Source organism: Pseudomonas tolaasii NCPPB 2192, from assembly GCF_002813445.1.
Classification (GTDB): domain Bacteria; phylum Pseudomonadota; class Gammaproteobacteria; order Pseudomonadales; family Pseudomonadaceae; genus Aquipseudomonas; species Aquipseudomonas tolaasii.
Genome location: NZ_PHHD01000001.1, coordinates 5550006 through 5780691, shown reverse-complemented (window position 1 = coordinate 5780691; position 230686 = coordinate 5550006). Strand labels below are relative to the sequence as shown.

General features: G+C 61.4%; 183 protein-coding genes, 1 tRNA gene and 4 pseudogenes (2 of these 188 only partly in view). 102 read left to right on the top strand and 86 right to left on the bottom strand.

All coding sequences use genetic code 11. From position 1 onward, the window contains the following. The 10 genes from ATI14_RS26270 to ATI14_RS26225 all read left to right on the top strand — a co-directional run. Positions 1-336, top strand: partial view of a TetR family transcriptional regulator C-terminal domain-containing protein gene (locus ATI14_RS26270; RefSeq protein WP_016968777.1) — the 3' portion only. It extends 303 nt beyond the left edge of the window; the window shows 336 of its 639 coding nt (coding positions 304-639); the start codon falls outside the window, past its left edge; its stop codon occupies positions 334-336. A gap of 441 nt (positions 337-777) precedes the next feature. After that, positions 778-1569, top strand: a complete 792-nt coding sequence (locus tag ATI14_RS26265) for an enoyl-CoA hydratase/isomerase family protein (RefSeq protein ID WP_016968853.1) — start codon at positions 778-780, stop codon at positions 1567-1569. Positions 1570-1604: 35 nt separating this feature from the next. Continuing rightward, the gene (locus ATI14_RS26260) at positions 1605-2765 is read left to right on the top strand and encodes an acyl-CoA dehydrogenase family protein (protein ID WP_016968854.1); all 1161 of its coding nucleotides are present in this window, start codon (positions 1605-1607) and stop codon (positions 2763-2765) included. Positions 2766-2782: 17 nt separating this feature from the next. After that, a complete protein-coding gene (locus ATI14_RS26255) occupies positions 2783-4891 on the top strand; it encodes an acetate--CoA ligase family protein (protein ID WP_016968855.1) in 2109 nt (702 codons plus the stop codon). Further along, complete coding sequence (locus ATI14_RS26250) at positions 4881-6488, top strand: 5-guanidino-2-oxopentanoate decarboxylase (protein ID WP_016968856.1); 1608 nt, start codon at positions 4881-4883, stop codon at positions 6486-6488. Before ATI14_RS26255 ends, ATI14_RS26250 begins: the two co-directional genes overlap by 11 nt. 19 nt (positions 6489-6507) lie before the next feature. Continuing rightward, positions 6508-8094, top strand: a complete 1587-nt coding sequence (locus ATI14_RS26245; protein WP_016968857.1) for an ABC transporter substrate-binding protein — start codon at positions 6508-6510, stop codon at positions 8092-8094. 77 nt (positions 8095-8171) lie between these two features. Next, on the top strand, positions 8172-9131 hold the full coding sequence (locus ATI14_RS26240) for an ABC transporter permease (RefSeq protein ID WP_016968858.1): 960 nt from the start codon (positions 8172-8174) through the stop codon (positions 9129-9131). Positions 9132-9134: 3 nt separating this feature from the next. Further along, positions 9135-9962, top strand: a complete 828-nt coding sequence (locus tag ATI14_RS26235; protein WP_016968859.1) for an ABC transporter permease — start codon at positions 9135-9137, stop codon at positions 9960-9962. Positions 9963-9964: 2 nt separating this feature from the next. Then, positions 9965-11584: an ABC transporter ATP-binding protein gene (locus ATI14_RS26230; protein WP_016968860.1), complete on the top strand. Its 1620-nt coding sequence runs from the start codon at positions 9965-9967 to the stop codon at positions 11582-11584. A gap of 9 nt (positions 11585-11593) precedes the next feature. Next, complete coding sequence (locus tag ATI14_RS26225; protein ID WP_016968861.1) at positions 11594-12295, top strand: NAD(P)H-dependent oxidoreductase; 702 nt, start codon at positions 11594-11596, stop codon at positions 12293-12295. A 130-nt stretch (positions 12296-12425) separates the two neighbouring features. On the opposite strand, the gene ATI14_RS26220 is transcribed toward ATI14_RS26225, so the two are convergent. Next, a complete protein-coding gene (locus tag ATI14_RS26220) occupies positions 12426-13496 on the bottom strand; it encodes a 3-deoxy-7-phosphoheptulonate synthase (protein ID WP_016968862.1) in 1071 nt (356 codons plus the stop codon). Between the two features lie 603 nt (positions 13497-14099). On the opposite strand from ATI14_RS26220, the gene ATI14_RS26215 reads away from it, so the two are divergent. The 7 genes and pseudogenes from ATI14_RS26215 to ATI14_RS26185 all read left to right on the top strand — a co-directional run. Next, positions 14100-14849, top strand: coding sequence for a carbon-nitrogen hydrolase family protein (locus ATI14_RS26215; RefSeq protein ID WP_016968863.1), 750 nt, complete (start codon positions 14100-14102; stop codon positions 14847-14849). Between the two features lies 1 nt (position 14850). Then, positions 14851-15291 (top strand): GNAT family N-acetyltransferase, encoded by a 441-nt coding sequence (locus ATI14_RS26210; RefSeq protein WP_016968864.1) that lies wholly within the window; start codon positions 14851-14853, stop codon positions 15289-15291. Between the two features lie 149 nt (positions 15292-15440). Continuing rightward, positions 15441-16082 (top strand): response regulator transcription factor GacA, encoded by a 642-nt coding sequence (gacA, locus tag ATI14_RS26205; protein ID WP_003190387.1) that lies wholly within the window; start codon positions 15441-15443, stop codon positions 16080-16082. Position 16083: 1 nt separating this feature from the next. Then, positions 16084-17907, top strand: coding sequence for an excinuclease ABC subunit UvrC (gene uvrC / locus ATI14_RS26200; protein ID WP_016968865.1), 1824 nt, complete (start codon positions 16084-16086; stop codon positions 17905-17907). A 32-nt stretch (positions 17908-17939) separates the two neighbouring features. Beyond that, positions 17940-18500 (top strand): CDP-diacylglycerol--glycerol-3-phosphate 3-phosphatidyltransferase, encoded by a 561-nt coding sequence (pgsA, locus tag ATI14_RS26195; protein WP_016968866.1) that lies wholly within the window; start codon positions 17940-17942, stop codon positions 18498-18500. 63 nt (positions 18501-18563) lie between these two features. Further along, a tRNA-Gly gene (locus ATI14_RS26190) sits at positions 18564-18639 on the top strand. 223 nt (positions 18640-18862) lie between these two features. Beyond that, positions 18863-20419: pseudogene (locus ATI14_RS26185) on the top strand (tyrosine-type recombinase/integrase); the annotation flags it as partial. An 18-nt stretch (positions 20420-20437) separates the two neighbouring features. Here ATI14_RS26185 and ATI14_RS26180 read toward each other — a convergent pair. Then, positions 20438-21588, bottom strand: a protein-coding gene (locus ATI14_RS26180) for an IS3 family transposase (protein ID WP_086004055.1) whose coding sequence is annotated in 2 segments (ribosomal slippage) — positions 20438-21354 and positions 21354-21588 — 1152 coding nt in all. Because the reading frame shifts where the segments join, the coding sequence is not laid out codon by codon here. Positions 21589-21733: 145 nt separating this feature from the next. Between ATI14_RS26180 and ATI14_RS26175 the strand changes: the two genes are divergently transcribed. Next, positions 21734-22510, top strand: a complete 777-nt coding sequence (locus ATI14_RS26175; protein WP_177008013.1) for a hypothetical protein — start codon at positions 21734-21736, stop codon at positions 22508-22510. Between the two features lie 336 nt (positions 22511-22846). Here ATI14_RS26175 and ATI14_RS26170 read toward each other — a convergent pair whose 3' ends face one another. Further along, the gene (locus tag ATI14_RS26170; protein ID WP_016968871.1) at positions 22847-23884 is read right to left on the bottom strand and encodes an SDR family oxidoreductase; all 1038 of its coding nucleotides are present in this window, start codon (positions 23882-23884) and stop codon (positions 22847-22849) included. 100 nt (positions 23885-23984) lie between these two features. Here ATI14_RS26170 and ATI14_RS26165 point away from each other — a divergent pair, with 100 nt between their 5' ends. After that, a complete protein-coding gene (locus ATI14_RS26165; protein ID WP_016968872.1) occupies positions 23985-24911 on the top strand; it encodes an AraC family transcriptional regulator in 927 nt (308 codons plus the stop codon). Between the two features lie 377 nt (positions 24912-25288). On the opposite strand, the gene ATI14_RS26155 is transcribed toward ATI14_RS26165, so the two are convergent. The 3 genes from ATI14_RS26155 to ATI14_RS26140 all read right to left on the bottom strand — a co-directional run bounded on the left by ATI14_RS26155 (position 25289) and on the right by ATI14_RS26140 (position 27508). Continuing rightward, positions 25289-25474: a hypothetical protein gene (locus ATI14_RS26155; protein ID WP_016968874.1), complete on the bottom strand. Its 186-nt coding sequence runs from the start codon at positions 25472-25474 to the stop codon at positions 25289-25291. Positions 25475-25763: 289 nt separating this feature from the next. Next, positions 25764-26240: an azurin gene (azu, locus tag ATI14_RS26145; RefSeq protein WP_016968876.1), complete on the bottom strand. Its 477-nt coding sequence runs from the start codon at positions 26238-26240 to the stop codon at positions 25764-25766. Between the two features lie 98 nt (positions 26241-26338). Then, positions 26339-27508, bottom strand: coding sequence for an SMP-30/gluconolactonase/LRE family protein (locus ATI14_RS26140; RefSeq protein ID WP_196775077.1), 1170 nt, complete (start codon positions 27506-27508; stop codon positions 26339-26341). 156 nt (positions 27509-27664) lie between these two features. Between ATI14_RS26140 and ATI14_RS26135 the strand changes: the two genes are divergently transcribed. Next, positions 27665-28573 carry a LysR family transcriptional regulator gene (locus ATI14_RS26135; RefSeq protein ID WP_080520754.1) on the top strand — a complete coding sequence of 303 codons (909 nt, stop codon included), beginning with the start codon at positions 27665-27667 and terminating at the stop codon, positions 28571-28573. On the opposite strand, the gene ATI14_RS26130 is transcribed toward ATI14_RS26135, so the two are convergent. The 17 genes from ATI14_RS26130 to tssB form a co-directional block, all read right to left on the bottom strand. Next, entirely contained in the window at positions 28570-29499 is a 930-nt protein-coding gene (locus ATI14_RS26130) for an SMP-30/gluconolactonase/LRE family protein (RefSeq protein WP_016968879.1), read from the bottom strand. The two genes, ATI14_RS26135 and ATI14_RS26130, sit on opposite strands and share 4 nt — an antisense overlap. Positions 29500-29533: 34 nt before the next feature. After that, positions 29534-30382 (bottom strand): SDR family NAD(P)-dependent oxidoreductase, encoded by an 849-nt coding sequence (locus ATI14_RS26125; RefSeq protein ID WP_016968880.1) that lies wholly within the window; start codon positions 30380-30382, stop codon positions 29534-29536. 42 nt (positions 30383-30424) lie between these two features. Further along, positions 30425-31531: an MFS transporter gene (locus ATI14_RS26120; protein WP_016968881.1), complete on the bottom strand. Its 1107-nt coding sequence runs from the start codon at positions 31529-31531 to the stop codon at positions 30425-30427. A 124-nt stretch (positions 31532-31655) separates the two neighbouring features. Beyond that, entirely contained in the window at positions 31656-32726 is a 1071-nt protein-coding gene (locus ATI14_RS26115; RefSeq protein ID WP_016968882.1) for an aldo/keto reductase, read from the bottom strand. Positions 32727-32869: 143 nt separating this feature from the next. Continuing rightward, positions 32870-33466 carry a hypothetical protein gene (locus tag ATI14_RS26110; protein ID WP_016968883.1) on the bottom strand — a complete coding sequence of 199 codons (597 nt, stop codon included), beginning with the start codon at positions 33464-33466 and terminating at the stop codon, positions 32870-32872. Positions 33467-34579: 1113 nt separating this feature from the next. After that, positions 34580-34858, bottom strand: coding sequence for a hypothetical protein (locus ATI14_RS31755; RefSeq protein ID WP_231124384.1), 279 nt, complete (start codon positions 34856-34858; stop codon positions 34580-34582). Further along, entirely contained in the window at positions 34851-36542 is a 1692-nt protein-coding gene (locus ATI14_RS26100) for a type VI secretion system Vgr family protein (RefSeq protein WP_370590146.1), read from the bottom strand. Before ATI14_RS26100 ends, ATI14_RS31755 begins: the two co-directional genes overlap by 8 nt. 25 nt (positions 36543-36567) lie before the next feature. After that, positions 36568-36825: a PAAR domain-containing protein gene (locus tag ATI14_RS26095; protein ID WP_016968949.1), complete on the bottom strand. Its 258-nt coding sequence runs from the start codon at positions 36823-36825 to the stop codon at positions 36568-36570. Positions 36826-36894: 69 nt separating this feature from the next. Then, complete coding sequence (locus ATI14_RS26090) at positions 36895-37407, bottom strand: Hcp family type VI secretion system effector (RefSeq protein ID WP_016968948.1); 513 nt, start codon at positions 37405-37407, stop codon at positions 36895-36897. Between the two features lie 105 nt (positions 37408-37512). Beyond that, a complete protein-coding gene (gene icmH, locus ATI14_RS26085) occupies positions 37513-38361 on the bottom strand; it encodes a type IVB secretion system protein IcmH/DotU (RefSeq protein WP_017256601.1) in 849 nt (282 codons plus the stop codon). Next, positions 38354-39700, bottom strand: a complete 1347-nt coding sequence (tssK, locus tag ATI14_RS26080) for a type VI secretion system baseplate subunit TssK (RefSeq protein ID WP_016973370.1) — start codon at positions 39698-39700, stop codon at positions 38354-38356. The genes icmH and tssK overlap by 8 nt, the downstream gene beginning before the upstream one ends. Positions 39701-39737: 37 nt before the next feature. After that, positions 39738-41087 (bottom strand): type VI secretion system lipoprotein TssJ, encoded by a 1350-nt coding sequence (gene tssJ / locus ATI14_RS26075; RefSeq protein ID WP_016973371.1) that lies wholly within the window; start codon positions 41085-41087, stop codon positions 39738-39740. Next, on the bottom strand, positions 41084-42106 hold the full coding sequence (tssG, locus tag ATI14_RS26070) for a type VI secretion system baseplate subunit TssG (RefSeq protein ID WP_016973372.1): 1023 nt from the start codon (positions 42104-42106) through the stop codon (positions 41084-41086). Before tssG ends, tssJ begins: the two co-directional genes overlap by 4 nt. Further along, a complete protein-coding gene (tssF, locus tag ATI14_RS26065) occupies positions 42070-43836 on the bottom strand; it encodes a type VI secretion system baseplate subunit TssF (RefSeq protein WP_016973373.1) in 1767 nt (588 codons plus the stop codon). Before tssF ends, tssG begins: the two co-directional genes overlap by 37 nt. Positions 43837-43843: 7 nt before the next feature. Then, positions 43844-44257, bottom strand: coding sequence for a type VI secretion system baseplate subunit TssE (gene tssE, locus ATI14_RS26060; protein ID WP_016973374.1), 414 nt, complete (start codon positions 44255-44257; stop codon positions 43844-43846). Continuing rightward, positions 44258-45730: a type VI secretion system contractile sheath large subunit gene (gene tssC / locus ATI14_RS26055; RefSeq protein WP_016973375.1), complete on the bottom strand. Its 1473-nt coding sequence runs from the start codon at positions 45728-45730 to the stop codon at positions 44258-44260. Positions 45731-45767: 37 nt separating this feature from the next. Beyond that, positions 45768-46271: a type VI secretion system contractile sheath small subunit gene (gene tssB / locus ATI14_RS26050; RefSeq protein ID WP_016973376.1), complete on the bottom strand. Its 504-nt coding sequence runs from the start codon at positions 46269-46271 to the stop codon at positions 45768-45770. Between the two features lie 334 nt (positions 46272-46605). Here tssB and vasI point away from each other — a divergent pair, with 334 nt between their 5' ends. The 10 genes from vasI (at position 46606) to ATI14_RS31745 (ending at position 61927) form a co-directional block, all read left to right on the top strand. After that, a complete protein-coding gene (vasI, locus tag ATI14_RS26045; RefSeq protein ID WP_231124396.1) occupies positions 46606-47268 on the top strand; it encodes a type VI secretion system-associated protein VasI in 663 nt (220 codons plus the stop codon). Beyond that, positions 47256-48674: a type VI secretion system protein TssA gene (gene tssA / locus ATI14_RS26040; protein ID WP_016973378.1), complete on the top strand. Its 1419-nt coding sequence runs from the start codon at positions 47256-47258 to the stop codon at positions 48672-48674. The genes vasI and tssA overlap by 13 nt, the downstream gene beginning before the upstream one ends. A gap of 5 nt (positions 48675-48679) precedes the next feature. Beyond that, on the top strand, positions 48680-51202 hold the full coding sequence (locus ATI14_RS26035) for a type VI secretion system Vgr family protein (protein WP_100831521.1): 2523 nt from the start codon (positions 48680-48682) through the stop codon (positions 51200-51202). Then, positions 51199-53004, top strand: a complete 1806-nt coding sequence (locus ATI14_RS26030) for an esterase/lipase family protein (protein WP_080520066.1) — start codon at positions 51199-51201, stop codon at positions 53002-53004. The genes ATI14_RS26035 and ATI14_RS26030 overlap by 4 nt, the downstream gene beginning before the upstream one ends. After that, the gene (locus ATI14_RS26025; protein WP_100831520.1) at positions 52992-54245 is read left to right on the top strand and encodes a T6SS immunity protein Tli4 family protein; all 1254 of its coding nucleotides are present in this window, start codon (positions 52992-52994) and stop codon (positions 54243-54245) included. Before ATI14_RS26030 ends, ATI14_RS26025 begins: the two co-directional genes overlap by 13 nt. Then, a complete protein-coding gene (locus ATI14_RS26020) occupies positions 54245-55504 on the top strand; it encodes a T6SS immunity protein Tli4 family protein (RefSeq protein ID WP_100831519.1) in 1260 nt (419 codons plus the stop codon). The genes ATI14_RS26025 and ATI14_RS26020 overlap by 1 nt, the downstream gene beginning before the upstream one ends. Then, the gene (locus ATI14_RS26015; RefSeq protein ID WP_080520068.1) at positions 55504-56745 is read left to right on the top strand and encodes a T6SS immunity protein Tli4 family protein; all 1242 of its coding nucleotides are present in this window, start codon (positions 55504-55506) and stop codon (positions 56743-56745) included. The genes ATI14_RS26020 and ATI14_RS26015 overlap by 1 nt, the downstream gene beginning before the upstream one ends. Positions 56746-56833: 88 nt before the next feature. Beyond that, positions 56834-60487 (top strand): type VI secretion system membrane subunit TssM, encoded by a 3654-nt coding sequence (gene tssM / locus ATI14_RS26010; protein ID WP_016969395.1) that lies wholly within the window; start codon positions 56834-56836, stop codon positions 60485-60487. A 51-nt stretch (positions 60488-60538) separates the two neighbouring features. Then, entirely contained in the window at positions 60539-60922 is a 384-nt protein-coding gene (locus tag ATI14_RS31750; RefSeq protein WP_016969394.1) for a hypothetical protein, read from the top strand. 33 nt (positions 60923-60955) lie between these two features. Beyond that, on the top strand, positions 60956-61927 hold the full coding sequence (locus tag ATI14_RS31745) for a hypothetical protein (RefSeq protein WP_016969393.1): 972 nt from the start codon (positions 60956-60958) through the stop codon (positions 61925-61927). Between the two features lie 160 nt (positions 61928-62087). On the opposite strand, the gene ATI14_RS26000 is transcribed toward ATI14_RS31745, so the two are convergent. From ATI14_RS26000 to ATI14_RS25990, 3 genes are all read right to left on the bottom strand, one after another. Continuing rightward, positions 62088-62999, bottom strand: coding sequence for a crotonase/enoyl-CoA hydratase family protein (locus ATI14_RS26000; RefSeq protein ID WP_016969392.1), 912 nt, complete (start codon positions 62997-62999; stop codon positions 62088-62090). Between the two features lie 185 nt (positions 63000-63184). Next, complete coding sequence (locus ATI14_RS25995; RefSeq protein ID WP_016969391.1) at positions 63185-64198, bottom strand: alpha/beta fold hydrolase; 1014 nt, start codon at positions 64196-64198, stop codon at positions 63185-63187. Positions 64199-64234: 36 nt separating this feature from the next. Then, the gene (locus ATI14_RS25990) at positions 64235-65185 is read right to left on the bottom strand and encodes a GlxA family transcriptional regulator (protein WP_016969390.1); all 951 of its coding nucleotides are present in this window, start codon (positions 65183-65185) and stop codon (positions 64235-64237) included. Positions 65186-65395: 210 nt separating this feature from the next. On the opposite strand from ATI14_RS25990, the gene ATI14_RS25985 reads away from it, so the two are divergent. Beyond that, the gene (locus tag ATI14_RS25985) at positions 65396-66190 is read left to right on the top strand and encodes an SDR family NAD(P)-dependent oxidoreductase (protein WP_016969389.1); all 795 of its coding nucleotides are present in this window, start codon (positions 65396-65398) and stop codon (positions 66188-66190) included. 35 nt (positions 66191-66225) lie between these two features. On the opposite strand, the gene ATI14_RS25980 is transcribed toward ATI14_RS25985, so the two are convergent. Continuing rightward, the gene (locus ATI14_RS25980; RefSeq protein ID WP_017254187.1) at positions 66226-67170 is read right to left on the bottom strand and encodes an alpha/beta hydrolase; all 945 of its coding nucleotides are present in this window, start codon (positions 67168-67170) and stop codon (positions 66226-66228) included. Positions 67171-67189: 19 nt separating this feature from the next. Further along, entirely contained in the window at positions 67190-68059 is an 870-nt protein-coding gene (locus ATI14_RS25975) for an MBL fold metallo-hydrolase (RefSeq protein ID WP_016969387.1), read from the bottom strand. Between the two features lie 101 nt (positions 68060-68160). Between ATI14_RS25975 and ATI14_RS25970 the strand changes: the two genes are divergently transcribed. After that, entirely contained in the window at positions 68161-69066 is a 906-nt protein-coding gene (locus ATI14_RS25970) for a LysR family transcriptional regulator (RefSeq protein ID WP_080520069.1), read from the top strand. Positions 69067-69080: 14 nt separating this feature from the next. On the opposite strand, the gene ATI14_RS25965 is transcribed toward ATI14_RS25970, so the two are convergent. Both ATI14_RS25965 and ATI14_RS25960 read right to left on the bottom strand, forming a co-directional pair. Then, positions 69081-69959, bottom strand: coding sequence for an MBL fold metallo-hydrolase (locus ATI14_RS25965; RefSeq protein ID WP_016969384.1), 879 nt, complete (start codon positions 69957-69959; stop codon positions 69081-69083). Between the two features lie 115 nt (positions 69960-70074). Next, positions 70075-70890, bottom strand: a complete 816-nt coding sequence (locus ATI14_RS25960; protein ID WP_016969383.1) for an AraC family transcriptional regulator — start codon at positions 70888-70890, stop codon at positions 70075-70077. A gap of 78 nt (positions 70891-70968) precedes the next feature. Here ATI14_RS25960 and ATI14_RS25955 point away from each other — a divergent pair, with 78 nt between their 5' ends. From ATI14_RS25955 to ATI14_RS25895, 13 genes are all read left to right on the top strand, one after another. Next, positions 70969-71205, top strand: coding sequence for a DUF1656 domain-containing protein (locus ATI14_RS25955; RefSeq protein ID WP_016969382.1), 237 nt, complete (start codon positions 70969-70971; stop codon positions 71203-71205). A 10-nt stretch (positions 71206-71215) separates the two neighbouring features. Continuing rightward, positions 71216-72124 (top strand): efflux RND transporter periplasmic adaptor subunit, encoded by a 909-nt coding sequence (locus tag ATI14_RS25950; RefSeq protein ID WP_016969381.1) that lies wholly within the window; start codon positions 71216-71218, stop codon positions 72122-72124. Then, positions 72124-74022 (top strand): FUSC family protein, encoded by a 1899-nt coding sequence (locus ATI14_RS25945; protein WP_016969380.1) that lies wholly within the window; start codon positions 72124-72126, stop codon positions 74020-74022. Before ATI14_RS25950 ends, ATI14_RS25945 begins: the two co-directional genes overlap by 1 nt. A gap of 128 nt (positions 74023-74150) precedes the next feature. Continuing rightward, complete coding sequence (locus tag ATI14_RS25940; protein WP_016969379.1) at positions 74151-74804, top strand: DUF4286 family protein; 654 nt, start codon at positions 74151-74153, stop codon at positions 74802-74804. After that, positions 74804-76135 (top strand): MFS transporter, encoded by a 1332-nt coding sequence (locus tag ATI14_RS25935; protein ID WP_016969378.1) that lies wholly within the window; start codon positions 74804-74806, stop codon positions 76133-76135. The genes ATI14_RS25940 and ATI14_RS25935 overlap by 1 nt, the downstream gene beginning before the upstream one ends. 67 nt (positions 76136-76202) lie before the next feature. Then, positions 76203-76895, top strand: a complete 693-nt coding sequence (gene pxpB, locus ATI14_RS25930) for a 5-oxoprolinase subunit PxpB (protein ID WP_016969377.1) — start codon at positions 76203-76205, stop codon at positions 76893-76895. Then, complete coding sequence (locus tag ATI14_RS25925) at positions 76892-77869, top strand: 5-oxoprolinase subunit C family protein (protein WP_016969376.1); 978 nt, start codon at positions 76892-76894, stop codon at positions 77867-77869. The genes pxpB and ATI14_RS25925 overlap by 4 nt, the downstream gene beginning before the upstream one ends. Positions 77870-77877: 8 nt before the next feature. Further along, complete coding sequence (locus ATI14_RS25920) at positions 77878-78648, top strand: LamB/YcsF family protein (RefSeq protein WP_016969375.1); 771 nt, start codon at positions 77878-77880, stop codon at positions 78646-78648. Positions 78649-78661: 13 nt separating this feature from the next. Continuing rightward, complete coding sequence (locus tag ATI14_RS25915) at positions 78662-79096, top strand: acetyl-CoA carboxylase biotin carboxyl carrier protein (protein WP_016969374.1); 435 nt, start codon at positions 78662-78664, stop codon at positions 79094-79096. Next, positions 79089-80456 (top strand): acetyl-CoA carboxylase biotin carboxylase subunit, encoded by a 1368-nt coding sequence (gene accC / locus ATI14_RS25910; protein ID WP_080520070.1) that lies wholly within the window; start codon positions 79089-79091, stop codon positions 80454-80456. Before ATI14_RS25915 ends, accC begins: the two co-directional genes overlap by 8 nt. Beyond that, a complete protein-coding gene (locus tag ATI14_RS25905; protein WP_016969373.1) occupies positions 80453-80863 on the top strand; it encodes an acetyl-CoA carboxylase biotin carboxyl carrier protein in 411 nt (136 codons plus the stop codon). The genes accC and ATI14_RS25905 overlap by 4 nt, the downstream gene beginning before the upstream one ends. Before the next feature lie 100 nt (positions 80864-80963). Then, positions 80964-82199 carry an OprD family porin gene (locus ATI14_RS25900; protein ID WP_016969372.1) on the top strand — a complete coding sequence of 412 codons (1236 nt, stop codon included), beginning with the start codon at positions 80964-80966 and terminating at the stop codon, positions 82197-82199. Between the two features lie 112 nt (positions 82200-82311). Beyond that, positions 82312-83223: a LysR family transcriptional regulator gene (locus tag ATI14_RS25895; protein WP_016969371.1), complete on the top strand. Its 912-nt coding sequence runs from the start codon at positions 82312-82314 to the stop codon at positions 83221-83223. Here ATI14_RS25895 and ATI14_RS25890 read toward each other — a convergent pair. From ATI14_RS25890 to ATI14_RS25865, 6 genes are all read right to left on the bottom strand, one after another. Continuing rightward, a complete protein-coding gene (locus ATI14_RS25890; RefSeq protein WP_016969370.1) occupies positions 83208-84650 on the bottom strand; it encodes an MATE family efflux transporter in 1443 nt (480 codons plus the stop codon). The genes ATI14_RS25895 and ATI14_RS25890 overlap by 16 nt on opposite strands. Positions 84651-84674: 24 nt before the next feature. Beyond that, positions 84675-86093, bottom strand: a complete 1419-nt coding sequence (locus tag ATI14_RS25885; protein WP_080520071.1) for an amidase family protein — start codon at positions 86091-86093, stop codon at positions 84675-84677. Positions 86094-86176: 83 nt separating this feature from the next. Further along, positions 86177-86884: an SDR family oxidoreductase gene (locus ATI14_RS25880; RefSeq protein ID WP_016969368.1), complete on the bottom strand. Its 708-nt coding sequence runs from the start codon at positions 86882-86884 to the stop codon at positions 86177-86179. 35 nt (positions 86885-86919) lie between these two features. Beyond that, positions 86920-90000, bottom strand: coding sequence for an efflux RND transporter permease subunit (locus ATI14_RS25875; protein ID WP_080520072.1), 3081 nt, complete (start codon positions 89998-90000; stop codon positions 86920-86922). Next, positions 89997-91100: an efflux RND transporter periplasmic adaptor subunit gene (locus ATI14_RS25870; RefSeq protein WP_080520073.1), complete on the bottom strand. Its 1104-nt coding sequence runs from the start codon at positions 91098-91100 to the stop codon at positions 89997-89999. The genes ATI14_RS25875 and ATI14_RS25870 overlap by 4 nt, the downstream gene beginning before the upstream one ends. Before the next feature lie 76 nt (positions 91101-91176). Next, the gene (locus ATI14_RS25865) at positions 91177-91797 is read right to left on the bottom strand and encodes a TetR/AcrR family transcriptional regulator (RefSeq protein ID WP_016969922.1); all 621 of its coding nucleotides are present in this window, start codon (positions 91795-91797) and stop codon (positions 91177-91179) included. Between the two features lie 89 nt (positions 91798-91886). Between ATI14_RS25865 and ATI14_RS25860 the strand changes: the two genes are divergently transcribed. From ATI14_RS25860 to gabP, 3 genes are all read left to right on the top strand, one after another. After that, positions 91887-93341 carry an efflux transporter outer membrane subunit gene (locus ATI14_RS25860; RefSeq protein ID WP_080520074.1) on the top strand — a complete coding sequence of 485 codons (1455 nt, stop codon included), beginning with the start codon at positions 91887-91889 and terminating at the stop codon, positions 93339-93341. Further along, positions 93338-95626: a molybdopterin-dependent oxidoreductase gene (locus ATI14_RS25855; RefSeq protein WP_031319606.1), complete on the top strand. Its 2289-nt coding sequence runs from the start codon at positions 93338-93340 to the stop codon at positions 95624-95626. Before ATI14_RS25860 ends, ATI14_RS25855 begins: the two co-directional genes overlap by 4 nt. Before the next feature lie 127 nt (positions 95627-95753). Continuing rightward, entirely contained in the window at positions 95754-97175 is a 1422-nt protein-coding gene (gene gabP / locus ATI14_RS25850) for a GABA permease (protein ID WP_016969918.1), read from the top strand. A 55-nt stretch (positions 97176-97230) separates the two neighbouring features. On the opposite strand, the gene ATI14_RS25845 is transcribed toward gabP, so the two are convergent. Then, positions 97231-98433 (bottom strand): NAD(P)/FAD-dependent oxidoreductase, encoded by a 1203-nt coding sequence (locus ATI14_RS25845; protein ID WP_016969917.1) that lies wholly within the window; start codon positions 98431-98433, stop codon positions 97231-97233. A gap of 249 nt (positions 98434-98682) precedes the next feature. On the opposite strand from ATI14_RS25845, the gene ATI14_RS25840 reads away from it, so the two are divergent. After that, positions 98683-99246, top strand: coding sequence for an RrF2 family transcriptional regulator (locus ATI14_RS25840; protein WP_016969916.1), 564 nt, complete (start codon positions 98683-98685; stop codon positions 99244-99246). A 388-nt stretch (positions 99247-99634) separates the two neighbouring features. Here ATI14_RS25840 and ATI14_RS25835 read toward each other — a convergent pair whose 3' ends face one another. Further along, positions 99635-99886 (bottom strand): hypothetical protein, encoded by a 252-nt coding sequence (locus ATI14_RS25835; protein ID WP_016969915.1) that lies wholly within the window; start codon positions 99884-99886, stop codon positions 99635-99637. A gap of 98 nt (positions 99887-99984) precedes the next feature. Between ATI14_RS25835 and ATI14_RS25830 the strand changes: the two genes are divergently transcribed. Further along, entirely contained in the window at positions 99985-100770 is a 786-nt protein-coding gene (locus ATI14_RS25830; protein ID WP_231124408.1) for an AraC family transcriptional regulator, read from the top strand. On the opposite strand, the gene ATI14_RS25825 is transcribed toward ATI14_RS25830, so the two are convergent. From ATI14_RS25825 to ATI14_RS25810, 4 genes are all read right to left on the bottom strand, one after another. Continuing rightward, positions 100730-102070: an MFS transporter gene (locus ATI14_RS25825; RefSeq protein ID WP_016969911.1), complete on the bottom strand. Its 1341-nt coding sequence runs from the start codon at positions 102068-102070 to the stop codon at positions 100730-100732. The genes ATI14_RS25830 and ATI14_RS25825 overlap by 41 nt on opposite strands. Positions 102071-102221: 151 nt before the next feature. After that, positions 102222-103562, bottom strand: coding sequence for an amidase (locus ATI14_RS25820; RefSeq protein ID WP_016969909.1), 1341 nt, complete (start codon positions 103560-103562; stop codon positions 102222-102224). Between the two features lie 5 nt (positions 103563-103567). Then, positions 103568-104245 (bottom strand): DUF2848 domain-containing protein, encoded by a 678-nt coding sequence (locus ATI14_RS25815; protein WP_026083235.1) that lies wholly within the window; start codon positions 104243-104245, stop codon positions 103568-103570. A 22-nt stretch (positions 104246-104267) separates the two neighbouring features. Further along, positions 104268-104957, bottom strand: coding sequence for a GntR family transcriptional regulator (locus ATI14_RS25810; protein WP_016969906.1), 690 nt, complete (start codon positions 104955-104957; stop codon positions 104268-104270). A 434-nt stretch (positions 104958-105391) separates the two neighbouring features. Here ATI14_RS25810 and ATI14_RS25805 point away from each other — a divergent pair, with 434 nt between their 5' ends. Continuing rightward, entirely contained in the window at positions 105392-108391 is a 3000-nt protein-coding gene (locus tag ATI14_RS25805) for a type III effector HrpK domain-containing protein (protein ID WP_031319601.1), read from the top strand. Between the two features lie 69 nt (positions 108392-108460). On the opposite strand, the gene ATI14_RS25800 is transcribed toward ATI14_RS25805, so the two are convergent. Further along, on the bottom strand, positions 108461-109201 hold the full coding sequence (locus ATI14_RS25800; RefSeq protein WP_016969904.1) for an SDR family NAD(P)-dependent oxidoreductase: 741 nt from the start codon (positions 109199-109201) through the stop codon (positions 108461-108463). Positions 109202-109303: 102 nt separating this feature from the next. On the opposite strand from ATI14_RS25800, the gene ATI14_RS25795 reads away from it, so the two are divergent. Beyond that, positions 109304-109900, top strand: a complete 597-nt coding sequence (locus tag ATI14_RS25795) for a TetR/AcrR family transcriptional regulator (protein WP_016969903.1) — start codon at positions 109304-109306, stop codon at positions 109898-109900. Between the two features lie 91 nt (positions 109901-109991). On the opposite strand, the gene gstA is transcribed toward ATI14_RS25795, so the two are convergent. The 7 genes and pseudogenes from gstA to ATI14_RS25760 all read right to left on the bottom strand — a co-directional run bounded on the left by gstA (position 109992) and on the right by ATI14_RS25760 (position 115235). After that, positions 109992-110603 carry a glutathione transferase GstA gene (gene gstA, locus ATI14_RS25790; protein ID WP_016969902.1) on the bottom strand — a complete coding sequence of 204 codons (612 nt, stop codon included), beginning with the start codon at positions 110601-110603 and terminating at the stop codon, positions 109992-109994. A gap of 16 nt (positions 110604-110619) precedes the next feature. Then, positions 110620-111486, bottom strand: coding sequence for a glutathione-dependent disulfide-bond oxidoreductase (gene yghU, locus ATI14_RS25785; RefSeq protein ID WP_016969901.1), 867 nt, complete (start codon positions 111484-111486; stop codon positions 110620-110622). Between the two features lie 78 nt (positions 111487-111564). Beyond that, a pseudogene (locus ATI14_RS25780) lies at positions 111565-111813 on the bottom strand (LysR family transcriptional regulator); the annotation flags it as partial. 214 nt (positions 111814-112027) lie between these two features. After that, positions 112028-112651, bottom strand: a complete 624-nt coding sequence (locus ATI14_RS25775) for a DJ-1/PfpI family protein (RefSeq protein WP_016969899.1) — start codon at positions 112649-112651, stop codon at positions 112028-112030. A gap of 110 nt (positions 112652-112761) precedes the next feature. Beyond that, entirely contained in the window at positions 112762-113328 is a 567-nt protein-coding gene (locus ATI14_RS25770) for a TetR/AcrR family transcriptional regulator (protein WP_086004062.1), read from the bottom strand. Positions 113329-113446: 118 nt separating this feature from the next. Then, positions 113447-114034: a carboxymuconolactone decarboxylase family protein gene (locus tag ATI14_RS25765; RefSeq protein WP_016969897.1), complete on the bottom strand. Its 588-nt coding sequence runs from the start codon at positions 114032-114034 to the stop codon at positions 113447-113449. Positions 114035-114320: 286 nt separating this feature from the next. Beyond that, on the bottom strand, positions 114321-115235 hold the full coding sequence (locus ATI14_RS25760) for a LysR family transcriptional regulator (RefSeq protein ID WP_165448270.1): 915 nt from the start codon (positions 115233-115235) through the stop codon (positions 114321-114323). Between the two features lie 234 nt (positions 115236-115469). Between ATI14_RS25760 and ATI14_RS25755 the strand changes: the two genes are divergently transcribed. From ATI14_RS25755 to ATI14_RS25745, 3 genes are all read left to right on the top strand, one after another. Continuing rightward, entirely contained in the window at positions 115470-116462 is a 993-nt protein-coding gene (locus ATI14_RS25755; RefSeq protein ID WP_016969895.1) for an alpha/beta fold hydrolase, read from the top strand. A gap of 285 nt (positions 116463-116747) precedes the next feature. Next, complete coding sequence (locus ATI14_RS25750) at positions 116748-117515, top strand: alpha/beta fold hydrolase (protein WP_016969894.1); 768 nt, start codon at positions 116748-116750, stop codon at positions 117513-117515. Positions 117516-117801: 286 nt separating this feature from the next. After that, positions 117802-118119, top strand: coding sequence for a hypothetical protein (locus ATI14_RS25745; protein ID WP_016969892.1), 318 nt, complete (start codon positions 117802-117804; stop codon positions 118117-118119). A gap of 21 nt (positions 118120-118140) precedes the next feature. On the opposite strand, the gene ATI14_RS25740 is transcribed toward ATI14_RS25745, so the two are convergent. The 7 genes from ATI14_RS25740 to ATI14_RS25705 form a co-directional block, all read right to left on the bottom strand. After that, a complete protein-coding gene (locus ATI14_RS25740; RefSeq protein WP_016969891.1) occupies positions 118141-118470 on the bottom strand; it encodes a hypothetical protein in 330 nt (109 codons plus the stop codon). Between the two features lie 201 nt (positions 118471-118671). Beyond that, positions 118672-119733 (bottom strand): ATP-binding protein, encoded by a 1062-nt coding sequence (locus ATI14_RS25730; RefSeq protein WP_016969890.1) that lies wholly within the window; start codon positions 119731-119733, stop codon positions 118672-118674. Continuing rightward, complete coding sequence (locus ATI14_RS25725) at positions 119730-120479, bottom strand: response regulator (RefSeq protein ID WP_031319596.1); 750 nt, start codon at positions 120477-120479, stop codon at positions 119730-119732. The genes ATI14_RS25730 and ATI14_RS25725 overlap by 4 nt, the downstream gene beginning before the upstream one ends. Positions 120480-120721: 242 nt before the next feature. Then, positions 120722-121018 carry a DUF6124 family protein gene (locus ATI14_RS25720; RefSeq protein ID WP_080520078.1) on the bottom strand — a complete coding sequence of 99 codons (297 nt, stop codon included), beginning with the start codon at positions 121016-121018 and terminating at the stop codon, positions 120722-120724. A gap of 467 nt (positions 121019-121485) precedes the next feature. Continuing rightward, the gene (locus tag ATI14_RS25715) at positions 121486-122826 is read right to left on the bottom strand and encodes a c-type cytochrome (protein ID WP_080520079.1); all 1341 of its coding nucleotides are present in this window, start codon (positions 122824-122826) and stop codon (positions 121486-121488) included. Positions 122827-122842: 16 nt separating this feature from the next. Next, positions 122843-125080: a xanthine dehydrogenase family protein molybdopterin-binding subunit gene (locus ATI14_RS25710; protein ID WP_016969884.1), complete on the bottom strand. Its 2238-nt coding sequence runs from the start codon at positions 125078-125080 to the stop codon at positions 122843-122845. Next, positions 125080-125532 (bottom strand): (2Fe-2S)-binding protein, encoded by a 453-nt coding sequence (locus ATI14_RS25705; RefSeq protein WP_016969882.1) that lies wholly within the window; start codon positions 125530-125532, stop codon positions 125080-125082. The genes ATI14_RS25710 and ATI14_RS25705 overlap by 1 nt, the downstream gene beginning before the upstream one ends. A 320-nt stretch (positions 125533-125852) precedes the next feature. On the opposite strand from ATI14_RS25705, the gene ATI14_RS25700 reads away from it, so the two are divergent. After that, the gene (locus ATI14_RS25700; RefSeq protein ID WP_016969880.1) at positions 125853-126593 is read left to right on the top strand and encodes a hypothetical protein; all 741 of its coding nucleotides are present in this window, start codon (positions 125853-125855) and stop codon (positions 126591-126593) included. Positions 126594-126595: 2 nt separating this feature from the next. Here the strand turns inward: ATI14_RS25700 and ATI14_RS25695 are convergent. Further along, positions 126596-127510, bottom strand: a pseudogene (locus ATI14_RS25695) (LysR family transcriptional regulator). A 92-nt stretch (positions 127511-127602) separates the two neighbouring features. Here ATI14_RS25695 and ATI14_RS25690 point away from each other — a divergent pair. The 6 genes from ATI14_RS25690 (at position 127603) to ATI14_RS25665 (ending at position 133766) form a co-directional block, all read left to right on the top strand. After that, positions 127603-128109, top strand: a complete 507-nt coding sequence (locus ATI14_RS25690) for an OmpA family protein (RefSeq protein WP_016969876.1) — start codon at positions 127603-127605, stop codon at positions 128107-128109. 58 nt (positions 128110-128167) lie between these two features. Further along, positions 128168-129376 carry a serine hydrolase gene (locus ATI14_RS25685; protein WP_051032789.1) on the top strand — a complete coding sequence of 403 codons (1209 nt, stop codon included), beginning with the start codon at positions 128168-128170 and terminating at the stop codon, positions 129374-129376. Positions 129377-129488: 112 nt separating this feature from the next. Continuing rightward, a complete protein-coding gene (locus ATI14_RS25680) occupies positions 129489-129767 on the top strand; it encodes a hypothetical protein (protein ID WP_016969874.1) in 279 nt (92 codons plus the stop codon). A 168-nt stretch (positions 129768-129935) separates the two neighbouring features. Continuing rightward, entirely contained in the window at positions 129936-132047 is a 2112-nt protein-coding gene (locus ATI14_RS25675; RefSeq protein ID WP_016969872.1) for a TonB-dependent receptor family protein, read from the top strand. Between the two features lie 247 nt (positions 132048-132294). After that, positions 132295-132834, top strand: a complete 540-nt coding sequence (locus ATI14_RS25670) for a sigma-70 family RNA polymerase sigma factor (RefSeq protein ID WP_016969871.1) — start codon at positions 132295-132297, stop codon at positions 132832-132834. After that, a complete protein-coding gene (locus ATI14_RS25665) occupies positions 132834-133766 on the top strand; it encodes a FecR family protein (RefSeq protein WP_016969870.1) in 933 nt (310 codons plus the stop codon). Before ATI14_RS25670 ends, ATI14_RS25665 begins: the two co-directional genes overlap by 1 nt. A gap of 1 nt (position 133767) precedes the next feature. On the opposite strand, the gene ATI14_RS25660 is transcribed toward ATI14_RS25665, so the two are convergent. Beyond that, complete coding sequence (locus ATI14_RS25660) at positions 133768-135597, bottom strand: sigma-54-dependent Fis family transcriptional regulator (protein ID WP_016969866.1); 1830 nt, start codon at positions 135595-135597, stop codon at positions 133768-133770. A gap of 337 nt (positions 135598-135934) precedes the next feature. Here ATI14_RS25660 and ATI14_RS25655 point away from each other — a divergent pair, with 337 nt between their 5' ends. The 6 genes from ATI14_RS25655 to ATI14_RS25630 are packed head-to-tail and all read left to right on the top strand — an operon-like array spanning position 135935 to position 141860. After that, positions 135935-137029, top strand: a complete 1095-nt coding sequence (locus ATI14_RS25655) for an ABC transporter ATP-binding protein (protein WP_016969864.1) — start codon at positions 135935-135937, stop codon at positions 137027-137029. Continuing rightward, positions 137029-138126: an ABC transporter ATP-binding protein gene (locus tag ATI14_RS25650; RefSeq protein ID WP_016969863.1), complete on the top strand. Its 1098-nt coding sequence runs from the start codon at positions 137029-137031 to the stop codon at positions 138124-138126. The genes ATI14_RS25655 and ATI14_RS25650 overlap by 1 nt, the downstream gene beginning before the upstream one ends. Next, complete coding sequence (locus tag ATI14_RS25645; RefSeq protein ID WP_016969862.1) at positions 138123-138989, top strand: carbohydrate ABC transporter permease; 867 nt, start codon at positions 138123-138125, stop codon at positions 138987-138989. Before ATI14_RS25650 ends, ATI14_RS25645 begins: the two co-directional genes overlap by 4 nt. 10 nt (positions 138990-138999) lie before the next feature. Then, the gene (locus ATI14_RS25640) at positions 139000-139800 is read left to right on the top strand and encodes a carbohydrate ABC transporter permease (protein WP_016969860.1); all 801 of its coding nucleotides are present in this window, start codon (positions 139000-139002) and stop codon (positions 139798-139800) included. Positions 139801-139811: 11 nt separating this feature from the next. Beyond that, positions 139812-140084 carry a DUF2160 domain-containing protein gene (locus ATI14_RS25635; RefSeq protein ID WP_016969859.1) on the top strand — a complete coding sequence of 91 codons (273 nt, stop codon included), beginning with the start codon at positions 139812-139814 and terminating at the stop codon, positions 140082-140084. 33 nt (positions 140085-140117) lie between these two features. Continuing rightward, positions 140118-141860, top strand: a complete 1743-nt coding sequence (locus ATI14_RS25630) for an ABC transporter substrate-binding protein (protein WP_016969858.1) — start codon at positions 140118-140120, stop codon at positions 141858-141860. 189 nt (positions 141861-142049) lie between these two features. Here the strand turns inward: ATI14_RS25630 and ATI14_RS25625 are convergent, their stop codons facing one another. Further along, on the bottom strand, positions 142050-142940 hold the full coding sequence (locus ATI14_RS25625) for an AraC family transcriptional regulator (RefSeq protein WP_031319595.1): 891 nt from the start codon (positions 142938-142940) through the stop codon (positions 142050-142052). Positions 142941-143078: 138 nt separating this feature from the next. Between ATI14_RS25625 and ATI14_RS25620 the strand changes: the two genes are divergently transcribed. The 4 genes from ATI14_RS25620 to ATI14_RS25605 are packed head-to-tail and all read left to right on the top strand — an operon-like array spanning position 143079 to position 145679. Next, positions 143079-143822, top strand: coding sequence for an SDR family NAD(P)-dependent oxidoreductase (locus ATI14_RS25620; RefSeq protein WP_016969855.1), 744 nt, complete (start codon positions 143079-143081; stop codon positions 143820-143822). A gap of 17 nt (positions 143823-143839) precedes the next feature. Next, on the top strand, positions 143840-144241 hold the full coding sequence (locus ATI14_RS25615) for a VOC family protein (protein ID WP_016969854.1): 402 nt from the start codon (positions 143840-143842) through the stop codon (positions 144239-144241). Further along, positions 144238-145197, top strand: a complete 960-nt coding sequence (locus tag ATI14_RS25610) for a saccharopine dehydrogenase family protein (RefSeq protein ID WP_080520080.1) — start codon at positions 144238-144240, stop codon at positions 145195-145197. Before ATI14_RS25615 ends, ATI14_RS25610 begins: the two co-directional genes overlap by 4 nt. Before the next feature lie 17 nt (positions 145198-145214). Beyond that, positions 145215-145679 (top strand): nuclear transport factor 2 family protein, encoded by a 465-nt coding sequence (locus ATI14_RS25605; protein ID WP_016969852.1) that lies wholly within the window; start codon positions 145215-145217, stop codon positions 145677-145679. A gap of 133 nt (positions 145680-145812) precedes the next feature. Here ATI14_RS25605 and ATI14_RS25600 read toward each other — a convergent pair whose 3' ends face one another. Continuing rightward, the gene (locus ATI14_RS25600) at positions 145813-146241 is read right to left on the bottom strand and encodes a hypothetical protein (RefSeq protein ID WP_016969851.1); all 429 of its coding nucleotides are present in this window, start codon (positions 146239-146241) and stop codon (positions 145813-145815) included. Positions 146242-146405: 164 nt separating this feature from the next. Between ATI14_RS25600 and ATI14_RS25595 the strand changes: the two genes are divergently transcribed. Beyond that, positions 146406-147419, top strand: coding sequence for an ABC transporter substrate-binding protein (locus ATI14_RS25595; protein ID WP_016969850.1), 1014 nt, complete (start codon positions 146406-146408; stop codon positions 147417-147419). A 144-nt stretch (positions 147420-147563) separates the two neighbouring features. Here the strand turns inward: ATI14_RS25595 and ATI14_RS25590 are convergent, their stop codons facing one another. After that, positions 147564-148352 (bottom strand): AraC family transcriptional regulator, encoded by a 789-nt coding sequence (locus tag ATI14_RS25590; protein WP_080520081.1) that lies wholly within the window; start codon positions 148350-148352, stop codon positions 147564-147566. A gap of 85 nt (positions 148353-148437) precedes the next feature. Here ATI14_RS25590 and ATI14_RS25585 point away from each other — a divergent pair, with 85 nt between their 5' ends. The 3 genes from ATI14_RS25585 to ATI14_RS25575 all read left to right on the top strand — a co-directional run bounded on the left by ATI14_RS25585 (position 148438) and on the right by ATI14_RS25575 (position 151077). Next, entirely contained in the window at positions 148438-149436 is a 999-nt protein-coding gene (locus ATI14_RS25585) for a bile acid:sodium symporter family protein (RefSeq protein ID WP_016969848.1), read from the top strand. An 87-nt stretch (positions 149437-149523) separates the two neighbouring features. Next, a complete protein-coding gene (locus ATI14_RS25580; protein WP_016969847.1) occupies positions 149524-150708 on the top strand; it encodes a sugar transporter in 1185 nt (394 codons plus the stop codon). A gap of 12 nt (positions 150709-150720) precedes the next feature. After that, a complete protein-coding gene (locus tag ATI14_RS25575) occupies positions 150721-151077 on the top strand; it encodes a lysozyme inhibitor LprI family protein (RefSeq protein WP_016969846.1) in 357 nt (118 codons plus the stop codon). Positions 151078-151176: 99 nt separating this feature from the next. On the opposite strand, the gene tal is transcribed toward ATI14_RS25575, so the two are convergent. The 8 genes from tal to ATI14_RS31270 all read right to left on the bottom strand — a co-directional run bounded on the left by tal (position 151177) and on the right by ATI14_RS31270 (position 158686). After that, the gene (gene tal, locus ATI14_RS25570) at positions 151177-152100 is read right to left on the bottom strand and encodes a transaldolase (RefSeq protein WP_016969845.1); all 924 of its coding nucleotides are present in this window, start codon (positions 152098-152100) and stop codon (positions 151177-151179) included. A gap of 23 nt (positions 152101-152123) precedes the next feature. After that, a complete protein-coding gene (locus ATI14_RS25565; RefSeq protein ID WP_016969844.1) occupies positions 152124-153077 on the bottom strand; it encodes a sugar-binding transcriptional regulator in 954 nt (317 codons plus the stop codon). Positions 153078-153122: 45 nt separating this feature from the next. Next, entirely contained in the window at positions 153123-153923 is an 801-nt protein-coding gene (locus ATI14_RS25560; protein WP_016969843.1) for an SDR family oxidoreductase, read from the bottom strand. Positions 153924-153944: 21 nt separating this feature from the next. After that, entirely contained in the window at positions 153945-154709 is a 765-nt protein-coding gene (locus tag ATI14_RS25555) for an SDR family oxidoreductase (protein ID WP_016969842.1), read from the bottom strand. A gap of 155 nt (positions 154710-154864) precedes the next feature. Continuing rightward, complete coding sequence (locus ATI14_RS25550) at positions 154865-156373, bottom strand: sugar ABC transporter ATP-binding protein (RefSeq protein WP_016969841.1); 1509 nt, start codon at positions 156371-156373, stop codon at positions 154865-154867. 13 nt (positions 156374-156386) lie between these two features. Beyond that, positions 156387-157319 carry a sugar ABC transporter substrate-binding protein gene (locus ATI14_RS25545; RefSeq protein WP_016969840.1) on the bottom strand — a complete coding sequence of 311 codons (933 nt, stop codon included), beginning with the start codon at positions 157317-157319 and terminating at the stop codon, positions 156387-156389. Positions 157320-157369: 50 nt separating this feature from the next. Further along, the gene (locus ATI14_RS25540) at positions 157370-158377 is read right to left on the bottom strand and encodes an ABC transporter permease (RefSeq protein ID WP_016969839.1); all 1008 of its coding nucleotides are present in this window, start codon (positions 158375-158377) and stop codon (positions 157370-157372) included. Between the two features lie 51 nt (positions 158378-158428). After that, positions 158429-158686, bottom strand: a complete 258-nt coding sequence (locus ATI14_RS31270) for a hypothetical protein (protein ID WP_130886747.1) — start codon at positions 158684-158686, stop codon at positions 158429-158431. A gap of 52 nt (positions 158687-158738) precedes the next feature. Here ATI14_RS31270 and ATI14_RS25535 point away from each other — a divergent pair, with 52 nt between their 5' ends. From ATI14_RS25535 to ATI14_RS25525, 3 genes are read left to right on the top strand one after another with little or no spacing between them, the layout of a single operon-like run. Beyond that, complete coding sequence (locus ATI14_RS25535; RefSeq protein WP_016969838.1) at positions 158739-159575, top strand: transketolase; 837 nt, start codon at positions 158739-158741, stop codon at positions 159573-159575. After that, a complete protein-coding gene (locus ATI14_RS25530) occupies positions 159565-160497 on the top strand; it encodes a transketolase family protein (protein WP_080520083.1) in 933 nt (310 codons plus the stop codon). The genes ATI14_RS25535 and ATI14_RS25530 overlap by 11 nt, the downstream gene beginning before the upstream one ends. Before the next feature lie 5 nt (positions 160498-160502). Beyond that, complete coding sequence (locus ATI14_RS25525; protein ID WP_016969837.1) at positions 160503-161978, top strand: FGGY family carbohydrate kinase; 1476 nt, start codon at positions 160503-160505, stop codon at positions 161976-161978. 127 nt (positions 161979-162105) lie between these two features. On the opposite strand, the gene ATI14_RS25520 is transcribed toward ATI14_RS25525, so the two are convergent. Further along, positions 162106-162405: a YciI family protein gene (locus ATI14_RS25520; protein ID WP_016969836.1), complete on the bottom strand. Its 300-nt coding sequence runs from the start codon at positions 162403-162405 to the stop codon at positions 162106-162108. A gap of 73 nt (positions 162406-162478) precedes the next feature. After that, a complete protein-coding gene (locus tag ATI14_RS25515) occupies positions 162479-163423 on the bottom strand; it encodes an aliphatic sulfonate ABC transporter substrate-binding protein (RefSeq protein WP_031319594.1) in 945 nt (314 codons plus the stop codon). A gap of 204 nt (positions 163424-163627) precedes the next feature. Between ATI14_RS25515 and ATI14_RS25510 the strand changes: the two genes are divergently transcribed. The 5 genes from ATI14_RS25510 (at position 163628) to ATI14_RS25490 (ending at position 193032) form a co-directional block, all read left to right on the top strand. Then, positions 163628-164956, top strand: coding sequence for an LLM class flavin-dependent oxidoreductase (locus tag ATI14_RS25510; protein ID WP_016969834.1), 1329 nt, complete (start codon positions 163628-163630; stop codon positions 164954-164956). A gap of 498 nt (positions 164957-165454) precedes the next feature. Continuing rightward, positions 165455-178360: a non-ribosomal peptide synthetase gene (locus ATI14_RS25505; RefSeq protein ID WP_080520084.1), complete on the top strand. Its 12906-nt coding sequence runs from the start codon at positions 165455-165457 to the stop codon at positions 178358-178360. Then, a complete protein-coding gene (locus ATI14_RS25500; RefSeq protein WP_080520085.1) occupies positions 178357-189681 on the top strand; it encodes a non-ribosomal peptide synthetase in 11325 nt (3774 codons plus the stop codon). Before ATI14_RS25505 ends, ATI14_RS25500 begins: the two co-directional genes overlap by 4 nt. A 237-nt stretch (positions 189682-189918) precedes the next feature. Continuing rightward, positions 189919-191070 (top strand): macrolide transporter subunit MacA, encoded by a 1152-nt coding sequence (macA, locus tag ATI14_RS25495; RefSeq protein WP_031319593.1) that lies wholly within the window; start codon positions 189919-189921, stop codon positions 191068-191070. A gap of 3 nt (positions 191071-191073) precedes the next feature. Next, positions 191074-193032, top strand: coding sequence for a MacB family efflux pump subunit (locus ATI14_RS25490; protein WP_080520086.1), 1959 nt, complete (start codon positions 191074-191076; stop codon positions 193030-193032). 127 nt (positions 193033-193159) lie between these two features. Here ATI14_RS25490 and ATI14_RS25485 read toward each other — a convergent pair whose 3' ends face one another. Further along, entirely contained in the window at positions 193160-193837 is a 678-nt protein-coding gene (locus tag ATI14_RS25485) for a helix-turn-helix transcriptional regulator (protein ID WP_026083187.1), read from the bottom strand. Positions 193838-194069: 232 nt separating this feature from the next. Beyond that, positions 194070-195314, bottom strand: a complete 1245-nt coding sequence (locus tag ATI14_RS25480; protein ID WP_016974053.1) for a methionine gamma-lyase — start codon at positions 195312-195314, stop codon at positions 194070-194072. Positions 195315-195437: 123 nt separating this feature from the next. Here ATI14_RS25480 and ATI14_RS25475 point away from each other — a divergent pair, with 123 nt between their 5' ends. After that, positions 195438-195908 (top strand): Lrp/AsnC family transcriptional regulator, encoded by a 471-nt coding sequence (locus ATI14_RS25475; RefSeq protein ID WP_016974052.1) that lies wholly within the window; start codon positions 195438-195440, stop codon positions 195906-195908. Positions 195909-196446: 538 nt separating this feature from the next. Here the strand turns inward: ATI14_RS25475 and ATI14_RS25465 are convergent. Both ATI14_RS25465 and ATI14_RS25460 read right to left on the bottom strand, forming a co-directional pair. Continuing rightward, on the bottom strand, positions 196447-197751 hold the full coding sequence (locus ATI14_RS25465) for an ATP-binding protein (protein ID WP_016968939.1): 1305 nt from the start codon (positions 197749-197751) through the stop codon (positions 196447-196449). Then, positions 197748-198488, bottom strand: coding sequence for a response regulator (locus ATI14_RS25460; protein ID WP_016968940.1), 741 nt, complete (start codon positions 198486-198488; stop codon positions 197748-197750). The genes ATI14_RS25465 and ATI14_RS25460 overlap by 4 nt, the downstream gene beginning before the upstream one ends. 255 nt (positions 198489-198743) lie before the next feature. Between ATI14_RS25460 and ATI14_RS25455 the strand changes: the two genes are divergently transcribed. Further along, entirely contained in the window at positions 198744-199823 is a 1080-nt protein-coding gene (locus tag ATI14_RS25455; RefSeq protein ID WP_016968941.1) for a sigma-54 interaction domain-containing protein, read from the top strand. Here the strand turns inward: ATI14_RS25455 and ATI14_RS25450 are convergent. Beyond that, positions 199801-201213 carry an aminotransferase-like domain-containing protein gene (locus tag ATI14_RS25450; protein ID WP_016968942.1) on the bottom strand — a complete coding sequence of 471 codons (1413 nt, stop codon included), beginning with the start codon at positions 201211-201213 and terminating at the stop codon, positions 199801-199803. The two genes, ATI14_RS25455 and ATI14_RS25450, sit on opposite strands and share 23 nt — an antisense overlap. 158 nt (positions 201214-201371) lie before the next feature. Here ATI14_RS25450 and ATI14_RS25445 point away from each other — a divergent pair, with 158 nt between their 5' ends. From ATI14_RS25445 to ATI14_RS25425, 5 genes are all read left to right on the top strand, one after another. Then, positions 201372-201536, top strand: coding sequence for a rubredoxin (locus tag ATI14_RS25445; RefSeq protein WP_016968943.1), 165 nt, complete (start codon positions 201372-201374; stop codon positions 201534-201536). Positions 201537-201562: 26 nt separating this feature from the next. Continuing rightward, positions 201563-202432: a sugar phosphate isomerase/epimerase family protein gene (locus ATI14_RS25440; RefSeq protein ID WP_016968944.1), complete on the top strand. Its 870-nt coding sequence runs from the start codon at positions 201563-201565 to the stop codon at positions 202430-202432. Positions 202433-202503: 71 nt separating this feature from the next. After that, positions 202504-203136: a LysE family translocator gene (locus ATI14_RS25435; protein WP_016968945.1), complete on the top strand. Its 633-nt coding sequence runs from the start codon at positions 202504-202506 to the stop codon at positions 203134-203136. 77 nt (positions 203137-203213) lie between these two features. Then, positions 203214-204272 (top strand): diguanylate cyclase, encoded by a 1059-nt coding sequence (locus ATI14_RS25430; protein ID WP_016968946.1) that lies wholly within the window; start codon positions 203214-203216, stop codon positions 204270-204272. Positions 204273-204318: 46 nt separating this feature from the next. Further along, a complete protein-coding gene (locus ATI14_RS25425; protein ID WP_016968947.1) occupies positions 204319-205548 on the top strand; it encodes a M20/M25/M40 family metallo-hydrolase in 1230 nt (409 codons plus the stop codon). Between the two features lie 632 nt (positions 205549-206180). Here the strand turns inward: ATI14_RS25425 and ATI14_RS25410 are convergent. The 4 genes and pseudogenes from ATI14_RS25410 to ATI14_RS31735 all read right to left on the bottom strand — a co-directional run. Then, positions 206181-206564, bottom strand: coding sequence for a hypothetical protein (locus ATI14_RS25410; protein WP_218166674.1), 384 nt, complete (start codon positions 206562-206564; stop codon positions 206181-206183). Positions 206565-206614: 50 nt separating this feature from the next. Further along, on the bottom strand, positions 206615-206980 hold the full coding sequence (locus ATI14_RS25405; RefSeq protein ID WP_016974724.1) for a hypothetical protein: 366 nt from the start codon (positions 206978-206980) through the stop codon (positions 206615-206617). After that, positions 206980-211776 (bottom strand): RHS repeat-associated core domain-containing protein, encoded by a 4797-nt coding sequence (locus tag ATI14_RS25400; protein ID WP_100831552.1) that lies wholly within the window; start codon positions 211774-211776, stop codon positions 206980-206982. Before ATI14_RS25400 ends, ATI14_RS25405 begins: the two co-directional genes overlap by 1 nt. 218 nt (positions 211777-211994) lie before the next feature. Continuing rightward, positions 211995-212237 (bottom strand): annotated as a pseudogene (locus ATI14_RS31735) (hypothetical protein); the annotation flags it as partial. A 246-nt stretch (positions 212238-212483) separates the two neighbouring features. Here ATI14_RS31735 and ATI14_RS25390 point away from each other — a divergent pair. The 4 genes from ATI14_RS25390 (at position 212484) to ATI14_RS25375 (ending at position 216780) form a co-directional block, all read left to right on the top strand. Then, the gene (locus tag ATI14_RS25390) at positions 212484-213689 is read left to right on the top strand and encodes a multidrug effflux MFS transporter (RefSeq protein WP_016973446.1); all 1206 of its coding nucleotides are present in this window, start codon (positions 212484-212486) and stop codon (positions 213687-213689) included. Between the two features lie 76 nt (positions 213690-213765). After that, positions 213766-214632 (top strand): pirin family protein, encoded by an 867-nt coding sequence (locus ATI14_RS25385; RefSeq protein WP_016973447.1) that lies wholly within the window; start codon positions 213766-213768, stop codon positions 214630-214632. A 166-nt stretch (positions 214633-214798) separates the two neighbouring features. After that, positions 214799-216244 (top strand): mechanosensitive ion channel domain-containing protein, encoded by a 1446-nt coding sequence (locus ATI14_RS25380; protein ID WP_016973448.1) that lies wholly within the window; start codon positions 214799-214801, stop codon positions 216242-216244. Between the two features lie 98 nt (positions 216245-216342). After that, on the top strand, positions 216343-216780 hold the full coding sequence (locus ATI14_RS25375) for a carboxymuconolactone decarboxylase family protein (protein WP_016973449.1): 438 nt from the start codon (positions 216343-216345) through the stop codon (positions 216778-216780). Positions 216781-216783: 3 nt separating this feature from the next. On the opposite strand, the gene ATI14_RS25370 is transcribed toward ATI14_RS25375, so the two are convergent. Both ATI14_RS25370 and ATI14_RS25365 read right to left on the bottom strand, forming a co-directional pair. Further along, the gene (locus ATI14_RS25370) at positions 216784-218931 is read right to left on the bottom strand and encodes a TonB-dependent siderophore receptor (protein WP_016973450.1); all 2148 of its coding nucleotides are present in this window, start codon (positions 218929-218931) and stop codon (positions 216784-216786) included. 208 nt (positions 218932-219139) lie between these two features. After that, positions 219140-220027, bottom strand: a complete 888-nt coding sequence (locus tag ATI14_RS25365) for a helix-turn-helix domain-containing protein (RefSeq protein ID WP_031320280.1) — start codon at positions 220025-220027, stop codon at positions 219140-219142. A 139-nt stretch (positions 220028-220166) separates the two neighbouring features. Between ATI14_RS25365 and ATI14_RS25360 the strand changes: the two genes are divergently transcribed. Genes ATI14_RS25360 through ATI14_RS25350 form a run of 3 tightly spaced genes read left to right on the top strand, consistent with a single transcriptional unit; the run spans position 220167 to position 223926 of the window. After that, positions 220167-221525 (top strand): glutamine synthetase family protein, encoded by a 1359-nt coding sequence (locus ATI14_RS25360; protein WP_016973451.1) that lies wholly within the window; start codon positions 220167-220169, stop codon positions 221523-221525. Between the two features lie 23 nt (positions 221526-221548). Beyond that, positions 221549-222637, top strand: a complete 1089-nt coding sequence (locus ATI14_RS25355) for a polyamine ABC transporter substrate-binding protein (RefSeq protein ID WP_016973452.1) — start codon at positions 221549-221551, stop codon at positions 222635-222637. Beyond that, a complete protein-coding gene (locus ATI14_RS25350) occupies positions 222634-223926 on the top strand; it encodes an NAD(P)/FAD-dependent oxidoreductase (protein WP_016973453.1) in 1293 nt (430 codons plus the stop codon). Before ATI14_RS25355 ends, ATI14_RS25350 begins: the two co-directional genes overlap by 4 nt. 134 nt (positions 223927-224060) lie before the next feature. On the opposite strand, the gene ATI14_RS25345 is transcribed toward ATI14_RS25350, so the two are convergent. Beyond that, complete coding sequence (locus ATI14_RS25345; RefSeq protein ID WP_016973454.1) at positions 224061-224954, bottom strand: LysR substrate-binding domain-containing protein; 894 nt, start codon at positions 224952-224954, stop codon at positions 224061-224063. 113 nt (positions 224955-225067) lie between these two features. On the opposite strand from ATI14_RS25345, the gene ATI14_RS25340 reads away from it, so the two are divergent. The 3 genes from ATI14_RS25340 to ATI14_RS25330 are packed head-to-tail and all read left to right on the top strand — an operon-like array spanning position 225068 to position 227327. Continuing rightward, positions 225068-226072 carry an aldo/keto reductase gene (locus ATI14_RS25340; protein ID WP_016973455.1) on the top strand — a complete coding sequence of 335 codons (1005 nt, stop codon included), beginning with the start codon at positions 225068-225070 and terminating at the stop codon, positions 226070-226072. 17 nt (positions 226073-226089) lie between these two features. Further along, positions 226090-226887 carry an SDR family NAD(P)-dependent oxidoreductase gene (locus tag ATI14_RS25335; RefSeq protein WP_016973456.1) on the top strand — a complete coding sequence of 266 codons (798 nt, stop codon included), beginning with the start codon at positions 226090-226092 and terminating at the stop codon, positions 226885-226887. Positions 226888-226916: 29 nt separating this feature from the next. Then, a complete protein-coding gene (locus ATI14_RS25330; RefSeq protein ID WP_026083131.1) occupies positions 226917-227327 on the top strand; it encodes an SRPBCC family protein in 411 nt (136 codons plus the stop codon). A 126-nt stretch (positions 227328-227453) separates the two neighbouring features. Here the strand turns inward: ATI14_RS25330 and ATI14_RS25325 are convergent, their stop codons facing one another. Both ATI14_RS25325 and ATI14_RS25320 read right to left on the bottom strand, forming a co-directional pair. Beyond that, the gene (locus ATI14_RS25325) at positions 227454-228845 is read right to left on the bottom strand and encodes a sensor histidine kinase (protein WP_016973458.1); all 1392 of its coding nucleotides are present in this window, start codon (positions 228843-228845) and stop codon (positions 227454-227456) included. Beyond that, complete coding sequence (locus ATI14_RS25320; RefSeq protein WP_003219726.1) at positions 228823-229506, bottom strand: response regulator transcription factor; 684 nt, start codon at positions 229504-229506, stop codon at positions 228823-228825. Before ATI14_RS25320 ends, ATI14_RS25325 begins: the two co-directional genes overlap by 23 nt. Before the next feature lie 407 nt (positions 229507-229913). On the opposite strand from ATI14_RS25320, the gene ATI14_RS25315 reads away from it, so the two are divergent. Continuing rightward, positions 229914-230686, top strand: the 5' portion of a protein-coding gene (locus ATI14_RS25315) for a hypothetical protein (RefSeq protein ID WP_016973459.1). The gene runs 133 nt beyond the window's last position; only the first 773 of its 906 coding nucleotides appear in the window; the start codon lies at positions 229914-229916; its stop codon lies beyond the right edge, outside the window.

Genomic DNA, 230686 nt, shown 5'->3' with positions numbered 1-230686 from the left:
GCGGAACTGCTCGACCCGCAACTGCTGGATGCCTGGCTGGTGTTCTGGGGCGCGGTCAAGACGGCGCCTGCGATCAACCTGGCCCACGAACACTCCTATGGCGAATACCGCACCATCATGCGTTCGGCCCTGACCGACATGGCAAAGGAGGAAGGCTGGGAGCAATTCGACGCCGACCTCGCCGCCATCGGCCTGAGCGCCTTGCTCGACGGCCTCTGGCTGGAGTCGGGGCTGAACCCCGGCACCTTCACGCCGGAGCAGGGTATCCAGATCTGCGAGGCCTGGGTCGATGGCCTGCAAAGCGGCGGCCGCCAGCGCTATCAGCTCAAACCCTGAGCCTTTGCCCATCGCCCGAACGCGGCAGCAACACAGCTCCAATGTGGGAGCTGGCTTGCCTGCGAAGACGGCGGCACTACCCACACGGATGCCGCCTGACCCACCGCCATCGCAGCCTCGCCAAAGCTCGACAGCTCCCACAGGAGATCTGCGCCAGGCACCTCTCACGGCAGCAACACAGCTCCAATGTGGGAGCTGGCTTGCCTGCGAAGACGGCGGCACTACCCACACAGATGCCGCCTGACCCACCGCCATCGCAGCCTCGCTAAAGCTCGACAGCTCCCACAGGAGATCTGCGCCCAAGCACCTTTCTCGGCGTTCGGGCCGGTATTTCTCCCTCTGAAAATATTTGCAGTTTGCCGATTGCCACCTTACTGAACACTCGTTTAGTATCTCGCCATGTCGCACCCCTCACGCCAAATAAAATAATTCGAGGACGCCATGACCACCGATTCGCCCGTGCTCACTCAAGTGCAAGCAGGCGTTGCCTGGATCACCCTCAACCGTGGCTCGCAACGCAATGCGCTGGACATTCCGACCCTCAAACACCTGCACCGCCTGCTCGACGCGTTCAACGTCGACCCTGCCGTGCGCGCCGTGGTGCTCACCGCCAGCGGGCGCAGTTTCTGCGCCGGTGCGGACCTCGCCGAATGGGCCGATGCCGAAGCCCGTGGCGCCCTGGAAACCTACGGCTGGACCGAAACCGCCCACGCGCTGATGACCCGCCTGCACACCCTCGACAAACCCACCCTTGCCGCCATCAACGGCACCGCCGTCGGCGCCGGCATGGACCTGACCCTGTGCTGCGACCTGCGTATCGCCGCGCAATCAGCCCGGTTCAAAGCCGGTTACACAGGCATGGCTTACTCGCCGGACGCCGGTGCCAGCTGGCATTTGCCGCGGCTGATTGGCATCGAGCAAGCCAAGCGTCTGCTGTTTCTCGATGAGCTATGGAGTGCCGAGCGCGCCCTGGCCGCCGGGCTGGTGGGTGAAGTGGTCGCCGACGACCAACTGCATGCCCATACCGCCGAGTTGGCCGCGCGCCTGGCCAAAGGCCCGACCTTTGCCTTCGCCCAGACCAAAACCCTGATCCGCGAAGGCGCCGCGCGCAATCTGCCCGAACAACTGCTGGCCGAACTGGCTGCGGGCCTGTTGTGTGGCCGCAGCGCCGATGGTGCCGAAGCGTTGCGCGCATCCACGGAAAAACGCCCCCCGATTTTCTCCGGCCAATAAAACTCCTCCCTCTTTGACAGACGACGGGTAGCCCCATGAATTTCCAGCTCAGCCAAGAACAAGACATGTTGGTGGACGCGGTTCGCAGTTTTGTCGCCAAGGAATTGTTGCCCCACGAGGAAACCGTGGACCGCGCCGATGAGGTCTCGCCACAGCTGGCGGCACAGATTCGTGACAAGGCGATCGCTGCCGGTTTCTACGCGTTCAACATGCCGGAGGAAGTCGGCGGAGGCGGCTTGGACTATGTGTCCCAGGCCTTGATCGAACGGGAGTTGTCGAAGGTTTCATGGGCACTGCATGTGTTTGTCGCGCGGCCCTCAAAAATCCTCATGGCCTGTACCGGTGCGCAGATCGGGGACTACCTGTTGCCCTGCGTTCAGGGCCGGAAAATCGACTGTTTCGCCCTGACCGAACCGGGCGCAGGCTCCGACGCCAACGCGATCAAGACCCGCGCCGTGCGCAGCGGCGACGACTTCGTGATCAACGGCAGCAAGCACTTTATCAGTCACGCCGGCCATGCCGACTTCGCCATTGTGTTCGCAGTGACCGACACCTACGAACACAACGGCCGCCAGCGCAATGCGGTGACTTCATTTCTGGTGGATCGCGGCACCCCCGGCATGACCATCCGCCGTGGCCCCAAGTGCGTGAGCAACCGCGGCTATCACACCTATGAAATGTTCTTCGACGATTGCCGCGTTCCGGCGTCCAAAGTCCTTGGCGAAGTCGGCAAAGGCTGGGAGGTGGCCAACGCCTGGCTCACCGCCGGCCGCGTGATGGTCGCCGCCAACTGCGTCGGCCAGGCCCAGCGTGCGCTGGAGGTGTCGCTGCAATGGGCGGCGGACCGCAAACAGTTCGGCCAGCCCATCGGCACCTATCAAGGCGTGAGCTTCAAGCTGGCCGATATGGCCACGCAAATTCGTGCTGCCGAACTGCTGACCCTGCACACCGCCTGGAAAATGGATCAAGGCAGCATGACCGACGGCGAAGCCGGCATGGCCAAGCTGTTCGCCAGTGAAACCCTGGGCAAGGTCGCCGACGAAGCCGTGCAGATTTTCGGCGGCATGGGCTTGATGGATGAGGGCCCTGTGGAACGCATCTGGCGCAACGCGCGGATCGAACGGATCTGGGAAGGCACCTCGGAAATCCAGCGCCATATCATCGCCCGCGAACTGTTGCGGCCACTGTTGCGCTGACCGCGCGAGGAACGCTTATGTCCCAGGCTATTCGCGACAACCTCAAGCGCCTGCTGGCGCCACGGCACCTGGCGTTTGTCGGCGGGCGCAGTATGGCCCGCGCGCTCAAGCGCTGCGCCGACGGCGGTTTTGACGGGCAGATGTGGCTGGTCAACCCGCAGCACGACAGTCTTGATGGCATTCCCTGCGTGCGCCGCATCGCCGACCTGCCGTGCGGTCCGGACGCCGTATTTATCGCCACCAACCGCGAGCTGACCTTGACCTGCGTGGCCGAGCTGGCCGCCATCGACACCGGCGGTGCGATTTGCTACGCCTCGGGGTTTGCCGAGACCGGCGCCGGCGGCGCTGCCTTGCAACAGCAGTTGCTGAGTGCCGCGGGCGAGATGGCGTTGCTCGGCCCCAATTGCTATGGCCTGCTCGACTACTTGCACAGCGCGGCGCTGTGGCCGGTGGCCCATGGCGGCAAGGCAGTGGAGAAGGGCGTGGCCGTGCTGACCCAGAGCGGCAACTTTGCCTACAACCTGTCGATGAGCGACCGCTCGCTGCCGGTGGCTTATATGGCTTCGGTCGGCAACCAGGCGCAATTGGGTGTGGCCGAGTTGATGGACGTGTTGCTCGACGAGCCGCGTGTCACCGCCATCGGCCTGCACCTGGAAGGCTTGAAAAATGTGCCCGGGTTTGCCCGTGCGGCGCACAAGGCGCTGGAAAAGGGCATCCCGGTCATCGCGTTGAAAACCGGGGTGTCACAGATTGGCGCCGAGCTTGCGCTGAGCCATACCAGCTCGCTGTCCGGCTCCGATGCGTTGTATGACAGCCTGTTTGCGCGACTCGGGGTGATCCGCGTCAGCGGCCCGGTGAGTTTTGTCGAAACCCTCAAGGCCGCCGCGTGCGGCAACCTGCCCAAAGGCAACAGCCTGATCGCGCTGGCCTGCTCCGGCGGGGACGCCGGGCTGATCGCCGACTACGCCGAACGCAACCACCTGACCCTGCCCAAGCTCGACGAAGACCAGCGCGGCGAGTTGGCGCACGTGCTGCCGAGCTACGCCAACCTGGTCAACCCGCTGGACTTCACCACCGCCATCTGGGGCGACCGCGAATCGCTGAACGCCATGCTCGACACGGCTCTGCGCACCGACGCCGATGCCGCCATGCTGGTGCTGGATTACCCGGCGCCCTTTACCGGTGAGCGCAAGGAATGCGACCTGCTGCTCGAGCTGTTTTGCACGGCGCTCAGCCGCCATGGCAAAACCGGTTTTGTGACCTCGGCCTTTCCCGAATTGCTGCCGGCGCACGCCCGTGACCGCTTGCATGCCCAGGGCATTGCCGCGTTGCAAGGCGTTGAAGATGCACTCGCCGCCTGGGGCCGGGTTGCTGACTATCAACACAACCGGCGCGTGCTGCTGGCGCGGGGCGAGTCGATGCTCGAACCGCTGTGTCCGAAAAGCCTTGAAGGGCAGGGCCTGGCGCTGGATGAATGGGCGTCCAAACAAGCACTGCGTGCCTTTGGCCTGAACACGCCGGCCGCCGTGCTCAGTACTCCGGGGCGAGCCATCGAGGATGCGCAGCTGTTGGGCTACCCCTTGGTACTCAAGGCCGTCAGTGCCGACCTGCCGCACAAAACCGAAGCCGGTGCCGTGGCGCTCAACCTGCAGGACGGCTTCGCGCTGACCGCTGCGCTCGAGCAGATGCGCGGGCAAATCGCCGCGTATGCGCCGGGCGTCGTGTTTGATCAGTTGTTGCTGGAAGCCATGGCCACGCCACCGCTCGCCGAGTTGATCGTAGGCATCAAGCGCGAAAATGAGTTTGGCCTCGCGCTGGTCATCGGCGCGGGCGGCATCCTGGTGGAGTTGCTCAAGGACAGCCGCAGCCTGCTGTTGCCGACCACCGACGATGCCATCCGCCACGCCGTGCTCAGCTTGCGCAGCGCCGCGCTGCTGCAGGGGTTTCGCGGGCGCGAAATGGCGGACATGGATGCCTTGGTCGCGGCAATCCGCGCAGTGGCCGACTACGCCTGCGCCAACGCCGGGCAGTTGCTGGAGCTGGATGTGAACCCGTTGCTGGTCGGTGCGCAGGGCGCCACGGCGGTCGATGCATTGATTCGTCTAGGAGAACACCATGCACGATAAAACCCTGACCGGCGGCCAGGCGCTGGTGCGTTTGCTGGCCAACTATGGCGTCGATACCGTGTTCGGCATTCCGGGCGTGCATACGCTGGAGCTGTATCGCGGCCTGCCCGGCAGTGGCATCCGCCACGTGCTTACGCGTCATGAACAGGGCGCAGGCTTTATGGCCGACGGTTACGCGCGGGTCAGCGGCAAGCCGGGGGTGTGCTTTGTGATCACCGGCCCCGGTGTGACCAACGCCGCCACGGCGATTGGCCAGGCGTATGCTGACTCGATTCCGATGCTGGTGATTTCCAGCGTCAACAGCACCGCCAGCCTCGGCAAGGGCTGGGGCATTCTGCATGAGACCCAGGACCAGCGCGCGATCACGGCGCCGATCACCGCATTTTCAGCGGTGGCTTCCAGCGCCGAGGATTTGCCCGAACTGGTCGCACGCGCCTATGCGGTGTTCGACAGCGAACGGCCACGGCCCGTGCATGTTTCAGTGCCGCTGGATGTACTGGCCGCGCCGGTAAAAAGAGACTGGAGCCACGAGGTGGTGCGCCGTCCGGGGCGTGGCCTGCCTTCAGCCGAGGCGCTGGAACAGGCCGTTGCCCGACTCTCGGCTGCCAGGCGCCCAATGATCATCGCAGGTGGGGGCGCGCTTGACGCTGGCGAGGCACTGCAGCGTTTGAGTACGCGGTTGGCTGCGCCCTTGTTCACCAGCGTGGCGGGCAAGGGGCTGCTGCCGACCAACGACCCGCTGAATGCCGGCGCCACCTTGTGCACCGAGCCCGGCTGGCAGTTGATCAGCGAGGCGGATGTGGTGCTGGCCGTCGGCACGGAAATGGCCGATACCGATTATTGGCGCGAGCGTTTGCCCATCACCGGCGAGCTGTTGCGGGTTGATATCGACCCGCGCAAGTTCAATGATTTCTACCCCTGCGCGGTGGCGTTGCGCGGCGACGCCCATCAGACGCTGCTGGCTTTGCTGGAGCGCTTGCCCGCCACGCCGCGCAACGCGCAGGCACCCCGTGAAAAAGTCGCGGCATTGCTGCAGGCCGTCGAGCTGGGCCATGGCCCGTTGCAGGCCATCCACCAGGCCATTCTCGACCGCATTGAAGCCGAACTGCCCAGCGACGCCTTCATCAGCAGCGACATGACCCAACTCGCTTACACCGGCAACTACGCCTACCAGAGCCGCGCGCCACGCAGCTGGTTGCACCCCACCGGTTACGGCACGTTGGGTTACGGCCTGCCGGCGGGCATCGGCGCCAAGTTCGGTGCGCCGCAGCGGCCGGGACTGGTACTGGTGGGCGACGGCGGCTTTCTTTACACCGCCCAGGAACTGGCAACCGCCGTGGAAGAACTGCACAGCCCGCTGGTGGTGTTGCTGTGGAACAACGACGCACTCGGCCAGATCCGCGACGACATGCTCAACCTGGATATCGAGCCCATCGGCGTGCTGCCGCGCAACCCGGATTTCGCGCTGTTCGCCCAGGCGTTTGGCTGCACGGTGAACCAGCCGAGGAACCTGGATGAATTGCAGACGGACTTGCGCAACGGCTTCAAACGCAACGGCGTGACCCTGATCGAGTTGAAACATGCCTGTGCCTGTTGACCTTTAGAGGAGCAAGACCATGAGCGAAAACAACAACAAAATGACTCAAGCGATGCACCGACGGGACTTTCTCAAACACAGCGCCGTGGCTGGCGCGGTGGCGGCCGCGTTGTCCATGGGCCTGCCGCTGCACGCTTTTGCCGAAGAGGCGGTGCCAAAATCCGGGGGCGTGCTGCGCCTGGGCCTGGCCGGTGGCAGCACCACCGATTCCCGCGACCCTGGTTCCTGGGTCGATACCTTCACCTTTGTCGGCTTCTCGGCGGTGTACAACACCCTGACTGAAATTGCCGTCGACGGCACCGCCATTCCCGAGCTCGCTGAGCGATTTGAATCCACGCCGGATGCGCGGGTGTGGACCTTCCATTTACGCCCTGGTGTGACCTTCCACAACGGCAAGGGCCTGACGGTTGAAGATGTGGTGGTGTCGATCAACCATCACCTGAGCAAAGACTCCACTTCAGCGGCCAAAACCGTGCTGGGTGATGTCGCCAGCGTCAGCGCCAAGGGCAGTGATGCGGTGGTGTTTGAGCTGCATTCGGGCAATGCCGACTTCGCTTACGTGGTCGCCGACTACCACTTGGTGATCATGCCCGCCAAGGACGGCGCCGCCGACTGGCAGGCCGGCGTGGGCACCAGCGGCTATCGCCTGAAAAGCTTCGAACCCGGCGTGCGCATGGATCTGGAACGCAACCCGGACTACTGGAAGCCGGGCCGGGCGCATTTCGCCAGCGCCGAGTTGTTGGCGATTGCCGACGGCGCCGCCAGGGTCAACGCGCTGGTGACCGGGCAGGTGGACGTGATCAACAAGGTCGACTTGAAAACCGTGGCTTTGCTCAAGCGCAACCCGGGCCTTGTGATCGAGGAAACCAAAGGCGCCCAGCACTACACCTTCCCGATGCTGTGTGACAGCAACGAATTCAAGAACAACGACATCCGCCTGGCGATGAAGCACGCGATCAACCGCGAAACCCTGCTGGCGTCGGTGCTGCATGGCTATGGCCTGGTGGGCAACGACCATCCGATCCAGCCCGGCAGCCGCTTTATTAACGCGGCCCTGGAGCAACGCGCCTACGACCCGGACAAGTCGCGCTTCTACCTGCGCAAGGCTGGCGTGGACACCCTCAAGGTGCGCCTGCAAGCGTCCGATGCCGCCTACACCGGCGCGGTAGATGCATCGGTGTTGTTCAAGGAACAGGCGCGCCAGGCCGGTATCGACATTGACGTGGTGCGCGAGCCGGCTGATGGCTTTTTTTCCAACGTGTGGATGAAGCAGCCGTTCACCACCTCGTTCTGGTACAGCAGCCTGACGGCCGATCGCATGTTCAGCATCGGCTACGCCAAAGGCGCGGCCTGGAACGAAACCCATTGGGACAATGCGCGTTTCAATCAATTGCTGACCGCTGCCCGTGGCGAGATGAACGCGCCCTTGCGCCAGGAGATGTACAACGAAATGCAGGCGCTGTGCCGCGACGACGGCGGCGCGATTGTGCCGTTGTTTGCCAGTTCGGTGGCGGCACGCTCGAACCGCGTCGCCCATGGACCTCTGACCGCGCCCTATGGCGAGCTGGATGGGCTTCGGCTGATCGAAAGGTGGTGGCAAGCATAGAGACCTTGCAGCCAATGAACATCCCACATGGAATAGATGTTGTGTCGACGAGCGGATTCACCTCATGAGAATCGTCCATGAATAGTTTGTTGAAACTGATCCTGCAGCGCCTCGCCCTCGGCCTGCTCTCACTGTTCGCTGTTTCGGTGATCATCTTCCTCGCCGTCGGCATGCTGCCCGGCGACATCGCCCAGGCCATGCTCGGCCAGTCCGCCACGCCGGACACCGTGGCCGCATTTCGCGCGCAACTGGGGCTGGATCTGCCGCCGTTCACGCGCTTTGCACAATGGCTGCTGCGCCTGTTGCACGGGGACTTGGGCGTGTCTCTGGCCAACCAGCGGCCTATCGCCGACCTGATCGGCGCGCGTTTGGGCAACACGTTGCGCCTGGCGGCACTGGCGGCGCTGGTTTCTGTGCCGACCGCGCTGGTGCTGGGCATGCTGGCCGCGCTGTATCGCAACAGCTGGTTCGACCGCCTGCTCAATACCTCGGCGCTGAGCGCGGTGTCGTTCCCGGAGTTCTTTGTTGCCTACCTGCTGATTTTGCTGTTCTCGGTGAAGCTGGCATGGTTTCCCAGCCTGTCCAACCTGGCCCCGGAGGCGTCGTTCGGCACGATCCTGGATCGCTCGGTACTGCCGGTGGCGACCCTGAGTCTGGTGGTGATCGCGCAGATGATGCGCATGACCCGCGCCTCGCTGATCAACCTGCTGGCCAGTCCGTACATCGAAATGGCGCGGCTCAAGGGCATCAGCCAGGCGCGGATTATCTGGAAGCATGCGCTGCCCAATGCACTGGCGCCGATCGTCAATGTGATCGCGCTGAACCTGGCGTACCTGGTGGTCGGCGTGGTGGTGGTCGAAGTGGTCTTCGTCTATCCGGGGCTTGGCCAGTTGCTGGTGGATTCGGTGTCCAAACGCGACATCCCGGTGGTACAGGCGTGCAGCCTGGTGTTTGCCGCCACTTACATCCTGCTCAATACCGGCGCTGACGTGTTGTCCATTGCCAGTAACCCACGCCTGATGCATCCGAAGGGGTAGCCCATGAGCCTGTTGACCCACTTGGCCAAGGCGCCGTTGAGCGCCAGGTTCGGCCTGCTGATCATTCTGTTGTACATCGCCGTAGCGCTGTTTGCACCGCTGCTGGCGCCCTATGGCGAAACCCAGGTGGTGGGCGAGGGCTTTGCGCCGTGGAGCGGCCAGTTCCTGCTGGGCACGGATAATTTGGGCCGCGATATGTTCAGCCGTCTGGTCTACGGCGCGCGCAACACCCTGGGCATTGCGTTCCTGACGACTGCACTGGCGTTTTTGCTGGGCGGCTTGAGTGGCCTGGTGGCGGCGATCAAGGGTGGCTGGATCGACCAGGGGCTGTCGCGGGTGGTGGATGTGCTGATGGCGATCCCGCAACTGATCTTCGCCTTGTTGATTCTCAGCGTGGTAGGCACTAACGCGACGTCGCTGGTGTTGGTGATTGCGCTGCTGGATTCGACACGGGTGTTCCGCCTCTCTCGCGCCGTGGCGATGACCGTGGTGGTGCAGGATTTTGTCGAAGCCGCGCGCCTGCGAGGTGAGGGCCTGTGGTGGCTGGTCACCCGTGAAGTGCTGCCCAATGCTGCCGCGCCGCTGATTGCCGAATTCGGCCTGCGGTTTTGTTTTGTGTTCCTGTTTATCAGCGCGCTGTCGTTCCTCGGCCTGGGCATTCAGCCGCCCACTGCCGACTGGGGCAGCATGGTGCGCGACAACGCAGTGTTGATCACCTTCGGCGATATCAGCCCGTTGCTGCCGGCGCTGGCGGTGGCGTTGATCACCGTCAGCGTGAATTTTGTCGTCGACTGGATGCTGCATAAATCCAGCGGCCTGAAGGAGTGTTGAGGATGGACACGCCATTGCTGGAAATCCGCAACCTGCAGATCGAAGGGCATTACGAGGACGCCTGGCACCCGCTGATCAAGGGCATCGACTTGACCTTGCAGCGCGGCGAAGTGCTGGGGTTGATCGGCGAGTCCGGCGCGGGCAAGTCCACCCTGGGGCTGGCGGCCATGGGCTATGCGCGGGATGGTTGCCGCATCACCGGAGGGTCGGTGTGTTTTGACGGCATTGAATTGCTGCAGGCCAGGCCCGAGACGCTGCGTAAATTGCGCGGCTTGCGCATCGCCTATGTGGCGCAAAGCGCGGCGGCCTCCTTCAACCCGGCGCATCGTTTGATTGACCAGCATGTCGAAACGGCAGTGATCAACGCAGGTATCAGCCGCGCCCAGGCCGAGCGCGAGGCGGTGGCGTTGTACCGCGTGCTGCGTTTGCCGAACCCGGAAACCATCGGCCAGCGTTATCCCCATCAAGTTTCCGGTGGGCAGTTGCAACGGGTGATGACGGCGATGGCGATGGCCTGTCATCCGGACCTGATCATCTTCGACGAACCCACCACGGCCCTCGATGTGACCACCCAGATCGAAGTGCTGGCGGCGATTCGCGATGCGGTGAAAACCTTTGGCAGCGCCGCGCTGTACATCAGCCACGACCTGGCGGTGGTTGCGCAAATGGCCGACCGCATCATGGTGTTGCGCCACGGCAAGCTGGTGGAAGAGGCTGACACTCGCAGCATGCTCAGCCAGCCGCAGCAGGACTACACCAAATCCCTGTGGGCGGTGCGCAGCTTTAGGACCGAGCCCAAGGCTTGCCCGACACAGGACGTACCGTTGCTGGAAGTGCGGCGGGTGAGTGCCAGCTACGGGCACCAGCCGGTGCTGCATGACGTGTCGATGAAGCTGTATCGCGGCCAGACCCTGGCGGTGATCGGCGAATCCGGCAGCGGCAAAAGCTCGACCGCGCGCCTGATCACCGGGCTGCTGCCGGCCACGGCGGGGCAGGTGCTGTATGACGGCGAGGCGTTGCCGGTGGACTTTCGGCGGCGCAGCAAGGAGCAATTGCGGCGCATCCAGATGATCTACCAGATCCCCGACACCGCGCTGAACCCGCGCCAGCGCATCGTCGACATCATCGGCCGCCCGCTGACGTTTTACCTGGGCCTGAAGGGCAAGGCGATGCGCGCGCGGGTGGCCGAGTTGCTGGAAATGATCGAGCTGGACCCGGCGGTGTTCATGGAGCGCCAGCCGCGCGAGCTGTCCGGCGGACAGAAGCAGCGCATCTGTATCGCCCGTGCCCTGGCGGCCGACCCGCAGTTGATCATTTGCGATGAAGTCACTTCGGCCCTCGACCAACTGGTGGCTGAAGGCGTGCTGAAACTGCTCAATCGCATCCAGCAGCAACTGGGCGTGGCCTACCTGTTTATCACCCACGACGTCGCCACCGTGCGCGCCATCGCCGATGAGGTGGTGGTGATGCAGCGGGGCAGGGTGGTGGACCAGGGCAGCCGCAGCGCCATTTTCACCCCGCCGTATCAGGACTACACCGGCCTGCTGTTTTCATCGGAACCGGAAATGGACCCGGACTGGCTCGACCATTTGCTGGCCCAACGGGCCGCGCCCACCGTTTGAGGAGTTCACATGAAGGTTTTGATTGTTCACGCCCATCCTGAACCGCAGTCGTTTACCGCTGCGTTGCGCGACAAGGCGGTTGCCACGCTGGAGGCACAAGGGAATGAGGTGCAGGTGAGTGATTTGTACGCCATGCAGTGGAATCCGGTGGCGTCGGCGGCGGATTTTTCAGTACGGGAAAATCCCGATTACCTGGTGTATGCCCTGGAGCAACGGTTGGGGGTGAAAAAGCAGTCGATTGCGGCGGATATCCAGTCTGAGCTGGACAAGGTGCTGTGGGCCGATCTGCTGATTCTCAACTTCCCGATTTTCTGGTTCTCGGCACCGGCGATGCTCAAGGGCTGGATCGACCGCGTGCTGGTGTCGGGTGTGTGTTATGGCGGCAAGCGCTTTTATGATCAAGGCGGGCTGGCGGGCAAGCGGGCGCTGGTCAGCGTGACCCTGGGCGGGCGCGAGCATATGTTTGGCGAGGGCGCGATTCACGGGCCGCTGGAAGACATGCTGCGACCGATTCTGCGCGGCACGCTGGCGTATGTGGGGTATGAGGTGCTGGCGCCGTTTGTGGCGTGGCATGTGCCGTATATCAGTGCCGAGGCGCGGCAGGATTTTTTGGTGGCGTATGAACAGCGGCTGCAAGGGCTGGCGGATGAGCAGCCCTTGGTGTTTCCGCGGCTTGAGCAGTTTGATGAGGCGCTCTATCCCCTATCCTGAATCCAATGAGACTTAAATGTGGGAGCTGGCTTGCCTGCGATAGCAGTGTGTCAGGCTACAAATCTTTAGCTGATGTACCGCTATCGCAGGCAAGCCAGCTCCCACATTTTGAGCCTCACATGTGTGAAGTTCAGTGCTGTTCGCGCAGCCGCTCCGCCGCACTGCGCAGCAATTGCTCGGTACCGTCCCAGCCCAGGCAACCGTCGGTCACCGACACGCCGTATTTCATCGACGGGCTCAGCGGCTGGCAGCCTTCGAACAAGTGGCTTTCAATCATCATGCCGATCAGCGATGTATCACCCTGCAGTCGCTGTTCCAGCACCTCGTTGAACACCGCCGGTTGACGCAGCGGGTCTTTGCCGCTGTTGGCGTGGCTGCAATCGACCATGATCCGCGCCGCCACTTTGGACTTGGCCAGGTCGTGCTTCACCTGCGCCACGCTGTGCGCATCGTAGTTCGGCCCACGGTGGCCGCCGCGCAGCACCAGGTGAGTGTCGGGGTTGCCCGGGGTCTGGATGATCGCCGGGTGGCCCTGGCTGTCGACGCCGAAGTGACGGTGCGGGTGGGACGCCGAACGCATGGCGTCACAGGCAATCGCCACGCCGCCGTCCGTGCCGTTCTTGAAGCCGACCGGCATGCCCAGGCCGCTGGCCATTTCACGGTGGATCTGTGATTCGGTGGTGCGTGCGCCAATCGCGACCCAGCTGAGCAGGTCATCGAAGTAGCCGGCGGCCATGGGTTGCAGCAGCTCGGTGGCGACCGGCAGGCCCAGACGCAGCATTTCGCGCATCAACTGGCGTGACAGCGTGAGGCCGGCGGCCATGTCATCGCTGCCGTCCAGGTGTGGGTCGTAGGCCAGGCCTTTCCAGCCGATAGTGGTGCGCGGTTTTTCGACGTAGGCACGGATGACCAGCAGCATCTGGTCGCTGACTTCCAGGGCCAGCTTCTTCAGGTTGCGTGCGTATTCCATGGCCGATTCGGGGTCGTGGATCGAGCACGGGCCCACAATCACCAGCAAACGGGAATCTTCACCGTTGAGGATCGCGCGCACGGCTTGGCGGTGGGCGTGGATCTGCTCGTTGAGGAACGGGCTGAGGGGCAGTTGGTGCTTGAGCTCAAGGGAGCTGGGCAGGCGCTGGGTCAGGGCTTCATTGGCGCTGGTCAGTGCGGTGACGGGCAGAGCGGCAGTGGCAGAGTTCATATTCAAGGCTTCCTGGGCAAGCGGCGGGCGTTTCCCGCGCTCGGCCCTACTGGGGTGTTCGACAATTGGCCGTATTGGCTGCGTGTGTTGGCTTGCCACCAATAGGTGACCGGTCGGAGGCGGCAGGCTGTCCCGAACGGAGCTTGCTAAATCGCCATGCAGTGCAAGTGTCGTAACGGTAATAAGTGGCGTAGTTCATGTCGTTATTCCTTAAGTGTTTCGAAAAGTGGTGGGGCCTGAAAAACAAAACCCCCGGTCGGGGAGCCGACCGGGGGTTAGATTTCTCTGGCAGGCGACCCCTTGAGCAGTGGGCGCCGATTTCAGGTATCAGGCGCGCCAGTGGCTAAACCAATACCCAAAATAAAAGCTTACCAGTGCGCTCAAACCGCTCACACGGGCAGCCGATACCGAGCGCTGGGCGCTGGCAGCAGGGCAAACCTGAGTGTGGGTGAGTTGCAACATGGTGTGTCTCCAAATGATGGGGGGAGCTTACTAGAGGCACGCAGCAGGATTCAATCAGTAATTTCTATTGTGTGGGGCTGCCCATGTCTATCGACCGAGATATGCTGAGAGAACACCGATAATGATTGCCTGGACGCGACCATGACTGCCTTGACCCTTGCTGCTGCTCAATCCATTTCCATCGCCGGTGACGTACCGGCCAATATCCAGCGGCACCTGGCTTTCATGCAGGCCGCCGCCGAGCAGGGCGTGCACGTGCTGGTGTTTCCGGAGTTGTCATTGACTGGCTACGAACCCGCGTTGGTGGCCGGGCTGGCCATCGCGCCGGAAGATGCGCTGCTGACGCCGCTGCGTGAGATGGCCCGGGAACTGCGATTGACGGCTGTGGTGGGGATGCCCATTCGGCTGGCGCCCGAGCCGGGTGTCTTGATCGGCGCACTGGTGTTGGGGGCGGATGGCGCGCTGGCGGTTTACACCAAGAAACATCTTCATTCCGGTGAAGAGTCAGCATTTGTAGCGGGGCAGGGCGGTGCGGCACTCGAGTTGGAGGACGACCGCATTGCGCTGGCGGTGTGTGCGGACTTTTCCCACGCCAGCCATCCGCGTCAAGCCGCTGAGGCGGGCGCGAGCGTCTACGCCGCCGGTGTGCTGATCAGCGAAGGTGGTTATGCGGCAGACAGCGCGTTGCTTCAGGGCTACGCTGCCGAGCACGCTTTGCTGGTAGTGATGGCCAACCATGGCGGACCTTCCGGAGGTTGGGCTTGCGCAGGCCGAAGTGCCATTTGGGCGAGCGATGGCAGTTTGCTTGCTGCTGCCCCCGGCGTTGGCGATGAGTTGGTGATTGCACGTCGCGAAGGCGGGCAATGGACTGGCCAAGTGGTAGCCCTCTGATATGGCCTTTCAATTGCGCGCCGCGTTGGAAAAGGATCGATTGTTCGCGCGTGAGCTCACTCACCAGGCGATGAGTCATTACTACCTGCAATATGGTCTGTTGTGGTCCGACAACGGTTTCGACGTGGCCTGGGCTGGGCGCGAAAACTGGTTGATCTGCAACGATGACGCGGTAATGGGCTTTATCAGCCTCAGTTTCGACAGTCGGGCTCTCTATATTCGCGAGCTGCATTTGATCGAATCCTGCCGCAAGCAAGGCGCCGGGAGCTGGGTGTTGCAGCAGATGGCGCTGAAAGCGCAGGCCCAGGGGCTTTTGCGGCTGACGGTGTTCAAGACCAACCCGGCGCGAAGGTTATATCAACGTGCGGGGCTGAGTATTGTCGGGGAAGAAGACTGCTTCTGGCGCATGGAACTCGACTGCCGGGCGGGCCAGGTACGGTAAAACGCCCGGGGTCATTGTGCAGCCTGCCAGCCTGTGCGGGCTGAATGTGTGCGCAAACTCTATATATATGACGCTTGCAGCTAGGTCTGCGCCCCGGTTTTTTGCTAAGGTGTTCAGCAACCTATAAGACCATATCGCGAGGTGTCTGCTTGATTAGGGTGCTAGTAGTCGATGATCACGATCTCGTTCGTACGGGCATTACACGAATGCTGGCTGACATCGATGGCCTGCAAGTAGTCGGCCAGGCCGAATCAGGGGAGGAATCCCTGATCAAGGCGCGGGAGTTGAAACCCGATGTGGTGTTGATGGACGTCAAGATGCCCGGGATCGGCGGTCTTGGTGCCACGACCAAATTGTTGCGCAGCCATCCGGACATCAAAGTCGTGGTGGTCACCGTGTGCGAGGAAGACCCGTTTCCCACGCGCTTGCTGCAAGCCGGCGCCGCGGGTTACCTGACCAAGGGCGCAGGTCTGGCCGAAATGGTACAAGCCATTCGCCTGGTGTTTGCCGGCCAGCGTTACATCAGCCCGCAGATTGCCCAGCAGTTGGCGATCAAATCCTTCCAGCCCACCAGCGATTCGCCGTTTGACGCGCTGTCGGAGCGGGAGATCCAGATCGCCCTGATGATCGTTGGCTGCCAGAAGGTGCAGACGATTTCCGACAAGCTGTGCCTGTCGCCCAAGACGGTGAACACCTACCGCTATCGCATTTTCGAGAAGCTCGCCATCAGCAGTGATGTTGAATTGACCCTGCTCGCGGTGCGCCACGGCATGGTGGACGCCAGCGCCTGACATGACCACACCGTTTGATCCAAGTGCCTTCCTCTCAACCTGCAGTGGCCGCCCCGGCGTGTACCGCATGTTCGACAGCGAGGCACGCCTGCTTTATGTCGGCAAAGCCAAAAACCTGAAAAACCGCCTGGCGAGTTACTTTCGCAAGACCGGTCTGGCGCCGAAAACCGCCGCGTTGGTCGCACGTATCGCCCAGGTGGAAACCACCATCACCGCCAACGAAACCGAGGCGCTGCTGCTTGAGCAGACGCTGATCAAGGAATGGCGGCCGCCCTACAACATTCTGCTGCGTGACGATAAATCCTACCCTTACGTGTATTTGTCCGACGGCAATTTCCCGCGCCTGAGCATTCACCGGGGCGCGAAGAAGGGGAAGGGCAAGTATTTCGGGCCGTACCCCAGCGCCGGTGCGATCCGTGAAAGCCTGAGCCTGCTGCAAAAAACCTTTTTTGTGCGCCAGTGCGAAGACAGCTTCTACAAGAACCGCACGCGCCCCTGCCTGCAATACCAGATCAAGCGCTGCAAGGCGCCTTGCGTAGGGTTGGTTGAGCCGGCGGAGTACGCCGAAGATGTACGCCATTCGGTGATGTTCCTCGAAGGACGCAGCAATGCGCTCACCGATGAACTCTCCGGCGCCATGGAACAGGCCGCCAGCACGCTGGATTTTGAGCGCGCCGCTGAATTGCGTGACCAGATCTCCCTGCTGCGTCGCGTTCAAGACCAGCAGAGCATGGAGGGTGGCAATGGTGACGTTGACGTCATTGCCGCGTTCGTCAATCCGGGCGGCGCCTGCGTGCATTTGATCAGCGTGCGGGCCGGACGCGTGCTGGGCAGCAAGAACTTCTTCCCGCAGACCGGTATCGACGAAGACGTGGCCGAGGTAATGGCGGCTTTCCTGGGTCAGTACTACGTCAGCAGCCCTGAGCGCGATTTGCCGTCCGAGTTGATCGTCAACGTGGTGCACGAAGACTTCCCGACGTTGATCGAAGCCATCCACGAACTGCGTGGCCGCGAGCTGGACATCAGCCATCGCGTACGCGGCACCCGGGCGCGCTGGCAGCAATTGGCGGTGACCAACGCCGAACAGGCCCTGGGCGCGCGTCTGGCCAATCGGCAGCACGTTGCCGCGCGTTTCGACGCACTGGCCGAAGTGCTCAACCTCGATGAGCCGCCGCAACGCCTTGAGTGTTATGACATCAGCCATTCCAGCGGCGAAGCGACGGTGGCGTCCTGCGTGGTGTTCGGGCCGGAAGGGCCGATCAAGTCCGATTACCGGCGCTACAACATTGAAGGCGTCACCGCTGGGGATGACTACGCGGCGATGCACCAGGCGTTGACGCGGCGTTTCAGCAAGTTGAAGGACGGGGAGGGCAAGCTGCCCGATATCCTGTTGGTGGATGGTGGCAAGGGCCAACTGTCCATGGCCCGTGACGTGCTCAATGAGCTGGCGGTGCCGGACCTGATCCTGCTCGGCGTGGCCAAGGGCGCCACGCGCAAGGCCGGTTTCGAAACGTTGTACTTGAATGATGCCGCCCATGAGTTCACCTTGAAGGGTGACTCACCCGCGTTGCACTTGATTCAACAGATCCGCGACGAAGCCCACCGTTTTGCAATTACCGGCCACCGCGCCCGTCGTGGCAAAACCCGGCGAACCTCAACCCTGGAAGGCGTTGCCGGCGTCGGCCCGACCCGCCGTCGCGACCTGCTTAAACATTTTGGTGGCTTGCAGGAGCTTTCCCGTGCCAGCATTGACGAAATAGCCAAAGCACCCGGTATCAGTAAAAAGCTCGCTGAGTTGATTTATGCAAACCTGCACAGCGAATAAAATGCCTTTCCACCTCGTAGCCAGTTGTGCCGATGAATATCCCTAATCTGATCACCGTTCTACGCGTCCTGCTCATCCCGATTTTCATATTGTTGTTCTATTTGCCCTACGAATGGAGCTACGCAGCCTCCAGTTCAGTATTCGCCTTTGCGGCCGCCACCGACTGGCTCGATGGTTACCTGGCGCGCCGTCTGGAACAAAGCACACCGTTTGGTGCGTTCCTTGACCCTGTCGCCGATAAACTCATGGTGGCCGTGGCCCTGGTGCTGCTGGTGCAGGAACATGGCAACCTGTGGCTGACCCTGCCGGCGGCGGTGATCATCGGCCGTGAGATCGTGGTTTCGGCCCTGCGCGAATGGATGGCCGAAATCGGCGCCCGTGCCCACGTCGCCGTGTCCAACATGGGCAAATGGAAAACCGCCGCGCAAATGCTCGCGCTGGTGATTCTGCTGGCCAACCCGTCGGACTTCTCCTTCTGGGTATTGCTGGGCTACGCCTTGCTGCTCATCGCCGCCGGCCTGACCCTGTGGTCCATGCTCCAGTATTTGCGCGCTGCCTGGCCACACCTGCGCACCACCGTTGAAAAGAAATAAAAGTTTTTTGAATCAAGGGGTTGACGGGTTCTGATAATTCTATAGAATGCGCATCACCAAGACGCGGGAATAGCTCAGTTGGTAGAGCACGACCTTGCCAAGGTCGGGGTCGCGAGTTCGAGTCTCGTTTCCCGCTCCAAATATTGATCCACAGAAGTCCACTGGGCACTGGGATCCACGAAATAGACGCCTAGGCGTCTTTTTTCGTTTCTGCGGAAAACCACTGAAACCCAGGGTAATCCGGTACGAACAAGTACAGGATTAAGTACAACATTACGGGCCTGTTCAAGTCCGTATTTTGACTGGCTCCCCTCGGGTCTCCAGACGAGCATCAGGTGCTGACTCTCTCACAGGAGCTCACCATGCCACTCTCGGAATTCACCATTCGGCATGCCCGAATCACCGGTAAAAACTATACCCTCGGCGACTTTGACGGCCTATCCCTTTGGGTCACCAAGGCGGGCAGTAAGCTGTGGCTGTTTCGCTATTACTGGGAGGGGCGTCAGCAGCGCATGTCCCTCGGTGCCTATCCTGAAGTCAGCCTCAAGCAAGCACGCTCTCGGCGCGATGACGCACGGCGGTTACTGGCGGACAACATCAACCCCTGTGAACACCGCAAGCAGCAGCGGCATGCGGCTGAAGTTGCTGAAAAGCAAACCTTTGAAGCGGTGTACAACGAGTGGGTCAGCTTCCGGCGGTTGAGCCTGAAAGAAGGGCGGCAAAGCACACTCTCGCAAATCCTCAGGGTCTTCAAAAAAGACATCCTGCCCACCTTGGGCGAGCGCCCCATCAAGGACATTACTCGTCACGACCTGATGGGCGTCCTCAGTGTCATCGAACAGCGCAACGCGCTCACAATGGCCGAGAAATGTCGCACCTGGTTCAACCAGCTGTTTCGTTATGCTTTGGTGAAAGTTGAAGGGCTCGAAGTGAACCCGGCTTCGGATCTGGATGTGGTGGCGCTACCCAAGCCACCGGTGACGAACAACCCATTTTTGCGAATGGAGCAACTGCCGGAACTGCTGTCGAGGATTCGCAATTACGGTGGCCAACTGCAGACGAAGCTGGGGTTGCGCTTGTTGCTATTGACCGGTGTGAGAACGGGCGAGTTGCGTTATGCCACGCCTGATCAGTTCGACCTGGAAAAGCAGCTGTGGGTGATTCCACCGGAGGTCGTCAAACAGCTCCAGGCGCAGATGCGCAAGCCGGGTAGGGCTGGTGGTCAGGTGCCTCCGTACATCGTCCCGCTTTCGGTGCAGGCACTGGAAATCGTGCGCTATATGCTTGATCAGGTCTTACCTGCACAACGTTTTCTTTTCTCCCATCGCAGCAACCTGCAGCTACGCATCAGCGAAAACACATTGAACAATGCCCTGCATCGAATGGGGTTGGCTGATCAGTTAACAGGTCATGGTATGCGCGCGACAATTTCTACTGCGCTGCACGAGATCGGATATCCCAAGAGTTGGATTGACGCGCAGCTTTCTCATGCTGATCCGGATCAGGTGAGTGCGACCTATAACCATGCCGGATATGTGGAGCAGCGGCGGACCATGATGCAGGACTAGGCCAACCGATTGGACCTTTGGGCTCAGGGGAAGCATGACGCGGCGAGTTCGCCGCTAACGATTCGGTTGGAGGGGGCGGTGTCAGTCGCTGGAGCAGTGGCAGCAGATGCCGCCTCGTTGATATATGAGGTGGAGTCTAAGCCGAAAAGGGCTGCTCACGTGGTTGAAGGTGTCGATGCGGTTGCAGTGATGCCAGAGAGGAATGTGATGGCGGCGCCTGTTTCGGAGATACAACGGCAACGTCTTGCAATGCTGGCAGCATATGAAGCACCTACCAATTTGACAGTGCCAGAGTTTGCGCGATTGGCGGGTAAGTCTCGGGAGCACGTGAGTCGGGACATCAAGGAAGGGTGAATCGCCCCGGGTTCTCTAGACACCTTGCAAGCTCATTGCGTGACGCTTTTCAAACTCTACCGGTGACAGCTGATTGTTGAAACCATGTCGACGTTTTGAGTTGTAGAACATTTCGATGTAATCGAACACATCGCTACGAGCATCTTCCCGTCTGGTGTAAATTTTCCGCTTGATCCGTTCTCGTTTCAGAAGCTGGAAAAAGCTCTCGGCCACGGCGTTGTCATGACAGTTGCCTCGACGACTCATGCTTGCAACCAAATTGTTTGCCTTCAAAAAACTGCGCAAATCGGAGCTGCTGTACTGGCTGCCCTGGTCGGAATGAACCATCACCTCTTGCTTCGGTTTACGCCTCCAAACCGCCATCAACAACGCATCAATAGCCAAATCACTGGTCATCTGCGCCTTCATTGACCAGCCAACGACCTGACGAGAAAACAGATCCAGCACCACCGCCAAATACAACCAGCCTTCATACGTACGAATGTAGGTGATGTCGGTGACCCAAACCTTGTTGGGTTCTACGACATCGAACTGGCGCTTCAGCAAATTGGGTGAGGCGACCGCTGGCTTACCGCCGTACTTTCCAGGGCGGCGTCGATAACCTGTCTGAGAGCGCAGCCCTTCAAGACGCATCAGCCTTGCCACACGATGGCGCCCGCAAACTTCACCGACCTCGCGCAGATCGTCATGGATTTTGCGATAGCCATAAACGCCGCCGCTCTCCAGCCAGGAATGCTTGATCAAACCCAGCAGTCGCTGGTCGTCTTTAGCGCGCGCAGATTGCGGCTCAGACAACCAGGCGTAATAGCCGCTGGGATGGACTTTCAGCGTCAGGCAAAGCCGTCGAATGGAATAGTCGCCGGCTCGCTGCTTGATAAAGGCGTACTTCAACCGCACTCCTTGGCAAAGTACGCGGCGGCCTTTTTTAAGATGTCTCGCTCTTCAGTAACACGCTTTAGTTCGGCTCGCAGACGACGCAATTCAGCGTGCTGATCATCGTCTTGCTGCCGTTCTTCTTGAGGTTTGCTGTAGCGCTTTATCCAGGCATAGAGGCTGTGCGTCGACACGCCGAGACGGGCCGCCACATCAGCGACAGGCAGCTTCTTTTCGGTCACTTGATTGACCGCTTGTATTTTGAATTCTTCGGGGTAACGCGGGTTGCTCATGGCACCTCCTAATTGGCCTCAGTTTAAGGCAAAGAGGTGTCTAGGAAACCCGGGGCGATTCAGCCCATGCTCGTCCATAGTCAGCGGTGCAGGCGCATCGGGGACAAGTTATTGCATCGGTATCACCCCAGAAGCACTGGAGCGCTTGACTAACATCGCTGCAGCGAGCCAGGGCCGAAGGCTCTTTGTTGCAGAGGCTTGGCTTAGTCCAACTCCGATGTTTGGACGACCAAGTGGAGACAAGCAATCTGTTAACGAACAGGTGTTCCTGTCTGTGCGCGCGACAAATATCACGTCGGTGCCCATTGTCTTGACAGCAGCCAAATGGGAGATAGTACAAGCGAGGAATCTGTCCAAGGGAGGCGGCTCATTCGGCTCAACAAACTTGCTGTGGCCTGCGCTTTCCGTGAACAAACCAATCAAGATTGAGGCAGGAGATCAGGTCGATATAAAGTTCGGTGAAGGTTTGGAACTGAATGGTATGGATAGTCGTCTGCGTCGAAATCGTGACCTTGATAGCGCATACACTTTGCCTGAAAAACCGACACGGATTAACGGCGACATATATACAAACTGGTTCGCCGAACAAATGCGGCTGCTGTATGGCGCAAAGGCCAAACTGCGGCTCACCTTATATGAAGGTGACTACAAGCCTATCGCGACACTGACACTGCCACTCGCCCAAAGTGTGGACTTTTTCTATCATGGCGAGGCTGTGGACCGGAAAGGAAATGTACAGTACGCACCACGCCTGGCGTACGACGCCTTCCTCGGCCAGTACCTTGAAATGAGGGCAAAAATGGAGCCTGGGTTTCGAATCAATACTCCACCTACTACTGTGTTTGAGGTTACTCCAGATCCAAGCGTGTGGGGTAAGCAAAGATATCGTAATTTAGGGACTGAAAAGCAGGTGGAGGAGTGATGGCGTAAGCGTCGCCGTATAGCCGGTGGCAAAAGCTGTGCTCTTGGACCATGCAGAAGTTCCAAAGATGTCATCACCTGCAAACGCGGAGCTTTTGGATATTGTAGGTGAGTCGAAATGATTATCCGGTTCCTGCGTTATAGTCATACTGCCGAACAGGGGGCCGCCGACATCGAGGCATTCTGCATTTTGGAGGCTGGCAACCCTGATTGTTTGCTTGTGTCGCTTTTAGCCTTTCGCGACCGGAAGCCATCGGCCAAAAGCTGCACCTCACATCAGCCAGCCTTCGACCCGAAGCGTGCGGTTGCCAGCCATCAAACGCCCACACGCCTCACCTCAGCAATGCTCAATCAAGCCGAGTTCGATAAAACTTCTGGCCGTTGCAATGATGGCGTCTTCCGGGCTGCGAGGTGCCCAGCCTAACAGTGTCATGGCCTTGGCGGCCGTGACGCTCATATCGACGCCCAACAGCTTGACCATGCCCAGCATCATCGGATTCGTTTTGGCAGCGGTACGAATGTTGTCATCGCTCAGTTCCTGAGTGGAAACATTCCTGGCCGCCTCACCCAGATGATCGCGCAGCGTGCGTGCCACCTGCACCATCGGCAAGCTGTCGCCCGAACTGGCCAGGAAACGTTCGCCGTTAGCGGCCGGATGCGTCATGGCTAGCAGGTGCAACTCGGCCACATCCCTGACATCCACGAAACACGAATTGATGTTCGGGCAGCCAGGCTGTCCTTCCAGCATGTCTTTGATGATCCGGGTGGAGTGAGAATAGGTTGCGCCCAATACCGGGCCCAGCACCGCGACCGGGTTGATTGCCGCCAGTTCAAGACCTTGCCCTTGCGCACTCTGGATAAATTCCCAGGCCGCGCGCTCCGCCAGCGTTTTTGATTTCTGATATGCCCAGACATCACCGCTGACATCACTCCAGTCGGTCTCATCAAACGGACGGCGGTAGTCAGCTGAATGGCCGACACCAACCGCACCGAACGCCGAGGTGAGGACAACACGCTTGACTCCCGCCTCGCTCGCGGCGCGCAGTACACGCAAGTTTCCTTCAATGGCTGGATTGACCCAGTCCGCTTCAGTCACCTGGTTGCCTGACGGCGTAGGCGATGCACCGTGAATCACGTAGCGACAACCGGCGACGGCCTCTTTCCAACCGTCATCGGACATCAAGTCGGCGACCACAAACGACAGGTCGCTCCCCGGGTCGACATCATGTTGTTTCAGATGCCTGCGCACTTCAGCCTCGCGCGCCAGCGTGCGCACAGTTGTACGAACCTTAAAGCCATTTTCCAGCAGTGTGATGATGCAGTATTGGGCAATAAAACCTGTGCCCCCGGTTACCAATACAGTTTGCTCATTCATGTCCGCCTTCCTCACCGGATTGATCGTCAGGAAAGGCTACCGGCCTGCTACCGGATTCTGAATATTTGATCGTACGCCAGGCTTGCGCGATAGTACGGAAATGCACAACGATCCTTTTTCCGACATCCTCAAACTCGCCCGCGCCGAATCGCTGGTGACAGGCGGTTTTACCGCAGGCGGGCGCTGGGCGCTGCGTTTTCCCGCTCCGGACAACATCAAATTCTTTGCGGTCATCAAAGGCAGTTGCTGGGTCACGCTCGAAGGCGACGAAAGCCCGATGTTGTTCCGCACGGGGGATGTGGGGCTACTCAGTGCCAAACGCGCGTTCGTACTCGCCAGTGATCCGGGAGTCGAACCCACCGAGGCAATGCGTGTGTTTTCGGGCCCGGGCAAGTCCCACGTGCCCATTGGTGAAGGCGATGATTTCGCACACATTGGGGGTCACGTACTCCTCGACCCTGTCAGTGGGAGGCTGTTGAGACAGGTCCTGCCGCCGTGGATTCACGTGCCGGCTGCGGCGCCTGAAGCCGCTTCTTTTCGCGGGCTGCTTGATCAACTGGTGCAAGAACGGTTAACCCCAAAGCCAGGCGCACAATTGGCATCCGCCCACTTGGCTCAACTGCTGTTCATCCAGATCCTGCGTGCTCACCTGGAAACCAACGGTTCACCGCTGGCGGGATGGCTGGCCGTGCTTGGCAATGCCCGTCTTGCACCAGCCCTGCAATTGATACATGGCGATCCTGCCCGCTCGTGGCACCTGGAAGACCTGGCACGCGCATGCGCCATGTCACGAACGACGTTTGCACACCACTTTCGCACCGTGGCGGGGATGACGCCAATCGCGTATCTCACGCATTGGCGGATGCGGCTGGCTGAGCGCGCGCTACGTGAAGGCAACGAACATATCGGCACGGTTGCGCAGGCGCTGGGGTACACCTCCGAAAGCGCCTTCAGCCATGCTTTCAAGCGGGAGACGGGGCTCGCACCCAAGGCGTGGCGGTTTGCTGCGAAAGGATTGGTCGGTTGAATACCTTGATGGAAAACCTACCCCCCTCACTGAGTTGTGGATTCTAACGGTGATCACGACTGCTCAATCCACTGTCAAAATACTTGCGACACATCGGGCCGCTTTCGGCTAATAGCCAAGCAAGCGCTAGTCACAGTCCCACACTGAATCCGCGCAGGCCCACGACGTCGGCAAAGCACCCAACGGCAGTCAGTCTGGCCCAGGTCGCAGTGTCTCACTTCGCGACCGCGCAGGCACCCAGCGAGCGTCACTGCGGCTCAAGCGAATCGACAAGTCCCAAGCCAGATCACCACCGATCTCGGCCACCAGGCATTCGCGCACCGCATGCTGCTCAATCAGGGCGCGCAACACATGTTCCTGAATGGCTTCGTCGATAACTATGCATCCTCCTGCTGACGCACCGTGGCAGCAGCGTCGAAGATTTCATACAGCGTCTTAATGCTCGCGGCGTCCAGCACTTCAACCGTCTCCACTCCCAGGACAAAACCGGCAGAGCGATCACGGGCGCGCCACAGATCATCAGGATTGGACGCCTGGTGGGGGCGGGACGACAGTTTGAGCATCTGAACTTTGACCGCTGGCGGCAGTCGAGCGCGGACAATGCTTTACTAATGCTCGCTCCCTGGCCCAGCCGTTGAGGCTGGCCGGTGGTTACAGTGGCAAGTCATGCTGTTCGGCGTCGTTCAGCAGCCTGCCGCGTCATTGTTCCTGTCGACGTTAGGGCCCTGCAACAGCTGCCCGGCAGGCAACACCACTTGGACGGCATTGGCTTCTTTGGGGCCTTGAAGCACACGGTCAAATTTCAGGCGAAAACGGTTTGGTACTACCTGGAGGACACGCATTGGCGGGTCATCAATCCGCACGCTTTTCAGTTCGCGCCGGGGTTTGCAGAATCACCTCACCGAACATGGTGCCAACGTGACCCGGCACAGAGCAGAAAAAGGAATAGTGTTCATCGGGTGCAAGTTTGTTCGTATTGATGGTCAATGAAGAGGTCTCTCCAGCACCGACTACGTCGGTATGGGCGATGACGCGGGCGTCGTTATGCTTGAGGTAATTGTCAGAGCGGCCGGTGCCCATTGCATCTTGTGCGATGCCTGCTACGTCTGAAGTTTTGCTGACCACCAGATTGTGGAGATGACCAAACATTCCGTGGGCGTCGGCTGGATGGATCAGGTTGACGGTGAATGTCGGGCAGCGCTGATCCACGATGATGATCTGTTTGCTAAAAGTCAGCTGATCCGAAGTTGTGATGTCTGTCGAGCATTGAGCCGCGACAGCCGGACCTGCCAGCAATGCAAGCAGGGACAGAACGATGAGTTTTTGCATCAGGGCTGATCCAGAATTAGTGCCCGGCACCTTTTGGTGCCGGTCTTTGATGGAGGCATGCGGATGTGACACTAGCGCCGTCTGAGGGGCGAAACTGCTTAGTAAGTCGAAGCAGGTGGCAGATCAATTACCGACAGGTTGTTGAAGGTATCTACCTGGGTATTGACTGACAGTCCTGGGGTTGCCCAGGCCATGTCCATGTTGACGATCACCAGCTCATTGCCGCGCTGGATTACTTCAGCCGGCTGGTCGAGCTCACCGTTGGCGCCCGTGGTGTCGCCGTTTTTTTGCAAGGTTGTGACGTGTCCGGTCCGGTCAATGGCGTGGACCGCGTTGCCGAGGAAATCGGCCACGTAGAACATTTGGCGTACTGGATCGAAGATCATGCCGTCTACCGAGGTCATGCCAGAGTGCTGGGCGAAGACCTTGGTGTCGACCGCCTTGTGTTGCGCATTCAGGGTCAGGTCATAAATGGTTGCATCCTCGATGGTCGACACGAACAGATGTCCCTTGTCGTCGAAGACTATACCGTCAGCGCCGAAGCCCATTTTTCCGCTGGAGGTCAGCGCTTTGACCAGATGGCTGTCTTCCGCAGCTTCGGGTGAGTAAGGCTTCAACTTGATGGGCTGGTCTTTCTGCATTTCATTTAAGGGCAGTGCATACACCCCGCTGACCAGCGGCGCCCCCTTGGCCTGTGTGGCCGGGTCAATCAGCAGAGAGTCGGTGACATACAGCGTGTCGCCTTCCCACACCAGCCCGTTGGCGGCAATCAGGCCTTCGGCGACGACATCGACGCCGGTGGCCTTACCGTCCTTGACGTTGATCCGCAGGATTCTGGATTTGTGGTCTTTGGAAAAAAATACCTGCATGTCTGCAACGTATAGGTTGCCGTCAGGACCGAAGGCGTTATCCATCGGGCCGACATGGCCGGTGTCCGGATGCAGGTCGCTGGCCTTGAAATCGTACCAGTGACTGACTTTGTTCTGATGATCGATGGCGGCCATGAAAGGAGGTGCAGGGCGCGTGATCAGTCCTTGTTTGAGCAGGTGATCGTTGTTGAAGTTGGGTGCTGACAGGATCAATGTTCCGTCTGGTGCGATGCCCAGGCCGTCCGGTGTATTGATCTGTGGGCCGAGATCCACCAGAAGGCGTGAAGCCTGAGGCTGCGTACTGTGGGCAGGGGCATCGGCGGCCAGCGAGACTTCGCTCAGCAATGCGGCTGCAACGGCAAGCACGAGAGCGTAGCCTGGTCGTGTCATTGGTTTCATGTCGTGTTGTCTCCGGTTCGCACTGAATGATCTCCGCCAACAGAAAACGTCTGTTCCGGGGAGAGGAGGCAACTTTGGCATCATGGGATCTATATGTTAAATTCAAATATTATCAGTTATTAATCTTTTGAATCGATAAATGAGATGGGGGCATTCTTGGAAATAAGACAGCTGAGGCAGTTTATCGCCGTTGCCGAAGAGGAGAGTTTCACCCGGGCTGCGCAGCGCTGCCATATCGTCCAGTCAGCGCTCTCGACCTCCGTCCGCCAACTGGAAGATGAACTTGGCGCGCGGTTATTCGTGCGCACCACCCGGCAGGTCAAGCTGACGGCAGTGGGTCATACCTTTCTGGAAACAGCGCGTCAGGCGCTGCAGACCCTCGAGAGTGGCGCTGCACGAGTGGCCGATGTCGCCGCGCTGCGCAAGGGCAGGCTCTCCATTGGCACCGTACAGAGCCTGCCGCCTTTTATTGATCTGCCCGCGCTTTTGGCACGCTTTCATGCCGAATACCCGAACATCGAGGTCAAGCTGGCTCAGGGCGGTGCACAGACACTCATCCAGAAAGTCATTGATCGGCAGCTTGATCTGGCGATCCTGCCGCAGGAAGAGGCCAGTGCCGAGCTGGTTAATCAGATCATTGCCTGCGACGAACTGATGCTGGTTTGTGCGGCGAATCATCCTCTGGCCGCCAAAAAGTCGGTTTCCCTCAAACAACTGGCGAATGAAGCCTTTGTCGATTTTGAACCCGGGCAGGGAACTCGACGCGTGGTGGATCGGGTGTTCGCAACAGCAGCCATCAGTCGTCGCATCAACTTCGAGGTCAGTGATCTGGATACGTTGATGGGGTTGGTCGAGCACGGTCTGGGCGTTGCTCTGGTTCCGCGTGATGTCGTCATGGGGCGTGCGGACGAGCTGTGCTGTATTTCACTCAAGGGTGTCGAAGCCTGCTGGGAACTGGTGGTCACTCACGTCATGGTGCCGGGCACGGATGCGCAACCTGTGGATGCTGCGCCCGCAGCATTCCTGGCGTCCTTGATGGCAGAGGTTGCTTCCGACGAGAGTTAACGGACGGCGGGCTTGGCGTCCACATATAGCGAGTACAGTGATTGCCCTGCCGCCATGAACAGGCGGTTATGGGCCGGGCCTCCAAAGCACAGATTGGCGCAGCGCTCGGGCAGGTGGATATGACCAATGGGTTCGCCGTCTGGCGCGAAAATCCGAACGCCGTTCAGTCCGGGTCCCGTTCCCCAGCCTGCCCAAAGATTGCCATCGACGTCGCAACGAATGCCGTCGGGTGCACCCTGCGGGCCCGCGCTCACAAAGACTCGGCCGTTTTTCAACGCGTTGTCGACGACGTCATAGGCCCTGATGCAGCGAGGGCTGGAACTGGATTCGACGATATACAACAGCATTTCATCCGGCGAGAAACATAGCCCGTTGGGGTTGGCGATGTCTTCGACGAGCACGGCGGTGTTGCCTGTGTGCGGGTCATGCCGATAGACCCGGGTGGGCAGTTCCGAGGGAGCTTTGTGACCTTCGTAGTCCGACTGGATGCCGAAGGTCGGGTCGGAGAACCAGATGCTGTCGTCACTTTTCACCACGACATCGTTCGGTGAGTTGAGCTGCTTGCCCTCGAACCGGTCCACCAGCACTGTGATCCTGCCATCGTATTCGGTACGAACGACACGCCTGCCACCATGCTCGCAGGTAATTAACCGACCTTGCCGATCCCGGGTATTGCCGTTGGCAAATCCCGAAGGTTTGCGAAAGACCGACACGGCACCGGTTTCTTCATCCCAGCGCATCATCCGGTTGTTAGGAATGTCACTCCACAGCAGGTAACGTGCGTCGCCAAACCATACAGGACCTTCGCCGTGGCGCATGCCGGTGGCTAGACGTTCAATGGCGGCATGGCTGATTCGGTAGTGTGCAAAGCGTGGATCGAGGACCTCAACGGCCGGATCCGGATAGGTCTCACTGGGTTGCCACATTACAGTGTCCTCGGTGTCTGGTCCGCTGAATCGACTACTCACCACGTACAAAGGCTTCGAAGGCGCGATCATACCCCCCATGCCAGCGGGAGAGAGGAGGGCGGTTCTCGACGATGTCGCCTGCCGCCCAGAGAATCCTGCGTTCGTCCAGCGAGCGGGGGACGTCGTTGTCGGGGCAGAGAATGTAGAAGTCGCCCGCTTCAAGGCTGCTGAGCATAAAATCCACAGTTTGCTCCGGCGTCCAGGCGCCCGCCGGTTTCTCCGTGCGATCGCGCGCAGTCAGCCCGGTGAAGACGAACCCGGGGATCAGCAAGTGCGCTGTAATCTTGCATTCGTGTGTATTGCGCAGTTCGTGTTCCAGGGATTCGCTAAATACCTTCACGCCTGCCTTGGCGACGTTGTAGGCAGGATCGCCGGGTGGCGCGGTGATGCCCTGCTTGGAGCCCGTGTTGATCACCAGTCCCGGCCGACCCTGTTTGACCATGGCTGGCACGAAGGCTTGGGTACCACGAATCACACCCCAGAGATTGACCTCCATCACTCGCTGCCAGTTGTCGGCATCAAGCAGAGTGCTACCGGGCTGTATTCCGGCGTTGTTCATCAGGACGTCCACACCACCGAAATGCGCGAGCACCTGGTCGCGCAGGCGAGAAATGTCTTCTTCGCGGCTGATATCGGCTTCGATCGCCAGCACGTCTTCAGCACCATAAGCCGCGTGAGGAATGAGTTCTTCGGTAGCTGTTTTCAGCTTTTCGGCACCCAGGTCTGCAATGCAGACGCGCATGCCCAATGCGGCGAAACGTTTGGCTGCCGCCAGACCGATGCCGCCGGCACCGCCCGTGATCACGGCCACGGAACCAGGTTGAAGTACGGGGTGTGACATAGTGATATTCCTGTATCCAATGAATGAAATTAGTCGTTGTACTCAGTCAAGATGGCGTATGCGACGCGCGCCGAACGTAGCGATCCAGCCCATGATCAAAGCGACCAGCACCAGTGCAGCCCGCAGCTCGACATGGTGCGACACCACTCCAATCAGTACTGGCCCAAACAGCATGCCCCCGTAGGCAGAGCGGGCGACAAAAGCCACACCTTGTGCCGGCGGCACACCGGGTTGGCGTGTACCTGCCAGGAAAAACAACGGCATCAGGTTGGCGATGCCCAGCCCCATGACGAAGAAGCCGATCAGCGAGATCCACGGTGAGGGTAGAAGCAATGCCGCAGCGATCCCGCCAAATCCCAACCATGCGCTGACACTCAGCAAGTTGGTCCCGCTAAAACGGCGTCTGAGGAAATCCGCCGAGAAACGTGAAACCGCCATGCCGGTGGAAAATGCAGCATAGCCGTAGCTGATCATTGCAAGTGGAGCATCTGCTACGTCACGCAGATAAATACCCGCCCAGTCATACATCGCACCCTCACAAATCAAACCGAGGAATGCCGCCAGGCCAAGCATGATCGATGGCTTGGCGAGCAGTTGAGCCCCTGCCTGGAGCTGGGGGACATCCGGGTTTTCATCGAGCAGGTACTGTGAAGCGAAAACCGTGGCGGTGAGGGTCAGCCCTGCAATGAACGCCGCGTGCCAGACAGGCGGCAGTTCCAGGCCTGCAATGACCGCGCTGGACAGCGCGCCGAACATGCCGCCCAGGCTGAACATACCGTGCAGGGTCGACATCACCGGCTCATTGCTTCTTGACTCAAGCGTGGCGGCTTGCACGTTCATCGCCACGTCGAAAGCACCCATAGCCATGCCCAGAAGCGTCAGGATCAGCAGCAATGAGATGAATCCCGGCGCCAGTGCGATGCCGAGTGTTGTCATGGCGTAGATCAGACCGCTCTGACGCAGCGCGCGCACGCTGCCGACACGCGTCACCCAGTGACCAACCCTGCCCATGGCGAGAATGGCCCCGCCTGCCAACGCCAGCATGGTCAGTGACATCACGGCGTCGGACAGGCCATAGCGAGTCTTGATCAACGGGATTTGAACGCCCCAGGAAGCGAACGCCGTACCGCAGACGAAGAACTGCGTCATGACTGCACGGCGTGGGCCTCGTAGAGACTGTACGCTTCTCGAAGCCGCCAAGGCGGTAAGGCCCTCCGTTGAAAGGGCGGATGAGCGTGAGGATTCGACCATGGTGGCGCATGCTCTCCAGGTATTACTGCGCCAGCCCCTGAGCAGCACGCCATCCTTTCAGATAGCCTGCTTCAGCGGAGGTTGGTCGGTCCAGGGCCAGTTGCGAACGGTGCCAGAACGGATAGATCGCTGGCGGACGGCCCGCTTCTTCAATCAGGCCCATTTGCGCGTCATCGAGCACCAGATCGATGGATGCAAGGTTTTCCGCCAATTGGGCTTCGGTGCGCGCGCCCAATACCAACGAGTCCACATTCGGACGCTGGCGCACCCAGGCCAATGCGACCTGAGGAACTGTGCGGCCACACTGGTGGGCGACGAGTTTCAAGGCGTCGATGACGCGGTACAGACGTTCACGATCTGCCACGTGAGGCTCGGTCCAGGTCGAGCCTTGCCGCGTACCATCTGCTGGTGGCGTGTGACGGTCAATCATGCCGTTGAGCAGGCCTTGACCCAGAGGGCTCCAGATCATTGACGACAGCCCTAACTCCTGACCGGCTGCAAGCAGCTCATATTCAGCATCTCGTCCCTCTGGGGTGTAATAGATCTGCTGGGTCACCGGGGCGATTCCACCCATTTGAGGCGCGAGCAAGGCGGTTTTTGCCAACTGCCAGCCGCTGTAGTTGGAGACCCCCCAGTAGCGGATTTTCCCCGAACGAATCAACGTACTCATCACCTCGATGGTTTCTTCGACCGGTGTTACGCCGTCCCAGCCATGAATGAAAAATACGTCCAGCCAATCGGTGCCCAGGCGTTTGAGGGAGGCTTCGACCTGAGGGATCAGATGTGCACGGGAGGCGCCTCCTCCGTTCGGTCCAGACCGCAGGCTGAAACGTGCTTTGCTGAACAGCAGCAGGTCAGCGCGCTTGCTGCCAATGGCGCCGCGAAGAATGTCTTCAGCTTGACCAAACGAGTAAAGATTGGCGGTATCGATCGCGTTCACGCCTGAATCCAGCGACATGTCGATCATGCGCTTGGCCAGGGCTCCTCCGACAGAGCCAGCGCGATCAAATCCGTGATCGCCGCCGAAGGTCAGCGTGCCGAGGATGTATTGAGAGACTTCCAGACCTGATTTGCCGAGTGGCAGATATTTCATGACGGGTTCCTTTTAAGTAGACAGAGCTTGGTGTCGGCCAGGTGCCTATGCCAGGAACGTTACTCTGCCCGAATACTGTTCATTCTTTAAATTGAATATTGAGATCGAATTGATCTCTTTTTGAGATGAGTGTCGAGCAGGTATCAGGTTTGTCGCCAGTATTGAGTCAATAGCGGCTGTCTGCCTGAAACAGGATCGGTCTCTGGGAAGGGGAGGTTAGCCATGCGCTGGAGCATTGCATCGGTCGGGGCCTGTCTGCAGATGTCCCATTCCTGTCCAAGCGCATAAGCACCGACTACCAGAAAATCATTGCTCGCCCAGAGACGGCAATGTCCGATGCCCGTCGGCAGCAACACCACATCACCTTTAGTCACGTTCACCACGTGCCCATTCGGGCCGCCCAACATGAGGCGAGCAGAACCTGCAGCGAAGCCCAGGGCCTCATGGGCGGTTGAGTGGTAATGGTGGTAGTCGTAAATGCCGTTTCGCCATTGCGGCATCCAGCCGTTGTGAGCAAATAAGGCTTCCAGTTTCGAAGCAACATCGCCTTGAGTCATCACGCCAGAGTAGTGCAAGACCGGCAACCGTGGATTGTTTGGAACCCAGTCGTTGCGCTGAATCAGCAGCATCTCAGGTGCCGGCAAGTCTTGTGCTAATGCCGCACCTGACGGCAATGCAATCGAGCCTGCTCCCAGAATCACGGCTCCTTTGATGAAGTCTCGCCTGTCGAATGTCGCCATAGTGGTTCTCCGAAGTCAGGAAAACATGACTATGCACAGTGTAGGCCTGCATGGGTAATGGATCATTTAGATAGTATTAATCTTGATTGGAGATCAATTGAATTTCGCATTCAACGTATTGAACCGGTAACGGTTCACCACGGGCAGGGGAGCCGCCCCACAAACTAGAGCAAAACGTGCGGCGCCTCCGGTGTCTTATTCTCACCCTTGTATCGAGCTAGGTTCATTCTGTGTGGCTGAGTTCTGACGGGCGCGCGGGATGTAATGGATGACGCATCCAAGACATGTATTTCTTGAGTAAGCGCAGGTACCGGTTACGTGTTCGTGAACCGATCTGCAGTAAACGTACAGTGTCAGCTTTGTCAATTTGGGTGACTAGGTTGTCGGCTTGACAGGCCGATTTGGAGCCAGATGGCGTAACCGTCCAGCCGAGCCAGCGTCGCGTCGGAGGGCAGTATGCTCGCGAGAATCGGCTCTCCTTGATTATGAACGCAGAAGCCGGCGCCATCCTCGTTCAGGGTAACGTTTATCAGTGACGGCGTTTACCATGCTGCACTGCGTTATCGATGAGATTGGAGAAGATTTGTGCCATGCGTGACCGATCGAACTGTCCGGTTACGGCTCTCAACCATCTTGGATGCGCACGCACTGACAGCATAACGTGCGGGAGACGAACGCTATTCCTGATTCACACGTAAGTGTTCACTCTCTGTTGGTTAGCGACGGCCTGACTTCGACAGTCGCTATGCACGATCAAACATCGGTCTGTTCCGCCATCTCCAGACCACCGTTTGTCTACCCATCGTTGAAACCCGGAAAAAATAAGTACAACATCAAGTCATTCAACGTCACTTTAATAATCTAATTGCTTTATAAATCAACCTGTCACACCGCTAATGCACGTCTCGTTTCCCGCTCCAAACACAAAGAAAAAGCCACTCTAACGAGTGGCTTTTTTTTGCCTGCGAGTTGAGAAAAGACGCTTGGGCGTCTTTTTCCGTTTCTGCGCCAAACACCTGAAGTTCCGGGCAACCCAATGCGAAAAGTGCAGGATTAAGCACAACTACGGGGCTGCTGGAGTTCGTTGTGAGGGGCTCCGCCAGGGTCTGAATTTCAGTTACTGTGGCCCACCTGCGCGGGGAGTAAAGTTATCGTGAGCAGGTTATCGGGACTGTCATAGCGATAGTCGGTAACGCCGTCATCGGTGGTTTTACGCAGCAAGCGGCCCACTGCATCGCGGGTGAAGCGATGTCGAATAGGGACGTCTGACTCCAGGGGCGGCGGGCCGTCCTCATAGGTGTTGCGCGGTTCCGGCGTTGGCGTTGGATAGGCGTCAGTACCCGTGATGTCGTCCACCGCGCTGTAGTGGTAAACGCGGTAACTGCTACTCACCCGCGACGTGATCGTTCTTGCTGCCGCCCACTTTCAAGGTGTCGTTGGCTTTCACTACCCGTATGCGGGTGCGGCCGACGGTGATGGTCTCGTCCTGGCCAACCTGACTGCTTCGGTCTGCGCCAATCGATTGGGGCTGGTTGTTCTTCACAACCGTGTTCTGGTCTTTCTGGGCATGGACAAACACCTCTTCCTGGCCCAGCTCATCTTCGAAACGCAGCTCATTGAAACCGTCACCCTTATGAGTGCGGCTCTTGATGGTCATCCGCGTCTTGTGTTTGGGCAGTTGATAGGGCGGCAGGTTGGTCTGTCGGTATGCGGTCCCGGTGGCAATCGGTTGGTCAGGATCGCCGTCCAGATAGCTGATCACTAACTCTTGACCCACACGTGGGATGGCCATGGAGCCCCAGGTTGCTCCGGCCCAGCCCTGGGTGACGCGGATCCAGCACGAGCTGTGGTCGTTGTTTTGGTCCGAACGGTCCCATGGGAACTGCACCTTGACCCGGCCCCATTCATCGCAATAAATCTCCTTCCCTGGCGGGCCGACCACGGTGGCAATCTGCGGGCCGTCGATGCAGGGTTTGTCCCGCAGCGGCGCCTTCCAATCCGAGGTCCAGCGGATGGCGCTGGCTTTCAACGCGTAAGAGGTACCGAGGCCGCTGCCGAACGATTCTTCCTGCAAGCTGGTGTGCTGTTTGCCTTCGTGCTTGATGGCGATGGTGCGCCAGCGATCATTGAAGTCCTCACGCGGGTGGTCGTTCAGGTCGAAGGCCAACCCCGGTTGCAGGCGCTCATCGTCGCCTTCCAGGTGTGCCAGCTTGGCGTCATTGCGCAGGGCTGCCAGGCGGGTTTTGGTGAAGGGTTTACCGGCGATATCGCGCTTGTAACGGCCGGGATAGTCGTAGCGTTCATAATCCTTGTGCTGATTATTCAGGTCCTGGTCGCCGGTGGCGGTGTGTTGCTGGTTGTAGCGCGGGTGGGTGAAGGTGTAGTCACGCTGTACCTGCACGGCGGTGCGCACCTGTTCGGTGTAGTGGAATCGATTCAACGCCGGTTCTTTGGAATCACCGCCACCCATGGGCTGGTAGATCACCGGGCAATCGGTGTGGGTGCCGATAGTGCCCAAACCGCCGACGCGGTCGGTAAGAACGAGGGTGTGGCCGTCGGCGCGGTGTTCGAAGGTGTAGAGCAGGCCTTCTTCGGCGGCCAGGCGCGCGATGAAATCGAGGTCGGTTTCACCGGCTTGCACGCAGTATTCGCGCGGTTGGTGGTCGAAGCAGATCTCGCTGCGGATGTCGGTCAGCTTTTGCTCGGCCAGCACGCTGGTGATGATGTCGGGCACGGTCTGGCCCTGGAAAATACGCCAGTTGGAGCGTAGGTCGAAACGCTTCAGGGTCGGCTCGACCACAGCGGTATAGCGGGTGCGGCGAAAGCCGGTATCGCCCTGCTGGAACAGGCTGACCAGGTCGTGGACGTAGCGCACCGGGGTGTCATCGCGCCAAATGGTGAACAGTGCGCCCAGGTCGAGCATGCGGTAGAAGTCGATGGCCGGGTGATGGCTGACCAGTTCGAGTTCGAGCTTGAAGGGTTGGGACAGGCCTTCTTCAAGGGTGAACGAGACCACTTCAAAGGGATCGCCCCGCAGCGGTTCGAAGGTGTAACGCAGGTCGCTTTGACGGGGCATGAAACCTCCTTGTGGTGAGTCCGGATCAGTTGATCATCCAGCTGGCATCGCCGTTTTCCAGGATGCCTTCGTGGTCGGTGCTGTCACCGACGCGGGCTACGGCTTTGCCGTTGATGATCATTGAGGGCGAGCCGCTGATGATCACGGCACCGCAGCCGAGGGTGTCGCCAACACGGGCGATGGCGCGGCCGTTGACGGTGACGTTGTGCGTGCCGCTGTTGACGGTGGTGGGGCCGCACAAAGGGCAATCGTGTTCGTGTCCGACCAGAACGACGGCGGGCATGGAGCCTCCAGAGAGCATCAAGTCAGTGAGCATCCCGCCGCCTGCGCGGCGGAATGAGGTGGTCGGCGGTTAAGCCGGTTTACGCCAGTCATCGGAGGCTTCGGTGCCAGCTACCACATGGCTCCAACTGACCTTGCGATAGGCCAGGCTGGTCTTGATCAACTGGGTGTAGTTGGCGTTATCGCTGTCCTGGGCGTGGGGCAGTACGGTATGGATTTCGACAACGGTGGCGTCTTCCAACTTGGTGGTGAAGAAGTGCTCTTGCTTGCCGTCCCCAGAGGTACGGAACCATTTGACCTCGACGGTTGGCAGCATTTCTCCCGTGGCCAAAGCCTGGTAGAGCATGGGCGAAGCCTTGCTCAGGGCGCTGGTGAAGATCAGCGGTTTATGCACGCGCTGGCCGGCAGGTTGACCGCTTTGCGGGTCGGTAGGCGCAGCGATCTGATGGTCGATTTCCTGTGCCAGGATTTCGTCTTCGTGACCTTCCACATAAACGTTGCCCACCGAGTCAGCGGTGAACGCGCCCTTGGTGATATGGCCTTGGTTTTTGCCGTGGATGCTGATGTACGCGGGTGTTGGCATGACAAGCTCCTTGTCGCGATCAATTGAACGACCCCATGGGTCGCGGTTTATGGCCGACACGGCCATGGCTTTGCAGGCGCTCGGGATGAGCACGCTGAAAATCGGTTACAAGTTGAGAATCCGTTCCAGGGAGGCGAGCACTTCCTGGGTGATGCTGTTCAGGCGCATGGAGTAGATCGTGTAGGCGCAGGTCAGCACGACAGCGGCCAACGCCCATGGCGTCCACAATGGCCAGGCACGTTTGATCCGGTAGTTGCGCGGGGCGACGTTTCTCAGCGGATCGGTCAGGCGTTTGGGCGTCTCGCCACGCAGTGGGCGCAGCAGGCTGTGCAGTTGGTCGATGATCTTCTGTATTTCGTCATCGCCCTTGCTATGGGCGCCGTATTTGCCTTTGAGGCCGGAGATCAGGCACTGGTACATGAACTCCAGCACGTGCTGGTACCGGGCCGCTTCGGGGATCATGTTGTTCATGATGGTGAAGAACCGCTCACCGCCTCGGGTTTCCCCATGGAACTGGCTGAGCAATGAGCGTTCACTCCAAGTGGAGAGCCTGCCCCAGGTGGTGCGCATGACCACTTCGTCGATCAGCAGGCACAGGCTGTAGGAGTAGGCCTTGAGCATGCCGGCGTCGTAGTCGAGCTGGCTGACTTCTTCCATGATCGTGGTGATCTGGTTGCTGACGCTTTTGTATAGCGCGGTCACATCATCATGGTGGTCCAGGCGACGCAGGCGGATCACCAGGCCGATCAGAGGGGTAGCCGCATCGCACAGTGGGTTCCAGGCCAGACCGCGCATGTCGAATTCGGGGTCTGCGAGCAGCGGTTCGGGTTTGGGCTTGGCCGGTTCCTCTACGGCATCGGCCTCCTTACTGCTGGTGGCCTGTTGCAGATAGCTGAACATCAGGTTGCCGTCCTCTGCTGGGGGCGTGGTTTTGGTGGGCATGGACTCACTCATCTTTCTCACTCCTGATCGCCCAGAACTGCAACTCCAGCTCGGGGAATTCACCGGCAATGTGGAAACCAAACCCGCTGCCACTGCTCAGGCCTTGCCACGCAGGGTGATGACGGTCGAGTTCGAAGTAGCTGAAGCCGGCATGGAACGGCAGGTGCCGTGGTGCCACTGGCAGTGGCAGCAGCGCAATGCCCGGCAGCTGCAGGCTGACCAATTGCTCAAGGCCCTCGGTGGAACTGATCTTGATCTGTTTGGGCAACTGCTGGCGCAGTGTCTCCGCCGGCAGTTCGGCCCGCACCGCGAGGATGAATTCGGCGTTGTCCAGCAGGCGCTTGTCGTTCAACGCAGCGGTGCGTACGCCGTATTGCTGCACGACGATTGGCAGCGACACCGCGCGCGGTTGCAGCACGGTGCCCAAGGCGCGGCGCAAGGTATGTTCCAAAAGCTGGAAGGATTCGCGCAAATTGTCGTGTTGGTAGGCCGGGTATTCCTGGGGCAGGTGGCCTTCATCGGTAAAGGTCACCAGTTCGCCGCAAGCCTGGGCCAGTGCGATGTACAGCCGCTCCGGGTGGACCTGGCGTTGTCGGGCCAGGTGCTGGAACAGCGGGAACAAGCGGTTGAGGGCTTGCAGCAGATTGAAGTCGGTAACATCGGCCACGCCCGATTGCCCCGGCGAACCAATACGCTGGGCCAGGTTCTGGGCCCGCGCGCGCATCAGCCCGGCCACTTCGCCCAGGTAGCGGTGCAGCGCCGGCACGGCCTGCAGGGATACGCTGGTAGGGTAAAAGTGCTCGTCCATCACCAGGCTGCCATCCGGGCGTTTGTCTTTGATTCTGCCGATGGCGATGCCGGTGAAGGCGCTGCGGTCGCTGCGTTCGAGCATCAATTGCAGGTTGGGCACGGCCAGGTCCATGCCGACCTGATCGCCGTCATCGCTGTGGGTATCGCGGATTTCTTCGCGGCGGGCGATGTAGCGACTGTTGCCGTACTGGTCGGGCCAGCGTATTTCGAGAGCGCCATTGGAACGCAGCGGCAGCGTCAGGTAGACGATCTGGTTGACCGCACTGCTGTCGCAGATTTCCAACGGTGCAGGCGGTGCCAAATCATGAGGAATATCGAAGACACTGCCGTCGGGCATGATTCCACACGCCTTGGTGATGGCGACCTTGCCGAAGCCCAGGTATTCGCTGTTCAACTCAAGCTCGCTGAAGCCGTAAAGGGCGTCATTCAGGCTGTGCATGCGCTGATGTACGGCGGCTTCGGTTGCGCGGGCCTGTTGCTGGAAGTGTTGGGGTTTGACGAACAAACCTTCATGCCAGATGACGGGGTTGCGTGAACTCATCGGTATGTACTCTGCGCAAAAGCGGTTAAAAATGACGTCATCGGGTTTCTCCTTTGAGGCTGACCTGAGTGGAGTCCAGCTGCACCAGCACGGCGTACTGCCGGCCTTTGGGCTCGACGCGCAGGTGCTGTTTCCACTGGCTGACTTCGTCGTTGTGGTAGTTGGCGATCACCGCAATAAACCGGGTGTCCTCATCCAGGGGGCGCAGGTCGACGAACTTGAATTGGCCGGGCTGCAGCAGGTAGTCGTCAGCGCGGATATAGGTGCTGCCCAGGGTCTTTTTCAGGTCTTCGGCCAGGGCCTGGGGGCTGGCGTTGATCAGCAGCGAGTCGTCGGTCAGTTGCAAGACCTTGAAAGCGATCGGCGTGGCGATGTGCTGCAGCGCCGGGTTGCCCAAAGGCGTGGTCAGGCTGACGCCTTGGGCGTCGTATTCGCCCAACAGCGTGTCTTCGAGAGGCGACATCGGCACCACAGGCTCGGGGCCCAGGGCCAACGGCGACTGGGCCGGTGCGCTTTCGTAAAGTTGGGTAAGCAGGGTTTGCACTTTGTCGGCCAGTGCCTGCGGGCTGCTCGCCTGAACGTTGAGGGTGTAGGGCGCGCGGTTCGCGTCTTCATTCGGTGCGGTGCCGGTGCTGAGCAGGCGCGGGTTGACGTGGTCGCTGGCGTGCAGGCTCAGGGAGTAGCGGCTGGGCTGATCGTCGGGGCCGCCGACCGGAATCGATGGGGTCCAGATCACTTGGCCGATTTTGCCGAGCATGGTGCAGCCGCCCAGAGTCAAGCAGACGAGCAACAAGATGCCCAGGCGCAGGGTGCTGAACAGGCTGGCGGTTTTTTGGGGTGCAAGTGCGCGACTGTCAGGCAGTGGCTTTGGCGGTTCCGCCGCCTTCATTGCTTGCAGCGGATCACCTTGTTTCGCCAAGTCCACTGGCTGGCAAAGGCGCTCGAATTCCGGGCACGTGACAGGGCGCGGATCGGGTAGGGGCAGGCCCGATAAAGCCTCCAGGTGCCAGGCTTGCATATCTTCCGGCTGGCCGGTGAACAGCTCATCGAGCGACCGCTGACCTTGGGCGTACTCACCGAGCTGCACCGCAACCCGATACGCCCCAATCTGCAACAGGTCGCCATCGTTGAGGCTCACCGCCACATTGCGAGCCAATGGCAAGTCATGACCATTGGCGTAGGTGCTGCCACTGCGGTCGATCACGCAGAAGCGCCCTTCGATGACGCGAATGTCGCAGTGGTTGGGTCGCACGCTGTTGTGGCGGTCCTCCAGGCACCAGTCCGCCGCGGCGCTGCCGATGCTGCCGCCCTGTGGGCCAAACCGGTGGAGGGGCAGATACCCGTGCAGCAACTGCGCAGGATTATTGATAACCAGGGTGAGCTTCATGCGCGCCCCCGAATCCGCACTACGGCGGGGTGACGTTGTTCCTGGTCTTCGATAAAGCTGGTCCAGCCCAGGTGGGTGCCGCTGTCGCGTTGCAGGTTGAACGGCGGCACATCTTCTTCGCGCAGGCCCAGTTCCAGGTCATAGGCGGTGATGTCGCGCAGCAAAAAATCCATTAACTGGCGCAGTCGTCCGAACTGCTCGCCACTGGGCAAGAACTGCCGAAAGCGTGCCTGGGTCAGGTCTGGAATCACCAGAGTGAACTTGCTCGCACGGGTCTTGCTGCGGTCACCCACCACAAAGTCGCTGCCCAGCGTGCCGTTGGCCTTACCCAATACCATGCGCTGACGCTGCGGCAAACTCACCGAGCGAGCCTCAAACTCACGGATGTACACGCCGTGCAGGTCGAAGCAATGTTCAACGATGCCGGACACTACCGAGGGCGAGCGACTGCGGTTGGCGATCAATCCGGCAAAACTCAGCAATCGCCCCCACGGAAGCGGTGTTGCTCCCCGCAGGTCGTTATCGTTGAGGCCGATCATGGAAAACACATAGCGCGAAAAGCGGTCGCTGGCCTCGGCCTGGAAGCGGATGTAGTAGCGGTACTTGCGCCAGCTGGTGTGCAGCAGAGTCAGCAAGCGATGATTGAAAAAATCCATAAACGCCGGACGGATGCCACGTTCCTGAGCCTGCTCGTAGGCCAGGCGATCCAGGTAGTAACCGGGCAGCGGCGAGTCGGTACCGTGCAGGCCAAAAAAGCTGGTCTGCAAGCGATAACGCACCTCGTCGCCATCCTCCTCAATACGTGCCGCCTCGACCACGTCGGAAGCCGGAAAGCCCAACCCCGCATGGCTCTGAAGGCGCACGCGACGGCGCGCCGCCGCACTCAAGGGCTGTGCTTCCAGGTCATCGCCGTGCAAGGCGTGCAGATGCTCCAGCAGGCGGTGAAACGAATAGTTCCGCGCGTCGGCCAGCAGCACATCGGCTAGATCACGGGTTGTCTGCCGGTCAACAGTGGCCATTCATAACGCTCGTTGTTGGTGGTATTGATCACTTCCAGGCGATGGAAGGAATTGATGCTCGCGTACAGCGCAAAGAAGTGCGAAAGCACACTGGCGAACAGGTACAGCTCGCCCTCGCAGAGGAAGGCGTTCTGGTCCAGTTTCAGTTGGGTCTGCAAACCGCGCACCGGCTGGCCCTTCATCAGCCAGTCGATAGGAGTAGTCACGGCTTCGTGGATACCGTTGAGGCGTTTGCGAGTGGCGCGGGCTTGTTGCAGGTCGTGCAACGCGGCGAAGTCATAGGCACGGATCACCGCCTTGAGAGGTTCGGCCGACAGCAACGACAGGTAGTTCAGCGACAGGTTGGAAATCAGCGTCCAGTGCAGGCTGCTGTCCAGCACCGGCCGGTAGCTGCGCGTCGGTGCAATCAGGTTGGTGTAGGTGGCAAACGACGGCGTGACTTCGGTAGACAGCGACACATCGCCCGCACCCAGCAACTGCGGCAGGTCGCGATTGCTGCAGGTCAGTTCGATGGACGCCGCTTCATGCTCGCCGATGTACAGGCTCTCATCGCCGCGCACGAAGGCAATGCGATGGCGCAGGCCCTCGCGGCCATGGGACTCTTCGATATGCGTGCGGAAGTACAGTGCCGTGCGGCCCCTTGCATGTTCGATCTCATGCTGGAATGACTCGAAAGGCGTGAACCGCCGTAGAGGATCGCCTTTGCGCTCCTTGTCGGCTGCATCCCAACCGGCCACCCGGTCGACACTGAAAATCTCGTAAGCCTCAGGCTGACTGCCGCTGGGGCTGATGCGCCGTTCCAGGCTGCGCCCGTCCAGCGCGATAGGGTTGGCATCGTGGCGGAACAGGTTGACGGCCGGCGCGCAGTACAGGTGCAGGTCGCTGGTGCGCAGGCGGATGTCGGGCGGCATGGGCCGGGTGAACTGAAATTCGAAGCGCAGCGTGGTGGCGCTGACATCCGGCCAAACGTGAGCCAACCGAGTCAGGCTGAAAAAGTGGAACCGCTGCGGGAACACAAAGTATTCCTGCAGGATGCGGTAGCCATCGAACACATTGCGCGGGTAGGGCAGCAGTGCCTCGTCAGGGGTGAAACCGGGAAAGCCGATATCCTTGGCCGACAGGCGATAGCTTTGCTTATCAACGTGCAGCGTGACGCTGTCCAGATAATGGGCCAGCCACAGGTACAAGGTCAGCGCGGTGGCGTTATCGCCGCCCAGGTGAAAATCCAGCTGATCGCAGGCCATGCTGGTCAGCGGTTGCACCGTCAGCACCTTGAGGTCGATGCGCATCACCGAAGCCTCACGGCTGTGGGCGTCGCTGACTTCCTGCAAGGCCAGCGGGTACAGGTTGACGTCGGTGCAGGTGCGAAACTGGTAGGAGATGCCATCCACCGGTTTGGCAAACAACGGCGTGCCTTTGGGAATCAGCTGGCGTTGGCTGATCGCATCGGGCAGCGGTTCGAAGCGAATGATGGTCGCACTGGGCAGAGGTCGCAGGTAGTTGGGCCAAAGCATCTGCAACAGCGGGTGGGTCAGCTCCGGCAAGTCGTCGTCGATCTTCATCCCCAGCTTGGCGGTGAGGAAGGCAAAGCCCTCCAGCAGCCGCTCCACGTCGGGGTCACCGGCCTGATCGCCTAGAAATTGCGCCAGTTGCGGGTTGTCCTCGGCAAACTCGCGGCCGAGTTCGCGCAGGTAGCGCAACTCCTCGGCAAAGCGTTGTTTCAAGTCCATCGCATCCTCATTTCACGCGGGTGTAGCCGTCGCGGCCGTACATGGCCACCTCGATCTGCACCTGTTCGTCCTTGTGGTTGACCCGCACCTGGCAATTCAGGCGAAAGTTCAGCTCCAGCGGCTGGTCCGGGTCGGGCTGATAACGCACGCCGGTTACTGTGATCCGGGGTTCAAACGCCTCCACTGAGCGCCGGATATCGGCGCTGATGGCGACCACCAAATCGCTGCTGGCCTGGGTGACGCCGTTGAAGTCGCGCAGCCCCAGTTCAGGGCTGCTTTGCGAGCAGCCCTGGCGTGAGTTGAGGACCTGTTCCAGGTGGCGTTTGATCGCCTCGACGCGTTGGCGCGCCTGTTCATCCGCGCTGCCGGGGCGGTAGCGCGGAGCATCGGGTTCCAGGCGTTCAAACAGGCTGCAGCCCACTTATTGGGTGTCCAGCCGACCGACCAATGAGATCTCGAAGTTGGCGCCCATGTACTTGAAGTGCGGGCGTACTGCCAACGACACCTGGTACCACCCCGGATCGCCGGCCACGTCCTGCACAACGATTTGTGCGGCGCGCAACGGGCGACGACTACGCACATCGGATGAAGGGTTTTCCTGGTCGGCGATGTACTGCTTGAGCCAGGTGTTGAGTTCGCGCTCCAGGTCCTGGCGCTCCTTCCAGCTGCCGATCTGTTCGCGCTGCAGCACCTTGATGTAGTGGGCCAGGCGATTGACGATAAACAGGTACGGCAACTGGGTGCCGAGCTTGTAGTTGGTCTGGGCTTCCTGGCCTTCTCGGGTCTTGGGGAAGTTCTTCGGTTTTTGCACCGAGTTGGCCGAGAAGAATGCCGCGTTGTCGCTGTCTTTGCGCATGGTCAGCGGGATAAAACCGGCTTCGGCCAGCTCGAACTCCTTGCGGTCGGAGATCAGCACTTCGGTAGGGATCTTCGCCTGCAATTGGCCGAGGGATTCGTACAAGTGCACCGGCAAGTCATCCACCGCACCGCCGGATTGCGGGCCAATGATGTTCGGGCACCAGCGGTATCGGGCAAAGCTGTCAGTGATGCGCGAGGCCATCAGGAACGCGGTGTTGCCCCACAGGTAGTTGTCGTGGTTGCCGTCGACGGTTTCGTCGTAGCCGAAGCTGCGCGTTGAATTGTCGTCGGTGCTGTAGGGCGGCCGCAGCAGGAAGCGAGGCAGGGTCAGGGCCAAGTGGCGGGCGTCTTCGGATTCGCGCAGGCTGCGCCATTTGGTGTGGCGTGGGCCTTCGAAAATGTCGCTGACCTCCTTGAGGTCGGGCAGACCCTGGAAGCCTTCCAGGTTGAACAGCTCGGGGCCCGCAGCCGAGACAAACGGTGCATGGGACATGGCGCCGATGGAGGCCACATAGCTGAGCAACTTGATGTCTGGCGAGCTGGGGCCAAAAGTGTAGTTGCCGACAATGGCACCCACCGGCTCACCACCGAATTGGCCGTAGCCGGCGGTGTAGACGTGCTTGTACAAGCCACTGCGGGTGATGTCGCCGGCGTTGTCGAAGTCGTCCAGCAGTTCCTCTTTCGTAACGTGCAGCATTTCCAGCTTGATGTTCTCGCGAAAGTCCGTGCGATCCACCAGCAGCTTCAGCCCACGCCACGACGACTCCAGTTGCTGGAACTGCGGCTGATGCAGGATCACGTCCATCTGCTTGCTCAATGCGCGATCGATCTCGGCAATCATCTGGTCGACCCGGTGTTTGTTTACCGGCTGCTGGTGATCACCGCTTTGCAGGATCTCGCTGATGAACGCAGCCACGCCTTGGCGGGCAACGGCATAGCCTTCCTGAGAGGAGCGAATGGTGGTGTTGGCCAGCAATTGGTCAAGCAACGACGGTTCTTCGTCAGCCACCGGTATTTGGGCGGCGGCGCTTTCCATAGGCATGGGGAGTACTCCGTTGAGAAGGGCGTTCAAATCAGTTGTTTGGCGCGTCGAGGACCAGGTTCAGTTCGCTCGCCAAACGTAGGCGGGCGGTTTCATCGGTCAGCAGGTTTTGCAGGTGTTTGCGAAAGGCCGGGACGTTACCCATCGGCCCCTTGAGCGCAACCAGGGCTTCGCGCAGTTCCAGCAACTTGTTCAATTCCGGTACTTGGCGGGCAACCGCGTCGGGGCCGAAGTCATTAATATTTTTGAATTGAAGTTGCACATTCAGGTCGGTGTCGTGATCGTTGTTCAAGACAGAAGGAACCGCCATGTCCAGAGCAACTTCGGCTTTGGTCAGAACTTCATTGAACGTGTCTTTATCTATTCGAACAGATTGTCTGTCTTCCAATGCCGTTAGTTTGCCGTGGCCTTTGAAGTCGCCCGTGATCAATAACTTCAGGGGCAGTTCAACTTCGGCCTGCTGATCGCCCGTGGCCGGGACATACTTGATGTTGACGCGTTCTTTTGGCGCGACAGAACCATGAGATTTCGACATGGGGAAAATCCTTTTCGTAAGGTCGGCGTATTTAAACCCTCTCTGGCAAGCCTTGTCATGTAGGACGAAATGGGCGAGATTCGTGGGTGTTGGATGTAGGAAAAAACGCTTAAGGAAATATTTATATTTTTCCTACGAGTTTTATAGAAGTATCTGAGAGAGGCTTCTTTTTATTCATGTTTTGGCGGTGTTTTGTTTGTTTTTACTTGCCTGGATCATTGCGCTCAGGTGACGCTCGTGAAGTTGTGAAAGCAACTTTCTGACTGAGCAACGTTAGTTCGAAAGTTGAAAAATATCAGGTTTGGATTTTGGTGAGGCCTATCAGGAGATGTTGATGCGCGACGGATGGCGAGGATGGAAACGGGCGTTCTGCTTGACGGTTGTGGCGGTAATGGACGCGCAGGCAGCCACTCGGGATTGCCCTGCCATCGTCTCGCCCTTGAAGCGTCTGGAATGTTTTGATTTAGCCGCCGGTACACCTATCCATCACACACCGGCGCCGCCACGTGCACTTGGCCGGGTATTGCCGATTGTCGATCTGGTGCAACGCAATGAGGCCAAGCGCCCGCCCGAGGATCAGCGTTTTCTGTTGTCATCCTTCCCTGAGCCGGACAACGACCAGCAACACCGTCTGGTGATCTCCGCCCCAGCGTTGGGGGCGTTGCCGCCTCGACCTTACCTGGCGATCAGTTGTGAATCGAAAATCTCGCGGCTGCAACTGGTGCTGGATGAGCCGGCCAAGCCCAACAAGATTCGCATCCAGCTGTTCAAGGATGAACGGCCGATCTCTGAGGCCTACCAGTGGCAGGTCTTGGACGACGCCGGCCTGGTGGTTGATGCCGGACGCGGGCTGCGGGCTATTTCTCTACTGCGCAACATGGGTGGCGGCCAGCGGGTGCGAGTCGAGAGCGATTACCCGAGACTGCATGGGCTGGTGTTCGATGCCGACGGGCTGGGTGAACTGATCGAACAGGAGCGCCAGGTATGTCGCTGGTGATCGACGTGCCGGCAGACATCGTCAAGCTGCTGCTGACGCCCATCGATCCGGAGCAACCCGCCGGTCATTTCGATGTCGAGGACGAAACCTACCAGGCCATCGATCAGGAAATGGTCAAGCTCGGCGGGCTGCGTGAAGGCGATATCGACTGGCCGTATATCGACGAAGCCTCCCGCCAATACCTGGCGACCCAGTGCAAGCACTGGCGCATTCTCGGCCATCTGCAAGTAGTTTGGTTGCGCACCCGCCAATGGGCGCGCTGGGCCGATGCCCTGGGCCTGATAGCCGGCATGGTTGAACTGTATTGGGATAGTGCCCACCCCAAGCCAGGCCCCACCGGCTACCTCAACAAACGCAAGCAAGTGCAGCGCCTGCTGGGCGACCTGGGGCAGGTGTTGCCGACCCTGGAACGCAGCAGTTTTGAACCGGCCTATCAAGCCGCAGCGGAACTGGCCCTGGCCAACCTGCAACGTTGTGCTCAAAGCGCCAAGCTCGACCCCGAGCCGTTGGACGCGTTGCAACGCCAACTGAACAAATACAGCGAGCCTGTCGTCGCCACTGAGCCGGCCCGTGCGACCACCTCCGGCACCGCGCTGGAGTCCGCATTTTTCACCCGCCCCAAACCGCAAGCACCGAGCAACGAGCGCGAACAACGCCACGCCGTGTTGTCCATGGCCGAACAGGTCAACCAGCAAGACCCCTACGACCCCACCGGCTACCAATTGCGACGCTTCGGCCTGTGGTCGCACCTGCGCACCGCGCCGCTCATCACCCGTGACCGTCGCACCGAATTGACCGCCGTGCCCAGGGATATCGTCGACGGCTACCAGGATGCGCTGAATCACAACGCCATTGAGCCAAACCTGCTGCTGCGCATCGAAAAAAGCGTCTGCGCCTCGCCGTACTGGTTGCGCGGCAGCTACCTGGCCGCCCAGGTCGCCTCACGCCTGGCGATGGAAGAAGTCGCCGCCGCCATCCGGCAGACCTGCGAGCGTTTCGTCTGCCGCCTGCCTGCGCTGCTGGAGCTGTGCTTCAGCGACGGCACGCCGTTTGTGGATGCACAAACCCAGGCCTGGATCACCTGCGCCGATCAGGCGCAAACCACCGGCAGCCCGGTGCAGGAATATGCCGGGCTGCGCGACGAACTCACCACCCAACTCAATACCGAAGGCGTCGAAGTGGTGCTGCTGCGCTTGCAAGAACTGCATGCCACCCATGACGCCCCGCGTCAGCGCAGCTACGCCACGGTGATAGCCGCCGACCTGCTGGCCTCGCGTGGCCTGTCGTGGCTGGCGGACGACCTGTACGCCAACGTTGCGCGGCTGATGCGCGAGACCACGGCGCAGGGCTGGGAGCCGGAGCTGTATCAACGGGTTGCGATTCTTGATAGCGAACGTAAGGACTAGCCACTATGCCTCGCAAAAGTGATCTGCGTTTCACCTTTGAACCCTTGAAGGGCGATGCTTTCGAAGTGGTCTCGTTCACCCTTGAAGAAGGCCTGTCCCAACCCTTCAAGCTCGAACTGGAACTGGCCAGCCACAACGCCGCTATCGACTTCAATCGGGTGCTCGACCTGGCGGGGCTGTTCACCCTCTGGCGTGGCGAGACTCCAGTCCGTTACGTCCACGGCCTGGTCAGCCTGTTTCAGCAAGGCGATACCGGCTTTCGACGCACCCGCTATACCGCTGTGGTCGAGCCGACCCTGAAGCGTTTCGATCTGCGCTCCAATTGGCGCATTTTCCAGGGCCAGACCGTACCCGACATCATCACCAGCGTGCTGGCCGAGCAAAAGCTGACCGACATCCGCAGCGAGATCTGCTTCGACCACCAACCGCGCGAATACTGCGTGCAAGCCGGTGAAACCGACCTCGATTTCATCGCGCGCTTGGCCGCCGAAGAAGGCCTGCTCTACACCTTCGAACACCGCGCCGACGGCCACACTCTCGTTCTTACCGACCGCGTCGGTGGGCTGGGCACCATCGGCACCCACACCGATTGCCCGGTGATCTACCAGCCCATGAGCGGTGGCGATGCCATGGAACCGGCGTTGAATCGGTTCCATTACACCGAGCAGGTACGCACCGCCGTACAGGTGCAGCGCGACTACACCTTCACCCATCCGCGTTACAACCAGCAGCACACTGCCAGCGGCGGCGAGGACCTGAACAACCAGCATAAAGACTACGAACGCTACGACTACCCAGGCCGTTACAAGCGCGATATCGCCGGCAAGCCCTTCACCAAGACGCGCCTCGCCGCCCTGCGCAATGACGCCAAGCTCGCCCATGTGGAAGGCGACGATGAACGCCTGCAACCAGGGTTGGCCTTCGACTTGAGCGCGCATCCCCGTGAGGACTTCAACGACCGCTGGCGCACCATCGCCATCAAGCACGAAGGCAAACAGCACACCAGCCTGCAGGAAGAATCGTTCGGCAGCGACGTCGGCACATCGTATGAAATGAAGGCCAGCGCCATCCGCTGGACCTCCGACTGGAAAGCTCCACTGCGCAATAAACCCTGCATCGACGGGCCGCAGATCGCCACGGTGGTCGGCCCTCCCGGTGAAGAGATCTATTGCGACAAATGGGGCCGGGTCAAGGTGCAGTTCCCGTGGGACCGCTCGGACAAAAACAACGACCAGAGTTCATGCTGGATCCGTGTCGCTCAAGGCTGGGCAGGCGCGACGTGGGGCGCCATGGCCGTGCCGCGCGTGAATCAGGAACTGATCATCAGCTTTTTGGATGGCGATCCTGACCAGCCTATCGCCACCGGACGGGCCTACCGCGAGACCAATTTGCCGCCTTACGAACTGCCCAGGCTCAACGCCGTGGCGACCACCAAAAGCCGCGAGTTCAGAGGGTCGCGGGCCAACGAGTTGCGTATCGACGACACCACTGCGCAGATCAGCGCCGCGTTAATGAGCGACCACGAGCATAGCGCGCTGCATCTGGGCTACCTGACTCATCCCCGCCACTACGGCGATGGCCGGCCACGGGGCGAAGGTTTTGAGCTACGAACAGATGGTCACGGCGCGTTGCGCGCAGCAAAGGGTTTGTTGCTGACCGCTGAAACTCAACTCAAGGCCGGCGCGGGCCAACTGGAGCGCCAACAGGTTATCGAGGTGCTGCAAGCCGCCCTGACATTGGCCAAACAGTTGGGGGCATCTGCCGAAACTGCCAGGGGTATTGCTCAGGATTCACAGCCGCAACAGTCGCTGACTGAGGCCGTCAATGCATTGGGCCATGGTGCCAATGATCAAGCCAATGGCACCGGCAATGGCGCGCAACCCATCATCGCGTTAAGCGGGCCGGCCGGCGTTGCCGTCGGGACATCCCGCAGCATTGCGATCGGTGCCGGCGAACATATCGACAGCGTGGCCCAGCACAACCAGCAGCTCACCGCCGGCCAAAAAGTGGTGATCAATGCGGGTGACGAAATCGGCCTGTTCGCCCAGGGCGGTGACATGCGCCATATCGCCCATAAGGGGCAGCTGCTGTTGCAGGCCCAGCACAACAGCATTCAGGTGCAGGCGGACCAAAGCGTGGAAATCAGCGCCAGTCAGCAACATGTTCTGGTGGCGGCGGACAAGCACATCACCCTGTTATGCGGCGGGGCGTACATCAAAATGCAGGGCGGCAATATCGAGCTGGGCATGCCCGGCAACTTCACGGTGAAGGCTGCGAACACGTACTTCATTGGCCCAAGCAACGCCGCTACCGAACTCAATAGCTGGCCCGGCACATCGTTCAACGAACGCTTTCAGACCTTTCTGACCAACGGTGAGCCTATCCGCAACCGTGCCTACGCCCTGGTGCGCAAAGACGGCGCACGTTTCGAAGGCCGTACCGATGGTGACGGTTTCGTCACCCTGCAACAGGGCATGTCGCTGGAAGGGCTGGTTTTGGAATGGCTGGATAACGGAGAACCCGCATGACCGACACCCCATCAGCGCCTCGTGTTGCGCCCATGACCTATAACGCCCGGGGCAACCCCGTGCATACCTGGACCCTGACACCCAGCCATATCACCGACCCGGTGCACTGCATATTGCCGCCGGATGGTGTGCTGCCGGTGATTTTTGTGCCGGGGATTATGGGGTCGAATTTGAAGAGCAAGCCTGAGGAGCAGGAAGGCGGGGAGTCTGAGGAGGAGGCCGTTCCCGTCTGGCGCCTGGACGCGGGGTTCGTGGGCAAGAACATGTGGCTGGCCTTGAACTGGATCAATAAAAAGGCGGGGATCCGACAAAAACTGCTGCACCCGGACAGAGTGGAAGTCGACAACCAAGGCGCAGTGCCCAAGCGTGCTGCCGGTACCGTAATGGTGCCACCTGGCCTGGACAGGAAAAAGACCCTCCTGGCCCTGAGCACACGCTATCAAGAGCGTGGCTGGGGCGAGGTCAGCGAAACCAGTTATCACGCTTTCCTGCTCTGGTTGGAGGAGACGCTCAATAGTGAATTCCTGCCCCATCGATGGCCGCAATTCGACATCCGGCCGGAGCACCTGCATAGCGTTGCCGTCGAGCCTGGGCCGACGCACATCACTCGGTTAAAACCCGACATTCCCATTGGCATGCCAGGGCTGGGCGCCACCCTGGCGGGTCAGTTGCCGTCGATTCTGTCGGATGAGCTGGTGGCGCGAGGTGGCTATCGAATGCCGGTGCATGCGTGTGGGTACAACTGGTTGGATTCCAACGAGCAGGCCGCGATAAGGCTGGCCGAGCGTATTGATGAACTCATGCATCAGTACGGTCGTAATTGTCAGCAGGTCATTCTGGTGACGCATTCCATGGGCGGACTGGTGGCGCGTCGATGCGCGCAGTTGCCCGGTATGGGCGACAAAATTGCCGGTGTGGTGCATGGGGTAATGCCCGCCACTGGGGCGCCGGTCGCTTATCGTCGTTGCAAGGTGGGTATGAGCGACGAAGATCCCATTGCGGGGGCAGTGATTGGCCCAACCGGCCAGGAAGTGACCGCCGTGTTTGCACAGGCGCCTGGTGCCTTGCAGTTGTTGCCCACACAAGATTACGCCCCTGGTTGGCTGAGGCTGGTCGACAATCAGGGCGTATCGGCGATGCCACGCCAGCCAGTAAAAGACCCTTACGAAGAGATTTATTTACGTCGTGATCGTTGGTGGGGATTGCTGCGTGAAGAATGGTTGGCGCCGAAGGATGGGGATGCGATTACGTGGAAAGTATTTGCTGACAACATTAGGAGTGCAAAGGAGTTTCATCAGGATATTTGTGGCTCCTACCACCCTCAAACCTACGTCTACTACGGCAGCGAAGACAAACACCCCAGTTTCGAATCCATCACCTGGCAAATGCAACGCGGGTCTCGTCTCAATGGCCCTCACGGCTCACACCCCGATAGCTTCACGGTGTCCAATCTCGAGATGCATGAGGTCAGGGACGATGGGCGCAGCCCTGTGTACGTCGGTGGGCAAGAACAAGCGCTTCCCTCCATGCGGGGTGACCCCGACGCGCCCGTCAAAACCGTGCAGACCAGTTTTTGGGAATTGCATTGCCAAATGCAGGACGGTTCCGGCGACGGCACCGTGCCGGTGAGCTCCGGCAGCGCGCCGATAAAGCACGCACGCAACGGCGAAGTCCGCCAGCAAATCAAGGCCCCCGGCTTTGACCATGAAGCCTCCTACGCCAACCCGTTAGCTCAGCATTTCACCCTCTATTCCCTTATCAAAATCGCGGCGAAAGCCAAGAGGCCTCTATGCGTCAGCTAAGAGTTTTTTTTGCCTGTCTGGTACTCGGCACTCTCACCGCATGTACAGCCTTCAACCAGCCGAGTGAACAGGAGAAAAACAACGTGAGCGAAATGACTACCCAGATGCGCACCTGGGCACTGGGCCGCGGCCTGATCGATCTACCCGCTAATTGGAGCGGCGGCGGTGACGTGAAGCTCTATTACGGTTTGGGCGCCGATCATTCGTCTGTTGAGGTACGTGTTTTGGGGGAGGGCATTACCCAGCAAAGGTTTGATGCTGCGTTGAATGAGCGTGCGCACAGGATTGCGGCGGTCAAAAACTATAAGCAGTCGGACGTGCCCATGTTGGTTTCAGCAGTAAGGATCTCTCCGCAAAGTGTAACGCTGCAGTACTACAAGCAAGCATCACGCCGTCAAACGTTCGTTCACGAATTCCATCTGCTGGTTGGCGACGCCTACGTCATGCTCCGCGCCGAATCGTACGATGGTGAAACCGCCCCGGTTGAGAAGCGCCTTTTAAATCTCTCCAAAGAAATTTTCAAGGTAACTGCCCCGCAGAACGCAGGTGCAGGCTTCGCCTTGGGCCCCATCGTCATCAGAAGCCATCACGATCAGGAAATCGCCAGCTTTTACTTTCGTCCCCCGGCTTCGGATGTGGCGCTGAACGTCTACATCAATGCCTTATCCCCGGATGAAAAAGAGCGTTTGCATGTTCGAACCAAAAAAGACACGCAAATTTTCCTCGCGGGCGACTATGAAAATTTGCGGGCCGGGAAAATCACCCTGGCCGACATGCAAGCTGAAGAGTCCCTGATCGGCTTCAGTGACGACACTCACCGTCAGATACTCTTTGTGAGCGAGAACTACCGCGACAATCCCTCGCTGAACCGCCCTGCGATGGGCTTTCGTTTGTCGGCAGGCGGTAAAAAACGCTCCGCCATTGACCCGAATAAACCCAAAGACCTGGTGCGCTGGACGCTCCCCCAATTTGCCAACAAAGGCTATCAACGCCCGCTCTGGCAACTTCCTGCGGCGAAAGAACCCGTCAACCCGTCTCTCACCGACTACGAAGCCATGGCCGTCTGGGACGCGATCCTCAAATCCGTGCGCATCCGCTACGGCGCGGTCGCGCCCAAGCCGGACCCCTGGTTCAACCCCCGTGGGCCGACACCTGAACAAGCCGCCGAAAGCAAACGCATCCTTGACGAATTCATCGCCAGCTTTGAGAAGCCCAAACCGTGGCCGGGGGATGAGGGTTAATGAATATGCGTCGGTTGATCCTTTTTTTTACCTGCCTGGCACTTGGCTTACTCACTGGCTGTGCCGCCTTCAACCAGCCCAGCGAACAGGAGAAACACAACGTGAGCGAAATGACATCCCACATGCGCACTTGGGCACTGGGCCGCGGCTTGATCGATTTACCCGCTAATTGGAGCGGCGGCGGTGACGTAAAGCTCTATTACGGTTTGGGCGCCGATCATTCGTCTGTTGAGGTCCGTATTTTGGGGGAGGGCATTACCCAGCAAAGGTTTGATGCTGCGTTGAATGAGCGTGCGCACAGGATTGCGGCGGTCAAGAACGATGAGATGGGCAATGTACCGATGTTGGTGTCGGCAACAAAAGTAGACGCGCAACATAAGCTACTTCAGTACTACGAGAGCACCGAAATTTCGGACTGGTTCATTCACGAGTCTCATCTGCTGATTGGTGATGTCTACGTCATGCTCCGCGCCGACTCCTTCAACGGCAAAACCGCCCCGGTTGAGAAGCGTCTTTTAAATCTCTCCAAAGAAATCTTCAAGGTGACTGCCCCGCAGAACGCAGGTGCAGGCTTCGCCTTGGGCCCCATCGTCATCAGAAGCCATCACGATCAGGAAATCGCCAGCTTCGACTTTAGCCCCCCAGCTTCGGATGTAGTGCTGAATGTCTACATCAACGCGTTATCACCGGATGATGACGAGCGACTACAGGTGCGTACCCAAAAAGACACGCAAATTTTCCTCGCGGGCGACTATGAAAATTTGCGGGCAGGGAAAATCACCCTGGCCGACATGCAAGCCGAAGAGTCCCTGATCGGCTTCAGTGACGACACTCACCGTCAAATACTCTTTGTGAGCGAGAACTATCGCGACAATCCCTCGCTGAACCGCCCTGCGATGGGCTTTCGTTTGTCGGCAGGCGGTAAAAAACGCTCCGCCATTGACCCGAATAAACCCAAAGACCTGGTGCGCTGGACGCTCCCCCAATTTGCCAACAAAGGCTATCAACGCCCGCTCTGGCAACTTCCTGCGGCGAAAGAACCCGTCAACCCGTCTCTCACCGACTACGAAGCCATGGCCGTCTGGGACGCGATCCTCAAATCCGTGCGCATCCGCTACGGCGCGGTCGCGCCCAAGCCGGACCCCTGGTTCAACCCCCGTGGGCCGACACCTGAACAAGCCGCCGAAAGCAAACGCATCCTTGACGAATTCATCGCCAGCTTTGAGAAGCCCAAACCGTGGCCGGGGGATGAGGGTTAATGAATATGCGTCGGTTGATCCTTTTTTTTACCTGCCTGGCACTTGGCTTACTCACTGGCTGTGCCGCCTTCAACCAGCCCAGCGAACAGGAGAAACACAACGTGAGCGAAATGACTACCCACATGCGCACCTGGGCACTGGGCCGCGGCCTGATCGATCTACCCGCTAATTGGAGCGGCGGCGGTGACGTGAAGCTCTATTACGGTTTGGGCGCCGATCATTCGTCTGTTGAGGTCCGTATTTTGGGGGAGGGCATTTCGCAGGAAAGGTTTGATGCCGCGTTGAATGAGCGTGCGCACAGGATTGCGGCGGTCAAGAACGATGAAATGAACGATATACCGATGCTGGTTTCAGTCAGTAGGGAGACACCACGGAGTGTCATGTTGCAGTACTACATGCGCATGACTCAGCGCCAGACCTTCGTCCACGAACTCCATTTGCTGGTCGATGATGTCTACGTCATGCTCCGCGCCGACTCCTTCAAAGGCAACATCGCCCCGGTTGAGAAGCGCCTTTTAAATCTCTCCAAAGAAATCTTCAAGGTAACTGCCCCGCAGAACGCAGGTGCAGGCTTCGCGTTGGGCCCCATCGTCATCAGAAGCCATCACGATCAGGAAATCGCCAGCTTCGACTTTAGCCCCCCAGCTTCGGATGTAGTGCTGAATGTCTACATCAACGCGTTATCACCGGATGATGACGAGCGACTACAGGTGCGTACCAAAAAAGACACGCAAATTTTCCTCGCGGGCGACTATGAATATTTGCGGGCAGGGAAAATCACCCTGGCCGACATGCAAGCCGAAGAGTCCCTGATTGGCTTCAGTGACGACACTCACCGTCAGATACTCTTTGTGAGCGAAAACTATCGCGACAATCCCTCGCTGAGTCGCCCTGCGATGAGTTTCCGGCTTTCGGCGGGTGGCATGAAAGCAGGTCCCATTGACCCTGATGAACCCGAAGACCTCGTGCGCTGGACCCTCCCCAGCTTCGCCAACAAAGGCTACGAACTACCACTCTGGCAACAACCCGCCACGCCGGAACCCGTCAACCCGTCCCTAACCGACTACGAAGCCATGGCCGTCTGGGACGCGATCCTCAAATCCGTGCGCATCCGCTACGGCGCGGTCGCCCCCAAGCCGGACCCCTGGTTCAACCCCCGTGGGCCGACACCTGAACAAGCTGCCGAAAGCAAACGCATCCTTGATGAATTCATCGCCAGCTTTGCGCAGCGCAAGCCATGACGAGGGAAGGGAAGTCAGCGAGAGCAAGGGCGATTCTGTTCATCCTGTCTACGGGCAACGAACTCTACAAATACGCTAGGAGCGATTCATGAAGACGGTCTGGAGTTACCTCAAACGCTGGGGCCTGCCGGTACTGCGTCAGTTCAACCAGGCGGTGCCAGTGCTGGTGTTGCTGGGCGTGGTGTTTTTATTGATCGCCATCTGGTGGCTGGGGCCACAGTGGACCTGGCGTGAGCGTCAACCGCTGGGTGAATTGGCAATGCGCATCTCGGCCAGTGTCGTGGTGCTGGTGGTGCCGTTGCTGATCTGGGCCTGGCGGGTGCGTAATCGTTACCAGCGCCTGCAGCTCGCCCGCCAACATGAGGCGGCCTTGCAGGCAGACCCGTGCCTGCCTTATATCGAGGCGCAGGAGCGTGCGCTGGACCGTAGCCTGGGCAATTTGCTGAATAACATGGAGCGCCGTCGTTCGCTCTATCAACTGCCGTGGTACCTGGTGTTGGGTGAGGAAAATGCCGGCAAGACCAGCTTGATCACACGTTCCAACCAGAGCTTTGCCTTGTCCCATGTGACCAAGGCCGGGGTCAGGGCGCACCAGGAAGAGCAATTGGCTTATCCGGTGGATTGGTGGATCGGTGACGAAGCGGTGTTGATCGACCCGCCGGGCGAGTTTCTCAGTCACCCGGAGCCAACCGGTGACGATGCCGCGCAGCCCGGGGCCGTGCAGGGCAAGGTCAAACCCGTATTGCCCGCTGGCACCCACCCACGTTTATGGCGACACCTGCTCGACTGGCTGGCGCGCACCCGCAGTCGTCGGGCGCTGAACGGGGTGGTATTGGTGATCGATGTGCAGGCCTTGCTGGCGCAACGTCCCGAGCAGCGCAAGGCCGACGCCAACCTGCTGCGCACCCGGCTGTTTGAGCTGACGCGGCAATTGGGCACGCGCTTGCCGGTGTACGTGACGCTGAGCAAGTTCGACCTGCTGGAAGGTTTCGAAGAGTTTTTCGCCCGGTTGTCGCGCAGTGGGCGTGAAGACCTCCTGGGCTTCACCTTCAGCCTGGACGCGGTGGATGACTTTGATGCCTGGCTGGCGGAGTTGACCCGCCAATACCAACTCTTTGTAGCCAGCCTGAGCGAACAGATTTTCGACGGTGTCAGGACATCATCGGGGCTCACCGAACGTGATCGCTTGCAGGCGCTGGCGCACCAGATGGCGGGCCTTCGCCCGGCGCTGTTTGGCTTCTTGAGCGAAATGCTCGGCAGTGATCGTTTCACCACCCCGGCGTTGGTACGCGGGCTGTATTTCTCCTCGGTCCTGCAGCAAGGCACCCTGAGCAATGCCTTCGTCAAAGCAGCAGGGCAAGCCTATCAACTGCCGCCACCACCCCCTGAGGTCAAGCCTGCCGGTGGCACGGCGATCTACTTTGCCCAGCAACTGTTCCAACGGGTGATCTACCCCGAAGCGGGCCTGGCGGGCGACAACATCAAGGTGGCCCGCACCAAGCGGCGGCTGCTGATCGCTGGGTTCAGCGTCGCGTCCCTGGGGTGTTTCATCGTCATCGCGACCTGGCAGTTCTACTTCAATATCAACCGCGACAAGGCTGCCAACGTCTTGGCCAAGAGCCGGGACTTCAGTGGGCGGGACATCGACGCCAGGGTCGACACCACCGGTCGCAATCTGCTCGTGCCGCTGGACCAGATCCGCGATGCGGTCCTGGTGTACGGCGACTATCGCGAGGCGTGGCCGTTGCTGTCGGATATGGGCCTGTATCAGGGGAGGGCGATTGGCCCGACCGTGGATGAGGCCTATCTGAATCTGCTGTCCAAACGCTTCCTGCCGGCAATTGCCAGCGGTGTACTGGACGCCATCAACGCCGCATCCGTCGGCAGCAATCAGCAACTGACTGCGTTGCGCGTTTACCGCATGCTTGAAGAACGTCAGAACCGCCGCCCGGCTATCGTCGAAGAATGGGTTGCCAAGCAGTGGCAGCGAGCCTATCCGGGCCAGGGCCAACTACAGGCCGATTTGATGGGGCACTTGGGCTACGCACTGAAATACGCCGATGCTGATTTGCCGCACTACCGTGAACGCATATCCCAGGTACAACAGCAATTGCGGCAATTGCCCATGGCCGAACGGGTTTACATGAGCCTCAAACAAGATGCTCTGGAGCGCCTGCATCGCCCGCTGGACCTGCGCAACGAAGTCGGCCCGGCGTTCGATATCGTCTACCGTGCGCTGAACACCGATCAAGAGGGCAGTGGCTTGCTGTTGGCGCCGCTGCTTACTGCCAAGGGCTTCAAGGACTACTTCGAGCCCGGCACCGAGGGCATCATCGAACTGGCCATGATCGACCAGTGGGTACTCGGCGAGCGCCAGCGTCTGGATTACTCTGACGAAGACCGCAAAGTGCTGACCCAGCGTATCCGCGCCCTGTACAGCGCCGACTATGTGGACAGCTGGCGGCGGGCACTGAATCAATTTGCGGTGACCGACTTCGACGACCTCAGCCATGGCGTGGCGGTACTGGAGCAAGTCACCGGCCCGGCCGCACCGCTGCGGCGCCTGCTGGAGACCCTGCGCGACAACAGCGTGATCTACCCGTCGGTACCTTTGGCCGAAGGGCAGGCACCGCTCTTGCTGGACAAGGTGTCGGACGGCCAGCAACAAGCTGCCGGTATCCGGCGCGCGTTCTCCAGCCTGGCGGAACTGATCACTGCGCGAGGCGAGCAGCCGTCCTATTACGAAGAAACCCTGCGTTCGGTGAGTGCCGTCTACGACTACGCCAAAGCCGTGCACGACAATCCCGACCCCGGAAAGGCGGCGCTGAAAACCGTACTCAACCGCTTCTCCCTGGACGGTGCCGATCCCATTGCCAACCTGCAACGCGTCGCCGTGGGGCTGCCCGAGCCGCTGAACCAGCACGTCAAAAAACTCGCCGACCAGACCTCGCAGGTACTGGTGATTGCCGCCCTGCGTGAGCTGGAAAAACGCTGGGACAGTGAAATCTACAGCTTTTATCGTGACCGCCTGGCAGGTCGCTACCCATTCAAGGCCAGCGGCGAGGACGCCTCGCTGGAGGACTTCGAAGCCTTCTTCGGCCCACAGGGGCGCCTGCAGCAGTTCCACGATCAATACCTGAACGTGTTTCTCAAGGACAACATCGACGCTCTGTACTCCGACAGCCTCGGCGGCTATCTGGTGCGCAGCGACGTGCTGGGGCAGTTGAAAAAGGCCGAGCGCATTCGCGACACATTCTTCAACCATCGCGGCCACCTGGCGGTGCAACTCACGATTGAACCCCTGGCCCTGAGCGCCACGCGGCTGAGCAGCATGCTCAGCGTTGATGGCCAATTGATCCCCTATCAGCACGGCGCGCCGCAACGTACCGGGCTGGTGTGGCCCAACAGCCTGGGCAACACCAATGGCAGTCAATTGACGCTGGTGCACAGCACGGGCAACACCGCCAGCATGAGCTATCGCGGGCCGTGGTCGTTGTTCCGGCTGCTCAGCCGTGGACACCTCAATGGTCGCACTGACACCAGCGTGGACCTGACCTTCGCCGTTGCTGATGGGCTGATGCGTTATCGGATAGGGGCGGAAAAGGCCAACAACCCGGTTACTCAACGCAGCTTTGAAGGGTTTGTGTTGCCTAGGACGTTGTTGGAGGGGCGTCGATCAAATAAAGGCATGAACACCGTTGAGGATGTCGCCGTAGCCGCATTTAGCGATGAGCGTGAATAGATCAGCCCGTGCTGGATACGAAGTAGTCAAAAGTGAAACAGGATTTTTTACATGGCAATCAAGCTACAACTGCTGACCGCAGACCCTAAAGAAATTGAGTTGATCGAGCGTTATTGGGCAGTCGATGAATCAGGGCAGCACCTCGAAAGAGTGAGTGCTCTGGCCGGTATTATTGAAATGGCTCCAGGCGTCACACTGACTGGCTTCATTCGGCAACGCTGCAAGGCGTTCGATGAAAATCAAGTCTGTCCACTGTGCGCAGAACTGATCGAAATCAGAAGCCGCTCCGAGGCCAAAAAAGTCCCTCAGCGAACCACCAGACTTTGTACCCTTTGCCAGGAAGACCAGGACGCGGCTGCATTTGAAGCTCAAAAGGGCAAAGCCGCAGAGCTTGAGCGGCAGTTGAGCGAATATGTGAGTAAGCAATCAACCTGAACGGTGGACTACTCGGAAATACCGGATAGTCAGGTGATTCTTCTGTTGGCGTTGGACAGGGCGATTACGCCAAGATTGACCAACGGTGGCTTTACAGTCGGCGACTGCCGTGGTTGGGCGCCTCGGTATGTTGGCGACTTTTTACTGCAATTGCGTGAGGCTGGACTGGTGCTTGAAGACCCCACCAAAGCAAGGCCCGGGACCTACTATTGGGAGGGCGATGAAATTTGGGTGTTGCGCGACCAGGTGGTCTATCGCCTGGCACCGGATGTCGCATCCAGGCGTGCGGACGAGATCATTCGTAGCCTGTTGGAGAGGGTGTACACAGATGCTGAAGGGATTTTCAACCTGTGGCTTGATTACTCGGTTGCTGATGTCATGCGCTATCTGGAGAACCAGTGCGAGCTCTATCACCATGACCTGTCGGTATCAGAGCTCGAAGAGATTGGCAGTACGATGCGCTCGGCTTTGGAAACCTACAGTGTTTCGCAACTGTGGTCGGTCGCGTGGAAGGTTGTCCGAGACGCCGCAAGTTTAGCCAATCGCGAGTACTACAACCGTCCCAAGGCAGCTGCGACCATTCCAGGAAAGATTCGGCGCAACCTGGAGAAAGTCCAGCGAGAGTCGATTGAACTCAAGGCCTGGAGCCGGCCGGAACAACACGCTGCCGGCACGTTGGGAATGGTGTTGGGGGAGATCCTGGGCGTTGACGAAAATACCTCCGGGCACCGGGTCTGTTCCCTGGTTGCCTGGCTCACCGGGCAGGCCTGTTCACCCAGTGTCGAAGCAGAGCTTGAAGAACCTGTGCGGGAATTGATGACTAAAGCGTTAGCTCACGACGCCGGCTCTTCAGTGATGTTGCGTTTCGCGCAGCTGATCCGCGCCGGCCATGATGTGAGGTTCGCGGTCGAGGAAATTGCCGGGTTCTCTGAGTGCGTAAATGCCCGGCACCTGTTGATACTCGTTGTTCATGACCGGACAACCACAAAGAAAAAGCCACTCTGACGAGTAATGCCAGTCAGTTAAGAGCGGACACTGTACCTGTGGCGAGGGAGCAAGCTCCCTCGCCACAGGTTACTTTTAGCTCTTGCTGTTTCTTGGAAGACCCCGCGACACCCAGGGCCCGGCCGCCAGGTTCACGTCTCACCGGCCCCCTGATTCAGCTTCAGTTGCCCTGATAAACCGGTGGCCGCCTTTCAGCTTCTGCCTTGCGCCCTTCCTGGAAATCGTTTGATTTATACAGCGCTGCGCGTTGCACATCCAACCCAGACAGCGCGTCGGCTTGTGCCGGGTCGATCACCCGATGCGCAGAGGCCAGCGAGGCTTTGATCCCTAACGGCCCATTGGCGGCGATCTTGTTTGCGATTTTGATGGCTGCGTCGAGGGCTGACTTTGGACCGGCGATCGCCTGCACCTCGCCCATGCGATAGGCCTCTTGGGCGCTCCAGTGATCGCCCGTCAGGATGTAGCGCATCGCGTTGCCCCAGCCGGCTTCGCGCACGAAGCGTACGGTCGAGCCACCACCGGGGTAACGACCGTGGGTATTTTCGTCTTGCCCGAAGTTTGTGTTTTTTGCCGCGACCCGTATGTCGGCGACCAGAAACAACTCATGCGCCATATTCCAGGTGTCGCCTTGCACCGCCACAATCAGCGGCTTGGTGAGGAAGGGCATTTTCTTGCCGAGCGGGTCAATGAAGCCGTCACCCAGCGTCACCCCGCCCGAGGTGGCGGCAGCCTTGAAGCCCTCGACGTCGAGGCCCTGGGAGAAATTATCGCCATGCCCGAACAACACCGCGGCACGCAGTGATGGATCATGGTCGTAGTCGTAATAGGCCTTGGCGAGGGCCAGATAGGCTTGCGGATCGAGCCGGTTCTGGATGGCGGTCCGGTTGATACCGATCAATACGATCTGGCCGCGACGCTCGACAGTGATCTTGTGGGCGGCACTGGTGGGAATGTCGACCATGGTGACTGCATCAGAAGGTGATTTTGCGTCGTCGACGGATTGCGCAAAAGCCAACCCCGTGGACAGGGAAAGTGCCGAGAACAGGAGGGCCGTCCGGAATAACCGTTGCATCGATGTTTCCTTTTGTGAAGTGAGCGGGACGAGAGGGTTCGCCACGCCCGCAGAGGGGTGTCGAGGCTTGAAGGCTAAAGGACGGAATCCATCAGCCAATAGACGGCAACCGGGACTAAGTTTTATTCCTGGCCGGAATGCGGGCCATACGGCCGGTGCGGGTGATCGCTGTGGTTTGCGCGTGATCAGCGCGGGCGTCGTAGCCAGTGACGGATGGCCTCGACCAGTTCTGTCTTGCACTCCACCGGCAGCCAATGCCCGCCGGGCAGGCTCGTCACCGTGAGGTCGGCGCAAGCCGCGCGCATTGGCTCACCCAACTGGTTGCCTTTGATGGTATTCATCTGGTCGTAATCGCCGTTCACAAACAGCACCGGCAATGACAGGCGGCCACCATTGGGCGCGCGTTTGGCGTACGCAACGTTGGCATCGTCGTTTAAATACCACGCACAGGGTGTGCGGAAACCGTGCTGTTCGAACGCTTGTACCAGTGCTGCGAAGTCCGCTTGTGGCCAGAGTGCAAGGTCGGGCGAGGTGGCGGGCGCTGTGTGCGCAGGGCCGAATCGGCCGCCTTTTCGGGTGACTTCGGCATTGGCGGCCACCTTGCCGATGCTCGCAGGGTCGCCGCGCCGATAGATCGAAGCCAGCGACGCGGCTTTGTCCGCGTCCAGGTCAGCCACGGCTGACGCAAAGTGCGTGTTGTAGTAGCGGTAATAGTCCCACTGGCCGTCCGGATACGCGTCTGCGGGATAAATCGCTCGGTCCACCAGCGGCACCAGCGTCGGCAGCGCGTTGGTGGTGGGGAAGTAGGGGACCGACACCAGCACCACGCCGCAGCTGCGCTGAGGTTGATGGGCGACCAGTTCACCCGCCACAACACTGCCCCAATCGTGGCCCACCCAAATGGCAGGTGCTGCCCCCAGATGGTCATGCAGCTCCGCCATGTCGGCCACGATGTTTTCAAGTGTGTAGGCGTTGGTGGGCGCCGGTGCGGACGAGCCGCCATAGCCGCGCATGTCGGGTGCCACGCAGTGCCAGCCATCGGCGGCGAAGGCGGCCATTTGCGCGCGCCAGATCAGGCTGAGCTCCGGCCACCCGTGCAGGAACATCATCAAAGGCCCGTCGGCGGGGCCCGACTCCAGGTAGTGGGTGGTATGGCGTGGCGTGCTGAAGGTGCGCGAAGCCAGCTTGAAAGTGGACATATTGACCCCTCAGGTTTTTTGCATGAGTGAAGCTGATTACTCGGACAAATCAATCATCTGCGCCTCGGTCACACGCTTGATGGCTTGCGGCGACTGGCCAAACGCGCGCAGAAACGCGCGCCGCATCCGCTCCCGGTCGCCAAAACCGCAGTCCCTGGCGATGATGTCGAGCGAGTAACGGCCTTCCTCCATCATGATCCGTGCAGCCTCGACACGCAGATGCTCAATGGCTTTGGCCGGGGAGCGCCCGGTTTCTTCGCGGAAAATCCGGCTGAATTGGCGCGGGCTCAGGTGGGCGACGTTGGCGAGGTCCTCCACCGACAACTCGGCGGCCAGGTTTTCCCTGGCGTAGAGGAGGGTGGTCTGGATCCGGTCGGTTTTCGGGTCCAGTTCCAGCAGCGCGGAAAACTGCGACTGGCCGCCGGAACGTCGATGGTGCACGACCATTTTTTTCGCCACATGGCGCGCAACGTCGGTGCCGAAGTCTTTCTCCACGATCGCCAGCGCCAGGTCGATGCCGGCCGTCATGCCGGCCGAAGTCCAGACTGCGCCATCAATCACAAATATGCGGTCTTCTTCCAGTCGCACGTCCGGGTAGGCTTCCCTGAAAGCCCGCGCATGGGCCCAGTGCGTGGTCGCCCGCCGACCTGCCAACAGGCCTGCTTCGGCGAGCACAAATGCCCCGGTGCATACCGCCGTGATGCGTTTGGAGGTGGCTGCCGAGCTGCGCAGGTAATCGAGCAGGCCCTGTGATGCGTCCTCGGGGTGGTTGTTGCCGATGACGATCAGCGTATCGTAATGGGTGCCCTTGAAACTCGCGGTTTCCATGCCGAAGCCGAGGGAGGAACGCACGATGCCGCCCTGTTCGGACACGACGCTCAGGCTGTAACAGGGTTTATTCAAGTCATTGGCTGTCTCGAACACCGCGGACACGGCGAGCCCCAACACCTGGAAGCCAGGAAAAATCACGAGTCCGATGGTGGTCATTGGTCACTCCAGTGATTCGGCGGTGATGTCTTAAAAAGATGGATACGTTTAACAGCGTCATCTTTACACAGGTGGGGAGGAAGCCCACAGCCTTGCCGTCAGCAGACAATGCCTTGTCCTAAAAAGGTGGATATATGACATTTGCGCACTCCAGGCGCCGTCGTAGTCTGAGTGCCCAACGTTTATCGCCTGACTTTTCTGGAGAACGACATGAGCACTGCACCGTCCAAAGGCACCGCCCTCATCACCGGATCATCCACCGGCATCGGTGCGATCTACGCTGATCGCCTCGCGCGGCGCGGCTACGACCTGATCCTGGTTGCACGTAACCAAGAGCGCCTCACCGCGCTTGCCGGCAAGCTGAGCGCCGAAACCGGGCGTTCGGTCAAAACCCTCGCCGTGGACCTGAATAACAAAGCTGCCCTGGCCAGCGTCGAGGCGGTTTTGCGTGATGACCCCAGCATCACCCTGTTGGTGAACAACGCCGGGATCGGTTCGGTGGCGTCGATTCTCAAGGGTGACGTCGATGCCATGGAAGACATGATTAGCCTGAATATCACCGCGCTGACCCGCCTGACCTACGCGGTTGCACCGGCATTCGTTGCCCGTGGCACCGGCACCCTCATCAATATTTCTTCAGTCGTGGGCATCGCCGTCGAAGCGCTGAATGGCGTGTACAGCGCATCAAAATCCTATGTGCTGAGCTTCGGCCACACCTTGCAGCGCGACCTGGGTGACAAAGGCGTGCGAATCCAGACGGTATTGCCAGGTGCCACCGCCACCGAATTCTGGGATGTGGCCGGTTACGCGCCCCAGAAGACCGGTGCCAACACCATGTCGGCCGCCGACCTGGTGGACGCCGCGCTGGCCGGGCTGGACCTCGGCGAACAGGTGACTATTCCGGGCTTGCACGAAGCGGCTGCGTGGACCGCATGGGAAGCGGGCCGCCGTGCCCTGTCGCCCCAGTTCGTCAACGCCCAACCGGCGCCTCGCTACAACGTTTAAGGTCACACCCCGGGCAGGCCGCGCAGGCGGCCTGCCTACACGGCGCTTTCATCAAGAAACGCACTGACGGCACCGATCACCTGCCAGCGATTGCGCTCCATAAACACGCTGTGTGTGCCTTCGCCGATTTCGACCCAGCGCCGGTAGGCGGCGTTGACCAGTTTGGAAAACACCGTGCGGGACAGCTCCAGCGGGCAGTCACGGTCACCGTCGGCATGTACGATCAGCACCGGCACCCTGATCCGGGCCGGGTCGTACAGCGAGCGCCCGGCGGCCCAGAATTCGCGGCTGTCTTGCACCGTGCCATTGGGGGCCTTGATCTGGTTTGCGCCTGGGCCGAAGGTGGCGTCGGCCCAGGCTTCAAACCAGGCTTCGGGCAGTACGGCTGCGTGGCGCTCGGCGGGCACACCATTGAGCCAGCGCGCCTTGGCCTCGCTGCGGTTGACGATCCGATAGGCGCCCAGTGCGCCGCCACTGTCGGCCAGGCTTGGCGTATCGCGAATCCATTGCGGCGCCACCAGCACCAGCTTGACCACTTCATCGTTATGCTCGGCGGTGTAGCTCGCCATCAAGGCGGCACCCCACGACCAGCCAATCAAATGGATTCGGCTCACCCCGTTGCGTTTGCGCACATAGGCTGCGGCCGTTGCGACATCGCCGGTTGCAACCGGTGTACGCACCACCGGCGGGTTGTCTGCCGCCGGCTGTGAAAGCTCCACGGGTTTGCTGGAGCGGCCATACCCGCGCACATCCACCAGGTAGGTGTCATAGCCCTGTTGCGCCAATTGATCCATCCAGGACTGGCCATCAAGCGGCAGGTCAAATGTGCTCGACGCCGGGTAGGTAGAGCCGGCGACAAACAGCACGGTTTTTTCGCCCGACCATTCGGCCATGTCCGCGCGCCGTTTGTTGCGCACGTACAGCTCGATGCCTGGCGTACCACTGGGGATCATGAAGTCGGTACAGGTGAGTGCGGTCATTGAGTTGCTCCCGATCAAGTCAGATAAAACGCCAGTCGAACTGGCCGTTCGCTTCGGTTACGAGGCCTGCCGAGGTGTTGGCGAAGTGGCTGGTGAACACGGTCAGGCCGCGCTCGGCGGCCTGTTCCAGCAACCAGCGGCGTGAGGCACGCGCCTGTTGCGGGTGGCTGCAGAAACAGCTGTTCCACTCGGGGCGGAACACCTGCAAGGGTTGGTGCATGATGTCGCCGCTGAACAGTGCGCCGCTGGCGCGGTGCACCAGTTCGATGGCCAGATGGCCGACGCTGTGGCCCGGCGTGGGATGGATCAGCAAGGCATCGCCGATCAAACCTTCGTTATCGACGATCTGCGCCTGACCCCGTTCAATCACCGGCAGCACGCTGTCTTCAAACACGTTGGCGTTGAAGCTGTCCTGGCCTATCTGGTCGAGCCAGTACGCGTGCTCCGCGCGGGAAAAAACATACTTGGCGTTTGGAAACGTCGGCACCCAGCGCCCATCCACCAGGCGCGTATTCCAGCCGCAATGGTCGGCGTGCAGGTGCGTGCACATCACGTAGTCCACCGACTCGGGCGTCACGCCAGCGTCGAGCAGGCGCTCAAGAAACGGCAGTTCTTGTTGATGAAAACGCGGCATGCCAGGGCGTTCCTTGTGGTTGCCGGCGCAGCTGTCGACCAGGATGGTGTGGTGGGGCGTCTTGACCACCCAGGTATGGATGCTGGCAATGAAGCGATTCAACTGCGGGTCGAAGCAGTCCGGCACCATGAGGTTGTGATGCTGCTCCAGCGCCAGGGGATCCCAGTCGGGGTACAGCGCTTCGGGGGTAAACCCGGGGCCGCGTTGTTCGGTCACTCGCGTCACTGAAACGTTGCCGAAATGGTAAGTGTGCATTGGGGTTTGACCTCCTGGCCGTAACCGGTTGATGGGTGAAAATGCTATACAGCATCCCCTTCACCGTGAAATCGACTCTTGGGATACGGGGCATAACCGTCATGAATATCACCGGGCATAATCTGGCCTTGCTGGCTTCCCTCAGCACCTTGCTCGATGAGCGTAACGTGACCCGCGCCGCGGCCCGGTTGGCCATCAGCCAGCCGGCGCTGTCGGCGCAACTGTCGAGGCTGCGCGACCTGTTTGGCGACCCGTTGCTCACCCCGGCGCTGTCGGGCAAGGGCATGATCCTCACCCCGCACGGCGCGCGGTTGCAGGAACCGTTGCGCCTGGCCTTGCAGGCGCTGGAAGACGTGATCAACCACACGCCCGAGTTCGACCCGCTGACCGCCGAGCGCACGTTTTGCATTGCCGCCAACGACAACGGCGGCGCCATTATCGGGCCTCGTTTGATTCAATTGACCCGTGAAGCAGGCTGCCATGGCATTCGTTTTGCCTTTCGCGGCCTCGACAAGGCCAGGCTCGCCGAACAGCTGGAGAACGGTGAAGTCGATGTGGCTTTGACCGGCAAAGACGCGGTGGCCAAAGCCTCTCAACAGCCGTTGCTCGAAGAGGAATTCAGGATGGCCCAGCGCATCGGCCACCCGCGTGGTGCGGGGCCGGTGTCGCTGGAGCAGTACACCCAGCTTGAACACGTGATCGTGTCGGGTGATGGCGGGGGCTTTCACGGGTTTGTGGATGAGGCGTTGGCGAAACTGGGTTGCAGCCGGCGAGTGGGCGTTTCGGTGCAGTACTACAGCCTGGTGCCCGTGATGTTGCAGGCGACGGATCTGGTGTGTACGTTGCCGGCCCGGTTTCTGGCGCGCTATGCCGAAACCCTGGCGTCTTTCCCGTTGCCGGTGCAGGTGCGGCGCTACCGTTTGTACGCCACCTGGCATTCACGGTTCGACAAGGACGCAGGCCACCGCTGGCTGCGCTCAAGGCTGGAGGCTGCGGCCCAGCCTTGAGCCGCAGCAGTGGCTTACTTGGCCGGTTGCCAGATGAAGTGATCACCCTCGGCAACGATGGTGCCAATGCCGGGGAACGGAAAGTGCGGGGCGAAAATGGTCTCGTGGCTGGCCGCCAGTTTCGTCAGCTCGGCACGCCGAATCTTCACGCCTTCGTCTTCGTCATTGTCAAAGGTGATTGCCCAGTCCGGCTTGGCCAGTGAAAGGATCGAGCTGTGCACCAGGTCACCCACGTCCAGCACACGGTTTTTGCCGGATTCGATCTGATACCCCACATGCCCCGGCGTATGGCCCTTGAGCGGCACGGAGCGAATGCCCGGAGCCACGCTGTCGCCCGGCGTGAAGGTCTTCACCTGCGGCGTGATGATCCTGATCAGGTCCGCCAGTTCCGGCTGGGTCTGGACCCATTGCCAGTCCGGGCTGGAAATCCGTACCACTGCCTTGGGAAAGGCTTGTTTGCCCTCGGCTGTCGCCAGGCCGCCGATATGGTCGCTGTGCACGTGGGTGATCAGCACATCGGTGATCTGTTCGGGCGTATAGCCGGCCTTGGCCAGGCTCGGAATCAACACGCCTTGAGCGCTTGGGCCCAGGCCTGTGTCGAGCAGCACCGTGTGCTGGCCGTCCTTGACCAGCAGCGCATCAATGCCCAGGGTGATCTGATCGGTAGGGGCGCCCGCTGCCGCCAATACTCCGGCAACCGCCTGGGTACCCTGGGTGCTGCCGAACACCTTGCCGTCGTTGGGCATGCTGTGCACTTTGTCACGCAGGGCGGTGATCGTCAGTGAGCCGAAACTGAAACTGTGGGCGGCGGGGCCGTCTGCCGGGTCGGTTTGCGCGAAAGCCGCTGAGCAGGTGATGGCTGACAATACGGCAAAAGCCAAGGGTTTAAGCATGGTGGTGGTCTCTGGCGGGAAGAAGGTGACGTCGGATGCCTGAGGAGGCTATCGCGCTTGCGCACGGCGTTGAAATCCAAATTCAGCATAGGGGGTATAACCGCCAGGTGTTGCCTCAGGCCAATCGGCTGGAGGGTTTTACGCCCACTGTCTGGCGGATGTAACGGGCGGGCGGTGCGCCCAGCGTTTTGCGAAACATGCTGATAAACGAACTGACTGACTCAAACCCCAGCGCCTCGGCGGTGCGCTGCACCGACTCACCCTCGGCCAGGCTCTGCAAGGCCACGATGATCTGCCATTGTTTGCGCCAGTGGCCAAAGGTCAGCCCGGTTTCGCGCTTGACCAGTCGCGCCAGCGACCGCTCACTCATGGCCACCTGACGCGCCCACTCGGCCATGGTGCAGCGATTCTCCGGCGCCTGGGCCAGCTTGCGCGCAATGACGCGCAACTGGGTCGAGGCGGGAAGGGGCAGGTACAACTGTTCCGAGGGCGCCGCTTCCAGCTGTTCGAGCAGCACACCGGCCAGGCGGGCGACGGAACTGTCGGCAGGGTAGTTCTGGTCCAGCGCGCCCAAGTGCAGGATCAACTCCAGCACCAGCGGCGACAGCAGCAAGGTGCAGCACTTGTGCGGCAACACGGCGGCGCCGGGTTCCACTAACAGAAAGCCGACCTTGCCATTGGCGGTGATGCGGTTGCTGTGTGCGATGCCCGCCGGGATCCACACGCCAAACCCGGTGGGCACCATCCACACGCCGTCCTCGACGGTGCACACAATGCCGCCGTGATAGGCCACCACCAGTTGGCCCTTGCGGTGGGTGTGCGGGGCGTATTCGGCATTGTGGCGCTGGGTGCCCAGCATCACTGCGACGGCGGGCTGGGTGAGGTCATCGAATTCAAACTGATCAACCGTATAGAGCGTCGTCTCGTCCATTGGGCGGCACCGGCGTGTCCGAAATTGATTATAGGTTGTCAGCATACTCAATATCGGCAAAGCCAGGCACTCCTTACCATGCTCAACAGGGCCTTCAAGGTGAAGGCCGATTGCGAGACCTCGGCCATGCTCAGCGAATTCACGATTGCCAACCTCTACCTGCCGCCCTTTTTGCTTTACATCGGTGCTGCGGCGCTGATTTACGCCGTGCTGGAACGGGTGCTGCGCCGTTGGCTGGACTGGACCTGGCACCCCAGCCTGACGCGTTTTTTTGTGTCGCTTATCGTCCTTTCAACCCTCGTGCTGAACTATTGAGGGGCACACCATGACCCTCAACAAAACCTTCAAAATGCTGGTGACACTGACCGTGGGGCTGGTTGCGCTGCTGTTCTGCACTCAGTTATGGCAAGCCTATGTGCTGGCGCCCTGGACGCGGGACGGGCGAGTCAGCGCGCAGGTCATTCGCATTGCGCCCGAAGTGTCGGGCCAGGTGGAGCAATTGCTCGTGGGTGACAACCAATGGGTGGCCAAGGGCGCTTTGCTGTACCAACTCGATCAGCGCGCCTACCTGCTGGCCCGGCAACAGCGAACCGCCGAGCTGGTCCAGGCGCGCAGCGTCTTCGAGCAACGCACGGCGCAGTTCCGGCGCCGCACCCAGCTGGGCGACGCGATTGCGCGTGAAGAAACCGACAACGCCGCCCAGGACCTGGCCGTGGCCAAGGCCCGGGTCGACGCGGCGCAGAGCCAGCTGGCCCAGGCGCAGCTTGACCTCTCGCACACGGTCATTCGTTCGCCGGTCGATGGCTACGTGACGCAACTTCGCCTGCAGCCGGGCGATTATGCGGTGGCGGGCAACACCAATATCTACGTGGTCGACAGCCACAGTTTCTGGGTCACCGGGTATTTCGAAGAGACCAAGCTGCCGGGGGTGCTGATCGGCGCGCCGGCCTCGATCAAATTGATGGGGTTTGCGCCACTGCTCGAAGGGCATGTCGCGAGTATTGGCCGGGGCATTGCCGACGGTAACGAGTTGCGCAGCGACAGCGGCTTGCCCCAAGTGGCGCCGACCTTCAGCTGGATCCGCCTGGCGCAACGCGTGCCGGTGCGCATTGAACTGGACCGCGTGCCACAAGGCGTGGAACTCGCGGCGGGCATGACCGCCAGCATTGAAGTCACACAACCCGGTGACGAGCCGCGCTGGCGGCTCACGCGCTGGCTGCAGGCGTTCATGTGATGGCCGGGCTTGTGTGGCGCGTCCTCGCCGTGTTGCCCCGACCCTGGACCGCCGGCACGCAGGGCTATGTTTTTCGCAGTATGGCAGCGGCGACCCTGGCGTTATGGCTGGGCTTTGCGTTGCACCTGGACTCACCGTTTTCCGCGGCGTCGACGGTGTTGTTGCTGATTCACCCGCTGCAGGGCGCCGTGATCGGCAAGGGCTTGAACCGCGCCTTGGGCACCGCGCTGGGGCTACTCGCGGCCACCGTCCTGCTGAGCCTGTTCGCCCAGAAGATGTTGTTGTTCATCCTCGGCATCGGGCTGTGGCTGGGCCTGTGTGTGGCCGGCATGACCCTGTTTCGGCATTACAACGCCACGGCCGCCGTGGTCGCCGGTTACACCGTGTGCCTTGCCCTCGGCCCGGCCATCGTTGCGCCCCAGCAAGGCTTCGACCACCTGGTCACGCGGGGCACGGCGGTGGTGCTTGGGGTGGTAAGCCTCAGCCTTGTGGCGACGCTGCTCGGGCGCAAGACCGTCGAGCCACAACTGAGGCAAATGCTGCGGGACGTATCGTTGCGCACGATGCGCCTGTTGGCTCTGCAGTTTCAGGGCGCGGCGTCGGCGGTGGAACACACTCAACTGGCCCTCGATATCAACAAGGTGGACGACTTGCTGGGTATCGGTCGCGGCGAATCCTCTCTGATCAGAACTCGGCTGGCGACTCTTCAGGCCGGGCTTGCGTATTTGCACGGCGTGGTGCTGCAGACTCCTGCCGCTCACGGGGCTGCGAGTGTGCGGACCGGTGTAGCGCTTCAACAACTGGCTGAAGAACACCTGGATTTCTCCACGGCTGCCGCCCGCATCGAGGCCCTGCAAGCCAGCCTTTCAGATGAGCCCGAGCGGCTGAGCGACCCGCTGGCAGACCTCTCCAATGCCCTGCGCAGTTTTGCCTGCCTTGATCGCGCCACCCCGGCGGCTGCCCGTGCAGTGGGGTTTCACCGGCACTATGGCGATGCGCTGTTCAACGGCATTCGGGCGCTCGTTGCCACGCTGGCAACCGGTGCGGTCTGGTATCTCACCGGGTGGGACCAGGGGCCGACCTTGCTCGCGGTGCTGGGCCCGTATTGCACCTTGCTCGCCACCAGCGCGGCGCCCACCCAGCACATTGCCGGCCTGTTTCGCGGAACGCTGTACGGAGTGCTGGCAGCGGGGGCGTGCAAGTTTCTGTTGCTGCCACACATCAGTGGCTTCGGGCTGCTTGCGCTGTTGCTGAGCGCCTTCTGGGTCTTCGGGATTCAGGCCACCACCCGGCCCAGCCATGCCCTGCCTGCCATTGCCTACCTGATCAGCTTCAACACGCTGGTCAGTACCGGCGCCACCGCTCAATACGATTTCATCGACTTCGCCAATCAAGCGCTGGCCTGGCAGGTGGCGTTGGCGATCTGCCTGCTGGCTTTCCAGATACTGCCGAGAAATTCCGCCGGCTATGTGACAGCGATGAGGAGGGCGCTGCACGCGCAAACCCGGCTGTTGTTGCGAGACGGGTCGCACATGGACCTGTTGAAGTGGCAGGCCAAACAACAGCACCGTTTGGTGACGTTGCAGGCCTTGCCCGGTGCGGGTAACCCGCCTGCCGATGCGGCGGGCTACGTGTCACTGCAGCTGAGCCGAAGCCTGGCGCGGCTGTACGATAAAGCCTGTCATCTGGAAGCCGGGTCACCGACCGCGCGCTGCACAAAAAGAGGCATTCGCCGCCTTGCGCGGTATGCCTCCCACCCGGCGATCAACGCTGTTCACGCGCGGCGTACGGCGCATGCCCTGGGATTGGTAGGTGCAGGGGGCCTGGCTGATTGCTTCCTGGACATCGCCGACCTGCTGGCGCACTACGCAAGCGCAACCACTGCAGAAGTGAACTGAAATAGCGCTTTTTTGCTCAAGTTTGACAATAAAAATCTATCAACTTGGCCTATAAAAACTCGTTTGTGAGAGTTTTTTCTATCGATGATGATTGCCTCATGGGTTGCCAACCAATGAGGAAAAAAACAATGAAAGACTCTGTGCGCGGTATGTTGCTGGTTGCTTCTGATATTGCTCCCGAAGACCAACACGACTTCAACAAATGGTACGACCAGGAGCACGTCGAAGAGCGTGTAAGAATGCCCGGCGTTATCAGTGCAGCACGTTACATTGCAGTGGCGGGCGCTCCGCAGTACCTGGCGCTGTACTGGGCCGAATCGCTGGAAGTGTTCTCCGGCCCGGCATACACCCAGGCATTTATCCATCAGACGCCGTGGTCCCTGCAAACCCTGCCAAAGATGCGTTCACCCCTGCGCCGCATTGGCACCGTTCATGCCCATGCCGGTATGGGCAGCGGCGGTTGGGTTGGCACGTTGCCCCTGGCCGAAGGCGTGGATATCGAAAGTCTGGCCGCACGGTGCACGGCGCTGGCCGAACAACTGGCCGATGATATTTCTTTCGTGCAGTCCTACGTCATTCAGCCCGTCGATGCCTTGAGCAAGCCCTTGCCGCTTGAAGACCTCGCGGCACGCAAGATGCAGCCCTTGTTGATTATTGAAAGTCGCACCCACGAGTCGAACCAGTCGGCGATGGAACGTGCCGCCCAGTGGCTTGAAGTCGATATTTCGCGCAGCGCCCGCTATCAACTGGCCTGGAAACTGTCCGCCGCGGAGCTGCGTTGATGAGTGCGTCCACGGTCGCTATCGACCGGCTCGACTCCGATCAAACCGGTGTGCATGCCAGCGGCGCCGACATGCGCCGCCTGGCCGCGGCCAGCTCGATCGGCACCACCCTTGAGTGGTATGACTTTACGGTCTACAACCTGATGGCGGCGTTGGTGTTCAACGTCATTTTCTTTCCGTCGTTCGACCCGTTATCGGGCACGGTGATTGCCTTTTCGACCTACGCGGTCGGCTACCTTTCGCGGCCGTTGGGCGGCATCGTGTTCGGCAGCCTGGGCGATAAGCTCGGGCGCCGTTGGGTGCTGGTGGCCACGTTGATCCTGATGGGGGTGGTGACCGGTTTGATGGGCGTTTTGCCGACCTATGCCAGTTGGGGCATCTGGAGTCCGATCCTGCTGGTGGTGTTGCGTTTTTTCCAGGGCGCGGCGATTGGCGGCGAGTGGGCCGGTTCAGTGCTGCTGTCCATGGAGCACGGCAAGCCCCATCAGCGCGGGCGCAACGCCTCGTTCACCCAGGTCGGTCCGGCCTGCGGCACGCTGCTGGGTGCCGGGTTCATGGCCTTGATCACTTTCAGCATGACGCCCGAGAGCTTCCAGGAGTGGGGCTGGCGCATTCCGTTTCTGTCCAGTGTGTTGCTGGTGATCCTGGGGTGCTGGCTGCGCCGTGGCGTGGATGAAACGCCGGTGTTCAAGGCGATTGAAGAGAAGGATGCCAAGGTTGAAGCGCCCGTGCGGGATGTGTTCGTCGGCCATTGGCGGCGTTTGCTGCTGGCGGGCTGCGCGCGTATCGGCTCGGACATTGTCTACGCAATGCTGGTGGTGTTCAGCCTGGCCTATGTGACCAATGTGCTGCACCTGCCCAGGTCGCTGGCGCTGGGCGCTGCGATTGTCGGTGCGGCGTTTCATGCGGTGTGCGTGCCCTTGTTCGGCATGCTTTCGGACAAACTCGGGCGCCGTCCGGTGTATGCCGCTGGCGCCGTGTTTTCAGGGCTTTGGGTGTTCGTGTTTTTCAGGCTGATGGACACCGCTTCGACGCCGTTGATCTTCCTCGCCATGGTGGTCGGGATGATTTTCCAGGCGATGATGTTCGGCCCCCAGGCAGCCTTTGTCACCGAGCAATTTCCGACGCGGGTGCGTTATGCCGGTTCGTCGCTGGCCTACACCCTGGGCGGGATTCTCGGCGGCGGCACCGCACCGCTGATCATCACCGGGCTGTTCAAGGTGTTCGATTCGTCCATCGCCGTGAGCCTTTACGTGTGTGCCGGCCTGGCGATCACCTTGATCGCACTGGGTGTCGCCAGGGAAACCGCTCACAAACCCCTGCAAGAGTGATGCAAGCGCGAGCGGGCCACCGCTCGCTCGCCGCGTCGTCCTCTCAATCGCCGGCTGGATATTTTTCATGAACTCGCTCAACAACAACGCCTCGCCGGGTGTGCTTCCGGCTGTCCACAGCGCAGGCTCCAGCGCGCTGCTGGTGGATGTCGCCGATGGCCCGTTCAACCTGGAACAACAACGCAAACTCTGGGCTCTGGCGGCGCATCTGGACGCCGAGCCAGACAGCCTCGTCACCGAAGTGGTGGTGGGGGTGAACAACCTGCTGGTGCTGTTCGACCCGCTCAGGCATCACCCGCAGCAGGTGCAGGAACAGGTGCTGCAACGCTGGCTCACCCTGGGTGCCGGCAGTGCGCCCGGAAAAGATATCGACATTCCGGTGCTCTACGGCGGGCCCGGCGCGCTGGACCTGAAATGGTTGGCCGACAGCGCCGGTCTCGACATTGAGGAATGGGTGCAACGGCACAGCCGCGTGACGTATCAGGTGGCCTGTATCGGCTCCATGCCAGGCTTTGCTTACTTGGTCGGGCTACCCGCTGAACTGGCCCAACCACGGCGCAGCAACCCGCGCCCCAGCATCGCCAAAGGCTCGGTGATCATCGGCGGCGCGCAGGCCGGGGTCATGCCCTGTACCGCGCCGTCGGGCTGGCATGCGGTGGGTATCACCGACATCGAGTTGTTCGACGCCTGGCGTGAGCAGCCTTGCCTGTTGGTACCGGGTGACCGGGTGCGCTTTGTCGCCACGGGGATTCAAGCATGATCCGTATTCTTTCTTCGGGTGCGCTGAACCTGGTGCAGGACCTTGGCCGCCATGGCACGTTGAACCTGGGCGTAAGTCGCAGCGGTGCGATGGATCGGGAGGCCTTGAGCCTGGCCAACCTGCTGGTGGGCAACAGCGCGAATGCGGCGGGCATTGAGGTCAGCGTATTTCCGTTTCGCCTGCGCTTTGAAACCGACCGGGCGCTGGCCTGTACCGGTGCGCAGTGCCAGCTGACGCTGGACGGTTGTCGCGTGCCTGGCTGGTCAGCAGTGAATGCCAAAGCCGGTCAGACGCTGGTGATCCAGGCGCCCACACTCGGGGTTCGGGCGTATCTGGCGTTCAGCGGCGGGCTGGCGACGCCAGTGGTGATGGGCTCGCGCGCCACCGACCTCAAGGCCGGTTTTGGCGGCCACGAAGGCCGTGGATTGAAGCGCGATGACTGCCTGGACCTGCTTGAAGCTGACGCCTGCCCTGCCAATTCACGCGCCGTCGCGCCGTCACACCGCGCTGCGTTTTTCCGGGAATTGGCGAGCGGTTGCATCAGCGTTCGCGTGCTGCCGGCCGCCGAGCATGCACAGTTCAGCGCGCAGGCTTTGCAGGCGTTTTACCACATGTCTTTTCAGGTGACGCTGCAGTCGAACCGGGTCGGCTATCGCCTGGAGGGCCAGCCGTTGCTGCGCCGCGAACCTGTCGAATTGTTATCCCACGGCATCGCGCCCGGCACCGTGCAAGTGCCCCCCGATGGCCAGCCGATCATCCAGTTGGCCGAAGCCAATACCTGTGGCGGTTACCCGAAAATCGCCACGGTGCTGGAAACCGATCTGTGGCGCCTGGCCCAGGCGCCGGTTGGCTGTGCGATCAGATTCACAGCCGTCACCCCCGACGCCGCCGTCGACGAACACCGCCGCCATTGCCGTGCGCTTGCCACCCTGGCTGCACGCCTGCGTGGCCAGGCACACGATCTTCCACAGTGAGAACGCCAATGAATAACCAGACTCTGCAAATCGACCTCAACTCCGACATGGGCGAAGGCTTTGGCGCCTGGCGCATGGGTGACGATGAAGCCATCCTCGATATCGTCAGCTCTGCCAACGTGGCCTGCGGTTTTCATGCCGGTGACCCGGAGATCATGGCCCACACTTTCGCCCAGGCCAAAGCGCGGGGCGTCGCGGTGGGGGCACACCCGGGCTATCCGGACCTGTGGGGGTTCGGGCGCCGCATCATTCCGTTTTCCGCCGCAGAAATCGAACGCCTGGTGGCTTACCAGGTAGGCGCGGCGCTGGCGTTGTCGCGCTACGCAGGCCACCCGATCACCTACGTCAAGGCGCACGGCGCTCTGGGCAACCTCACGCAAACCGATGCCAGTGTCGCCACCGCGATTGCCAGGGCGGTGAAAGCAGTGGACCCCGAGCTGATCTGCGTGACCTTCGCCGGCGGGCTGCTGATTCCCATCGCCAACGACTTGGGGCTGCGTACCAGGGCCGAAGTGTTCGCCGACCGTGCTTACACCGAAGAGGGCCATCTGGTGCATCGCAAGGAGCCGGGGGCGGTGCTGCATGACGCGCAATTTGCCGCTCGGCGCATGTTGCGCATGGTGCAGGCAGGCGGCATCGAAACGGTCTCGGGACGGATGCTCCCCGTGCACATCGACACTATTTGCGTGCACAGCGACACCCCAGGCGCAATCAGCATGGCCGCACAAGTGCGTGCCACGCTGGAGCAGGCTGGCGTGGCCATCAAACCGTTTTGCTGAGGGAGGAGGCACCATGGACCAACAACTGCTCGATCAGTTGGTCACGCTGCTGCAAGGCTCGCCGTCGCTCACTGAAATAGACCACCGCCAAGGTGATGAGCGCATTCGTCTGAGCAAACAGGCTGGGCCCGGTTCACCCGTCATCCGGCCTGAGCTGCCAGTGGCAAACGAGCCCGCGCCGGTGGCAACGTCGGTATTGCCGATCAGTTCCAGCCTTGCCGGGTTGTTCTATCGCGGGCCTTCCCCGCAGGAGCCGGCGTTTGTGCAAGTGGGCGATATCGTCAGCGAAGGGCAGGCTCTGGGCATCGTCGAGGCCATGAAAATGCTCAACCTGATCGAAGCCGACCGCGCCGGACGTATTACCCGTATCTGCCTCGACGATGGCGCCGAAGTCAAACCGGGCACGCTGTTGTTTGAGCTGCAAGCACTGGGAGACACCGATGTTTGATTCCGTATTGATCGCCAACCGTGGCGAAATTGCCCTACGCATTCTGCGAGCCTGCCGCGCGCTGGGCATTCGTACCATTGCCGTGCATTCCCAGGCCGACGCCGGGTTGCGCCATGTAGCGCTGGCGGACCAGGCCCTGTGCATCGGGCCGGCTGCCGCCTCGGCGAGCTACCTGAATACGCGAGCGCTGCTCGAAGCCGCGCAGTTGACCGGTGCCGGCGCCATTCACCCCGGCTACGGTTTCATGTCCGAACGCGCCGACTTTGCCCAGGCCGTGGAGGAGGCCGGGCTGGTGTTCATCGGGCCTCCATCGGCGGCGATACGCCTGATGGGCGACAAGGTCAGTGCCAAGCGCGCCATGCGCGCCGCCGACGTGCCGTGCGTACCCGGCTCGGAGGGCGAGTTGCCGGACGACGCTGACGCCGTGGCGGCGATTGCGCGGGATGTTGGCTTCCCGTTGATCGTCAAGGCTTCCGGCGGCGGGGGCGGGCGTGGCATGCGCATCGTTCGCCACCCTGACGAGTTGGCGCAGGCGGTGTCGATGACGCGGGAAGAGGCCGTGCGCGCATTCGGCAACCCGAGCCTGTACATCGAAAAGTTTCTGGAGAACCCGCGCCACGTAGAGATCCAGGTGCTGGCCGACGCCCATGGCCATGCCGTGTGGCTGGGCGAGCGCGATTGTTCGATGCAGCGCCGTCATCAGAAGGTCATCGAGGAGTCGCCGGCGCCGGGCATTGACCCTGGCGTGATCGCCCGCATCGGCCAGCGCTGTGTTGCGGCGTGCCTGCAGATCGGCTATCGGGGGGCCGGGACTTTTGAGTTTCTGTATGAGGATGGCCAGTTTTACTTTATCGAAATGAACACGCGCATCCAGGTCGAGCACCCGGTCACCGAGTTGGTGACCGGCATTGATCTGGTGGTCGAGCAACTGCGCGTCGCGCGCGGCGAAGCGCTGTCTTTCACCCAGGAGGACATCGTGCTGCGCGGCCACGCAATGGAGTGCCGCATCAACACCGAGCACCCCTGGACCTTCCAACCCTCTCCGGGCACCGTCACCCAGTGGCTGGCGCCGGGGGGGCCGGGCGTGCGTGTGGAATCGCACCTCTACGCGGGCTACACCATTGCGCCGCATTACGACTCGCTGGCCGCCAAAGTGCTGACCCACGGCGATACCCGCGCCCAGGCCCTGGCACGCATGCGCGGTGCGCTGAGTGAAGTAATGCTCGAGGGTGTGGAGTCGAACCTGGCCTTGCATCGGCGGCTGATGGAGGAGCCGGGGTTTATCCGCGGCGGTTTTAATATCCACCATCTTGAACACCTGCTTGAGCAGGGGTTGGGTCCGGTGGAGGCGCAACCATGAAGATTGACGTGATTCAGGCGCTGGTGCGACGCCTTGAAAACACCGGCATCACCGAGTGCGAATACCAGGTGGGCGACGTCACGCTGGTGTTGAAATTCGCCGCATCAGCAAATGGCGTTGCGACGGCGCAGGCCGCCCAGGCGCTGCTGCAGGATGACACCCAGGTGGTGGTCACGGCGCCTCGCGCCGGGTATTTCCATGCGGCGCATCCGCTGGAAAACACCGTGCTGGCCGCGCCGGGAGACGCGGTCGGTAAAGGCCAGACCCTGGGGTTCATTGCGATTGGGGAGTTGTTGGACCCGGTGATCGCGCCCACCAAGGGCACGTTGATCGAACAGCAGATTCTCGATGGCACGTTGGTCGGCTATGGCACCCCCTTGTTCCATTTGAAAGTGCCAGGCCGCTAGACACCTTTGTAACACCCAGGAACGCCGGTGCCACCGCGCCGGCGTTCCGCTCTGCCGATTAACAATAACAGTCATAAATAGATCGATGAGGAGCGCCCGCATGGTAACTGCGAAATGGCCGTGGGCTACGGCTGCGTTGAGTTTGATGGTGACCGGGCAACCGGCGTATGCAGATTTTACGGGTGACAGCCACGCCACTCTGGACCTGCGTAATTTGTATTTTGACCGCGACTTCCGCCAACCCGGTGGCAATACCGCCAACGGGCACAGCCAGGCGCGGGAATGGGGGCAGGGTGCGACCTTGCAGGTTCAATCAGGCTACACCGACGGAACCGTCGGTTTCGGTCTGGACAGCATTGCGATGCTGGGCCTGAAGCTGGACTCCGGCGACGGGCGCGCCGGCTCGGGGTTATTCCCTTCACGTACAGACGGTTCCTCCGTGGACGAGTACAGCAAGATCGGTTTTACCGCCAAGGCCAGGGTCTCCAAAACCGTGATCAAGGCCGGTGCCTTGCTGTTTCGCAACACGGTGCTGCAGGCGCAGGACTCGCGCCTGCTGGGGCAGTTTTTCCGCGGGGCGATGGTCGAATCCCGCGAGCTCGACAACCTGTCGGTCCAGGCTGCGCGCATCACCAGCCTGGTGGCTCAGGACTCGACCAACTGGGACAAACTGAGCAGCCGGTTTGGCGGTGTCAGCGATCACTTCGTGTTGGCCGGCGGCGATTATTCGTTCGGTCCGACGTCCACCGTCGGGTTGCATTACGGCAAGCTTGAAGGGATCTACCAGCAAGCCATTTTCAATTATGGCGGGGCCCTGGATTTGACTGACAACCAGGCCTTGAAGGTGGACCTGCGCCTGGCCAAGAGCGAGGAAGACGGGCATTTTCGCCCCATCGACAACAAAGCTGTGGGCGTGCTGACCAGCTACAAGTTCGGTGCACAGACATTCGGCGTGGGTTACCAGAAAATGATCGGTGACGACGCTTATCCCTTTGTCACCAACACCGACCCCTACCTGGTTAACTTCATCCAGGTGCTGCAGTTCTCCAACGCCGGCGAGCGCTCCTGGCAAGTGCGTTATGACTTCGACCTGGCGGCGTGGGGCATTCCCGGTTTGTCGTTCATGACCCGCTATGTCACCGGTGATCAGATCAAGCAGCCCGGCGTGCAGGATGCACGCGAGTGGGAGCGCAACACCGACCTGGCCTACGTAGTCCAGAGCGGTGCGGCAAAGAGTCTGGAGTTGAAGTGGCGCAACGCAACCGTGCGAACAAACTTCGGCAATGACCTGGACGAAAACCGGCTGATCGTCAGTTACCCGATGCGCCTGTTCTGACTCCGGCAAGTGCCCGGCGCTCTGCACGCCCTCGGTGTGCGGGGCGCCGGATTGTTGAATGGCTTTTGTTCGGCCACACTCAAGCCCTTCAGCATTCCATACCGGAGACACCATGAACACCCGCTTTATCGAAGCGTTTCTTCAGGTGGCCAGGCTCAAAAGTTTTCGCGCTGCCGCCGATCAGCTCCACCTGACCCAAGCGGCGATCTCCAATCGCATCGCTTCGCTGGAAGACGAAATCGGCATGCGCCTGTTCGACCGTGACACCCGCGAACTCAAATTGACTGCCGTCGGCACGCGCCTGATCGACTATGCCGAGCGCATGCTCGATCTGGAGCAGGAAATCCGCTTGCTGGGTCGCCCGGAATCCGAACTGCTCGGCCTGGTGCGCATCGGCGCGATCGACAGCGTGGTGCACACCTGGCTGATTGATTTTCTCAAGGTGCTGCAATCGACCTACCCCGGTATCGAGGTGCAATTCACCTCGGAAACCAGCGCCGGGGTCTATAAGGCTTTGTGCGACGGCGTGATCGATATTGCCTTGCAAACCCACCCGCTGGACGGCGAGGGCATCACCAATATTCCTTGCCTGTCGATCGCCACGGGCTGGATTGCCGCCAACGACACGCACATCGATCCCGAACACCCGCTGCTGGACCTGCTGCGCCTGCCCACCATCACCATGAGCCTCGGCTCCCAGCCCCACCACGCGCTACGCGAGTTGTACCGGCGCACCGGTATCCCTGCCGGTAAAAGCCACCACATGAGTTCTATCTCGGCGATCCTGCAGTTGGTCCAATCGGGCTTCGGCAATGCCCTGGTGCCCCTGGCACCGGTACGTGCCGCCATCGAGGCGGGGCTGGTCAAACGCGTCGACTGTAAGGTCGCGCTACCCCAGCAACCCCTGGTGGTGAGCTACACCGAGGCGCACTCCAGCGAAGCGATCCGCATCGTGGCTGAACTGGCCTGCCGCGAGTGCGACCGTTATGTCCGCGCGCTCCCGGCGTTCTACGGTGCAGACTGAGTTCGCTGGGTTGCCCCCTGGGCCTTGACTGTCGGCCACATACCGCCGAAATACGCCGCTGCGGCACACGTTGCAGCGGCGACGACCAAGGCAAGCGCCACGATGGCAAACAGCCCGGTAGTGGTCACGCCGAATGCGCTGACCGCCAGCCAGCCGCCACCGGCGGCGATGACCAGCCGGATGGCACCGGCAAAGAAAATCCAGCCCATTCGCCCGGTGCCCTGGGCGGCGAAGCTGAGTGCGAAGATCACCCCATTGGCCGCATAGAAAGGCGCGACGATGTGGAAATACAACGAGCCGGTCTCTGTGACGGCGCTGTCATGGGAAAACAACCCGATCCACAGCCAGGGCAGCAGCGCGACGAGCAGGCCGACCGTCTCGGTGAACACCACGCTGACGAGGGTCCCGAGCCAGGCGATTTTTTTCGCTCGCTCGATCTGACCGGCGCCCACGTTGGTGCCGACCATGGTCAGTACGGCGGTCCCAAGCCCGAACAAAATCGGTACCAGCACGTAGTCCAGGCGCGAGGCGGTGCCGTAGCCGCCAATCGCCTCCACACCGAAGCGGCCGACGGCGGCGGTGACCAGCAAGACCATCAAGTTCAACTGGAGGGTGTTGGCGGCGGCGGGCAGGCCCACCGCCAGAATGTCCCGGAACAACGCCAGGCGCAGGCGACCGCGAGACAGGCGCAACCCGGATTGCCCACTGGCCATGTAGCGCAGCATCACAATGGCCGCGCCGCAGTAGTACAGCGTGACCGCAATACCGGCGCCGGCCACGCCGAAGCCCTGAAACGGCCCCAGGCCGAAGATCAGCAGCGGCGACAGCGGGATCAGCACGGCCACGCCGGCAAAGGTAATCCGCGCCGGCACCCGCACATTGCCAATGGCGCGCAGCACGGCGGATAACAGGTTGACCACCCAGATCGGTACGGCGGCCAGGAAGATAAAACCCGAATAGACGAGGGCCGAGTGCAGGGCCTCGCCCGTGCCCCCCAATGCCCGATACAGCGGGCCACCCAGGCCAATCACCAGCACCGAAAACAGCAGGCCGAAGGCCACGGCCGTCACCAGTGTGTGCAGCACGAGCGCGTTCGCATCCTCATGACGACCGGCGCCGGTGGCCCGGGCGACGGCTGACGCAACGCCGCCACCAATGCCGCCGGCAGACATCATCGTCATCAGCATCCACACCGGAAACACCAGCGCGACACCGATCAGGGCGTCGGCGCCCAGGCGCGATACGTAAAAGGTCTCGGCCACGTTCACCAGTGTCTGGGCGACGAGTACACCGATGGTGGGTAATGCCAACGCCATCATCGTGGCAAAAATGGGCCCGTGCAGCATGGCTTCACGGGCTCGCAGCTTGGCGGCTGCCTGTGCCTGGGAAGGCGCATTGAGAGGGGGGGCATCCTGAAGGGTAGTCATGGTGATCGCCTGTAAAACGTGACGTTAGTTGATCGACAGAACGCTTTCGACCCGCTGGGCAAGTGCGAGCAGCCTGCGGTCGCTGCCTGCCGGCGCATCCAGTTCCAGCCCGATCGGCAGGCCTTGGTTGGACAGCCCTGCGGGAAGGCTGATGCCGGGCAGGCCCAACAGGCTCGCCACCGCCGTGTGATTGGCCAGGACCAATTGATCGACCTCGCGGCCTGCCACGATGAACCGGGATTGCTGTGAGATCAGCGGGGCGGTGCAGGGGGTTGTCGGCTGCAGGATCGCTTGCACGCCGCGGGCCACGAAGACCTGATCCAGCCGCCGCTGAATCTCGGGCCGGTTGACGTTCAAAATCGCCTGGTAGGTGTCGGCGGAAATGGCGCCTGCACCGTGCGGTACGACCATATAGCTCCAGGCGTCGCGCAACTCGGGTTTGAGCCGTTCGAGGATCGTTTCGAACCGGGTGGGCACCTGGTGAAATCGCAGGAACTCAGTGACTGCGCCCTGGGTTTCGTGAAAGAAAATCCCCCAGGCCGCCGATTGCGAAAGGGCGGCAAAATCCTCACCCAGGTCCACTTCCACAAGCTCGGCACCGGTGTCTTTCAGCTGCCGCAGCACCTCGCGAAAACGCGCCTCGACCTGTGCATCGACCCCCTCGAGAAACTGGCGCGGTGCATAGGCCAGCCGCACACCCTTGAGGTCATGTTCTGTCTGCAAGGCGTCACCGGTGACCACCTGATCGATGAGCGCGCAATCGGCGACACTGCGAGCAAGCACACCCGTGGTGTCCAGGGTGTGGGAAACCGGCGCCACACCGTCGCGCGGCCAGCGCCCGGTGGTCGGTTTGAACCCGACCACGCCGCAGAGCGCGGCGGGTACCCGAATGGAGCCAATGGTGTCACCGCCCAACGATGCCGGAACAATGCCCGCCGCCACGGACGCGGCCGAGCCGCTGGAAGAGCCGCCGGTGACCCGGTCCGGCGCATGGGGGTTTTTGGCCTGGCCGTAGTGTGCATTGTTGCCCGTGAGGCCGAACGACATTTCCACCAGGTTGTTCTTGCCAAACACCAGCGCGCCGGCTTCTTTCAGCGCACTCACGGCGCCCGCGTCCTGTTCGGGTACAAAGTCAGCCAGGTGTTCCAGGCCGAGGCTGGTGGCCAGGCCTTTGGTCAGGTAGCTGTCTTTCACCCCAATCGGTACGCCCAGCAGTGGCAGGGTCGAACCGGCTGCTCGCGCGCTGTCCGCCTCTCTTGCGCTGGCGAGCACGGCGGCTTCGTCGATGCGGATGAAGGTGTTCAGGTCAGCGCTGTTGCGCGACTGTTGCAACAGCGCGCTCGCATAGGCTTCGGCCGTTATCTCGCCGGTGAGGATGGCGCGCGCGGCGTCGGCGACACCCAGTGAAACAAGGGGGGATTGGGTGGATGCAGGTGTATTCATACAGTTTTCTCTCGATTCAAAGGGCACCCGAATGCATCACCTGTGGCGAGCCCGCTCGCCACAGGGGTGGTGGGGGGCTTCTGTCAGGAAACAGGCCGCAGGTAAATGCCATTGCTCAGGTTCTGCTTGATGGCCTGGGCTGTGCCGTCGGCCAGCACTTCGGTTTCGTTGTTTTCGATGCCGCTCAATACGCGCGCTACAACCTCATCGGCATCCGCCTTCGGCACGCCTTCCAGCCCGCGCGTCATATCGGTATCGACGAACGCCACATGCACACCCACCACCAGGGTGCCCTGGCTCGCCAGTTGCAGGCGCAGGCCGTTGGTCAGCGACCACACCGCGGCTTTACTCGCCGAATAGGTAATGGTGTTGGGCAAGTTGACCCAGCTCAGGGCCGAATGCATGTTGACCACCGCGCCACCGCCATTGGCCGCCAGAATCGGTGCGAAGGCCAGGCTGGTGGCCAGTGGGCCGATGGCGTTGGTTTCCAGTTCCAGGCGCAGTGTGTCGATATCGATGTTGCCCGCGGAGGCGCCGTTGCGCCCGTTGATACCGGCATTATTGATCAGCAGGTTGACGTCGTTGGCAGAGGCGATGGCCGCCCGGATATCTTCCGGTTTGGTCACATCCAGCTTCAGCGGCACCACGCCGGGGGCGGCCTCGATGCTGCCAATATCACGGGCGGCTGCGTAAACCTTTTTGGCGCCGGCATTCAGCAGGGCTTTGACATAGGCTTTGCCCAAACCACGGTTTGCGCCGGTAACCAGCGCGATGGAATCTTTGATCTGCATGGTGTTTCTCCTGCCCGAGGGCATTGGTGGATGCGTTAAGTGATTGAAGTGGAGCTGGTTTTTGGGGGCTTGATCTTGAACCAGATCGAATACATGGCCGGCAGAAACACCAGCGTCATCAGCGTGCCGCCAAAGGTGCCGCCGATCAGGGTGTAAGCCAGGGTTCCCCAGAACACCGAGTGGGTCAGCGGAATGAAAGCCAGAATGGCCGCCACGGCGGTCAGCAGGACCGGCCGGGCGCGTTGCACAGTGGCTTCCACCACTGCATCGAAGGGCGCCAGCCCGTCCTTCTGATTGTTGTGAATCTGCCCGATCAGAATCAGCGTGTTGCGCATCAAAATGCCGGACAGCGCCACCAGGCCCACCAGCGCGTTAATGCCGAAAGGCTGCTGGAACAGCAACAGGGTGGGCACCACGCCAATCAGGCCGAGCGGGCTGGTCGCGAACACCATCACCATGGCGGCCATGGAGCGCACCTGGAAAATAATGATGAGCAGGGTCAGTGCAATCATGATCGGGAACAGCGGCGCCATGGCCTGGGAGGCCTTGCCGGATTCCTCGATGGCGCCGGCTTGCTCGATCCGGTAACCGGCAGGCAACTGGTCGATAAGCGGTTGCAGCTGGCTGAAAACAGCCACCGAGACGTCCGGCGGCTGCAAGCCTTCGGCAATGTCGCCGCGCACCGTGATGGTGGGCGTGCGGTCGCGACGCCGCAGCACGGGGGCCTCCATGCGCACCTCCACCGTGCCGATCTGGGACAGCGGCACACGTTGTCCGGCGGAGCCCGTCAGCGTGAAGCCGGCGATCCGTGCCGGGTCAAGCCGGGTGTCGCCTGCCGAGCGCGCCATGATTTGCACCGAGCGGATGTCCTCGCGCACGGCCGTCAGGGGCACGCCCGTCAGCAGGAACTGCAATTGCAGGGCGACTGAATTGGAGGTCAGGCCCACGGCCTGGAGCCGGTCCTGGTCAAGCGTGAAGTGCAGCGCGGGCACCTGGGGGCCCCAGTCGGTGTTGACCGTGCGCATCAGTGGGCTGGCGCGCAGAATCGCTTCGGCCTGAGCGGCAATCGCACGCAGTTTCTGCGGGTCGGGCCCCATCACGCGGTAGGCCACGGGGAAGGGCGAATAAGGGCCGAACACCAGTTGGGTCACCCGCACGCGCGCTTCGGAGGCCAGACCGTCAGCCGCCGCCTGGCGCAGTTTGAGTTTGAGCGCGTCACGTTCTTCCTCGCTGCCCGTGAGCACCACCACCTTGGCGAACGAGGGGTCAGGCAGTTCCGGCGCCATTGCCAGGTAAAAACGCGGCGCGCCCTGGCCAATATAGGACGTGACGATTTTTGCCTCGGGCTGCTGCTTCAACCAGTCTTCGATTTTCACGGTGGCGGCAGCGGTCTGCTCAATCGACGTTCCGTAGGGCATCTGCACTTCGACCAGCACCTCGGGGCGGTCGGAAGTGGGGAAGAACTGTTTTTTGACCTGCCCCATGCCCACAACCGCCAGCACGAATAACCCCACCACAGCGCCGGCGACCCACCATTTTCTGGCGATGATGCGCGCCAGCACCCGGCGGAACCGGTTGTAGTTGCGGGTGTTGTAAAGGGCCGTGTGGCCGCCTTCCACCTGCTTGATGTCCGGCAGCATCTTCACCCCGAGGTAGGGCGTGAACACCACCGCCACCACCCAGGACGTGACGAGGGCAATGCCGACGATCCAGAACATGTTGCTGGTGTATTCGCCCGCCGTTGAGTGGGCAAAGCCGTTGGGCATGAAACCGATGGCGGTGACCAGCGTGCCGGCCAGCATCGGCGCGGCGGTGTGGCTCCAGGCGTAGGCCGATGCTTTGAGGCGGCTGTAGCCTTCTTCCATCTTCACCACCATCATTTCAATGGCGATGATGGCGTCGTCCACCAACAGGCCCAGCGCCAGAATCAGCGAGCCCAGGGTGATGCGGTCAAAACTTTTGCCGGTGGCTGCCATGACCACGAACACGGCGGCAAGGGTCAGCGGAACGGCCGCCGCCACGACGATGCCGACCCGCCAGCCCATGCTGATGAAGCACACCACCATCACCACAAACAGTGCGACAAAGAACTTGACCATGAACTCATCGACCGCCGCGTGGATGTTGGCGGATTGGTCAGTGACTTTGCTCAGGGTCATGCCCAGGGGCAGGTTGGCGCTGATCTTTGCGGTCTCGGCATCCAGCGCCTTGCCCAGGTCCAGCCCGTTCCAGCCTTCGCGCATCACCACGCCGAGCAACAGCGCGGGCTCACCGTTATTACGCACCTGAAACGTCGCCGGGTCTTCGTAGCCGCGCTCGACTGTCGCCAGGTCCGACAGCTTCAGCGTGCGGCCTTTGACGATGACCGGGGTGTCACGGATTTTTTCCAGTTTGTCGAACGCGCCGTCCAGGCGCAGGAACACCTGTGGCCCTCGGGTTTCGATGGAGCCGGCGGGGGTCAGCACGTTCTGGCTGTTGAGTGCGGCGAAGATGTCCTGCGGCGCGATGCCCAATGTGGCCAGGCGATCATGTGAAAACGACACGAAAATACGTTCGGCCTGCTCACCGATGATGTTGATTTTTTTGACGCCTGGCACATGCAGCAATTGCTGGCGCAAGGCTTCCGCGTCGCGCACCAGCAGGCGTTGCGGCTCACCTTTGGCCTTCAGGGCAAACAGCGCAAAGGTGACGTCCGAATATTCGTCATTGAGCACCGGGGCCATGACGCCGGGCGGCAGGTTTTTGGCCTCGTCGCCCAGTTTCTTGCGTGCCTGATAAAACTCTCCTTCCACCTCGGACGGCGGCGTGCTGTCGAGCAGGTAAATCACGGTGAAGGCCAGGCCCGGGCGCGTGTAGGTTTCAGCGCGGTCATACCAGCGCAGCTCCTGCAGGCGTTTCTCCAGGGGCTCGGCGACCTGGTCCTGCATTTCCTGGGCGGTCGCACCGGGCCAGGCGGTGATCACGGTCATCTGCTTGACGGTGAAGGGCGGGTCTTCGGCGCGCCCCAGTTTGAGGAAGGCCAGCGCGCCGGCGACGGAAATCAACACGATCAGAAACAGCGTGATGGAACGCTCGCGCACCGCCAGCGCCGAGAGGTTGAAACGCCCCGGCTTCATGGCTGAGCTCCAGCGACCGCATCCGAACCGGGCAGCCTAACCGGCTCGCCTTCATGCAGCAGATGGGCACCGAGGGAAACCACCTGTTCGTCGGGTTTGAGGTCAGCCTTGATCCTGGCGCTGTCGTCACCCAGAGCCAGCACGTGCACGGGGCGCCATGTCACCTTCGCCGGCGAGCCCTCGACCACCCACACACCCGCGCCAGTGCCCGGATCGAACAACGCGCCGATCGGCACTTGCAGGGTTTGCGAGGCGGTGGTGTCGCCCAGGATGTCGAGGGATACGGTCGCGCCCAGCGGCGCATTGGCGAGCGTACCTTCAAGCACGTACCTGGCTTCGAAGGTGCGTGTGGCACGGTCAGCCGCATCGGAAAGCTGGCGCAGTGTGGCCGGCAAGGCGGTCTGCGTGCTGCCATACAAGCGGGCCTGCGCCACCGAGCCGATAGCCGGGCGCAGGGTTTCCGGCAGGTTGACGATGACTTCGCGTTGCCCGGCCCGGGCCAGCAGTACCACCGGCTGGCCGGCGCTGACCACTTGCCCGGGCTCGGCCAGTGTGTCCACCACCACCCCGTCGACATCGGCCAACAGCACGGCATAACCCGAGGCGTTGTTGGCGACGTTGGCCTGGGCTTGCGCGGCGCTGAGCTGCGCCCTGGCGGAGTCGGCAGCCGCTTTTATGCGGTCGTAGGCCGAGGCCGATACGGCGCCGGCAGCGACCAGTTCGCGGTAACGCGCTTCATCGTCGGCGGTTTGCCGGGCGCTGGAGCGCGCGGCGGTGACGGCTTCTTGCTGGGCACGTGCCTGCAATTGCAGGTCGATCGGGTCCAGGCGCATGAGGGGTTGCCCGCGCTTGACGGTCTGCCCGGTATCCACCAGCCGTTCCAGCACCTTGCCGGACACACGAAAGCCCAGGTCACTCTGGACGCGGGCGGCAACGGTGCCGGTGAATGAGCGTGAGGCGGCCGAGGCGGGCTGAACGGTGCCGACCCTGACCAGCGGCGGGTCGATTCGCGGGTCAGCGGGGTGGCGTTCGTCGCTGCAGGCTGCCAGCGCAAGCGGCAGCACACAGAGGGTCAACGAGGTTAATTTTCGCGCAAGCATGGGATCGCTTTCCTAGGGAGCAGGATCCACAGCTTATACTTGTGACCAATTTAGTCAATGGTCACTAAAATGAAAATCAGGGGGCGAGGCTTCGCAATATCAAACTGGAGAGTTGCAGGGTGGCTTCCTCGGCATTGTCGAGGTTGTATTGCAGCAGCAGGGGCGTGACGTAGGGGCGCATGGTCAGGTAAATCACGTTGCTGACTTCGTCCAGCGGGGTTTTGCGTTCGAACTCGCCGGCTTCACGGCCTTCGCGGATGGTTTGGGCGATCAGGTTGCGGATATGCGCCTCATAAGCGACCGAGGACGGCCAGGCTTCACCTGCCGACGTGGCGGCAATGTCGTAGAGCTTGCGGTCATGAAAGAACAAGTCGCGGCTGGCGTCCACGAGGGCCTTGAACATCCGGCGCAGCCTTTCGGAGGCTGAGGGCGCGTCGGAAATGGCGTCGTCGACGATGCGTTTGATCATGTCCAGGCGATTTGAACAGATGACTTCGCCAATCGCTTGCTTGGAGTCAAAGAACTTGTAGATGTAGGCCTTGGAGAAACCGATGGCCTTGGCCAGGTCGGATACCGTGGTTTTTTCGTAACCGTAAAGGCCGAAATGCTGGCTGGCAGCCTCGACGATCTGGACGCTGACGTCGTGATCCGAGGGGCCGCGAGGCGGTGTTGGGGCGGGGAGGGATGTCTTGGTCATGGCGGTTAGGCTACCCCCAATGACCTGTGTTGACAACGAGTGACCATATCGTAATATGGTCACTCGTTTGCCCACTGTGCAGGATACCCATGTCTCCCCGTCATTCTTTCGCACTCTTGTTGGGTGCCAGCCTTGTTGCCGGTTGCGCGGTCGGCCCGGATTACCATCGTCCCGACTTGCCGCTGTCGAACCACTATCTGGGGCAGTCGGCGGCACGTGACGCCCAAAGCGCCGCAGCCCTCGCGACCTGGTGGCAGACCTTCAACGACCCGTTGCTCACGCAGTTCGTGCAGACAGCACTGGAGCAGAACCTTGACCTGGCCCAAGCCTCGGCGCGGGTGCTGCAAGCCAAGGCCGGGCTTGGGGCGGCGAACGCGGCCTTGCTGCCCTCGGGCGCCGTCAGCGGTTCTGCTGCGCGCGCGCATCAATCGGTCGAAACGCTGCTGGGGCAAGTACTGGATGCCAGCCCCGACTACAACCGCTGGGGCAGTGCCTATGAGGCGAATCTGACGGCGAGCTGGGAAGTGGATGTGTTCGGCGGCCTGCGGCGTGACCGCGAAGCGGCACTGGCGGATTACCAGGGCTCGCAGGCCGGTTTGGCGGCGGTCAGGCTGGCGGTGGCGGCGCAGACGGCGGATACCTACATCGCCATTCGCGGCGTGCAGGCACGCCTGGCGATTGCCCGTCAGCAGGTCGACACTCAACAGGGGTTGCTGGCGAAAACTCAACTGTTATACGCAAAAGGGCTGGCCGCCGAGTATGAGGTGCGCCAAGCCGAGGGCGCGCTGGCGCAGGTCAAGGCCACGGTGCCGGTTCTGCAAAACAGCCTCGATACGGCCATGAATGCACTGGATGTGATGCTGGGCGTTGCCCCCGGCACCCATCGCGCCGAGCTTGAAGCTGCAAGCCCGATTCCGGTTGCCGCGCCGATCGGCACAATGGGTTCGCCTGCCGACCTGCTTCAGCGCCGCCCGGACCTCATTGTGGCCGAACGCCGCTTGGTGGCCGCCAACGCCGAAATCGGCGCGGCGATCGCCGAGTACTACCCGAAATTCTCCCTCGACGGCTTACTGGGCAGCGCCACGGCTGTTTCCAGCGGCCACCTGTTCAGCGGTGGTGCAAGCCAGTCGGCCGGCGTGCTGGGGCTGCGTTGGCGCTTGTTTGATTTCGGCCGCATCGACGCCCAGATCGACCGCGCCAAAGGCCGGAACGCCGAAGCATTGGCCGCTTACCGCCTCGCCGCGCTGCACGCCACCGAAGATGTGGAGAATGCCTTTTCATCACTGGCCCGCCGCCAGGAGCAGGCCGGCACATTGGTGCAGGGCGAAGCTTCACTTTCACGCGCAGTTGAGTCTTCATCCATTGCTTACCAACGCGGCGCGGCCAGCCAGATAGAGGTGCTGTATGCCGAGGCAAGCCTGCTGCAAACCGCCGATGCCAGGGCGCAGGCTCAGACCGAGTCGGCACGCGCTGCTGTCGCGGCCTTCAAGGCGCTTGGCGGTGGCTGGGACCCTGTGGTGCTCGCGTCCGGGAGGCCTTTATGACAGTGGCAAAAACGGCGTGCATCCTGTGTTCAAGAAACTGCGGCCTCCAGGTGGAGATCGAGGAGGGCGCGATCACACGCATTCGCGGAGATGAAGATCATCCCGTGACCCAGGGTTACATCTGCCAGAAAGCCGCGCGGCTGCAGCATTACCAGTCCCATGACGACCGGCTCAAGCACCCGCTGCGACGAGAGCCGGATGGCACATTTGTACGCGTGTCGTGGGATGAGGCACTGGACGACATTGCCCGGCGCCTGATGCAGATACGCGATCAGCATGGCGGTGATGCATTTGCCTTTGTCGGCGGCGGCGGGCAGGGCAACCACCTGGGCAGCGCCTACGGCAACAGCCAATTGCGCGCGGCCATGGGCAGCAAAAATGCCTATAACTCTCTGGCGCAGGAGAAAACCGGCGATTTCTGGGTTAACGGACGTATTTTCGGCCGCCAGGATTGCCACACCACTGAAGACGTCGAGCATGCCGATTACGTGCTGTTCATCGGTTGCAACCCGTTCCAGGCCCACGGCATTCCCAACGCGCGCGACACCCTCAAGCACCTCAAGAAAGACCCGGATCGCACCATGGTCGTCATCGACCCGCGCCGGTCCGAGACTGCCAAACAAGCCGACATTCATTTGCAGCTCAAACCCGGTACGGATGCTTACCTGTTGAGCGCAATGCTGGCGATCATCGTCGGCGAGGGCTTGCACGACCAGGCGTTTCTGGCTCGTCATTGCACCGGTTTCGAGGCGGTCGCCCAGGCGCTGGCGCAAATCCCCGTCGCCGACTACGCCGCACGTGCCGATGTTCCGCTTGCAGCTATCGAACGCGTAGCTCGTGGCTTCGCAACTGCCCGTACGGCCTGCATCCGCATCGACCTGGGCATTCAGCACACCCTGCACACCACGTTGAATGGTTACCTGGAAAAACTGCTTTATCTGGTGACGGGCAATTTCGGGGTGAAGGGCGGGAACAACCTGCATACCTTTTTCCTGCCGTTGCTGGGGCATACCGATGAGCGTGACGCGCGCACCCGGCGCACGGCTCACCATGGCATGTTTCCCATCGCGGGCATTCTGCCGCCGAACATTTTGCCGGATGAAATTCTGTTGGCAGGCGAGCGACGCATTCGCTCGGTGTTTGTCGACAGCAGCAACCCCTTGCTGACCTGGCCGGATACTGCGGCCTACGAGAAGGCATTCGCTTCACTGGAGTTGCTGGTGGTGGTGGACGTGGCGATGACCGAGACCGCGCGCATGGCGCACTACGTGTTGCCCGCCGCTTCGCAGTTCGAAAAATGCGAGGCCACCGGATTTAACCTGGAGTTTCCGACGAACTTCTTTCACCTGCGCCACCCGCTGTTCCCGGCGCCGGATGAATGCCTGAGCGAACCGGAAATCTATACCCGGCTGCTTGAGAAGATGGGCGTATTGCCCAAGCATTTTCCCGTGCTGTCCGCCCTCGCACGGCATGAACCGGGCGCCACCGCGCACCTGGGTTACCTGGCGGCGCTGGCGGCGTTGTTTGCGCGCCAAAGGAAGCTGATGCCGTTCGCGCCTTCGATTATGTATCGCACCCTGGGTGCCGCGTTGCCGGCCGGTTTGGCGGCGGCGGCTCCATTGCTGGGCCTGAGCCTGCAATACGCCAAAAAACATGGCGCGGCGGTACGCCGAGCGGGGTTCAAAGGGCATCGCGCGACATTGGGCACGGCCTTGTTTCGCGCCATTCTGGCGCGCCCTCAGGGCACGCTGATCAGCGTGCACGAGTTCGAGGACACCTGGTCGCTGCTGCGCAACGAGGACAAGCGCGCCCATCTGCAGGTGCCGGAAATGCTCGAAGAGCTGGCGGCGCTACGCACTGAAACGGCGCCGGGCCAGGACTACCCTTTTATCCTCATGGCCGGAGAACGGCGCAGCTACAACGCCAACCAGATCTACCGCGACCCGGCCTGGCGCAAGGTCGACCCCCACGGCGCGTTGCGCATGCATCCGGATGACGCGTCGGCATTGCAGGTAGGGGCCGGCGACCGGGTGGTGTGTTCCAGCCGGCGCGGCGATCTTGAAGTGGTGGTGGAGCTTGACGATGACATGCGCCGGGGCGTGGTGTCGCTGCCCCATGGTTACGGCATGCGCTACAAGGGCGGTGCGCCGTCCGGCCCGGCGTTGAACCGGATCACCGCGCTGGAGGATTGCGATCCCTTGAGCCGCACACCGCACCATAAGTATGTGCCGGTTCGCATTCAACCTTTGGCGTCGGTGGAGCAAACCATGTCGATATCAGGCTAATGCCTGCCGTTTTCAGGCTGTTTTCCGTGAAGTCAGGCCGCGTAAGGTGACCCATCATTAGGAAATGATGATCGCCTGACTCTTTAGTCAGTACGCCCTGACGTCGATCACCGAGAATAAGAAAACAATGGACAGCCTGAATTCCAACGATTCAAACGCCCAGCTGGCGCAAGGTTTCAAACCGCGCCATGTGACCATGTTGTCCATCGCGGGGATTATCGGGGCGGGGTTGTTTGTCGGTTCCGGGCACGCGATTGCGGCCGCAGGGCCGGCCGTGTTGCTGGCCTACCTGTTTTCCGGGCTGCTGGTGGTGCTGGTGATGCGCATGCTCGGCGAGATGGCCGTGGCCAACCCCGACACCGGCTCGTTTTCCACTTATGCCGACCAGGCCATCGGGCGCTGGGCCGGGTTCACCATCGGCTGGTTGTACTGGTGGTTCTGGGTGCTGGTGATTCCCATCGAAGCCCTGGCTGCAGGGCATATCCTGAACCAGTGGTTCCCGCAGATCGACGCGTGGCTGTTTGCCTTGCTGTCGATCTTTTTGTTGGTGGTCACCAATCTGTTCAGCGTGTCCAAATACGGCGAGTTCGAGTTCTGGTTCGCCATGGCCAAGGTCATTGCAATCATCGGCTTTATCGGCCTGGGTTTTGCGGTGTTGATGGGCTGGGTTCCCGAGCGCGAGGCGAGTGGTTTAAGCGGTTTGATGGCGCAAAACGGCGGCTTTGCGCCCAATGGGCTGTCGGCGGTGGTCGGGGCGTTCATCACCATCATGTTCAGCTTTATCGGCACGGAAGCGGTGACCATCGCGGCGGCCGAGTCCAGTAACCCCGCGCAGAATATCGCCCGGGCCACACGCTCGGTGATGTGGCGAATCGGTGTGTTTTACCTGTTGTCGATCTTCGTGGTGATTTCCGTGGTGCCGTGGAATGACCCGTTATTGGCCTCGGTCGGGTCGTATCAGCGCGCCCTGGAGTTGATGAACATTCCCCACGCCAAGCTGCTGGTGGACGTGGTGGTGTTGATCGCGGTCGCCAGTTGCATGAATTCCTCCATCTACATTGCTTCACGCATGCTGTTTTCCCTGGGCAAACGCGGCGACGCGCCTGCGCTGATGAAGAAAACCTCGGCGGCCAGTGTGCCCAGGGCGGCGGTGATCGCCAGCACCATCCTGGGCGCGGGCGTCACGCTGCTGAGCCATTTCATGCCGGCCGGGTTGTTCCAGTTTCTGCTGGCCAGCTCTGGTGCCATTGCCTTGCTGGTGTACCTGGTGATCGCCGTTTCGCAGTTGCGCATGCGCAAGGTGCTCAAACGCCGCAACGTCACACTCACCTTTCAGATGTGGCTGTTTCCCTGGCTGACCTGGCTGGTGATCGCCTTCATTTGCGCCGCATTGACGGTGATGCTGGTGACGCCCGAGCACCGTTTTGAAGTGTCTTCGACGATTGGGCTGGCGCTGGTAATTTCATTTATCGGGCTGATCACCGCGCGACAACCGCAGGGCTCGGCGCATCGAACTACCGTGATCCCTGCCAGCGCCACCGATACATGAGGGTGCCCGGCATCGGCAGCCACCTGTATCGGTCGCCTCAATCCTGCAAGGTCTGTCAGGCAATCGGGATCAAGGGATCCGCCGCCGCCCACGCCGCTTCACGGTTGGCGGCCGGTGGGTAGATCCACACGGTATTGATTTGGGTTTTAAGCGATTTGCCGTCCTGGCGCGTCAACTTGACCTGACGATCCCAGCCTTCGGTGTACACCGCGCCCCAACAGCCCAGGTCCAGGCACGTCACGTATTTGGGCTGGCTGTAGGGCGTCGGATCCACCCCCAGAACCTGCGCGGCGACGTTATTGCCGGCGTAACGGCCGAGCATGATGGCGTGCTGGCAAGTCATCAACGCGTGGTTGCCCAGCGCATCGGTGGCGGCGTACGCCACGTCGCCGGTGGCGAAAATATCTGGCTGGCCGATGACTTTCAGGTTCCCATCCACATGCAGCCGGCCGAGCGCATCACGCTCCCCCGGAATCTGTTCAGTCAGCGAGCTGGCGCGCACGCCGGTGGTCCAGATCACGGTGCTGGCTTCGATATGTTGGCCATTGTCCAGGGTAACGCCGTTTTCATCGACAGCGACCACCGACGCTTTCAACTGCCACTTCACGCCCAATTCCTCACTCGCTTCGGCAATCGACCGGCCGATTTCGGCGCCCATTGATGCACCGATGGCTTCGCCGCGGTCGACGATGATCACGTCGACATCCGCGCTTTCACCCAGGATGGCGCGCAGGCGTGCGGGCATTTCCGTTGCCGTTTCAATGCCGGTGAAGCCGCCGCCGGCCACCACCACGGTGTTGCGGCCTTTGCTGTAGGGACGGTCTGCCAGGGCTTTGAGGTGGTTCTCCAGGCGCACGGCTTGCTCGATCTGGTCCACGTCAAAAGCGTGCTGCGCCACACCGGGTGTGCCGGGCATGGCGAGCCGGCTGCCGGTGGCCAACACCAGCTTGTCGTAGTTGAGCACCTGCCGGTTGCCGGAGGCATCGAGGTAGGCGACATTTTTTTGTGCCGCGTCGATGGTTTCTGCCGCGCCCTTGATGAAGGTCACGCCTACCTCGTCAAACAACTCGCCAAGCGGCGCGAACAGTTGGTGGGCATCCGGCTCGTAAAAGCGCGGGCGGATGCGCAGCTCGGCCTGCGGTGCCAAGACGGTCACTTCGACGTCGTTGTGCTCATGAATGTTGAACAGGCGCGTCGCGCTCAGCGCGGTCCACAGGCCGCCGAAACCCGCGCCGATAATCAGAATGTGCTGCTTCATGTTTTTACCTTGGGGTGAGGTGATGGGTAAGTGAATAACGGCGACTATATTTGTCGTAGTTGTAAGGCGCAAGGTGATTTTTTATGAGGCTGCGCACGCGGCGCGCGGTAAAAGTCTGCCAAAGCCTTGTCGATTGGCGCCTGTGGCTTGGGTTTGGAGTGGCTGAATGGCGATGATTCAGCGCGTTTCGAACTGGCTTGCTCCACGGTTTTCTGTTAGTTTGTGCGACTAATTAAGTCGGAGATCGGCATGTCTCTTTACAGCGCGGGCGTTGAGTACGGCATTCATTGCCTGATTTTTTTGGTAGGGGATGGCGGCGAAAGTCGAGAGGCCAGCGTGCGCGACCTGGCAGAACTGCAAGGCGTGCCGCTGGATTACCTCGGGAAGATTTTCACCAAGCTGGCCAAGGCCAAACTGGTCGTGGCCACCGAAGGCGTGCGCGGCGGCTTCAAGCTGTCGAGGCCGTCTGATGAAATCAGCCTGCTCGATATCGTCAACGCAATTGACGGCCACAAGCTCATCTTCAATTGCCGCGAGATTCGCGGGCGTTGCGCGCTGTTTGAGGGTGAGCCACCGGCGTGGGCGATGGACGGCCACTGTTCAGTCCATGCCGCCATGATGACGGCGCAAAAACGCATGGAAGACGCACTGTCCCAACAAACCATCCTCGACCTCGCGCGCAAGGTCGGGCGCAAATCCCCGCCTGAATTCGCGGCACAGGTGGGCGGGTGGATCAACGATCGTCGGGAGAAAAAGGGCTGTGCGCACACGCCTGACGACCAGACCATCGCGGTGACTGATATTTCGGATTGATCGCGTGCCATTGCGAACAAAGTAAGGTGCTGCTTTGGATTCATACGTGCGCCGTGGCTCATTTGCCCCCGTCACTGGAATGGCCGGTGCTCACTATGGTGTGGGGGGCATTCCCGCGCGATGGCTTAAAAAGCTCTGGAAAGAGAACCTCATTCAAGCGATGGCCGATGACTTGTTGCGGGTTGCCGGCGGTAACATCAACCGATAACAGGCACAAAGAAAACAGCCACTCCAGTGAGTAATGCCGATCAGTCAAGAGCGAACGCTGTACCTGTGGCGAGGGAACAAGCTCCCTCGCCACAGGTTACTTTTTTCTCTTTCCAGTTCTTGACTGATCGGCATTAACTCCAATGAGTGGCTTTTTTGGTCTGCCAAACGTGTTCTGCGCTCAATGCGCATCCACCAGCCGCTGCAACCCCGCATCCCGAATCGAAAACACGTCGAACAGCCCCAATGCCCGCAACGCCGGCAGCAGTGCCAGCAGGTCTTTCTCGGCAATCTCGCGTTGCGCCGCGTCGGTCTGTGGGTCGCACCAGGCTTGGGCATTGAGCAGAAAGGCGCCCACGCTGCCTTTGCGAATCACGACGCCATCGCGTGTGGTCTGGTTTTGGTCATCGGGCAGCAAGTCTTCGGGACGCATGATGTTGACTCCAGTCAGTGAGGGAGCACCGACTATAGGCGCGACAAACTGGCCTTGGTACGCTATCGAGGACATTCTATAGTTCGATGAGGCCACGCATGCCCTCAACAATGATCCCGCTTTGCACTGCATCTTCAACCGATGGTCCTTCGATTGTCGCCGTGATGCGCGGGGGCCTCGAACCGCGTGTCACCGAGCGTCACAGTCATGAGCGGGGACAATTATTGGGGGCGACCCAGGGGCTGTTGTCAGTCGATGCCGGCGATAGCCAGTGGGTTGTGCCCGCCACCCATGCCGTGTGGATTCCGCCGGGGGGTTTCCATGGGGTGCGTTCCCACGGGCCGTTTTCCGGCTGGAGTGTGTATGTGGTGGCGCACGCGTGTGCCGACATGCCTGTTGAGCCTTGCGTCCTGACGGTCTCGGGGCTTTTACGCGAAGTGGTTTTGCGCGCGGCGGGTTGGGGGGAGGTGGCGTGGGACGCTGCGCAAGCACGGTTGGCCGCTGTGTTGGTGGATGAGATTCGCACATTGCCCCGCGCCACCCTGGGTTTGCCGATGCCGCAGGAGGCGCGTTTGCGCCGAATCGCCCAGGCCTTGGCGGATCGCCCCGATGATGAGCGCCGTTTGGGGGAATGGGCGGCCTGGGCAGGGATGGCGCCGCGTACGCTGACGCGGCGTTTTGTGCAGGAGACCGGTTTCAGTTTCACCGATTGGCGCCAGCGTGTGCGACTGCTGCGCGCGCTGGAGCGGCTGGCCGCCGGCACGCCGGTCACTCGCGTTGCCCTGGAGCTGGGGTACGACAATGTCAGTGCGTTTATCGCCCTGTTTCGCCGCACCTTCGGCGTCACACCGGGGCGTTATTTCGCACCACACGAATCCCTTTGAACACCACCAGCAGCAACACGGCTGCGAGCAGTTCAAAGGCGGCGACCAGATACAGGCCGGCGGCCAGGCTGCCGGTCAGGGTTTTGAGCCAGCCGATCATGTAAGGCGCCGCAAACCCGGCCAGATTGCCAATGCAATTGATCAGGGCGATGCCCCCGGCGGCAGCGGTGCCGGCGAGGAAGGCGCCTGGAATCGACCAGAACACCGGGAACGCGGCAAGGATGCCCATGGCCGCAATGGTCAGGGCGATCAACGCCAGCACCGCGTTGCCGATGAACAACCCCGTGCCGATCAACCCCAGCCCGGCCAGCAGTGCGGCCATGGCGCAGTGCACGCGGCGCTCACCGCTTTTGTCGGAGTGAAAGCCGTTCCACAGCATCGCTGCGGTGCCCAGAATAAACGGGATCGACGACAGCAGGCCGATGCGCATGGTGTCATCCACACCGAGCGCCTTGATGACCGAAGGCGTCCAGAACGCAATGGTGGCGTTGCCGCTCACCAGGCAGAAATACACCAACGCGCACAACCACAACTTGGGAAAACGAATCAGCGCGCGCAGGTTGCTGTGCTTGCCGGGCGCCTGGTCTTCGCGGGCGATGGTATCGCTGACCATCTTGCGTTGTGCCGCGCTCAGCCATTGGGCGTTGGCGGGTTTTTCCGGCAGATAACGCAGCACCAGAACACCTGCGATCACCGACGGAATGCCTTCGAGGATAAACAGCCATTGCCAGTTGGCCAGGCTGCCGACGCCAACCATGTGGCTCATGATAAACCCGGCCAGCGGGCCGCCGACCACGCCGGCAATGGCGAAGGAGGTCATGAACATGCCATTGATCCTGGCGCGCTGCGCAGCAGGGAACCAGTAGGTCAGGTACAGCACCACGCCGGGGAAAAAGCCCGCCTCGAACGCCCCCAACAGAAAACGCAATACATAGAACGACCAGGCGCTTTCGACATACGCCATGGCAATCGAGGTCAGGCCCCACATGATGGTGATGCGCGCCAGTGTGCGCCGTGCGCCGATTTTCTCCAGCAGCAAGTTGCTCGGCACTTCGAAAATGAAGTAGCCGATGAAGAAAATCCCGGCGCCCAGGCCATACACCGCCTCGCTGAAACCCAGGTCTTGCAGCATCGCCAGTTTGGCAAAGCCGACGTTGACCCGGTCGATCCAGGCCAATACAAACAGAAACACCAGGAACGGCAGCAAGCGCCAGGCGATCTTGCGATACACCACCGCCACTTCGTCGGTGATCGGCGCGTGGTCCAGTGCTGTAGGTGAGGTTGCGTTGCTCGGGTTCATAAGAGGTCTCGTCAATGTATTGCACAGTGGCTGCGCAAGCCGATTGGCAGGCGAGTGCGGGCGCACGGGCGGCCGCCGTGGAATTTTTTGCAAGGGAAAATTGTTGAGCCCAGGGGCAGTGCGGACCTGCTCCGGGCTCAACGGCCGTGCGTCAGCTGCTCTCTCGCAGCAGCGCCTCGATCGAACGGGACACTTGCAGCACGCGGGCGTCCTGGCCATGCAGGCCGGCGATTGACAGGCCTACCGGCAACTCGTCGCCACGCTGGCACGGCAGGCTGAGGGCGCAGCCATCCAGAAAATTGATCACGCTGGTATTACGCAGCACCAAGGCATTGGTGGCGAAGAACGCCGCGTCGTCGGCGAGGTCGGCGAGCCGGGGTGGCACCACCGCGACACTCGGCAGCAACCAGGCATCGGCGTTGCCCAGGCGTTCGCGCGCCACGTCGATCAAGCGTTGGCGTTCGTTGCGAATGTCCAGGTAGTCGGCGGCACTAATGGCGGCGCCCCGGCGTATACGTTGGGCGACGCGCGGGTCGTAGGCGTCGGCGCGGTCGCCGTCCAGCCACTGGCGGTGGCCGTACCAGGCTTCGGCGGCGGTTATCCCGCCGGCGGCATTGATGTGCCGCAGTTCATGCAGCTCGGGGAAGTCGAACCAGCTTACCGTCGCGCCCGCCTGGGTCAGCAGGTCGAGGCTGCGCTCGAATGCCGCGGTGACGGTGGCGTCCAGTTGGTCCAGCACCACGTCGCGGGTGACCGCCAGGCGCAGCCCGGCCAGCGGCGCGGCGCGGGTTTGCAACGGCTCGCCGCTGAGAATCTGGTCGAGCAGGATGCAGTCGGCGACGCTCTGAGTCAGGGCACACACCGAGTCCAGGCTTTCGGCGAGGGGGAAGGTGCCCGCCATCGGCACGCGGCTGGCGCTGGGCTTGAAACCGGTGAGGTTGCAGAAGGCGGCGGGGATGCGGATCGAGCCGCCCGTGTCGGTGCCCAGGCCAGCCACCGCCATGCCCAGCGCCACGCTCACGGCGGCGCCGGAACTGGAGCCCCCGGCAACACGCCCGTCGGCGAGAGGCGTGAGCGGCGTGCCGTAATGCGGGTTGAACCCCAGCCCGGAAAAGGCGAACTCGCTCATATTGGTGCGCCCCAGCAGGATCGCACCGGCGGCCCGCAGTCGTTCGACCACCACGGCGTCGCGGCTGGCCGGCGGAGCGTCGGCGAGCAAGCGTGAGCCGGCGGCGGTGACTTGCCCGGTCACGTCGAACAAATCCTTGATGGACACCGGCAAACCGGCCAGTGCCGACGGCACGTAGCCGGATGCGCGCGCCAGGTCGCTGGCCCGCGCCGCCTGCATGGCGCTGTGTGCGTCAACGCTGATATACGCCACGCCTCCCGCCGCGCGGTGCGCTTCGATGCGGGTCAACGCGTCGCTGACCAAGGCTTCACTGGTGGTGCGGCCCTCGGCAAGTGCCTGGGCGAATGCTGCAATCGTGGTCATCGGCTTCACTCGGCGACAGGCAGCGGCTCGACACCGTACTGGTGGCGCAGGCTGCGGTTGAGGACAGGGTCGAACAGTTCCATTTCAAAGGCTTCACCATACCCCAGCTCGCCGATCACCGACTGGGTGCCGCAAAACATCGCGGTGTCGGCAGGCAAGGCGGCGTCGCTGTTGAGTTTGCCCAGCAGGGTTTCCGGCGCCAGCAGGTTGGTTACCGGGCCTTGCTGATACAGCGCCCGCACGCCATCGCGTACACGCCAGGTGCGCATGACCAGGTGGTCCCAATGCTCTTGGACTTCGGCGTAGCGCCACACCTGTTGGGCAATGGGTTTGTCGCACATCTGCTTGGAGACGGTCACGTCATAGCTTTCGACCTTGCGGTCGGTGTGGTCCGAGCCCAGGCCGATCAGCAGGCCCTGTTCGCTGGGAATCAACACGAATTCGGTTTCGCCGGAAGAGTCCTTGCCCGGCACCTGAATGCTCTCGGCGCTGTTCAACAGGCTGGCTGACACACGGTAGAAGCACGGCACCTGCGTGGGGCGGCGCACGCCCAGCGCTTCGAGTTCGGCAATGTGGTGTTCCACCGCTTCGGTGTTGCGCCCGGCCCAGCCCGCGATGATCAGGTGCTTGATGCTGGCTTGATGGTCGCCCTGGCCGACGACGTGGAAAGTCATTTGAGTCATGAAGTGCTCTCGCAGTAAGTGATCAAAGCGTGCGCATGATGGCGCGGCGGAAATCGTCAATGTGGTGGTGAATGGCGGCGATGGCAGCGGCGCCGTCGCGCTGTTCCACCGCTTCAAGAATTTGCAGGTGTTCCTCGTAGATGCGTTCGCTGTGGTGGTTTTCCGACAGGGTCAGGTACCAGAAACGCGCCTGCTTTTCGTGCAGGTTGCGCAGCAGTTCGGCCAGTACGCGGTTGTGGGCCGCGGCCGAAATCGACATGTGAAACTGCAGGTCCAGCGCCATCAGCCCGGCCACGTCATGGTTGGCCAGCAAGGCCGGGGTTTGCTCGAGGATGTCGCGCATGGCCTGGATGTCGGCGTCCTTGGCGCGCTCCACGGCGAGCTTGACGCACAGCTGTTCGTTGCTTACGCGCACTTCGATCATGTCGAGCACGTCGTTGAGTGACAGGGCGGTCACCATCACGCCCTTGCGCGGCATGATGGTGACCATGCCTTCCACTTCCAGGCGGTGCAGCGCCTGATGAATAGGGGTACGGCCAATGCCCAGCGCGGCGGTCAATTGCGCTTCATTGATGGCATCGCCAGGGCGGAATTCACAACTGATGATGCGTTGCTTGATTTGCGCATAAGCCAGCTCACGCAGCTGCGCTGCGCTTTTGGTCGGGGCAACCAGCGTGGACGGGTTGCCGGGGAAATCGGTCGGTCGGGACATATCGGCTCCTGAAAATCATCTGATATATCAGATGATTTTCACAGTGAAGCAAGGCGTATGCCATTTTTTCGGTAAATGGCTTGAAGCCACGGATGGCGGGGCTTGTGTGAAGTTTTAAACGTGACAGGCAACGCGAGGGGCCGTGTTACTTGTTACTTTTGTGCCCGGCTTTGGTACCCGAGTGCCCGAAAGGTGTGCCAGTCAGGGTGTTGATCGGAACCGGGGTAACGAAAGGGCGTTTTCACAACATTTCACAAGCAGCCTTTGCCCCCTTGAACTGTTGCGCGTGAGTGACGCTGAGGCCATGTCCGGCCAGGCAGAGCCACTCACCCTGTCATTTTTCAGTAACCAACATGGCCTTTGCTTTCATTGTCTGCCCGGCATTGCCGTCTTTCACGGTCATTGCTGCGGCCTCGCAATCAAGGAGTAAAAGCATGTCATCACCGGTCAGTAACACCCCGCCAATCAAAGCCGCGACGAAAAGCGATTCAAGCGCCGAATGGGGAGACGCGGTGGACCGGGCCAAGGCCAAGGACGCCGGCATCCAGTGGCAACGGCCCAAGGACGACCAGCGCTCGGCAGCAGACATCATCAACGACAGCCCGTTGCTGAAAAATCTCGGCAACCAGAGTGGCGTCAAAGACAAGCTGCGCGAGCGCGTGGGCGACTTCGAGCACGACGCCGATGCCGCGTACCGCGCCAAACAGGTGCTGGAGCATGTCGAGCGTTTTGACGAAAACGGCTCACGCCTGGCCGGCAACGACATCGACAATGGCCGCGTCGACGGCTTCACCAAGGGTGGCGACGCGAAGCACGGCACCGAGGCCGGGCGTCTGCAGGATTTCGGCAAATATGGCTGGGACGATCTCAAAGGCGAACTGCAGCATGCGGACGATGTGGGCCAGGACGATCAACGCCGAGAGGCGGCGGACAAGGCCGGCATCGTTTGGGAGCTGCCGCAGGACGACAAGCGCTCCGCCCAGGACATCATCGATGAAAACCCGTTGCTGAAAAACCTCGGCAACCAAAGCGGGGTGAAGGATGCGCTGAAGGAGCAGGTCGGCGATTTCGACAAAGACCCGAACGCCGCCTTCCGTGCCATCCAGGTGCTGGACCGCGTGGTGGGTTATGACGACCAGGGCAAGGCACTGACGGGCAAGGACGTGGCCAACAGCAGCGTCGACGGCTTCACCAAGAGCGGTGAGGCCCGCCATGGCACCGAGGCCGGGCGTTTGCAGGATTTCGGCAAGTACGGCTTCGAGGCGCTGGCCAAGCCGCCGGCCAACGATCAGATCGGCAGCTACAAGGATTTCCTCAAGGCCAACCCGGATGCCGACGCAGGCTCCAAACAGGTGGCCGGGTACGGTGCGATTCTGGATGCCAAGTACGACTCGATCCGTGGCAAGACCGGCGCCGACGGTGCGGTCACCGAGCAGAACATCAAGGACTACCTCAAACAGAACCCGCAGTTGAGCAAAGAGGAGAAAGAAGCGCTGAACTTCTTTGCCCAGCCAGGCGCGTTCCGCAAACTCGACACTGCCGGCAACAGCATCGGCGACAAGCCTGACGGCAAGGTCAGCCGCGACGACGTGCAGACCTGGTTGAAAACATCCGCGCCCAAAGACGCCCAGAGCCTGGCCGGCCTGATCACCGACGTGGCCGCCGGCAACGTCACCGGCAAGGTCGACACCAGCAAGCTCGACAAGGACATTTTCGAGCACCCGGAAAATTACACGGCCGAGCAAAAAGCCGCGGTACTGCTCGAACTGCAGGAATCGCAAAAGCTGGTGGTCGACGGTGCCAATGCCGGGGTGTGGAGCAGCGACTATGGCAAGGTCTCCATCGCCAACCGCTCGGGCGCGATCTGGGAGCCGCAGAAGCTGTTGCAAGACATCAACGATCACATGGCCATCCTGCAGGACGACAAGCCCACCGCCGACTACATCAAGGACGCGGGCGACAAGGCAGTGAAGACATTGTTCGAGGAAAACCCCGGCCTCAAGGATGCCGTCACCAAGACCTATGAAGACCAAGTCAAGTCCGGCAAGGCACTCGACGCGGCCTGGGACGCCAACACCAAGGACGGCAAGACCGATCAGCACACTGCGCTGGCCACGTTCTACGCGACCGCCACCAGCTTGCAATCCATCCTCGGCGTGGACGATGCCAAAGCGATCCAGGGCGCGGTTGCCCAGTCATCGCACAACGACGACTTCAAGACCTTCTACAAGGACCAACTGGCCAGCGGCGAGCGCATGCGCGAGCTGCTCAAAAACAATTCTCCCGAGAAGGCGGCGTCCGAATTCAGCCTGGAAGTGGCGCTCTACAATGCTGCCCTCGACCCGGAGTTCACCGCGCAATACGACAAGCCACTCAACGACAACTTCTCCACCATCACCCAGGAAAACCTGTTCAAGGACGCCTCGTTCGACAACCTCAAGACCGCCTTCGGCAAGAATGGCGGTGAGGAACTGGACGAAGACAAGGTGCGCAAATTGGTCGACCAGATGCGCCAGGAGAGCCCTGAGTTGCTGCTGAACCAGGACGGCACGGTAGCGACCACCGACCAGGTACTGGCGGGCTTCCGTGGCAACTGGGACCTGTTCCGCCAGGGCACCAAGGCGCTCGACAAAATGGGTAAGCTCTCGGACTTCGACCCCAATGGCGGCGCCAAGGGTGCCTACGGCAGCGGCGTGCTGCACGGGGTGAGCGGGCTGTTCCTGGCCGGGGTTACCATTGCGCGCGGGGCGCAGAGCGGCGGCAAGCTGACCGATCGCAACATCGTCGACATCACCACCGGCTCCGTGCAGACCGCCACGGTGCTGACCGAGGGTGGCTCGAAGGGCTATCAGGAACATCTCGCCAAGGCGATCAAGAACGGCGAGCAGACCTTGAAGGACATGAAGGACGGCAAGGTCATGCTCGACCTGCTTGATGAGGTCAAGGACAACGTCAAGGATGGCAAGCACGCCAAAGTCGTGGCGAAGAACTTCGAAGAGGCCGCCAAAGGCATCGGCGGCCTGGCGGGTATCGCTGCCGGGGCCTATGGCATTTTTGACGGAGTCAACGCGCTGCGCCGTGGTGACAAACTCACCGGCGGCTTTGGTATCACCGCAGGTTCGCTGGGCGTGCTGGCCGGGAGCGCCTCGGCCGTAGAGGGCGGCCTTGGCTTGCTCGGCGCCAACTTGCCACGTTTCCTTCCGGGCCTGGCTGCCACCGCAGGTGTGTTGGGTTTTCTGGGCGCCGGCGTGGCGGTGCTGGCCTCGCTTATCCCCGGGCTGGTCAAGGAAGGGCAGGCGCAGGCCAAGTCGGACAAGTTTGGCGACGTGCTCGGCGATTCAATCGAGCGCTACGGGATCGACGGGGTTAAAGACGGGTCAATCGCTGACATTCCCACCAAGGATTGGCCGGGCGGCGAGGAGTGGACCTCCTGAGGTCAGGCGAGGACGCAGTCGCCCGGCCCGAAGGCCGGGCGTTACCGGGGTCAGGGCGTATGGCGGATGTCAGGCGTTCACACCGCCATCGACCAGCAGGCCCGCGCCGGTGATCTGCCGGGCGCCGGGGCTGGCGAGGAAGGCGACGGCTGCGGCGACGTCTTCGCTGGTGCCGTAGTGACCCAGTGCGATCCCGGCTTTGCTGGCGGCGGCCTTCTCGCTGTCGGCGGGGTTCATGTCGGTGTCGGTAGGGCCGGGGTGGACGATATTGACCGTGATGCCGCGCGGCCCCAGGTCGCGCGCCAGGCCTTGGGTGAAGGCGATCAGCGCCGATTTGCTCATGGAGTAAACGCTCAGGCCGGCAGTGGGCACCTGTTCGGCCAGACAACTGCCCAGGTTGATGATGCGGCCGCCATTCGGCAGGTGTGCGAGGGCGGCCTGGCTGGCGATGATGACGGACTTGATGTTGACGTCGATCACCGCGTCAAGCGTGGCCAGGTCCAGGGTTTCCAGCGTGCCGTACTGAAAAATGCCGGCGTTGTTGACCAGTATGTCCAGGCCGCCCAGCGCCTCTGCGGCCTGGTCTACGGAGTTTTTCACCGCGCGTGCGTCGGCACTGTCGGCCTGCAAGGCCACGGCGTTACGCCCGCCAGCCTTGATCTGCGCCACCACCGCTTCGGCTTTTTCCCGTGAGCGTTCGTAAGTAATCACCACGTCGGCACCTTCTGCTGCCAGTGCCAGTGCGATCGCCTTGCCGATACCGCGGCTTGCGCCTGTGACCAGTGCGCGTTTCCCGTTGAGAGTGGTCATCTGAACTGCCTTTCTGTGTTGATCGTTATATAAATATGCTGAGGTTGTTCCGCGCCTGTCAATCAATTATTGTGGTGATCGATACATAAATAGGAGGCACGCATGTCTACCCGAGGTCGCCCGCGCAATTTCGACCGTGAGCAAGCGCTTGATGCCGCGATGATGCTGTTCTGGGAAAAGGGCTACAGCGCGACGTCGATTTCAGAGCTGTGCGGTGCCATGGAAATCGGCTCCCCGAGCCTGTACGCGGCGTTCACCAGCAAAGAGGCGCTGTACGTCGAGGCCGTGAATCGCTACCGGGAGGTCGTCAGCCCGTCCATCTGGAAAACCGTGCACGAACTTTCACCGGCCCGAAAAGCGGTCGAGCAGTTCCTGTTGGTATCTGCGGATGTACTCACGGCTGAACAGCGGCCGCGCGGCTGCATGGTGACGTTGTCCAATGTCGGCAGTGAAGGCCCGGAGTCCCTGGGGTGTTGGGTGCAGGCGCTGCGCCACGCAGGCTTGATGAAGATGCAGGAACGGATCGGCCAGGCTGTCGTCGATGGCGAGTTGCCCGCCGATACCCCGGTTGAGGCCTTCGCCCGATTTTTCATTGGCGTGCAGCAGGGCATGTCGGTGCAAGCCCGGGACGGTGCCTCGCGGGAAAGCCTGCAGCAGGTGGCCCGGACGGCGATGACGATCTGGCCGGCTGTTGCGTGAGACAAAGGGCTGCGATGAACAGGCGCCGGTCCATGGGCTGAAGCCACAGAACCGGCGTCTGTCGGCGACAGGGCGACTGTTTGCCGGCGGGCTATTTGATCAGCAGGCCTTCGGCCTCCAGGGCGGCGAGCACGCTGGGGCGTCGCTCCATGGTGGCCATGAAGGTCTGAATGGCCAGGTAGCCGGAAATATCAATGTTCACCCGGGGTGGCCAGCACAGGACGTTGTACAGGTAGGCGTCGGCAATCGAAAATTGCGTGCCCAATACATAGTCGTTGCGGGAGAGGTGATCGTCGATGTAGCGAAATTTTTCGCTCAAGTTGCCGGCCGCGAAATCCGCTTTGGAGCGCGCATCGATCAACGGTGAAAACATCACGGCCATGCCTTTGTGCAGGTCGGACGCGACAAAGTTCAGCCACTCCAGTGCGGTGTAGCGCTCCCGCGTACCGAACGGCGGCAGCAACCGGTATTCAGGGTGCGCGTCGGCGATCCATTGCAGGATCACGGCGCCTTCGGTGAGCACGTCGCCGTCATCGAGTTTCAGGGCGGGCACAAACCCTTTTGGGGTCACCTTGAAGTAGTCACCTTCCACGGTTTGCTTGGTGATGAAGTTGACCTTCACCAGCTCGAACGTCTGTTCGGCTTCACGCAGGGCGATTTGTGAAGCCAACCCGCAGGAGCCGGGCGAAAAATACAGTTTCATGGGGTGTCTCGTTTTATCAGGACAGGGAATTGAAGTCAGAGGCGTCATGGCGTTCGAGCAAGTACTGGCCCGGTACGTCGGACCTGCGATTGACCACGCTGCCGCGCGCCACGGCAGGGCGTTTGGCAATGGTTTGGTACCAGCGCAGCAGGTGGGTGTATTGCTCGACCGCGAGAAATGCGTGGGTGTTGTAGACCCCGTAAAGACTGCCCGGGTACCAGGGCCACACGGCCATGTCGGCGATGGTGTAGTCATCGCCCGCCAGGTATTCATGGGACGCCAGGTGAGTGTCCAGTACGTGCAACTGGCGTTTGGTTTCCATGGCGTAGCGGTCGATCGCGTATTCGATCTTGATGGGCGCATAGGCGTAGAAATGCCCCAGGCCACCCCCCACGAAAGGCGCCGAGCCCATCTGCCACATCAGCCAGTTGAAGGTCTCGGCGCGGGCTTTGGGTGCGGAGGGCAGGAAGGCGCCAAAGCGCTCGGCCAGGTAGACGAGGATCGAGCCGCTTTCGAACACGCGGGTGGGCGGCGTGGTTGAGTGGTCAACGAGGGCAGGGATCTTGGAATTCGGGTTGATTTCCACGAAGCCGCTGCCGAATTGGTCGCCTTTGAAAATATCGATCAGCCAGGCATCGTACTCGGCCTCGGGATGCCCGGCGGCCAGCAACTCCTCCAGCATGATGGTGATTTTCTGGCCGTTGGGCGTGCCTTGCGAGTAGAGCTGCAGCGGGTGTTTGCCCACGGGCAGTGATTGTTCGAATCGCGCCCCTGAAACCGGTTGATTGATGCTGCCGAACTGGCCGCCATAGGTGTTTTTGGGTGTCCAGACGTTGGCGGGCACATAGCCGGCCGGCTGGTTATCGAGTGGGTTAGCGCTCATTGCGGATTCCATGGGAAGGAAGGGGATGGACGTTTTAGGGAAGGGCATTTATGGCGGGGCGCAAAGGCCCACACTCATTGCTCCCTCGTCAGCTTCTTTCAGCCGTTCAAGGATGTGTCGGCAATCGCTCAGGAAGTATTCGCCCACCTCACTCAGGCACATGCTGCGGGTATTGCGTAATAGCAGCGGCACGCCAATTCTTTTTTCCAGCGCGGCCACGGCGCGCGTGGCACTGGCCGGTGAGATATTGAGGCGGTGGGCAGCCACGGAAAAACCGCCGGCTTCGACCACGGTTACAAAAACCTGCATTTCTTGAAAGCGATCCATGGCGGCCCCGGTTGCGTTTGGCGATTGCTCCCCGCTCTGTCCTGCGACAGGGCGAGGCTTGTTGCGGCTTCAAGACAGTGTGTTGGGTATGGGCGGGCGCAGGAATAATCGGGGTGGGTAACGCTGTATTTCGTTTTATGGAACTTTCAACTTGAACAGCACGATGCGCGTCTACGGCATCATGCTGTTTTCGCCTTTCAGGGCGAGAATGAGTTCAAATCACTTGAGGCGTTTCAAACCAGTGCTGGCTGGGCGTGTCGAAACGCATCCTTTGACGAACATACAAAGCGTTGTCTTTGCTACTCAGCCGTTCCAGTAACAAAAACGCGACTTCCGACGCTGTGCCGGGCCCGCTGGAGGTCATGAAGTTGCCATCCACCACCACCGGGCGATCGACGAAACGCGCGCCGGTGTCCACCAGTTGCTGTTTTCGTTTGCCGCCGATCTGGTGGTAAACCGTTGCGTTCCTGCCCTCCAGCACGCCCGCCATGCCCAGGGCGATGGAGGACACGCAAACGCTGGCCACCGGTTTCCCGGCGTCGGCGAAGTGTTTGATGGCTGACAGGTAAGGCGTACTCAACGCTTCTTCATAGAAACCCGCGGGTTCGGAGCCGCCCGGAAGGGCCAGCGCGTCGTAGTCGCCCAGGTCAAGTTCATCCAGAAGGTTGGAAATGCGCAGGTTCAAACCAAAGGTGGTCAGAATCTCGGACCTCAACCCCGCATGCACCAGTGTGAAAGCTTGATCACCGACTAAATCCGCCCAGCCAAACACATCGGTGAAGGCTGCAATTTCGAGAGGTTCTACACCGTTGGCCAACAACATCAGGATTCGTTTCATGGTTGTTTCCAAATAGAGGAGATGTCAGCGTTTTGCTGAATTTTGGGCAAAGTTGCCCATGGCGCTTCACGCCAATAACGGCAGAAGTGCGGTTTAAAGAGAGGAGGTTGTTAACCTTTAAGAATAATCATCGGCAAACGGCCGAGCATTCGCGTAAACACGCGGGTGTCCGAGATACCCCGCGCCACTACCAATGCGCCTTGCAACTCGATCAATACCTGTTCAGCCCGAGTCTGGGCCGAGTCGTTTGTAGCGCCTGCCTCTTGCGCCACGCTGGCCAACCCCCTCAAAAACCGCTGAAACGTATCGGCGATTGCATGGCCGCACGCGTTGGGCTGGTTGCGCGGAGGCGACAGCATATTGAGCAAGCACGATTCTGTTCCGTTGAGGTAAACCCTGCTCATGGCTGCTGTGAACAGGTCCATTTTCACCGGGGCCGGCAAGTTGCCGGTCAAAATCGGGAACACTTCGTTGTCCAGAAAAAGCCGCGTGTGTCTCAAGACTTCTTCGGCGATTTGTTCCTTGCCGTTGGGAAAACGGTGGTAGAGGCTGGATTTGGTCAACCCCGAAGCCGACGAAAGCATTGCCATGGAGGCACCTTCAAAGCCCACGTCCTTGAAGGCCTGGCCGAGACGTTCAATCAGCACGTCGTCTTCTACCTTGCGTAATTTGGCCATTGTGCTCGGGATGCTCTCGGTCGACGGAAACATTGATTTTGACATCATCTTTCTCGGCATTGCCAGGTCAGAGTGCTGGCGGCTTCAGGCCCGGAGCCTGAAGCCGCTTTCGACTAAATCAAACGACTTGCTTGAATGCGTGGCTGGCGCCGCGGGAGATTTTGCCTTGGTCGAACAGGCGCAGAATCGGGAAGTCGACGTCGGTACGCGCCACTTTCCAGAAGTAGTTGGTCATGAAATTCAGCGTCAGGTGGCCAAAGACTTCGGTGATGTCTTCATCATTCCAGCCGGCGTCCTTCACGGCCTGAACTTCGGCGTCGGTCAGGTCGCCCTTGTGGTTGACCAGTTGCAGAACGAATTCCAGCAAGGCGGTTTCCTTGGTGTCGACCGATTTGCCTTTGCGCGCCAGTTCAATGTCCACCTCGGTGAGTTTTTGCAGTTTGGCGATGTAGGCCAGCAAAGAGATGCAATATTCACAGCCATTGGCTTCGCCAATGGCAAGGCCGATTTTGCGGGCCAGTTGTTTACTGAAGCGGCCATCGGTCAAGTTCTGGAACAGCGCAAGGTAGCTGTTCATGGTGGCGGGCGAGTTGGTCAACGCGCTCATGATCAATGGGTTTTTACCAAACTTTCCTTCGGTTTTGGCGAAGATCTGCTTTTGCTCTTCTGTTGCTGTTGCTGCAGTCAGTACGTTGATACGTGCCATGTTTGGAAACCCTATGAAGTAAGTTTTAAACCGTACCGAACGATCGGTACAATTGAATTTATAGGGAGGTTTAATAGACCGTCAAGCGCGTTTTTGTTGAGCGTATTTAAAAAGGGGAAAGGTTGAGTTGGTACTTTTTCATGTGTTGGAATTATACGAATTATATAAATAAAGTTGCGCCGTGGTTATGGGGTTTTTGCAGGCTCGATTATTTCATTAACTGTTCGTCGTCTAAAAAAACAACAGTTGATCTGTTTGGAAATTTTTTTTCGCGAAGACTGAAATTTCAGTGCGCCGCTGAAAAAGGTGCCAGTGACTGACGCAGGCGCGGCGTTGCGAATTCCAGAAAACGGCGCATCTTCAGTGGCATGTGTTTATGGGCCGCATGCAGCAGATGGATCGGAAACGGCTCCAGCTCGTAGTCTTTGAGTACTCGTTGCAAGGTGCCCGATTCAATCGCGTCGATGGCTTGATAATGAAGAAGGCGAGCCACGCCCACACCGCGAACCGCCGCGTCAACCAATGCGATGGCCGGGGCAAGTAGCCTGGGTGTCAGTGCCAGTTCGATGGAGGAGCCTTTGCGCGGGTCCAGAAAGCGCCAGGCCGTGGTGATGTTCGGGCCGTAAGTCGAGATGCAGGGCATGGTTTTCAGGGCCGCGGGCGTGTCGGGCACACCCTGCAAGTCGAGTAATGCCGGGCTGGCGCAGACTACTCCACGCACCGAGCCTACACGCGTGGCGATCATGCCGCTGTCAGGCAGATGGCCGATGCGCACGACCAGGTCGATCTGGTCGTCAAACAGGTCAACGTTGCGGTCGCCCAGCACCAACTTGATGTTGATGTCGGCGAACAGCGCGAGAAAATCGGACACCACGGGCAGCACGTGCAGCCTGCCAAACAGTTCGGGTGCCGAGATCACCAGGTCGCCGCGCGGCGCCACAAACTCGCCCGCCGCAATGCGTTCGGCTTCGGCCACCTGTTCCAGAATCGTTCTCGCTGCTTGCGCGTACTGGGCACCGGCGTCTGTCAGGCCGATTTTGCGCGTGGTTCGCGTCAGCAGTTGCGTACCGAGCGCCCGCTCCAGGTCGGCTATTTTACGACTGACCGTTTGCACCGGAATCCGCAATGCCCGGCCTGCGGCGGAGAAACTGCCGGTTTCGAGGGTGGTGATTAACAAGGTCATTGCTTCTATGCGGTCCATCCAACTCTACCTGAATAATGAAAATATCAATAAAGAATGGGGGGTGTTATTTCGCTAAATGAAAAAGTAACAGGGCGGCCCATATTAGTATTAACGGATTTTCCCGTTTTTTGTGAAAGTCATTCGCGCCATGGTGTGATTATCACCCCGAATGTGAATGTGCATACTTGCCCGGCAATCGAGAAAGTTGCTCAGAGAAACACTATCGAATTTTTTCCAGTCAGGTAAGCAAGTATGAACTTGAACAAGTTGTTCACGGCGATGTGCGCGTGCGCCGTCATTAACAGCGGGTTTGGCATGTTGCCTGCCCAGGCCGCAACGCAGGCAACTGCAAGTGCGAAGATTGAATCGTTTGACCAGGTGCACTATCGCTACGCACAGGTGAAGGACGTGAATGTTTTTTACCGGGAGGCGGGCGACCCTGCCAACCCCACCGTGCTGTTACTGCACGGCTTTCCCACTTCGTCGTTCATGTACCGGAATCTGATTCCGGTGTTGTCCAGGCGCTACCACGTTATTGCGCCGGACCTGCCCGGTTTTGGCCTGACCCAGAGCCCGCCGCGCGACACGTACCAGTACTCGTTCGAGAATATTTCGAACACGATGGATGCGTTCACCCAGGTGCTCGGCCTGAAGCAATATGCCTTGCAGGTGTTCGACTACGGCGCGCCGGTGGGGTGGCGCCTGGCGGTCAAGCACCCGGAGCGGGTCACCGCAATCGTTTCGCAAAACGGCAATGCCTACGTTGAAGGCCTGAGCACCGGTTGGGCGCCTGTGCAAAAGTATTGGGAAGACCCCTCCGAAGCGAACCGCAACGCCTTGCGCCCGGTGCTGCAGGTAGCCGCCATCAAGGACCAGTACCAGCACGGCACGCCGGACCCAAGTGTGGTGGCGCCCGAAACGTACCTGATGGACGCCGCGCATGTCGGCCAGCCGGCCAATGCTGAAATCCAGCTGGACCTGTTCAAGGACTACAAGACCAACGTCGACATGTACCCGCAGTTGCAGCAGTACTTTCGGGACCACCAACCCGCGCTGCTGGCGGTGTGGGGCAAGAATGACGCGATCTTCATTCCGCCGGGTGCGGAGGCGTTCAAGCGTGATTTGAAAAACGCCGACGTGCGTTTCTACGACACCGGCCACTTCGCCCTGGAAACCCACCTGGACCCGATCGGTGCCGCGATCCTGGCGTTTCTGGACCGTAACGTGAAGCGTCAACCGCGCTGATAAACACGCTGTTGAGTGGCGAGGGAGCTTGCTCCCGCTGGGCCGCGAAGCGGCCCCGGCTCTTTGTTTAAAAAGCCTGGGACTGCTGCGCAGTCCAGCGGGAGCAAGCTCCCTCGCCACACGTGCCGGGGCCGACGGCCAGCATTGTCGTGGTGCGGCCATTTCATCCAGTGGAATTCTGAATTGTAAACGGGGGAGGTTCTTAGGTCCTCTCGACGGGACGATAGTGGCCGCGCTGCACTCCATGATTTTCCATTTATCAGTGTCTTCATTTACAGGATCTCTATGAACAAGTTCTTTCCCTGCCTTGCCCTCGCAATGGCCCTCTGTTCCAGCGCGTTCGCTGCGACGGGTGGCAAACCCACCATCGTTCTGGTTCACGGCGCGTTTGCCGATTCCTCAAGCTGGAACGGTGTGACACAGATTCTGCACAAGGACGGCTACGACGTTGTCGCCGTCGCCAACCCGCTGCGCGGTCTGGCAAATGACGCCCAATCGGTGGTGGACCTGATCCATAGCATCAAGCATCCCGTCGTGCTGGTCGGCCATTCCTATGGCGGCCCGGTGATCACCGAGGCGGCGAACGGCAACCCGGAGGTCAAGGCGTTGGTGTTTGTGTCGGCGGTGGCGCCGGAGAGAGGCGAAAGCGTGCATGACATTCTCGGCCGTTTCCCCGGCAGCACGTTGCCGGCGGCGTTGGCGCCCCCTGTCGAATTGGCGGACGGTAAAAAGGATCTGTACATCCAGCAGGACAAGTTCCACGACCAAATCGCCGCCGATGTGCCCGATGCCGCCACTCGCCTGGCGGCTATCGCGCAACGCCCGATCACCACCGCCGCTCTGAGTGATGCTGCCACCGAGGCCACCTGGAAGAACCTGCCGTCCTGGTTCGTCTACGGCGACGCCGACAAGGCCATCCCGCCCAAAGCACTGGCGTTCATGGCCGAGCGGGCTCACTCCAAACAGACGGTGGTGGTCAAGGGCGCGTCCCACGCGGTCATGGTCTCCAACCCGCAAGCCGTGGCCAGCCTGATCGAAAAAGCCGCGCAGTAAGGTTCGGGCAGGCGCCACGGCACACGCTGCCCGGCGCCTGCCTGTTTACGCCATCCGATGCTTCGTGCGAGTCTGCGTCACGGCGGCCAGGAGCCGCCGAACTGACAGAGGACAATGGCATGGGAAAGTACTTCGATAATTCAGAGCTCTTCAAAATCACTTCGTATCGCAGCCTCAACGCCGGCAGCAGCGCCATTACGGGCTGGGAGTTGAAAAACCTGTCCCTGAATACGAAGGAGTTTTTGATATGTCCAAAGAATTACTCGGAGTTTCTGCTCTAGGCCTGATGGTGTTGGGCGAGTTTTGTGCGATCTACAGTGAAGTAGCCACGGCCCGGCTTGCCCAGGTGGACGGCGCCCCTTGGGCATCGTTTGTCATGCCGGTGGTGCTGATGTGTTTTGCGGGGCTATGCCTGCTCGGCGCGTATTGGCTCGGGTACGTGGCGGTTGGCGATATCTGGATTGTCACGGTGGTGTCCGTGACGTCATTGCTGCTGCTTGAACCGCTGGTGGTGTGGGGCCTGTTTCAGCAGGTGCCGGGGCGAGGCGCGTTGATCGGGTTTTTCCTCGGGGCGCTGGGCATGCTGGCGACCGTATTGCTGTAGTTGCAACAGCCGGCTCAGGGATCACTCGCTGGGCTGGCCGCACAGGTACTCGCGGTCCCTGGCTTCGCGCAACGCGTCGCGTGCGCGGTCTGCGCGCAAGGCCAGGGTCATTTGCCGCTCATCGATGATGATTTCCGCCAGGATCAACCCGCCGATCAGCGGCGCAGTGACCAGCCAGTGGCAATAGGACTGGGTGGCCAGTGAGACGCCAACCCCCACAATCCATAACACCAACACCCATTTGGGCGCGCGTTGCTGCAGCGGCACCCAAAACTGTTGCAGCCTTTTCAGACGCGCCGTGTGCAGTCTCAACGAGGCTTCAAGGCGGGGCAGGTCATTGTGCAGGTTCACTGCCGGGCACCGACGGGAAGAGGCTTTCCCAGCCAGCACAGGTTGATCCCTTCAACCTCTACCCAATCTCCGTTGGCCGGCATTGCACGGCAGCTTTTGAACGCAATGCAGATGCCTTGGGCATCCACGCAAGCAAAGTGCCGATCACGGCCGCGTTTGTTGAATATCAAAGAAAAGAGGCGCATCGCAGTGCCGCTCGAGTCAGGCAGGCCAGCTGAGTTCGAGCAGCGTTCCCCCGTTTTCCATGTTTCGGCACGTTACGGCGCCGCCGTGGGCGAGGGCGATGGCACGCACCACCGCCAGCCCCAGGCCACTGCCGCCCTGGGCGCGTGAGCGCGAGTGTTCACCGCGCTGGAAGGCTTCGAACATGTGCGCGGCAAAACCCTCGTCAATGCCCGGGCCATCATCACGCACGCGCAGGTAATTCACGCCGTCACGGGTGCTCAGGTGCACATTGACGTTTCCCGGCGTCGCGTGTCGGCGAATATTGTCCAGCAGCGCCAATAACGCCTGGCGAATCCTGGCCGGGTCGCAGCGCAGTGTGCGGCGCTGCAGGTCCAGTTGCAGGGTGAAGCCCGCGGCGACCAGGCTCGGCTCGAACAACCTCACGTCGTCTTCGATGCCCGTGGCCAGGTCGGCCTCATGCAGGTTCAGTTCCAGGTAACCGCTGTCGGCCAGGCCGACGACGCGCAAATCCTCGATCAGGCGCGTCAAGCCCTCCACCTGGCCGAGCAGGCTGTAGAACTGCGCCGTGTCCGGTTCGAATACACCTTCGGCCAAGCCCTGCAGGCGCCCGCGCAAGATGGTCAGCGGCGTGCGCAGTTCGTGGGCAATGGCCGCGTTCCAGAACGCCTGCTCCTGGGCCATGCGTTTAAGGCGCTGGGCCATGCTGTTGAAGTCATCCACCAGCACCGCGGCTTCGCCGATGGACTGGTCACCCGCCACGGCCTGCACGTCCAGGTCGCCATCGGCCAGCTTGCGCAGGTTCTCGGCCACCGAGTTGAGCGGCATCAAAATCCGCCGGGACAGCTTCAACGCCACAATCGAGCCTACCGCCAGGCTGACGCAGGTGGTCAGGCCCATCCAGGCCCACTCGATATTGGCCGGCAACCACTCATCCACTTCTTCGTTGGTCAGTGGCCAATAGGTCCACAGCAGCGCGTAGAAAATGTACGAGCCGATCACCGCCAGGGCGATCACGCACAGCACTACGGCGGACATCGACAGGATGATCTGGCGGCTCAGGCCATTGAGATTTCTCACGAGGCGCACCCGAATCGGTAGCCGACCCCACGGATGCTGGTGGGCACGCCTTGCAGCCCGACGTCTTCGATCTTGCGGCGCAATTTGCTGATATGGCTGTCGACCGTGCGCTCGAGGCTGTCGCTTTCGGGCGAGCACTGGGCCAGCAGTTCGGCGCGGGTAAACACCCGTTTCGGTGACTTGGCCAACTGGGCCAGCAGGCGGAATTCGGTGACCGTCAGCGCCAGCGGCAGGCGTTTGCCGGCGATATGCACCGTGACTTCATAGCTTTCCAGATCGATTTCAAACGCGTCCACCCGCAGCACCGTGGGGCTGGAACGGTCGTTGTGGGCGAGTGAACGCCGCAGCACCGCCTGGGTGCGCGCCACGACTTCCGCCGGATTGAAGGGTTTGACGATGTAATCGTCCGCGCCGATGCGCAGGCCCATCAGCTTGTCCAGGTCCTGGTCCTGGGCGGTGAGCATGATCACCGGCGTGGTGCCACGATGGCGCACCTCGGCCAATACCTGCCAGCCGTCCACATGGGGCATCAACACATCCAGCAACAGCAAATCCGGTTTGAGTGCCAGGTGCATGTCCAGGGCGCGTCGGCCGTCGGGCGCATGGGCCGTACGAAAACCGCTGCGCTTGAGGTAGGCAATCAGAATGTCCGCGATCTCAGGCTCATCTTCCGCAATCAAGACCAATGCGGGGGTTTCCCGGGCGTTGTCGGGGCGTGGCGTGGATGCAACGGTGGTGTCGTTCATGGTGGCTCGGTCCGCATGCCGTGTGTAAGTGGCATTGTGCAGCAGCGAGTGTGCGAAACAACCATGCACTTTCATGGGAGGTTTTGTGGAGAAACGATGGAGAGGGGGATTTTTTGCCGGCCCCGCGGTTTGAAATTGCCGCAAATCGACTGTGGGAGCGGGCTTGCCCGCGATAGCGGTCTATCGGTCACATTACTGTTGCCTGACCCACCGTCATCGCGGGCAAGCCCGCTCCCACTTGTTTAACCGTGTTTCAGGCAGTCGATGGAGCGGTCGACGGTGGTTTTGGCAATTTCCAACAAATGCCACACCGCCAGGATCTTCGCCCGGTCAGGACTCTCCGGCAGTTCCCCGCAATCGAGCGCGGTGGCCGAAGCGCTGTCGAGCAGGCTGGCGGTGTAGAGCAGGGCGTCTTCGAAGCTCAGGTTTTCGTTGACCGAATGGAAGCCTTGGGTGGGCAGGTAATGGTCGATGGCGCGGTTGAAGGCGACACGGTTTTTGGCGGGGTCGCAGGGTGGGTCGGGCAGGGCTTTATTCATGGTGTCACTCCTATTGAGCATGGGAGCTACCGCCAACGCTGCTAAACGTGGGTGGCAGCTGTACGCGGGTTAGCAGACCGGTCAATAGGAAAACCAGCGCACCCAAGGGTGCCCCGCGCACAGCCACCATAAATGTAGATGTAGACCGTGTGCCTATTGATGTCAGGCTGCTAAACCCGATCACTGAATTCAGCGATGGAGCGCAGACTAGTCATCGATTCCGGCAGGCACAAGGCGGCAGGGATTGTCTAGGAAACGTCCTGCAATTTAAAGAGACAGGCCTTGCTGGCCCTTTACAAACCATGACCAAATGCCACTAGCCCTGAATGCAAGAAGGTCCACATGTGGGAGCAGCGGTGGGACGGTTCGGCTTGCTCGCGAAAACGGTGGATCAGCCAATAAATCTGTTGACTGACACACCGCATTCGCGGGCAAGCCCGCTCCCACATAACTGAGACCGTACTCGGTCAACGCATGTGCAGGATGATCGGGCTGCTGCTGGCCGGGTCCGTGTGCCCACGCAGCTTGTTCACCGCCGCTGCGTCCACCGTTCCGCCATTATTGCCCCAGGTGCCGCGCACATAGCTCAACACTTGTGCGATTTCCTGATCCGACAACTGCTCGCGGAACGCCGGCATGCGGTAGGCGTCCGGCACACCCGCCGCCACGACCCGCTGCGAGCCGTTGAGGGTAATGTTGATGGCTGAGGCGTTTTCCTTGGCCAACGCCGAGGTGGCACCGGCCAGCGGCGGCATCGATTCGGGCTGGCCCTTGCCGTCCAGGCCGTGGCACGAAGCGCAGCGGGTGGCGTAGGTGTGGGCGCCGGGGGCGTTCGAATCGGTGGACACCGCCTGGTACTGCCAAGGTGTGCCGTCACGCTGCGGATCGCCGGGCAGCGACTTCAGGTAACGGGCGATAGCCGCCAGGTCGTCGTCGGTCATGAACTGCGTGGAGTTGTTGAACGCTTCGGTCATCGAGCCATAGACCACCGCGTGTTTGTTGCGCCCGGTCTTGAGGAATTGCACGATTTCCGGTTCGCTCCAGCGCCCCAGACCGCTGTTGGGGTCCTGGCGCAGGCTCGGCGCATACCAGCCGTCGAGCAATGCGCCGGCGAGGAAGGGTTTGCCGGACTCATCCAGTGCCTTCTCGTTAAACGCCAGGCCACGCGGTGTGTGGCAGCTGCCGCAGTGGCCGGGGCCTTGCACGATGTAGGCGCCGCGGTTCCACAGCGCGTCCTGCGCAGTGTTGGCCGCATAGGTGTCACTCGGCGCAAATACCCCGTTCCATAACGCAATCGGCCAACGCAGGTTGAGCGGCCACGGAATGCTGCTTGGGATGTTCGGTTGAGCGGCCGGTTGCACGCCTTGCATAAAGAAGGCGTACATGGCGCGCACGTCATCGTCGCTGAGCTTCACGTAGGACGGGTAGGGCATGGCCGGGTAGAGCCGTCGCCCGCCCGGTGCCACGCCGTGGCGCACTGCGCGGTCAAAATCGGCGAGCGAATAGTTGCCGATGCCGCTGTTTTTATCCGGCGTGATGTTGGTGGCGTGAATCGCCCCCAGCGGCGTGGCCATTTCCAGGCCCCCCGCGAACGGCGCCTTGCCCGGCAAGCTGTGGCAGGCCACGCAGTCACTCACGCGGGCGACGTACTCACCCCGGCTGACCAGCGCCGGCTCGGTACTGGCAGCAGGTTGTGTTTCAAACGGTGAGACAGGCTCGCGGGTGACATACCAGGCCAGCACACCGGCGGCGACCGCGCCGGCCAGCACCAGCCAGCCTGCGGTTCTTGCGAATCGTGGGTTGTTCATGGGCGTTCCTTGTCGGTCAGGCGAAGGTGTACCGGCTCAATGGCAGGCTGCGGATACGCTGCCCCGTCAGTTGCGCCACTGCATTGGCCACGGCCGGCGCCACTGCGGGTAACGGCGGTTCACCGATGCCGCCCATTTTTTCGCCACTCTCGACAATCCTTACGTGCACTTGCGCCATGCGCGAGGGCGGCAGGATCGGGTACAGGTCGTAGTTGCGCGCGCGGGGTTTGCCGTCCACGTACACCGCTTCCTCCACCAGTGTTTGCGACAGGCCTAGCGCCACGGCGCCGTGGACCTGCGCCTCGACAATCGCCGGGTTGACGACGCTGCCCGGGTCGATGGCCTCCCAGATGTGGTGCACCTTCACCTGGCCGTGTTCGATCGACACTTCTGCAATCACCGCCGCCTGCGAGCCAAAGGGCGACGCCATGGCCACGCCGCGCGCGCGCTTGGTGCCGTCTTCGGCGGTGTAGGGGCCGCGCTTCCAGCCGCCGGACAAATCCCCCACCGCCTGCAGCAAGGTGGTCAACCGCTTGTTGTCACGCAACAAATGCAGGCGCAGTTCATACGGGTCATGGCCGCCTTTGTCGGCCAGTTCGTCAAGGAACGCTTCATAGAAGAAGTCATTCAGGGAATTACCCACCGAACGCCAGTAACCGAGCATTGGCGGGCCTTTGACGTAGATCTGCGCGATGCGCTTGTTGGCGATGGCGTAGGCCTTGCCCGACAAACCTTCAACGGCGGTCGGGTCGACTTTGTCACCCTGTTTGCCGGACAACGCCTCGGTGGGGCCCTCAGTGGCGCTCACCGCTTCAATGGCAATCGGCAGGCCTTTGTCGTCCAGTGCCGCGCGGAACTTGACCACGGCGAACGGGCGCAACACGTCCCGCAGGAACTCTTCCTCGCGGCTCCAGATCAGCTTGACCGGGCGCCCGACGGCCTTGGCCAGTGCGATGGCCTGCGGGTAGGGGTTGGCCGAGTCATACAGGAAATGCCGGCCGAAAAAACCACCCAGCAGCGGCGAGTGCAGGTTGACCTGCTCGATCGACAGCCCGGTGCGCTTGGCGATGTCGGCGCGGAACATGTCCGGCGCCTGGTTCGGCAGCCACACGTCCAGCGAGCCGTCAGGGTTGAAACGCGCCAGGGCCGACGGCGGCTCCAGTTGGGCGTGGTTCAGGTATTGGTTGTGGTAGGTGGCTTCGACTTTGGTTTTGGCGTTTGCCAGCGTGCCGGCCACGTCACCTTCGTTTTCATCGTCACGGGCCGGGCCTTGCTGCGCGGCGAGAAAGTCACGGTATTTGTCGGTGGAAAAGTCCGCCGGCATGGCCCGCACTTTCGAGTCGGGGCCGGCTTCCTGCCAATCCACCTGAATCGCTTCCACGGCGCGCTTGGCGTGCCACCAGCGTTCGGCAACCACGGCCACAGCGCCGGGCAGGGTGTGCACCGAGTGCACGCCTTTCATGGCTTCCACCTGCGCTTGGTTGCGCAAGCTGCCTACGGTCATGCCCAGGCGCGGTGCGTGTTGCACGGCGGCGTGGAGCATGCCGTCGACTTTCAGGTCGATGCTGTATTGGGCCTTGCCGGTGGACTTGTCGTAGGCGTCCAGGCGTTTGACCGGCTTGCCGATCCAGCGGAACTGGCTCGGGTCGCGCAGGGTGATGGTGGCCGGGTCGGGCACCGGCATGTCCAGGGCGCGGCCGGCCAACTCGCCGTAGCCTACCGAGCGGCCAGACGCGGCGTGAACCACACGCCCAGGCTGGGTAGTCAACTCGGCCACCGCTACGCCAAGTTGCACGGCACCGGCCTGCAGCAGCATCGCGCGTGCCAGGGCGCCGAGGCGGCGCATGGTCGGGTAGCTCATGCGGATCGACATGCTGCCGCCGGTAATGCGCAGGCCGTTTTCCATCACCACGTAGGCTTCACCCGGCGGCGCGCTTTCGACCATGAAGGTGGCGGGGTCGGCGTCCAGCTCTTCGCCGACAATCTGCGCCATGGCGGTGTGGGTGCCCTGGCCGCCCTCCATAAAGGGGCTGAGCAGGCGAATGCTGCCGTCGGGGCGAATCTCCAGGAACGCCGGCACCTGGGTACCGCGTTCGGCGGCGGCGGGCGTGGCGGCGAACGCCCTTGGCGTGCCCAGCGGCAGGCCAAAGCCAATCACCAGCGCGCCGACCGCGGTGCTGGCCAGAAAGCGCCGGCGGGACAGGTTGACCGGGTCACCGGCGGCGACTTCGAGTAGTTCGTTGGGCATGTTCATCACGCAGTCCCCTTCGCCAGGTCATGCACGGCGGTCTTGATGGCGTTGTAAGTGCCGCAACGGCACAGGTTCACCATTGCCGCCTCGATCTGCGCATCCGTTGGGGCGGGGGTGTGCTTGAGCAGCGCCGTGGCTGCCATCACTTGGCCGGACTGGCAATAACCGCACTGCGCCACCTGGTGCTCAACCCAGGCCGCGACCACGCGCTTGCCCACGTCGTCGTTTTCGACGGCCTCGATGGTGGTGATTTCGCGCCCGACCACGCCGGCCACCGGCGTGACGCAGGAGCGCACCACATTGCCGTCTACCAGCACCGAACAGGCGCCGCACTGGGCCAGGCCGCAGCCGTATTTGGTGCCGGTCATGCCCAAGTCATCGCGAATCACCCAGAGCAACGGGGTGTCCGCGTCCGCGTCGACCTGATAGGACTTTTGGTTAATACGTAATTCCATTGCTTTCACCTGCTAATCATCGGTGGGTGCAGCTATTTTCTTTTTTATGGTGGGCGTCTAACCCGGCATTCAGAGCCCTGTCGTTGCAACGGGCGCACATCGTCAAACTCTAGACCACGCGGCAGCAGCTTTCGATCCCGCGCGCGAAAAACCGGAGGATCAGGCAAGTATTCGACAGGATTGCGTCATTGCATCGGTTTGCGCAGGGCCTGTAAGGCTTTACTGATCCAACTGTGGTGGCTGCACTTTTTGCCAATCTCTTGATCTATCCCTGTCACGACCCTGCGCATTGAGCGCGTAACTGACAGAATCTGGTGCCGATGGATCGAACGTCAACTGCTTTTCCCGCCCGATGGCCGTTGTGGCTGGCAGCGCTGTTGCTGCTCTGCGTCAGCGGTTGCAGCGGGCAACAAGGTCGCGATATTGCCCGGCAATTCAGCGACGGCAAGCCCGATGAATTTTTCCAGACCAGCGTCGACCGCATGGCGACCCTGGGCATGCGCGATAACCTGCAAAGCCTCTACCTTTTGATGAGCAAGTTGTACTTGCGCAACCCCAACCAGTGGCGTCAGTCGGGTTACCCGGATGCCGTGACGGCGGCGCGGGAAATTCGCAAGGCCATCGAAAATCGCCAGCCACTGCCGGCCCTGGGCGAACGGCGCGACCTGGCGGCACTCAGCTACTCATTGAGCCCGGACTTTCGCGGCGACCGGGTGGGCGCCTTCATCTATGCGATCGGCAGCATGCTCGTGACCGCCCACGGCGGGCGCACGCAGTTTTACATGACCGACTCGATCAACCCGCAATTTGTCAGCAACGCGGCGCGCAACATCGAAAAAGCCACCTGGCTGCTGGGCCAGCGCCAGGACGCCAACGGCGTGTTGCTGTTGTTTTCCAACGAGATTTCGGAGGAGGGCAGCAACCTCAGTTTTGCGGTGGAGTTCGGCAAGATCGTCGCACGCCTGGACCTGCTGACCCAGATGCTGGATGAGCGCTACCGGCGCATCGGCCTCAATTACGCGCAGAGCCTGTTATTGATGAACTTCCTGCCCGTGCAATAACGCTATTGGTTGAGGAAGAAACAGCGCTGGCCGGCTTCCACGATCAATGCCTTGAGCACTTTCAGCGCCTGATCGTGTTTGCTGCCTACGCGGGTGCCAACCACCAGTTCGTAGGACGGCAGCGGCACAGGGCAGGGAAACGTCTTCAGTGTGGTGATTTTTTCCATGGCCCTGGCCGCGTGGGTGGGCACGGTGGTCAGGAGGTCGGAGCCGGACAGCAAAAACGGCACCGCTGCAAAATGTGACGTGGATGCCTTGAACGCCCGGCTAAGGCCCACCGCCGCCAGGCCTTCGTCGACAATGCCGACAAACCCGCCGGACGACACCAGCAGGTGCGGGCTGCGGGCATACTCTTCGGCCGTGGTCGGCACGGTGTTGTCTTTGGCCGTGATGCACAGATAGTTGCCTTGGCCCTAGCGTTGGCGGGTGATCAGCGGTGATGACAGGCCGCCAGCCGTTATCGCGATATCCACCTGCTGACGCATCAGCATGTCTTCGACCAACCCGCTGTGGGTTTGCCGAAACACGATGCGCAGGCCCGGCAGGCGATCGTTCACCAGTGAAAGCAGGGTTTGGCCCAACGCTATTTCACTGTCATCCGACAAGCCGACGGTGATGGTGCGCCCCTCGATATTGTTGCTTTCAATGGACAATGACAGGGCCTGGCGGCACCGGCTCAAGGCTTCACTGACCAGCGGCGCCAGTTCGCTGGCCTTCACCGTCGGCCGCAACCCGCGCCCCGTTCGCTCAAACAGCGCGTCGGCGTAAACCAGTCGCAAGCGTGCCAGCGCAGCACTGATTGCCGGCTGCGTCACCCCCAGACGAATCGCCGCCCGGCTGGCACCGCCTTCCTCTATCAAGGCTTCGAAGACTCTCAGCAGGTTCAGGTCGATGTCATCGATATCAATGAAGTTCATATCAGATAGTCCATGTTGCGCGTTGATCTATATCTTACAGGTCTTCAGTATTTCGGCTCAATTGAAGGGCCGGTTAATACCGAGAGGTAAATGTGTTCAAGGTGATGAAGACGGGGGCGTGGTTTGCTCTGTGTGTGCTGCTGCAGGGGTGTTCCAGCGCGGCACAAGAGGCCGAACGCGCGCGTTTGCTGTCGATCAGCGAATTCAACCAGGCGGCGCACAGCCAATTGCAGCGGCTGTCGGATGAGCAGGCGGCGGCGAATGTCTATGTCATTTACTTCGCGTCCGGCAGCAGTGCGCCGCCTGAAGAAAGTGAGGCGGGCCTGAAGTTTGTCGCGCAACTGTTGATCGATAACCCGTCGGTGCAATTGACGGTGGAAGGCCACACGGATAACGCCGGCGGGTTTCAGGACAACATTGTGTTGGGCGAGGCCAGGGCCCGGGCCATTCGTGCGCGCCTTGTCGAGTTGGGCGTGTTGGTGGGGCAGGTTCAAGTGGTTTCCTACGCGGACCTTTACCCGGTGCAGTTGGGTGACGACGAGGCGGCTTACCGGCTGAACCGGCGCGCGGTGCTGGAGTTTGAAGGGCTTCGCGGCTGAAGTGCTCAAGTTGCCAGACTTGAGTTGAATGATGTTTGGAAAGTGATTGTCAGGGTTTATGAATAACAGTGAATCTGCTCGAAATTATTGGTGCGGCGTGCTTGTGTGTTGGCTGGTGTTTTACGCGGTGGGGGCACGGGCTCAAGCGTCTATTGCTCCACCGCGCCTAGCGGCGTCTTCCTGGATATTGATGGAGTACGCCAGCGGCAAAGTACTGGCGCAATCCAACGCCGATGAAAAGACCGACCCCGCCAGCCTGGCCAAGATCATGACCAGTTACGTGGTGGGCCAGGCCATCAAGGCCGATTCGCTGCGTGCATCGGACGAGGTGACCATCAACCGCGATGCCTGGGCGGCGGGCAATCCGCAGCTTCGCGGCTCCGCGCTGATGTTCCTTGAGCCGGGCAGCCGGGTAACGGTGGATGCACTCAACAAGGGGATGGTGGTGCAGTCCGGCAATGACGCCTGTATCGCGCTCGCGGATTACATCACCGGCGGGCAGGCCGCGTTCGTGGCGGTGATGAATGACTACGCGGATAAACTCGGGCTCTCCAACACGCGCTTCAAGACGGTCCATGGGCTGGAGGCGCAGGGGCAATTCACCACTGCGCGGGATCTGGCCCTGCTGAGCCAGGCGCTGATTCGAGATGTGCCGGAAGAATATGCGCTCTACCGGCAGCGCGAATTTACCTACAAGGGCATTCGCCAATACAACCGCAATCGGTTGTTATGGAACACAGGGCTCGCGGTAGACGGTCTGAAGACGGGCTACTCAAAGGCGTCGGGTTTTGGCCTGGTGTCTTCGGCCGTGGTGGGCGACATGCGTCTGATCGCCGTGGTGCTGGGCGCACCGGATGAGCGGTCCCAATTCCAGGCGTCGGAAAAGCTGCTGAAATGGGGGGCACGTGCTTTTGAGCGGCGAGTCGCAGTCAAGCCGGATGAGGTTTACGCAAGCAAACGCGTCTGGATGGGCGAAACGTCAGTGGTAAGGCTGAACGCTGGAACCCAGGGCGCGGTGGTACTGCCTTATGGCCTGGCCGACGACGTACAAACCACAGCCGTTCTGAGCGAGCCGGTGCTGACAGCGCCGCTGCAGAAGGGCCAGGTGGTCGGTGTCATCGATGTTCAGGTGCGCGGAAAGTCGGTCGCGCAAACGCCGCTGGTGGTGATGGACGCCGTGGAAGAGGGTGGTTTCTTGCGTCGAGCGTGGGATTTCTTGCTGCTGAAGGTGCTGCAAGGGCTGGGGCTTTGTGTGTCGTGCCTCTGAAGTGGGGTAATTCCTGTTCAGTTGTAGGACTTGGCCTATCTTGCGCCCCGTCTGTTGAAACACCCCGTGGGCGGCAATAGCCTCGGACTTTTCCTAATGTCGAGTGCCTGCCTTGGGTAAGCAAAAAACGGTTTGGCCCACTGAACGCGAAGTTCGCCTGCGATTTATCCTGTTTGCCGTGATCGATGTGGCGAGTGCCCGGGGCGCTCCCGCCGAATTGTTATTGCGGGCGGACAAACTGCTGCGAACCTCGCCGACAGAATCACAGTTACGCGAAACACTGCTGGAAATTCTGGCCTGCGACGAGATGCAGGGCTTTCGGTTTACACCGGGTTCCGAGGCGCAGGAGTTCATGCAGGCCCTTGAGCCGGGGCTTTTTCAAGCGGGTTAGCTTGCTGGCTTTTAACGTCGGACAAAAATTAAAACCCCGTCCGACGCTGTTGTGGGAAGGCTCTGGTCCGTTCATCAGGAGTGACCCGAGCGGCATGCCCGACTTCCCATCACAGTTCGCGTGCCCGGCTGTTGCCCGCTACGCCCCTGAATGCCAAGGATTTTCCCCATGCTGTTGCGTCAACCTCCGCTCCTTTTTGCCGCCTTGACCCTCACGTCACTGGCCCAGGCCGAAGCACTGCAATTGGCCCCGGTCGAAGTCACCAGCAGCGAAGCCAGCGCCGGTGAAGTGGCACAGGCACAACTCGGAAGTGTGCCCGGCGGTACCAATTTCATTGACATGAACAGCGTGCAGCAGGGGCGGGTGAGCACCAATGAAGAGGTGTTCAAGTACCAGGCCGGGGTGTACGCCAAGGCGGCCAACAATGAAGGGGTGAAACTGTCAATTCGCGGTTCGGGCCTGAACCGCAGCCCCGGCGCCCACGGGTCCGGCCTCTACGAAATGTTCGACGGCCTGCCGCTGACCGGCCCGGGCGGTACGCCTTACGAGCTTAAGGACCCGCTGTGGCAGAGCCGGGTTGAAGTGCTGCGCGGCGCCAATGGCTTTGATCAGGGGGCGCTGGCGTTGGGCGGCTCGGTCAACTACGTGACCCGCACCGGTTATGACGCGCCCAAATTGCAGGTGCGGTATGAGGCGGGCAGCCGTGGTTACGCCCAGCGCGAAATCAGCTCCGGCCAGGTGCTGGGCGATGCCGACTACTACATCAGCCTCACCGACTCGGAATCCGACGGCTACCAGCACCAGAGCGCCGGCACCGACAAGGGCGTAGCCGCCAACTTCGGCTACCGTTTCAACCCGGACCTGGAAACGCGCTTCTACTTTCGCTACCGCGAAACCACCAACGACACGCCCGGCAAACTGACCCGCTACCAGATCAGCCACGACCCGCGCGCCGCCCCCAGCCTGAACGTCGCCCGCGATTCCAAACGCCTGCAACCGGGGTCTACCTGGATCGCCAACAAAACCACCCTGCAGCTCGATGACAACGCTCGCGTCGAAGTCGGGCTGGCCTATCACGACTACCCGATGGACCTGCGCGAAGGCAGCAACCGCCTCAAAGTCGCTTACACCGACATCAGCAGTACCCTGAATTACATTCGCCAAGACACGTTGTTTGGTCATGACAGCAAAACCACGCTTGGGCTGCGCACTACCCAGGCGATGCCGAACAACGGTGCGTCGGAATATGTACGTACACCTGCCGGAAATACCGCGACCTACGCACCCGGTACCAAAACCCGGGATTACAGTTACCTCGGCTCTGACACCGTGCTGCACATCGGCAACGACCTGGAACTGGTCCCCGACCTGTGGCTGACCACTGGCCTGGCGGCGATTTACACCCGCCGTGAAACCGAGGTGACCTACCCGGACACTCACTCGCCTACCCGCCAACACGACTGGGACTACGCGCCACGCATCGGCCTGCGCTACGACTTCACCCCGCAGTTGCAGGTGTACGGCAACCTCAGCCGCTCGGTCGAGCCGCCGCATGCGTGGTCGATGATTTGGGGTTCCAACCAGTATTTTGCCAGTGGCCCTGCGAAGGGTTTGGCGCGTGAGGGCGTGAACCTGCGCAATCAAACCGCGACCACCCTGGAAGTCGGCGGGCGCGGGGAACTTGAGTTCGGCCAGTGGGATCTGGCGCTGTACCGCTCCGAGGTGCGCCATGAATTGCTCACCGTCGAAACCCAGGCCCAAACCCCGACCAGCAACGCGGTTGTCGCTGAGGCCAACGCCAGCCCCACTGTGCACCAAGGCGTCGAACTGAGCCTGCTCAGCCCGTTATGGGACGGTGGACGCAATGGCCAGCTCGCCTTGCGTCAGGCCTATACCTACAGCGACTTCCATTACCGCGATGACGACCGCTTCGGCGATAACACCTTGCCGGGCATCCCCAAACACTATTACCAGGCGCAATTGCGCTACAGCCATCCGACCGGTTTCTACACCAGTTTCAACACCGAGCATTCGTCAAAAGTGGCAGTGGATTACGCCAATTCTTACTACGCCGCGTCCTACACCACCCTGGGTGCAACCTTTGGCTACGACGCGCCCAAGCAGGACTGGCAAGCCTGGGTCGACCTGCGCAACCTTACCAATCGGCGCTATGCCAACACCGTCACCCCCGGATACGACGACAAAGGCCTGGACGCCGCCCGTTCAACCCCGGCAGACGGGCGCGGAATTTATACCGGTGTGTCGTGGAGCTGGCGTTAAGAGTCGGCGTGGCAAACACCGCTATCCATGTGGGAGCTGGCTTGCCTGCGATAGCGGTTTATCAGCCAAATTGGCTTCGCCTGACCCACCGGGATCGCAGGCAAGCCAGCTCCCACATTGTTGACCGGGTTCGGCTTTGTACCAGGGGAGGGGCATCAAGGCGGCCCGCAGGCCCCTTGCTCCCATTCTGTTTTACTGGCATTGTTCGCGCAATTGGTAATATTTCCCATTTGAGAAGTTTTTGCGCATGCATGACATTCCGGCCGCGTCGGGCGATTGCGCCCGTCAGCAGACCCTCACGGCAATGTACAGCGAACACCACGGCTGGCTGCACGGCTGGCTGCGCAAAAAACTCGGGTGTTCCCAACATGCCGCCGACCTCGCCCACGACGCCTTTATCCGCGTGCTGATGCTGGCCGAGCCGCAAAATATCAAGGAACCCCGCGCGTTTCTGGCCACTACGGCAGGCAGGCTGCTGATCGATGGTGCCCGGCGTCGGCGTATCGAAAAAGCTTACATGGAAGCCCTGGTTATTCAGTCTGAAGATGCCGGCATGCCCGACCCGGCCGCCATCCATGTGGCTCTGCAAGCCCTGGAACGCATTACCGAAATGCTCGCCGGCCTGCCCGCGAAAACCCGCGAAGCCTTCCTGCTCAGCCGCCTCGACGGCCTGACGTACAGCGAAATCGCCACCTGCCTGGACGTGTCTTCCAGCACCGTCAAAAACTACATTGCCACCGCCCTGGTGCACTGCTACCACAGCCTGCATGGCGCGGACCCGTTGTGATGAGTTCGGAACAGATCATTCAGCAAGCGGCGAATTGGCTGACCCGTCTTCACGACGAGGCCTTCAGCGACGCCGACCGCCAGGCCTTTGATGCCTGGCGCGAGGCCGACCCGCGCCACGCCGTCGCCATCGAACGCATGCGTACCTTGTGGGGTAACTTCGACACCTTGCCCGCGCGCCCGGCGCGCATGGCCCTGAACCGGGCCTTTGCTCCACGGCGTTCGCGCGGCACCCAGGTGCTTGGAGTGCTCGGTGTGGTGCTGTGCGGCTGGCTTGGCCTGCAGCACCTGCCCGTGTGGATGGCCGACCAGCGCACCGGGGTCGGCGAGCGCCGCCAGGTGGTGCTGGAAGACGGCAGCCAGTTGCAGCTCAACAGCAATTCGGCGGCGGACGTGAAGTTCGACGGCCACCAACGCGTCATTGAATTATTGCAAGGCGAACTCTGGGTGGACGTGGCCAAGGACGCACTGCGGCCATTCGTGGTACGCACCGATCAAGGCACGGCCACCGCGTTGGGCACCCGTTATCTGGTCAAGCGCGCGGGGGATGGCACTACGGTGGTGAGCGTGATCGAGTCCACGGTGGCGGTCAAAGGTGAAGCCGGCGAAGGGGTCAAGGTTACGGCCGGCCAGCGTTCGGTCCTCGATCACGGCCGCGCCGCACCGCCACAACCCATCGGCAATGCAGACCCGGCCGCCTGGACATGCGGCCTGCTCAAGGTCAATGACCAGCCCTTGAGCGAGGTGTTGCAAACCCTGGCCAGTTACCGCCACGGCTTGGTGCGCTTCGACCCCCAGGCCCTGCAAAACTTGCGCGTGTCCGGCGTATTCAAGTTGGATGACACGGCGGCGGCCCTTGCGGCACTTGCCGACAACCTGCCGATCCGGGTCGAGTACTTCACCGACCTGCTGGTGGTGGTCAAACCGCGCTAAGTCAGCCTTGGTTCTGGCGCAGGCGTTTGTACAGGGTATTGCGGCTGACGCCCAATTCCCGCGCAAGGTGGGAAATGTTCCCGCCTGCTGCCTTCAGACGTTGGGTCAGGTCAATGCTGTCGTCCACGAATTCGTGGGCGGGCAGCGGTGTTTCTTTCAGATCCACAAAAAAGTCATCCGGCAGATGCTCCGGGCGGATCGGCTGTTCTTCGGCCATCGCCAGCGCTACCTGCAATACGCTGCTGACCTGACGCAAATTGCCCGGCCACGGGTGTTGCTCAAACAGCGCCAGCACTTCGTTGCTCAGCCCGGCCCATTGGGTGGGCTCGCGGTGTTGCTGCCACAGTTGCTGGAACAGCGCGCGCTTGTCCGTGCGTTCGCGCAGGGGCGGTAACTCCAGGGTCAGGCCGCCGATGCGGTAGTACAAATCCTCACGAAACCGCCCGGCCTGCACCCATTCGCGCAGCGTGCGGTTGGTGGCGGAGATGATCCGCAAATCCACCGGGAACAACTCGCTGCTGCCTACCGGTTGCACGCAGCGCTCCTGCAACACCCGCAGCAGACGCGCCTGGGTCGGCAGCGGCATGTCGCCAATTTCGTCGAGAAACAGCGTGCCCTTGTCGGCCTTGCGGATCAGGCCGATGCTGCCTTTCTGGTTCGCACCGGTAAACGCGCCTTTTTCGTAGCCAAACAGCTCCGATTCCACCAACTCGGCCGGAATCGCCGCACAGTTCACCGCGATAAATGCCTGACGGCTGCGCGAGCTGGCCTGGTGCAGGGCTTTGACGAACACCTCTTTGCCCACGCCGGTTTCGCCGTGGATCAACAACGGAATATCTTTCTCCAGCAGGCGTTCGGCCTGACGCACGGCCTTTTCCACGCGTGTGTCGCCAAAGTGCAAGGTATTGAGACCAATCGTGGCCGGTTTTTGCGGCTGGGGTTCGCTGGGTTTCGGTGCGCTGAACACCCGTGCCTGCACCGGCATTTTCTTCGGGCGTTTCAACAAGCACTGAAAGCGGTTGCGGCCTGCCGCCTGGAGTGAAAACGGCAAGCCTTCCGGCTGGTTCAGCAACTCCAGCAGCGAGACCTTGAACAGGCTGTCGATCTGCACCCGTGACAGGCTGATGCCAAGCAAATTGTCGGCACGCCGGTTGGCCGACAGCACCTGGCCGCTCTCGTCGAAGATCAGCAGGCCGGCCCATTGACTGTCGAGGTTGTTCAGGCCGGTGTTGAAGGTCAACTGGAAGTGTTCACCACGAAACAGGTTGAGGATCAGCCGGTTTTCCACGGTCTGGCTCATCATCTTGACCATGCCCAGGGTGTGGGAGGGCGGCAGGTAGCTGTCGCTGGACACATCCAGCACAGCAATGATTTGCCGTTGCGCATCGAAGATCGGCGCCGCCGAGCCGGTCATGAAACGGTTGGCTTTCAGAAAGTGTTCGTCGTGCTCAATGTGCACCGCCTGGGCACAGGCCAGCGCGGTGCCGATGGCATTGGTGCCGCTGGAACGCTCCATCCAGCTCGCGCCGGGGTTGAAGCCGCGCGCCAGTTTCGGCTCGATAAACCGCTGGGTGCCCCACGAGGTCAGTACCTGGCCCTGATTATCGGCCAGCATGATCAGGCAGTTGGAGTTGCTCAGGATGTTTTCGTAGTAGGGCAGGACTTCCTGGTGGGTGGTCTGCACCAGGGAATGCTGGCTTTCCAGCAGTTGGCTGATGCCCTCGGCGGGCAGTTGGTCGAAGCTGGGGGCGCTCTGATGGTCCAGGCCGAAGGCGCGGCAACGGCGCCAGGATTCCTGAATGAGGGTGTCGTGAGCCAAGGGTTCGGCCATGGTGACCTTCTTTTTATTGTTCTTTTTATGGAGCCTTGCGCGATCAATCTGTGGGAGCTGGCTTGCCTGCGATGAGGTTGTGTCGCCATGCATCTCTGTGGCCGATGCACCGCTATCGCAGGCAAGCCAGCTCCCACATTTAGCCTGCATTGGGCATGAGAGTGTTGTTCAGAACTGTTCATTGTCAACCCCCGGACTGTTCAGTTGTTCACGCCGATTGTTCACTCCCGAACACCCGCTTTATCCCATTTCCTTACACATCAATGAGTTGTCGTTTTGGCACGAAACTCGCTCTGACGACTGGCCAGATTCATTCCAATAATAAAAAGGTCGTGTCATGTCATTGACCCTGGAACATGTCTCCCGCGTCGTCGAAGGCCAGACCTGGATCGACGATGCCAACCTGCGCTTTGAAGCCGGGTCCTTCAACGTCTTGCTTGGCCGTACGTTGTCGGGCAAAACCAGCCTGATGCGCCTGATGGCCGGCCTCGACAAACCCGACAGCGGCCGCATCCTGATGAATGGCGTGGACGTCACACAAAAGCCGGTGCGCCTGCGCAATGTGTCGATGGTTTATCAGCAGTTCATCAACTACCCGACCATGACCGTGTTTGAGAACATCGCCTCGCCGTTGCGCCAGGCCGGTGTGTCCGAAGATGTGATCCAGAGCAAAGTGCTGGAAACCGCGAAGATGCTGCGCATCGAAAAATTCCTCAAGCGCCACCCGCTGGAGCTGTCCGGCGGCCAGCAGCAGCGCACGGCCATGGCCCGCGCACTGGTCAAGGACGCCGAACTGATCCTGTTCGATGAGCCGCTGGTCAACCTGGACTACAAACTGCGCGAAGAGCTGCGTCAGGAAATGCGCGAGCTGTTCAAGGCGCGCCATACCATTGCCATCTACGCCACCACCGAGCCCAACGAGGCGCTGGCGCTGGGCGGTACCACCACCATTCTTCACGAGGGGCGGGTGATCCAGAGCGGCAAGGCCGCCGAGGTTTATCACCAGCCCCAGACCGTACTGGCCGCCGAGCTGTTTTCCGAACCGCCGATCAACCTGATGCCGGGGCGCATCAGCGGCAATGAAGTGAGTTTTGCCAATTTTGTGCACTTTCCGCTGAACGTCGACTTGCGCCCCATCGGCGAAGGTGAATTCCGCTTTGGCGTGCGCCCCAGCCATATCAGCCTGGTGCCGAGCAACGACGATGATCTGGAGCTGGCGGTGACCGTGGAAGTCGCCGAAATCAGCGGCTCGGAAACCTTTCTGCATGTGCGCAGCGAGCACTTTCTGCTGGTGCTGCATTTGCCGGGGGTGCACGAGTACGACGTCGATGCGCCGATCCGCGTGTATATCCCCACCCATAAACTGTTTGTGTTCGATGGGCAGGGCCGTCTGGTCCAGGCCCCCGGGCGCCGTGTTGCGAGGGTTGCCTGATGGCCGAGATTCATTTGCAGAACCTCGCCCACAGCTACAGCCCTGCGCCTAATGGCCCTGAGGACTACGCGATCCGGGAAATGAACCACGTGTGGGAGCAGGGCGGCGCCTACGCGTTACTCGGGCCGTCGGGCTGTGGGAAATCCACCTTGCTCAATATCATCTCCGGCCTGCTCAGCCCGTCTGAAGGGCAGGTGCTGTTTGACCATAAGGTGGTGAACGACCTGACTCCGGAAAAACGCAACATCGCCCAGGTGTTTCAGTTTCCGGTGGTGTACGACACCATGACCGTGTTCGACAACCTGGCCTTCCCGCTGCGAAACCAGGGCATGGCCGAGGCGAAAATTCACAGCAAGGTGCAGGAAATTGCCGAAGTCCTCGACCTGCAAAACCTGCTGACCAAGAAAGCCCGCAACCTCACGGCCGACGAAAAACAGAAAGTCTCCATGGGGCGCGGCCTGGTGCGCGACGACGTGTCGGCGATCCTGTTCGACGAGCCGCTGACGGTGATCGACCCGCACCTGAAGTGGAAGCTGCGGCGCAAGCTCAAGCAGATTCACGAGCAATTCAACATCACCATGGTCTACGTGACCCACGACCAGCTGGAGGCCTCCACCTTCGCCGACAAAATCGCGGTGATGTATGGCGGCCAGATCGTGCAGTTCGGCACGCCCCGCGAATTGTTCGAGCGGCCCAGCCACACCTTTGTCGGCTATTTCATCGGCAGCCCGGGCATGAATCTGATCGAGGTGCAGGCCGAGGCGGGCGGTGTGCGCTTTGCCAGCACGCAACTGGCCTTGCCCGAGGCCTTGCAGCAACGCATCCGCGACACGGACTACAAAAAACTCCAGGTCGGCATCCGCCCGGAATTTATCCACGTCTGGGACGAGTACAACCCTGACGCCCTGCAGGCCGACGTCATACACGTCGAAGACCTCGGCACCTACAAGATCATGACCCTCAACCTCGACGGTGCGCCGTTGAAAGTGCGCCTGGCCGAAGACAAACCGGTGCCGGAAGGCAAGGCCTCCATCAGCTTCCCCGCGCAATGGCTGATGGTCTACGCCGACGATTACCTGCTGGAGGTGCAGCCATGAACAAGGTGCAGAACAACAAGGCCTGGTGGCTGGTGTTGCCGGTGTTTCTGCTGGTGGCGTTCAGTGCGGTGATCCCGATGATGACCGTGGTCAATTACTCGGTGCAGGACATTTTCGACCAGTCCAGCCGCTACTTCGTCGGCGCCGACTGGTACAAACAGGTGCTGCTCGACCCGCGCCTGCACGACTCGCTGCTGCGCCAGTTCATTTATTCGGCCTGCGTGCTGCTGATCGAAATTCCCCTGGGCATTGCGATCGCCCTGACCATGCCGACCAAGGGCCGCTGGTCGTCGCTGGTGCTGATCATCCTTGCCATCCCGCTGCTGATCCCGTGGAACGTGGTGGGCACCATCTGGCAGATTTTCGGGCGTGCCGACATCGGTTTGCTGGGTTATAGCCTTAATACCCTGGGCATCAGCTACAACTACGCGGCCAACACCATGGACGCGTGGGTCACGGTACTGGTAATGGACGTGTGGCATTGGACCTCGCTGGTGGCGCTGCTGTGCTATTCGGGGCTGCGGGCGATTCCGGACGTGTACTACCAGGCCGCGCGGATCGATCGCGCATCCGCCTGGGCGGTTTTCCGACATATCCAGTTGCCGAAGATGAAAAGCGTGCTGCTGATCGCGGTGATGTTGCGCTTCATGGACAGCTTCATGATCTACACCGAGCCCTTCGTCCTCACGGGCGGCGGGCCGGGTAACGCCACCACGTTCCTCAGTCAGACGCTGACCCAGATGGCTGTAGGCCAATTTGACCTGGGCCCGGCAGCGGCGTTTTCCCTGGTGTACTTCCTGATCATCCTGTTGGTGTCCTGGCTGTTCTATACCGCCATGACCCATTCCGACGCCAACCGCTGAGGCCGCAGACATGAGCAAGCGCAAGGTTATTCCGCTGCTGATCTACATTCTGTTCCTGCTGGTGCCGATCTACTGGCTGCTGAACATGTCCTTCAAGAGCAACACCGAAATCCTCGGCGGGCTGACGCTGTTTCCGCAGGAATTCACCCTCGCGAACTACAAGGTGATCTTCACCGACCCGAGCTGGTACACCGGTTACCTCAACTCGCTGTATTACGTGAGCCTGAACACCGTGATCTCCCTGAGCGTGGCGCTGCCGGCAGCCTATGCGTTTTCGCGCTACCGCTTTTTGGGCGACAAGCACCTGTTTTTCTGGCTGCTGACCAACCGCATGGCGCCACCGGCGGTGTTTTTGCTGCCGTTCTTCCAGCTGTATTCGTCGATTGGTTTATTCGATACCCACATCGCGGTGGCGCTGGCGCATTGCCTGTTCAACGTGCCGTTGGCGGTATGGATTCTGGAGGGCTTCATGTCGGGAGTGCCCAAGGAAATCGACGAAACGGCCTACATCGACGGCTATAGCTTTCCCAAGTTCTTCGTGAAGATTTTTATCCCGCTGATCGGCTCCGGCATCGGTGTCACCGCGTTTTTCTGCTTCATGTTTTCCTGGGTCGAATTGCTGCTGGCGCGCACCCTGACATCGGTCAACGCCAAGCCGATTGCGGCGGTGATGACGCGCACGGTCTCGGCGTCGGGCATCGATTGGGGCGTGCTGGCAGCGGCGGGGGTGTTGACCATCCTGCCGGGCATGCTGGTGATCTGGTTTGTTCGCAACCACGTGGCCAAGGGCTTTGCCCTGGGCCGGGTCTAGAGGAGTCGATGATGGAATGGATGGCCTGGACCACCCCCACCGCGCTGTTTTTTGCGGGCATAGCCTTGATTCTGGTGGGCATGACCACCTGGGAGCTGCGCTCGCCGAGCATCCCCCGGCGCGGCTTTTTACCGATCAGCACCACCCGTGGTGATCGCCTGTTTATTGGTCTTCTCGGCAGCGCCTACCTGCATTTGCTGGTGATTGGCGTAACCGGCTGGAGCATCTGGGTGGCGACTGCGCTGTCCCTGGTGTGGCTGTTGTGTGTGATGCGTTGGGGCTAGTGCTCCGCTTGAATAAACAACCAGGAGGTCTCTATGTTCGATAAAAACAATAAGCTGCGACATAGCATTTCATTGGCCGCCGTACTGGCCCTCAGTGGTTTGAGCGCTACGGCCTGGGCCGATGCGTATGAAGATGCCGCGAAAAAATGGATCGGCAGTGAGTTCAAACCGTCCACGCTCACCGACGCCCAACAGCTCGAAGAGTTGAAATGGTTTATCAAGGCTGCCGAACCGTTCCGTGGGATGAAGATCAACGTGGTGTCGGAAACCCTTACCACCCACGAGTACGAATCCAAGGTACTGGCCAAGGCCTTCAGCGAAATCACCGGCATCAAGCTGACCCACGACTTGCTGCAGGAGGGTGACGTGGTGGAGAAGCTGCAAACCCAGATGCAGTCCGACAAGAACATCTATGACGGCTGGGTCAACGATTCCGACTTGATCGGTACGCACTTTCGCTACGGCAAGACCGAATCCATCACTGACCTGATGGCCAACGAAGGCAAGGACTTCACCTCGCCGACCCTGGACATCAAGGACTTCATCGGCATTTCCTTCACCACCGCGCCCGACGGCAAGATCTACCAGTTGCCCGACCAGCAGTTCGCCAACCTCTACTGGTTCCGCGCCGACTGGTTCGAGCGCCCGGAGCTGAAAGCCAAGTTCAAGGAAAAGTACGGCTATGAACTGGGCGTGCCGGTGAACTGGTCGGCCTATGAAGACATCGCCAAATTCTTCAGCGAAGACGTCAAGGAAATCGACGGCAAACGCATTTACGGGCACATGGACTACGGCAAGAAAGACCCGTCTTTGGGCTGGCGTTTCACCGATGCCTGGTTCTCCATGGCCGGTGGCGGCGACAAGGGTTTGCCCAACGGCTTGCCGGTGGACGAGTGGGGCATTCGCGTGGAGGACTGCCACCCGGTGGGCTCCAGCGTCACCCGTGGCGGCGACACCAACGGCCCGGCCGCGGTGTTTGCCACGCAGAAATACGTGGACTGGATGAAAGCCTACGCGCCACCGGAAGCGGCGGGCATGACCTTCTCCGAATCCGGCCCGGTGCCGTCTCAGGGCAACATCGCCCAGCAGATCTTCTGGTACACCGCGTTCACCGCCGACATGACCAAACCGGGCTTGCCGGTGGTGAACGCCGACGGCACGCCGAAATGGCGCATGGCGCCGTCGCCTGTCGGACCTTACTGGGAAAAGGGCATGAAGAAAGGTTATCAGGACGTAGGCTCCTGGACCTTCCTCAAGTCCACGCCCGAGAAGCAGAAACTCGCGGCCTGGCTGTACGCGCAGTTTGTGACCTCGAAAACCGTGTCGCTGAAGAAAACCATCGTTGGCCTGACGCCGATTCGTGAGTCTGACATCAACTCCCAGGCCATGACCGACCTGGCGCCGAAACTCGGTGGTCTGGTGGAGTTCTACCGCAGCCCGGCCCGCGTCGAGTGGACGCCGACCGGCACCAACGTGCCGGACTATCCACGTTTGGCGCAACTGTGGTGGAGCAACATCGCGGCAGCGGCCAGCGGCGAGAAGACCCCGCAACAGGCGCTGGACAACCTGGCCAAGGAGCAGGACGCGATCATGACGCGTCTGGAGCGCTCCAAAGTGCAACCGGTGTGTGGCCCGAAAATGAACCCCGAGCGTGATGCGCAATACTGGTTCGACCAACCGGGCGCACCGAAGCCGAAACTGGCGAACGAGAAGCCCAAAGGGGAAACCGTGGCTTATGGTGATTTGCTGAAGTCGTGGGAGGCGGCGCGTAAGTAATCACAGGCTCTCAGTAGAGAGTTGGCTTCCTGTGGCGAGCGGGCTTGCCCCGCGTTGGGCTGCGAAGCAGCCCCAAAAACAGGCGACTGAGGCCTATATGAAGGAACTCGGTCGCCTGTAATGGGGCCGCTGCGCGCCCCAACGCGGGGCAAGCCCGCTCGCCACACAAGCCCGCAGGCCATAGTGAGTTCAGGCCCGACCTCTGTTATCGGCCAGAATCCGCGCCGTATCCCTGGCCGGCGGCAACCCGAACACCCGCGCATAATCGCGGCTGAACTGCGTCGCACTTTCATACCCCACCTCAAACGCCGCGCTGGTCACACTGCTGGCGCTGGCCACCATCAAGGTGCGCGCCTGCAACAGGCGTACACGTTTCTGATACTGCAACGGGCTAAAGTTGGTCACCGCCTTAAAATGGCGGTGAAACGCCGAAACACTCATCGCCGCTTCCTGCGCCAGCGCTTCCACCCGGATCGACTCGGCAAAGTCCCTGCGAATCCATTGAATCGCCCGGCTGACCCGCGCCATGGCGGTGTCCGGTGCGGCAATCTCACGCAGCATCCAGCCGTGCGGGCCTTGCAACACGTGATAAAGAATCTCTCGCTCATAGGCCGGTGCCAGCGCGGCAATCGCCACCGGGTCGCCCATCAGGCGCAGCATGCGCACCCACGCGTCCATCAGCGCCGGTGTCACGGCGGCCACTGAAAACCCGGCCTCCTGCTCGCAACGCCCGCTTGGCGCCGGCAGGTCATTGAGCAAGGTGGTCAGCACCGTCGGGTCCAGGGTCAGGCTTACCGCCAGGTAGGGCTCGCCGGTCGCCGCCGGGTTCACCACCCCGACGGCGGGCAGCTCAATGGACATCACAAAATAGGTCGCGGGGTCATAGTGCAGCGTGCGGTCGCCCACGGTCATGCACTTGGTGCCCTGCAGGATCAGGTTGATCATCGGCTCGTAAACGGCCGCGAGCATATGTTCCGGAATCGCCCCCTGAACCATCGCCACGCGCGGGATGCCGGTCTCGGTGCGGCGGTTTTCGGCGTTTGCGGCCAAGGCGCGCAGTTCGATCAATTGAGTATTCATGGCGGCCATGCTGTTCCTTACCACGCGCGCTGCGCAAGCGAAAAGCAGAAACAGGCAGGATTGAGGCAGGAACGGCTGCGTCGGCATTCAAGGCGATCGTTACTGTGGTCACTCAACTTTCCGACAGTGGAGCAGGCCATGAGCGTCATCGTGATAACCGGAGGCAGCCGTGGCATCGGTGCCCGTACTGCTGCGCTGTGCGCTCGCCAGGGGCATGGCGTCATACTCACTTACAACCGCAACCCGGACGCGGCGCAGGCGGTGGTTCAGCGTATTGAGGCGGCGGGCGGCAAGGCCGTGGCGTTGAAACTGGATGTGGCTGATGTCAGCACTTTCGCAGCCTTCCGTGATGCCGTTGTGCAGTCCCTTCATGCCACTTGGGGCGTAGGGACGTTGAGCGGGCTGGTGAACAACGCCGGTTACGGGCTGTTCAACCCTCTTGAAAGCGTGACCGAAGCGCAATTCGACAGCCTGTTCAACGTGCACCTCAAAGGCCCGTTTTTTCTCACCCAAACCTTGCTGCCACTGCTGCAACAGCACGCCAGCATCGTCAACCTGACCAGTGCCACAACGCGTGTTGCTACAGCGGGTGTTGCACCTTACGCCGCGTTCAAGGGCGGCCTGGACGTGCTCACCCGCTACATGGCCAAGGAGTTTGGCGACCGCCGCATCCGTGCCAACGCCGTGTCGCCGGGTGCCATTCGTACCGAGTTGGGCGGCGGTTTGAACGATGAGTTCGAAGCGCTGCTGGCCGGGCAAACCGCCTTGGGTCGCGTAGGAGAACCGGAAGACGTGGCACGGGTAATCGCGCTGCTGCTGTCGGAAGAAGGCCACTGGATCAATGCCCAGACTATCGAAGTCGCGGGCGGCTACCTCATCTGAACTGCGAGGCCACCACCATGCTGGACCATCTGTTTATTTCGGTCAGCAACATCGAGCGTTCCATCCGCTTCTACGAAGCAACGCTCGCGCCATTAGGCATCACCGCGCGCCTTGACTACGACGGCAAGGACGGCCCACCCGGACATCCGGACCTCAAGGGCTTTGGCGCCAACGGGCGTGTGTTTTTCTGGCTGCGCGAAGGCGTGGTCGAGGGGCGGGCAGTGCATGTGGGATTTGTCGCCAAAAGCCGCGCCGAGGTGGAAACAGCCTACGCCGCTGCGCTGGAAAACGGCGCCACCGACAATGGCGCGCCGGGTGCGCGTCTGCACTACGACCCCAACTATTACGCGGCCAACGTCCTCGACCCGGACGGCTACAGCCTTGAATTCGTCTACAAGAATTGGCAGCACACTTCATGAAAACATTGATGATTTACGGCGCCACCGGCTACACCGGGCGCATGGCGGCCGAGCAGGCGAAAAAGCTCAACCTGAACCTGGTGATTGCCGGGCGCAACGAGCCCCGGCTGGCAGCCCTTGCCGCCCATCTGGACGTGCCTTACCGCGTATTCAGCGCGCAAAAAAGCCAGTTGGACGGTATCGACGTATTGCTTAACTTCGCCGGCCCCTTCGCTCACACCGCCGAACCGTTGATGCACGCCTGCATCGCCAGCGGCACCGACTATCTGGACATCACCGCCGAGATCAACGTGTACCGCCTCGCTGAACAACTCGGCAGCGGGGCGGATGTCATGCTGCTGCCCGGCGTCGGTTGGGACGTGGTACCCACCGACTGCCTGGCGATGCATGTTGCCAGCCGCGTACAGCAGCCGCACGTACTGAAAATCGCCTTGCAGGTGCCCGGCACGATGTCGCGCGGCTCGGCGATGAGTGTGGGCGAGATCATCGGTGCAGGCGTGATGGCGCGCGTCGACGGCGAACTGGTCGCCACCCCCGACGCGCCACTGCAACACCTGGATTTCGGTGACGGCCTGGCGCTATGTGCGCCGTTGTCCTTCGGTGATTTGGTCAGCGCCTGGCATTCCAGCGCCATCCCGAATATTGCGATGTTCGTGCACGTCACCGGCGAGGCTTTCCCCGAAGGCGATTTGTCACTGCTGCCCGACGGCCCCACACAAACCCAGCGTGACGCCCATCGCGCCCGCGCCGTGGCCGAAGTTACCGGTGCCGACGGCACGGTTGCGCGTTCGGTGATCGAAACCGTCAATGGCTACAGCTACACCCCGCTGGCCGCCGTGGAAGCGGCGCGCCGGGTGCTGAGCGGCGAACGCCGTGCCGGCTTTGAAACCCCCGCGAAACTGTTCGGTGTGGGCTTTGCCCAGACAATTGCCGGCACGCGGATCATCGATTACTGAACCCACAGGAAAACCCCATGACCTCTTTCAACCTTCAAACAGCCGCCGACAAGCTCACGGTTGTCGACACCCTTTATCGCTTCGCCGCAGGCATCGACCTGCATGACCCGGTGCTGCTCGCCTCGGCGTTCACCGCCGATGCCGTCTCTGATTTCCGGCCCGCCGCTGCCAAGGCCGGTTTTGAATACCCGGTGCTGGAAGGTCGGGAGACCATTGTCGCCGCGTTATCCGGCGCACTCAGCCAGCTCGACACCACGCATTCGGTGAGCAACCCGCGTGTGACGCTCGATGGCGACAGCGCCCGCCTGGACGCACTGGTGGAGGCGCAGCACGTGCCCAAAAGTGATTCGTCGCTACATTATTTGATGAAGAACCGTTATGACGTTGAACTGGTCCGCCAGGAAAATCTGTGGCTGATCCAGCGTGTCACCGTGGATAACATTTGGCGCTCGGGTGATCCGGCAGTGCTGGCGGGTGTTTAAACCCTGCACCACAGATCGCCTGTGGGAGCTGGCTTGCCTGCGATAGCGGTCTGTCAGCCCACAAATCTCTGCCTGGTGTACCGCCATCGCAGGCAATCCAGCTCCCACATTTTGATGGGTGATGTTTTCGACGTTACGCAGCTTGCGGTTGAATCTGCAGTTCGCCCTCAACGTCCTTGACCAACTCACCGGCCAAAAACAGCGGCGCCAAACGCCGATGCAACTGCGGCTCGACAAACTCTTTCACCGTGTCCAGCACCAGCACACCACTGAGGGGCAATTCGGCCTTGGTGTACGACAACCACGCTTTCTTCAATGCCATCAACACATCGCTGCCCGCCGTGGAGGCGAAGCGGCGGTGGGTGGGTTTGGCGTCGAAGGTGAAGGTGTGCTGGAACGCGTAGCCGCTTTCATCACCACCGGCGGCGGTGCAGCGTACGCAGGTGCACGGGCCGTCGCCAAACGCGCTGCGCAGGTAGGCGTTGAAGTCCACCACGGGTTTGAGTGACAGGCGCTTATCGACCTCGAACAGGTCTCCGGTCATTTTTTCGTCAGTGTTCAACGTCCATTTCCTCGCAGGTTCGGCTGTGTTTCAAAGCGCGGCACGATACCAGCCGCAGGGGTTTTTGGGGACTATTTGCATAACAATAGATCCCGATATTCTTTTCCAGTATTAAAAATGCTGGCTACCCTCGTTCACCTTCTCAAAAGCGCGGCAGATTCTCCATGACCCTCAAACGTACTTCCCTGGCCCTCCTGGCCGCGTCCCTGGCCGCTGCGACGGCCTTGCTCAGCACCGGCGCCCAGGCCGAAGGCAAGATCAGCATCGCCCAGCAATTCGGTATCGGCTATCTGATTCTCGACGTGGTGCGCGACCAGCACCTGATCGAGAAACACGGCAAGGAACAGGGCCTGGACATCAAGGTTGAATGGAACAGCATCTCCGGCGCCACCGCGATGAACGAATCGCTGCTGGCCGGCGCGCTGGATGTGGTGTCGGCCGGTGTGCCGCCGATGCTGACCTTGTGGGACCGCACCAAGGGCAAGCAGAACGTCAAGGCCATCGCCTCCCTGGGCTCGATGCCCAACTACCTGCTCACCAATAACCCGAACGTGAAGACCCTCAAGGACTTCACCGAAAAAGACCGCATCGCCGTGCCCGCCGCCGGCGTGGGCTTCCAGTCGCGCACCTTGCAGATCGAAACCGCCAAGCAATTCGGCGATGCCAACTACAAAAAGTTCGACGATATCTCCATCAGCCTCGCCCACCCGGATGCCACGGCGGCGTTGATTGCCGGCGGTTCGGAAATCAACTCGCACTTCTCCAGCCCGCCGTTCCAGTACCAGGAGCTGCTGAACCCCAACGTGCACAAGGTGCTCAGCTCCTACGACATTCTGGGCGGGCAGGCATCGTTCAACGTGCTGTACACCACCGAGAAATTCCACGACGAAAACCCCAAGACCTACAAGGCGTTCTACGATGCCCTGGCCGAGGCCGAGCAGATCATCAAGGCCGACAAGCCTGCTGCGGCCAAAACCTATATTCGCGTAGAGGAATCCAAGCTGCCGCTGGACCTGGTGGAGAAAATCGTCCAGGACCCGGAAATCGATTTCACCATCGTGCCGCAACGCACCTTTATCTATGCCGAGAAACTGCAGGAACTGGGCGTGTTGAAAAACAAGGCAGCGAGCTGGAAGGACTACTTCTTTGAAGAAGCCCATGGCGGGAATGGCAGCTGAGCCTTTCCAGGCCTTTGCAATGCAGTCTAAAAGGTGGGAGCTGGCTTGCCTGCGATAGCGGTGTATCAGCCAGCAACTGTTTTCACTGAGAGACTGCTATCGCAGGCAAGCCAGCTCCCACATTTGATTTGTGTCGCCTGTCAGTCAGCGGAAGAACTCACCCGGTGTGGCATCAAATTGCTGGCGAAATGCACTGATAAACGCTGAAGTGGATTCATAACCACTGGCCAGCGCCACATCTGTCACCCGCTCGCCTTGCTCCAGGGCGGGCAGGGCGGTCAGCAGCCTCAGCCGCTGGCGCCACGCTCTGAAGGTCTGGCCGGTATCGCTCAGGAACAACCGGCTGAGGGTTTTTTCGCTCACCCCCAGTTTCCGGCTCCAATCACCCAAGGTCGTTTGCTGCTCCGGATGCAGGTTCAGGCTGCGGTAAATCTGCCGCAAACGCGTGTCCAGGGGCAGCGGCAGCATCAAATCCACCTGAGGCGCCGCCGCAAGCTGGTCCAGCACCACCTGCGCCAGGCGCCCATCCGACCCGTCTTCGGCATATTCCACCGGCAATTCGCCGAAGCTGCGGATCAATTCGCGCAATAAACTGCTCACCTCAAGGACATGGCAATGGGTTGCAGCCCACGCGGTCACGCTGCAATCGAGGTACAGGCTGCGCATTTCCGTGTGGGGCGAGCTGTACACCCGGTGCGGCACGCCCGCCGGAATCCACACGGCGCGCTGCGGCGGGGCGACGAAACGGCCAGCGCCGGTCTGGATCTCCAGCACCCCGGAAATCGCGTAGGACAACTGCACCCACGGGTGGCTGTGGCGGCGGGTCAGCGCCCGGTTGGGCAGGGATTCGGTGCGCCCATACACCGGCCGTGGCAGGCTGGAAAGCCCGGGCACACTGCGGCGGACGGTCTTTTCATGTCCTTTAGGCGGCATTTACTGGCTCATTGGCGTTAGTCGGTAACAAGCCGTTACGTTAGAGTCGCAGCGATGCTCTTGGCAACCCCTGGAAGATTTGCTTATGACCCGCCCGCGTTTTCTACCCGACAATTTCACCCTGACCCTGATCGCCACGGTGATCCTCGCGTCCCTGCTGCCTGCCAGCGGCCAAACCGCCGTGGCCTTTGGCTGGGTCACCAACCTGGCCATCGCGCTGCTGTTTTTCCTGCACGGCGCCAAACTGTCGCGCCAGGCCATCGTCGCCGGCGCCGGCCACTGGCGCCTGCATTTGCTGGTGTTCAGCCTGACATTTGTGCTGTTTCCGCTGCTGGGCCTGGCACTCAAACCGGTGTTGTCGCCGCTGATCGGCAAAGATTTGTACATGGGCATGCTCTACCTCTGCGCATTGCCGGCCACCGTGCAATCGGCGATTGCCTTCACCTCGCTGGCACGCGGCAATATCCCGGCGGCGATCTGCAGCGCGGCGGCCTCCAGCCTGTTCGGCATCTTCCTGACGCCGTTGCTGGTGACCTTATTGCTCAACGTGCACGGTGACGGCGGCTCTACCGTCGATGCGATCCTGAAAATCAGCGTGCAACTGCTGCTTCCTTTTGTCGCAGGGCAAATTGCCCGACGCTGGATCGGCGAATGGGTTGCCCGCAACAAGGCCTGGCTGAAATTCGTCGATCAGGGCTCGATCCTGTTGGTGGTGTACGGCGCGTTCAGTGAGGCGGTCAATGAAGGCATCTGGCACCAGATTCCGCTGTGGGAACTCGGTGGGCTGGTGGTGGCGTGCTGCGTGTTGCTGGCGTTGGTGCTGGTAGCGTCAACTGTGCTGGGCAAGGCTTTCGGCTTCAGCCAGGAAGACCGCATCACCATTTTGTTCTGTGGTTCGAAGAAGAGCCTGGCGACCGGTGTGCCGATGGCGCAGGTGCTGTTTGCCGGCGCAACCATGGGCGTGCTGATTCTGCCGCTGATGCTGTTTCACCAGATCCAGTTGATGGTCTGCGCGGCGCTGGCCCAGCGTTACGCCAAACGCCCGGAGTCGATTCCGGAGCTGATGGGGCAAGTCGATCCCTGAAGTGTCGTGATACTATTTTTCCGCGTTGCTCAAGGGCCGGCACTGGGTCGGCTTGATCAACGCGGAAACCGAGTACGACACCCGTAAATGAGCATTTCAGCCGCAACCCCCCAAGCCAACTGGCAACCGGTCATCGCCCTGGCGCTGGCCGCCTTCGTGTTCAACACCACCGAATTCGTACCCGTCGGGCTGCTCAGCGCCATCGGCGCCAGCTTCGACATGCCTATCGCCAGCGTCGGCCTGATGCTGACTATCTACGCCTGGATCGTCTCGCTGACCTCGTTGCCGGTGATGCTGCTGACCCGCAACGTCGAGCGGCGCAAACTGCTGATCGTGTTGTTCAGCCTGTTTATCGCCAGCCACGTCCTGTCCAGTGTCGCCACCAGTTTCGGCATTCTGATGCTCAGCCGTATCGGCATTGCCCTGTCTCACGCGTTGTTCTGGTCGATCACGGCCTCGCTGGCCGTGCGCCTGGCGCCGGAAGGCAAGCAGGTGCAAGCCCTCGGGCTGCTGGCCACCGGCACCTCGCTGGCGATGGTGTTGGGCATTCCGCTGGGCCGTCTGCTCGGTGAAGCCATGGGCTGGCGCACCACGTTCCTGGTGATCGGCGCGTTCGCAGCGGCGCTGGTGTTCTGGCTCGCGCGCACCTTGCCGTTGCTGCCAAGCCAGAACTCCGGCTCCCTGCGCAGCCTGCCGCTGCTGTTCAAGCGTCCGGCGCTGGTGGCGCTGTATGTGTTGACCGCCATGACCGTCACCGCACAGTTCACCGCCTACAGCTACATCGAACCCTTCGTCGAAGGCGTGGCCGGCATGGGCGGCGGTGCCGTAACCCTGATCCTGCTGGTGTTCGGCGGCGCGGGCATCATTGGCTCACTGCTGTTCAGCCTGGTGCACCGCTTCAATCCCCACCTGTTTGTCGTCGGCGCGGTGTTCCTGCTCGCCGCGTGCCTGGCGTTGCTGCTGCCCCTGAGCGGCGCCGAGTCTTACCTGGTGGTGCTGAGCGTATTCTGGGGCATGGCCATCATGGGGTTCGGCCTGGCCATGCAGTCCAAGGTGCTGGTGCTCGCGCCGGACGCTACCGACGTGGCCATGGCGATGTTTTCCGGCATCTACAACATCGGTATCGGCGGCGGCGCCCTGATGGGCAGTTGGGTCGGCAGCCATTTCGGCTTCGCCTGGATCGGTGCGGCAGGTGGGCTGCTGGCGGCGGTGGCGCTGATCGGGTATTGCCTGGCGATTCGGCGGTTCGGGACGGGTGTTGCGCGTAACTGAGGAGTGACTGTGATGATCAAACCTGTTGTTTTTGCGCTGTTTGCCAGTGCAGCGGCGCTGCTGTTCAGCCCTTCAAGCTTCGCCGCCAGTTTCGACTGTTCCAAAGCCAGGGCGTCTGACGAAATCACCATCTGCAAGAACGTCAGTCTCAACGACCAGGACGTGACCATGGCGTTGCTCTACGACCTGAACAAGCACTTTATGGCCATGGGTGGGCGCGGTTCATTGATGGACGGGCAAGCCGAGTGGCTCAAGAGGCGCCATGCCTGCGGGGCGAAAGTGAGTTGCCTGAGCGCTGCTTATACGCAGCGGATAGGCCTGTTGCGCGGGTTCATTGATGAGCGGGTGATGACGAAAGGGCCGTTCTGAGCCAGCCATCCAGCAGGCAAAGAGCAATCTGTGGGAGCTGGCTTTTCTGTGGGAGCAGGCAAGCCAGCTCCCACCTTTGACCGCTGCGGTTTTAGCCCCTTACAACGCCGCCAACACCGCCTCCAGCTTCTCCTGATCCCGCGCAAACTGGCGAATCCCTTCCGCCAGTTTCTCCGTCGCCATTGCATCTTCATTCGACGCCCAGCGGAACTGCGCTTCGGTGAACCGTTGACGTGCTTCACCGTCGACGCCTGGCGCCAGTTTGCGTTCCAGCGTGCCGTTATCGTCAGCCAGTTTTTGCAGCAAATCCGGGCTGATGGTCAGGCGGTCGCAGCCGGCCAGTTGCTCGATCTGGCTCACGGTGCGGAAGCTTGCACCCATGACCACGGTCGGAATCTGGTTGGCCTTGTAGTAGTTGTAGATGCGCGTCACCGACTGCACGCCCGGGTCGTCGGCGCCGGTGTAATCCAGGCCGGTGTTTTTGCGGTACCAGTCGTAGATACGGCCCACGAACGGCGAGATCAGAAACACGCCCGCGTCGGCGCAAGCCACGGCCTGGGCGAAGGAGAACAGCAGGGTGAGGTTGGTCTGGATGCCGGCCTTTTCCAGGCGTTCGGCGGTGCGGATGCCTTCCCAGGTGGAGGCCAGTTTGATGAGCACGCGGTCGCGGCTCACACCGGCCTGGTCGTACAGGGCGATCAACTGGTTGGCCTTGGCCCACAGCGCCTCTTCGTCGAAGGACAAGCGTGCATCGACTTCAGTAGAGATGCGCCCCGGAATCACCTTCAGAATGCCCGCGCCCACCGACACCGCAAAATGGTCGCAGGCCAAGTCCACATTACCCTTGGACAGGTTCACCGCATCTCGCAGCAGCTTGGCGTATTGCGGGATGGCGGCAGCTTTGAGCAACAGCGAAGGGTTGGTGGTGGCGTCTACCGGGCGCAGGCGGCTGATGGCTTCCAGGTCGCCGGTGTCGCAAACCACGGTGGTAAATTGCTTGAGTTGTTCGAGCTTGGACTTCATGGGCGGCAGCCTCCTGAAAGGGGTTAGTGGTTCAGGGCCTGGGCGGTGTCGAGGTCGGTGATCAGGATATCGAGGTAGCCGCCCTTGAGCGCACCGCGAATCGCCTGCACCTTGTTCAGGCCGCCGGCCAGGCCGAGTACGCGCTGGATCGAGCGCAGTTTGGGCAGCGCCACCGACACCACGAACTCTTCGTCTTCTTCCAGCACCGGGTTGCCCTGGGCGTCGAAGTAGCGCAGGCAGATATCGCCCACCGCGCCGCGCTCGGCCAGCAAGCGCAGCATGTCTTCGGTGTAATAGTTGCCGCTGTTGCGCAGCAGTTGCGAGGGTTCCAGGTCACCGATGCCGACGATGGCCAGGGTGATGCTGTCAAAGCGTTGCAGCACTTCCTTGACCTCTTCCATCTGCACAATGCGCTGCTTGCTCTCCACCGATTGTTCGATGCTTTGCGAGGGCAGCAAAAATGCCGGGCAGTTGAGCAGGGTGGCCAGGCGCTGGGTCAGCAGGGTGGCTTCGAAGGCACCTTTGTTGCCCACGCCACCGAGTAGTTGCACCACTTCCTGGGCCCCTTGTTTGCCGGGTTGGGCGTGCAAGTGACTGACCATGGCGCGGATGGTGCTGCTCCACGACGAAATGCCGATATGGTCCTGGGCAGACAAGCTGGTTTCCAGATAATGCGCAGCCGCCGAACCGATCGCCTGCTTGATGCTTTCGTCATTGCCCGGCTCCGTGGCTTCCACCACGATCACCTGGCGCACGCCGTAGCGACGTTGCAACTGGTTTTCCAGCTCCAGGTGCAGGCCTTGCAGGCGCATCACGCTGATCTTTACCACGCCTTCCTGCAGCGCCCGGCGCAGGGCGCGGCTGATAAACGACTGGGAAAGGTCGAGCTGCGTGGAAATCTCGGACTGCTTGAGCCCTTCTTCGTAATAGAGGCTCGCGATCTTGGTGATCAGGCGCTGTTCTTCGATCTGGCTCATGAAGGCCTCGGTAGATGTATCAATGCCGGTGAGGATACCAAACCCTTACGACATGATCAGGCCGCCGTCGATATTGATTGCCTGGCCCGTCAAGTAAGCCGCGTCATCGGACGCCAAAAACGCCACCAGCCCGGCTACATCCGAAGGTTTGCCGGCGCGGCGCAGGGGGATGTTCCTGACCCATTCGGCCATCAGTTCACCCTTGCCGTAGCGTTTTTCCTCGGTGCTGAGAATCTCGCCCCAGACCCGGTCGTTGTAGTCCCACATCTCGCTCTCGATGATGCCGGGGCAAAACGCGTTAACCGTGATGTTATGCCGCGCCAGTTCCAGCGCCAGGCTTTGGGTGATGCCGATCACGCCCATTTTGCTCGCGGCGTAGTGGGGTGTGTAGATGAAACCCTGGCGGCCCTGGCCGGACGAGGTGTTGATCAGCCGCCCGCTGCCTTGCTTGACCATGTATTTGGCGGCTTCGCGGCAACCGAGCCACACGCCGGTAGTATTGACCTGCAGCACCTTGTCGAAGTCGGCGCGGGGCATTTTGTCGTAGTGGTCGATGGTGATGATGCCGGCGTTCTGCACCGATACGTCGATGCTGCCGAACCGCGCATGGCCTTCGCGGTAGAGCTTTTCGATGTCGCTTTCACTGGTGACATCGATGCCCAGCGCCAGGGTCTCGACCTTGTATTCTTCGGCCAGTTGGTTGGCGGTGAAGGTCACGCGTTCCAGATCATTGGAGGCCAATACAAGGTGGGCGCCTTCCTGGGCAAAGCGCTCGGCAATGCCTGCGCCTATGCCACGGCAGGCGCCGGTGATAACCACGGTTTTACCGCTGAAACGTTGCGACATGACAAAGGGCTCCAATAAGGTTTACCAGCAGACAAAACCGCCATCGACCAGCAGGTCGACACCGGTGCAGAAAGACGAGGCCTGGCTGACCAGGAAAATCGCCGGTCCCACCATTTCCTCCACGCCTGCCATGCGGCCCATGGGCGTGGTCTGTTCAAAAATCTTCACCTGGTCGGCCACTTCCGGTCGCGAGTTCATCGGCGTGGCGGTGTAGCCGGGACTGATGCAATTGACCCGCAGGCCCTTGTCGGCCCATTCCATCGCCAGGCTTTTGCTCAGGTGGATCACTCCAGCCTTGGACGTGTTGTAGTGGGCTTGCAACAAGCCGCGGTTGACGATGCTGCCGGACATGGACGCGATATTGACGATGGCGCCTTTGCCACGGGGCAGCATCACGGCAGCCTGGGCCTGGCAGCTGAGGAAAATACCGGTGAGGTTGATGTCGAGCGTGGCTTGCCAGCGTTGCAATTCGAGGTCTTCGGCGGCCTGGGCATTGGCGATGCCGGCGCAGTTGACGGCCACGCTGAGCTCGCCGAGTTCGGATTCGGTGCGCGCGACGGCGGCGTCGAGGGCGGCGCGGTCGGTCACAGTGCCGCTCAGGGCCAGGGCACGACGGCCCTGGGCCTGGATACGTTCGACCGTATTGGCGATGCCGGGGCTGCCGGGCAAGTCAAAACACCCCACATCGGCGCCGGCTTCGGCCAATCCAACAGCAATGGCCTGGCCAATCCCGCTGCCTGCGCCGGTGACAAAGGCTACCTGGCCGTGAAGACTAAAAAGTTGCATGAACGACTCCATTATTTGAAATAACACCGAACCCCTGTGGGAGCTGGCTTGCCTGCGATGGCGGTAGCTCAGTCACATCTGCATTGGCTGACCCTCCGCTATCGCAGGCAAGCCAGCTCCCACATTGGATCTTCATTGTTTGCGAGGGTAGGGCACTAGGCCGTGGCCATTTCCATCACCGAAACCGGTGTCGCCTCGCCACGCTCCAAAATCCCCATCTGCCGCCCCCGGCTCATCACCATCACCCGATGGGACAACCCAAGCACTTCGTCCAGGTCCGAGCTCACCACAATCACTGCCATCCCTTTGGCTGCAAGGTCGGCGATCACTTCATAAATCGCCGCCCGTGCACCCACGTCGATACCACGGGTAGGCTCGTCCAAAATGAACACCTTGGGATTGCGCGCCAGCCATTTGGCAATGATCACCTTTTGCTGATTACCCCCCGACAGGCTGGAAATGCGCGACTGCGGCGCACCTTTCACGCCCAGCCGTGCCACTGCGGTACGAGCGAATTCGCGCAGCGGGGCAGGGAACACCCAGCCGCGTTTGTCTAGCAGGTCAGTGTTGCCGTAAATCAGGTTGTCTTCGATGCGATGTTCCACCACCACACCTTGCTGTTTGCGGTCTTCGGGCACCAGCACCACACCGGCTTGAATCGCCTCGAACGGCGAACGCAACTGGCGAACCTCGCCATCCAGCACCATATGGCCCCTGATGTCCCGGGCCGCGCCGGCGATGGTGCGCACCAGCTCCGTGCGCCCGGCACCGACCACACCGGCAATGCCGAAGACCTCGCCGGCGCGTACGCTGAAGTCGATGCCATGCAAGGCAAACTCATGGCAACTCAAGTCTTTGACCTGCAACATCACCTGGTCTTTCGGCGCCTGCAGCGTGGGGAAAATCCGCTCCAGACTGCGCCCGACCATCTGCTCCACCAACTCACGCACCGGCACCTGCGCGGTGGCATGCAGGGCAATCTGGCGCCCGTCGCGCAGCACCAGTACGCGGTCGGCAATACGTGCGATTTCTTCCAGACGATGGCTGATATAGATGAACGAAACACCCTCGGCCTTGAGTCGTTCAACCTGCTGAAACAGCAGCTCGGTTTCTTCGCCACCCAGCGCGGCGGTGGGTTCATCCAGAATCAACAGACGCGCCTTGAGGGTCAGCGCCTTGGCGATTTCCACCAGTTGCTGCGCCGCCACGCTCAGCCCTTCGACCTTGCGCGAGGCGGGCACTTTAAGGCCCAGGCGCTCCAGCTGGATCTGCGCCTGGGCCTCGATGTAGTCGCGGTCGACCCGCCCGTGACGCATGGGCAGGCGGCCAACAAAGATATTTTCGGCAATTGACAATTGCGGCAGCAGGCGGATTTCCTGGTGGATCAGGCCAATCCCGGCACTCAATGCTGCCCCCGGTGAAGCCGGCGCGTAGGGCGCACCCAGCCAGGTCATGCTGCCCCCGGTTTCCGGTTGCACCAGCCCGGCGATGATCGACGACAAGGTGGATTTACCGGCGCCGTTCTCGCCGAGCAGGGCCAGCACTTCACCGGGGCGAATGTCCACATTGACCTGCGACAACACCTGCACCGGCCCATAGGCCTTGCTGATATCGCGCAGGCACAGCACCGCGTCGGGGGCGTTTTCCAGAGCTGCTGCTCGCATGATCACCTCCGGCTTACGGGTGCTGTTGCAGGAACGGCGCGACGTTTTCTTTGGTGGTCAGCACCGTCGGCAGCAGTTGCTCCTTGGGTACGGCTTTGCCGGCTTTCAGGTCAATCGCCGAGGCCACGGCCAGGCGCCCCATTTTCTGGGTCTGCTGGGTCATGGTGGCGTCCAGTACGCCGCTCTCTACAGCCTTGAGACCGGCCACGTCGCCGTCGAAACCGACGACCACGACATTGTGATCGAGGTTACCGACTTTCACGGCTTGGGCGGCACCGAGGGCCATGGCGTCGGCGCGGCCGAAGAATACGCTGATATTCGGGTCACGCTGGAGCAGGTCCTGGGCCACGGCGAAGCCTTTATCCTGGGCCCATTCAGCCGGTTGTTGGGCGACAACCTTGAGGTCCGGGAAGGCTTTTAGGCCTTCTTCGAAACCCTTGGCGCGGTCGATTTCCGGTGTGGTGCCGAGCTGGCCTTGCAGGATCGCGATGCGGCCCTTGCCGTCAGTGATCTTGCCCACGTACTCGGCCAGGGTTTTGGCACCGGCCACGCTGTCGCTGGCGATGAAGGTATCGCCCGGTGCATCCGGCGCGTTGCGGTCCACGGCGATCACCGGAATACCCGCGGCCTTGGCGGCTTTCACCGGTACACCGGCGGCGGTGGCACCGGCCGGGATGTAGATCAGCACATCGATCTGGCGGGTGATCAGGTCTTCAATCTGGCTGACCTGGGTGGAGGAGTTGCCCTGGGCGTCCACGGTGATCACCTTGATCCCCTTGTCCTTGCCCTCGGCTTCCACCGATTGTTTGATCTGGTTGAAGAAGTCGGCCTGCAGGTTCGCCACGGCCAGGCCGATGGTCAGGTCCTTGGCCCAGGTGGTGCCGGCGGCGGTGAGGGTGGCGGCGGCGAGCGCGGTGGCGATGAGCAGTTTCTTGGGGCTGAACATGTCGGTGACTCCTGGTTTTATTGTTGGAGGGTGTCAACTGTCGAACAGGTTTAACGGGCAGTGCTGGAGCGGCGTCGCAGGGTGTCGATGGTGACGGCGAGGGCGATGACCACGCCGATCACCACTTGTTGGATGAAGGGCGAAACGCCGAGCAGGTTGAGGCCATTGCGCAACACGCCAATGATCAGCACGCCGACCAGCGTGCCGCCGATGCTGCCCACACCGCCGCTGAGGCTGGCGCCGCCGATCACCACGGCGGCGATGGCGTCCAGTTCCAGGCTCAGCCCGGCGCTCGGTTGCGATGAATCAAGACGCGCGGCAAGGGTTACGGCAGCGATCCCGGCGAGGGCGCCGCTGACCGCATACACCCACAAGGTAATCGCGCGCACCTTGATGCCCGACAGGCGCGCCACTTCCGGGCTGCCGCCCATGGCGTAGAGGTTGCGGCCACCGGCACGAAAGCGCAGGAACACCCAGGCCACCACCAGCATCACCAGAAACAAGCCGACCGTGGCCGAGAGGAAACCGAAATGGCGCACCGTGGCCAGGCTGGTAAACCAGTCCGGATAGCCGACGATCTGCCGGCCTTCGGTGAGGATATTCGCCAGGCCACGGGCCACCGACATCATGGTCAGCGTGGCAATGAACGGTGGCAGCTTGGCGTAGGTGATCAAGCCCCCGGACACCAGCCCGGCGAGCATGCCGCTGGCAATCGAGATCGGAATCGCGAAGCCCAGTGGCACCGCCTGATCCTGATACAGCCAGCCAAGCATCATCATCGAGAAGGCCAGCACCGAGCCGACCGACAGGTCGATGCCGCCGATCACGATCACTGCCGTCATGCCAATCGCCAGAATGCCCAGCACCGTGACCTGATCGAGGATGTTCAGGCCATTGCGCAAGGAGAAGAAGAATTCGGAGCTGAAGGAGAAGACCAGCACCAGCAGCACAAGGCCGATCAGCGGGCCGCCGATATTGCTGGGGAGCAGTTTTACCAGCCGCGGACGGTGAGGCGGCTTGAGTTCGGCCGGGTGCTGGACAGTAGCTTTGGCGTCCACGTTGTTCTCCTGACTTATTTTTTTTGGAGTTCATTCAAACGGCATGAATATTTATGCGTGCTTGACTGTTAATTCAGATTCCAGTGCCACCTTGCCAAAGTCAAGCGCTGATTTTTTCATGCATGCCTCTAAATCGGTGTTTTCACGCAGCGCAAAGCCACGGGATAGATAAGCCGGAGCGGGATTTTGGCCGTCTGTCCGAGGGGTATTTTCGACTTTTATTTCATTTTTCAGTGCATCCCTCACTTGACCTGCTTCAGGTTCGGCGTCTAAATAGAAATATATTGTCACTGCTGAATAAATATTCAAACACAGCTTTAGACGCTTTCACCTCACGTGGTCAGCCCACAGGAGCCGCTGCATGAATGCCTTCCAGTACGACGCCCACCAGATCAAAGAACAGGCCCGGCTGATCCGGCGCCACGTCATCCGCCTGAACGCCGATTCACCGGCAGGCGGGCACACCGGGGCGGACCTGTCGGAAACCGACATCCTTGCCACCCTGTATTTTCGTGTTCTCAACACCGGTCCGGAACGCACGGAGGACCCTGAGCGGGATATCTATATCCAGAGCAAGGGCCATGGCGTGGGCGGGTTGTACTGCTGCCTGGCGCAGGCGGGCTACATCCCCACGGACTGGTTACCCACTTACCAGCATTTCAATTCCCACCTGCCCGGCCACCCGGTGCGTCAGAAAACCCCCGGCATCGAACTCAACACCGGCGCCCTTGGCCACGGTTTGCCGGTGGCGGTGGGGCTGGCGTTGGCGGCGAAGATGTCCGGCAGCAAAAAACGTATTTATGTGCTGACCGGCGACGGCGAGCTGGCCGAAGGTTCGAACTGGGAGGCGGCGATGGCGGCGGCCAAGTACAAGCTGGATAACCTGTTTGTGATTGTCGACAAGAACAAGCTGCAACTGGCCGGCCTGACTGCCGAGATCATGCCGCTGGACCCGCTCGACGTGAAATGGGCCGCCTTCGGCTTCAGGGTCAGCGAGTGCGACGGCAACGATGTGGGCCAGTTGATCAGCACCCTGGAAAGCATGCAGGCCAACAGCGGCGCGCCCCAAGTACTGATCGCCCACACCGTTAAAGGCAAGGGCGTGTCATTTATCGAAGCCCGGCCCGAGTGGCACCACCGCGTGCCCAAGGGTGATGAAATCAACGCGGCACTGGAGGAGTTGAGTCATGGCGAGTGAACATCTGGCGAGCGTCGTGGTGGACGCCTTTATGGCGGCGGTCGATGCCGGGCTGGACGTGGTGCCGGTGGTCAGCGACTCCACTTCCACGGCGAAGATCGGCCCGTTTGCCCAGCGCTTTCCCGAGCGCCTGATTAATGTAGGCATTGCCGAGCAGTCCTTGGTCAGCGTAGCTGCGGGGCTTGCGCTGGGTGGCAAGATTGCAGCTACCTGCAACGCGGCGCCGTTTCTGATCTCGCGGGCCAATGAACAGATCAAGGTCGACGTTTGCTACAACAGGGCCAACGTAAAGATGTTCGGCCTGAACGCGGGCACCAGCTATGGCCCGTTGGCGAGTACCCACCACAGCCTCGACGATATTTCAGTGATGCGCGGTTTTGGCAATGTGCAGATTTTCGCCCCGGCCGATGCGCGGGAATGCCGACAGATTGTGGATTACGCGCTGCGTTATGACGGGCCGGTGTATGTGCGGCTCGACGGCAAGGCGTTGCCCGATGTGCATGGCGCCGACTATCAATTCACCCCCGGTCAGGTGGACATCCTGCGTCAGGGCACAGACGTCAGCATCGTCGCCCTCGGCTCGGTGGTCCACGAAGCCGTTGATGCGGCGGCCATGCTTGCAGAACAGGGCATTGCGGCCCAGGTGATCAACCTGTCGTCGATCCGCCCGTTGCAGCGTGATGTGTTGCTCAGCGCGCTGAAAGGCACCCGCGGGGTGATCACTGTGGAAGAACATAATATTAATGGTGGGGTCGGCAGCCTGGTCGCCGAAGTGCTGGCCGAAGCCGGGCTGGGCATTACGCTGATCCGCCTGGGCATTGGCGACGGTGAATACGCCGCCGCCGGCGCCCGCGAACCGACCCGCGCCTTGCATAACATCGACGCGGCTGGGATTGTGGCGGCTGCCACTCGGTTGCGGTGAACACCATGACAAACCTTACGCCACTGATTCTGGCGATAGATGAAGGCACCAGCAATGCCAAGGCGGTGCTGGTCAACGAGCTCGGGCAGGTGATCGCCCGCGGTTCGCGGCCCCTGAGTATCAGCCACCCTAAGGCCGGGTTTTCCGAGCAGGACCCGCTGCTGATCTGGCAAAACACCCTGGCAGCGATTGAAGAATGCCTGGCCCGGGTGGACCGGCCGATCACCGCGTTGGCCATCAGTAACCAGCGTGAGTCAGTGGTGGCCTGGGACCGCCGCAGCGGAGAGCCCTTGTCGCCGTGCATCAGCTGGCAATGCCGCCGCTCCACCGCCTTGTGCGCCGAGCTACATGAACGCGGCCATGAGGCGCTGATTCTGGAAAAGACCGGGCTGGCCCTCGACCCGATGTTTTCCGCCGGAAAATTTCGCTGGATTCTCGACCATCTGGATAACGGCCATGCCCGCGCCGCAGCCGGTGAAATCTGCCTGGGTACTGTGGACAGTTGGCTGCTGTGGAAACTCAGCGGTGGCGAGGTGTTTGCCACGGACTATTCCAACGCTGCGCGTACGCAACTGTTCAATCTGCACACCTGCGCGTGGGACCCTGAGTTGCTGGACCTGTTCGCCATTCCCCTGGCTGCCCTGGCGCCGATTCGGCCCAGCGCGGGTTTCTTCGCCGACACTGTCGCCGTGGGCGGCTTGCCTGCGGGTATTCCTGTAATGTCGATGATCGGCGACTCCCATGCCGCCTTGTACGGGCAGGGCGGTTTTGAACCGGGGCTGGTCAAGGCGACTCTCGGCACCGGTTCGTCGTTGATGACGCCCATGAGCGGTCCGATCGCGTCCACCCACGGCCTCTCGACCACATTGGCTTGGCATGAAGGCGGCAAGCCCACCTTTGGCATGGAAGGCAATATCGTCCATACAGGCGCTGCGGTGCAGTGGGCTTCGCGATTGGGCGCCGGGGCGTCTCTGGATGTCCTGACCGAGCAGGCGGCGCAACTGCCGGACAACGGCGGCGTGTATTTCGTCCCGGCGTTGTCGGGGTTAGGCGCGCCGCACTGGAAGGCCGAGGCGCGCGGCCTGATCTGCGGGCTGACGGAGGCCACCTCCGGCGCTCACATTGTGCGGGCCTCGCTGGAGGCTATCGGTTATCAGATTCGCGATGTGTTCGAGGCGATGCAGCAGGACATTGGCAACCCGCTCAAAGAGCTTTGGGTCGATGGCGGCGCGACACGCAACCGCTGGCTGATGCAGTTTTTGGCCGACTTGCTGCAGCGTCCGGTGGTGCGCAGCCTGTCGCCGGAAGTGTCGGCACTGGGCGCGGCGCACCTGGCGGGCAGGGCGCTGGGGGTATGGGCGAGTGATGTGGCATTGGGTGAACTGGAGCGTCAACGCGAGCGGTTTGAGCCGCAGGATGATCCGGCGATGGCGGGACGTTACCAGGACTGGAAAAAAGCCCTGACTCGCACGCTGCTCTAAGGCCTGACGGAAATCAAAAACGGTGGGAGCTGGCTTGCCTGCGATAGCGGACTGTCAGTCACCTACTATGAAACTGACCCGCCGCCATCGCAGGCAAGCCAGCTCCCACAGTTATCCGGGCGGGGGCTCAAACCTCAGGAAACCCTGCCTTCTGCACCCAGCGATTCTGAAACAGCTGTACATCCAACTGCGCAAACAGTCCGTTTTGGGTAAACGGCTCCTCCGCCAGCCACGCCTGCACATGGGCCTCATCATCAAAATCCACCACCATCAGCGAACCCACGGGCTCACCCGCGGCGCCCAGCAGCGGCCCGGCAAATGCGATGCGTTCGGACACGGTGCCGAGGTATTCACGATGGCTGGACAGCAACGCCGCACGCCGCTCGGTGATGTCGGCTTTATACAGTGCATGGATGGCGAAAATCATGCGCGATGACCTGATCGGTTAGGGAGAGAACGCTCTTTATGCGGCAACCCGTTCGGGTTGCCAAATGAAACTTTCATGGCTGCCAGGTCTGCACATCCTTGGCATCCACGGCCTTGGGCAGCAGCCCGGCCTTGAAAAAGGCATCGGCAATCTTTTGCTGTTCGCCCAATTGATCGATCGTCACCGGCTGCACTTGATAACTGCGGTGCGCATTGGCGGCTTCCACGGTGGCCGCATCCAGGTTACCCCACAATGGGCCGAGCACTTTGGCGGCGTCCTGCGGGTGGGTTTTCACCCAGTTGCCGGCCTGTTCCAATTGCGCGTACACCACTTTCAGTACCTCGGGATGAGCCTTGGCGTAGGGCGTGCCGGTGAGGTAATAACGCTTGTAGCTGGCCAGCCCGGCGCCATCGGCCAATGTGCGGGTCGGCAGTTGGCGCTGCGCACCTGTGAGGAAGGGTTCCCAGGTGACCCAGGCGTCCACTTTGTTGTTCTCGAATGCAGCGCGCCCGTCAGCCGGTGACAGGTAGGCCGGTTCGATGTCCGAGAACGCCAGGCCCGCCTTGGCCAGCGCGGCGATCAGCAAATAGTGCGTACCGGCGGCTTTGGTCACCGCAACTTTTTTGCCCTTCAAATCCGCCAGGTTCTGGATCGGTGAATCCTTGCGCACCACGATGGCCTGGGCCGAGGGTGAGGGGGCTTCCTGGGCAAAATAGGTGAGTTTGGCCTGGGCAGCCTGGGCAAAGATCGGCACGGTGTCGGCCACGTCGGCGCTGATGTCCACGTTGCCCACATTCAGCGCTTCCAGCAGCGGCAGGCCGCTGGGGAATTCGTGCCAGCTCACGTCGATATGGTCGGCTTTAAGCGCCTTTTCCAGCGTGCCCTGGGTTTTCAGCAGGGTGATCAGGGTCGAAGATTTCTGGTAACCGATACGGAGGGTTTCCTGGGCTTCTGCACTGGCAGCGACAGACAAGGCCAGCAAACCCAGAACAACGGCAAGGGGACGACGAATAGGCATGGCGCGCTCGATCTTCAGCGAAATAAGACTGAGCATAAAGTTCTAAAAAGTATTCGATAAATATTCTTTTGATCTGAGCTTAAGGCGGTTTTTCAGCCTTTCGAGCAATCGGGCATAACCATAGAATCATAGGTTTCTTTCATAGTGCACGATTCCTAATATAAGTTTCGCGGCTAAGTCTCTATATTTTGATTAAGGCCTCCCATGACGACCAGCCGCCAAATCCATTTATCGGCATTCCTGCTGAGCGGGCCCGTGGTGCATAGCCACGCGGTGTGGCGCCACCCTGAAACCGTGGGCAATTACCTCGACCCCGAGTACTACTCACGCATCGCCCGGGTGGTGGAGGAGGGGCTGTTCGATTTCCTGTTCTTCGCCGATCGCCTGGCGGTGGGCGACCAGATGGGCGGCTCCCGCGAGTTCGCGTTGCGCTACGGCGCTCAGGACGCCACGCGCCTTGACCCGTTGCCGATCCTCTCCTACCTGGTTGGCCAGACCCGCAAACTGGGCCTGGGCGCGACGCGCTCCACCACCTATTACGAGCCGGCGCATATCGCCCGCGAATTTGCCACCCTGGACCATCTGTCCAAAGGCCGCGCAGCGTGGAATATCGTCACCTCGATGAACGACAGTGAAGGGCGCCTGTTCGGCAAGGACAAGCACCTGGAGCATGATTTGCGCTATGACCGCGCCGATGAGTTTGTCGAAGTCGCGCTGAAACTCTGGAACAGTTGGGGCAAGGATGCGCTCAAGCTCGATCGCGAAAGCGGTGTGCTGGCGGACCCGGCGTTGATCCGCTCGGTGGAGCATCAGGGCGACTGGTTCAGGGTCGAAGGGCCGCTGAACATTCCACGCACGCCGCAGGGCAGGCCGGTGCTGATTCAGGCCGGGTCTTCCGGGCGCGGGCGGCGTTTTGGTGCGCGCTGGGCCGAAGCGATCTTTACCATCCACCCGCATTTGGCGGCGATGCATGCGTTTCGCGAGGATGTGCGGGCGCAAGTGGTGCAGCAGGGGCGGACGGCCGACAGTTGCAAGGTGCTGACGGCGGTGATGCCGTTTATTGGCGGCAGTGAGGCCGAGGCGCGCGCCAAGCGTGACCGGCACAACGCCCTGGCGCGCCCCGAGTTGGGGTTGGTGACGCTGGCGTCGCAGTTGAATGTGGACTTGTCGCCGTTTGCGTTGTCGGCGACTTTGGCCGAGGTCGCGCGGTCGCCGCGGGTTCATCCTGCTGCTGCAGAGAAACTGTTGATGCAGGGGGCGGATCTTACCCTTGAACAATTGGGCCGGATTTTTGCCAGCAGCGTGCGCGTGCCGCAACTGGTCGGGACCGGCGCACAGGTGGCGGAACAGTTGGCGGAGTTGTTCGAGAAAGGCGGGTGTGACGGGTTTGTGATTTCGCCGGGGTACCTGCCGGGGTCGTTTACGGAGTTTGTCGAAAGCGTGATTCCGCATCTGCAACGCAAGGGCTTGTTTCGCACGGCGTATGAAGGAGCGACGTTGCGTGAGCATTTGGGGTTGGAGGATTTGGCCTGAGTGGTGTGAAGCAAAAGCTCCCACAGAAAAGCCAAGCCAAACCCGGTCAAAACTGTGGGAGCGGGCTTGCCCGCGAATGCGGTCTGTCAGTGACACAGAGGCTGGCTGACACTGCGCTTTCGCAGGCAAGCCAGCTCCCACAGAAAAGCCAAGCCGAACCCGGTCAAAACTGTGGGAGCGGGCTTGCCCGCGAATGCGGTCTGTCAGTGACACAGAGGCTGGCTGACACTGCGCTTTCGCAGACAAGCCAGCTCCCACCGTCGGCCCATCACCCGGCCTGACATCCAAAAAAACTGAACCATTTCGCCCCCAAGCCTGTCCCCGCTTCCCATGTCACGCCCCTGCCGAAAAATCCCTTAGTTTTCCAACCCTGTCGGAAGCCTCTCCAGGCTTTCGGCTGCGTCCGCATTTTTCACCGGGCGCCAGCAAACCCCGATCCAAGCGGCAGCTGAAAACGGATTTTCTCCTCACCCGTGACATACCAGGCAGGTTACCCCCATGCAGTTCAGCGAATTATTGGCAGCGATTTCCACCCATGCGATCCGTCTGCAACTGGAAGAAGGCGACCTGATCATCCTTGGCGATGATGACGCGCTGGATGATGCACTGTGGGACCAACTGATCGCCCATAAACCCCGGCTGCTGGAGCTGGTGGCCGAGCATGGCGGTGACTGGCAGAGCCCGGCCTATCGCATCACCCCGGACATGCTGCCGCTGGTCAAACTCGACCAGCACGCCATCGACCGCATTGTCGCCGCCATCCCCGGCGGCGCGGCGAATGTGCAGGACATTTACCCGCTGGCGCCGCTGCAGGAAGGCATGCTCTACCACCACCTGTCCGCCGAGCAGGGTGACCCCTACAGGCTGCACGCGCAGTTTGTGTTCGACAGCCGTTCACGCCTCGACGCCTTTGCCGAGGCGCTGCAATGGGTGATTGACCGCCACGACATCCTGCGCACGTCCATGGCCTGGGAGCGCCTCGACGAGCCGCTGCAAGTGGTATGGCGCAAAGCAACCCTGGCCTGTGAAGAAGTGCAGTTAGACGGCGGCGATGTGCTCGCGCAATTGCTCGCCCGCTTTGACGCACGCACCTGCCGCATGGACCTTGGCCAGGCGCCGCTGCTGCGCCTGGTGTTCGCCAACGACCCGGCCCAGGGCCGCGTGGTGGCGATGCTGCTGTTCCACCACACCATCCTCGACCATACCGCGCTGGATGTGGTGCGCCATGAGATTCAGCTGTACCTGGCCGGGCAACAAGCCCAGGCCGGTGAGCCGGTCGCGTTTCGCAGTTACATCGCCCAGGTGCGTCACGGCGTCAGCGAGCAGGAACACGAAACCTTCTTCCGCGGCATGCTCGCGGATCTCGACGAGCCGACGTTGCCCTTCGGCCTGCAGGATGTGCAGGGCGATGGGCAGGGGATTGACGAGGTACGCCTCCCTGTCGACAGCGCGCTGAGCCGTCGCCTGCGCCACCTGGCGCGGCCGCTGGGCGTGAGTGTGGCGAGCATGATGCATGTGGGCCTGGCCCGTGTATTGGGCGTGGTGTCCGGCCGCAACGCGGTGGTGTTCGGCACCGTGATGCTGGGGCGCATGGGCGCGGGCGAAGGAGGTGAGCGGGCTCTGGGCATGTTCATCAACACCTTGCCGTTGCGGGTGGACGTGGGTGAGCAGAGCGTGCGCGCCGGGGTCAAGGCCGCCCATGAACGCCTCACCACCTTGCTCAACCACGAGCATGCATCGCTGGCACTGGCCCAGCGCTGCAGTGGCGTGGCCGCGCCGACGCCGCTGTTCAGCGCGATGCTCAACTACCGCCACAGTGCCGCCACGGATATGGATGCGGTCATTGACGTGGCCGAGGGCATCCAGGTGCTGGGCGCCGAGGAACGCACCAACTACCCGCTGACGGTCAACATCGATGACTTGGGCGAAGACTTCGCGCTGACCGTGATGGTCGACGCCTCCATCGGCGCGCAACGGGTCGCCGGTTACCTGCACACGGCGCTGGAAAGCCTGGCCGACGCGCTGGAGCAGCGACCGGATATGCCGCTCAGCGGCCTGAACATCCTGCCCGACACCGAACGCCATCACCTGCTGCACAGCCTCAACCACAGCCCCACGCACTACGACGACACCGCACTGATCCACCAGCAAGTCGAAGCCCACGCCGCCGCCCACCCCGATGCCATCGCCCTGCGCTTCGACAACCAGCGCCTGACCTACCGCCAACTCAACGAACGCGCCAACCAGGTTGCGCACCGCCTGCTCGCCCAGGGTGTACGCCCGGATGATCGCGTAGCGATCTGCGTCGAGCGTGGCCCGGAAATGATCATCGGCTTGCTCGGCATTCTCAAGGCCGGCGCGGGCTACGTGCCGATTGACCCGGCGTACCCGCTGGAACGCATCGCCTACACCCTCGGCGACAGCGAACCGTTGGCCGTGCTGGTGCAAGCCAACACCCGTCATCTGGTGGGCGACCGGGCGCACATTGACCTCAATGGCCTGCGCCAGGAATCCATCGTCAACCCGCGGTTGCACCTGAGCCCGGCGAACCTGGCCTATGTCATCTACACCTCCGGTTCCACCGGCCTGCCCAAGGGCGTGATGATCGAACACCGCCAGGTCGCCCGTTTGTTTACCGCCACCGAGCACTGGTTTGGTTTCAACAGCAACGACGTGTGGGCGTTGTTTCACTCGTTTGCGTTCGACTTCTCGGTGTGGGAAATCTGGGGTGCGCTGATGCACGGCGGTCAGCTATTGATCGTGCCGCAACTGGTCAGCCGCTCGCCCGAAGAGTGCTACACGCTGTTGTGCGAAGCCGGTGTGAGCATTCTCAACCAGACGCCCAGCGCCTTCCGCCAGTTGATCGCCGCCCAGGCCCAGAATGCGCAGGCGCATTCCCTGCGCCAGGTGATCTTCGGCGGCGAGGCGCTGGAGCCGGGCATGCTCAAACCGTGGTATGCCCGGACGATCAACGCCGGCACGCAACTGGTGAACATGTACGGCATCACCGAAACCACCGTCCACGTAACCTATCGCGCGCTGGAAGCGGCCGACGCGCAACTGGTGGGTGTGAGCCCCATTGGTGTGCGCATTCCCGACCTGCAACTCTACGTGCTGGACGAACACCGCGAGCCGCTGCCGTTGGGTGTGGTCGGCGAGTTGTACGTCGGCGGCGCCGGCGTGGCGCGCGGCTACCTGAACCGTGACGCGTTGAACGCCGAACGCTTCCTCGCCGACCCGGCCACCGGCCTGCGCATGTACAAGACCGGCGACCTGGGTCGCCTGCTGGCCGACGGCAGTGTCGAGTACCTGGGCCGCAACGACGACCAGGTGAAAATCCGCGGCTTCCGTATCGAACTGGGCGAAATCGAAGCACGCCTGGCCAGCGCCGACGGCGTGCGGGATGCGGTGGTCATCGCCCGCGAAGACCAGCCCGGCGACAAGCGCCTGGTGGCCTACGTGATTGGCGAGCGCGAGCTGGGCGCCGCCGCACTGCGCGACCACCTGTTACTGAGCCTGGCCGACTATATGGTGCCCAGCGCCTTCGTCATGCTGGATAAATTGCCCCTGACCACCAATGGCAAGCTCGACCGCAAGGCCTTGCCCGCGCCGGATGCCGACGCGCTGGTACGACGCGGCTACGAAGCGCCGCAAGGCGCGGTGGAAACCGCCATCGCCGGCCTCTGGCAAGACCTGCTCAAACTCGACCGGGTGGGCCGCGAGGATAACTTCTTCGAGCTGGGCGGCCACTCGCTGCTGGCGGTCAAGCTGATCGAACGCATGCGCCAGGTGGACCTCAGCGCCGATGTGCGCGTGCTGTTCGGCCAGCCCACGCTCGCCGCGCTGGCGGCGGCCGTAGGCGGGCAGCAAGAGGTGCAGGTTCCGCACAACCTCATCCAGCCCGACAGCCAAACCATCACGCCCGACATGCTGCCGCTGATCGAACTGGATCAGGCGGCCATCGACCACATCCTGCACACCGTGCCCGGCGGCATCGCCAATGTGCAGGACATCTACGGCCTGGCACCGTTGCAGGCGGGCATTCTCTATCACCACTTGGCCACCACCGAAGGCGACCCCTACGTGTTGCAGGTGCAGTTCAGCTTCGCCGACCAGGCAGCGGTGGACGCCTTTGTCCACGCGCTGCACAGCGTCATCGCGCGCAACGACATCCTGCGCACCGCCATCCTCTGGGAAGGCCTGGACGAGCCGGTGCAAGTAGTCCTGCGCCAGGCGCCGCTGGCGGTGGAGCGTATCGACACCCAGGGCAGCGATGCCCTGGCGCAGTTGCAACAACGCTTCGACCCACGCCACTACCGCCTCGACCTGTCCAACGCCTCGCTGATGCGCTTGGCCTACGCCGAGGAGCAGGGCCGCTACGTCGGCATCCTGCTGTTGCACCACATCCTGCTCGACCACACCGCGTTGCAAGTGCTGGTGGATGAAATGAGCGCGAGTCTTTCCGGCAACAGCGCGCAACTGCCCGAAGCGGTGCAGTACCGCAACTATGTGGCCCAGGCGCGCCTTGGGGTCACCCAGGCGCAGCACGAAACCTTCTTCAGCGAGATGCTGGGCGATATCAGCGAGCCAACCCTGGCCTTCGGCTTGCAGGACGTGAATGGCGACGGCAGCGGCATTGTCGAAGCGCACTTGCCGCTGGAACCCGCCCTCAGCCACGGCTTGCGCGAACAGGCGCGACAACTGGGAGTGAGCACCGCCAGCCTGGTGCACCTGGCCTGGGCGCAATTGCTGGGCCAAGTGTCCGGCCAGCAGGACGTGGTGTTCGGCACCGTGTTGCTCGGTCGCATGCAGGGCGGCGAAGGCGCCGACCGCGCGTTGGGCATGTTCATCAACACCTTGCCGCTGCGGGTCAGCCTCGGCACCACCGGCGTGCAGGCCGGGGTGCGCGCCACCCACGCACGGCTGGCGCAATTGCTCGGGCATGAACATGCCTCGCTGTCCCTGGCCCAGCGTTGCAGCGGTGTACCGGGTTCGCTGCCGCTGTTCAGCACGTTGCTCAACTACCGCCACAGCGCGCCGGGCGAAGCGCCGGGGGACAGCCCGTTTGCCGCGGCCGGCATCGAGATTCTCAGCTCCGAAGAACGCAGCAACTACCCGCTGGTGCTCAACGTCGATGACCTGGGCACAGGCTTTGCCCTGACTGTGCAAGGCGTGGCCGAATTGAATGTGAAGCGTGTGGGCAACTACATGCTCACCGCGCTGCGCCATCTGGTGACCGCGCTGCAACAGGCACCCACCACGCCGCTGCACTCGGTGTCGATCCTGCCGCCCGCCGAGCGTCACCAACTGCTGGTGGCGTTCAACGACACCGCCCGTGAATACCCGTCGCCGCTCACCGTGCATCAACTGTTTGAAGCCCAGGCGCTGGCGCGTCCCGAGGCGGTGGCGGCCGTGCATGGCCAGTTGTCGCTGAGTTACCGCGACCTCAACCGCCGTGCCAACCGCCTGGCCCACCACCTGATCAACCAGGGCGTACAACCGGGCGAAAGCGTGGTGATCGGCCTGCCGCGCTCCCTGGACCTGCTGGTGTGCCAACTGGCGATCCTCAAATGTGCGGCGGTCTACGTGCCCCTGGACGTCAACGCGCCGCTGGAGCGCCAGGCCTTCATGGTGCAGGACAGCGGCGCGCAGCGCGTGCTCAACACCCTGGCCGACCTGAACCTGGACGCCCTGTCGCCGCGCAACCCGGACCTGGCGCAATCCTCGGAAGACGTGGCGTACATCATGTACACCTCCGGTTCCACCGGCGCGCCCAAAGGCGTGCAAGTGCCGCACCGCGCTATCTCGAGGCTGGTGCTGAACAACGGCTATGCCGACTTCAATGAGCGTGACCGTGTGGCCTTCGCTTCCAACCCGGCCTTCGATGCCAGCACCCTCGACGTCTGGGCGCCGCTGCTCAATGGCGGCTGTGTGGTGGTGGTCGAGCACGCGGTGTTGCTGTCCCAGGCTGCGTTCGCCTCGCTGTTGCAGGAGCAGGCCGTCAGCGTGTTGTGGATGACCGCCGGGCTGTTCCACCAATACGCTGACGCGATGCTGCCGGTGTTCCGCCAGTTGCGTTACCTGATCGTCGGCGGCGATGTGCTCGACCCGCTGGTCATCAGCCGCGTACTCAAGCACGGCAAACCTCAACATCTGCTGAACGGCTACGGCCCGACCGAAGCCACGACCTTCTCGACTACTTTTGACATTACCACGGCGGGCGAGGGCGCCATTCCGATTGGCCGTCCCATCGGCAATGCCCAGGCCTACGTGCTCGATGCGCGTCAACAACCGGTGCCGCTGGAGGTGGTCGGTGAGCTGTACATCGGGGGCGCGGGTGTGGCCAAGGGGTATTTGAACCAGCCGCAGCTGACCGCCGAAAAATTCATCCCGAACCCGTTTGGTGACGGCTCGCTGTACCGCAGCGGCGACCTGGCCAGTTGGCAAGCCGACGGCACGCTGCTGTATCAGGGGCGTAATGACCTGCAGGTGAAAATCCGTGGTTTCCGTATCGAGCCGGGCGAAATCGAGACGTGCCTGGCGAGCGTCCCCGGCGTGAAAGACACCGTGGTGATGGCCCGCGAAGACGAACCGGGCGACAAGCGCCTGGTGGCCTACTACACGGCAGATGCCCCGCAGGACATCGAAGCCCTGCGCGCCCATCTGCAGGGCCGGTTGCCGGACTACATGGTGCCGTCGGCCTATGTGTGGCTGGAGCTGATGCCCCTGACCGCCAACGGCAAGCTCGACCGCAAGGGCCTGCCGGTGCCGGATCAGAACGCGCTGCTCAGCCGTGGTTACGAAGCGCCCGAGGGCGAGGTGGAAACCCTGCTGGCGCAGATCTGGCAGGACGTGCTCAAGCTTGAGCGCGTCGGCCGCCATGATCACTTCTTTGAGCTGGGCGGGCATTCGCTGCTGGCCGTCAGCCTGATCGAACGCATGCGCCAGGTCGGCCTCAGCGCCGACGTGCGCGTGCTGTTCAGCCAGCCAAGCCTGGCGGCGCTGGCCGCGGCGGTGGGCAGCGGTCGCGAGGTGGTGGTGCCGGCCAATGGCATTGCTGCGGGTTGCACGCTTATCACGCCGTCGATGCTGACCCTGGTGCAACTGGATCAAGCCGCCATCGAGCGCATCGTTGCCACGGTGCCGGGCGGTGCGGCCAATGTGCAGGACATCTACCCGCTGGCGCCCTTGCAGGAAGGTATTCTTTACCACCACATCAGCGCCGAGCAGGGCGACCCGTACTTGCTGCAATCGCGTATGGCTTTCGACAGCCTCGAACGTTTGCACGGCTTTACGGGCGCGTTGCAACAGGTGGTTGCACGCCATGACATTCTGCGTACCGGCGTGGTCTGGGAAGGCCTGGACAGCCCGGTGCAAGTGGTCTGGCGCGAGGCGCAACTGATGGTGCAGGAGGTCGCGCTGGAACCGGCCGACGGCGGCATCATCGAACAACTGCACGCGCGTTTCGACGCCCGCCATTACCGCCTCGACATCACTCAGGCACCGCTGCTGCGCATGGTGTACGCCCAGGATCCGGCGAACGACCGCGTCGCGGCGATCCTGCTGTTCCACCACCTGGCGCTGGACCATACCGCCATGGAAGTGGTCGGCCAGGAAATGCGCGCGTTCATGTTCAACCAGGGGCAGGGGCTGCCCGAAGCGGCGCCGTTCCGCAATTACGTGGCCCAGGCGCGACTGGGTGTCAGCGTGGCCGAGCATGAAGCGTTCTTCCGCGAGATGCTCGCAGAGGTGGATGAGCCGACCTTGCCGTTCGGCGTGCAGGATGTGCAGGGCGATGGCCGCGATATCGAAGAGGCCGAGCAGCACCTGGACGCGGCGCTGGCGCTGCGGGTGCGCGAGCAGGCGCGCCTGCTGGGAGTCAGCGCCGCGAGCCTGATGCACCTGGCATGGGCACAGGTAGTGGGGCTGGTATCCGGGCGTGACGATGTGGTGTTCGGCACCGTGCTGATGGGCCGCATGCAGGCTGGCGAGGGCGCCGACCGCGCGTTGGGCATGTTCATCAACACCTTGCCGCTGCGGGTGAACGTGGCCGCAAGCGCCAGCGTGGCGGTCAAGGCCACCCATGCACGCTTGAGCGCATTGCTCGGTCATGAGCACGCCTCTTTGGCGCTGGCCCAGCGTTGCAGCGGCGTGCCGACCTCGGTGCCGTTGTTCAGCGCCTTGCTCAATTACCGCCATAGCACGCCCGGCGAAATGGCCCGTGACGGCCATGGCATCTGGGAGGGCGTGCAACTGCTGGGCGGCGAAGAACGCAGCAACTACCCGCTGACCCTCAGTGTCGATGACCTGGGAACGGATTTCGGCCTGACCGTGCTGGCACTGCCCCATATCGGTGCGCGGCGCATTTGCACCTACATGCACAGTGCCGTCGAACAGCTGGTGGGCAGCCTCGAGAGCACGGCGAAAATCGCCCTCAACAGCCTGCCGATTCTGCCTGTCGCCGAGCGTGAAACCCTGCTGCGTGACTTCAACGCAACCGCCGCCGATTTCCCGGTCGGCCAGACCCTGCACGGTGCCTTTGAAGTCCAGGCCGAACGCCAGCCCCATGGCATTGCTGTGCAGCAAGGCGACGAAGCGCTGACTTATCAGCAACTCAATCAGCGCGCCAACCGCCTGGCCCATCACCTGCTGACACTGGGCGTGCAGCCGGACGACCGCGTCGCCCTGTGCTGCCGTCGCGGCCCGCAGATGCTGGTGGGGCTACTGGGCATTCTCAAGGCGGGCGCCGGTTATGTGCCGGTTGACCCGTTGTATCCCGCCGAGCGCATCGCCTACCTGCTGGAGGACAGCGCGCCGGTGGCCGTGGTCGCCGAAGCGAGCACCCGGGACCTGCTGGGCGGCGTCGCCAGTGTCGATCTGTTCGACCCGGCCTTGCAGCACCAGCCCGTCAGCAACCCGCACCTGGCCCAGTTGACCCCGGCGCATCTGGCCTACGTGATCTACACCTCCGGCTCCACCGGCCAGCCCAAGGGCGTGATGGTGGAACACCGCACCGTGGAAAACCTCGTGCACTGGCACTGCGAAGCCTTTGGCCTGGATGCACGCAGTCACACCGGCAGCGTCGCCGGTTTCGGTTTTGACGCCATGGCCTGGGAGGTCTGGCCGGCGCTCTGTGTGGGTGCAACCCTGCATTTGCCGCCGGCAGAGGTGGGCAATGAGAACATTGATGAATTGCTCGCCTGGTGGCTGGCGCAGCCGCTGGACGTGAGCTTTTTGCCAACGCCGGTGGCCGAGTACGCGTTCAGCCAGAACCTGACACACCCCAGCCTGCGCATCCTGTTGATCGGCGGCGATCGTCTGCGCCAGTTCACTCAGGAACGGCGCTTTGCGGTGATCAACAACTACGGCCCCACCGAGGCCACGGTGGTCGCCACCTCGGGCCGCGTGCGCGCCGGGCAGGTGCTGCATATCGGTCGCCCAGTGGCAAATGCCAGCGTCTACTTGCTGGATGAGCAATTGCGTCCGGTGCCGGTGGGCGTGGCCGGTGAACTCTATGTCGGCGGTAAAGGCGTGGCGCGGGGGTATTTGAACCGGGCCGAGATGACCGCCGAACGCTTCCTGCAAGACCCGTTCAACCCGGGGCGCATGTACCGCACCGGCGACCTGGCGCGCTGGCTGCCCGACGGCAATATCGAATACCTGGGGCGCAACGATGACCAGGTCAAAGTGCGTGGCGTACGGGTGGAATTGGGTGAAATCGAAAGCCGCCTGGCTGCGCTGGAAGGCGTCGGTGAAGCCGTGGTGCTGGTGCGCGAAGGTCGCCTGATCGCCTGGTTCACCGAGCGTTACCCGCTGGCGATAGAAACCCTGCGCGCGCAATTGCAGGAACAACTACCCGAGGCGCTGGTGCCCGTGGCTTATGTGCGGCTCGACTCGCTGCCGCTGACCGCCAACGGCAAGCTGGACCGCAAGGCCCTGCCCGAGCCGGATCAGACCGCGCTGCTCAGCCGCGACTATGAAGCGCCGCAAGGTGAAGTCGAAACCACCCTGGCGGGCCTCTGGGCCGAGGTGTTGCAGGTTGGGCAAGTGGGCCGTCATGACCATTTCTTCGAACTCGGCGGCCACTCGTTGCTGGCGGTCAGCCTGATCGAGCGCATGCGCCAGGTGGGCCTCAGCGCCGACGTGCGCGTGCTGTTCAGCCAGCCGACCCTGGCCGCACTGGCGGCTGCCGTGGGCAGTGGCCTGGACGTGCAGGTGCCGGCCAATGGCATCGCCACCGACTGCCAGCGCATCACCCCGGACATGCTCACGCTGGTGACTCTGGACCAGTCGACCATCGACCAGGTGGTGGCCGGTGTACCCGGCGGCGCGGCCAACGTACAAGACATCTACCCGCTGGCGCCGTTGCAGGAGGGCATTCTCTACCACTACCTCACCGCCGAGCATGGCGACCCGTACCTGCTGCAATCGCACCTGGCGTTTGACAATGTCGAGCGCCTGCACGCCTTCGCCCAGGCGCTGCAACAGGTGATCGACCGCCACGACATCCTGCGCACCGGCGTGGTCTGGGAAGGCCTGGCCCAGCCGCTGCAAGTGGTGTGGCGCAAGGCCGAGCTGGCGGTGCAGGAGGTGCAACTTGACGGTGAGGTGATCGAGCAATTGCACCAGCGCTTCGACCCGCGTCACTTCCGCGTGTCGATGGCCGAGGCGCCGCTGGTGCGTCTGGTGTATGCCCGTGACCCGGCGCGTCAGCGCGTGGTGGCCATTCTGTTGTTCCACCACATTGTCCTGGACCACACCGCGCTCGACGGCGTGCGCCATGAAATGCAGGCCAGCCTGCTCGGCCAGCCGCAGCCCGCCGGTGAGGCCACGCCTTATCGCAACTACGTGGCCCAGGCTCGCCTGGGCGTCAGCGAAGAGGCCCACGAGGCGTTCTTCCGTGACCTGCTCGGGGATATCAGCGAGCCGACCCTGCCCTTCGGTTTGCAGGATGTGCGCGGCGACGGCAGCGCCATCGAGGAGGCTCAGCAGCACTTGGAGCCGGCCCTCAATCAGCGCCTGCGCGCCCAGGCGCGACTGCTTGGCGTGAGCGCCGCGAGCCTGTTTCACCTGGCGTGGGCGCGGGTACTGGCGGGCACTGCCGGCCAGGAAAGCGTGGTGTTCGGCACCGTGCTGCTGGGCCGCATGCAGGGTGGCAAAGGCAGCGACCGTGCGCTGGGCATGTTCATCAATACCTTGCCGTTGCGGGTGGATATCGACGCGACCCATGTGCGCACTGCCGTCAAGCACACCCATAAGCGCCTGACTGCGTTGCTCGGTCACGAGCATGCGTCCCTGGCGCTGGCCCAGCGTTGCAGCGGCGTCGCCGCACCGCAGCCGTTGTTCAGTGCGATGCTCAACTATCGCCACAGTGACAGCCGGCAGGCGCCGGTGTCCGAGGCGTGGCAAGGCATCCAGACCCTGGCCAGCGAGGAGCGCACCAACTATCCGCTGACGCTGAACGTCGACGATCAGGGCGACGGTTTCTGCCTCACCGCCATGACCCCGGCCCGAATCGGTGCGCAACGGGTGTGTGGCTTCATGCAGGTGACCCTGCTGGGGCTGGTGGAGGCGCTGGAGCAGGCACCGCAATTGCCGGTCAATCGCCTGCCGGTGCTGGAGGCACAGGAGCGCAAGCGGTTGCTGGTGGACTTCAACGCCACCGACGTCGCCTATAACCTCGACCAGACGCTGCACGGTCTGTTTGAGGCGCAAGTACTGCGCACCCCGGATGCGCTGGCGGTGAAAGCCGCTGACAGGCACCTGACCTACGCCGAGCTCAACGAACGCGCCAACCGCCTGGCCCACCACCTGCGTGCGCTTGGCGTACAGCCGGATGCCCGGGTGGGGATCTGCGTCGAACGCGGCCTGGACATGGTGATCGGCCTGTTCGCCATCCTCAAGGCCGGCGGTGGTTATGTGCCGCTGGACCCGGCGTATCCGCAGGAACGCATCGCCTACATGCTGCAGGACAGCGCCCCGGTGGTCGTCCTGGCCCAGGGCGCCACCCGCGCCTTGCTCGGTGATGTGCCGGTGCTCGACCTTGATGACAACACCTGGCAGCACCAGCCGGCGAGTAACCCGCAGGTGCCGGGGCTCACGGCGCAGCACCAGGCTTACGTGATCTATACCTCCGGCTCCACCGGCCAGCCCAAGGGCGTGATCAACGAGCATGCCGGCGTGGTCAACCGCCTGCTGTGGATGCAGGACGCCTACGGCCTCAAGGCCCATGATGCGGTGCTGCAGAAAACCCCGTTCAGCTTCGACGTGTCGGTGTGGGAATTCTTCTGGCCGCTGTTCACCGGCGCACGCCTGGTGATGGCGCGCCCCGGCGGCCACAAAGACCCGGCGTACCTGTGCGACGTGATCGCCGCCGAGCACATCACCACGCTGCACTTTGTGCCGTCCATGCTTGATGTGTTCCTCGCCCACGGCGATGTCAGCCAGGCCAACGGGCTGGTGCGAGTGATGTGCAGCGGCGAAGCCCTGCCGGGCGCGCTGGTGCGACGCTTCAAGCAGCAACTGCCGGCTATCGGTCTGTACAACCTGTATGGCCCGACCGAGGCGGCGGTGGACGTGACCGCGTGGAACTGCGCACGCCCTGATGTGCCGGACAACACCCCAATCGGCAAACCCATTGCCAACACCCGCATGTACCTGCTCGACGCGCAGTTGCAGCCGGTGCCGCTGGGCGTGGTCGGCGAGCTGTTTATTGGCGGGGTGCAAGTGGCACGCGGCTATTTGAACCGCCCGGACCTGACCGCCGAGCGCTTCCTCCAGGACCCGTTCACCGACGGTCGCCTGTACCGCACCGGCGACATCGGGCGCTACTTGCCCGACGGCAATATCGAGTACCTGGGGCGCAACGATGACCAGGTGAAGATCCGCGGCCTGCGTATCGAGCTGGGGGAAATTCAGGCGCGTTTGCTGGAGCATCCTCAGGTCAGCGAAGCCGCCGTGGTCGCCCGTGAGGAACGGCTGGTCGCCTATTACACCGGCGAGCGCAGTGCGGACCTGCGCGAGCACCTGTTGCAGCACTTGCCGGAATTCATGGTGCCTGCACTGTTCGTGCACCTCGACGTGCTGCCGCTGAGCCCCAACGGCAAGCTTGACCGCAAGGCGCTGCCTGAACCGGGTGCCGCCGTGCTGGCCTTGCGTGAGTACGAGGCGCCGCAGGGTGAGACCGAAATCCTGCTGGCGCGGCTATGGGCCGAGCTGCTCAAGGTCGAGCGGGTAGGGCGTCATGACAATTTCTTTGAACTGGGCGGGCACTCGTTGCTGGCCGTGAGCTTGATCGGGCGCTTGCGCCAGGAAGGCATGGAAGCCGACGTGCGGGCGCTGTTCGAACAGCCGACCCTGGCCGGCTACGCCGCAATTACCGAACGAATGGAGATCGTCCTGTGAGCATCCTCGAACTGCTGGCGAAGCTGAAAAACATGGACGTGCAACTGGCGCTCAAGGGGGAGCAACTGGCGGCGCAAGGCAACAAGCAGGCCTTGAGCGACCCCGCGATTCTCGCGGCATTGCGCGAGCACAAACCGGCGCTGATCGAGCTGATCAAGGCCGGAGAATACTCGGCGACCAAGGCGGGCGCAGTCGACGTGCCGGCCAATGCCATTCCGGCCGGTGCCGAGCGCATCACGCCAGCGATGCTGACCCTGTCGGATCTGAGCCAGGACGAGATCGAGCGGATTGTCGCCAGCGTCGAAGGCGGCGTAGCGAACATCCAGGACATCTACCCGCTGGCGCCGTTGCAGGAAGGCATTCTGTTTCACCACGTCAGCGCCGAGCATGGCGACCCTTATGTGATGCAGTCGCAGTTCGCCTTCGACAGCCTTGAGCGTTTCGAGGCGTTTGCCCAGGCGCTGCAGGGCGTGATCGAACGCCATGACATCCTGCGCACCGGCGTGGTCTGGGACGGCTTGCAGCAGCCGTCCCAAGTGGTATGGCGCAACGCGCGTCTGCCGGTGCTGGCGGTTGACCTCGACCCGGCGCATGGCGACATCGCCGCCCAGCTCCACGAGCGTTTCGACGCCCGGCATTTTCGCCTCGACGTGACCCAGGCGCCGCTGCTGCGCCTGGCCTGGGCGCGGGACCCGGCGCACGGGCGTATCGTCGCCATGTTGCTGTTCCATCACATGGCCCTCGACCACAGCGCCCTGGAAGTGGTGCGCCATGAACTGCAGGCGTTTCTGCAGGGCAACGCCGCGCAATTGGGGCACGCGGTGCCGTTTCGCAACTACGTGGCCCAGGCGCGCCTGGGTGTGACCGAACAACAGCACGAAGCGTTTTTCCAGCAGATGCTCGGCGACGTGGTGGAGCCGACCTTGCCGTTTGGTTTGCAGGATGTGCAGGGGGACGGGCGCCATATCACCGAGCTGGACTGGCCGCTGGCTGAGAGCCTCAACGCGCGTCTGCGTGCTCAAGCCCGCCAGTTGGGTGTGAGCGTCGCCAGCCTGTTCCACTTCGGCTGGGCCCAGGTGTTGAGCGTGCTCGCCGGCAAATCCCAAGTGGTGTTCGGCACCGTGTTGATGGGCCGCATGCAGGGCGGGCATGACACCGACCGCGCCCTGGGGATTTTTATCAATACGCTGCCGTTTCGGGTGGACGTGGGCAGCGAAGACTTGCGCACCGGCATCAAGGCCACCCATGTGCGACTCACCCACTTGTTGCGCCATGAAAACGCACCGCTGGCGTTGGCGCAGCGCTGCAGCGGCGTGGTGGCGCCCACGCCGCTGTTCAGCGCCTTGCTCAACTACCGGCACAGCGGCGCGGACACCGGCAGCGAAGCGGCGGCGGCCTGGCACGGCATCGAAACCCTGCGCTCGGATGAACGCACCAACTACCCGCTGACCCTCAGCGTCGATGACCTCGGCGAAGGCTTTATCCTGCGCTTGCTCGCCACCACTCAAGTGGACCCGCAGCGCGTCTGCGCCTACCTGCAGACCGCACTGGAGAACCTGGTGGACGCGCTGGAGCAGGCACCCGCCACCGCGCTGACGCAGGTACCGGTGCTGCCTGCCGCCGAGCGGCACTTGCTGCTGGAACAGTTCAACGCCACGGCAGTGGAGTTTCCCCAGGGCACCACGTTGCACGGTCGCATCGAGGCCCAGGCGGCCCTGACGCCGACGGCCATCGCCGCCGTGTATCACGGCCGCCAGCTGACCTACGCCGAGCTGAACGCGCAAGCCAACCTGCTGGCCCATCACCTGCTGGCGCTGGGGGTCAAACCCGACGACCGCGTGGCCGTCGTTGCGCGGCGTGGCCTGGACACGCTGGCCGGGTTGCTGGCGATCCTCAAGGCCGGTGCCTGCTACGTACCGGTGGACCCATCCCACCCGGCTGAGCGCCTGAACTACCTGCTGACCGACAGCGCACCAGTGGCGGTGCTGACCCAGCAGGCCTTGCAGGACCGACTGCCGGCTCTGGACGTGCCGGTCATCACGCTTGACCGTTTTACCTGGCAGCACCATTCGGCAAGCAACCCCACGGTGGCGGTCACGCCGTCGAACCTCGCCTATGTGATCTACACCTCCGGTTCCACCGGCCTGCCCAAAGGCGTGATGGTGGAGCACCACACCGTGGCCAACCTGGTGGACTGGCATTGCAACGCCTTCGACCTGCGCGCCGGGCGCCACACGGCCAGCGTCGCCGGTTTCGGTTTTGACGCCATGGCCTGGGAAGTCTGGCCGGCGCTGTGTGTCGGCGCGACCCTGCATCTGCCGCCCGCCAATGACGGCGCCGAAGACATCGACGCGCTGCTCGCCTGGTGGTGCGCACAGCCGCTGGATGTGAGCTTCTTGCCGACCCCGGTGGCCGAGTACGCCTTCAGCCAGCAGATCGAACACCCGACCCTGCGCACCCTGCTGATCGGCGGCGACCGCCTGCGCCACTTCGCACGGGCCCAGCGCTTTGAGTTGATCAACAACTATGGACCCACCGAAGCTACGGTGGTCGCCACCTCCGGCAAGGTCGAAGCGGGCCAGCCGCTGCATATCGGCAAACCGGTGGCCAATGCCACGGTGTACCTGCTCGATGAACAACAACGCCCGGTGCCGCTGGGCGTGGCAGGGGAGTTGTACGTGGGCGGCAAGGGCGTGGCGCGCGGTTACCTGAACCGCCCGGAACTCACGGCCGAACGCTTCCTGCACGACCCGTTCAACGGCGGGCGCATGTACCGCACCGGCGACCTGGCGCGCTGGCTGCCGGATGGCAACATTGAGTACCTGGGGCGCAATGACGACCAGGTGAAAATCCGCGGCGTGCGCATCGAGCTGGGCGAAATCGAAAACCGGCTCAACGATGTGCCGGGCATTCAGGAAGTGGTGGTGCTGGTTCGCGAAGAGCGGCTGGTGGCGTACTTCACCGAAAACCCGCAACTGGATGCGCTGACCGTCGGAGACATCCGCGCCCATCTGGTGGCGCACTTGCCGGAGTACATGGTGCCGGTGGCCTACGTAAAGCTCGACGCGTTGCCGTTGACCGCCAATGGCAAGCTCGACCGCAAGGCTCTGCCGGCGCCCGACATGGCCGCCGTGTTTACCCGCGAATATGCGGCGCCACAGGGCGAGATCGAAACGGTATTGGCGCAGATCTGGGCCGAGGTGCTGCAGGTCGAGCGAGTGGGGCGTCAGGACCATTTCTTCGAATTGGGCGGGCATTCGCTGTTGGCCATGCGCATGGTGTCGCAGGTGCGCCAGCGGCTGGGCGTGGAATTGTTGCTCGGCGATCTGTTTGCCAATCCGGAACTGGCCGCCGTCGCGCAAGTGCTGGCCCAGGCCGGACGCAGCAGCGTGCCGGACATTTTGCCGGCCAACCGCGACGAAGACGTGCCGCTGTCGTTCGCCCAGCAACGCCTGTGGTTTCTGACCCTGATGGAAGGCGCCAACACCGCCTACAACATTCCCATCGGCCTGCGTTTGCGTGGGCAGATGCATGTGGAGGCTTTGCAACGGGCGCTGGCGCGCATTGTGGCGCGGCATGAAACCCTGCGCAGCCGCTTTGCCCAGCAGGGCGATGAAGCCCAGGTGCTGATTGTGCCTGCCGAAGACGTGCTGCCCCTGCAAGTGCAGGACTTGCGTCGCCACCCACAACCCCAGCAGGCGCTGGATGCGTTGATTCACGGGGAAGCGTCGGCGCCGTTTGACCTGGAGCGCGGCCCGCTGCTGCGCGGGCGTCTGGTGGTGATGGCCGACGATCACCATGTGCTGTTGTTAACCCTGCACCATATCGTCTCCGACGGCTGGTCCATGGGCGTGCTGACCCGCGAACTGATGGCGCTGTACCAGGCCTTCAGCCACGGCCAGCCGGACCCGTTGCCGCCGTTGCCGATCCAGTACGGCGACTTTGCCGTATGGCAGCGCCTGTGGTTGAGCGGTGAGGTGCTGCAACGGCAAAGCCGCTTTTGGCAACAGGCCCTGGCCGGTGCGCCGGCCTTGCTGACCTTGCCCACCGACCGCCCGCGCCCGGCGCAGCAGGACTACGCCGGCAGCAGTGTGGAGGTGCGCCTGGATGAACGCCTCACGGCCGGGCTCAAGGCCTTGAGCCAACGCCACGGCACCACTTTGTACGTGACTTTGATGACCGCCTGGGCATCGTTGCTGGCGCGGCTTTCCGGGCAGCAGGATGTGGTGATCGGTTCGCCGGTGGCCAACCGTACCCGAGGTGAGGTGGAAGGGCTGATCGGCCTGTTCGTCAACACCCTGGCGGTGCGCATCGACACCTCGGGCGAGCTGAGCACCGAGGCTTTGCTGGCGCGGGTCAAGGCCCTGACGCTGGCAGCGCAGGCTCATCAGGACCTGCCGTTCGAACAAGTGGTGGAAATCACCCGGCCCGTGCGCAGCCTGGCCCACAGCCCGGTGTTCCAGACTTTGCTGACCTGGCAGGACAGCAGCGCGCCGACCCTGGCCCTGGGCGATTTGGCACTGGAAGGCATTGTGGAAAACAGCCACTTCGCCAAGTTTGACCTGTCGCTGGATTTGGGCGAAGTGCAAGGCAGCATTCTCGGCGCGCTGGAATATGCGGTGGCGCTGTTCGACGAGTCGACGGTGCAGCGCTATGCCGGCTATTTCACTCGCGTGTTGCAGGCGATGGTCGATAACGATCAGGCCGTGCTGGAACATGCGCCGCTGGTGAATGCGCGCGAGCGTCAGCACTTGCTGTTCGACTTCAACGCCACGCAGGTCAATTACAACCTCGACCAGACCTTGCACGGCCTGTTCGAGGATCAGGTGTTGCGCACGCCCCAGGCGGTCGCGGTGAAGGCGGGTGAGTTGCAACTGACCTACGCCGAGCTCAATGCTCGCGCCAACCGCCTCGCCCACCACCTGTTGGAGCTGGGTGTGCAACCCGATTCGCGCGTGGGGATCTGCGTGGACCGAGGCCTGGACATGGTCATCGGCCTGTACGCGATCCTCAAGGCCGGCGCCGCCTATGTGCCGTTGGACCCGGCATACCCGCTGGAGCGCATCGCCTACATGCTCGAAGACAGCGCGCCGCGCGTGGTGCTGGCCCAAGGCAGCACCCTCGGCTTGCTGGGCGAGGTGCCGGTGGTCGATCTGGACGCTGCAACCTGGCAGCACCAGCCCGCCGACAACCCCGCTGTACGCGGCACGAGCGCCTATGTGATCTACACCTCGGGCTCCACCGGCCAGCCCAAGGGCGTGATCAACGACCATGCGGGCGTGGTCAACCGGTTGCTGTGGATGCAGGATGAATACGGCCTCACGGCCGACGACACCGTACTGCAGAAAACCCCGTTCAGTTTTGATGTGTCGGTGTGGGAGTTCTTCTGGCCGCTGTTCACCGGCGCACGTCTGGTGATGGCCCGCCCGGGCGGGCACAAAGACCCGGCCTACCTGTGCGAAGTGATCGAGGCCGAGCGCGTGACCACGTTGCACTTTGTGCCCTCGATGCTGGATGTGTTCCTCGCCCACGGCGACATCAGCCAGGCAGCCGGCCTGGTGCGGGTGATGTGCAGCGGCGAAGCCTTGCCGGGCAGCCTGGTACGGCGCTTCAAACAACAATTGCCAGGCAGTGAACTGCACAACCTCTACGGCCCGACCGAGGCGGCCGTGGACGTCACCGCGTGGAACTGCGCAGGCCCGGTAACGCCGGACAACACGCCGATCGGCAAGCCCATCGCCAACACGCGCATGTACCTGCTCGACGCCCAGTTGCAGCCGGTGCCGCTGGGTGTGGTTGGCGAGCTGTTTATTGGCGGCGTGCAGGTAGCCCGGGGTTACCTGAACAAGCCCGAGCTGACGGCCGAGCGTTTCATCGACGACCCGTTCACCGAAGGCCGCATGTACCGCACCGGCGACGTGGGGCGCTACCTGGCGGACGGCAATATCGAGTACCTGGGGCGCAACGATGACCAGGTGAAAATCCGTGGTTTGCGCATTGAGCTGGGCGAGATCCAGGCGCGCTTGACCGAGTACCCGGCGGTCAATGAAGCGGCGGTGATCGCCCGCGACAACCGCCTGCTGGCCTATTACACCGGCGCCTTCACCGAGATCGACACGCTGCGCGCCCATCTGCTGCAACAGCTGCCGGAGTTCATGGTTCCCGCGATCTTCGTCCATCTCGACGCGCTGCCGCTGAGCCCCAACGGCAAGCTCGACCGCAAGGCGTTGCCCGCGCCGGGCGCCGACTCGGTGGTGGTGCGCGAATACGAAGCGCCCCAGGGGGACACGGAAATCAGCCTGGCCAGCCTGTGGGCCGAGCTGCTGGGTGTGGAGCGCGTGGGCCGTCATGACAACTTCTTCGAACTGGGCGGGCACTCGTTGCTGGCGGTCAGCCTGATGGGGCGCATGCGCCGCCTGGGGTTGTCGGCGGACGTGAAAGTGCTGTTCGGCCAGCCGACCCTGGCCGGGCTGGCCGCGGCACTGGGCGGCGGCCGCGAAGTGGCGGTGCCGGCGAACGGCATCGCGGCGGATTGCGCGTACATCACGCCAGACATGCTGCCGCTGATCGGGCTCGACCAGCCCGCCATCGACCGTATCGTCGCCAGCATCCCCGGCGGCGCAGCGAATGTGCAGGACATCTACCCACTGGCACCGTTGCAGGCCGGCATGCTTTATCAGCATCGCGCCGTGCAGGGTGACGATGCCTATGTGTTGCAGGCGCAGTTTGCCTTCGACAGCCTGCCGCGCATGGACGCCTTCGCCGCTGCCTTGCAGGCGGTGATCCGGCGTCACGATATTTTGCGCTCGTCGTTCCATTGGGACGGCCTGGAAGAACCGGTGCAAGTGGTCTGGCGGCAGGTCTCGCTGCGCGTTGAAAGCGGCCCGTTGCCCCGGCGTCTGGACCTTGGCCAGGCGCCGCTGATACGCCTGGTCTACACCCAGGAGCCGCAACGCGTGGTCGCCACTTTGCTGTTCCATCACCTGGTGATGGACCATATCGCCCTGGACATTTTGCAGCACGATTTGCAGGCCCATTTGCTGGGCAGCGAAGCCACACTGGGCGCGCCAGTGCCCTATCGCAACTATGTGGCCCAGACTCGCCTGGGCGTTGAGGATCACGCGGCGTTCTTCCGCGAAATGCTCGCCGACATCGATGAGCCGACCGAGTTGGAACTGCTGGGCGCGGTTGAAACCGTGCAGGCTGCGGTCGACCCGCAACTGAGCCAGCGCCTGCGAGCCCAGGCCCGGCTGTGCGGCGTGAGTGCCGCCAGCGTGATGCACCTGGCGGCGGCCCATGTGCTGGGCAAGGTCAGCGGGCGTGAACAGGTGGTGTTCGGCACCGTGATGCTCGGCCGCTTGCAAGGCGGCGAGGGCGCCGAGCGCGCGATGGGGGTGTTCATCAACACCTTGCCGCTGCGCGTCGACCTCGGTACACACCCGGTGCGCACCGCGCTGCGTGCCACGCACGCACGCCTGACCCAACTGCTCAGCCATGAGCATGCGCCGTTGGCATTGGCCCAGCGTTGCAGCGCGGTGCCGGTGAATACGCCGCTGTTCAGCGTGTTGTTCAACTATCGCCACAGCGCGCCGCAGGCCGGGGATGTGACCCAGGCGTGGCAAGGCATTGAGTTGCTCAAGGCCGAGGAACACACCAACTACGGGTTGTCGTTGAGCGTGGATGACCTGGGTGACGGGTTCAGCCTCAAGGCCATGGGGCAGGGCGCCCGGCGCGTGTGCGACTACCTGAACATCGCGCTGGAGCAGGTGGTGCAGGCGCTGGAACACGGCAGTGATACCGCCATCAGCCGCTTGCCGATCCTGCCCGCCACCGAGCTGCAGCAGCTGGCGGATTTCAATGCGACCACCCGCGTATTCCCGCGTGAGCACACCGTGCAGCGTCTGTTCGAAGCCCAGGCCCAGGCGCGACCCGAAGCACTGGTCGCGCTGCACGGTGAGGAAGCCGTGAGCTACGGCGAGTTGAACACCCGCGCCAACCGCCTTGCCCATCATTTGCTGGGCCTGGGCGTGCAGCCGGGCGATACGCTGGCGATCCTGCTGCCGCGCTCCCTTGATCTGTTGATCAGCCAGTTGGCGGTGCTCAAATGCGCCGCCGCGTATGTGCCGCTGGACATCAACGCACCCGCCGAACGCCAGGGTTTTATGGTGCAGGACAGTGGTGCGCAGTGGTTGCTGACCCGCAGTGAAGCGACCGTCGCCTACGCGGTGGGTCGCCTGGACCTCGACACCTTGGCCATCGACCCGCAACCGAGCCACAACCCCGACCTGTCGCAATCGTCGGACAGCGTGGCGTACATCATGTACACCTCCGGCTCCACCGGTACACCGAAGGGCGTGCGGGTGCCGCATCGCGGCATCACGCGGTTGGTGCTCAATAATGGTTATGCCGACTTCAATGCCAGCGACCGCGTGGCCTTCGCCTCCAACCCGGCGTTCGACGCCAGCACCATGGACGTGTGGGGCGCGCTGCTCAACGGCGGCCAGGTGCACGTGATCGACCATGGCACTTTGCTCGATCCGGCAGCCTTCGGCGCTGCCTTGAAGGGCGCGACGGTGCTGTTCGTTACCACTGCGCTGTTCAACCAGTACGTGCAGATGATCCCGGAAGCACTGGCGGGTCTGCGCATTCTGCTGTGCGGTGGCGAGCGTGCCGACCCGGCGGCCTTCCGCAGCCTGCTGGCACGTGCGCCGGGCGTGCGTCTGGTGCATTGCTACGGGCCGACGGAAACCACCACCTACGCCACCACTTACGAGGTGCGCGCGGTTGCCGACAGCGCCGACAGCGTGCCGATCGGGCGGCCGATTTCCAACACGCAGATTCATCTGCTGGACGCGCAGTTGCAGCCGGTGCCGCTGGGCGTGACGGGCGAAATCTGCATCGGCGGCGATGGCGTGGCCAAGGGGTACCTGAACCGCCCGGACCTGACGGCCGAGAAATTCGTGGCCGACCCGTTCAACCCGGGCCACCTGATGTATCGCACCGGCGACCTCGGACGCTGGACGGAGGAGGGTCTGCTGGAGTGCATCGGGCGTAACGACGATCAAGTGAAAATTCGCGGTTTCCGCATTGAACTGGGTGAGATCCAAGCGCGCCTGGCGACCTTCAACGGTATTCAGGACGTGGTGGTGCTGGCCCGTGAGGACGTGCCCGGCGACAAGCGCCTGGTGGCGTATTTCACCTGGGCAGGTGAGCCGGTCGCTATCGACAGCGTGCGCGCCCATCTGCAGGGGCAGTTGCCGGAATACATGTTGCCCTCGGCTTATGTGCCGCTGGCGCAGTTGCCGTTGACCGCCAATGGCAAGGTCGACCGCAAAGCCCTGCCTGTGCCTGCGCAGGACGCCTTGCACAGCCGTGACTTTGAAGCGCCGGCGGATGCCTTGGAACACACCCTGGCGGAGCTGTGGGCTGACGTGTTGAAGCTGGAAACCGTGGGGCGCCATGACAGTTTCTTTGAGCTGGGCGGGCATTCGTTGCTGGCGATCCGGCTGGTCAACCTGATGGAAGAGGCGCAGTTGCAGGTGTCTCTGGCCGAGCTGTTCCAGCACGCGAGCGTCGCCTCGGTGGCGGCCATGTTGCGCCAGCGTACGGACGAGCCGGTGCGTGACAGTGCGGTGATCACTGTGCGCAGTAGCGGCTCGCAGGCGCCGCTGTTTCTGGTCCACGAATTCAGCGGCATGGACGTGTATTTCCCGGCGTTGGGACAACACCTGCCGGGCGACTATCCCATCTACGGCTTGCCGGGGGCGGCGCTTGGCGAGGTGCACCTGAGCAGCATGGAGGGCCTGGCGGCGCGCCTGGTCGGCTTGATTCGTGGCGTGCAACCCCATGGGCCTTATCGCGTGGCGGGTTGGTCGTTTGGCGGTGTGCTGGCGTATGAGGTTGCCATGCAATTGCTGGGGCTGGATGAACCGGTGGAATTTCTGGGCTTGATCGACAGCTATGTGCCGCGCATGACCGACCAGGGCAAGGCGCGCTGGACCGGGCCGGACGCGCTCAAGCGGCACCTGTTGCTGCAGTGCTCGGCCTATTGGAAAACACAGGGAGGTGTACATGAGCTGGCGAGCCTTGAAAGGCTGGACGCGGGCATTGGACAACTGGACTTTGCGAGCCTGCTGCAATGCTGTCGCGATGAAGGTTTGCTTTACGCGCAAATGGCAGAAGCGACGGACGCCGACCTCTTGAATTTTATCCAGCGGGAAGTGGGGCATGGGCATGCGCTGGCGCATTACAGCCTGTTCCCGCTCCCGGTTCCGGTGCAGTTGTTCAGCGCGCAGGAGCGCCCGACCGAGCTGTCGCGACGCAGTGAAACTTTGGGTTGGGGCGACGTGCTGGCGCCAGGGCAACTGCGCCAGGTGCAGGTGCCGGGGGATCATCAGAGCATGATGCAGGCGCCACACATTCAGGCCTTGGGCCGGGCGATGACTGCGGTTTTGGCCGGTGCCGAGCCGGTTGCCGAGGCGGCCCATCAACCGTTGCTGCGCATTCAGAGCGGACGCGCCGGGTATGCGCCGGTGTTTTGCGTGCCGGGGGCGGGCGACAGCGTGACCGGCTTTGTAGGTTTGAGCGAGGCGCTTGGGCGTGACTGGCCATTGTTCGGGCTGCAACCGCGCGGGCTGGATGGCGAGGCGGTGCCTCACAGCCAGGTGGATGCGGCGGCCCGCTGTTATCTGGCGGCGCTGGCGCAGGAGTGTCCGCAGGGGCCGGTGCATCTGGTCGGGCATTCGTTTGGTGGCTGGGTCGCCCTGGAAATGGCGCTGCGCTTGCAGGCTGCCGGGCGCGAGGTGGCCTCGCTGACGGTGATTGACAGTGAAGCACCGGGCTTTGTGGGGCGACCTTACACGACCACTGCGGCGCTGGTGCGGTTGGTCGAGTCGATGCAGCTGTCGGCCGGCAAATCCCTGGGCATTGATCTGGCGGCGTTTGCCGGTTGGGATGAAGTCGCGCAGCGGCGGGCCTTGCATGCCGGCATGGTCGGCGTTGGTTTGCTGCCGGCGCGCGCAGCGGTGGATGCGATGGACGGACCGTCACGCACTTATGCGGCGGCGCTGCGTACGGTTTACCGCCCGGCCCGGCGGTTTGACGGGGTGGTGCGGCTGGTGTTGGCACAGGACCCCGCGCTGGATGCGGCAGGCAATCAGCGCGAGCAGGGGGCGATGGTTGAGGGGTGGGGCAAGCAGGGACGTTCGCTTCAGGTTTGGTATGGCCAGGGAAATCACTTCACGTTGCTGAAGGCGCCGAATGTTCAGGGGTTGGCGGGGTGGTGGTTGGAACGGGTTGCCGTTGGGGAGGTGGTTTCGTGATGTTCTCGGCGTACCTGTCCGTTTCTTCGGTCGCGGCTGACCTGGCGCCGCTCTTCTGTGGGAGCTGGCTTGCCTGCGATCCAGACACCTGGGTCCATCAGGCAAAACCAGTGGATGCCATCGCAGGCGAGCCAGCTCCCAAAGTGACCCGCCGTAAGGGCGGAACCCGCATCAGCCGTTAACGCAACAACGGATATGCACACGATCAACCCCCAAGTCACCACTTCATGGTCATTTATGGAAAAGTCAAAGCTTCGCAAACTCGGAATGCTCACCGTACTGGCTGTCGCCATCGGCCTGGTGGTCTACACCGTCCAGGCCCCCGCCGACGCACCGCAATACCTCACGGCCACCGCCGAACGCGGTGACATTGAAAACGCTGTATTGGCCACCGGCTTGCTCGAAGGCGTCAAGCAGGTCGACGTCGGCGCCCAGGTCTCCGGGCAGCTCAAGTCCCTCAAGGTCAAGGTCGGCGACAAGGTGAAAAAAGGCCAGTGGCTGGCCGAGATCGACCCGCTGATCCTGCAAAACACCTTGCGCAAGGCTCAGGTGGACGAAGAGGACCTGCAGGCCCAGCGCCGCGCCACGGCGGCCCAGCTCAGGCAGGCCAAGTCAGTGTATGAACGTTACAAAGGCCTGCAGGATGACGCATCGGTGTCGCGCCAGGACTTTGAAGACGCCGAGTCCAATTTCCACGTGCAGCAGGCCAACCTGTTGTCGCTGGATGCGCAAATCAAGAATGCGCATATCCAGATCGACACCGCCAAGGTCAACCTGGCTTACACCCGCATCGTCGCGCCCATCGACGGCGATGTGGTGGGCATCGTCACCCAGGAAGGCCAGACCGTGATCGCCAACCAGCTGGCGCCGGTGCTGCTCAAGCTGGCTGACCTGGACACCATGACCGTCAAGGCCCAGGTTTCGGAAGCTGACGTGATCCACATCAGCCCCGGCCAGCCGGTGTATTTCACCATCCTCGGCGAGGCCGACAAGCGCTACTACGCCAAGCTGCGCGGCACGGAGCCGGCGCCGCAGAACTTCCTCGAAACCCAGACCGCCGGCACCCCCAAGCAGAACACCGCGGTGTTCTATAACGCGCTGTTTGACGTGCCCAATCCGGATCACCGCCTGCGCATCTCCATGACGGCCCAGGTGCGCATCGTGCTCGACACCGCGCAGGCGGCGTTGATGGTGCCGGTGGCGGCGCTGGGTGAGCGCAACAAGGACGGCAGCTACCCGTTGCGCGTGCTGGATGCCAAGGGCCAGGCGGTGTCGCGGGATGTGAAGACCGGCATCAACAACAACGTCAAGGTGCAGGTGCTTGAAGGCCTGGCCGAGGGCGACAAAGTGGTGATCGGCGACGCGACGCCCGCCGTGGCGGGGAGCTGACGCATGACCCAGCCACTCTTGGAACTCAAGGGCATCACCCGCAGTTTCATGGCCGGCGAGCGTGAATTCATCGCGCTCAAGGGCATCGACCTGACGATTCATGCCGGGGAAATGGTCGCCATTATCGGTGCCTCGGGGTCGGGGAAATCCACCCTGATGAACATCCTCGGCGGCCTGGATTACGCCACGGCCGGCAGCTACAAAATCAACGGCATCGAGACCCGTTCGCTGGGCGATGAGCAACTGGCGGAGCTGCGTCGTGATTACTTCGGCTTTATCTTCCAGCGTTATCACCTGCTGGCGCATTTGAGTGCCTTGCACAACGTGGAAATGCCGGCGATCTATGCCGGTACGCCGCAAACCCAGCGCCACAGCCGTGCGCGTGAGTTGCTGGACCGGCTGGGGCTGGCGGGGCATACCACGCACCGGCCCAGCCAGCTGTCCGGCGGGCAACAGCAGCGGGTGAGTATTGCCCGGGCCTTGATGAACGGCGGCGAAGTGATCCTCGCCGACGAACCCACCGGCGCCCTCGACAGCCACAGCGGCAAGGAGGTGATGCGCATCCTCGCCGAGCTGCACGCCGCGGGGCACACGGTGATTATCGTCACCCACGACCCCAAGGTGGCGGCCAATGCCCAGCGCATCGTCGAAGTCAGCGACGGCGAAATCGTCAGCGACAAGGCCAATGACAGTGTTGGCCTGGAACTGCCCGACGGGGCGCCCATCGAGCCCAAGCGTAGTGGTGCGCGGCGCCTGGTGGCGAGCCTGGGGTTGTTCAAGGAAGCCTTCAACATGGCGTGGGTGGCGCTGGTGTCGCACCGCATGCGCACCTTGCTGACCATGCTCGGCATTGTGATCGGCATCACTTCGGTGGTGTCCATCTCGGCCATCGGCGAAGGCGCCAAGCGCTATGTACTCAAGGACATCCAGGCCATCGGCAGCAATACCATCGACATCTTTTCCGGCACCAGTTTTGGCGACAGCCGCGCCTCGGCCATCCAGACCCTGATGCCCTCGGATGTGGACGCATTGAACCAGCTGTATTACGTCGACAGCGCCACGCCGGTGGTGGGTCGCAACCTGTTGCTGCGCTTCGGCAACATCGACGTGGACGCGCAGGTCAATGGTGTCAGCGACCGCTACTTCAAGGTCAAAGGCCTCAAGCTGGAAGCCGGTATTGCCTTCAGCGAAAGCCATGCGCGGCGTCAGGCACAGGTGGTGGTGATCGACCACAACACCCGCAACCGGCTGTTCGGGCCGAATGTGGACCCGCTGGGCCAGGTGATTCTGGTGGGCAGCTTGCCGTGCACCGTGATCGGTGTGACTGCCGACAACAAGAACATGTTCGCCGCCAGTAAAGCGCTGAACGTGTGGGTGCCTTACGAAACGGCGGCGGGGCGGCTGTTGGGCCAGCGCCATCTGGACAGCATCACCGTGCGCATCAAGGACGGCCAGCCGAGCAAGGTGGTGGAAGACAACGTCAACAAGCTGATGCTGCAACGCCACGGCACCAAGGACTTCTTCACCAACAACCTCGACAGCATCATGCAGACCGTGCAGAAAACCAGCCGCTCGCTGGCGCTGCTGCTGTCGCTGATCGCGGTGATTTCGTTGCTGGTGGGGGGTATTGGCGTGATGAACATCATGCTGGTGTCGGTTACCGAGCGTACCCGTGAGATCGGCATTCGCATGGCGGTGGGCGCGCGGCAGTCGGACATCCGCCAGCAGTTTCTGGTGGAGGCGGTGATGGTGTGTCTGATCGGCGGGATCATCGGCATCTCGCTGTCTTACGCCATCGGCTCTCTGTTTTCGTTGTTTGTGAAAGAGTGGGAGATGGTGTTTTCACTGGGCTCGATCATCACGGCATTTGCCTGCTCGACGCTGATCGGCATTGTGTTCGGGTTTGTACCCGCCAGGAATGCGGCGCGGCTGGACCCGATTGAGGCGTTGGCGAGAGACTGATACTTCCCGGGCATTGGAGATCAAATGTGGGAGCTGGCTTGCCTGCGATGGCATCAACCGGGTATGCCTGATGTACCGAGTCGTGCGCATCGCAGGCAAGCTAGCTCCCACAGGGTAGTGGGGAGAATTAGAGAAGGGTGGCGTTTCCTTCATCAGTGGAATACATCCACCGCAACAACGAGTGCCGTCCGCTGATCCCCAGCTTGTTCGCGGCACGTTTGAGGTAGCTTTCGATGGTGTTGACCTTCAATGCCAGTTGCTCCGCCAACTCCGGCGCGGTACGCCCGGCCAGCAAGCCCACGCACACTTCCAGTTCACGGTTGGAGAGGGTCAGGCCCGACTGCACCAACCGCTCTTGAATACGCTGACGCAGGGTGTCGATGCCCTGGCTTTCCGGCACGACCGGCTCAGGGTCCTGTCGGCACGGCTGAATCGCGGTGATGTGTTTTTCGACCATGGGCAGCAGCAGCGAGGAGAAGTCCTGCAACATGCTGCGTTCCTGTGGCGAGAAACTTTCGGACCGGTGCGAGCGGTACACCGACAGCACATAGCGCACGTCTTCCTTGCGACGTGTGAGGTGCAATTGTGCGGCAGGTTGTTCCTGGCCCAGTTCAGCCACCGAATCGGTGTAGACCGGGCTGATTTTGCGGCGGGTGTGTCCTTCGGGGTTCACCCGTAATTGCGTGATGTGCGTGGCGTCCACTGCCAATTGAGTGAGGATCAGGTCATGCAGCATGCGTGGGAAATGGCGACTGCCGGTGCTGGCGATGACCTTGCCTATATGTGGGAACAGGTGTGAGTTCATCAGTTCGTCCATGAGTTTCGAGTGCAGGAATTCAGCCTTACAGCAGCGGGAATCAATAAGGTGGCCAGGCTTAATAACCTACAGTGATAATACTCCCGCCGAGACACATGCTAGTACAGCCTGGCCATAGCATGGGGATCCAATCTGCAAAAAAAACAGATTAACGACGCATAACGGTGGTCGGACCTGTCCGACCACCGTCTGTGGGAAATGATAACGCGGGGCTTGGGCCTTATCTCACGGCATGGGCGGCCGGCATCGCCTCACGGGGGGCCGCGCGGCTGCATTTGGCCAGCGCCTGTTGCACATCCGCCAGCAGGTCGGCGACGTCCTCCAGCCCTACCGATAAACGCACCAGACCTTCGCTGATGCCGTGTTGCGCACGCTCTTCGGGGGTGTAAGTGGAGTGGGTCATGCTGGCCGGATGCTGGGCCAGCGACTCGGCATCACCCAGGCTGACCGCTCGAGTGAACAGCTTGAGCGCATTCATGAAACGTCGGCCGGTTTCAATCCCGCCCTTGAGTTCAAAGGCAATCATGCCGCCAGACTGTTTCATCTGCCGCGCTGCCAATTCGTACTGTGGGAAAGATCTCAAGCCGGGGTAGGTCACCGACTGCACGGCGGGGTGCGCCTGCAACGCTTCGGCCACGGCCTGGGCATTACTGCAATGGCGGTCCATGCGCAGGGCCAGTGTCTTGAGGCCACGCATGAGCAGGGAGGCGTCCTGGGGCGACATCACCGCGCCGGTCAGGTCCTTGAGCCCTTGCAGACGGATACGCTGGGCCAGGGCGTGGCTGCTCACGGCGATGCCCGCCGTGATATCGCCATGACCGCTGAGGTATTTGGTCGCCGAATGCACCACCACGTCAGCGCCCAGTTCCAGCGGCCGTTGCAGGTAGGGCGTGCAGTAGGTGTTGTCGACCACCAGGGTGACGTTGGGCTGTTGATGGGCGAGCGCGGCTACGGCGGCGATGTCCACCAGGCGCAGGTTGGGGTTGGCCGGGGTTTCGCAGTAGATCATGCGGGTGGCGGGGGAGAGTGCAGCGCGCAAGGCATCGAGGTCGGTGAGGTCGACATGCCGCACCTTGATGCCGAATTCGCCGATGCCGTGGTGCAGCAGGGCGAACGTGCAGCCATAAAGGGTCTGGCTGACGATCACTTCATCGCCGGGGCGCAGCAGGGTCCAGAACGTTGCGGCAATCGCGCCCATCCCGGAGCTGAACGCCACGGCGGCCTCACCGTGTTCGAGGGTGGCCATGCGCGATTCCAACAGCGCCAGGGTCGGGTTGGAGATGCGTGTATAGAAATGCCCGCCGGCTTCTCCGGCAAAACACGCAGCGCCGTATTCCACGGTAGGAAAGGCGAAGGTGGCGGACAAGTAAGTCGGCGGCACGAGCGCGCCATGGTGGTCTTTGGGGTCGTAACCGTGGTGTATCGCGCGGGTGGAAAAGCCGAATGTATTGTGTTTATTGTTCATGTCGGACGCTCCTTATTTCCTACAATGCTATGCTCATAACCAAAGATGAACGTTGCAAAAAGTGCCGAAAAATCCCGCGTAAGGGGATGAAAAGCTTCTGAAAATAAACAAATGAGGCAAAACATGCCCGTGAGCCTGGACCGTACCGACAAAGCCCTTTTAAACGCCCTGCAAGGCAATGCCCGGCTGACCGTGGCCGAACTGGCCGACCGGGTTTCCCTTACCACTTCGCCGTGTTGGCGACGGGTGCGTAACCTGGAAGAGAGTGGGGTGATCAGCGGCTATCAGGCGATCCTGTCGCCCAAGGCGCTGGGGTATGGGGTAACGGCGTTTGTCAGCATCATGATGGAGAGCCACACCCAGGAAATCGCCCGGGCGTTTGAACAGCGTTTGCTGGAGATTCCCGAGGTGGTGGCGTGCCATAACGTGTCGGGGCGTTATGACTTTTTGCTGGAAGTGGTGGCCAAGGACCTGGAGTCGTTTGGCGAATTTGCCCGGGAAGTGTTGCAGACGCTGCCGTGCGTGAAGGAGATTTATTCGAGCTTTTCGTATAAGTCGGTGCGGCGGTTGCGGGTGATTCCGCTGCCTGGGTGATGGGGGTGTATCCGTTATTTGGGTGATGGCTGCCTATGGTTCCGCCCTTACGGCGGGTCACTTTGAACAGCGCAAACTCCCAGACGAAATGGAGATCCAATTGTGGGAGCGGGCTTGCTCGCGAAAGCGGTGGATCAGTCAGCATATTTGTAACTGACAGACTGCATTCGCGAGCAAGCCCGCTCCCACATTTCTGACCGAGTAAGACTTCAATAACTGCACAGGTCTGCTTTTCTGTGGGAGCTGGCTTGCCTGCGATGCAGACACCTCGGTCTTTCAGTTACAACCAGTTGATGCCATCGCAGGCAAGCCAGCTCCCACACAGACCGCTTTTGCTTCACACCACTCAGGCCGGCTCTAAGGCCGCCGTGCTTTTGCTTTTGATCTTGGGCACACCGAGCGTGAGCGAGGTGCCGAGTGTAGGGGCAAGAGCCCTTTTGGTTACTTTTGGGGCTCTTTTCCAAAAGTGACCCGCCGTAAGGGCGGAACCCATAGCGGCCGTTACCTGAATAACGGATATGTACACCACAAACCAACCTCAAAGCCCCACCCGAACCTCAGCACACAATCCCCCTCCAACCCGATTACTCAACCGCAACGACCCCCCAACCGCCACCGCCAGTTGCTGCGCAATCGCCAGGCCCAACCCCGTCCCGCCCGTTCCGCGATTGCGCGAGCTCTCCACTCGATAAAATGGCTGCATCACCTGCACCAACTCGTCTTCGGCAATTCCGGGCCCGCGGTCCAGCACCTTGATCGACAACTCGCCGGCCGGCGTCGAGCCTACCTCCAACTCCGCGCTGCCGGCGAATTTCAAGGCGTTGTCCACCAGGTTCACCAGTACCCGGCGCAGGGCGTGCGGCCGGGTATCGAGCACCACCGCGCTTTTGCCGCTGAGGCTGACCTGTTTGTGCATGTCCTGATAGTCGAACACCAGGCTGTCGAGAAACGCGTCCAGATCAATCCGGTGGCTGGCTTCGGTTGCGCCGTGCACGCTGCGCGCATAGGCCACGCCCTCACGCACCAGGTGCTCCATTTCACTCAGGTCGCTCCACAGCTTGTCGCGCTCGGCGCAGTCCTCCATGAACTCGGCGCGTAGTTTCATGCGGGTGATCGGGGTTTGCAGGTCGTGGGAAATCGCCGCGAGGATCTGCATGCGTTCCTTAAGGTATTCGGCGATGCGCTGCTGCATTTCGTTGAACGCCGCCGCCGCGTGGGCGACTTCGGTGGGGCCTTGTTCGTCCAGAGGGGTGGGGTGGGCGTTCGGGTCCAGGGTTTCCACGGCGCGGGCCAGGCGGGTCAGTGGGCGGATGGCCAGGCGCACGGCGATCCAGGTGCAGCCGAGCAGCAGCGCCAGTTGCAGCACCAGCACCACCGGCAGCCAGTAGGCGACGGGCAGGGGGGCGGGGCGTACGTCGATGGTGATCGGGTTGCCGTCGGCCAGGGTCAGGTGCGCCTGAAAGTGCTTCTGCATGCCGGGAATGTCGCGGAAGGTCAGGGCATAGTGCTCGCCCAGTGCGTCCGAGATGGAAGTGGCGGCCATCGGCACATCGTCGCTGCTCATGGGTTCACCGGTTTCGCCGGCGTTGAGCAGGTAGCGATAGTTCTGCCGGTCGATGCGCGGCAGCCAGCTGGCGCGTTCCTCTGCGGGCAGGCGGTCGAGGATGGCCACCGAGGTCGAGACGTCGTTTTCCAGGTTGCCGAGCATTGCCGTGCGTGCGCTGATGTAGCGCTCGTAGAACTGCGCGCTGAAGGACAAACCATGGGCGCACACTAGGCTGATCAAGAAGATCAGCGACAGTTGTGACGCCAGCGTGCGCGGCCAGCCCAAACGCCAATTCATTGATCGGCCCCGAGGATTTCCACGGCCAGGGAAAACACATAACCCTCGCTGCGTACGGTCTTGATATAGGCCGGTTCGCGGGCGTCATCCAGCAGGCGCTGGCGCAGACGGCTGACCAGCAGGTCAATGGAACGGTCGAACAGGTCGGCGTCGCGGCCTTGGGTCAGGTTGAGCAATTGGTCACGGTTGAGCACGCGCTGCGGGTGGTCGAGAAACACCCGCAACAGGCGATACTCCGCGCCGCTCAGGGCCACCAGCGTGTCGTCCTCATCCAGCAGGTGGCGGGCGGTGGTGTCCAGGCGCCAACGGCCAAAGCGAATCAGGCGCCCGGTTTCGCTCACCACCAGGTTCGGCGGCAGCATGCGGGTGCGGCGCAGTACGGCGTTGATGCGTGCCAGCAATTCGCGGGCGGCAAAAGGTTTGACCAGGTAATCGTCGGCGCCCATTTCCAGACCGATGATGCGGTCGGTTTCGTCGTTGCGTGCCGTGAGCATCAGCACCGGTGTGGCCTTGTGTTTGCCCACCCGCAGCTCGCGGCACAGCTGCAAGCCGTCGTCGCCGGGCATCATGATATCCAGCACGATCAAATCCACGGGGGTGGTCTCGAGGAAGCTGCGCATCTGGCGACCGTCGGCGACCACCGTGGTGCGCATGCCGTTTTTCTTCAGGTAATTGCCCACCAGTTCGCGGATCTCCCGGTCGTCATCGACGATCAGGATGTGATCGACATGATCCATGCTGCCTTCCTCGTTAAATGCTCGTTGGGGCGCAGTCTAGCCACTGGCGACGCCGTTGCCTTGTGCCCTTTGTATTGCAGTGTATCTGGCGATATGCAGATACACGACGACGCAAAATTGCCGGTGGGGCAGGGTTCGAGGCGTTCCGGGTGCCGATAAACGGTTATGTACTAATGAATTTTTAATATTTCTAGTTATATGTGCGGCTGGGTAGAGTCACGCTCACTTCTTTATCTCGCCGCCGGGAAATTGTTCATGAACCGTCCCCACGGGCAGCCCACGCCGATCCTGACTTTGCCCCAGGGCGAAAAAGACCCGTTGTCGATCCGCGCCAAGGCCCTGGTATTTTCCGACCCGCGTTCGTTGCAACTGCTCGACTATTTAAAACGCGTCGGCCCCAGCGACGCGCCGGTGTTGATCAATGGCGAGACCGGCACCGGCAAGGAACTGGTGGCGCGTTACATTCACAGTGCCAGCGGGCGCACGGGTGCGTTTGTGCCGGTGAACTGCGGTGCCATCAGTGAAACCCTCGCCGAAAGCGAGTTTTTCGGGCACGAGGCCGGAGCGTTTTCCGGCGCGGTGGGCAGGCGTGGCGGCTGGTTTGAAGAGGCCGACGGCGGCACGCTGTTTCTGGATGAAATTGGCGACTTGCCGCTGCCTTTACAGGTGAAGTTGCTGCGCGTGCTGCAGGAGCAGGAAGTGGTGCGGGTGGGCTCACGCAAACCCATCAAGATCAATATCCGCCTGGTTACCGCCACCAACATCGACCTCGAACAGGCGGTGGAGGCGGGCAATTTTCGTCTCGATTTGTTCTACCGCATCAATGTCGCCCAGGTGCAGGTGTTGCCTCTGCGCGAGCGGCCGCTGGATATTTTGCCGCTGGTGGAGCACTTTCGCCGGGCTTACGCGGCCAGGCTGAAAATCGCCGAGCCGATGCTCTCTGAGTCCGCTACCCAGGCGCTGCTGGATTATCCGTGGCCGGGCAATATCCGCGAGCTGGAAAACGTGGTGCACCTGGCTTTACTGGTGGCGGGCGACAAGCCGATCATGCCCAGCCACCTGAAGTTTTCCGCCGGGCTCAGTGCGATGCACGCCAGCGTCAACAGTGGTGCGCCGCGCATTCCCCAAGAGGTGATGCGCGAGCAATTGCTGAGGTTGTTCGAGGTGCCGGGGGACACCTTGCTCCACGACATCGAAGACCTGATCGTGCGCGAGGCGTTTGCGTTTTGTGGCTTCAACCAGCTGCGCACGGCGGATCTGCTGGGCATCACCCGCAATGCCATGCGCACGTTGCTGGTCAACCACGGCATGCTCAAGGGCCGCGCACGGCCTTGAGCAACAGCGCTTCAAACACCCGTTGCGCCCGTGGCTCATCGGTGTGGGCCACGTTAAACCGCATCGAATCGCGGTGCGCCGGGTCGTAGCCGAACAGCGCACCCGGTGCCAATACCAGGCTGCGTTTCAACGCCTCCTGGGCCAGCAGTTCGCCGTTCACTCCCGGCGGCAGGCGCGCCCAAATAAACATCCCGCCTTCATAGGCCATCGGCAGCTCGCAACCGCAGCGCTTTAGCCACTGTTCGACGCGCCCGCCGGCTTCCATCAAGCGCTGCACCATGCGCTTGCGATGCTTGGCGTAGCTGCCTTCGCTGAGCATGCGGTAGACGATCTGCTCAAACAGCTCCGAAGTCACGCCGCCGCTCATCAATTTCATATTGGTCAGGTTCGCCGCCAATTGGGGGGCGGCCACCACGTAGCTGACACGGGTGTTGGCGCTGAGGATTTTCGAGAAGCCCGACAGGTAGGTGACCTGCTCCAGCCCGGCGAGGGCGGCCAGGCGTGGCGGCGGGTTGGGGTGCAGGTCGCCGTAGAGGTCGTCCTCGACGATATGGCAGTGGTACTGCCGGGTCAGTTGCAGCAGGCGAAAGGCCTGGCTGGGGCTGAACGAATGGCCGGTGGGGTTATGCAGCACGCTGGTGGTCAGGTACAGGCTGGGGCGATGCTCGGCCAGCAAGTGTTCCAGGGCGGTGAAGTCGAAGCCGTCGGGGCGGCGCTCGATGGTCACTACCTTGACCCCGTGCAGCGCCAGGTTGGCGTGGAAGTTGAAGTAGCACGGTGCGTCCAGCAGCACCGTGTCGCCGGGGCGGGCGAGCAGGCGCATGAGCATGTCCAGGCCTTGCACGGTGTTGGGCGTGGTGATGATTTGCTCCAGCGGCACCGATAAACCTTCGCTGTGCAGCTTCTGTTGCAGGGCCTGGCGCAATGGCAGCAACCCGGCCGGTGTGCCCAGCCCGGCGATACGCAACGACGGCGCGCGCACCACGCTGCGCATGGCCTGGCGGATGGCTTCGGCATTCAACCAGTCTTCCGGCAAATGCCCGCCACCGGGGCGCAGCTCGCCGCTGGCGGTGACCAGCGGGCGACGCAGCACGCTGAGCAGGTCCTGGGGCAATAAATCCACCCAGGCCACCGAGGCGGGGCGGGCGGTGTCCATCGCCACGAAGTAGCCGCGGCCTTGGCTTGAGGTCAGCAGGCTGCGCCCGCGCAGGCGGTCCAGCGCTTCGTTGAGGGTGAACTTGCTTACACCCAGGATTTGGGTCAGCTCACGCACCGACGGCAACTTGCTGCCGGGCGCCCATTCGCCGTTTTCGATGGCCTGGCTGAACGCCTCGACGATCTGCTGGACCTTGGGAACGCCTTCCACAAAGGCGATGGCGGATACAAACATAAAGCTTCCTTGTCTTTGCCGGTGCTTTTACCGGTGAAGTTAGGCCGGATTAGGCATCACTTTACCTGCCTTGTGCAATGCCGCTCCCCTAGACTGCGCGCCATCTCGCCAGGATTTGGCGAAATTTCATACACGCGAGCAATGGATTTCGCATTCTCATGAAGACTTATATGTGCGCACCCTGCGGTTTTATGTACGTAGAAGAATTGGGTATTCCTGAAGATGGAATCCCGGCAGGTACCCCTTGGGAAGAGGTGCCGGAAGACTGGACATGCCCGGATTGCGGCGTGACCAAGGCCGATTTCATGGCCATTGAACTTTAACGCTCCATAACGAAAGGAATCGCTTCATGGAAAGCAAACTGATCAACCCCACCGTGCCGTTCTGTACCGGTGTGGCACACCAGAAGTACCTGGCTGCCGAAAAGGGCCTGCAAACGGCCATCGAAGGCCATTGCACCCATTGGTACATCGACGGCAGCCTGTTTGGCGAGATGGTCGATGACTGGACCGATGAGCGTATCGCCGCGTTGCAGGAGCAGATCACGGCGACAGGCGTAAAGCCGATTTTCCACGGCAACTTCAAGGCGCCGCTGGGCAGTGATGTCGAGGCGTTCCGTGTCGCGGCGGTTGAATACGTGAAGAAGGAAATCGACATCGCCAGCCGCCTGGGCGCGCCGTTGATCATTCACGGTGGCTGCATCGTCGAGCCGAAAATGGTGTTGATGGCCAAGAAGGTCGCACTGGAGCATTACCTCAAGTCGGTACAGGAACTGGCGCGCTACGCCGAGGCCCGGGGCACGGATATCTACCTGGAAAACCTGTCCAACTACGTCAACTATCGGCCGTTCCACTACATCTTCACCCATGAAGCGGAATACGCGTTTGTGTTCGAGCGCCTGGAACAACACAGCAACGTGTACTTCTTCCTCGACGCCGGCCACGCCAACATCGAGAACGGCCTGCCGGCGGAAGTGGTGCGCAAGTACCACCACCTGATCAAGGGCATTTCCTTCAGCAACAACAATGGCGTGCAGGACCAGCACTTCGGCATTCACGACGGCAACTGCGACTACGCCGACGTGGTGCAGGCCATCGTCGAAACCAACTGGAAAGGCCTGGTGGCCTTCGAAACCCGCAACCAGACCGCCAAGGCCGCCCTGGCTGACCTGGCGCTGATGTACCGCGAATCCCTCACGACCGAAATCGCGGTCGCCTGACCCAGCCCGGGACGCGCGCTCAGAGCGCGCGTCCTGTTGTTGTCGCTTTTATTCATCCAAGGCCCCGGACCATGACCAGTGCGTTAACGCTGTCTTCGTTTCTGTATTTCCTGTTGTTTTGCGCCACCATGACCTTCAGCCCCGGGCCCATGACCTTGTTGCTGTTGAGCCTGGGCTTGAAAGACGGCTTGCGCAGTTCGATCCCGGCGCAGATTGGCGCCAGCGTGTCGTACCTGATTTCAATCCTGATATTTGCCGTGGGCTTTTCGGAGCTGATCAAGGGCAACCTCGCGATTACCCAGACCATCCAGTTTGTCGGCGTGGCCTACATTCTTTACCTGGCCTACAAGCAGTGGACCAGCAGCGGCGTATCGATCAATAAGGCGGGGGCTGTGGAAGGTTCGCGTAGCCTGTTCGGCAAGGGCTTGCTGACCGGATTTTCCAACCCCAAGACCATCATCATGTTCAGCGCCGTGTTCCCGCAGTTTGCCGGTGCCGGGGAGCACAGCTCTGCGGCGGATATCGCCATTCTCGGGTTGACGTTTCTGACGCTGCAGTTTGCCAGCGGCTGCCTGTACTGCTATTTCGGCCAGCGCATCAAACACGTACTGGAAAACCCCAAGCGGCGGGTGTTGTTGCAACGTACTACGGCAGTGTTGTTGCTGGGTGTGGCGGTGATGTTGGCGCGGGGCTTCTCGCACTGAGTGGGCTTCTGAGCGGTAGTGGCGATTTGACGTTGCCCTGATAGACTCCAGGCATTCACTCAGGATCACACCACGCCATGTCAGCCGTCGGAGGAAATGGACTTCCGCTCGCTACTCGCTTGTATAAATCCCGCACCCTGGGGCTGACGCTCGGTTTCGTGTGTGTGGTGTTCGGCATGTACCCGCTCAACCCGCCGCTGTGGGTGTGGGCCTGGATGTTGGTCAATGCCTTCGTCTGGCCGCATCTGGCGTTTCAATGGTCGTTGCGCGCGACCAACGCCTTGCGCAGTGAGCGCCGCAACCTGTTGTTCGATTCGTTCTGCGGTGGTTTCTGGGTTGGCGCGATGCACTTCAACCCGCTGCCGGCCGTGACCACGCTGTCGATGATGACCATGAATAACGTGGCCATCGGCGGGCCGCGTTTCATGTTTGCCGGTTGGGTGGCGCAGGCGCTGGGCATCGGCGTTTCGCTGCTGGTCTTCGCACCGGCGTTTATTGCCGTGACCACCCAGGCCCAGTTGTATGCCTGCCTGCCGATCCTCATGCTGTATCCCCTGGCGCTTGGCTGGATCTGCTATCGCCAGGCCGTGACCCTGGCCCGACACAAACGCGAATTGCTGGCGCTGAGCCGCACTGACAGCTTGTCCGGCCTGCTGAACCACGGGGCCTGGAAAGATCATCTGGAAATCGAGTTCCAGCGCTGCCGCCGAAATGACGCCGGCGCAGCCATCGCCCTGCTCGACATCGACCATTTCAAGACCATCAATGACACCTATGGCCATGTCACCGGCGATATCGTACTGCGCCAATTAAGCAAAGTACTGCGCCAGAATTTGCGCGCTACCGACCTTGCCGGGCGTTACGGCGGTGACGAATTCTGCGTGATTCTGCCCGACATGCCGCTCAATCGCGCTACCGAAGTGATGGATGCGCTGCGCGACCGTTTCAACGCTTTGGCTTACGCCCAGGACCCTGCATTGCGCGTGAGTTTGAGTATCGGTCTTGCGCCGTATCAAGCATCGCACGTCGATTCCACCAGTTGGCTCAACGACGCCGACCAGGCGTTATATGAAGCCAAAAGCAGTGGGCGCAACCGCGTGAGTTCGGTGCAGGGGAGTTGGTTGCGGTCGGTTTAGTGGGGTAGGGTGTGGCGTCCCTCCCAACAAAAACAAGGAACGGTTCATGCTCTTCACCTTCTCACGCACCCTCCTGGCCGCCACCCTGGCCTTGTCCTTTGCCGTGCCGGCCTACAGCGCCGAACCCCACAAACAAATCCAGGCGGATGCCGAACAGTACAAGGGCGAAGCCCTGAAATTGCTGGAGCGCCTGGTGAATATCGACTCGGGTTCCGGCTACGAGCCGGGCCTGACCCAAGTGCGCGACATCGCTGTGAACGAGTTGAAACAGCTGGGTTTCAGCATTGAACTGGTGCCGGACAAAGCCGCCAACAACAGTCACGTGGTCGCCACGCTCAAAGGTACCGGCAAAGCAAAAATCCTGCTGATGGCCCACATGGACACGGTGTTCAAGGAAGGCTCGGCCGCCGAACGCCCATTCCACATCAAGGACGGCCGCGCCTACGGCCCCGGTGTGATGGATGACAAGGGCGGCATCGTCGCCGGCATCTACGCGCTCAAGGTCCTGAAAAACCAGGGCTTCAAGGACTACGCGCAAATCACCTTCCTGCTCGACGCGAGCGAAGAAAGCGGCTCCGAAGCTGCCTCCGAACTGATCCGCACCACCGCCAAAAAACACGACGTGACCCTCAACCTCGAACCCGGCCGCCCGGCCGACGGCCTGGTGGTGTGGCGCAAAGGCAGCGCCACTGCCGTGGTCGAAGTCAAAGGTAAGGCGGCTCACGCCGGCGTCGCCCCGGAACTGGGCCGCAACGCTGCCATGGAAGCGGCGCACCAGATCCTGCAACTGGGCAAACTCGGTGATGAAGAGAAGAAAACCACCATCAACTTCACCGTGCTCAAAGCCGGCGACCGCGTCAACGTCATCCCCGACCAGGCCACCGCCAAAGCCGACGTACGCGCAGCCTTGCCGGAAGAATTTGACCGCATCGAGAAAGACCTGGCACGGGTATCGGCCAACAAACTGATTCCGGAAACCGAGGTGACGACCAGCTTGCACCGCGGCTTGCCGCCCATGCCGCAGACGCCGGAGTCGGACAAGTTGGTGGCGATTGCCCAGGGGATTTATGGGGAACTGGGGCGCAAGCTGACGATTGAAGGCAGCGGCGGGGCGGCGGATGCGAGTTTGTCGGCCGGGGTTGGCACGCCGACGCTGGATGGGTTTGGGATTGTGGGGGGGAATATTCATACGCCGGAGGAATATGCCGAGGTGGAGAGTGTGGTACCGCGGGTTTATTTGCTAAGTCGGATGATTGTGGAGTTGAGTAAGCGGTGATTTGAGTGGGCGGCTCATTCGATTTGGGTGAGCACGCCTTTCAGGTCGACGAGTGACTTGTGGCGAGCGAGCTTGCTCGCGCTGGGCTGCGTAGCAGCCCCAAACCTGGCGATGCAAATCTGTCTGAATAGATTCGTTGTCAGTATTGGGGCCGCTGCGCGCCCCAGCGCGAGCAAGCTCGCTCGCCACACGGTTCGGGTTGTAATGAGGTAAGTAATGTTCTCACCAGGTGGATTGGTCTTCGAGGCTAGCTTTTTCAAGGTCGTCTCGCCAGCCTTCGTTGGCAAGCTTGAAAATATCTTCGAAGAAGCTTCTGGGGTTGTCCATACGGTCCCACCCACAAGGGAGTGAACAATGAGAATTCAGGTCTTGATGCAAAAATTTGGAAAAGTTGTATTCGTTATTATCAAGTGCTGCACTTAGAGCGTCCATTAGGCACTTTTTGTGCCTGTAGCTTAAGTCTGAGTCCCTGTCGATAATCAAATGTTTGATTAGATAGGCTCTATCTTTGGGTAGATTTATGTCATAAGTCGCGATGGCGGCCCCCAGAGAGTCCTCGCGGCCATAAATATCGAATCCGCCCAGAAAATATTGTAACTTTGGAAGGTACGGTATGTTAAGAAATGGGTGTTTCAACATTTACGGTTACTCACAGGGAATGCGGTGTAAGGTTTTTTTGTCTCGCGATCGAATTTTACAACGGCTCTGTTCATGTTTTCGTTGAGAATGGGGTGCTCGAGAAGTTTTTTGTTGGGTGTGTAGCCCCTTCCGCACCCTTGTATTTCCATCTCGACAATAGGGTTTCCATATTCATCCTCTCCCGTAAAAAGCGCCAGTTTGCGTAATTCTCTCGAAGTGGCTTCTTCAAAGACTTTAAGTTGTACCCTGTAGTTTTTGAATTGAGCGCTTGGTTTTATCGCGCCTTTTTCTCTTGTAATAGGGTGGGTGCCATCGATAGATCGCTGTTTTAGAGCTGTGTCGGGTATTTCGGCACTGTGGCTTTTAACAATACTCATGATTTTCCTTTTTTTGAGGTCGGAGATGATGCTCATTCCGTGGGTAAAATCTATGTTGATTCGTTTATGGTAGCTTCAGCATCGTAAGTTAATAAGCAGCTAAGTAAGATTTTCATGAATTCCCTTTGGTCTAGGATTTCATCTTTAAAATACGTGTCAAAGAGGTGAAATACAGAGTCAAAGCTGTCTCCTGCTGCTAAAAAATGCTGCAGTGTGTCGATGTGCCATTGTCTTTCATCATGCTTATACTTCATGAATTCTGGTTTTGTTAATTTTTCAAATAGCTCTTTAAGGTCGCTTTCTCGATTTATATTTTTCGAAGCTATCAATTTCTCCCTTTCCGGGCTGTGCGAGTTTTCTATGCAGTAAGTGAATAGAAGGCCTTGAGTGATTGATAAGCATGGTTTAAGTTTCATTAGAAGTCTCCATAGGCTGTGATAGGTTGTCCGTCCTGATTCAGGATAACTCTGGCTTTTTTTGTTTTTTCGTATTCGTAGCCATCTTTTTTGTACCCCTCGCCAATTGTTTTGCCCATGTTCATAGGCCGTTTTGATGCCGAAAGATTTATCTGCTTGAATATGAGCTGTGCACGGTAGATCGCATTCAACTGATCTCTATGGCTTAGGAAATGGGTGGCAGCACTAGGTGTTCTAGGCTCTCCTGCGTGTGGGCCTGTTATGTATCTTTCTATCTCTCGAGTGGTGGGGTTTTTTGCTGTTTGTACCCGCTCCAATTGAGATTCCAGTGACGTTTGTGCTCCATGTTTTTCAAGAAAGTGCGCCCCAGGGATTGATGCCTCCAGTTCTGTTAAGCGCCTATGAGCATTTGCTTCGCCAAGCTCATTGATACGTACCTGTCTCTGCGCACGAGTCAGTTGCGGTAAAGCGGGTTCCCCTTGATTGATCCCTGCCGTTGGTTCTCGGAGTGTACTGTCTGGCTTGCATCCATTCTCGCCCGGACACGAATTCAACCCCAGCGGATCCACCCACCCCGTAGGATTGGGCGCGTACTGGTACGCATTGATCCCACCCGCCAGCTTCACCGGATCCGGTGTCAGGTAACGACCCAGATCCGGATTGTAGTAGCGATGGCGGTTGTAGTGCAGGCCGCTTTCGGGGTCGAAGTATTGGCCCTGGAAGCGCAGCGGGTTGTCGATTTTGCTTGCGTCCAACCGGCTGATTTTGCCGTAGGCCTTGTAGTGGGCGGACCAGACGATTTCGCCGTTGGGGGCGGTGAGTTCCTGTGGGGTGCCGAGGTGGTCTAGCTGGTAATAGAAAGGCTGGGTGGCTTTTGGGCCGAAGCCGTCGAGCAGGGCCAGCGGGCGGAAGCTGCCGGGTTCGTAGATATAGCTGCGGTGGCGATCGGCGTGGTGTTCGGCGATGAGTTTGTCGCCTTGCCAGAAAAACTCGGTGGTTTTGCCGTCGACGGTTTTGCTGATGCGTCGGCCGAACGGGTCGTATCTGTAACTGGCGGTTTGGCCGTCTGGTCGGGTGATGCCGATCAGCCGGTGTTGGCAGTCGTAGCGGTATTCGGTGACGAGTTTGTGGTCTTTGCCACGCCGTTCGCGGATCAGATTGCCGAACGCGTCATAGTCGTAATGATGATCCCCCTGTATCGCCAGCCGATTACCCGCCACGATGTCCGGGCCGGGGCGGTCCTGCATCAGCAGGTTGCCCGCCGGGTCGTGGCCGAAGCGTTCCTGTCCGTCTTGTGTGTGATCGACGCGGGTCAGGCGGGCGAGGGGGTCGTATTGGTAACGACGTTCGCCCTTGCGGGTGTCGAGGATGCGGCTGAGGTTGCCGGTTTTGTCGTAGTGATAGTGGCGCTCATAAACATCATGCCGTTGCTGAGTGACGGCGTGGGCGTACAGGCGGTTTTGTTCGTCGTAGCCGTAATGGCTGATGAGCTGGCCTTGCTGGCGCTGACGCTCGCGGCCTGCCTTGAACAGGTGGGAGGTGAGTGGAGTGCCGTTCAGGTCGACGGTGCTGAGGTCGCCGCCTTTTCCGTGGTGGAAGGTGAGCCGGTTGTTGTCCGGCAGGCGCAGGTTTTTCAGTTGGCCGCAGGCGTCGTAGCCATAGCGCAGCGTGCCCCAGCCCTGGTGTTCGGCGGTGAGGCGATTTTGACTGTCGTACTCGTAGGCCAGCGCCCAGTGGCCGTCGTTGACGCCGAGGAGGTTGCCTTGGCGGTCGTAGGTGTAATCGACGGTTTTGCCATCGGGGAGGGTTTTTCTGACAAGGCGGCCGGCGTGGTCTCGCGTGTAGCGGGTAACCAGCTGACTGCCATCGTCGCCGTGTTCGGTTTTTTCCTGCAGGTTGCCGTTGAGGTCGTAGACGTACGCGGTGCGTTGGCCATCAAAGCCGGTTTCCTGCTGGATCAGGCCGTTGGGGTGGTAATTCAGGCGATAGGTTTCGCCGACTTCGTTTTCAATCTCGGTCAGCAGCAACCGAGTGTTGTCGTAGCGATACTTGACCTGGGTGCCGTCGGAATTAATACGACGACTGATCAGGTGCAGGCCGTCGCCGTATTCGTAGCGGGTGACGTGCCCCAGCTCATCGCGTTCAGCGGTGATTTTTCCGTAGGGGTTGTAGCTGTATTCCCGCGTCGTGCCGCCCGGCAGAACCACACGAACCAACCGACCCACACTGTCCAGCTGGTACTGCGTCAGCGCGCCGTATTCATCCTCCCGCCCAACCTGCCGCCCCAAATCGTCATAGCGATACCGTCTGACCCCACCATTGGGCAGCTGTTCCTCAACCAACTGCCCATGCTCATTCCACACCAGCCGATGACAGCTGTGGTCGGGGTACCAAACGCCGGTCAACTGCCCGTATTTGTTGTAGCTGTAGTCGGTAACGCTGCCATCAGGATCGATCTTGCGCGTGACATCGCCCTGATCATTACGCTCGTACTTCCACGCCGCCTCCCCACGCCGCACAACCCGTACGAAACCGTTGTCATGCTCGTAGGAAGTCGGCTCGTCGTCGCCGGGAAACAACGCCACCAAACGCCCGGCGTCGTCGTATTGATACGCCGTCACCGCGCCCAGCGGGTCTTGCTCGACCGTCAGCCGGCCCTTGTCGTCGTAGGATTTGAAATGCTCGGCGCCATCCGGATCGATGCGCTGCACCAGCCGCGCACGGCTGTCATGCACGTAGACTTCGGTGCTGCCGTCGGCGTTGTGGACGGTGACCTGGCCGTCATCACCCCAGGCATAACGCGTGTCCATCTGCGAAAAACTGGCCCAATGCCGGACACATCGGGCCGCCTTGCCGGACCTTTCCCACGCCCAAAAGAAACTCGCCCCACCGGCCAGTTGGCGTTCAAGAATGACGTGCTGGTCGTCGTACCGGTAAACCTCGCTTTCGCCTGCAGCATTGGTCGCTGAGACCAGTCGTCCGGCGTCGTCATAGGCGTAGGAAACGACGGTTTGCTCTGTCCTCCAGACAAACTCGCCCGGCCCCTCGGCGCGCTGAATCTGATACTCCACTGCCACAATGCGGCCATGTTTATAGCGCAGAAACAGCGATCGCCCGATGCCGTTGTCCAGCCGCTCAACCCGGCCCGAATAGCCCCGTAAAACCTGCAGGCGGTTGTCATACGCATCGCTGATCGCCGTCAGCGCGCCGTCGCGAAAGTGATAAAACCGCGCGTCCTGGGCCAGCACCAGCTCATCGGGAGACGAGCCCAGATAAATCGCCGCCTCAGCCAGGCTGTTGGTGATAGCAGGGCGGGAAACCGTGGGCAGCGGAAACTCGGTGATGCGGTTTTCGTGATCCGTCCACACCACCGAATCACCGGCCACCACCAGCCGGTGCGCCAGCGAATGGCTCCAGCCAAACCCCAGGCCACAATCGATGTCCACGGCACTGGTGCGGTACAACCGCGTCCACTCAAACGGCAAGATGCCGTCCAGCGTGCCATCGGTCAGGGTCAGCAATTCCTCGCCGGTGACCATCGACACCGGGCAGCCGTTAGTGACGGTTTTATCGGCCGGCGCAGCGGCGTCGCCTGCGGGGTTTTTGCCGGAGGCAGGCACGTCGTCCACGTGCTCTTGCCGAACCAGCGCCGTGCGCTGAACCCGCTTGTTTCGAACCGCCTGGGCGGCGTTCGAAATCACCTTATCGCCAGCCTTCAATGGCGCATCGGGGATCACCTTGATGTCAGCCACCGGCCCACCCAACAAGATCGGCCTGGCCAACTCGGTATGTGTCTCCGCGCGAACTTTGCCGAACTGCCCGGCGATGCGTTCCAGCCACTCGCGTGCCCGGCGAGACTTGATGCCGCCCAGCACCTTCGGGCTCATGCGTGTCACCAGGCCCATCCCGCCGGTGGCGCGGACCAACAGCAGGTTGATCAGCACCTCACCGCTGATCTCACCCAGCAATTCGTTCATGTACGGGGGTGGCAACAGCCGCATCCAGCCGACGAAGGCTGACAAGTGGATAAACATCAGCGGCTCATCGCTAAGTATCAGCAAGCCTTTTGCAAGGGCATCTGTGCTCAGCGCCAGCAGCTTTTCAAACTCGGCCTGAGACAGGTAATGCAGCAGTTTCTCGGCGTAGACCAGCGGGTGGGTGATCCATTCATAGAGTTGCTTGATGTCGTCCCACAGCGAGTTCAGCGCCTGGCCAAACCCGCGGGCATAAGCTTCGTGCAACGCGAGGTAACGCTTGAGGAAGTTCGCCTCGGAGTAGTTTTTCCAGAGTGGCGCGAAAGTGGTGGTCCATTCACGGCGCAGCCAGCCTTCCAGTGACGCAATAACCGACTGATAGGACGCGTACAGCGCCTTGTAGTGGGCTTTGGAAACATCGGGATAGAAATTGACCCGGTACTGCTGGTTGCGATCACACTCGGTGACTTCAAGGATGCCGCTGGGGCCGATGGTTTTATGGATGGGCTCGCCCAGGGGGCCGCCTGCAGGGTCAATGCGTTGCAGCACCACCGGGGTATTGCCGATGGGCACGAACCGCGCACTCTGAAACATGTGCACCAGGGTCAACGTACCGTTGGCCTTGCAGGTGGCGACGGTGCTGCTGGGCAATATCGAACGGTTGATCGGCGCCACCAGCGCCACTTCATCGCCGACCTTAAACACCTGCTCGATATCCAATGCCGAAAAGCTGAAAAAGCTTTCCGCCCAGGTGTCATAGCTGTTGAGGCAGCGTTTGAAATCGCTGAGGACGGATTCGACGTCGCGGGTCTTCGAATCCATGGCGGCCAATACCAGCAAGCCAATGGTTTGGCTGGTCGCGGCGATCAAGAAGCAACCCCGGCGATCAGGGCTTTAACGAAAAAAACCATCTGCAATCCCTCGCACTGTGTGATCAGGCGAAGGACTTTGCAGTGGTTTTCAGGCGATATCTGTAGAGCTAGTCCTGCTGTTATGTGGGAGGTTTCAGCAGCTTGCGTACTCCCGTCGGGTTACGGGTTCTGGCGGTTACTTTGCAGACGTACTGCGAGGGTGGAGCCGGGGTTGAAACGGCCAACGGCGCCGTGCAACACGTAACGTGCCGAGTAGGTATGCGTGAAAGGGTCGACGCTGGCAGGCAGTTCGCGCAGGGTGGCGGTGACGGCTTGTTCGGGCGCATCGAAAGGGAAGACCAGGGCTCTCGGTGAGGCCTGGTTGCGCTGGTTTTCCGGCAGTTGGACGACGATTTCACGCGCGCCCTCGCGGGTCAGGTGCACGATGCCAAAGTGGGTGTCGCAAGCGCCTGCTTTCACGGCCTGCGCAGCAGTGGGCGCGGGCGTTTCGAGGCAGCCACTCAATACAGTCAGAAGAATCAGCGGCGTGAGAAGTCGCCAGCAACGCGCATTCATGATGGGCTCCAGGGGGTGACCAGCAGGTAAAAAATTATGGACATAATTTTTTACCCATATTATGGTCGAAATATAAATTAATCCAGCCCCCGGATATTCCCCATGGCAAATACCCCGGCACCTTCGCGCAGCTTGTTGTTTCTATTGGTTGCCCTCACGGCGTTGGGTGAAGTCTCGACCCAATTGATGATCCCGGGACTTGGCGCCATCGAGCAGGCACTGGCCGCGCCCGCGGGTTCGGCCTTGATGGCGTTGTCGGCGTTTGTCGCTGCATTCGGCCTCGGGCAGCTGTTCTTCGGGCCGCTGTCCGACCGCATCGGCAGGCGCCCGGTACTGATCGGCGGCCTGGCGCTGTACGTCGTGGCCACGCTGGCGATGCTGTTGGTCAGCGACATCCAGCAGTTCATCGCAGCCCGCGTGCTGCAAGGACTGGGCGCTTGTGCTGCATTGGTGCTGGCCCGCACCGTGGTACGCGATGTGTGGAAGGCCGAAGCGGGGCCAGCCCTGGCGCTGACCATGATCGGCATGCTCTACGCCATTGTGGTGGCGCCGATGGTCGGCGGGGTGTTGATCAGGTTCTTCGGCTGGCATGCGCCGATCATCCTGGCTCTGATGATCGGCAGTGTGGTGTTGCTGCTCGCGCTGTTGTTCTTCCGGGAAAGCAACCACCACCTGGACCCCAACGCCGGCCACTGGCGCACCCTCGGCGGGCAATACCTGGACTTGCTCAAAAATCGCCAATACCGCGCGTACGCCGTGGCGCTGGCCTGTACCTACGGCGCGATGTTCTCGGTGATCGCCGGTTCATCAGCCGTATTTATCAACCTGCTGGGTTTCAGCAGCCTGGAATATGGCATCAATTTCGGCCTGATCGTGTCGATGCTGATCATCGGGTCCACCTACACACGACGCAACATCATGCGCCTCGGCCCCCAACGTATTGTGGCGATGGGCGTGACAATGGTGGCCGTGGGCGGGCTCTTGGCGCTGGTGATTTACGAGCTGTTCGGGCTGTCGGTCGCCGGCCTGGATATTCCGGTGGCGCTGGTCACGCTGGGCGGCGGCCTGGTGTTGCCCGGTTCGGTGACGGGCGGGGTGATGCCCAACGCTCATCGCGCGGGTTTGGCGGCGGGATTGATGGGCTTTTCGCAGATGTTGGGTGCCACCTGCAGTGGTCTTTTGTTGAGCCATCTGCGGGACGGCAGCGCCACGCCGATGATCGTGATCGAAGCCGGTTTTGCGGTGACGGCCTTTCTTGCGTTTCACCTGTTGCGTCAGCGCAAGGTCAGTGGATTGTCCTATACGTAGAACAATCCGGGCCGCTTTTACCGGCTAGTGCATAAAGGCAGGTGGGCTTATGGTGGAGGGACTTTGGAGGTACACCATGAAAAAGCTTATCGGTATTTACACCAGCCCCCGCGCCCACTGGGTCGGCGACGGCTTTCCGGTGCGTACGCTGTTTTCCTACGACACGATGGGCAAACACATCAGCCCGTTCCTGTTGCTGGACCACGCCGGCCCGGCGGATTTCACCCCGACCGAACAACGCCGTGGCGTAGGCCAACACCCTCATCGCGGCTTTGAGACCGTGACCATCGTCTACGACGGCGAAGTCGAGCACCGTGATTCCACCGGTGCCGGCGGCAAAATCGGCCCCGGCGACGTGCAATGGATGACCGCCGCGAAAGGCATCATCCATGAAGAGTTCCACTCCGAAGCTTTCGCCCGCAGCGGCGGGGCGCTGGAGATGGTGCAGCTGTGGGTCAACCTGCCGGCCAGGAACAAAATGGCTGACGCCGGTTACCAGACCATCGTCGACGGTGACATCCCGGTACTGCCGCTGGCGGACGATGCCGGGCAACTGCGCCTGATTGCCGGTGAGTTTGCCGGTAGCACGGGGCCAGCTCGGACCTTCACGCCCATTGACGTGTGGGACCTGCGCCTGAATGCCGGTAAAACGGTCGCCCTCGACCTGCACGCCGGACGCAATACCGCGCTGGTAATTCTGCGCGGCACGGTGCTGGTCAATGGCGAGGACGTTGCGCGCCAGGGGCAGCTTGCGCTGTTTGAGCGTGATGGCAGCCGGCTGACACTGGAAGCCAGCGATGATGCCAAAGTGCTGCTGCTCAGCGGCGAGCCGATCGACGAGCCCATCGTCGGCCATGGCCCGTTTGTGATGAATACCGAGGAGGAAATCCATCAGGCATTCGCCGATTTCCACTCGGGCCGATTCGGTCAGATGCAGGCCTGACCGTTGAGCCGTGACCCTGTGGGAGCTGGCTTGCCTGCGATAGCATCACCTGGGTGTAACTGAAGCACCGAGGTGTCTGCATCGCAGGCAAGCCTGCTCCCACATTTTGTTTTCCAGCCTTATCAATTCATGCGATCTTCAGCGCATTCGCCACGGAGTCGCCTGGATGCCCTCATTTATCGCCGATCACCCGATGTTTTGCGCCCTGGCGCTGATTTTGATCGACATTGCGGTGTGGCGCCTTATTTCCGCCGACCTCGCCAACTGGAAGCTTGCGGCGCGGTTGGTCATCTTTGCGATCTTCAGTGCCGTGTTGTTCAACGACGGCATGAACCCCATGCAGGCCGCGCCCTACGCCGACAACACCGCTTTGCACCTGGCCGCTACTGCCTTGCAGATCGGCTGGTGGTTGTTCGCCGCGCGCACCCTGACGGTGTTGCTCGGCACGGTGATGATGCAGCGCGTCGGCCACACCGGGCGGCTGCTGCAGGATATCGTCGGCGCGGTGATTTTCCTGATTGCCATCATTGCCGCCATGGCCTATGTGCTCGACCTGCCGGTCAAAGGCGTACTTGCTACCTCGGGCGCGGTGGCGATCATCGTCGGCCTGGCGCTGCAAAGCACCTTGAGCGATGTGTTTTCCGGGATCGTGCTCAACACCACCAAGCCTTACCAGATCGATGACTGGATCTCGATTGACGGCACCGAAGGCCGCGTCACCGACATCGACTGGCGCGCCACGCGACTGCAAACCTCCCAGGGCAGCATGGCGGTGATTCCCAACTCGCTCGCGGCCAAGGCCAAGATCATCAACTTCTCTCGCCCGGCCGATATGTTCGGGCTGGCGGTGAGCCTGCAAGTCAGCCCCCACGCGCGCCCGCAGGTGGTGATCGAAGCGCTGGAGCGCGCCATGCAGGGCTGCCGGCCTCTGCTGGCCAAGCCCGCGCCGAGTGTGGCGTTCAAGACGTCCGCCAGCGGTGGCGTGGAGTATGAAATCAGCGGGTTCGTGCCCGCCATGGGCCTCAAGCGCGAAGTGCGCAATCAACTCTACGACCTGGCTTTCCGGCACTTGCAGGCGGCGGGTGTGGGCATTTTGTCCGCCACCGAAAACAGCACTGCGCCAGCGATGTCGGGGGCGCGGGCGCTGCTGGAACGCTCGTCGATTTTCTCCACGCTGCGCCAAGAGGAGAAAGAAACCTTCAGCCAGAATATGACCCTGCACACCTACCGGGCCGGTGAGATGATTTTGCCGGCGGGGGAGGTCAGCGATCATTTGTTTATCGTCGAATCCGGTGTGGTGTCGGTGATGCTGATCAAGGGCGGCCACACGTTCGAGGCCGGGCGGATGGGGCCGGGGGAGGTGATCGGCGAGGCGGGGATCCTGTCCGATCAGGCGACCCTGGCGGACTTCACCGCGAAGACGTTCTGTACCTTGTACCGGATTGAAAAGGAGTACTTGAAGCCGTGCCTGGATGCGCGGCACGACATCAGCGAGGCCATGAAGGCCCTGCTGGATTTCCGGTTACACGCCGCGCAGGCGATGACTCAGGACGCGCCGGTAGTGCCGGTCAAAAAAGGCTTTATGCAGTGGTTGAGAAGCAGAGGGTTGTGAGCCGATTGGTCACCCGTTCTTCCCCGCAATTGGCTATTTCTACGGGCGCCACCGGTGGCTAATCTAGCCACCAATCCCCACCGTTCCGGAGTACCGCCATGCAAACCCGTACCGATTTCTACACCGCCTCCCCGGATGCCATGAAAGCCATGCTGGCCCTGGAAGCCGCGTCCGGCAAACTGTCCATCGAGCTGCCGCTGCTCGAGTTGATTCGCCTGCGTGTCTCGCAAATCAACGGCTGCGCGTTTTGCCTGGACATGCACACCGCCGACGCCCGCAAAGGCGGTGAAACCGAGCGTCGCCTCTACACCCTGTCGGCCTGGCGTGAAACGCCCTTCTTCACCCCGCGTGAACGCGCCGCGCTGGCCTGGGCCGAAAGCCTGACCCTGATCAGCCAGACCCACGCCCCGGACGAAGACTTCAACGCCTTGGCGGCCGAGTTCAGCGCCCAGGAGCAGGTTGATCTGAGCCTGGCAATTACCACCATCAACAGCTGGAACCGCCTGGCGATCGGCTTTCGCAAGATGCCCAAGTAAGCGTTAGAAGTTCACCGTTGCGCTCAGGCGCGCCGTCAATGGCGCGCCCTGGAACAGATAATCGTCCCCCAGGTATTCGCCCGCGTCGCGCCAGTAGCGCTTGTCGAACAGGTTGTCGACGCTCAGGCGAAACACCGTCTCATAGCCGTCCATTTTTGTGGTGTAGCGGCTGCCGACGTTGACCACCGCGTAATCCCCGACTTCCACGTTGCCGGTACGGTTCGCGTACTTCTTCGCGCTGTATTGCACGCCACCGAGCACCGCCAAACCGTTCACCCACGGCAAGGCGTAATCGGCGTAAACACTGGCGCGCAGTTTGGGCACGTTGATCGCCTGGTGGCCTTCGTATTCCGGGGTGCCGCTGCCGGTGACGCGGGCGCGGATTGCTGCGACGCTGGTCGCAATTTGCAGACGGTCGGTGGCCCAGCCGTTGGCGGACAGTTCCAGGCCGGTGTTTTTCTGTTCGCCTTGTTGTACGTAGTTGAATTTGTCGTCGCCAATAGGTTGGGCGTACTGGTACGCCTGGCGGGTCTGGAACACGGCGGCGGCGAAGCTGATGCGGCGCCAGTCGTATTTAACGCCGGCTTCGAGCTGGCGTGAGGTGGTGGGGGCGAGGGTGTCACCGCTGTTGAGTGTCGTCCACGGCGCGGTGCCGCCCAGCGACAAGCCCTTGCTGTAGCTGGTGTACAACGACAGGTTTTCTATCGGTTTGTAGATCAATGCCGCTTGGGGCAGGAATACGTATTGCTGGGTGTGGCGTGTTTGATCGCCAGTCTCCTCGTCGAAGGCTTTTTCATCCAGGCGCACTTCGCGGCCGCCAATGATGGTCTGCCATTGCTCGTTGAAGCTGATGCGGTCGGTGACAAACAGCCCGTACTGACGGCTGTCAAGGTTACGGTGGCTGGCGTTCAATGGCTCATCGGTGGGTTTGAAAGTAGGAGCGTCTTCGTTGATGTTGCTACTGCCAATCGGGTCGTTCACTGCTTCGCGCTTGTCGATCACCCGGCGGAACGCGCTGGTGCCGAAGGTCAGCTCGTGGCCTATGCCAGCGGTATCGAACAGCCCGGTCATGGACGCCTGCAGTTCATCGTCACGGCGGGTGTCATCGGGGCTGCGGTAGTCGTAAATGTCGTAATTTCCCTCTGGCGTGAAATAGTTGCCGAGGCCGGTAGTGGCTCCGCCCCACGCAAACGAACTGTAATCATCAATCACCACCTTGCTGCGTGCCGCACTCACGCTGCCTTTCCACTGATCGCTGAAACGGTACTCAAACTTGCCGTTCAGGTTCAACGAGTCAATGCCCACCTGATGGGAGCCGCTTTGATGCCCCAGCAGCTTTTTCGGCGATGCGTCATGGGGCACTTCGGTGCCGCCCAACAGCTGATAGCCCGGCACCGAGCGTTGCTGCTTGTTCTGGTATTCCGCGTCCAGCTGCAACAGCGCATCCGGGCTGATGTTCCAGTCGAAGGCCAGGGATACGAAATCGCGCTGGCCGTTGGCGTGTTCCACGTAGGAATTGAGGTCTTCATGGGCCACATTGGCGCGCAGGCCGAACTGCTGCTCGCTGCCAAACCAGCCGCCGACGTCGGTGGCGACATAGCCGCTGCCGCGATCATCGGTGGAGACCGTCACCGAACGCACATCCTCCGGGCGCTTGGTCACGTAGTTGATCACGCCGCTGGGCTCGGAAATTCCGCTCTGCAAACCGGCCAGGCCCTTAAGCACTTCCACTTGTTGTTTGTTTTCCAGTGCCACGTTCTGCTCGCCGGTGATGGTGCGCCCGTTGATCTTGTAGCTGCTGGCCGCATTCAGCGAGAAACCGCGTACCACAAAGTTTTCGTAATAGCCGATGGGCGCGTAGCTGTCGCCGACCGAGGCGTCGTTGCGCAGCACTTCGCTGAGCAGGCGGGCTTGCTGGTCCTTGATCAGGGATGCGTTGATCACGCTGATCGAGGCGGGTGTGTCTAGCAAAGGTGCTTCGCTGAAACCTGCCACTGAGGCGGTGTCAGCACGGTAGCCGGACTCGTCCTGGCCCTGAACCTTCACCGTCGGCAGTTCTATTTCAGCTGCGAAGCCTGTGCCGATACCGCCGCTGAGCAGCAGGCCGAGGGCGAAACTTGAAGGCGGGAACGAGGGAAAACGCAAAACCATGGGGGCAAGGCCTTAAAGCGCGGGGCAGGGAGGGCGCATAAGCTAGGCATATCGGCCGGGTTTTACAAGCGATTAAGAGTGGTTCTGCCTCACCAAAAAACCAATGTGGGAGCTGGCTTGCCTGCGATAGCGGTGTATCAGTGGTAGATGTGTCGCCTGACACACAGCTATCGCAGGCAAGCCAGCTCCCACAGGGGGAGAGTGCGTTTCAGGTGGAGTGTTTGAGGGTCTCGCTGGGCAATTCCTTGAACAGCGCCCGGTAACTGTTGGAAAACCGTCCCAGATGCCAGAACGACCAGTTCATCGCCACCTCGGCCACGGTGGTATCGGCGCCACTCAACAATTCCCGCCGCGCACCATTCAACCGGCGCAACCTCAGCCACTGCGCGGGGCTCATGCCGGTGTAGGTCTTGAAGCCCTGTTGCAGTTGGCGCAGCGGCACGCCGGCAATTTGTGCCAGTTCCAGCAGGTTGACGGTTTCATCCGGCGCGTCCGCGGCCCATTCACCGATGCGCGCCATCAGCCGGCGCTCTTCGCTGCGCCGCTGCAATGAGCTGCGGTCCAGGCACACGCAAGCGTTATCGAGGATAAACAGGCAGTCGTCGAGCAATTGCCGGGTGAGGTTGACGGGGTCGGGCACGGTGGGCAAGCGCGTCAAGGTGCTGCTGAGCCAGCGGGTGAACAGTGCATTCTGCTGGCAGGTCAGCGGCGCCATGAACAGGCCTTCGAGTTTCGCCACATCCAGGCCCTGGCGCTGCACGAATTGCGGCCCGAACACCACCGCCACTTCGCGGTAGTTTTCCGGGGTGATCCAGGTGTTGCGGCTTTCGCCATTGAGCATGTACAGCGCGTTGTCGCTGCCATCGAAACAGAACGCCAGGGAGCCGGGCGGCGCGTTGAAATGCTGCTCCACACGGGTATTCATGCACTCTTCGTAGACCTCGACACCTTGCAGGTCGAGGTAGCGGATCTGCCCGGCAAAATGCCCGGGAGACATCTGCTGGTACTGCTGCACCCAGCCGGGTGTCGCACTGCATTGAGCGGCCACATCACCGGTGGTGAAGGCCTGTACGCGCAAAGCCGTTGCCTGTGTCATGGGTGATCCGTGCGCACTCTATTGGTGCGTTGTGGGGCGTGCAAAGTGGATAGATGCCGTTTGAAGGCTGGCCCAAGATAGACCTCAATGCGCCGGGAGTACAAGCCGGCGCATGCACCCAACCCATGACGAGGTCCTTATGAACGCCCCCTTCGATCAGCTGTCCGCCTGGCTGAAAGAACACAAGATTACCGAAGTCGAATGCGTGATCAGTGATTTGACTGGCATCGCACGCGGCAAGATTGCGCCCACCAACAAGTTCCTGCATGAGCGAGGCATGCGCCTGCCGGAAAGTGTGCTGCTGCAAACGGTGACCGGGGACTTTGTCGACGACGATATCTACTACGACCTGCTGGACCCGGCCGACATCGACATGATTTGCCGTCCGGTGTCCAACGCCACCTATGTGGTGCCCTGGGCCATCGAACCCACTGCGATTGTGATCCACGACACCTTCGACAAGCAGGGCAACCCCATCGAGCTGTCGCCGCGCAACGTGCTGAAAAAAGTCCTGCAGCTCTACACCGACAAGGGCTGGCAGCCGATTGTCGCGCCGGAAATGGAGTTCTACCTGACCCAGCGCTGCGAAGACCCGGACCTGCCGCTGAAAACCCCGGTGGGCCGGTCGGGCCGTGCCGAAACCGGTCGCCAGTCGTTTTCCATCGATGCCGCCAACGAATTCGACCCACTGTTCGAAGACGTCTACGACTGGTGCGAACTGCAGGGCCTGGACCTCGACACGCTGATCCACGAAGACGGCCCGGCGCAGATGGAAATCAACTTCCGCCACGGTGATGCCCTCGACCTCGCCGACCAGATCACCGTGTTCAAACGTACCCTGCGCGAGGCCGCGCTCAAGCACAACGTAGCCGCGACCTTCATGGCCAAACCGGTGGCCGACGAGCCGGGCAGCGCCATGCACCTGCACCAGAGCGTGGTGGACATCGCCACCGGCAAGCCGGTGTTCGTCGACGCCGACGGCAACAAGAGCCAACTGTTTTTGCACCACATCGGCGGCCTGCAGAAGTACATCCCCAAGCTGCTTCCGATGTTTGCGCCCAACGTGAACTCGTTCCGCCGCTTCCTGCCGGACACCTCGGCGCCGGTCAACGTGGAGTGGGGCGAAGAAAATCGCACCGTCGGCCTGCGCGTGCCCACCTCCAGCCCGGAAGCCATGCGCGTGGAAAACCGCCTGCCCGGCGCCGACGCCAATCCCTATCTGGCGATTGCCGCTAGCCTGTTGTGTGGCTACCTGGGCATGGTCGAGCAAATCGAACCCAGCGCGCCGGTGGAAGGCCGCGCTTACGAGCGCCGCAACCTGCGTTTGCCGTTCACCCTCGAAGACGCGCTGGCGCGCATGGAGGATTGCGACACGGTCAAACAGTACCTGGGCGACAAGTTCGTGCGCGGCTACGTCGCGGTCAAACGCGCCGAGCATGAGAATTTCAAGCGGGTGATCAGTTCCTGGGAGCGTGAGTTCCTGCTGTTGAGCGTCTAAAAAACCAATAAAGGGGTGTCGATATGCGTCTTGTGAAAAAGCTTCTCCCGCTGGCTCTTGTCGCGGCGTTCAGCGCTACCGGCCAGGCCGCCCAGACGGTCAGCGTCTATAACTGGACCGACTATATCGGCGAGACTACCCTGGCCGACTTCCAGGCCAAGACCGGGATCAAAGTGATCTATGACGTGTTCGACTCCAACGAAACCCTGGAGGGCAAGCTGCTCGCGGGGCGCACCGGTTATGACGTGGTGGTGCCGTCCAACCACTTTCTGGCGCGCCAGGTGAAGGCCGGCGCGTTTCTCAAGCTCGACCGTTCGCAGTTGCCCAACTTCAAGAACCTCGACCCCAAGCTGCTCAAGCTGCTGGAGAAAAACGACCCGGGCAACGCGCACTCGGTGCCGTACCTGTGGGGCACCAATGGCATCGGCTACAACGTCGACAAGGTCAAGCAGGTGCTGGGCATCGACCATATCGACTCGTGGGCGGTGCTGTTCGAACCCGAGAACATCAAGAAGCTCAACCAGTGCGGCGTGGCCTTCCTCGACTCGGCGGATGAGCTGTTCCCGGCGATCCTCAACTACATGGGCAAGGACCCGCGCAGCGAGAACCCCGAGGACTACAAACAGGCCGAAGCCAAGCTGCTGACGCTGCGCCCGTATATCACCTATTTCCATTCCTCCAAGTACATTTCGGACCTGGCCAATGGCGATATCTGCGTGGCGTTCGGCTATTCCGGCGACGTGTTCCAGGCGGCCAACCGCGCCAAAGAGGCCAAGAATGGCGTGAACATCGCCTACTCGATTCCCAAGGAAGGTTCGAACCTGTGGTTCGACTTGCTGGCGATTCCCGCCGACGCGAGCAATCCGAAAGAAGCCCACGCCTTTATCAACTACCTGCTCGACCCCGAGGTGATCGCCAAGGTCAGCGCCTCGGTGGGTTATGCCAACGCCAACCCGGCAGCCAAGCCGTTCATGGCCCCGGAGCTGGTGAACAACCCTGAGGTGTACCCGTCCCAGGAAGTGCTCGACAAACTCTACATTTCCACCACGCCGACCCCGGCGACCATGCGCTTGATGACCCGCGCCTGGAGCAAAGTGAAGACCAACAAATGAGGCAGTCGACTGACCACGCCCGGTCCTATTACCGGGCCACGGCCCATGCCATGCCGGAGCGCCCGCCATTGGGCGCCGACCTGACCGCCGATGTGTGTGTGATCGGCGGCGGGTTTACCGGTGTGAACACCGCCATTGAGCTGGCCCGGCGCGGGCTCTCGGTGATCCTGCTGGAGGCCCGGCGCATCGGCTGGGGCGCCAGCGGGCGCAACGGCGGGCAACTGATTCGTGGCATCGGCCACGACGTGTCGGGCTTTGCCAAATACGTGGGCGAGGAGGGTGTGCGTTATTTGGAGCGGGCCGGGATCGAGTCGGTGGCGCTGGTGGGCGAGCGGATTCGCGAACACGGCATTGACTGTGATTTGCGCTGGGGCTTTTGCGAGCTGGCCAATACGCCTGCGCAATTCGCCGCGTTCAAGGGCGAGCAGGAGCATCTGGCCGCCCTGGGCTATGCCCATGAAACCCGGCTGGTCGGGCCGCAGGACATGCGTCAGGTGGTCGGCTCCACAGCCTATGCCGGCGGCCTGGTGGACATGGGCTCCGGGCACCTGCACCCGTTGAACCTGGTGCTGGGCGAGGCACAGGTGGCCGAGTCCCTCGGCGTGCAGATTTTCGAGCAGACCGAAGTGCTGGAGTTGATTCACGGCGAGACGGTAAAAGTGCGCTGCGCCGGGGGTACGGTACGCGCCGCCAACCTGGTGCTGGCGTGCAACGCGCACCTTGAAGAACTGGAGCCGCGTCTGAGCGGCAAGGTGCTGCCCGCGGGCAGCTACATCATTGCCACCGAGCCTCTGTCCGAGGCGGTGGCCAACCAACTGATCCCGCAGAACCTGGCGCTGTGTGACCAGAAAGTCGGGCTGGATTACTACAGGCTGTCTGCTGACCGTCGCTTGCTGTTCGGCGGCGCGTGCCATTATTCAGGGCGCGATCCGGTGGATATCGCCGCCTATATGCAGCCGAAAATGCTCAAAGTCTTCCCGCAATTGGCCGATACCGCCATCGAATTTCAATGGGGCGGCAAGATTGGCATCACCGCCAATCGTTTTCCTCAGGTTGGCCGGTTGAAGCAGTACCCGAACGTGTTCTACGCCCAAGGGTATTCCGGGCATGGGCTCAACGTGACGCATTGGTGTGCAAAGCTCTTGGCCGAAGGCATTCACGCAGGTCAAAGCACCGGGCTGGATATCTTCAGCCAGGTGCCGCATATGACCTTTCCGGGTGGCAAGGCCCTGCGCTCGCCGCTGCTGGCGCTGGGGATGTTGTGGTATCGGCTGCGGGAGCTGATTTAGCCGACACGACTTAACTGATGTAACACCGTCAAATGTGGGAGCGGGCTTGCCCGCGATAGCGGTATGTCTGTGACTTCAATGGTGACTGAGTGAGCCCCATCGCGGGCAAGCCCGCTCCCACAGTTTGATCTTTGTCAGGCACTGGGTTCGGTGAGCACCTTACGAAAGGTTTCTACCAGGGGCCGCAGGTTGATCCGGTGCCACGCCGCCCACAGCGGGGTGGTGTAGGTCAGCCACGGCAATTCGCGCAACACCACGCCCGGCGGCGCATTGCGGCTCAGGCCCTTTTGCACCATGGCCACGCCCAGCCCCGACGCAACCAGCCCCAGGGCGGTAAACGGTTCGCTGGCTTCCATGGGGATTTGCGGGGTGAAGCCGGCACGAATGCAGGCCGCCACAAAGTCATCGGCGGGGTTGGCGCCGGGTTTGCGCTGCACGCCGATCCACTCCTGTTCGGCCAGATCTTCGGGCAGCAACTCGCGCTGGCGAGCCAGTGGATGCTGCTCGGGCAGCGCCAGCAGCATCGGGTCGTCCAGCACTTGCAAGGCGGTGAGGTCCGGGTCGTCAGCGGCCGGCGGTTCGCCGACCAGCGCGATGTCCAGGCTGCGCTGGCGCAAGCCTTCAAGCTGTTCCAGAGACGGCAGGTTGTACAGCTTGATATGCACGGTGGGCCGGTCGTCCCTCAGCACGCGCAAGGCATTGGGCAGCACACCGGCGTGCATGGCGTTTTCGATATAGCCGATACACAAACCGCCTTCCTCACCGCGGCCCAGGCGCTTGCCGAGTGATTCCAGACGGCTGGCGTGGGTCAGCAGCGCCTTGGTTTCAGCCAGGAAGGTCTGGCCGTCGCGGGTCAGGCGGATACGTTGCTGGCTGCGCTCGAACAGCGTCAGCCCCAGGCGCTCTTCGAGCTGGGCGATCTGTCGGCTCAGGGGCGATTGGGAAATGTGCAGGCGCTCGGCAGCGCGGCCGACGTGTTCTTCTTCGGCGACGACTTCGAAGTAGCGCAATTGGCGCAAGTCGATCATGTTAGACCTCAAGGGACTCAAGTTGGTCGCAGTATGTCTTGGACGGTCCGATCTCTGCAATCTAGGATCTGCTCAACGGTCACCGCGACCCTTCACGCATTTGAGGATCCACCATGAGCTTGAAAGACAAACTCCCTGGCCAACTTGGCTTCGGCACCGCGCCACTGGGCAACATGTTCCGCGCCATTCCTGAAGAAGAAGCGCAGGCCACCGTAGAAGCCGCCTGGAACGCCGGCGTGCGCTACTTCGACACCGCACCGTTCTACGGCTCGGGGCTTTCCGAAATTCGCCTGGGCCAGGTGCTCTCGCAGTACAACCGCGATGACTTCGTGCTCAGCACCAAAGTTGGCCGGGTGATCCTCGACGAAGTCGAAGAAAGCGCCCGTGACCTCGGCGAAAAAAGCGGCGTGTTCGAACACGGCCGCCCCAACAAGATGCTCAACGACTACAGTGCCGACGCCACCCTGCGTTCCATCGAAGACAGCCTGGAACGCCTGCAAACCGACCGCCTGGACATCGTGTGGATTCACGACATCGCCCAGGACTTCTACGGCGACCAATGGCTGGACTACTTCAACCAGGCCCGCACCGGCGCATTCAAAGTGCTGACCCGCTTGCGTGAAGAAGGCGTGATCAAGGCCTGGGGCCTGGGTGTGAACCGCGTTGAACCCTGCGAATTGACCCTGGACTTGACCGAAGCCCAGCCGGACGGCTTTCTGCTGGCGGGCCGCTACACGCTGCTGGACCACGACCGCGCCCTGCAACGCCTGATGGACGCCGCCGCTGCGCAGAAGGTTGAGATTGTTGTCGGCGGCCCTTACAGCTCGGGCATCCTCGCCGGTGGCGCACACTTCGAATACCAGAAGGCCAGCCCGGCGATCATCAACAAGGTCGAGCAGATCAAAGCGATTGCCCAAGCGTTTGGCGTCAGCATCAAAGCCGCCGCCCTGCAATTCTCCCTGGCTCATCCGGCGGTGGCGGCGGTGATTCCCGGTGCCAGTCGTCCGGGGCGCATTGCCGAAGACGTCGCGGCGTTGTCAGAGAAGATTCCGGCAGCCTTCTGGCAGGCCCTGCGCGATGCCCGTTTGATTTCGGCCCGCGCGCCACTGCCGCTTTAACTTCAGGAGTTCACCTTATGAAAATCGATGTAAGCGGCAAAACAGCCATCGTCAGCGGCAGCACCGCCGGGATCGGCCTGGGCATCAGCCTGGCCCTGGCGCAGTCCGGCGCCACCGTGGTGGTGATCGGGCGTGAAGCGGGCAAGGTCGACGACGCGCTGGCGAGCATTCGCCAGGCCGTGCCGGGTGCGGATTTGCGTGGGCTGGTGGCTGACCTCGGCACCGCCGAAGGCGCAGAAAAACTGTTCGCCGCCGAACCGCGCGCCGACATCCTGGTCAACAACCTGGGCATCTTCAACGATGTGGATTTCTTCGATGCGCCCGACAGCGAGTGGACGCGCTTCTACGAGGTCAATGTGATCTCCGGTGTGCGTCTGGCGCGGCACTATGTGCCGGGCATGGTCGAGCAGGGCTGGGGGCGGGTGATTTTCCTGTCATCGGAATCCGGCGTGGCAACCCCGGCCGACATGATCAACTACGGCGTGACCAAAAGCGCCAACCTGGCGGTGTCCCACGGCCTGGCCAAGCGTTTGGCGGGCACTGGCGTAACGGTGAACGCCGTGCTGCCGGGGCCGACCTTTACCGACGGCCTGGAGCAGATGCTGGCGGACGCCACGGCCAAATCCGGGCGCAGCGCGCGGGACGAGGCGGATGTGTTTGTGCGCAATGCGCGGCCTACCTCAATCATCCAGCGGGCGGCCAATGTGGATGAAGTGGCGAACCTGGTGGCGTACATTGCCTCACCGCTGTCGTCTGCAACCACGGGTGCCGCGTTGCGGGTCGACGGTGGTGTTGTCGACAGCATGGCGATCTGAATCATTTTTCTTTATTGGGAGTATTGATTGTGGCAACAGCATCTTCGGTGATTGAAATTCCGGTGTCGGCGGATCAGGTATGGCAATTGGTCGGCGGCTTCAACACGCTGCCGGACTGGCTGCCGTTTATCGTCAAGAGCGAGCCGGGCGAGGGCGGGCGCTTGCGTCACCTGGAAACGGCGGAAGGCGGCGTGATCGTAGAGCGTTTGCAGACCTATGACAATGTGGCCCGCACTTACAGCTACACCATCGAGCAGTCGCCGTTTCCGGTAAGTGCTTACCTGGCGACATTGCAGGTTGAGGCCTTGGGCGATGCGTCGGCCAAAGTGACCTGGTCCGGTGTGTTTACCCCGGCGGCGGGAACCACGGAGGCGGCGGTGGAGGAATTGTTCGCCGGCGTTTACAGCGGCGGGCTTGAGGCGCTGCGCGCCAACTTCTAACAGCCACCGCAAACTCATGTGGGAGCTGGCTTGCCTGCGATGGCGGTGTGTCAGGCAAACTATTTATTGCCTGGGCTGCCGCTATCGCAGGCAAGCCAGCTCCCACAGGGTTTTGTGGTGTCGGGGTTATTCAGGCATCAACTGCTGCCGGCACTCCAGCACCAGACACGCTCCGCCTCTCTGACTGCTGCCCACCTCCAGCTTGAACCCGTGCAAGTTGATAATCGCGGCCACAATCGACAGGCCCAACCCGAACCCGCCTTGCTGGTCGTTTTCATCCACGCGGTAAAAGCGCTGGAACACGGCGTCCCGTTCGGCCGTGGGAATGCCCGGCCCCGAGTCGTGCACTTCGATGCGCGTGCTGCCGGCGTCATTCACTGCGCGCAGAATCACTTCACCGCCCGGTGGGGAGAACTTGATCGAGTTGCTCAGCAGGTTGGCCAAGGCTTCGAACAACAGCGCCCGGTCTCCGGTGATCCACGGCAGCGATTCCGGCACTTCCAGCAGCAACTGCAACTCGCCTTCTTCGGCCAGCGGCAGGTAGAAGTCATGCAGTTCGCGCAACAGCGGCAGCGGGTCCATCACCAAAAAGCCCGAACGACGCTGGTGGTCTTCCAGCTCCGAAATCCGCAACAACCCGCGAAAGCGCGCCATCAAGGTGTCGGTTTCAGCAATGGCATCGTCCAGTTTTACCGCGTGGGCCGAGTCTTCTTCGGCCTGCTGTTTGATACGGTAAAGCTGGGCACGCAAGCGCGTGAGCGGGGTGCGCAGGTCGTGGGCGATGTTGTCACACACGCCCTTGACCTCGTTCATGAGCTTCTCGATGCGGTCGAGCATGGCGTTGACGATGGCCGCCAGCATGTCCAGCTCGTCACGCCGGTTGGACAGCGGCAAGCGATGGGTCAAGTCGCCGGCGACGATGGCTTCGGCGCTGGCCTGGATTCCGCGAATCCGCCGCAACGGGCGGCGGCGCAACAGATGCCAGCCGGCGGCGCCCGGGATAATCGTCAGGGACAACGCCCACAACAAGGCATGCCAGATGATCCGCGTCACGCCAAACAGCGAACCGTTGGCGCGCACCAGTACCAGCCAGCGGCCGTCTTCGGTGTGGGTGGCCACGGCGTCGCAGCTGTCTTTGGGGAGTTTGGGGTCGTCGGAGTCGACGCAGTTGACCAATGCGTGGATCTTGCCGTCCAGCGGCAGGTCCGGCGGCACGGCACGGATCGGCCCGCTCAACGGGCGAAATTGCTCGTCGAACAAACCGTAAGCGTCCACGCCCTTCATGTCGAAGGTCATGCTGGTCGTCAAGGCTTCCACCAGCTCTTCGCCGTCAAAGCGCTGGAACAGGTGCTGGCGCTGCATCAGGGAATGGCGCGACAGGTCGCCCAGGTACCCTGACACCTCGTAATAGAGCACCCCCATGAGGATGCAGCTCCAGGCCACGAACAGCGAACTGTACAGTGCCAGCAGGCGGCTGCTGGAAGAGCGCCAACCCTTAGAGGGGTTCAGCAATGACATAGCCGGAACCTCGTACCGTGCGAATCAGCGGCGTCAGGCCCGGTGGGTCGATTTTCTTGCGCAAGCGACCGATATGCACGTCGATCAGGTTGGTACCGGGGTCGAAGTGATAGCCCCAGACTTCCTCGAAGATCATCATCCGCGACAGGATCTGCCCGGTGTTGCGCATCAAAAATTCGAGCAATTTGTATTCGGTGGGCAACAGGCTCAGCGGCTGTTCGGCGCGGCTGGCTTCGCGGCTGATCAGGTTCAGCTCAAGGTCCGCTACGCGCAGGGCGGTTTCGAATTCCTTGACCGTGCTTTTGCGGCGCAGCAGCACTTCCACGCGAGCCGCCATTTCGTCGGAGGCGAACGGCTTGGTCAGGTAATCATCACCGCCGGCACGCAGGCCCCGTACCCGCTCGTCGACATCGGAGAGGGCGCTGATCATCAGAATCGGCGTCGACACCCCAATGGTGCGCAGGGTCGTGACGATGGCCAGGCCATCGAGTTCCGGCAACATGCGGTCGAGGGTGATCAGATCGTAATCACCACTCACGGCGCGGACCAGGCCTTCGCGGCCGTTGTCCACCCAATCTACGTCCAGTCCATGGCTACTCAGCTCGGCGACGATCTCGCGGGCCGTTACGGCGTCATCCTCGATGGTCAAAATACGGGTCATAGGATTACCTGGTGAGCGATTCACACTAGAAGTGGGGGCATTTTGCCAAGAAATGCCTGAATGCTTCCTAAATTAAACTTCATGTTGGCAAAACCGACACAAAACCACGGAGCGACGCGGCTCGATGCAGAAGCCGGTTTTCCCGCGATCTCAGCCCGATGATGCCCCTGCGATCCTGAACGCACGCTGTGTTCACGCATTTTTTTGTGACAAAGAACCTTCCTACAAAGAGTGCAATACGCCCGCCGCTTGAAGTCATTTCTTGCAACTTGCATGGTCGGTGTAAGTTCAATTTATCTAAGTTATTGAAATATCTAATAATTTATTTTTCGAGCGACTGGCACGCTGCCTGCACTGTCCCTTTTGAGACTTGTAACATCTTTTTTCCTGCCGGGAGCACAACAACAATGATCACATCCTCATCCACGCTGCAAGAGTCGAGCACGCTCTCCGGGGTTTCCTGGGGGGCGATTTTCGCCGGGGCCGCCGCGGCGGCCGCACTGTCACTGATTCTGGTGTTGCTGGGCTTCGGCCTGGGCTTTTCGGCGGTATCGCCGTGGGCCGACAGTGGCATCAGTGCCAAGGGCCTTGGCATTTCCACGATTGTCTGGCTGGCCTTTACCCAGATCGTCGCCTCGGGGGCGGGTGGTTACATCGCCGGCCGCCTGCGGGTGAAGTGGGCCAACATGCATGGCGATGAGGTGTACTTTCGCGACACCGCCCATGGCTTCCTGGCCTGGGCCGTGGCCACATTGATCACGGCGGTGCTGGTGGTCGGTTCGGTCAGCAGTGTGGTCAGTGGCGGCGTAAAAGCCGGCGCCAGCGTTGCTGCCGGTGCGGCCAGTGGCATTAGCCAGGCGGCGGGCAGTGCAGCCAAAGGCGCCAACAGCGGCGACTTCGACTACTACGTCGACAGCCTGTTTCGCGATGACCGCCCAGCGGCCGTCAGCGATGACGCCGTACACGGCGTGGTGGCTCGCATCTTCACCCGTACCCTGAGCAACGACGGCCAGCTGGCCCCTGAAGACCGTGCCTACCTGGCCCAGTTGATCAGCCAGCGCACCAACCTCAGCCAGGCCGACGCCGAAGCGCGTATCGACAAAGTCTACGGCGATGCCCGCAAGGCCGTCGAAGACGCCAAGCTAAAAGCCAAGCAAGCGGCCGACACCGCCGCGAAAGT

Excerpts from the sequence above, each read along its gene's own strand:
- ATI14_RS26265 (WP_016968853.1), top strand. The coding sequence starts at position 778 with ATGACCACCGATTCGCCCGTGCTCACTCAAGTGCAAGCAGGCGTTGCC.
- ATI14_RS26260 (WP_016968854.1), top strand. The coding sequence starts at position 1,605 with ATGAATTTCCAGCTCAGCCAAGAACAAGACATGTTGGTGGACGCGGTT.
- ATI14_RS26255 (WP_016968855.1), top strand. The coding sequence starts at position 2,783 with ATGTCCCAGGCTATTCGCGACAACCTCAAGCGCCTGCTGGCGCCACGG.
- ATI14_RS26250 (WP_016968856.1), top strand. The coding sequence starts at position 4,881 with ATGCACGATAAAACCCTGACCGGCGGCCAGGCGCTGGTGCGTTTGCTG.
- ATI14_RS26245 (WP_016968857.1), top strand. The coding sequence starts at position 6,508 with ATGAGCGAAAACAACAACAAAATGACTCAAGCGATGCACCGACGGGAC.
- ATI14_RS26240 (WP_016968858.1), top strand. The coding sequence starts at position 8,172 with ATGAATAGTTTGTTGAAACTGATCCTGCAGCGCCTCGCCCTCGGCCTG.
- ATI14_RS26235 (WP_016968859.1), top strand. The coding sequence starts at position 9,135 with ATGAGCCTGTTGACCCACTTGGCCAAGGCGCCGTTGAGCGCCAGGTTC.
- ATI14_RS26230 (WP_016968860.1), top strand. The coding sequence starts at position 9,965 with ATGGACACGCCATTGCTGGAAATCCGCAACCTGCAGATCGAAGGGCAT.
- ATI14_RS26225 (WP_016968861.1), top strand. The coding sequence starts at position 11,594 with ATGAAGGTTTTGATTGTTCACGCCCATCCTGAACCGCAGTCGTTTACC.
- ATI14_RS26220 (WP_016968862.1), bottom strand. The coding sequence starts at position 13,496 with ATGAACTCTGCCACTGCCGCTCTGCCCGTCACCGCACTGACCAGCGCC.
- ATI14_RS26215 (WP_016968863.1), top strand. The coding sequence starts at position 14,100 with ATGACTGCCTTGACCCTTGCTGCTGCTCAATCCATTTCCATCGCCGGT.
- ATI14_RS26210 (WP_016968864.1), top strand. The coding sequence starts at position 14,851 with ATGGCCTTTCAATTGCGCGCCGCGTTGGAAAAGGATCGATTGTTCGCG.
- uvrC (WP_016968865.1), top strand. The coding sequence starts at position 16,084 with ATGACCACACCGTTTGATCCAAGTGCCTTCCTCTCAACCTGCAGTGGC.
- pgsA (WP_016968866.1), top strand. The coding sequence starts at position 17,940 with ATGAATATCCCTAATCTGATCACCGTTCTACGCGTCCTGCTCATCCCG.
- ATI14_RS26170 (WP_016968871.1), bottom strand. The coding sequence starts at position 23,884 with ATGAATGAGCAAACTGTATTGGTAACCGGGGGCACAGGTTTTATTGCC.
- ATI14_RS26165 (WP_016968872.1), top strand. The coding sequence starts at position 23,985 with ATGCACAACGATCCTTTTTCCGACATCCTCAAACTCGCCCGCGCCGAA.
- ATI14_RS26155 (WP_016968874.1), bottom strand. The coding sequence starts at position 25,474 with ATGCTCAAACTGTCGTCCCGCCCCCACCAGGCGTCCAATCCTGATGAT.
- azu (WP_016968876.1), bottom strand. The coding sequence starts at position 26,240 with ATGCAAAAACTCATCGTTCTGTCCCTGCTTGCATTGCTGGCAGGTCCG.
- ATI14_RS26140 (WP_196775077.1), bottom strand. The coding sequence starts at position 27,508 with ATGAAACCAATGACACGACCAGGCTACGCTCTCGTGCTTGCCGTTGCA.
- ATI14_RS26130 (WP_016968879.1), bottom strand. The coding sequence starts at position 29,499 with ATGTGGCAACCCAGTGAGACCTATCCGGATCCGGCCGTTGAGGTCCTC.
- ATI14_RS26125 (WP_016968880.1), bottom strand. The coding sequence starts at position 30,382 with ATGTCACACCCCGTACTTCAACCTGGTTCCGTGGCCGTGATCACGGGC.
- ATI14_RS26120 (WP_016968881.1), bottom strand. The coding sequence starts at position 31,531 with ATGACGCAGTTCTTCGTCTGCGGTACGGCGTTCGCTTCCTGGGGCGTT.
- ATI14_RS26115 (WP_016968882.1), bottom strand. The coding sequence starts at position 32,726 with ATGAAATATCTGCCACTCGGCAAATCAGGTCTGGAAGTCTCTCAATAC.
- ATI14_RS26110 (WP_016968883.1), bottom strand. The coding sequence starts at position 33,466 with ATGGCGACATTCGACAGGCGAGACTTCATCAAAGGAGCCGTGATTCTG.
- ATI14_RS26100 (WP_370590146.1), bottom strand. The coding sequence starts at position 36,542 with ATGCCCCGTCAAAGCGACCTGCGTTACACCTTCGAACCGCTGCGGGGC.
- ATI14_RS26095 (WP_016968949.1), bottom strand. The coding sequence starts at position 36,825 with ATGCCCGCCGTCGTTCTGGTCGGACACGAACACGATTGCCCTTTGTGC.
- ATI14_RS26090 (WP_016968948.1), bottom strand. The coding sequence starts at position 37,407 with ATGCCAACACCCGCGTACATCAGCATCCACGGCAAAAACCAAGGCCAT.
- icmH (WP_017256601.1), bottom strand. The coding sequence starts at position 38,361 with ATGAGTGAGTCCATGCCCACCAAAACCACGCCCCCAGCAGAGGACGGC.
- tssK (WP_016973370.1), bottom strand. The coding sequence starts at position 39,700 with ATGAGTTCACGCAACCCCGTCATCTGGCATGAAGGTTTGTTCGTCAAA.
- tssJ (WP_016973371.1), bottom strand. The coding sequence starts at position 41,087 with ATGAAGCTCACCCTGGTTATCAATAATCCTGCGCAGTTGCTGCACGGG.
- tssG (WP_016973372.1), bottom strand. The coding sequence starts at position 42,106 with ATGGCCACTGTTGACCGGCAGACAACCCGTGATCTAGCCGATGTGCTG.
- tssF (WP_016973373.1), bottom strand. The coding sequence starts at position 43,836 with ATGGACTTGAAACAACGCTTTGCCGAGGAGTTGCGCTACCTGCGCGAA.
- tssC (WP_016973375.1), bottom strand. The coding sequence starts at position 45,730 with ATGGAAAGCGCCGCCGCCCAAATACCGGTGGCTGACGAAGAACCGTCG.
- tssB (WP_016973376.1), bottom strand. The coding sequence starts at position 46,271 with ATGTCGAAATCTCATGGTTCTGTCGCGCCAAAAGAACGCGTCAACATC.
- vasI (WP_231124396.1), top strand. The coding sequence starts at position 46,606 with ATGCGCGACGGATGGCGAGGATGGAAACGGGCGTTCTGCTTGACGGTT.
- tssA (WP_016973378.1), top strand. The coding sequence starts at position 47,256 with ATGTCGCTGGTGATCGACGTGCCGGCAGACATCGTCAAGCTGCTGCTG.
- ATI14_RS26035 (WP_100831521.1), top strand. The coding sequence starts at position 48,680 with ATGCCTCGCAAAAGTGATCTGCGTTTCACCTTTGAACCCTTGAAGGGC.
- ATI14_RS26030 (WP_080520066.1), top strand. The coding sequence starts at position 51,199 with ATGACCGACACCCCATCAGCGCCTCGTGTTGCGCCCATGACCTATAAC.
- ATI14_RS26025 (WP_100831520.1), top strand. The coding sequence starts at position 52,992 with ATGCGTCAGCTAAGAGTTTTTTTTGCCTGTCTGGTACTCGGCACTCTC.
- ATI14_RS26020 (WP_100831519.1), top strand. The coding sequence starts at position 54,245 with ATGAATATGCGTCGGTTGATCCTTTTTTTTACCTGCCTGGCACTTGGC.
- ATI14_RS26015 (WP_080520068.1), top strand. The coding sequence starts at position 55,504 with ATGAATATGCGTCGGTTGATCCTTTTTTTTACCTGCCTGGCACTTGGC.
- tssM (WP_016969395.1), top strand. The coding sequence starts at position 56,834 with ATGAAGACGGTCTGGAGTTACCTCAAACGCTGGGGCCTGCCGGTACTG.
- ATI14_RS31750 (WP_016969394.1), top strand. The coding sequence starts at position 60,539 with ATGGCAATCAAGCTACAACTGCTGACCGCAGACCCTAAAGAAATTGAG.
- ATI14_RS26000 (WP_016969392.1), bottom strand. The coding sequence starts at position 62,999 with ATGCAACGGTTATTCCGGACGGCCCTCCTGTTCTCGGCACTTTCCCTG.
- ATI14_RS25995 (WP_016969391.1), bottom strand. The coding sequence starts at position 64,198 with ATGTCCACTTTCAAGCTGGCTTCGCGCACCTTCAGCACGCCACGCCAT.
- ATI14_RS25990 (WP_016969390.1), bottom strand. The coding sequence starts at position 65,185 with ATGACCACCATCGGACTCGTGATTTTTCCTGGCTTCCAGGTGTTGGGG.
- ATI14_RS25985 (WP_016969389.1), top strand. The coding sequence starts at position 65,396 with ATGAGCACTGCACCGTCCAAAGGCACCGCCCTCATCACCGGATCATCC.
- ATI14_RS25980 (WP_017254187.1), bottom strand. The coding sequence starts at position 67,170 with ATGACCGCACTCACCTGTACCGACTTCATGATCCCCAGTGGTACGCCA.
- ATI14_RS25975 (WP_016969387.1), bottom strand. The coding sequence starts at position 68,059 with ATGCACACTTACCATTTCGGCAACGTTTCAGTGACGCGAGTGACCGAA.
- ATI14_RS25970 (WP_080520069.1), top strand. The coding sequence starts at position 68,161 with ATGAATATCACCGGGCATAATCTGGCCTTGCTGGCTTCCCTCAGCACC.
- ATI14_RS25965 (WP_016969384.1), bottom strand. The coding sequence starts at position 69,959 with ATGCTTAAACCCTTGGCTTTTGCCGTATTGTCAGCCATCACCTGCTCA.
- ATI14_RS25960 (WP_016969383.1), bottom strand. The coding sequence starts at position 70,890 with ATGGACGAGACGACGCTCTATACGGTTGATCAGTTTGAATTCGATGAC.
- ATI14_RS25955 (WP_016969382.1), top strand. The coding sequence starts at position 70,969 with ATGCTCAACAGGGCCTTCAAGGTGAAGGCCGATTGCGAGACCTCGGCC.
- ATI14_RS25950 (WP_016969381.1), top strand. The coding sequence starts at position 71,216 with ATGACCCTCAACAAAACCTTCAAAATGCTGGTGACACTGACCGTGGGG.
- ATI14_RS25945 (WP_016969380.1), top strand. The coding sequence starts at position 72,124 with ATGGCCGGGCTTGTGTGGCGCGTCCTCGCCGTGTTGCCCCGACCCTGG.
- ATI14_RS25940 (WP_016969379.1), top strand. The coding sequence starts at position 74,151 with ATGAAAGACTCTGTGCGCGGTATGTTGCTGGTTGCTTCTGATATTGCT.
- ATI14_RS25935 (WP_016969378.1), top strand. The coding sequence starts at position 74,804 with ATGAGTGCGTCCACGGTCGCTATCGACCGGCTCGACTCCGATCAAACC.
- pxpB (WP_016969377.1), top strand. The coding sequence starts at position 76,203 with ATGAACTCGCTCAACAACAACGCCTCGCCGGGTGTGCTTCCGGCTGTC.
- ATI14_RS25925 (WP_016969376.1), top strand. The coding sequence starts at position 76,892 with ATGATCCGTATTCTTTCTTCGGGTGCGCTGAACCTGGTGCAGGACCTT.
- ATI14_RS25920 (WP_016969375.1), top strand. The coding sequence starts at position 77,878 with ATGAATAACCAGACTCTGCAAATCGACCTCAACTCCGACATGGGCGAA.
- ATI14_RS25915 (WP_016969374.1), top strand. The coding sequence starts at position 78,662 with ATGGACCAACAACTGCTCGATCAGTTGGTCACGCTGCTGCAAGGCTCG.
- accC (WP_080520070.1), top strand. The coding sequence starts at position 79,089 with ATGTTTGATTCCGTATTGATCGCCAACCGTGGCGAAATTGCCCTACGC.
- ATI14_RS25905 (WP_016969373.1), top strand. The coding sequence starts at position 80,453 with ATGAAGATTGACGTGATTCAGGCGCTGGTGCGACGCCTTGAAAACACC.
- ATI14_RS25900 (WP_016969372.1), top strand. The coding sequence starts at position 80,964 with ATGGTAACTGCGAAATGGCCGTGGGCTACGGCTGCGTTGAGTTTGATG.
- ATI14_RS25895 (WP_016969371.1), top strand. The coding sequence starts at position 82,312 with ATGAACACCCGCTTTATCGAAGCGTTTCTTCAGGTGGCCAGGCTCAAA.
- ATI14_RS25890 (WP_016969370.1), bottom strand. The coding sequence starts at position 84,650 with ATGACTACCCTTCAGGATGCCCCCCCTCTCAATGCGCCTTCCCAGGCA.
- ATI14_RS25885 (WP_080520071.1), bottom strand. The coding sequence starts at position 86,093 with ATGAATACACCTGCATCCACCCAATCCCCCCTTGTTTCACTGGGTGTC.
- ATI14_RS25880 (WP_016969368.1), bottom strand. The coding sequence starts at position 86,884 with ATGCAGATCAAAGATTCCATCGCGCTGGTTACCGGCGCAAACCGTGGT.
- ATI14_RS25875 (WP_080520072.1), bottom strand. The coding sequence starts at position 90,000 with ATGAAGCCGGGGCGTTTCAACCTCTCGGCGCTGGCGGTGCGCGAGCGT.
- ATI14_RS25870 (WP_080520073.1), bottom strand. The coding sequence starts at position 91,100 with ATGCTTGCGCGAAAATTAACCTCGTTGACCCTCTGTGTGCTGCCGCTT.
- ATI14_RS25865 (WP_016969922.1), bottom strand. The coding sequence starts at position 91,797 with ATGACCAAGACATCCCTCCCCGCCCCAACACCGCCTCGCGGCCCCTCG.
- ATI14_RS25860 (WP_080520074.1), top strand. The coding sequence starts at position 91,887 with ATGTCTCCCCGTCATTCTTTCGCACTCTTGTTGGGTGCCAGCCTTGTT.
- ATI14_RS25855 (WP_031319606.1), top strand. The coding sequence starts at position 93,338 with ATGACAGTGGCAAAAACGGCGTGCATCCTGTGTTCAAGAAACTGCGGC.
- gabP (WP_016969918.1), top strand. The coding sequence starts at position 95,754 with ATGGACAGCCTGAATTCCAACGATTCAAACGCCCAGCTGGCGCAAGGT.
- ATI14_RS25845 (WP_016969917.1), bottom strand. The coding sequence starts at position 98,433 with ATGAAGCAGCACATTCTGATTATCGGCGCGGGTTTCGGCGGCCTGTGG.
- ATI14_RS25840 (WP_016969916.1), top strand. The coding sequence starts at position 98,683 with ATGTCTCTTTACAGCGCGGGCGTTGAGTACGGCATTCATTGCCTGATT.
- ATI14_RS25835 (WP_016969915.1), bottom strand. The coding sequence starts at position 99,886 with ATGCGTCCCGAAGACTTGCTGCCCGATGACCAAAACCAGACCACACGC.
- ATI14_RS25830 (WP_231124408.1), top strand. The coding sequence starts at position 99,985 with ATGCCCTCAACAATGATCCCGCTTTGCACTGCATCTTCAACCGATGGT.
- ATI14_RS25825 (WP_016969911.1), bottom strand. The coding sequence starts at position 102,070 with ATGAACCCGAGCAACGCAACCTCACCTACAGCACTGGACCACGCGCCG.
- ATI14_RS25820 (WP_016969909.1), bottom strand. The coding sequence starts at position 103,562 with ATGACCACGATTGCAGCATTCGCCCAGGCACTTGCCGAGGGCCGCACC.
- ATI14_RS25815 (WP_026083235.1), bottom strand. The coding sequence starts at position 104,245 with ATGACTCAAATGACTTTCCACGTCGTCGGCCAGGGCGACCATCAAGCC.
- ATI14_RS25810 (WP_016969906.1), bottom strand. The coding sequence starts at position 104,957 with ATGTCCCGACCGACCGATTTCCCCGGCAACCCGTCCACGCTGGTTGCC.
- ATI14_RS25805 (WP_031319601.1), top strand. The coding sequence starts at position 105,392 with ATGTCATCACCGGTCAGTAACACCCCGCCAATCAAAGCCGCGACGAAA.
- ATI14_RS25800 (WP_016969904.1), bottom strand. The coding sequence starts at position 109,201 with ATGACCACTCTCAACGGGAAACGCGCACTGGTCACAGGCGCAAGCCGC.
- ATI14_RS25795 (WP_016969903.1), top strand. The coding sequence starts at position 109,304 with ATGTCTACCCGAGGTCGCCCGCGCAATTTCGACCGTGAGCAAGCGCTT.
- gstA (WP_016969902.1), bottom strand. The coding sequence starts at position 110,603 with ATGAAACTGTATTTTTCGCCCGGCTCCTGCGGGTTGGCTTCACAAATC.
- yghU (WP_016969901.1), bottom strand. The coding sequence starts at position 111,486 with ATGAGCGCTAACCCACTCGATAACCAGCCGGCCGGCTATGTGCCCGCC.
- ATI14_RS25775 (WP_016969899.1), bottom strand. The coding sequence starts at position 112,651 with ATGAAACGAATCCTGATGTTGTTGGCCAACGGTGTAGAACCTCTCGAA.
- ATI14_RS25770 (WP_086004062.1), bottom strand. The coding sequence starts at position 113,328 with ATGGCCAAATTACGCAAGGTAGAAGACGACGTGCTGATTGAACGTCTC.
- ATI14_RS25765 (WP_016969897.1), bottom strand. The coding sequence starts at position 114,034 with ATGGCACGTATCAACGTACTGACTGCAGCAACAGCAACAGAAGAGCAA.
- ATI14_RS25760 (WP_165448270.1), bottom strand. The coding sequence starts at position 115,235 with ATGGACCGCATAGAAGCAATGACCTTGTTAATCACCACCCTCGAAACC.
- ATI14_RS25755 (WP_016969895.1), top strand. The coding sequence starts at position 115,470 with ATGAACTTGAACAAGTTGTTCACGGCGATGTGCGCGTGCGCCGTCATT.
- ATI14_RS25750 (WP_016969894.1), top strand. The coding sequence starts at position 116,748 with ATGAACAAGTTCTTTCCCTGCCTTGCCCTCGCAATGGCCCTCTGTTCC.
- ATI14_RS25745 (WP_016969892.1), top strand. The coding sequence starts at position 117,802 with ATGGTGTTGGGCGAGTTTTGTGCGATCTACAGTGAAGTAGCCACGGCC.
- ATI14_RS25725 (WP_031319596.1), bottom strand. The coding sequence starts at position 120,479 with ATGAACGACACCACCGTTGCATCCACGCCACGCCCCGACAACGCCCGG.
- ATI14_RS25720 (WP_080520078.1), bottom strand. The coding sequence starts at position 121,018 with ATGAATAAAGCCCTGCCCGACCCACCCTGCGACCCCGCCAAAAACCGT.
- ATI14_RS25715 (WP_080520079.1), bottom strand. The coding sequence starts at position 122,826 with ATGAACAACCCACGATTCGCAAGAACCGCAGGCTGGCTGGTGCTGGCC.
- ATI14_RS25710 (WP_016969884.1), bottom strand. The coding sequence starts at position 125,080 with ATGAACATGCCCAACGAACTACTCGAAGTCGCCGCCGGTGACCCGGTC.
- ATI14_RS25705 (WP_016969882.1), bottom strand. The coding sequence starts at position 125,532 with ATGGAATTACGTATTAACCAAAAGTCCTATCAGGTCGACGCGGACGCG.
- ATI14_RS25700 (WP_016969880.1), top strand. The coding sequence starts at position 125,853 with ATGGATCGAACGTCAACTGCTTTTCCCGCCCGATGGCCGTTGTGGCTG.
- ATI14_RS25685 (WP_051032789.1), top strand. The coding sequence starts at position 128,168 with ATGAATAACAGTGAATCTGCTCGAAATTATTGGTGCGGCGTGCTTGTG.
- ATI14_RS25675 (WP_016969872.1), top strand. The coding sequence starts at position 129,936 with ATGCTGTTGCGTCAACCTCCGCTCCTTTTTGCCGCCTTGACCCTCACG.
- ATI14_RS25670 (WP_016969871.1), top strand. The coding sequence starts at position 132,295 with ATGCATGACATTCCGGCCGCGTCGGGCGATTGCGCCCGTCAGCAGACC.
- ATI14_RS25665 (WP_016969870.1), top strand. The coding sequence starts at position 132,834 with ATGAGTTCGGAACAGATCATTCAGCAAGCGGCGAATTGGCTGACCCGT.
- ATI14_RS25660 (WP_016969866.1), bottom strand. The coding sequence starts at position 135,597 with ATGGCCGAACCCTTGGCTCACGACACCCTCATTCAGGAATCCTGGCGC.
- ATI14_RS25655 (WP_016969864.1), top strand. The coding sequence starts at position 135,935 with ATGTCATTGACCCTGGAACATGTCTCCCGCGTCGTCGAAGGCCAGACC.
- ATI14_RS25650 (WP_016969863.1), top strand. The coding sequence starts at position 137,029 with ATGGCCGAGATTCATTTGCAGAACCTCGCCCACAGCTACAGCCCTGCG.
- ATI14_RS25645 (WP_016969862.1), top strand. The coding sequence starts at position 138,123 with ATGAACAAGGTGCAGAACAACAAGGCCTGGTGGCTGGTGTTGCCGGTG.
- ATI14_RS25640 (WP_016969860.1), top strand. The coding sequence starts at position 139,000 with ATGAGCAAGCGCAAGGTTATTCCGCTGCTGATCTACATTCTGTTCCTG.
- ATI14_RS25635 (WP_016969859.1), top strand. The coding sequence starts at position 139,812 with ATGGAATGGATGGCCTGGACCACCCCCACCGCGCTGTTTTTTGCGGGC.
- ATI14_RS25630 (WP_016969858.1), top strand. The coding sequence starts at position 140,118 with ATGTTCGATAAAAACAATAAGCTGCGACATAGCATTTCATTGGCCGCC.
- ATI14_RS25625 (WP_031319595.1), bottom strand. The coding sequence starts at position 142,940 with ATGAATACTCAATTGATCGAACTGCGCGCCTTGGCCGCAAACGCCGAA.
- ATI14_RS25620 (WP_016969855.1), top strand. The coding sequence starts at position 143,079 with ATGAGCGTCATCGTGATAACCGGAGGCAGCCGTGGCATCGGTGCCCGT.
- ATI14_RS25615 (WP_016969854.1), top strand. The coding sequence starts at position 143,840 with ATGCTGGACCATCTGTTTATTTCGGTCAGCAACATCGAGCGTTCCATC.
- ATI14_RS25610 (WP_080520080.1), top strand. The coding sequence starts at position 144,238 with ATGAAAACATTGATGATTTACGGCGCCACCGGCTACACCGGGCGCATG.
- ATI14_RS25605 (WP_016969852.1), top strand. The coding sequence starts at position 145,215 with ATGACCTCTTTCAACCTTCAAACAGCCGCCGACAAGCTCACGGTTGTC.
- ATI14_RS25595 (WP_016969850.1), top strand. The coding sequence starts at position 146,406 with ATGACCCTCAAACGTACTTCCCTGGCCCTCCTGGCCGCGTCCCTGGCC.
- ATI14_RS25590 (WP_080520081.1), bottom strand. The coding sequence starts at position 148,352 with ATGCCGCCTAAAGGACATGAAAAGACCGTCCGCCGCAGTGTGCCCGGG.
- ATI14_RS25585 (WP_016969848.1), top strand. The coding sequence starts at position 148,438 with ATGACCCGCCCGCGTTTTCTACCCGACAATTTCACCCTGACCCTGATC.
- ATI14_RS25580 (WP_016969847.1), top strand. The coding sequence starts at position 149,524 with ATGAGCATTTCAGCCGCAACCCCCCAAGCCAACTGGCAACCGGTCATC.
- ATI14_RS25575 (WP_016969846.1), top strand. The coding sequence starts at position 150,721 with ATGATCAAACCTGTTGTTTTTGCGCTGTTTGCCAGTGCAGCGGCGCTG.
- tal (WP_016969845.1), bottom strand. The coding sequence starts at position 152,100 with ATGAAGTCCAAGCTCGAACAACTCAAGCAATTTACCACCGTGGTTTGC.
- ATI14_RS25565 (WP_016969844.1), bottom strand. The coding sequence starts at position 153,077 with ATGAGCCAGATCGAAGAACAGCGCCTGATCACCAAGATCGCGAGCCTC.
- ATI14_RS25560 (WP_016969843.1), bottom strand. The coding sequence starts at position 153,923 with ATGTCGCAACGTTTCAGCGGTAAAACCGTGGTTATCACCGGCGCCTGC.
- ATI14_RS25555 (WP_016969842.1), bottom strand. The coding sequence starts at position 154,709 with ATGCAACTTTTTAGTCTTCACGGCCAGGTAGCCTTTGTCACCGGCGCA.
- ATI14_RS25550 (WP_016969841.1), bottom strand. The coding sequence starts at position 156,373 with ATGCGAGCAGCAGCTCTGGAAAACGCCCCCGACGCGGTGCTGTGCCTG.
- ATI14_RS25545 (WP_016969840.1), bottom strand. The coding sequence starts at position 157,319 with ATGTTCAGCCCCAAGAAACTGCTCATCGCCACCGCGCTCGCCGCCGCC.
- ATI14_RS25535 (WP_016969838.1), top strand. The coding sequence starts at position 158,739 with ATGAATGCCTTCCAGTACGACGCCCACCAGATCAAAGAACAGGCCCGG.
- ATI14_RS25530 (WP_080520083.1), top strand. The coding sequence starts at position 159,565 with ATGGCGAGTGAACATCTGGCGAGCGTCGTGGTGGACGCCTTTATGGCG.
- ATI14_RS25525 (WP_016969837.1), top strand. The coding sequence starts at position 160,503 with ATGACAAACCTTACGCCACTGATTCTGGCGATAGATGAAGGCACCAGC.
- ATI14_RS25520 (WP_016969836.1), bottom strand. The coding sequence starts at position 162,405 with ATGATTTTCGCCATCCATGCACTGTATAAAGCCGACATCACCGAGCGG.
- ATI14_RS25515 (WP_031319594.1), bottom strand. The coding sequence starts at position 163,423 with ATGCCTATTCGTCGTCCCCTTGCCGTTGTTCTGGGTTTGCTGGCCTTG.
- ATI14_RS25510 (WP_016969834.1), top strand. The coding sequence starts at position 163,628 with ATGACGACCAGCCGCCAAATCCATTTATCGGCATTCCTGCTGAGCGGG.
- ATI14_RS25505 (WP_080520084.1), top strand. The coding sequence starts at position 165,455 with ATGCAGTTCAGCGAATTATTGGCAGCGATTTCCACCCATGCGATCCGT.
- macA (WP_031319593.1), top strand. The coding sequence starts at position 189,919 with ATGGAAAAGTCAAAGCTTCGCAAACTCGGAATGCTCACCGTACTGGCT.
- ATI14_RS25490 (WP_080520086.1), top strand. The coding sequence starts at position 191,074 with ATGACCCAGCCACTCTTGGAACTCAAGGGCATCACCCGCAGTTTCATG.
- ATI14_RS25485 (WP_026083187.1), bottom strand. The coding sequence starts at position 193,837 with ATGAACTCACACCTGTTCCCACATATAGGCAAGGTCATCGCCAGCACC.
- ATI14_RS25480 (WP_016974053.1), bottom strand. The coding sequence starts at position 195,314 with ATGAACAATAAACACAATACATTCGGCTTTTCCACCCGCGCGATACAC.
- ATI14_RS25475 (WP_016974052.1), top strand. The coding sequence starts at position 195,438 with ATGCCCGTGAGCCTGGACCGTACCGACAAAGCCCTTTTAAACGCCCTG.
- ATI14_RS25465 (WP_016968939.1), bottom strand. The coding sequence starts at position 197,751 with ATGAATTGGCGTTTGGGCTGGCCGCGCACGCTGGCGTCACAACTGTCG.
- ATI14_RS25460 (WP_016968940.1), bottom strand. The coding sequence starts at position 198,488 with ATGGATCATGTCGATCACATCCTGATCGTCGATGACGACCGGGAGATC.
- ATI14_RS25455 (WP_016968941.1), top strand. The coding sequence starts at position 198,744 with ATGAACCGTCCCCACGGGCAGCCCACGCCGATCCTGACTTTGCCCCAG.
- ATI14_RS25450 (WP_016968942.1), bottom strand. The coding sequence starts at position 201,213 with ATGTTTGTATCCGCCATCGCCTTTGTGGAAGGCGTTCCCAAGGTCCAG.
- ATI14_RS25445 (WP_016968943.1), top strand. The coding sequence starts at position 201,372 with ATGAAGACTTATATGTGCGCACCCTGCGGTTTTATGTACGTAGAAGAA.
- ATI14_RS25440 (WP_016968944.1), top strand. The coding sequence starts at position 201,563 with ATGGAAAGCAAACTGATCAACCCCACCGTGCCGTTCTGTACCGGTGTG.
- ATI14_RS25435 (WP_016968945.1), top strand. The coding sequence starts at position 202,504 with ATGACCAGTGCGTTAACGCTGTCTTCGTTTCTGTATTTCCTGTTGTTT.
- ATI14_RS25430 (WP_016968946.1), top strand. The coding sequence starts at position 203,214 with ATGTCAGCCGTCGGAGGAAATGGACTTCCGCTCGCTACTCGCTTGTAT.
- ATI14_RS25425 (WP_016968947.1), top strand. The coding sequence starts at position 204,319 with ATGCTCTTCACCTTCTCACGCACCCTCCTGGCCGCCACCCTGGCCTTG.
- ATI14_RS25410 (WP_218166674.1), bottom strand. The coding sequence starts at position 206,564 with ATGAGTATTGTTAAAAGCCACAGTGCCGAAATACCCGACACAGCTCTA.
- ATI14_RS25405 (WP_016974724.1), bottom strand. The coding sequence starts at position 206,980 with ATGAAACTTAAACCATGCTTATCAATCACTCAAGGCCTTCTATTCACT.
- ATI14_RS25400 (WP_100831552.1), bottom strand. The coding sequence starts at position 211,776 with ATGGATTCGAAGACCCGCGACGTCGAATCCGTCCTCAGCGATTTCAAA.
- ATI14_RS25390 (WP_016973446.1), top strand. The coding sequence starts at position 212,484 with ATGGCAAATACCCCGGCACCTTCGCGCAGCTTGTTGTTTCTATTGGTT.
- ATI14_RS25385 (WP_016973447.1), top strand. The coding sequence starts at position 213,766 with ATGAAAAAGCTTATCGGTATTTACACCAGCCCCCGCGCCCACTGGGTC.
- ATI14_RS25380 (WP_016973448.1), top strand. The coding sequence starts at position 214,799 with ATGCCCTCATTTATCGCCGATCACCCGATGTTTTGCGCCCTGGCGCTG.
- ATI14_RS25375 (WP_016973449.1), top strand. The coding sequence starts at position 216,343 with ATGCAAACCCGTACCGATTTCTACACCGCCTCCCCGGATGCCATGAAA.
- ATI14_RS25370 (WP_016973450.1), bottom strand. The coding sequence starts at position 218,931 with ATGGTTTTGCGTTTTCCCTCGTTCCCGCCTTCAAGTTTCGCCCTCGGC.
- ATI14_RS25365 (WP_031320280.1), bottom strand. The coding sequence starts at position 220,027 with ATGACACAGGCAACGGCTTTGCGCGTACAGGCCTTCACCACCGGTGAT.
- ATI14_RS25360 (WP_016973451.1), top strand. The coding sequence starts at position 220,167 with ATGAACGCCCCCTTCGATCAGCTGTCCGCCTGGCTGAAAGAACACAAG.
- ATI14_RS25355 (WP_016973452.1), top strand. The coding sequence starts at position 221,549 with ATGCGTCTTGTGAAAAAGCTTCTCCCGCTGGCTCTTGTCGCGGCGTTC.
- ATI14_RS25350 (WP_016973453.1), top strand. The coding sequence starts at position 222,634 with ATGAGGCAGTCGACTGACCACGCCCGGTCCTATTACCGGGCCACGGCC.
- ATI14_RS25345 (WP_016973454.1), bottom strand. The coding sequence starts at position 224,954 with ATGATCGACTTGCGCCAATTGCGCTACTTCGAAGTCGTCGCCGAAGAA.
- ATI14_RS25340 (WP_016973455.1), top strand. The coding sequence starts at position 225,068 with ATGAGCTTGAAAGACAAACTCCCTGGCCAACTTGGCTTCGGCACCGCG.
- ATI14_RS25335 (WP_016973456.1), top strand. The coding sequence starts at position 226,090 with ATGAAAATCGATGTAAGCGGCAAAACAGCCATCGTCAGCGGCAGCACC.
- ATI14_RS25325 (WP_016973458.1), bottom strand. The coding sequence starts at position 228,845 with ATGTCATTGCTGAACCCCTCTAAGGGTTGGCGCTCTTCCAGCAGCCGC.
- ATI14_RS25320 (WP_003219726.1), bottom strand. The coding sequence starts at position 229,506 with ATGACCCGTATTTTGACCATCGAGGATGACGCCGTAACGGCCCGCGAG.